General features: G+C 38.5%; 222 protein-coding genes, 2 tRNA genes, 7 pseudogenes and 1 riboswitch. Of the genes and pseudogenes, 155 read left to right on the top strand and 76 right to left on the bottom strand.

Translation table 11 applies throughout. The features are described 5' to 3' along the window. Positions 1–174 precede the first annotated feature (174 nt). Together RFW85_RS01185 and RFW85_RS01180 are read left to right on the top strand one after the other, a co-directional pair. Positions 175–393: a DUF1653 domain-containing protein gene (locus tag RFW85_RS01185; protein WP_004702746.1), complete on the top strand. Its 219-nt coding sequence runs from the start codon at positions 175–177 to the stop codon at positions 391–393. Positions 394–438: 45 nt separating this feature from the next. Beyond that, entirely contained in the window at positions 439–1,026 is a 588-nt protein-coding gene (locus tag RFW85_RS01180) for an O-methyltransferase (protein WP_170247913.1), read from the top strand. 65 nt (positions 1,027–1,091) lie between these two features. On the opposite strand, the gene RFW85_RS01175 is transcribed toward RFW85_RS01180, so the two are convergent. Both RFW85_RS01175 and ahpC read right to left on the bottom strand, forming a co-directional pair. After that, complete coding sequence (locus RFW85_RS01175) at positions 1,092–1,307, bottom strand: KTSC domain-containing protein (protein WP_005070287.1); 216 nt, start codon at positions 1,305–1,307, stop codon at positions 1,092–1,094. A 194-nt stretch (positions 1,308–1,501) separates the two neighbouring features. Further along, complete coding sequence (gene ahpC, locus RFW85_RS01170) at positions 1,502–2,065, bottom strand: alkyl hydroperoxide reductase subunit C (RefSeq protein ID WP_003652649.1); 564 nt, start codon at positions 2,063–2,065, stop codon at positions 1,502–1,504. 352 nt (positions 2,066–2,417) lie between these two features. Here ahpC and hrpA point away from each other — a divergent pair, with 352 nt between their 5' ends. Both hrpA and RFW85_RS01160 read left to right on the top strand, forming a co-directional pair. Continuing rightward, positions 2,418–6,275 carry an ATP-dependent RNA helicase HrpA gene (gene hrpA / locus RFW85_RS01165; protein WP_170247912.1) on the top strand — a complete coding sequence of 1,286 codons (3,858 nt, stop codon included), beginning with the start codon at positions 2,418–2,420 and terminating at the stop codon, positions 6,273–6,275. A 95-nt stretch (positions 6,276–6,370) separates the two neighbouring features. Next, the gene (locus RFW85_RS01160; protein ID WP_031947810.1) at positions 6,371–7,477 is read left to right on the top strand and encodes a beta-ketoacyl-ACP synthase III; all 1,107 of its coding nucleotides are present in this window, start codon (positions 6,371–6,373) and stop codon (positions 7,475–7,477) included. Positions 7,478–7,577: 100 nt separating this feature from the next. Here RFW85_RS01160 and RFW85_RS01155 read toward each other — a convergent pair whose 3' ends face one another. The 7 genes and pseudogenes from RFW85_RS01155 to benA form a co-directional block, all read right to left on the bottom strand. Next, positions 7,578–8,834 (bottom strand): OprD family outer membrane porin, encoded by a 1,257-nt coding sequence (locus tag RFW85_RS01155; RefSeq protein WP_309171070.1) that lies wholly within the window; start codon positions 8,832–8,834, stop codon positions 7,578–7,580. 45 nt (positions 8,835–8,879) lie between these two features. Beyond that, positions 8,880–10,238: an aromatic acid/H+ symport family MFS transporter gene (locus tag RFW85_RS01150; protein ID WP_309171069.1), complete on the bottom strand. Its 1,359-nt coding sequence runs from the start codon at positions 10,236–10,238 to the stop codon at positions 8,880–8,882. A gap of 479 nt (positions 10,239–10,717) precedes the next feature. Further along, positions 10,718–11,911 (bottom strand): benzoate/H(+) symporter BenE, encoded by a 1,194-nt coding sequence (benE, locus tag RFW85_RS01145; protein ID WP_309171068.1) that lies wholly within the window; start codon positions 11,909–11,911, stop codon positions 10,718–10,720. 57 nt (positions 11,912–11,968) lie between these two features. Beyond that, positions 11,969–12,754, bottom strand: a complete 786-nt coding sequence (locus RFW85_RS01140) for a 1,6-dihydroxycyclohexa-2,4-diene-1-carboxylate dehydrogenase (protein ID WP_309171067.1) — start codon at positions 12,752–12,754, stop codon at positions 11,969–11,971. An 18-nt stretch (positions 12,755–12,772) separates the two neighbouring features. After that, positions 12,773–13,789 (bottom strand): benzoate 1,2-dioxygenase electron transfer component BenC, encoded by a 1,017-nt coding sequence (gene benC / locus RFW85_RS01135; protein WP_309171066.1) that lies wholly within the window; start codon positions 13,787–13,789, stop codon positions 12,773–12,775. A gap of 52 nt (positions 13,790–13,841) precedes the next feature. Next, positions 13,842–14,361, bottom strand: a pseudogene (benB, locus tag RFW85_RS01130) (benzoate 1,2-dioxygenase small subunit). Continuing rightward, positions 14,358–15,740 (bottom strand): benzoate 1,2-dioxygenase large subunit, encoded by a 1,383-nt coding sequence (gene benA, locus RFW85_RS01125; protein ID WP_170247906.1) that lies wholly within the window; start codon positions 15,738–15,740, stop codon positions 14,358–14,360. Before benA ends, benB begins: the two are co-directional and overlap by 4 nt. Positions 15,741–15,846: 106 nt before the next feature. On the opposite strand from benA, the gene RFW85_RS01120 reads away from it, so the two are divergent. Both RFW85_RS01120 and RFW85_RS01115 read left to right on the top strand, forming a co-directional pair. After that, positions 15,847–15,975, top strand: a complete 129-nt coding sequence (locus RFW85_RS01120; RefSeq protein WP_002011251.1) for a hypothetical protein — start codon at positions 15,847–15,849, stop codon at positions 15,973–15,975. A gap of 44 nt (positions 15,976–16,019) precedes the next feature. Then, positions 16,020–16,979 carry a LysR family transcriptional regulator gene (locus RFW85_RS01115; RefSeq protein ID WP_170247905.1) on the top strand — a complete coding sequence of 320 codons (960 nt, stop codon included), beginning with the start codon at positions 16,020–16,022 and terminating at the stop codon, positions 16,977–16,979. A 49-nt stretch (positions 16,980–17,028) separates the two neighbouring features. Here the strand turns inward: RFW85_RS01115 and RFW85_RS01110 are convergent, their stop codons facing one another. Then, the gene (locus RFW85_RS01110; RefSeq protein WP_086223908.1) at positions 17,029–17,229 is read right to left on the bottom strand and encodes a heavy-metal-associated domain-containing protein; all 201 of its coding nucleotides are present in this window, start codon (positions 17,227–17,229) and stop codon (positions 17,029–17,031) included. Positions 17,230–17,395: 166 nt separating this feature from the next. Between RFW85_RS01110 and RFW85_RS01105 the strand changes: the two genes are divergently transcribed. From RFW85_RS01105 to RFW85_RS01095, 3 genes are all read left to right on the top strand, one after another. Beyond that, on the top strand, positions 17,396–19,867 hold the full coding sequence (locus tag RFW85_RS01105) for a heavy metal translocating P-type ATPase (protein ID WP_170247904.1): 2,472 nt from the start codon (positions 17,396–17,398) through the stop codon (positions 19,865–19,867). Positions 19,868–19,942: 75 nt separating this feature from the next. Beyond that, a complete protein-coding gene (gene cueR / locus RFW85_RS01100) occupies positions 19,943–20,344 on the top strand; it encodes a Cu(I)-responsive transcriptional regulator (RefSeq protein WP_001020650.1) in 402 nt (133 codons plus the stop codon). Between the two features lie 27 nt (positions 20,345–20,371). After that, positions 20,372–20,779 (top strand): GFA family protein, encoded by a 408-nt coding sequence (locus tag RFW85_RS01095; RefSeq protein WP_170247903.1) that lies wholly within the window; start codon positions 20,372–20,374, stop codon positions 20,777–20,779. 597 nt (positions 20,780–21,376) lie between these two features. Here the strand turns inward: RFW85_RS01095 and RFW85_RS01090 are convergent. Both RFW85_RS01090 and RFW85_RS01085 read right to left on the bottom strand, forming a co-directional pair. Further along, positions 21,377–21,733, bottom strand: a complete 357-nt coding sequence (locus RFW85_RS01090) for a four-helix bundle copper-binding protein (RefSeq protein WP_086266309.1) — start codon at positions 21,731–21,733, stop codon at positions 21,377–21,379. A gap of 475 nt (positions 21,734–22,208) precedes the next feature. Continuing rightward, positions 22,209–22,538, bottom strand: a complete 330-nt coding sequence (locus RFW85_RS01085; RefSeq protein WP_170247902.1) for a hypothetical protein — start codon at positions 22,536–22,538, stop codon at positions 22,209–22,211. A gap of 441 nt (positions 22,539–22,979) precedes the next feature. Here RFW85_RS01085 and RFW85_RS01080 point away from each other — a divergent pair, with 441 nt between their 5' ends. Then, positions 22,980–23,573, top strand: coding sequence for a LysE family translocator (locus tag RFW85_RS01080; protein ID WP_032006561.1), 594 nt, complete (start codon positions 22,980–22,982; stop codon positions 23,571–23,573). Between the two features lie 48 nt (positions 23,574–23,621). Beyond that, on the top strand, positions 23,622–23,840 hold the full coding sequence (locus tag RFW85_RS01075) for a hypothetical protein (RefSeq protein ID WP_004709788.1): 219 nt from the start codon (positions 23,622–23,624) through the stop codon (positions 23,838–23,840). A gap of 254 nt (positions 23,841–24,094) precedes the next feature. Here the strand turns inward: RFW85_RS01075 and xseB are convergent, their stop codons facing one another. Beyond that, a complete protein-coding gene (xseB, locus tag RFW85_RS01070) occupies positions 24,095–24,289 on the bottom strand; it encodes an exodeoxyribonuclease VII small subunit (protein ID WP_002119890.1) in 195 nt (64 codons plus the stop codon). Beyond that, a complete protein-coding gene (xseA, locus tag RFW85_RS01065; protein WP_309171065.1) occupies positions 24,279–25,544 on the bottom strand; it encodes an exodeoxyribonuclease VII large subunit in 1,266 nt (421 codons plus the stop codon). Before xseA ends, xseB begins: the two co-directional genes overlap by 11 nt. Positions 25,545–25,800: 256 nt before the next feature. On the opposite strand from xseA, the gene RFW85_RS01060 reads away from it, so the two are divergent. Both RFW85_RS01060 and RFW85_RS01055 read left to right on the top strand, forming a co-directional pair. Next, positions 25,801–25,877, top strand: a tRNA-Met gene (locus RFW85_RS01060). Between the two features lie 174 nt (positions 25,878–26,051). Further along, positions 26,052–26,285, top strand: coding sequence for a hypothetical protein (locus tag RFW85_RS01055; RefSeq protein WP_005070233.1), 234 nt, complete (start codon positions 26,052–26,054; stop codon positions 26,283–26,285). A 151-nt stretch (positions 26,286–26,436) separates the two neighbouring features. Here RFW85_RS01055 and RFW85_RS01050 read toward each other — a convergent pair whose 3' ends face one another. After that, positions 26,437–27,108: a LexA family transcriptional regulator gene (locus tag RFW85_RS01050; protein ID WP_002119885.1), complete on the bottom strand. Its 672-nt coding sequence runs from the start codon at positions 27,106–27,108 to the stop codon at positions 26,437–26,439. 672 nt (positions 27,109–27,780) lie between these two features. On the opposite strand from RFW85_RS01050, the gene RFW85_RS01045 reads away from it, so the two are divergent. The 3 genes from RFW85_RS01045 to RFW85_RS01035 all read left to right on the top strand — a co-directional run bounded on the left by RFW85_RS01045 (position 27,781) and on the right by RFW85_RS01035 (position 29,211). Next, positions 27,781–28,035: a hypothetical protein gene (locus RFW85_RS01045; protein ID WP_309171064.1), complete on the top strand. Its 255-nt coding sequence runs from the start codon at positions 27,781–27,783 to the stop codon at positions 28,033–28,035. 210 nt (positions 28,036–28,245) lie between these two features. After that, entirely contained in the window at positions 28,246–28,635 is a 390-nt protein-coding gene (locus tag RFW85_RS01040) for a hypothetical protein (protein ID WP_002119864.1), read from the top strand. A 30-nt stretch (positions 28,636–28,665) separates the two neighbouring features. Then, on the top strand, positions 28,666–29,211 hold the full coding sequence (locus tag RFW85_RS01035; protein ID WP_170247900.1) for a glycoside hydrolase family 108 protein: 546 nt from the start codon (positions 28,666–28,668) through the stop codon (positions 29,209–29,211). 95 nt (positions 29,212–29,306) lie between these two features. Here the strand turns inward: RFW85_RS01035 and RFW85_RS01030 are convergent, their stop codons facing one another. Beyond that, positions 29,307–29,924 (bottom strand): LysE family translocator, encoded by a 618-nt coding sequence (locus tag RFW85_RS01030; protein ID WP_170247899.1) that lies wholly within the window; start codon positions 29,922–29,924, stop codon positions 29,307–29,309. A 239-nt stretch (positions 29,925–30,163) separates the two neighbouring features. Here RFW85_RS01030 and RFW85_RS01025 point away from each other — a divergent pair, with 239 nt between their 5' ends. The 4 genes from RFW85_RS01025 to RFW85_RS01010 all read left to right on the top strand — a co-directional run bounded on the left by RFW85_RS01025 (position 30,164) and on the right by RFW85_RS01010 (position 33,257). Next, complete coding sequence (locus tag RFW85_RS01025; RefSeq protein WP_170247898.1) at positions 30,164–31,096, top strand: lauroyl acyltransferase; 933 nt, start codon at positions 30,164–30,166, stop codon at positions 31,094–31,096. Between the two features lie 333 nt (positions 31,097–31,429). Then, positions 31,430–31,645, top strand: coding sequence for a cold-shock protein (locus RFW85_RS01020; RefSeq protein WP_032037901.1), 216 nt, complete (start codon positions 31,430–31,432; stop codon positions 31,643–31,645). A gap of 223 nt (positions 31,646–31,868) precedes the next feature. Beyond that, on the top strand, positions 31,869–32,093 hold the full coding sequence (locus tag RFW85_RS01015) for a hypothetical protein (RefSeq protein ID WP_032037905.1): 225 nt from the start codon (positions 31,869–31,871) through the stop codon (positions 32,091–32,093). A gap of 354 nt (positions 32,094–32,447) precedes the next feature. After that, positions 32,448–33,257, top strand: coding sequence for a pyrroline-5-carboxylate reductase (locus RFW85_RS01010; protein ID WP_170247897.1), 810 nt, complete (start codon positions 32,448–32,450; stop codon positions 33,255–33,257). Positions 33,258–33,272: 15 nt separating this feature from the next. On the opposite strand, the gene RFW85_RS01005 is transcribed toward RFW85_RS01010, so the two are convergent. From RFW85_RS01005 to RFW85_RS00995, 3 genes are all read right to left on the bottom strand, one after another. Continuing rightward, positions 33,273–33,389 (bottom strand): hypothetical protein, encoded by a 117-nt coding sequence (locus tag RFW85_RS01005; RefSeq protein WP_108008433.1) that lies wholly within the window; start codon positions 33,387–33,389, stop codon positions 33,273–33,275. A 178-nt stretch (positions 33,390–33,567) separates the two neighbouring features. Continuing rightward, positions 33,568–34,053, bottom strand: coding sequence for an Lrp/AsnC family transcriptional regulator (locus RFW85_RS01000; RefSeq protein WP_031945309.1), 486 nt, complete (start codon positions 34,051–34,053; stop codon positions 33,568–33,570). A gap of 233 nt (positions 34,054–34,286) precedes the next feature. Beyond that, on the bottom strand, positions 34,287–34,961 hold the full coding sequence (locus RFW85_RS00995) for an HAD family hydrolase (RefSeq protein ID WP_170247895.1): 675 nt from the start codon (positions 34,959–34,961) through the stop codon (positions 34,287–34,289). Between the two features lie 190 nt (positions 34,962–35,151). Here RFW85_RS00995 and RFW85_RS00990 point away from each other — a divergent pair, with 190 nt between their 5' ends. From RFW85_RS00990 to RFW85_RS00975, 4 genes are all read left to right on the top strand, one after another. Next, a complete protein-coding gene (locus tag RFW85_RS00990; RefSeq protein ID WP_170247894.1) occupies positions 35,152–35,919 on the top strand; it encodes a class I SAM-dependent methyltransferase in 768 nt (255 codons plus the stop codon). Positions 35,920–36,203: 284 nt separating this feature from the next. After that, positions 36,204–36,542: a hypothetical protein gene (locus tag RFW85_RS00985; protein WP_170247893.1), complete on the top strand. Its 339-nt coding sequence runs from the start codon at positions 36,204–36,206 to the stop codon at positions 36,540–36,542. A gap of 243 nt (positions 36,543–36,785) precedes the next feature. Further along, positions 36,786–37,415 carry a class I SAM-dependent methyltransferase gene (locus RFW85_RS00980; protein WP_170247933.1) on the top strand — a complete coding sequence of 210 codons (630 nt, stop codon included), beginning with the start codon at positions 36,786–36,788 and terminating at the stop codon, positions 37,413–37,415. A gap of 630 nt (positions 37,416–38,045) precedes the next feature. Further along, positions 38,046–38,606 carry a TetR/AcrR family transcriptional regulator gene (locus RFW85_RS00975; RefSeq protein ID WP_170247892.1) on the top strand — a complete coding sequence of 187 codons (561 nt, stop codon included), beginning with the start codon at positions 38,046–38,048 and terminating at the stop codon, positions 38,604–38,606. A 67-nt stretch (positions 38,607–38,673) separates the two neighbouring features. Here the strand turns inward: RFW85_RS00975 and RFW85_RS00970 are convergent, their stop codons facing one another. Next, positions 38,674–39,609, bottom strand: coding sequence for a metal-dependent hydrolase (locus tag RFW85_RS00970; RefSeq protein WP_017481400.1), 936 nt, complete (start codon positions 39,607–39,609; stop codon positions 38,674–38,676). Positions 39,610–39,930: 321 nt separating this feature from the next. Next, positions 39,931–40,164, bottom strand: a complete 234-nt coding sequence (locus RFW85_RS00960; RefSeq protein WP_014206240.1) for a DUF2171 domain-containing protein — start codon at positions 40,162–40,164, stop codon at positions 39,931–39,933. A gap of 249 nt (positions 40,165–40,413) precedes the next feature. Here RFW85_RS00960 and RFW85_RS00955 point away from each other — a divergent pair, with 249 nt between their 5' ends. From RFW85_RS00955 to RFW85_RS00940, 4 genes are read left to right on the top strand one after another with little or no spacing between them, the layout of a single operon-like run. Then, positions 40,414–41,427, top strand: coding sequence for an acyl-CoA dehydrogenase (locus RFW85_RS00955; RefSeq protein WP_170247891.1), 1,014 nt, complete (start codon positions 40,414–40,416; stop codon positions 41,425–41,427). Further along, the gene (locus RFW85_RS00950) at positions 41,415–42,209 is read left to right on the top strand and encodes a PIG-L deacetylase family protein (protein ID WP_170247890.1); all 795 of its coding nucleotides are present in this window, start codon (positions 41,415–41,417) and stop codon (positions 42,207–42,209) included. The genes RFW85_RS00955 and RFW85_RS00950 overlap by 13 nt, the downstream gene beginning before the upstream one ends. After that, complete coding sequence (locus RFW85_RS00945; RefSeq protein WP_170247889.1) at positions 42,184–42,783, top strand: bifunctional 2-polyprenyl-6-hydroxyphenol methylase/3-demethylubiquinol 3-O-methyltransferase UbiG; 600 nt, start codon at positions 42,184–42,186, stop codon at positions 42,781–42,783. Before RFW85_RS00950 ends, RFW85_RS00945 begins: the two co-directional genes overlap by 26 nt. Then, on the top strand, positions 42,780–43,424 hold the full coding sequence (locus RFW85_RS00940; RefSeq protein ID WP_309171063.1) for a glycosyltransferase family A protein: 645 nt from the start codon (positions 42,780–42,782) through the stop codon (positions 43,422–43,424). Before RFW85_RS00945 ends, RFW85_RS00940 begins: the two co-directional genes overlap by 4 nt. 4 nt (positions 43,425–43,428) lie before the next feature. Here RFW85_RS00940 and RFW85_RS00935 read toward each other — a convergent pair whose 3' ends face one another. Beyond that, entirely contained in the window at positions 43,429–43,791 is a 363-nt protein-coding gene (locus RFW85_RS00935) for a DUF3592 domain-containing protein (RefSeq protein WP_309171062.1), read from the bottom strand. A 241-nt stretch (positions 43,792–44,032) separates the two neighbouring features. Here RFW85_RS00935 and RFW85_RS00930 point away from each other — a divergent pair, with 241 nt between their 5' ends. Then, positions 44,033–45,280: a mechanosensitive ion channel family protein gene (locus tag RFW85_RS00930; protein WP_309171061.1), complete on the top strand. Its 1,248-nt coding sequence runs from the start codon at positions 44,033–44,035 to the stop codon at positions 45,278–45,280. 88 nt (positions 45,281–45,368) lie between these two features. Here RFW85_RS00930 and RFW85_RS00925 read toward each other — a convergent pair whose 3' ends face one another. Both RFW85_RS00925 and RFW85_RS00920 read right to left on the bottom strand, forming a co-directional pair. Beyond that, the gene (locus tag RFW85_RS00925) at positions 45,369–45,773 is read right to left on the bottom strand and encodes a hypothetical protein (RefSeq protein ID WP_309171060.1); all 405 of its coding nucleotides are present in this window, start codon (positions 45,771–45,773) and stop codon (positions 45,369–45,371) included. A gap of 131 nt (positions 45,774–45,904) precedes the next feature. Continuing rightward, positions 45,905–47,171, bottom strand: a pseudogene (locus RFW85_RS00920) (MFS transporter). A 111-nt stretch (positions 47,172–47,282) separates the two neighbouring features. Here RFW85_RS00920 and RFW85_RS00915 point away from each other — a divergent pair. The 5 genes from RFW85_RS00915 to RFW85_RS00895 all read left to right on the top strand — a co-directional run bounded on the left by RFW85_RS00915 (position 47,283) and on the right by RFW85_RS00895 (position 50,408). Further along, positions 47,283–47,729, top strand: coding sequence for a helix-turn-helix domain-containing protein (locus RFW85_RS00915; protein ID WP_309171058.1), 447 nt, complete (start codon positions 47,283–47,285; stop codon positions 47,727–47,729). Between the two features lie 118 nt (positions 47,730–47,847). Further along, positions 47,848–48,177, top strand: a complete 330-nt coding sequence (locus tag RFW85_RS00910; RefSeq protein WP_016138707.1) for a hypothetical protein — start codon at positions 47,848–47,850, stop codon at positions 48,175–48,177. A 546-nt stretch (positions 48,178–48,723) separates the two neighbouring features. Then, positions 48,724–49,455 carry a DUF4760 domain-containing protein gene (locus RFW85_RS00905; protein WP_309171057.1) on the top strand — a complete coding sequence of 244 codons (732 nt, stop codon included), beginning with the start codon at positions 48,724–48,726 and terminating at the stop codon, positions 49,453–49,455. An 80-nt stretch (positions 49,456–49,535) separates the two neighbouring features. Continuing rightward, positions 49,536–49,880, top strand: coding sequence for a hypothetical protein (locus tag RFW85_RS00900; protein WP_309171056.1), 345 nt, complete (start codon positions 49,536–49,538; stop codon positions 49,878–49,880). A 108-nt stretch (positions 49,881–49,988) separates the two neighbouring features. After that, positions 49,989–50,408 carry a surface-adhesin E family protein gene (locus RFW85_RS00895; protein ID WP_309171055.1) on the top strand — a complete coding sequence of 140 codons (420 nt, stop codon included), beginning with the start codon at positions 49,989–49,991 and terminating at the stop codon, positions 50,406–50,408. A gap of 21 nt (positions 50,409–50,429) precedes the next feature. On the opposite strand, the gene RFW85_RS00890 is transcribed toward RFW85_RS00895, so the two are convergent. After that, positions 50,430–50,963 carry a hypothetical protein gene (locus tag RFW85_RS00890; RefSeq protein WP_309171054.1) on the bottom strand — a complete coding sequence of 178 codons (534 nt, stop codon included), beginning with the start codon at positions 50,961–50,963 and terminating at the stop codon, positions 50,430–50,432. A gap of 348 nt (positions 50,964–51,311) precedes the next feature. Here RFW85_RS00890 and RFW85_RS00885 point away from each other — a divergent pair, with 348 nt between their 5' ends. Continuing rightward, positions 51,312–51,623, top strand: coding sequence for a hypothetical protein (locus tag RFW85_RS00885; RefSeq protein WP_103851291.1), 312 nt, complete (start codon positions 51,312–51,314; stop codon positions 51,621–51,623). Positions 51,624–51,632: 9 nt separating this feature from the next. On the opposite strand, the gene RFW85_RS00880 is transcribed toward RFW85_RS00885, so the two are convergent. The 15 genes from RFW85_RS00880 to RFW85_RS00810 all read right to left on the bottom strand — a co-directional run bounded on the left by RFW85_RS00880 (position 51,633) and on the right by RFW85_RS00810 (position 61,937). Then, positions 51,633–51,929: a hypothetical protein gene (locus RFW85_RS00880; RefSeq protein WP_195197187.1), complete on the bottom strand. Its 297-nt coding sequence runs from the start codon at positions 51,927–51,929 to the stop codon at positions 51,633–51,635. A 61-nt stretch (positions 51,930–51,990) separates the two neighbouring features. After that, positions 51,991–53,388 (bottom strand): DEAD/DEAH box helicase, encoded by a 1,398-nt coding sequence (locus RFW85_RS00875; RefSeq protein ID WP_195197186.1) that lies wholly within the window; start codon positions 53,386–53,388, stop codon positions 51,991–51,993. Continuing rightward, a complete protein-coding gene (locus RFW85_RS00870; RefSeq protein ID WP_195197185.1) occupies positions 53,385–53,816 on the bottom strand; it encodes a hypothetical protein in 432 nt (143 codons plus the stop codon). Before RFW85_RS00870 ends, RFW85_RS00875 begins: the two co-directional genes overlap by 4 nt. Continuing rightward, on the bottom strand, positions 53,813–54,076 hold the full coding sequence (locus RFW85_RS00865) for a VRR-NUC domain-containing protein (protein ID WP_017725349.1): 264 nt from the start codon (positions 54,074–54,076) through the stop codon (positions 53,813–53,815). Before RFW85_RS00865 ends, RFW85_RS00870 begins: the two co-directional genes overlap by 4 nt. Next, positions 54,057–54,254 carry a hypothetical protein gene (locus RFW85_RS00860; protein WP_149944980.1) on the bottom strand — a complete coding sequence of 66 codons (198 nt, stop codon included), beginning with the start codon at positions 54,252–54,254 and terminating at the stop codon, positions 54,057–54,059. The genes RFW85_RS00865 and RFW85_RS00860 overlap by 20 nt, the downstream gene beginning before the upstream one ends. A gap of 35 nt (positions 54,255–54,289) precedes the next feature. Continuing rightward, entirely contained in the window at positions 54,290–54,868 is a 579-nt protein-coding gene (locus RFW85_RS00855; RefSeq protein ID WP_309171053.1) for a DNA polymerase III subunit beta, read from the bottom strand. Positions 54,869–54,872: 4 nt separating this feature from the next. Continuing rightward, positions 54,873–56,948: a DNA polymerase gene (locus RFW85_RS00850; RefSeq protein ID WP_309171052.1), complete on the bottom strand. Its 2,076-nt coding sequence runs from the start codon at positions 56,946–56,948 to the stop codon at positions 54,873–54,875. A 98-nt stretch (positions 56,949–57,046) separates the two neighbouring features. After that, positions 57,047–57,895, bottom strand: coding sequence for a DUF2303 family protein (locus RFW85_RS00845; protein ID WP_309171051.1), 849 nt, complete (start codon positions 57,893–57,895; stop codon positions 57,047–57,049). A 36-nt stretch (positions 57,896–57,931) separates the two neighbouring features. Next, complete coding sequence (locus RFW85_RS00840) at positions 57,932–58,258, bottom strand: hypothetical protein (RefSeq protein WP_010700443.1); 327 nt, start codon at positions 58,256–58,258, stop codon at positions 57,932–57,934. Between the two features lie 2 nt (positions 58,259–58,260). Then, positions 58,261–58,473: an AlpA family transcriptional regulator gene (locus tag RFW85_RS00835; RefSeq protein WP_001182859.1), complete on the bottom strand. Its 213-nt coding sequence runs from the start codon at positions 58,471–58,473 to the stop codon at positions 58,261–58,263. Positions 58,474–58,644: 171 nt separating this feature from the next. After that, positions 58,645–59,202, bottom strand: a complete 558-nt coding sequence (locus tag RFW85_RS00830; protein WP_000702344.1) for a DUF2815 family protein — start codon at positions 59,200–59,202, stop codon at positions 58,645–58,647. 5 nt (positions 59,203–59,207) lie between these two features. Next, the gene (locus RFW85_RS00825; RefSeq protein WP_192955609.1) at positions 59,208–60,500 is read right to left on the bottom strand and encodes a DUF2800 domain-containing protein; all 1,293 of its coding nucleotides are present in this window, start codon (positions 60,498–60,500) and stop codon (positions 59,208–59,210) included. Positions 60,501–60,510: 10 nt separating this feature from the next. After that, positions 60,511–60,645 (bottom strand): hypothetical protein, encoded by a 135-nt coding sequence (locus tag RFW85_RS00820; protein WP_001097160.1) that lies wholly within the window; start codon positions 60,643–60,645, stop codon positions 60,511–60,513. 10 nt (positions 60,646–60,655) lie between these two features. Continuing rightward, positions 60,656–61,126 carry a hypothetical protein gene (locus RFW85_RS00815; RefSeq protein WP_309171050.1) on the bottom strand — a complete coding sequence of 157 codons (471 nt, stop codon included), beginning with the start codon at positions 61,124–61,126 and terminating at the stop codon, positions 60,656–60,658. Between the two features lie 145 nt (positions 61,127–61,271). Next, positions 61,272–61,937: a LexA family transcriptional regulator gene (locus tag RFW85_RS00810; protein ID WP_103851297.1), complete on the bottom strand. Its 666-nt coding sequence runs from the start codon at positions 61,935–61,937 to the stop codon at positions 61,272–61,274. A gap of 151 nt (positions 61,938–62,088) precedes the next feature. On the opposite strand from RFW85_RS00810, the gene RFW85_RS00805 reads away from it, so the two are divergent. From RFW85_RS00805 to RFW85_RS00670, 28 genes are all read left to right on the top strand, one after another. Next, a complete protein-coding gene (locus RFW85_RS00805) occupies positions 62,089–62,340 on the top strand; it encodes a helix-turn-helix transcriptional regulator (protein WP_000106776.1) in 252 nt (83 codons plus the stop codon). Further along, positions 62,337–62,741, top strand: a complete 405-nt coding sequence (locus RFW85_RS00800) for a dATP/dGTP diphosphohydrolase domain-containing protein (RefSeq protein WP_023187933.1) — start codon at positions 62,337–62,339, stop codon at positions 62,739–62,741. Before RFW85_RS00805 ends, RFW85_RS00800 begins: the two co-directional genes overlap by 4 nt. Before the next feature lies 1 nt (position 62,742). Continuing rightward, positions 62,743–63,237 carry a hypothetical protein gene (locus RFW85_RS00795; RefSeq protein WP_023187934.1) on the top strand — a complete coding sequence of 165 codons (495 nt, stop codon included), beginning with the start codon at positions 62,743–62,745 and terminating at the stop codon, positions 63,235–63,237. After that, a complete protein-coding gene (locus RFW85_RS00790; protein ID WP_309171048.1) occupies positions 63,234–65,852 on the top strand; it encodes a phage/plasmid primase, P4 family in 2,619 nt (872 codons plus the stop codon). The genes RFW85_RS00795 and RFW85_RS00790 overlap by 4 nt, the downstream gene beginning before the upstream one ends. A 214-nt stretch (positions 65,853–66,066) precedes the next feature. After that, the gene (locus tag RFW85_RS00785; protein WP_001144538.1) at positions 66,067–66,276 is read left to right on the top strand and encodes a hypothetical protein; all 210 of its coding nucleotides are present in this window, start codon (positions 66,067–66,069) and stop codon (positions 66,274–66,276) included. After that, positions 66,276–67,007 (top strand): terminase small subunit, encoded by a 732-nt coding sequence (locus RFW85_RS00780; RefSeq protein ID WP_202726841.1) that lies wholly within the window; start codon positions 66,276–66,278, stop codon positions 67,005–67,007. Before RFW85_RS00785 ends, RFW85_RS00780 begins: the two co-directional genes overlap by 1 nt. Continuing rightward, entirely contained in the window at positions 66,997–67,257 is a 261-nt protein-coding gene (locus RFW85_RS00775; RefSeq protein ID WP_000405079.1) for a hypothetical protein, read from the top strand. Before RFW85_RS00780 ends, RFW85_RS00775 begins: the two co-directional genes overlap by 11 nt. Positions 67,258–67,261: 4 nt before the next feature. Beyond that, positions 67,262–68,878 (top strand): terminase, encoded by a 1,617-nt coding sequence (locus RFW85_RS00770; RefSeq protein ID WP_309171047.1) that lies wholly within the window; start codon positions 67,262–67,264, stop codon positions 68,876–68,878. 77 nt (positions 68,879–68,955) lie between these two features. After that, positions 68,956–69,210 (top strand): hypothetical protein, encoded by a 255-nt coding sequence (locus RFW85_RS00765; RefSeq protein WP_000337838.1) that lies wholly within the window; start codon positions 68,956–68,958, stop codon positions 69,208–69,210. Position 69,211: 1 nt separating this feature from the next. Beyond that, entirely contained in the window at positions 69,212–70,903 is a 1,692-nt protein-coding gene (locus tag RFW85_RS00760) for a portal protein (RefSeq protein WP_309171046.1), read from the top strand. Further along, positions 70,900–71,232 carry a hypothetical protein gene (locus RFW85_RS00755; protein ID WP_252472855.1) on the top strand — a complete coding sequence of 111 codons (333 nt, stop codon included), beginning with the start codon at positions 70,900–70,902 and terminating at the stop codon, positions 71,230–71,232. The genes RFW85_RS00760 and RFW85_RS00755 overlap by 4 nt, the downstream gene beginning before the upstream one ends. Next, positions 71,198–71,860: a hypothetical protein gene (locus tag RFW85_RS00750; protein ID WP_309171045.1), complete on the top strand. Its 663-nt coding sequence runs from the start codon at positions 71,198–71,200 to the stop codon at positions 71,858–71,860. Before RFW85_RS00755 ends, RFW85_RS00750 begins: the two co-directional genes overlap by 35 nt. A 17-nt stretch (positions 71,861–71,877) precedes the next feature. After that, positions 71,878–72,873, top strand: coding sequence for a major capsid protein (locus RFW85_RS00745; protein WP_309171044.1), 996 nt, complete (start codon positions 71,878–71,880; stop codon positions 72,871–72,873). Positions 72,874–72,887: 14 nt separating this feature from the next. Then, on the top strand, positions 72,888–73,292 hold the full coding sequence (locus tag RFW85_RS00740; RefSeq protein WP_309171043.1) for a Bbp16 family capsid cement protein: 405 nt from the start codon (positions 72,888–72,890) through the stop codon (positions 73,290–73,292). A gap of 2 nt (positions 73,293–73,294) precedes the next feature. Then, positions 73,295–73,552 carry a hypothetical protein gene (locus tag RFW85_RS00735; protein ID WP_309171042.1) on the top strand — a complete coding sequence of 86 codons (258 nt, stop codon included), beginning with the start codon at positions 73,295–73,297 and terminating at the stop codon, positions 73,550–73,552. 65 nt (positions 73,553–73,617) lie between these two features. Beyond that, positions 73,618–73,983, top strand: a complete 366-nt coding sequence (locus RFW85_RS00730; protein ID WP_001288256.1) for a Gp49 family protein — start codon at positions 73,618–73,620, stop codon at positions 73,981–73,983. A gap of 14 nt (positions 73,984–73,997) precedes the next feature. Further along, a complete protein-coding gene (locus tag RFW85_RS00725; RefSeq protein ID WP_031995610.1) occupies positions 73,998–74,552 on the top strand; it encodes a hypothetical protein in 555 nt (184 codons plus the stop codon). Continuing rightward, a complete protein-coding gene (locus RFW85_RS00720) occupies positions 74,553–76,589 on the top strand; it encodes a hypothetical protein (RefSeq protein ID WP_309171041.1) in 2,037 nt (678 codons plus the stop codon). Further along, complete coding sequence (locus tag RFW85_RS00715) at positions 76,586–77,056, top strand: phage protein Gp13 family protein (protein ID WP_001254054.1); 471 nt, start codon at positions 76,586–76,588, stop codon at positions 77,054–77,056. Before RFW85_RS00720 ends, RFW85_RS00715 begins: the two co-directional genes overlap by 4 nt. Then, the gene (locus RFW85_RS00710; RefSeq protein WP_017393708.1) at positions 77,053–77,682 is read left to right on the top strand and encodes a hypothetical protein; all 630 of its coding nucleotides are present in this window, start codon (positions 77,053–77,055) and stop codon (positions 77,680–77,682) included. The genes RFW85_RS00715 and RFW85_RS00710 overlap by 4 nt, the downstream gene beginning before the upstream one ends. Beyond that, entirely contained in the window at positions 77,682–79,934 is a 2,253-nt protein-coding gene (locus RFW85_RS00705; protein ID WP_017393709.1) for a transglycosylase SLT domain-containing protein, read from the top strand. The genes RFW85_RS00710 and RFW85_RS00705 overlap by 1 nt, the downstream gene beginning before the upstream one ends. Then, the gene (locus RFW85_RS00700) at positions 79,934–80,623 is read left to right on the top strand and encodes a hypothetical protein (RefSeq protein ID WP_001226878.1); all 690 of its coding nucleotides are present in this window, start codon (positions 79,934–79,936) and stop codon (positions 80,621–80,623) included. Before RFW85_RS00705 ends, RFW85_RS00700 begins: the two co-directional genes overlap by 1 nt. A 32-nt stretch (positions 80,624–80,655) precedes the next feature. Further along, positions 80,656–81,108 carry a hypothetical protein gene (locus RFW85_RS00695; protein ID WP_000108139.1) on the top strand — a complete coding sequence of 151 codons (453 nt, stop codon included), beginning with the start codon at positions 80,656–80,658 and terminating at the stop codon, positions 81,106–81,108. A gap of 82 nt (positions 81,109–81,190) precedes the next feature. Further along, the gene (locus tag RFW85_RS00690; protein WP_309171040.1) at positions 81,191–88,126 is read left to right on the top strand and encodes a GNAT family N-acetyltransferase; all 6,936 of its coding nucleotides are present in this window, start codon (positions 81,191–81,193) and stop codon (positions 88,124–88,126) included. 94 nt (positions 88,127–88,220) lie between these two features. Then, positions 88,221–90,815 carry a hypothetical protein gene (locus tag RFW85_RS00685; RefSeq protein WP_309171039.1) on the top strand — a complete coding sequence of 865 codons (2,595 nt, stop codon included), beginning with the start codon at positions 88,221–88,223 and terminating at the stop codon, positions 90,813–90,815. Between the two features lie 105 nt (positions 90,816–90,920). Next, complete coding sequence (locus tag RFW85_RS00680; protein ID WP_000999573.1) at positions 90,921–91,292, top strand: hypothetical protein; 372 nt, start codon at positions 90,921–90,923, stop codon at positions 91,290–91,292. 10 nt (positions 91,293–91,302) lie between these two features. Next, complete coding sequence (locus tag RFW85_RS00675) at positions 91,303–91,845, top strand: glycoside hydrolase family 108 protein (protein ID WP_195197171.1); 543 nt, start codon at positions 91,303–91,305, stop codon at positions 91,843–91,845. 136 nt (positions 91,846–91,981) lie between these two features. After that, positions 91,982–92,179 carry a hypothetical protein gene (locus RFW85_RS00670; protein WP_071709604.1) on the top strand — a complete coding sequence of 66 codons (198 nt, stop codon included), beginning with the start codon at positions 91,982–91,984 and terminating at the stop codon, positions 92,177–92,179. Between the two features lie 28 nt (positions 92,180–92,207). On the opposite strand, the gene RFW85_RS00665 is transcribed toward RFW85_RS00670, so the two are convergent. The 3 genes from RFW85_RS00665 to cysS form a co-directional block, all read right to left on the bottom strand. Beyond that, positions 92,208–93,221, bottom strand: a complete 1,014-nt coding sequence (locus RFW85_RS00665; RefSeq protein ID WP_001171605.1) for a site-specific integrase — start codon at positions 93,219–93,221, stop codon at positions 92,208–92,210. 216 nt (positions 93,222–93,437) lie between these two features. Beyond that, positions 93,438–93,513 (bottom strand) — tRNA-Gly (locus RFW85_RS00660). 63 nt (positions 93,514–93,576) lie between these two features. After that, positions 93,577–94,998 (bottom strand): cysteine--tRNA ligase, encoded by a 1,422-nt coding sequence (gene cysS, locus RFW85_RS00655; RefSeq protein ID WP_309171038.1) that lies wholly within the window; start codon positions 94,996–94,998, stop codon positions 93,577–93,579. 213 nt (positions 94,999–95,211) lie between these two features. On the opposite strand from cysS, the gene RFW85_RS00650 reads away from it, so the two are divergent. From RFW85_RS00650 to RFW85_RS00595, 11 genes are all read left to right on the top strand, one after another. Then, a complete protein-coding gene (locus tag RFW85_RS00650) occupies positions 95,212–96,189 on the top strand; it encodes an SIS domain-containing protein (RefSeq protein WP_002122342.1) in 978 nt (325 codons plus the stop codon). A 3-nt stretch (positions 96,190–96,192) separates the two neighbouring features. Then, the gene (locus RFW85_RS00645) at positions 96,193–96,732 is read left to right on the top strand and encodes an HAD family hydrolase (protein WP_002122322.1); all 540 of its coding nucleotides are present in this window, start codon (positions 96,193–96,195) and stop codon (positions 96,730–96,732) included. Between the two features lie 37 nt (positions 96,733–96,769). Beyond that, a complete protein-coding gene (lptC, locus tag RFW85_RS00640) occupies positions 96,770–97,318 on the top strand; it encodes an LPS export ABC transporter periplasmic protein LptC (RefSeq protein ID WP_170247877.1) in 549 nt (182 codons plus the stop codon). Beyond that, entirely contained in the window at positions 97,302–97,850 is a 549-nt protein-coding gene (lptA, locus tag RFW85_RS00635; RefSeq protein ID WP_170247876.1) for a lipopolysaccharide transport periplasmic protein LptA, read from the top strand. Before lptC ends, lptA begins: the two co-directional genes overlap by 17 nt. Then, a complete protein-coding gene (gene lptB, locus RFW85_RS00630; protein WP_002122331.1) occupies positions 97,850–98,593 on the top strand; it encodes an LPS export ABC transporter ATP-binding protein in 744 nt (247 codons plus the stop codon). Before lptA ends, lptB begins: the two co-directional genes overlap by 1 nt. A 273-nt stretch (positions 98,594–98,866) precedes the next feature. Further along, positions 98,867–100,333 (top strand): TolC family protein, encoded by a 1,467-nt coding sequence (locus RFW85_RS20015; RefSeq protein WP_017481420.1) that lies wholly within the window; start codon positions 98,867–98,869, stop codon positions 100,331–100,333. Continuing rightward, on the top strand, positions 100,330–102,471 hold the full coding sequence (locus RFW85_RS00615; RefSeq protein WP_309171037.1) for a type I secretion system permease/ATPase: 2,142 nt from the start codon (positions 100,330–100,332) through the stop codon (positions 102,469–102,471). Before RFW85_RS20015 ends, RFW85_RS00615 begins: the two co-directional genes overlap by 4 nt. Beyond that, positions 102,468–103,664 carry an HlyD family efflux transporter periplasmic adaptor subunit gene (locus RFW85_RS00610; RefSeq protein ID WP_309171036.1) on the top strand — a complete coding sequence of 399 codons (1,197 nt, stop codon included), beginning with the start codon at positions 102,468–102,470 and terminating at the stop codon, positions 103,662–103,664. The genes RFW85_RS00615 and RFW85_RS00610 overlap by 4 nt, the downstream gene beginning before the upstream one ends. A gap of 94 nt (positions 103,665–103,758) precedes the next feature. Continuing rightward, entirely contained in the window at positions 103,759–104,358 is a 600-nt protein-coding gene (locus RFW85_RS00605) for a YigZ family protein (protein ID WP_309171035.1), read from the top strand. After that, positions 104,351–104,962 (top strand): DapH/DapD/GlmU-related protein, encoded by a 612-nt coding sequence (locus RFW85_RS00600; protein ID WP_309171034.1) that lies wholly within the window; start codon positions 104,351–104,353, stop codon positions 104,960–104,962. The genes RFW85_RS00605 and RFW85_RS00600 overlap by 8 nt, the downstream gene beginning before the upstream one ends. A gap of 155 nt (positions 104,963–105,117) precedes the next feature. Continuing rightward, entirely contained in the window at positions 105,118–105,960 is an 843-nt protein-coding gene (locus RFW85_RS00595) for a universal stress protein (RefSeq protein ID WP_002115820.1), read from the top strand. Between the two features lie 116 nt (positions 105,961–106,076). On the opposite strand, the gene RFW85_RS00590 is transcribed toward RFW85_RS00595, so the two are convergent. The 5 genes from RFW85_RS00590 to mutS all read right to left on the bottom strand — a co-directional run bounded on the left by RFW85_RS00590 (position 106,077) and on the right by mutS (position 111,636). Beyond that, on the bottom strand, positions 106,077–106,745 hold the full coding sequence (locus tag RFW85_RS00590; protein ID WP_002115787.1) for an O-methyltransferase: 669 nt from the start codon (positions 106,743–106,745) through the stop codon (positions 106,077–106,079). 138 nt (positions 106,746–106,883) lie between these two features. Beyond that, the gene (locus RFW85_RS00585; RefSeq protein ID WP_309171033.1) at positions 106,884–107,606 is read right to left on the bottom strand and encodes a D-Ala-D-Ala carboxypeptidase family metallohydrolase; all 723 of its coding nucleotides are present in this window, start codon (positions 107,604–107,606) and stop codon (positions 106,884–106,886) included. A gap of 131 nt (positions 107,607–107,737) precedes the next feature. Then, positions 107,738–108,061: a ferredoxin FdxA gene (fdxA, locus tag RFW85_RS00580; RefSeq protein WP_002051033.1), complete on the bottom strand. Its 324-nt coding sequence runs from the start codon at positions 108,059–108,061 to the stop codon at positions 107,738–107,740. Positions 108,062–108,404: 343 nt separating this feature from the next. Continuing rightward, positions 108,405–108,935: a GNAT family N-acetyltransferase gene (locus tag RFW85_RS00575; RefSeq protein WP_309171032.1), complete on the bottom strand. Its 531-nt coding sequence runs from the start codon at positions 108,933–108,935 to the stop codon at positions 108,405–108,407. Positions 108,936–108,996: 61 nt separating this feature from the next. Beyond that, positions 108,997–111,636 carry a DNA mismatch repair protein MutS gene (mutS, locus tag RFW85_RS00570; RefSeq protein ID WP_049069168.1) on the bottom strand — a complete coding sequence of 880 codons (2,640 nt, stop codon included), beginning with the start codon at positions 111,634–111,636 and terminating at the stop codon, positions 108,997–108,999. A gap of 403 nt (positions 111,637–112,039) precedes the next feature. Between mutS and RFW85_RS00565 the strand changes: the two genes are divergently transcribed. Next, a complete protein-coding gene (locus tag RFW85_RS00565) occupies positions 112,040–113,380 on the top strand; it encodes an aspartate aminotransferase family protein (RefSeq protein ID WP_170247872.1) in 1,341 nt (446 codons plus the stop codon). A gap of 147 nt (positions 113,381–113,527) precedes the next feature. Here RFW85_RS00565 and RFW85_RS00560 read toward each other — a convergent pair whose 3' ends face one another. The 3 genes from RFW85_RS00560 to RFW85_RS00550 all read right to left on the bottom strand — a co-directional run bounded on the left by RFW85_RS00560 (position 113,528) and on the right by RFW85_RS00550 (position 117,261). Continuing rightward, the gene (locus RFW85_RS00560) at positions 113,528–114,562 is read right to left on the bottom strand and encodes an AraC family transcriptional regulator (protein ID WP_170247931.1); all 1,035 of its coding nucleotides are present in this window, start codon (positions 114,560–114,562) and stop codon (positions 113,528–113,530) included. A gap of 297 nt (positions 114,563–114,859) precedes the next feature. Next, positions 114,860–116,185 carry a haloacid dehalogenase-like hydrolase gene (locus RFW85_RS00555; protein WP_170247871.1) on the bottom strand — a complete coding sequence of 442 codons (1,326 nt, stop codon included), beginning with the start codon at positions 116,183–116,185 and terminating at the stop codon, positions 114,860–114,862. A 74-nt stretch (positions 116,186–116,259) separates the two neighbouring features. Beyond that, positions 116,260–117,261: a phosphotransferase enzyme family protein gene (locus tag RFW85_RS00550; protein WP_170247870.1), complete on the bottom strand. Its 1,002-nt coding sequence runs from the start codon at positions 117,259–117,261 to the stop codon at positions 116,260–116,262. A gap of 181 nt (positions 117,262–117,442) precedes the next feature. Here RFW85_RS00550 and eat point away from each other — a divergent pair, with 181 nt between their 5' ends. Both eat and RFW85_RS00540 read left to right on the top strand, forming a co-directional pair. Beyond that, positions 117,443–118,858 carry an ethanolamine permease gene (gene eat / locus RFW85_RS00545; protein WP_170247869.1) on the top strand — a complete coding sequence of 472 codons (1,416 nt, stop codon included), beginning with the start codon at positions 117,443–117,445 and terminating at the stop codon, positions 118,856–118,858. A 160-nt stretch (positions 118,859–119,018) separates the two neighbouring features. Beyond that, positions 119,019–119,645, top strand: coding sequence for a hypothetical protein (locus RFW85_RS00540; RefSeq protein ID WP_216076491.1), 627 nt, complete (start codon positions 119,019–119,021; stop codon positions 119,643–119,645). A gap of 158 nt (positions 119,646–119,803) precedes the next feature. On the opposite strand, the gene RFW85_RS00535 is transcribed toward RFW85_RS00540, so the two are convergent. The 3 genes from RFW85_RS00535 to RFW85_RS00525 form a co-directional block, all read right to left on the bottom strand. Further along, the gene (locus RFW85_RS00535) at positions 119,804–120,037 is read right to left on the bottom strand and encodes a hypothetical protein (RefSeq protein WP_216076495.1); all 234 of its coding nucleotides are present in this window, start codon (positions 120,035–120,037) and stop codon (positions 119,804–119,806) included. Between the two features lie 340 nt (positions 120,038–120,377). After that, complete coding sequence (locus RFW85_RS00530) at positions 120,378–120,494, bottom strand: hypothetical protein (RefSeq protein ID WP_119026689.1); 117 nt, start codon at positions 120,492–120,494, stop codon at positions 120,378–120,380. Positions 120,495–120,666: 172 nt separating this feature from the next. Beyond that, positions 120,667–120,819 carry a hypothetical protein gene (locus RFW85_RS00525; protein ID WP_081405284.1) on the bottom strand — a complete coding sequence of 51 codons (153 nt, stop codon included), beginning with the start codon at positions 120,817–120,819 and terminating at the stop codon, positions 120,667–120,669. Positions 120,820–121,204: 385 nt separating this feature from the next. Between RFW85_RS00525 and RFW85_RS00520 the strand changes: the two genes are divergently transcribed. The 11 genes and pseudogenes from RFW85_RS00520 (at position 121,205) to RFW85_RS00470 (ending at position 129,615) form a co-directional block, all read left to right on the top strand. Further along, on the top strand, positions 121,205–121,525 hold the full coding sequence (locus tag RFW85_RS00520; RefSeq protein WP_032038393.1) for a hypothetical protein: 321 nt from the start codon (positions 121,205–121,207) through the stop codon (positions 121,523–121,525). Positions 121,526–121,766: 241 nt separating this feature from the next. Next, on the top strand, positions 121,767–121,976 hold the full coding sequence (locus tag RFW85_RS00515; protein ID WP_309171031.1) for a cold-shock protein: 210 nt from the start codon (positions 121,767–121,769) through the stop codon (positions 121,974–121,976). 218 nt (positions 121,977–122,194) lie between these two features. Further along, the gene (locus tag RFW85_RS00510; RefSeq protein WP_170247868.1) at positions 122,195–122,344 is read left to right on the top strand and encodes a hypothetical protein; all 150 of its coding nucleotides are present in this window, start codon (positions 122,195–122,197) and stop codon (positions 122,342–122,344) included. Between the two features lie 96 nt (positions 122,345–122,440). Continuing rightward, a complete protein-coding gene (locus tag RFW85_RS00505; RefSeq protein WP_170247867.1) occupies positions 122,441–122,911 on the top strand; it encodes a hypothetical protein in 471 nt (156 codons plus the stop codon). Between the two features lie 147 nt (positions 122,912–123,058). Beyond that, on the top strand, positions 123,059–123,247 hold the full coding sequence (locus tag RFW85_RS00500) for a hypothetical protein (protein WP_014206277.1): 189 nt from the start codon (positions 123,059–123,061) through the stop codon (positions 123,245–123,247). A gap of 647 nt (positions 123,248–123,894) precedes the next feature. After that, positions 123,895–124,461 (top strand): TetR/AcrR family transcriptional regulator, encoded by a 567-nt coding sequence (locus tag RFW85_RS00495; protein ID WP_309171030.1) that lies wholly within the window; start codon positions 123,895–123,897, stop codon positions 124,459–124,461. Positions 124,462–125,105: 644 nt separating this feature from the next. Beyond that, positions 125,106–125,312, top strand: a pseudogene (locus RFW85_RS00490) (TetR family transcriptional regulator); the annotation flags it as partial. Positions 125,313–125,512: 200 nt separating this feature from the next. After that, positions 125,513–125,983, top strand: a complete 471-nt coding sequence (locus tag RFW85_RS00485) for a hypothetical protein (RefSeq protein ID WP_170247861.1) — start codon at positions 125,513–125,515, stop codon at positions 125,981–125,983. Positions 125,984–126,297: 314 nt separating this feature from the next. Beyond that, positions 126,298–127,362, top strand: a complete 1,065-nt coding sequence (locus RFW85_RS00480) for a catalase family peroxidase (protein ID WP_309171029.1) — start codon at positions 126,298–126,300, stop codon at positions 127,360–127,362. A gap of 12 nt (positions 127,363–127,374) precedes the next feature. After that, positions 127,375–127,971: a cytochrome b gene (locus RFW85_RS00475; protein WP_170247860.1), complete on the top strand. Its 597-nt coding sequence runs from the start codon at positions 127,375–127,377 to the stop codon at positions 127,969–127,971. A gap of 339 nt (positions 127,972–128,310) precedes the next feature. Then, positions 128,311–129,615, top strand: a complete 1,305-nt coding sequence (locus RFW85_RS00470) for an MFS transporter (protein ID WP_170247859.1) — start codon at positions 128,311–128,313, stop codon at positions 129,613–129,615. Positions 129,616–129,700: 85 nt separating this feature from the next. Here the strand turns inward: RFW85_RS00470 and RFW85_RS00465 are convergent, their stop codons facing one another. Next, positions 129,701–130,138: a DUF2147 domain-containing protein gene (locus RFW85_RS00465; protein WP_170247858.1), complete on the bottom strand. Its 438-nt coding sequence runs from the start codon at positions 130,136–130,138 to the stop codon at positions 129,701–129,703. Positions 130,139–130,651: 513 nt separating this feature from the next. Here RFW85_RS00465 and RFW85_RS00460 point away from each other — a divergent pair. Continuing rightward, complete coding sequence (locus RFW85_RS00460) at positions 130,652–131,122, top strand: spore coat U domain-containing protein (RefSeq protein ID WP_309171028.1); 471 nt, start codon at positions 130,652–130,654, stop codon at positions 131,120–131,122. A 122-nt stretch (positions 131,123–131,244) separates the two neighbouring features. Here the strand turns inward: RFW85_RS00460 and RFW85_RS00455 are convergent. From RFW85_RS00455 to RFW85_RS00440, 4 genes and pseudogenes are all read right to left on the bottom strand, one after another. Then, positions 131,245–132,273: pseudogene (locus RFW85_RS00455) on the bottom strand (MerR family transcriptional regulator). Between the two features lie 214 nt (positions 132,274–132,487). Beyond that, on the bottom strand, positions 132,488–133,186 hold the full coding sequence (locus RFW85_RS00450) for a DUF1826 domain-containing protein (protein WP_170247857.1): 699 nt from the start codon (positions 133,184–133,186) through the stop codon (positions 132,488–132,490). 176 nt (positions 133,187–133,362) lie between these two features. After that, positions 133,363–133,983 (bottom strand): NUDIX hydrolase, encoded by a 621-nt coding sequence (locus RFW85_RS00445; protein ID WP_170247856.1) that lies wholly within the window; start codon positions 133,981–133,983, stop codon positions 133,363–133,365. A 136-nt stretch (positions 133,984–134,119) separates the two neighbouring features. Continuing rightward, positions 134,120–134,878, bottom strand: coding sequence for an HD domain-containing protein (locus tag RFW85_RS00440; protein WP_170247855.1), 759 nt, complete (start codon positions 134,876–134,878; stop codon positions 134,120–134,122). A gap of 676 nt (positions 134,879–135,554) precedes the next feature. Between RFW85_RS00440 and RFW85_RS00435 the strand changes: the two genes are divergently transcribed. Further along, entirely contained in the window at positions 135,555–136,103 is a 549-nt protein-coding gene (locus RFW85_RS00435; protein ID WP_170247854.1) for a TetR/AcrR family transcriptional regulator, read from the top strand. An 86-nt stretch (positions 136,104–136,189) separates the two neighbouring features. On the opposite strand, the gene RFW85_RS00430 is transcribed toward RFW85_RS00435, so the two are convergent. Next, positions 136,190–136,876, bottom strand: a complete 687-nt coding sequence (locus RFW85_RS00430) for a hypothetical protein (RefSeq protein WP_170247853.1) — start codon at positions 136,874–136,876, stop codon at positions 136,190–136,192. Positions 136,877–137,310: 434 nt separating this feature from the next. On the opposite strand from RFW85_RS00430, the gene RFW85_RS00425 reads away from it, so the two are divergent. The 8 genes from RFW85_RS00425 (at position 137,311) to RFW85_RS00390 (ending at position 142,726) form a co-directional block, all read left to right on the top strand. Beyond that, entirely contained in the window at positions 137,311–138,015 is a 705-nt protein-coding gene (locus RFW85_RS00425) for a hypothetical protein (RefSeq protein ID WP_170247852.1), read from the top strand. A 175-nt stretch (positions 138,016–138,190) separates the two neighbouring features. Continuing rightward, positions 138,191–138,748, top strand: coding sequence for a hypothetical protein (locus RFW85_RS00420; protein WP_170247851.1), 558 nt, complete (start codon positions 138,191–138,193; stop codon positions 138,746–138,748). A 2-nt stretch (positions 138,749–138,750) separates the two neighbouring features. Then, on the top strand, positions 138,751–139,443 hold the full coding sequence (locus tag RFW85_RS00415; protein ID WP_309171027.1) for a hypothetical protein: 693 nt from the start codon (positions 138,751–138,753) through the stop codon (positions 139,441–139,443). Positions 139,444–139,602: 159 nt separating this feature from the next. After that, a complete protein-coding gene (locus tag RFW85_RS00410; RefSeq protein ID WP_216076490.1) occupies positions 139,603–139,920 on the top strand; it encodes a hypothetical protein in 318 nt (105 codons plus the stop codon). 175 nt (positions 139,921–140,095) lie between these two features. Continuing rightward, the gene (locus RFW85_RS00405) at positions 140,096–140,290 is read left to right on the top strand and encodes a hypothetical protein (RefSeq protein WP_170247849.1); all 195 of its coding nucleotides are present in this window, start codon (positions 140,096–140,098) and stop codon (positions 140,288–140,290) included. 250 nt (positions 140,291–140,540) lie between these two features. Continuing rightward, a complete protein-coding gene (locus RFW85_RS00400; RefSeq protein WP_170247848.1) occupies positions 140,541–140,999 on the top strand; it encodes a hypothetical protein in 459 nt (152 codons plus the stop codon). Between the two features lie 313 nt (positions 141,000–141,312). After that, on the top strand, positions 141,313–141,657 hold the full coding sequence (locus RFW85_RS00395; RefSeq protein ID WP_170247847.1) for a hypothetical protein: 345 nt from the start codon (positions 141,313–141,315) through the stop codon (positions 141,655–141,657). 124 nt (positions 141,658–141,781) lie between these two features. Further along, entirely contained in the window at positions 141,782–142,726 is a 945-nt protein-coding gene (locus RFW85_RS00390; protein WP_170247846.1) for a DUF4424 family protein, read from the top strand. A 132-nt stretch (positions 142,727–142,858) separates the two neighbouring features. On the opposite strand, the gene RFW85_RS00385 is transcribed toward RFW85_RS00390, so the two are convergent. Next, positions 142,859–143,461 (bottom strand): DoxX family protein, encoded by a 603-nt coding sequence (locus RFW85_RS00385; protein ID WP_170247845.1) that lies wholly within the window; start codon positions 143,459–143,461, stop codon positions 142,859–142,861. Positions 143,462–143,624: 163 nt separating this feature from the next. Between RFW85_RS00385 and RFW85_RS00380 the strand changes: the two genes are divergently transcribed. The 20 genes from RFW85_RS00380 (at position 143,625) to RFW85_RS00285 (ending at position 169,561) form a co-directional block, all read left to right on the top strand. Then, the gene (locus RFW85_RS00380) at positions 143,625–143,933 is read left to right on the top strand and encodes a hypothetical protein (RefSeq protein ID WP_170247844.1); all 309 of its coding nucleotides are present in this window, start codon (positions 143,625–143,627) and stop codon (positions 143,931–143,933) included. Positions 143,934–144,002: 69 nt separating this feature from the next. Further along, a complete protein-coding gene (locus RFW85_RS00375; RefSeq protein ID WP_170247843.1) occupies positions 144,003–144,866 on the top strand; it encodes a DUF692 domain-containing protein in 864 nt (287 codons plus the stop codon). After that, on the top strand, positions 144,817–145,572 hold the full coding sequence (locus RFW85_RS00370) for a DUF2063 domain-containing protein (protein WP_170247842.1): 756 nt from the start codon (positions 144,817–144,819) through the stop codon (positions 145,570–145,572). The genes RFW85_RS00375 and RFW85_RS00370 overlap by 50 nt, the downstream gene beginning before the upstream one ends. Positions 145,573–145,574: 2 nt before the next feature. After that, entirely contained in the window at positions 145,575–146,195 is a 621-nt protein-coding gene (locus tag RFW85_RS00365) for an RNA polymerase factor sigma-70 (protein WP_005076757.1), read from the top strand. Then, complete coding sequence (locus RFW85_RS00360; protein WP_002163210.1) at positions 146,189–146,368, top strand: zf-HC2 domain-containing protein; 180 nt, start codon at positions 146,189–146,191, stop codon at positions 146,366–146,368. The genes RFW85_RS00365 and RFW85_RS00360 overlap by 7 nt, the downstream gene beginning before the upstream one ends. A gap of 91 nt (positions 146,369–146,459) precedes the next feature. Further along, positions 146,460–147,371 carry a LysR family transcriptional regulator MumR gene (gene mumR / locus RFW85_RS00355; protein WP_170247841.1) on the top strand — a complete coding sequence of 304 codons (912 nt, stop codon included), beginning with the start codon at positions 146,460–146,462 and terminating at the stop codon, positions 147,369–147,371. A gap of 344 nt (positions 147,372–147,715) precedes the next feature. After that, positions 147,716–148,969 (top strand): NRAMP family divalent metal transporter, encoded by a 1,254-nt coding sequence (locus RFW85_RS00350; RefSeq protein ID WP_014206320.1) that lies wholly within the window; start codon positions 147,716–147,718, stop codon positions 148,967–148,969. Between the two features lie 34 nt (positions 148,970–149,003). Beyond that, positions 149,004–149,768: a LamB/YcsF family protein gene (locus tag RFW85_RS00345; protein ID WP_170247840.1), complete on the top strand. Its 765-nt coding sequence runs from the start codon at positions 149,004–149,006 to the stop codon at positions 149,766–149,768. Positions 149,769–149,770: 2 nt separating this feature from the next. Further along, entirely contained in the window at positions 149,771–150,586 is an 816-nt protein-coding gene (locus RFW85_RS00340; protein WP_170247839.1) for a putative hydro-lyase, read from the top strand. A 33-nt stretch (positions 150,587–150,619) separates the two neighbouring features. After that, the gene (locus tag RFW85_RS00335) at positions 150,620–152,206 is read left to right on the top strand and encodes an urea amidolyase family protein (RefSeq protein ID WP_170247838.1); all 1,587 of its coding nucleotides are present in this window, start codon (positions 150,620–150,622) and stop codon (positions 152,204–152,206) included. Then, entirely contained in the window at positions 152,203–153,921 is a 1,719-nt protein-coding gene (locus RFW85_RS00330) for a biotin carboxylase N-terminal domain-containing protein (RefSeq protein WP_170247837.1), read from the top strand. Before RFW85_RS00335 ends, RFW85_RS00330 begins: the two co-directional genes overlap by 4 nt. A 303-nt stretch (positions 153,922–154,224) precedes the next feature. Beyond that, positions 154,225–155,445: a chloride channel protein gene (locus tag RFW85_RS00325; RefSeq protein WP_151302650.1), complete on the top strand. Its 1,221-nt coding sequence runs from the start codon at positions 154,225–154,227 to the stop codon at positions 155,443–155,445. 341 nt (positions 155,446–155,786) lie between these two features. Then, positions 155,787–157,526, top strand: a complete 1,740-nt coding sequence (locus RFW85_RS00320) for a ShlB/FhaC/HecB family hemolysin secretion/activation protein (protein ID WP_170247836.1) — start codon at positions 155,787–155,789, stop codon at positions 157,524–157,526. A 46-nt stretch (positions 157,527–157,572) separates the two neighbouring features. Further along, positions 157,573–163,650, top strand: coding sequence for a DUF637 domain-containing protein (locus tag RFW85_RS00315; protein WP_309171026.1), 6,078 nt, complete (start codon positions 157,573–157,575; stop codon positions 163,648–163,650). Positions 163,651–163,676: 26 nt separating this feature from the next. Beyond that, on the top strand, positions 163,677–165,029 hold the full coding sequence (locus RFW85_RS00310; protein ID WP_309171025.1) for a hypothetical protein: 1,353 nt from the start codon (positions 163,677–163,679) through the stop codon (positions 165,027–165,029). 93 nt (positions 165,030–165,122) lie between these two features. Next, the gene (locus RFW85_RS00305; protein ID WP_309171024.1) at positions 165,123–165,578 is read left to right on the top strand and encodes a hypothetical protein; all 456 of its coding nucleotides are present in this window, start codon (positions 165,123–165,125) and stop codon (positions 165,576–165,578) included. A gap of 80 nt (positions 165,579–165,658) precedes the next feature. Continuing rightward, the gene (locus RFW85_RS00300; RefSeq protein ID WP_086265012.1) at positions 165,659–166,081 is read left to right on the top strand and encodes a hypothetical protein; all 423 of its coding nucleotides are present in this window, start codon (positions 165,659–165,661) and stop codon (positions 166,079–166,081) included. A 126-nt stretch (positions 166,082–166,207) separates the two neighbouring features. Next, positions 166,208–166,723 carry an SMI1/KNR4 family protein gene (locus tag RFW85_RS00295; RefSeq protein ID WP_262470433.1) on the top strand — a complete coding sequence of 172 codons (516 nt, stop codon included), beginning with the start codon at positions 166,208–166,210 and terminating at the stop codon, positions 166,721–166,723. 137 nt (positions 166,724–166,860) lie between these two features. Then, positions 166,861–168,141, top strand: a complete 1,281-nt coding sequence (locus RFW85_RS00290; RefSeq protein WP_309171023.1) for a hypothetical protein — start codon at positions 166,861–166,863, stop codon at positions 168,139–168,141. A gap of 853 nt (positions 168,142–168,994) precedes the next feature. Further along, complete coding sequence (locus RFW85_RS00285) at positions 168,995–169,561, top strand: TetR/AcrR family transcriptional regulator (protein WP_309171022.1); 567 nt, start codon at positions 168,995–168,997, stop codon at positions 169,559–169,561. 32 nt (positions 169,562–169,593) lie between these two features. Here the strand turns inward: RFW85_RS00285 and RFW85_RS00280 are convergent, their stop codons facing one another. Beyond that, a complete protein-coding gene (locus RFW85_RS00280; RefSeq protein WP_309171021.1) occupies positions 169,594–170,022 on the bottom strand; it encodes a hypothetical protein in 429 nt (142 codons plus the stop codon). A gap of 256 nt (positions 170,023–170,278) precedes the next feature. Here RFW85_RS00280 and RFW85_RS00275 point away from each other — a divergent pair, with 256 nt between their 5' ends. Then, entirely contained in the window at positions 170,279–170,797 is a 519-nt protein-coding gene (locus tag RFW85_RS00275) for a hypothetical protein (RefSeq protein ID WP_309171020.1), read from the top strand. Positions 170,798–170,909: 112 nt separating this feature from the next. On the opposite strand, the gene RFW85_RS00270 is transcribed toward RFW85_RS00275, so the two are convergent. Both RFW85_RS00270 and yddG read right to left on the bottom strand, forming a co-directional pair. Beyond that, a complete protein-coding gene (locus RFW85_RS00270) occupies positions 170,910–171,341 on the bottom strand; it encodes an SRPBCC family protein (protein WP_108008318.1) in 432 nt (143 codons plus the stop codon). A 130-nt stretch (positions 171,342–171,471) separates the two neighbouring features. After that, entirely contained in the window at positions 171,472–172,404 is a 933-nt protein-coding gene (gene yddG / locus RFW85_RS00265; protein WP_309171019.1) for an aromatic amino acid DMT transporter YddG, read from the bottom strand. A gap of 203 nt (positions 172,405–172,607) precedes the next feature. Here yddG and RFW85_RS00260 point away from each other — a divergent pair, with 203 nt between their 5' ends. The 4 genes from RFW85_RS00260 to uca all read left to right on the top strand — a co-directional run bounded on the left by RFW85_RS00260 (position 172,608) and on the right by uca (position 178,892). Further along, complete coding sequence (locus RFW85_RS00260; RefSeq protein WP_309171018.1) at positions 172,608–173,558, top strand: 3-hydroxyacyl-CoA dehydrogenase NAD-binding domain-containing protein; 951 nt, start codon at positions 172,608–172,610, stop codon at positions 173,556–173,558. A 192-nt stretch (positions 173,559–173,750) separates the two neighbouring features. Continuing rightward, a riboswitch (guanidine-I (ykkC/yxkD leader) is annotated at positions 173,751–173,846 on the top strand. Between the two features lie 28 nt (positions 173,847–173,874). Next, complete coding sequence (locus tag RFW85_RS00255; protein ID WP_309171017.1) at positions 173,875–174,615, top strand: urea amidolyase associated protein UAAP1; 741 nt, start codon at positions 173,875–173,877, stop codon at positions 174,613–174,615. Between the two features lie 15 nt (positions 174,616–174,630). Beyond that, entirely contained in the window at positions 174,631–175,284 is a 654-nt protein-coding gene (locus RFW85_RS00250) for an urea amidolyase associated protein UAAP2 (RefSeq protein WP_000217380.1), read from the top strand. A gap of 2 nt (positions 175,285–175,286) precedes the next feature. After that, entirely contained in the window at positions 175,287–178,892 is a 3,606-nt protein-coding gene (gene uca, locus RFW85_RS00245; protein ID WP_309171016.1) for an urea carboxylase, read from the top strand. Positions 178,893–178,930: 38 nt separating this feature from the next. On the opposite strand, the gene RFW85_RS00240 is transcribed toward uca, so the two are convergent. Then, positions 178,931–179,467, bottom strand: a complete 537-nt coding sequence (locus tag RFW85_RS00240; protein WP_262729600.1) for an NAD(P)H-dependent oxidoreductase — start codon at positions 179,465–179,467, stop codon at positions 178,931–178,933. A gap of 92 nt (positions 179,468–179,559) precedes the next feature. On the opposite strand from RFW85_RS00240, the gene RFW85_RS00235 reads away from it, so the two are divergent. From RFW85_RS00235 to RFW85_RS00215, 5 genes are all read left to right on the top strand, one after another. Next, complete coding sequence (locus RFW85_RS00235; protein ID WP_045125277.1) at positions 179,560–179,913, top strand: helix-turn-helix domain-containing protein; 354 nt, start codon at positions 179,560–179,562, stop codon at positions 179,911–179,913. 190 nt (positions 179,914–180,103) lie between these two features. Next, positions 180,104–180,229 carry a hypothetical protein gene (locus RFW85_RS00230; protein WP_001000625.1) on the top strand — a complete coding sequence of 42 codons (126 nt, stop codon included), beginning with the start codon at positions 180,104–180,106 and terminating at the stop codon, positions 180,227–180,229. Positions 180,230–180,233: 4 nt separating this feature from the next. Beyond that, the gene (locus RFW85_RS00225) at positions 180,234–180,668 is read left to right on the top strand and encodes a CopG family ribbon-helix-helix protein (protein WP_001118705.1); all 435 of its coding nucleotides are present in this window, start codon (positions 180,234–180,236) and stop codon (positions 180,666–180,668) included. A 12-nt stretch (positions 180,669–180,680) separates the two neighbouring features. After that, positions 180,681–182,489, top strand: coding sequence for an allophanate hydrolase (atzF, locus tag RFW85_RS00220; protein WP_309171015.1), 1,809 nt, complete (start codon positions 180,681–180,683; stop codon positions 182,487–182,489). Beyond that, positions 182,486–183,508 carry an ABC transporter substrate-binding protein gene (locus RFW85_RS00215; RefSeq protein WP_309171014.1) on the top strand — a complete coding sequence of 341 codons (1,023 nt, stop codon included), beginning with the start codon at positions 182,486–182,488 and terminating at the stop codon, positions 183,506–183,508. Before atzF ends, RFW85_RS00215 begins: the two co-directional genes overlap by 4 nt. 51 nt (positions 183,509–183,559) lie before the next feature. On the opposite strand, the gene RFW85_RS00210 is transcribed toward RFW85_RS00215, so the two are convergent. The 4 genes from RFW85_RS00210 to RFW85_RS00195 all read right to left on the bottom strand — a co-directional run bounded on the left by RFW85_RS00210 (position 183,560) and on the right by RFW85_RS00195 (position 187,215). Next, a complete protein-coding gene (locus RFW85_RS00210; protein ID WP_309171013.1) occupies positions 183,560–184,441 on the bottom strand; it encodes an ABC transporter ATP-binding protein in 882 nt (293 codons plus the stop codon). Continuing rightward, positions 184,441–185,385 carry an ABC transporter permease gene (locus RFW85_RS00205; RefSeq protein WP_309171012.1) on the bottom strand — a complete coding sequence of 315 codons (945 nt, stop codon included), beginning with the start codon at positions 185,383–185,385 and terminating at the stop codon, positions 184,441–184,443. The genes RFW85_RS00210 and RFW85_RS00205 overlap by 1 nt, the downstream gene beginning before the upstream one ends. Positions 185,386–185,480: 95 nt before the next feature. Next, positions 185,481–185,882, bottom strand: a complete 402-nt coding sequence (locus tag RFW85_RS00200; RefSeq protein ID WP_309171011.1) for a hypothetical protein — start codon at positions 185,880–185,882, stop codon at positions 185,481–185,483. After that, complete coding sequence (locus RFW85_RS00195) at positions 185,875–187,215, bottom strand: MFS transporter (RefSeq protein WP_309171010.1); 1,341 nt, start codon at positions 187,213–187,215, stop codon at positions 185,875–185,877. Before RFW85_RS00195 ends, RFW85_RS00200 begins: the two co-directional genes overlap by 8 nt. A gap of 98 nt (positions 187,216–187,313) precedes the next feature. Here RFW85_RS00195 and RFW85_RS00190 point away from each other — a divergent pair, with 98 nt between their 5' ends. The 8 genes and pseudogenes from RFW85_RS00190 (at position 187,314) to RFW85_RS00160 (ending at position 193,899) form a co-directional block, all read left to right on the top strand. Further along, on the top strand, positions 187,314–188,210 hold the full coding sequence (locus RFW85_RS00190; RefSeq protein ID WP_309171009.1) for a LysR family transcriptional regulator: 897 nt from the start codon (positions 187,314–187,316) through the stop codon (positions 188,208–188,210). Between the two features lie 104 nt (positions 188,211–188,314). Continuing rightward, positions 188,315–188,458: pseudogene (locus RFW85_RS20010) on the top strand (hypothetical protein); the annotation flags it as partial. A 338-nt stretch (positions 188,459–188,796) separates the two neighbouring features. Continuing rightward, a pseudogene (locus tag RFW85_RS20005) lies at positions 188,797–188,922 on the top strand (type VI secretion system protein TssA); the annotation flags it as partial. Positions 188,923–188,938: 16 nt separating this feature from the next. Further along, on the top strand, positions 188,939–190,303 hold the full coding sequence (tssK, locus tag RFW85_RS00180) for a type VI secretion system baseplate subunit TssK (protein ID WP_309171008.1): 1,365 nt from the start codon (positions 188,939–188,941) through the stop codon (positions 190,301–190,303). 17 nt (positions 190,304–190,320) lie between these two features. Next, positions 190,321–191,127: a type IVB secretion system protein IcmH/DotU gene (gene icmH / locus RFW85_RS00175; RefSeq protein WP_002114531.1), complete on the top strand. Its 807-nt coding sequence runs from the start codon at positions 190,321–190,323 to the stop codon at positions 191,125–191,127. Between the two features lie 12 nt (positions 191,128–191,139). Then, positions 191,140–191,763 (top strand): hypothetical protein, encoded by a 624-nt coding sequence (locus RFW85_RS00170; RefSeq protein WP_309171007.1) that lies wholly within the window; start codon positions 191,140–191,142, stop codon positions 191,761–191,763. A gap of 7 nt (positions 191,764–191,770) precedes the next feature. Continuing rightward, the gene (locus tag RFW85_RS00165) at positions 191,771–192,724 is read left to right on the top strand and encodes a M15 family metallopeptidase (protein ID WP_309171006.1); all 954 of its coding nucleotides are present in this window, start codon (positions 191,771–191,773) and stop codon (positions 192,722–192,724) included. A gap of 17 nt (positions 192,725–192,741) precedes the next feature. Beyond that, positions 192,742–193,899 carry a DNA glycosylase AlkZ-like family protein gene (locus tag RFW85_RS00160; RefSeq protein WP_309171005.1) on the top strand — a complete coding sequence of 386 codons (1,158 nt, stop codon included), beginning with the start codon at positions 192,742–192,744 and terminating at the stop codon, positions 193,897–193,899. Positions 193,900–193,936: 37 nt separating this feature from the next. Here the strand turns inward: RFW85_RS00160 and RFW85_RS00155 are convergent, their stop codons facing one another. Next, the gene (locus tag RFW85_RS00155; RefSeq protein WP_309171004.1) at positions 193,937–194,392 is read right to left on the bottom strand and encodes a GNAT family N-acetyltransferase; all 456 of its coding nucleotides are present in this window, start codon (positions 194,390–194,392) and stop codon (positions 193,937–193,939) included. Positions 194,393–194,504: 112 nt separating this feature from the next. Here RFW85_RS00155 and RFW85_RS00150 point away from each other — a divergent pair, with 112 nt between their 5' ends. Beyond that, a complete protein-coding gene (locus tag RFW85_RS00150; protein WP_309171003.1) occupies positions 194,505–195,980 on the top strand; it encodes a PLP-dependent aminotransferase family protein in 1,476 nt (491 codons plus the stop codon). 282 nt (positions 195,981–196,262) lie between these two features. Here the strand turns inward: RFW85_RS00150 and RFW85_RS00145 are convergent, their stop codons facing one another. Beyond that, entirely contained in the window at positions 196,263–196,922 is a 660-nt protein-coding gene (locus tag RFW85_RS00145; RefSeq protein ID WP_309171002.1) for an epoxyqueuosine reductase QueH, read from the bottom strand. Between the two features lie 454 nt (positions 196,923–197,376). On the opposite strand from RFW85_RS00145, the gene RFW85_RS00140 reads away from it, so the two are divergent. The 3 genes from RFW85_RS00140 (at position 197,377) to RFW85_RS00130 (ending at position 198,935) form a co-directional block, all read left to right on the top strand. Then, positions 197,377–197,670, top strand: coding sequence for a hypothetical protein (locus RFW85_RS00140; RefSeq protein WP_309171001.1), 294 nt, complete (start codon positions 197,377–197,379; stop codon positions 197,668–197,670). Between the two features lie 202 nt (positions 197,671–197,872). Next, complete coding sequence (gene soxR / locus RFW85_RS00135; RefSeq protein WP_309171000.1) at positions 197,873–198,337, top strand: redox-sensitive transcriptional activator SoxR; 465 nt, start codon at positions 197,873–197,875, stop codon at positions 198,335–198,337. Between the two features lie 163 nt (positions 198,338–198,500). Beyond that, complete coding sequence (locus RFW85_RS00130; protein WP_309170999.1) at positions 198,501–198,935, top strand: I78 family peptidase inhibitor; 435 nt, start codon at positions 198,501–198,503, stop codon at positions 198,933–198,935. 71 nt (positions 198,936–199,006) lie between these two features. On the opposite strand, the gene RFW85_RS00125 is transcribed toward RFW85_RS00130, so the two are convergent. Then, positions 199,007–199,630, bottom strand: a complete 624-nt coding sequence (locus tag RFW85_RS00125) for a hypothetical protein (RefSeq protein WP_309171071.1) — start codon at positions 199,628–199,630, stop codon at positions 199,007–199,009. Positions 199,631–200,043: 413 nt separating this feature from the next. Between RFW85_RS00125 and RFW85_RS00120 the strand changes: the two genes are divergently transcribed. After that, a complete protein-coding gene (locus RFW85_RS00120; protein ID WP_309170998.1) occupies positions 200,044–201,423 on the top strand; it encodes an L-serine ammonia-lyase in 1,380 nt (459 codons plus the stop codon). 43 nt (positions 201,424–201,466) lie between these two features. Here the strand turns inward: RFW85_RS00120 and paaZ are convergent, their stop codons facing one another. Beyond that, the gene (paaZ, locus tag RFW85_RS00115; RefSeq protein WP_309170997.1) at positions 201,467–203,569 is read right to left on the bottom strand and encodes a phenylacetic acid degradation bifunctional protein PaaZ; all 2,103 of its coding nucleotides are present in this window, start codon (positions 203,567–203,569) and stop codon (positions 201,467–201,469) included. A gap of 265 nt (positions 203,570–203,834) precedes the next feature. Here paaZ and paaA point away from each other — a divergent pair, with 265 nt between their 5' ends. From paaA to RFW85_RS00050, 13 genes are all read left to right on the top strand, one after another. Further along, positions 203,835–204,773, top strand: a complete 939-nt coding sequence (gene paaA, locus RFW85_RS00110; RefSeq protein ID WP_039765472.1) for a 1,2-phenylacetyl-CoA epoxidase subunit PaaA — start codon at positions 203,835–203,837, stop codon at positions 204,771–204,773. Positions 204,774–204,805: 32 nt separating this feature from the next. Further along, positions 204,806–205,096, top strand: coding sequence for a 1,2-phenylacetyl-CoA epoxidase subunit PaaB (paaB, locus tag RFW85_RS00105; RefSeq protein WP_004642197.1), 291 nt, complete (start codon positions 204,806–204,808; stop codon positions 205,094–205,096). Between the two features lie 12 nt (positions 205,097–205,108). Continuing rightward, on the top strand, positions 205,109–205,864 hold the full coding sequence (paaC, locus tag RFW85_RS00100) for a 1,2-phenylacetyl-CoA epoxidase subunit PaaC (protein WP_309170996.1): 756 nt from the start codon (positions 205,109–205,111) through the stop codon (positions 205,862–205,864). Between the two features lie 16 nt (positions 205,865–205,880). Continuing rightward, entirely contained in the window at positions 205,881–206,381 is a 501-nt protein-coding gene (paaD, locus tag RFW85_RS00095; RefSeq protein ID WP_309170995.1) for a 1,2-phenylacetyl-CoA epoxidase subunit PaaD, read from the top strand. 23 nt (positions 206,382–206,404) lie between these two features. After that, entirely contained in the window at positions 206,405–207,466 is a 1,062-nt protein-coding gene (gene paaE, locus RFW85_RS00090) for a 1,2-phenylacetyl-CoA epoxidase subunit PaaE (RefSeq protein WP_309170994.1), read from the top strand. 8 nt (positions 207,467–207,474) lie between these two features. Further along, positions 207,475–208,248 carry an enoyl-CoA hydratase-related protein gene (locus RFW85_RS00085; RefSeq protein ID WP_309170993.1) on the top strand — a complete coding sequence of 258 codons (774 nt, stop codon included), beginning with the start codon at positions 207,475–207,477 and terminating at the stop codon, positions 208,246–208,248. Next, positions 208,248–209,039 carry a 2-(1,2-epoxy-1,2-dihydrophenyl)acetyl-CoA isomerase PaaG gene (paaG, locus tag RFW85_RS00080; RefSeq protein ID WP_000386291.1) on the top strand — a complete coding sequence of 264 codons (792 nt, stop codon included), beginning with the start codon at positions 208,248–208,250 and terminating at the stop codon, positions 209,037–209,039. The genes RFW85_RS00085 and paaG overlap by 1 nt, the downstream gene beginning before the upstream one ends. A gap of 2 nt (positions 209,040–209,041) precedes the next feature. Continuing rightward, complete coding sequence (locus tag RFW85_RS00075; RefSeq protein ID WP_309170991.1) at positions 209,042–210,580, top strand: 3-hydroxyacyl-CoA dehydrogenase; 1,539 nt, start codon at positions 209,042–209,044, stop codon at positions 210,578–210,580. 12 nt (positions 210,581–210,592) lie between these two features. Further along, entirely contained in the window at positions 210,593–211,801 is a 1,209-nt protein-coding gene (pcaF, locus tag RFW85_RS00070) for a 3-oxoadipyl-CoA thiolase (protein WP_309170990.1), read from the top strand. 40 nt (positions 211,802–211,841) lie between these two features. Further along, positions 211,842–213,131, top strand: coding sequence for a phenylacetate--CoA ligase PaaK (paaK, locus tag RFW85_RS00065; protein WP_167563799.1), 1,290 nt, complete (start codon positions 211,842–211,844; stop codon positions 213,129–213,131). Between the two features lie 53 nt (positions 213,132–213,184). Continuing rightward, positions 213,185–214,150, top strand: a complete 966-nt coding sequence (gene paaX, locus RFW85_RS00060) for a phenylacetic acid degradation operon negative regulatory protein PaaX (protein ID WP_000062822.1) — start codon at positions 213,185–213,187, stop codon at positions 214,148–214,150. Further along, entirely contained in the window at positions 214,137–214,742 is a 606-nt protein-coding gene (locus tag RFW85_RS00055) for a DapH/DapD/GlmU-related protein (protein WP_309170989.1), read from the top strand. The genes paaX and RFW85_RS00055 overlap by 14 nt, the downstream gene beginning before the upstream one ends. Positions 214,743–214,819: 77 nt before the next feature. Then, complete coding sequence (locus tag RFW85_RS00050) at positions 214,820–215,203, top strand: PaaI family thioesterase (RefSeq protein WP_309170988.1); 384 nt, start codon at positions 214,820–214,822, stop codon at positions 215,201–215,203. 189 nt (positions 215,204–215,392) lie between these two features. Here the strand turns inward: RFW85_RS00050 and RFW85_RS00045 are convergent, their stop codons facing one another. From RFW85_RS00045 to RFW85_RS00035, 3 genes and pseudogenes are all read right to left on the bottom strand, one after another. Continuing rightward, positions 215,393–215,827 carry a hypothetical protein gene (locus tag RFW85_RS00045; protein WP_020753019.1) on the bottom strand — a complete coding sequence of 145 codons (435 nt, stop codon included), beginning with the start codon at positions 215,825–215,827 and terminating at the stop codon, positions 215,393–215,395. A 1,139-nt stretch (positions 215,828–216,966) separates the two neighbouring features. After that, positions 216,967–217,275, bottom strand: a pseudogene (locus RFW85_RS00040) (PAAR domain-containing protein); the annotation flags it as partial. Then, a complete protein-coding gene (locus tag RFW85_RS00035) occupies positions 217,268–217,720 on the bottom strand; it encodes a PAAR domain-containing protein (protein WP_139162220.1) in 453 nt (150 codons plus the stop codon). The pseudogene RFW85_RS00040 and the gene RFW85_RS00035, both read right to left, overlap by 8 nt. Before the next feature lie 273 nt (positions 217,721–217,993). On the opposite strand from RFW85_RS00035, the gene RFW85_RS00030 reads away from it, so the two are divergent. Continuing rightward, a partial coding sequence (locus RFW85_RS00030) for a hypothetical protein (RefSeq protein ID WP_309170987.1) occupies positions 217,994–220,576 on the top strand: 2,583 nt, incomplete at its 3' end.

Raw genomic sequence — 220,576 nt, 5'->3', positions numbered from 1 at the left:
TATATATTTGATCGGTTTTTTGAATTATTGGGGCTATTAATAATTAAGATCAATAATTTATCTCTAAAATATTCTTTTTTATGTTTTGTGGTGTTTTAAAATGAAAGTATTTAAAAATTTATATATGTTATATGGCTGTAAAGATTTTATGTCATAACATTAAAAGGTACTTTCATGTCATTGCAACGCGGCATTTATCAGCATTATAAAGGTAATCTCTATCAAGTTTTTTCTGTGGCAAAACACAGTGAGACTGAAGAAGAGTTAGTCGTTTATCAGTGTCTTTATGGTGACTATTCAACTTGGGTACGTCCGCTAGATATGTTTACTGAAACGGTTCAAATGGCTGATGGAAGTATCGTGCCGCGTTTCAAGTTAATTCAAAGCACTTAATTCAAACGACTTTTATATAAAATAACGATTTTAAAGGGTGAATATATGCCAAATACTTTTTTCTTACAAAGAGTTGCCGATTTATATGACTCCTTTAAACGACACGATGCTCAGCAAACAGATCGTTTGCTGCGGTATCGTAATATTGAGGCGGAGTCTGCAAAATTACTATCGCAATTTATTCGGATGCAGCAAACCAAATCAATTTTAGAAATCGGGACCTCAACAGGTTATTCTACTTTATGGCTTGCTGAGGCTGCTCAAGCCACTCACGGAAAAGTAACCACGCTTGAAATTGATGCCAATCGTAGTAATGAAGCGAAACGCCATGTGACTGAACTGACATTAGATGAATTGGTTGATTTCTGGGTAGGAGATGCAGCCGATTATTTAAAAGAAGCTCAGGAAACTTTCGATTTTATTTTGTTAGATGCTGAGCGTCCTGCTTATGAGAATTATTGGCTAGATTTAAAACGGCTGATGAAGCCAAAAGGTGGCGTACTCATTATTGATAAGGTTATTTCACATGCGGCTGAAGTCAGTTCATTCTTAGCTTTAATTAAAAAAGATGAAAATTTTATGAGCAGTATTTTGCCCGTAGGCGCTGGTCTATGTATTGTGGTGGCAAGATAAGCCATTTGAAAATATGATTTATTCATTCATAAAGGCCTGTTCAACGCAGGCCTTATTTCATTATGTTATGAAGCATTCACTAAAGATAGGCGAGTAAAGTGTAAGTCGAATTCTAAATATTTATGTACAAAAGCAGCTTTGTCTGTTGATCGTAATAAGTTGTCATAAATAAATTCTGGTACAGGATGATAAAGTTCGCCCGAACCATCGCTATAAAATATTTTTAGATGACGTGAAGTCGCATTGTATTTCCATGAAGTGACTGCCACAGTATTCGCCATAAATTTTTCCCCTTTTATTTCATATTACTTAAGCTCAAAAAACATCGGTTATTTATTCGACATTACTCAAACTTCATGTAATGGGGAAGGGCATAATTGTAAAAGTATCAGTAGAAAATGTGATGTGCTTATTCAAAACAAAAGAACCATCCGATGAAGGATGGTTCTTTGAGTTTTTAAAATCTAATAAGAGATTAGATCTTACCAACTAGGTCGATAGATGGAGCAAGAGTTGCTTCGCCTTCTTTCCATTTAGCTGGGCAAACTTCACCTGGGTGAGCGTGTACATATTGAGCAGCTTTTACTTTACGAAGAAGTTCAGATGCGTCACGGCCGATACCACCAGCGTTGAGTTCAACGATTTGGATTTTACCTTCTGGATCGATAACGAAAGTACCACGGTCAGCTAAACCTTCAGATTCGATAAGAACGTCGAAGTTTTTAGAAAGAGTCCAAGTTGGGTCACCAACTAATGGGTATTGGATTTTTTTGATTTCTTCAGAAGTGTCGTGCCAAGCTTTGTGAGTGAAGTGTGTATCAGTAGATACAGCATAAATTTCAACACCAAGTTTTTGGAATTCAGCGTAGTTGTCAGCTAAGTCACCAAGTTCAGTTGGACAAACGAAAGTGAAGTCAGCTGGATAGAAGAATACAACAGACCATTTACCTTTAAGGTTAGTTTCGTTAACTTCAACAAATTGGCCGTTGTGGTAAGCAGTTGCTTGGAATGGTTTAACTTCAGTATTAATCAAGCTCATCATTGTCTCCATGATTGAGGTTTATATTTAAACTTGTTTACGAGATGTAGAATAAATAAAAATTCTTTATTGGGGAAATAGTATTTTTACATGACTAAAATCGGAAAATCGAATAAGTGATAAATTTACGATTTTTAAGTCCCCACACACTGTATTCGATTTGACTGCAAAAACATGTAAATCAAATGACAGTTATCGTAAAAGAAACTTGCCTAACAACATGAAGTCTAGTGAATCAAAATTCAAGGGCAAAATTTTAAAAAATTAAAAATATATAAAAAACCAACTGTTTTACCTTATGGTCATTAGAGCGTAAAATAGAGGATTGTTGTATTTTCAGGAAAATTTGTCTGTGCAGAATGATTTAAATATTGATCAGTGGGTGATGGCAAGAGATCGTTACCGTTTAAATCGTTTGCGTAAAGATAAAAAAGCCAATACAGCAGAGATTGAAAAATTATTTGAACAATCTAATGCCAAAGTAAGGCAGCGATTTGAACGTCTCCCTAAAATCAAACTGAATCAGGATTTACCTGTTTCCCAATATGCAGACCGTTTAATTGATGCGATTCAAAAGTATCAGGTGATTATTGTGGCAGGTGAGACGGGTTCAGGTAAAACCACCCAGCTTCCTCAGATTGCAATGCTAGCGGGCCGTGGTTTAACGGGAATGATTGGTCATACCCAGCCACGTCGTTTAGCTGCACGTAGTGTTTCTCAGCGTATTGCAGAAGAAGTCGGCGAAAAGCTTGGCGAATCGATTGGTTTCAAAATCCGTTTTAATGAACAAGGTTCGCAGGACTCTATCGTAAGGTTAATGACCGATGGTATTTTGCTTGCCGAGTTAGGTAATGACCGTTATTTGTCTAAATATGACACGATCATTATTGATGAAGCACATGAACGCTCACTCAATATCGATTTTATTATGGGCTATTTAAAGCAGTTACTGCCAAAACGTCCAGATCTAAAAGTTATCGTGACTTCGGCAACTTTAGATGTAAATCGCTTTAGTAATTACTTTAATGACGCACCTATTTTTGAAGTAGAAGGGCGTAGTTATCCTGTCGAAGTACTTTATCGCCCAATTTCAGAAATGAATATTGGTGGCAGTGATGACGATGAGTTTGATGATTTTGAAGAAAACCTTCCTCGTGCAGTTGTACAGGCCGTAGAAGAATGCTTTGCTGACGCAGAAGCAAAAGGTCATCCAGAACATGCCGATATTTTAATTTTCTCAAGCACAGAACAAGAAATTCGTGAGTTGCAGGAAACCTTACAAAAGTATGGGCCTAGACATACCGAAATTTTACCGTTGTATGCGCGTTTAGCTGTTTCTGAACAACAAAAGATTTTTAGTCCGGGTGGTAAAGGTCGTCGTATTATTATTGCGACGAACGTGGCCGAAACTGCACTTACGGTTCCAAATATTCGCTATGTAATTGATAGCGGTTTTGCTCGTATATCGCGTTATAACTACCGTTCTCGTGTACAACGCTTACCAATTGAAGCAATTTCTCAGGCTGCGGCCAATCAGCGTAAAGGGCGTTGTGGTCGTATTGCTCCGGGTGTGTGTATCCGTTTATATAGCGAAGAAGACTTTTTAAGTCGTCCTGAATTTACCGAACCTGAAATTAAACGAACCAACTTAGCATCTGTTATTTTGCAAATGCAGAGCTTAGGGTTAGGTGAGTTAGAAAACTTCGATTTTATTGAGCCGCCAGATTTCCGCCTAGTTAATGATGGGCGTAAGTTGCTGATTGAGTTAGGCGCACTTAACGAGAAGAAAAATGAGCTGACCAAAGTTGGGCAAATGATGGCACGTATGCCAATTGACCCGCGACTCGCGCGTATGATCGTGGGCGGTGCTCATTTTGGCGTACTCAAAGAAATCTTAATTGTAGTAAGTGCTTTAGCTGTTCAGGACCCGCGTGAGCGCCCAGCTGATAAACAAATGCAAGCTGACCAAAAGCATGCATTATTCAAAGAAGCGGATTCAGATTTTCTGTTTTATTTAAAACTTTGGGAGACTTTAAATCCTAAAGGCGAAGCAGGCATGTCTGAAAATAAACGCCGTCAATTTGCCAAGCAGCATTTCTTAAGCTGGTTGCGTTTGCGTGAATGGAAACAGACACATCAGCAATTGGTTGAGTTAGCCGAAGGTTTAAAACTGAGCTTTAATGAAAAATCTGCGAATTATGAAAACTTGCACCGTGCGTTGCTAACAGGTTTATTATCCTTCATTGCCAATAAAACTGATGAACGAAATACCTTTATGGCAGTGCGTCAGCAAAAGGCTAAAGTTTTCCCTGCGAGTACTTTGCATAAAACCAATACCTCTTGGGTGATGGCTTTTGAGATGGTCGAAACTTCTCAAGTGTACTTACGTACTTTAGCCAAAATTGACCCTGAATGGATTTTGCTTGCTGCACGTGACTTATTGAAATATCACTATTTCGAGCCACATTGGTCTAAGAAAGCGGGAATCGTCAATGCGTATGCGCAAATTTCTTTATTTGGTTTAATTATTGAGCCAAAACGGTTAATTAATTTTGAGAAAGTTGACCAACCTGCTGCTCATGAGATTTTCTTACGCGATGCATTAACTACGGGTAACTTGGGTACAGTTCCACCATTTTTAAAACACAACTTACTTAAACTTGAAGAAGTAGAGCGAGTTGAAGATAAATTGCGTCGTCGTGATTTGGTGGTGGATGAAGAAACAATTTATCAGTTTTATGCATCTAAGATTCCTGAAGAAATTGCGAGCCGTCGTAGCTTTGAAGACTGGCGTGCGACAGTAGAAGCAAATAATCCTCGTTATTTATTTATTGACGATGATGCGCTCTGGCTCAATGACCGACCAACAACTCAGCAATTTCCAGATCATTTGCACAATGGTCAGCTACGTTTAGCAACGACATATCATTTTGACCCGAGCCACGACGAAGATGGTGCCACTGTTCAAATTCCTGTACAGGCGCTGCCTCAAGTTGATGAAAATATATGGTCATGGGGAATTCCGGGTTGGCGACAAGATTTAATTGAGGCTTTACTCAAAGCTTTACCTAAAGACAAGCGTCGTAATGTGGTGCCAATTCCTGATACAGCTCGTAAGCTCATGCAAGGGGTTGATGCGGTACATTTACGTGAACATATTTTTAGTTATTTAGCTTTTGCCTTGCGTGGTGAGCAAATTACTGAAAAAGATTTCTCGTTTGAACGTATTGATCCATATTTGGTACCTTTCATTAAAGTGATTGATGAAAAAGGTAAGCTGATTGCGAAAGGGCGTGATTTACCTGAGTTAAAAGCACGTTGCCGCGTAGAAACACATCGTCCAGTTAAACAGCAAAAAGGTGAGTTTAAAAACTTTCCTGAAAACTTTACTTTTGAGGCCTCTCATAAAGTCACGGGCGTTGTAGTTAAACAATATCAGGCTTTAGTTCCGACCAAGGCTTTTGCTGACCTCGAAGCTAAAGATGAGTCAGGCATTGTTATTCAAACGTTTAACGATCAAGCTGAGGCGATTAAACAGCATCGTGAAGGAATTATTCGTCTAGTCCATATGCAACTTGGTGATTTAGTTCGTCAGTTGAAAAAGCAGATTTCAAAACCGCTCGCGTTGGCTTATTCACCTTTGGGCGATAAAGCTAAGCTTGAGCAGATGTTGGTCTATGCAACGTTGCAGATGGCAATTACGACTTTGCCAATTAACGCTGATGAATTTAATAAGCTGCTAGATCAGGTCAAAAAGCAATTTTTGAGTTATGGTCAGCAAGCACTTGAGCAATTAAGTGATATTTATATTCAGTGGCAGCAAATCCGTCGTCAGCTTTTAGTACTTGATTCAGGCGTGTTTGGACGCAGTATTGATGATATTGAAGACCAGTTAGATCTCATGTCACTGAGTAATTTTGTTTACTGTCAACCAGTCGATCTTTGGCAGGAATACCCGCGTTATTTAAAAGCACTGCTATTGCGTTTAGATCGATTGCCAAATAATCTACAGCGAGATCATGCTGCAATTGACGATGTCGATCCATGGATGGACAAGGTGTTTAAATTCAAAAACGATCCAAAAATCAAAGAATTGTATTTGATGTTGGAAGAATTTCGCATTTCTTTATTTTCTCAGCCGATGAAAACCAAGATGCCTATTTCGCCAACTCGACTGCAAAAGTTATGGGATCGTTTGGGAATCAGTTAAGATAGATCGGGGTCTGTTTATGCTGTTGTTTAGCCTACAACGCAATTTATAAATGAAAGATTAACAGACCCTATTCATTTTTTTAGGAGTTTTACATGGGCATTCGTATCACAGGTACTGGGTTATTTCACCCAACAGAAATCATTTCTAATGAAGAACTGGCCGACAGTTTAAATGCTTATGTGGAACAATATAACCAAGAGAATGCAGAGAAAATTGCAGCAGGTGAGCTAGAAGAGTTACGTGGTTCTAGTGCTGAATTTATTGAAAAAGCGTCTGGTATTAAGCGCCGTTACGTGATTGAGAAATCAGGTATCCTTGATCCAACACGTTTACGTCCTCGTTTGTCTGAACGTTCAAATGATGAACTTTCACTTCAAGCAGAGTGGGGTGTGATTGCTGCGAAACAAGCAATGGAAAATGCAGGCGTAACTGCTGAAGATATCGATGTTGTGATTTTGGCATGTTCAAACATGCAGCGTGCTTATCCAGCTGTAGCGATTGAAATTCAATCGGCACTTGGCATTCAAGGTTATGCCTACGACATGAACGTTGCATGTTCAGCTGCTACTTTTGGTTTGAAACAAGCGGCAGATGCAATTCGCTCGGGTGCTCGCCGTGTTTTATTGGTAAATGTCGAGATTACATCGGGTCATCTGGATTACCGTAACCGTGATTGCCACTTCATTTTTGGTGATGTTGCAACGGCTTCTATTATTGAAGAAACCACTACTAAAACTGGTTTTGAAATTTTAGATATTCATTTATTTACTCAATTTTCAAACAACATTCGCAATAACTTTGGTTTCTTAAACCGTAGCGAAGATGCGGTCGTTGATGACAAGTTATTCCGTCAAGATGGCCGCAAGGTATTTAAAGATGTTTGTCCATTGGTGGCAAAAATCATTAATGCACAGTTAGAAAAAATGCAGTTAACTGCAAATGATATTAAGCGTTTCTGGTTACACCAAGCCAATGCCAATATGAATGAACTAATCTTGAAATATGTGGCTGGTAAAGAGGCAGATTTAAGCCGTGCACCAATTATTCTAGATGAGTTTGCGAATACCTCTTCAGCAGGTGTGATTATTGCTTTACACCGTACAGGCCACGAAGTGGATGATGGCGAATATGGCGTGATTTCATCTTTCGGTGCTGGTTATTCAGTAGGTTCGATTGTTGTTCAAAAGCACGTTGCTTAAGTTACTAGATTAATTAAAAACGCTCGTAAGAGCGTTTTTTTATGGGTCGAAAATAATAAAGCGGACTAAAATTAGCCCGCTTAGATTGAATCAAAAATGATTAAAACTTTTTGGTGTAGTTTACAAACAAGCGGTCTTCACCAAAGTCATTGCCATGTTTTACATTGTAATCAATGCGAATGTATTGCAGGGCGACGCCTTTTAAGAATGACTGCTGAAACGCATAATTTAAAATCACATTTGACTCGGTTTCGTGGTTTTTCTCACCATTGGCTGCTTTAAAATCATGGCCATAGACATATTTCACCATTGCGTTTAAGCCCGGAACATAATCTTTAAAGTCGTAGCCATACATTACATGATAAGACTTTTCGTCTTCTTTAAAGAAACCAGTAGCGTTCCAGTTAATGAAATAGGTTTCCGGTAAGAAACCATCCGGTAATGGATAAGCCGACTCACCGATAATCTGCTGGTACCCCAAGCCAAAGGTATGGTTTTTTACTTTGAGCGTTTCTAGCACCCCGATGTTTTGCGCATCAATATCAAAAGTGTTGCCATCATCTTTTGCATTAAAGTACTTAAACTTAGACGTAAGAGCGAAATTAGGTTGTTTCCAATTATGCTCAAACCCTACATAGTGTTTGTTGTAGAGGTCTTCTAAATTACCGAAGTAATATTCACCCTTGAGTGACGGCGTAAATTGATAGCGCAGATCTATGTAATTTAAGCCATCAGATTCTTTAGTCATTCCATTTGCCGTGAAAGAAAACTTTTTAAAGTCTTCTTCATTTCGTGGAGAGACTTTTTCCACTCGGCCAATTTCTGCATAAAGCTGATCTGAAAGTTGCGACTTAAGATTGGTTCCCCAATATGAAGCAAGCAACTGACGACTGGCATCCACAGCGGTTACAGGCAAGTCTAACCAAAGCTCACCGACACTTAAAAGAGTTTTGTCATAACCCAGTTTTAAAGTGGCGCCGTATTTTAAAAAGTCGGATGCTTGTGATTGTGTCTCTTTATTAAAAGGCAAAACTGTGTCCGTAACATGTTTATCTGAACTTAAGCGCACGGCGTATTGAACAGAAGCATCAGCTCCAATCGTAATGGGCTTGTCTGCAATTTGCAGCGGAGTGTCATGCATTTTCGATTTATAAAATAGCGATGCTGCCTGAGACCAACTACCAGTGTCTTTGAGTGCATCATTATCAAAATTACGATTGATATAGGCATTCTTTAGCGTGAATTTCCATTCATCTTCAGCCTGCTGATTTGGATTTGCAGCGAATGAATTGCCACACATCAATACTAAGGTTGCAAAGGTTAAAGCATGTGGCTTAAAGCGATGTAATAATTCCATAATCCATTTCCAAAATCTATGCGCCAGTCCTAGGCGCATGTATGTTTACTGCTGGGTAAGCGTGTTTTGAGGGTTAAAAGTTGATGGCGTTTGTGCGGCAACAGAGGCTTTAAGATTGACCATAAATATTGCAAGTGCAGCAATCACACCCGGAATCGCAATTGCTAAGAAATTCATTTGGTGAGGAAGCTCAAATGTGAGCAGAGCTCCAGTTAAAACTGGTCCAATAATCGCGCCGATACGACCAATTCCAGATGCCCAGCCCATGCCAGTTGAACGAAGTGCTGTCGGGTAGAACTGTGCAACAAACGTGTAGAGTAAGATTTGTGAACCAATGGTGGCAGCGCCAGCAATCGCAATCAGGCTATATAAAATAAATTGTGGACTATTAATGCCAAGCAGAATTAAAGCTGCTGATCCCACAATAAACATAATGGTAATAACAGGTTTTAAATGGAATCTATCTGCTAAAGCACCACCACCAATTGCACCGACCATACCGCCAATATTGAGTGCAAACAGGAATAACATGCTCGCACCTAATGAGTAGCCCGCTTGCAGCATGAGTTTAGGTAACCAGCTTCCTAAGGCATACACCATGAGTAAGCACATAAAGAAAGCAATCCAGAACATAAATGTGCTGAAGGTACGACCCTGTTGGAAAAGCGCACGGACAGGTGCATCTGTTGTGGTGCTCTCATTTAATACCAATTGAGTATTGGCGTTTACCTGAGTTTGAGGTGCAATTTTGCTGACAATACTTTTAGCCTGTTCACTCTGATTAGATTTCACTAAAAAGGCGAGAGACTCAGGCAGAAATTTCCAGATCAGCGGGAGTAATAGCAGTGGAATACCTGCAAGTAAAAACATGATTTGCCAGCCCATATCCTTAACGAGCCATGCACCGAGTAGAGCAGATGTCATGCCGCCAATTGCGTAACCACTAAACATGATTGCGACTAATGTACTGCGGATTTTTTTTGGTGCGTATTCAGTCATAAGCGCGACGACGTTTGGCATAACGCCACCAATCCCAAGACCTGCAATAAAGCGTAAAATAGCAAACTCAGTTGGTCCTTTGGCAAAAGCACCTATAAAGGTAAATCCGCTAAATAAGGTGACACAAATCAGGATGGTCTTTTTACGTCCCAGTTTGTCTGAAAGTGTGCCGAAAATCATGGCACCGAACATCATCCCAAATAGCGCTGCACTGGCGAGTAAACCAGCTTCAACAGCAGTTAAAGACCATTGCTGCATTAACAGCGGAAGAGCAACTCCATAAATAACTAAATCATATCCATCAAAAATAATAATAAGTAAGCACCAGATTAAAACTTTCCAATGAAAAGATGTAAAACTGGCTTTATCAATTAACTCATTAATATTAACCTTGCTCGTATCCATTTTCTTCACCTCCAATTTGTGAAGCATCGCGTTATTTTTAAATAAACTATTTTGTTATTGGATTAGAGTCAAAAACCTAATTGATATATCTTTATGTCTTTAAGGTATTGTGCTTAAATTAATATAGGTATTTGAAAAATATAATTTATTTTATTTTCTTTATGGGTGTTTTTTATTGCGTTTAAAATAGAGTTAAATATTGTATAGTGAGAATTTTAAGGATTTTATAGGTGCTTTTTTATAGATTTCATTGAGGAGAATCACGCTTAAAAGTATCTTTAAATTTATATTATGAGTTGAAGCAAAAATATAAAAATAAAATACTAAAGTCTATTATTTAATTATTGTAGAAATTGATCTTAAAAATGAAATTTAATTTATATTAAATAAAAAATCGCCAAATCAGAATTAGCAAATTATTTGCATCCTGATGTGGCGATTGAGGCTTTATTTTAGTGGTGGGTGCTTAGATAAAAAATTTAATTTGTGGCTGGAGTTGAGCGTGGTGTGAGAATGAAATGGGCGATTACACCAATACAAATACCCCAAAAGACTGAGCTTAATCCAAGGAAATGCATGCCTGATGCAGTAGCTAAAAAGGTAATAAGTGCAGCATCGCGTTGACTATCATTTCTCATAGCAACAGAAATATTGGTGGCAATCGCTCCAAGCAAGGCTAAACCTGCCAGTGCTGCAACCAACTCTTTAGGAAGTAAGCTAAATAGCATGACAATACTGCCAGCAAATAAGCCTCCTAAAATATAAAAAATTCCATTAGCGATACCCGCAATATATCGTTTTTCTTTAAGTTCATGAGCGTCTTTACCCATACATAAAGCCGCGGTAATTGAGGCAAGCACAATGGTAATACCACCTACGCAAGCAACAGCTAAAGAAGCAATACTGGTGACAGTAATAATGGGTTTGGCTGGGGTGTCGTAACCGCTGAGTTTCATAATTGCCATACCTGGTAAAAATTGACCAGTTAAGCTGACTAAAATGAGAGGAACAGCGAGGTTCAGTGTTGAGTTCCATGTCCACTCTGGGCTAATCCACTGCGGAATCGCTAAACTAAAACTCACATCAACAGGGTTCATTTTTCCTAAAATGAGGCTTAATAAAACTCCGGCAGCTAATACCCAAATCATGGTATAGCGTGGCATTAATCGTTTGGCAATTAAAAAGACAATGAGCATGCTAAAGACAATAAAAGGCATGCTGTCGGACGAGGTAAATAGACCAATACCAAATTGAAAAAGAATACCAGCCATCATGCCCGCAGCGACGTCTTGCGGAATCCATTTTAGTAATTTGTCGAAGTAACCTGTAACGCCAATTAAAAAAATAACGATGGCAGAAGTAATATAGGCGGCTACCGCTTCATTCAACGAAACGTTTGGAAATAGAGTAACTAACAGGGCTGTACCCGGTGCTGACCATGCGGTTATAACAGGCGTTTTAAATTTAATCGAAAGATAAATACCTGAAACGGCGGCACCAATTGAGATTCCCCAAATCCATGACACCATCATGTCGGTGGATACATGGGCACGCTGAGCAGCTTGGAAAAAAATAATCAGTGGGCCTGAGTAAGAAATTAAAACCGCAAGAAAGCCAGCAACTGTTGCTGATATGGACCAGTCATTTTTTAATGTCTTTAACAGGGTTGCCATGTGTGATTGCCTCCATGCAAATCATGTTATTTACTCAATCATGCAAAAAGATCAGGGTTAACCCTGATCTCCACCTCCGACTGAAATAACCGAGCCAGTCATATATGATGCTTCGTCTGATGCAAGAAATAAAATTGCATTGACTTGTTCTTGAATTGTGCCATAACGGCCTATAAATGTTCGATCTATTGTTTGATCAACCACTTGCTGCATCCAGTCTTTTTCATTTTGACTTAACGGGTTGGCGTTACGCGGTACTTTGCGAGGCGGTGCTTCGGTTCCACCCGTCGCAACGGCATTGACTCGGATCCCATCTTTAGCATGTTCAAAAGCAAGAGATGCTGTTAAAGCATTTACACCACCTTTAGATGCCGAGTAGGGAATACGGTTAATACCACGGGTTGCAATTGAAGATACATTTATAATAACACCCGATTGTTGCTTAATCATGGCGGGCAAGACAGCGCGGCAGCACCATAAAGTTGGAAACAATGAGCGATTCACTTCCTTAATGATCTCTTCTTCGGAAAACTCTTCAAAAGGTTTCATCCAGATCGCGCCACCCACATTATTAATCAGGATATCTACCCGACCATAGTGTTCAATGGCTTTTGCAACTATCGCTTGCGCGCCTGCATAGGTTTCAAGATCAGCATTAATCGTAACAGCATCACCACCTGTACTCTGAATTTCTTTGAGAACGTCTTCAACGTATTCAGAGCGATCAGCCATGATGACTTGGCCGCCTTCAGCTGCAACTTGCAGTGCCACGCCACGGCCAATACCTTGGGCACTACCCGTAACAATCACAACCTTATCGGTAAATCTTTGACGGTTTGACATAGATAATTTCTCCACCTGTTAATTCGCAGAGAATTTTTCAAACAAGAAATTAGCAGGTTTGATATTTTCAGTTTCTAACCAGTCGCGTACAGCTTCTACCATTGGTACTGGGCCACATAGATAAACATCGACGTCGCCACCGTTTAACCATTCACTTTCAATATGACCAGTGACATAGCCTTTGCGTTCATGGTTACTCTCAGGGCTTGCGACCACAGTGCGGTATTCGAACCATGGAAATTTTGCCTGCAACTCATTGAGTTTTTCTAGAGCAACCAAATCAAAGTCATTGGTTACACCAAAGACTAAACGAACAGGCTGTTCTGAACCTTTTTCTTCAAGCACTTGTAACATCGACATAAATGGGGCAATGCCAGTACCGCCTGCCAACATCAGTACAGGACGCGCTACATTACGTAAATAGAAGCTACCGAATGGTCCGGTAAATGTCATTTTGTCGCCAGCTTTAGCATTTTTGCTTAAGAATTCACTCATCTTGCCATTTGGTACATTACGGACCACAAATCCCGTTAAGCGGTTGCCCGGTTTTGAGCTAAATGAATATGAACGGGTTTCGCCAGTTTCTGGAATTGCAACGTTAACGTATTGGCCTGCAAGGAAATGAATATCCGGTTGGCCATCATCAAGTTGAATATCAAATGTGATGGTTGAGTCTGATAAGTTTTCAACGCGGGCTAAAGTACCTTGGAAGCTATGAATTTCTGTTTTGCAAACATCTGAAGATGCTTGAATCTGAAATACGGCGTCTGAAGTTGGTCGACATTGGCAAGCAAGAATATAGCCTTGCTCAGCTTCTTCAGGGGTTAATGCGTCTTCAATATAGGTTTCTTCTGGCATGTCATAACTACCGGACTCGCAAAATGCGCGGCAAGTTCCACATGCACCATCACGGCAATCCAAAGGAATATTAATTTTTTGGCGATAGGCTGCGTCAGATAGGGTTTCGCCTTGAGCTACGCTAATGAAACGTGTAACACCATCTTCAAATTGAAGTGCGATATTGTGGTTTGACATGGCATGTATCCTACAAAAGATTTGAAACTTTTACCCTCAGCCAACAGTCCGCTTAGCTGAGGGGGTATGTCTTAAAGGTGGTAAATATCAATCACTTGATTGATGTAGTCATTTTTCAAAACGACATACTTGCTCAAGATTTTTGGTTGATCACCTGAAAAATCGATCACATAACGTGACATACCGAAATAGCTATAATTTGTCTTGTAACGGAAACTCAAGGTATTCCAGTTAAAGCGAACAGTAACTTTGTCGCCATCGCGCTCAACAACTTCAACATTGGCAATATTGTGGCTTGTGCGTGTGTCTGGCATGGTTGCCGATGAGCGTTCAGTTTTAATACGGAACACACGATCTTCTAAACCTTGACGGTCTGGATAATAAATAAGTGAAATTTCAGATTGTGGATCTTCAGTTAATCTATCGTCATCATCCCAAGCTGGCATCCAGAATGAAGCTTCTGGTGCATAGCATTCAATCCATTCATCCCATTGTTCATCATCTAAAAAGCGAGCTTCACGATAGAGAAACTGAGCAATATTTTCTAAAGTTGCTTTGTCTTGAGCACTCATGCTGTTTCTCCCTGATCAGCAATTTCTTTCTCTGATGCAATCGCGTGTTTCATGGTTTGCAACCAATATTGATGTTGGGCAAGATAAAGCCCTTCATCTTCAGTTTTGATACCACTTAACATGGGTTTTAAACCGATTTCGTTCGCTGCTTCGTCTGGTCCATAAATCCAATGTTTTGAACCACGACACATATCATTCCATTCAAGAGCAATACCTGCGTAGCCTGCCTGACAAGCACGGAATTCTTCTAAATCGTCTGGTGTTGCCATGCCTGAAGCATTGAAGAAATCTTCATATTGACGTATACGACGTGCACGAGCTTCAGGCGCTTCACCTTTAGGCGCGATACAATAAATGGTGACCTCGGTTCTATTAACCGAAAGTGGGCGAAGTACACGAATTTGCGAACCAAACTGATCCATCAAATAAACATTTGGATAGAGACAAAGATTACGTGAACGCTCAATCATCCATTTCGACATGGCTTCGCCGTATTTTTCGGTGTATTCGTCTGCTTTCGGGAAGTTTGGACGGTCTTCTGGGTTTGCCCATTGTGTCCAAAGCAACATGTGGCCATTTTCAAAGCCATACGAGCCACCGCCTTGTTTACCCCAAGAACCTGCACTCATGGCACGAATGTTATCTGCAGCTTGAGTTTCTTTACGGTGTTGAGTTGTTGCTGCATAGTTCCAGTGAACAGCAGAAACGTGATAACCATCGGCACCATTTTCAGCAGTGAGTTTCCAGTTACCTTCGTAGGTATATGTAGATGAACCACGTAAAACTTCTAAACCATGTTCAGACTGGTCAACAATCATATCGATGATTTTGGTGGTTTCACCCAAGAATTCTTCAAGTGAAGGAACATCGGGATTTAAGCTACCAAATAAGAAACCTTTGTAACTCTCAAAACGTGCTACTTTTTTAAGGTCGTGTGAACCATCTTGGTTAAAACAGTCAGAATAACCTGCTTCACTTGGATCTTTAACCTTAAGCAATTTACCTGAGTTGTTAAAAGTCCAGCCGTGGAAAGGGCATGTATACGTTGCTTTATTACCACGCTTGTAACGGCAAAGTTGTGCTCCGCGGTGTGAACACGCATTGATCATGGCATTGAGTTCGCCGTTACGGTTACGTGCAATAATGACAGGCTGACGACCAATATGAGTAGTGTAGTAGTCATTATTGTTTGGAATTTGGCTTTCGTGTGCTAAGTAAACCCAATTGCCTTCGAAGATATATTTCATTTCGAGGTCAAAAAGAGATTCGTCAGTAAACACTGAGCGATGAAGTTTAAATTCACCTGTATCGATGTTATCGACAAGTAATTCATCAATACGGTCAAGATGGCTAGTATTGATTACAGGAATACGTGGCATGTCCGTTCTCCGACTTTCCAAAAGTGTGGAAGTCACCAAGGCCTTAGCTACGGTCTAAAAGGCCTTGATATCCTAATATTGTCAATGAAGCGCATGAGTGCGCTGAGTGTTTAACCGTGAATTGATGAAGATGAATAACTGGAAGATTGGCAAAAGGCTTGTTCACAAAGCAATTCATCACTTCATCGGTTTGTTGCTTGTATATACCTTAAAAGAATGGTTAAACTGTGTCTAAGACTGAATTTGCATTTTTTTATATCTTAAAGGTATGGAAGCCTTATGGAACTAAGACATTTACGATATTTCGTGGCGGTGGTGGAAGAACAAAGCTTCACCAAGGCTGCTGAGAAACTATTTATTGCTCAACCACCTTTGAGTCGGCAGATCCAAAATCTGGAAAGTGAGCTTGGAATTCAACTGTTTGAGCGCGGAAGCCGTCCTTTACAGACAACCCCAGCCGGACATTTCTTTTATCAGCACGCTCTTAAACTTTTGTCGAATGCTGAAGAAATAAAAAGTATGACCAAGCGGATTGGTCTCATCGAAAGAAGTATGACCATTGGTTTTGTTGGGTCTTTACTCTATGGTTTACTGCCGCGAATCATTTATTTATTTCGTCAGCAGCAACCACATTTGAATATTCAATTGATGGAGTTAAGTACCACTGAACAACTACAGGCATTAAAAGAAGGACGTATTGATGTTGGGTTTGGACGCCTAAGAATTAGTGATCCTGCAGTGAGACGAATTCTTTTACGTAAAGAACGATTGGTAGTTGCTGCACATACGAGCCACCCAATTGCGCAGCGTACGGAAGGGGTATATCTGGCCGATCTCATTGATGAAAAGATGTTTATGTATCCCACTTCGCCGAAACCCAATTTTTCGACCCAGCTTTTAAATATTTTTGCCGAGCATAGTTTGGTTCCAAAAAATATGCATGAAATACGAGAGATTCAATTGGCTTTGGGCTTAGTGGCAGCGGGAGAAGGTATCTGTATTATTCCGGCAAGCGCCGATACCATTCGATTTCCACACTTAAACTATATTCCGATTTTAGATAACGGCGCGGTCAGTCCAATTTTTATTACAGCACGGGCAATGGACCGAAGTGAAGATTTACAGTCACTGTTTGATTGTATTTATCAGGTTTATGACTTAGAAGGGATACCTTACCAACGGACTGTCTTTACACTCGATCAGAACCCGATAGATGATTCAAATGGTATCGATCTTTAAATAAGAGAAGTGCATAGCTTCAAAGGTTGAAGCTATGCAGTTTTATATCTTATTGCACTTTCGCTGGGAAACCATCTTCTTCAAGTGCTTCGGTAATTTTATCGATGCTTTCACTGCTTTCAACAGTCACGATTTTGGTTGCTAAATCTACATCTACTTTTGCATTTGGGTCGATATCTTGAATCGTCGCAGTCACGCCACGAGCGCAGCCACCACAAGTCATATTTTCAATAAGTAGTTTCATGTTCATACTCCATCAAGAATGAGATGTTTGTTTGGATAACACTGAGTCTAAACCTTGTCATGATTGTAAGGTCAAGACCAAATTTTTAAAAAAATATGCTTGACCTTCCCATGATGGGAATCTGTATGCTCAATACAGAATATTAAATTTTGCAGATTTGCAGAGGTGTTTGATGGACTCAAAAACCACAAAATTGCCAGCATATAGTGAAACACTCTCAATTGAGGGCATGACTTGTGCCTCCTGTGTAGGACGTGTCGAAAAAGCACTTAAGAAAGTTGAAAATGTAGAGATTGCCAACGTTAATTTGGCAACAGAAAAAGCCGTTGTTTATTCAAATCAACCGATTCAGCGCGAAGCACTGGTTAAAGCAGTTGAACGTGCGGGTTATGATGTTCCAAAAGCTGCACCAGTGGAGTTGTCTATTGAGGGCATGACCTGTGCATCTTGTGTTGCACGTGTTGAAAAAGCCCTCAAAAAAGTAGACGGTGTTCAAGAGGCAACTGTCAACTTAGCAACAGAGCAGGCTTGGGTACAAGCAGATGCATCAGTCAATGTTGAAGACTTAATTCGTGCTGTTAAAAAAGCAGGTTATGACGCGAAAGCAGCTGAAAAAAAACAAGATGAGCAACTCGATAAAAAAGCTTCAGAGTTAGATCAGCTTAAAAAAGATTTGATCATTTCGATTGTGTTGGCCTTACCTGTGTTTATTTTGGAAATGGGTTCACATCTAATCCCAGCTTTTCACATGTGGGTCATGCACACCATTGGTCAATACAATAGCTGGCTTTTACAGTTTGTTTTGACCACATTAGTACTCGTTTTTCCTGGACGCCGTTTTTACCAAAAAGGGATTCCAGCCTTATGGCGTTTAGCACCAGATATGAACTCGCTAGTGGCTGTTGGAACTTTAGCTGCCTACAGTTTCTCAGTCGTGTCAACCTTTATGCCGCAAGTTTTACCACAAGGTACGGTCAATGTTTACTTTGAAGCGGCTGCTGTAATTGTCAGTTTAATTTTACTCGGGCGATATTTTGAAGCAAAAGCTAAAGGACGTACTTCGCAAGCGATTCAACATTTAGTTGGAATGCAGCCCAAAACAGCTCGTATTCAGCGTGACGGTCAAGTGGTGGAAGTTGCTGTTGTCGAAGTGGTCAGTGGAACTATTGTAGAAATTCGTCCGGGTGAACGTGTGCCAGTCGATGGTGAAGTAGTTGAAGGGCACAGCTACATTGATGAATCTATGATTACGGGTGAGCCTGTTCCCGTTGAAAAGATCGTAGGCCATCAGGTGGTCGGTGGTACGGTCAATCAAAACGGTACTCTAAACATTCGGGCAACCGCCGTTGGTTCTTCGTCTGTACTTTCACAAATTATTCGCATGGTTGAACAAGCCCAAGGTTCTAAACTTCCGATTCAGGGTTTAGTGGATAAAGTCACCATGTGGTTTGTGCCTGTAGTGATGCTAATTGCTGCAATTACTTTCTTGGTTTGGTTTATTTGGGGACCAGAGCCTGCGCTAACTTTTGGCTTGGTGAATGCTGTTGCGGTACTAATTATTGCTTGTCCTTGTGCGATGGGGCTTGCAACACCAACTTCTATTATGGTCGGTACTGGACGTGGTGCTGAGCTAGGTGTCTTGTTCCGTAAAGGTGAAGCTTTGCAGCTTTTACAAGAAGCACAAGTGGTTGCCGTTGATAAAACAGGAACGCTCACCGAAGGCAAACCGACACTGACAGACTTTAATGTGCAATCTGGCTTTGAACGTAACCAAGTGCTGACTTTAGTTGCCTCTGTTGAGGCCAAATCTGAACACCCAATTGCCCTTGCGATTGTGCAAGCAGCAGAAAGCGAAGGCCTAAACTTATTACCAGTAACAGCATTTAACTCGATTACAGGTTCAGGTATTGAAGCAGAAGTTTCAGGCCAAAAAGTACAAATTGGCGCAGATCGTTATATGCACCAACTTGGTTTAGACACCAGCTCATTCCAAGCGATTGCTGCTCAGTTAGGTGAAGAAGGCAAAACACCACTCTATGTTGCCATTGACCAGCAACTTGCAGCAATTATTGCCGTGGCAGACCCAATTAAAGAAACAACCTATGCTGCGATTGAAGCCTTACATAAATTAGGTCTCAAAGTGGCCATGATTACAGGAGACAACCGTCATACTGCGCAAGCAATTGCCAAAAAGCTGAACATTGATGAAGTCGTGGCCGAGGTTTTACCCGAAGGCAAAGTGGACACAGTTCGTCAACTGCAAAAACAATATGGTCGTTTGGCCTTTGTGGGTGATGGCATTAACGATGCACCAGCCTTGGCGCAAGCAGATGTCGGTTTAGCCATTGGTACAGGTACAGATGTTGCGATTGAAGCTGCCGATGTGGTGCTGATGTCAGGTAGTTTAAAAGGCGTGCCGAATGCAATTGCATTAAGTAAAGCCACCATGCGAAACATACGTCAAAACCTATTCTGGGCATTTGTATATAACGTAGCCCTAATTCCAATTGCAGCAGGTGCGCTATATCCAGCATTTGGTGTGTTGCTTTCACCGATGTTTGCAGCAGGTGCGATGGCACTTTCTTCAGTCTTTGTTTTAGGCAATGCATTACGCTTAAAACGCTTTCATGCGCCAGTAGAGTAAGCGTGCTGAAAATCAACTTTTGGTTTAAGATCATGACAGCAGGTCTTAAACCAAATTTAATATTTGAGGTGTGAGATGAATATCGGTCAGGCATCCAAACATTCAGGCATTTCAGCGAAAATGATTCGCTACTATGAAGAAATCGGTTTACTTGAAGCAGCTCAGCGTTCTGCTTCTGGCTATCGCATTTATTCAGAAACAGACCTTAAAACTTTGAATTTTTTAAAACATGCCAGAGAGTTAGGTTTTTCTTCTGAACAGATGAAAGAGCTTATTTCACTTTGGAAAAACACAGATCGGCATAGTGCAGAAGTGAAAGCCCTAACCGTCAAACACATTGCCGAATTAAAACAGAAAATTGCCCATCTCCAAGAAATGGTCAATATTTTGCAGGCTTCTGCTGATGATTGCTGTGGCGACCAACAGGCTTCTTGTGCCATCTTAGATCACATTGAAAAAGGTGTGGGTGTAAGCTAAGTTTCATTAAAATAAAAAGGAAAAATCATGGCTTATACTGCTTCTTGTCTTTGTAATGGCGTTCAACTGTGCATTAATGTCGAATTAGAACCCATCATGGTTTGTCATTGTAATCAATGCCAAAAAGCACAAGGGGCTGCTTTTGCTGCCATCACTCAAGTACAAAAAAGTGATTTAAACATTGTGCAGGGTGAAAATCTTTTACAGGCTTATTTTGCATCGCCTAATAAAAAGAGAGTGTTCTGTAAAACTTGTGGTTCACCGATCTGGAGTGAACGTCTAGATAAGCCAGAAGTGGTACGCCTAAGGGTAGGACTTATTAATGAAGAAATATCGACGCCAGTCATCTCTCATGCTTTTGTCAATTCACAAGTGAAGTGGTATCCAATTTGTGATACCGCTCGCCAATATCCAAATGGGATAGAAAACCCTTAAATATTAAGGTTAGATCGTATTTTATTCATTTGTAAAAAAACGTGAACAAGACTAGTCATGAATAAATAATGTGCTATAACTGTACCTAACGTAATCGTAATATCTCCTCGATCCACAGGGAAACTTGGGACAGGGCAAAAGATACGATAAGACCTTACATATAGCTAGCAAAGAGCAAACTAAGAGATGGATAGACACAAATCTTAACTTGCTCACCGTTGCAGAAAAGCCCGTGAAACGGGCTTTTTTAATGTCTTTTAAAAAGCTATTTCTCATTTAAAAATATCTTATATTTTTAAACTATTTATGAAAAAGTAATGTAAAAATCATAAAAAAATTGAAATATACAGACTATTCTGTATTGATTTTTATTTTAATTAACGGTACATTTAGTTAACGGTTTAAAGTTCAAGTTTAATAATGAACTCATGGTCGTTGTGGGAGATCTAAGAGCCTGCATTTTCCCCAAGATGCGGGTTTTTTTTATGCCTATAAAAAAGTATTCCTTAAATAATAAATATATAATTCGTTGTTATTTAAAGTATTTTAATCAGCCTACGATCTAAAGACGCGTAGGCTTTACATCTGGAAAATTATTTAAGCACGATAGGCAAGACAAGCTTGAGCACAGGCTAAACATGCTTTCGCACAGATCTGACAATGTTCATGCTCATGTTTGCTACATTCCGCTGCACAAAGTTGACATGCATTTGCGCAAAGTTGCATTGCTGATTCTGCTAGTTCAGAGTTTCTTAGTTCTAAAGACGTACAAAGTTGGCAGGTTTCTACACATGTCATGCAATGCTTAATACATTCACGCATCATATGAACATGTTCTTCTTGTAAACATGCAGCTGCACAAGTTTTACAAGCAATCATACATTCAATACAAGCTTGAATTGAGGTAGAGGCATTACAAAATAAAGAAGAGTTGGTTTCTCGTTGAATTTCCATAAAAGTTCTCCTGTCGAAGGCTATTATTAAAAAATGGAATATCGTTATATTTCCTATTTTAGAAGATCATTTTTAAGGCATGGCTGTTTGAGATGAAAGGTCTACAAATCGCTAATACATAATTAACCTCGTAGTAGAATGTTACATCCAGTTTTTAGTTAAAACGCTCATAATTGTTCATGTTAAGAGGGGATTTAAATTTAAGGATTGTGTTAAATTTAATTGCATATAATACTTTTGGCTAATTTCTTATTGTGTGAAAATTGGGCAGATTATCAGTGTGAACTTTAAGGGCACACGAAATGGAAAACGTTAATCAATATGCTCACGGAGCTGAGCATGAAGTCCACATACATTGCAAACGATCATTAAGTACTTTAATACTGAGTATGCTTGTATTAATTACAACAGGTCGTTAAAAGAAAAAGCACCTAAGGGTGCTTTTTCTATATGAGTTTAAAGTAAATACCTTCACTTAAGAGTTAATAAAGCCACGCCGTTTTTTGTAGGCTTTACGGTCATAAGAAGGGATGTTTGATTGCTGGAGATCAATCGCGAGTTGTTTCTTGCGTTGAAACTGAACTTCACTTAGAAGAGCAGCATAAATTTTGGGACGATCAGTTTTAAAATTTTCTACATCCAACGGAATCGTATCTTCATTTTTGACAATGTATAGCACAGAACCATTGCCATTCATTTCATAAACCGTCCAACCAACTCGTACAATGTAGAGTCCAGTTTTCTGATTCTTGCCTAAAAAAGATTTAAAACCATCTGGATGAGGGCGAACATAAGCATTCATCATGCATCCTCCATCATCTGATTTATTTGATGAAAGCGACAATCAAAGAATTGATGGGGAATGGGACATCATATTCAGTAAAATCACGACTTCTAATTGTTTATATATTGATCAATTTTCAAATTTCAAGTCAGAAAAAAGCGTTTATTAAATAAGCTGAATAAGAACTAAATATTAAAAATAACGACTTATTTTTCTGTGAAAAAAAGCTTGATTTAGTTGTTTAGCAAGCAGAAAAAATAGCGTTTATTCTATATTTGTGTGATCGATTTTGCATATTTAAAATTATTGAAATAGTAAGTGAATTTGTAGTCATGTGGAGTTAATTAATTGTTTTAAAATTAAAAAAATAAAATTCAATATTTCTTGTTACAACCATTATGTCGACAATAGATATTCCTTTTTGACATATTTCGCCTAGCATAACTAAAGAGTTCATTGCCTATGGTGTCATTTATGTTTATTGGACTTGTGGTCACCATTTTGTTGACTCCAGGCCCAACAAATACATTGTTAGCCTCGGCTGGAATACAAGCAGGGGTGAAGCAGTCTCTTAAACTTATTCCTGCTGAAGTGATGGGTTATCTTATTGCAATTACTTCATGGGGTGTTTTGCTTGAGTCAGTTTCACATTTTATTCCTTGGCTTCCTGCCTTATTAAAGTTAATAAGTGCAACTTTTATTCTCTACCTTGCATTTAAACTTTGGATAACATCAACAAATGACATCAAATTAGACACCCCACTGATTACACCTAAGGCTTTATTTGTTGCAACACTTTTAAATCCTAAAGCTTTACTCTTTGCTTCTGCTATTTTTCCACATGCAGCATGGGAAGTGCTTCACGTTTATTTTGTGCATATTGCTATTTTTTTATCATTAATTACACCCATTGCATTTTTATGGATTGCTTTTGGAACCGTATTAATTTCAAACAAAGTAACTTGGTTAAACCAACGTAATTTACAACGTACGGCTGCATTTATTTTAACTTTTTTTGCGATGCCAATCGGCTATTCTGCGATTAGCTCATTTTAAACTTAACCCATTATTTATATTAAAAAATTTATTTTTCAGGAGATTTTTATGAAAAGATTAAAAGTAATTATCAAGGACCAGTTTGATAAAGAATCAATTGCTTTGGCAAAAGTTAGACCCATGAATGACCATGCGCTTGAGCTTCATAAAAGCGTTGAACATATTGAAATTAATGACGATATTATTTTACCCAATATGGATTTGCTCTATGAAAACCCTAAAGACGGCAAAATTTATCAGTTAATTGGTCCATTCAGTGAGGAATAACTCTTAAATTAAATTTAACAATAACCATGAGTAGAGTTTGTGTTTGGTAGGGTCTTAATAGAACTCGTTTTATTTAAGAGGTGGTGAAAATTAAGCCAAACTAACGTATAGACACAATTAAAATATTGAACATCTAAAATGGTTATGGGACTATGCTTGTGTAAAAATGTGACCTAATCCACATTTTTGCATTTCAGGATTAAGTGGATTTCACTAAGCCCATTCCTTCAATGAGAAGTAGGAGTGGGCTTTTTTTATTCTTTAAATGTCTCATCTAAAGCCTGTTGAACGGCTTCGATACGTGATTTACACGCTTTATAAGCCGTAATAGATTCTTCAACAATTTTCATTAAATTATCGATATCTGGGCTTTCTTGAGATTCTAATAATTCGGCATTTTTCTTCAAAATGTCATGACCATCTTTAAACGTTAACTCTTCATTCTTCATTTGGAATTACCTGTGTAATGTTGGCTTCAACCACACCATCTTGCATCTCAATAGCAATGGCGGGGCTTGAAATTTGATGTATAGAGCGAATCGCTTTTCCTTCTGATCTCACAATTGCATAGCCCTTGGCTTGAACCTGCTTCGGGTTTTGCAAAAGGATTTCTTTCACTAACGATTCGATTTGGGCTAATGAGAATTTAACTTGTTGCTGTGAGCTAAACTGAATACGTTCTTTCATCTGGTCAAGCAAACGATGGGCCGAGCTAAGTTGACTCTGTGCCGAAGATTTTATGTGATGAAGCAGTTGATCATTCTTGCTTTGATAGGTCGTGATTTGATGCTGAGAAAGTAGCTTAATCGTTTGTAGACTATCTACAGCTTCTTGTACGCGTTCAATAATGTGGTTTCGGATACCAGCAATGACTTTACTTGGTGTATCAAATGAGCGATGAGAAATTTCATCAAGAATTGTACGGTCTTTTTCATGCCCGATGCCAACCCAAATGGGTACACTACGTTTGCAAAGTAGGGCGGCAAGTTCATAATCATTTAAATAAGCTAAATCATTCACCGATCCACCACCGCGAATAATCACAATCAAGTCAGGTGGAAAGCTAAACGCGCTGGCCCATTGTCTTAAACCTGAACCTAAAGATTCAATCAAACTGGTTGCAGCCGTGTTTCCTTGAAAAGTCGCTGTTTGATACACAAAATGGCAAACCCTATTTCGCTCAAGAGCATCTGCATCTTTTTTAAAGTCACCGAGGCCCGCAGCATTTTGAGGGGCAATGACTAAAACATTTTGAATATCAAAAGGAGTGGGAAGAAGTTTATTTTTATGGATTAAACCTTCTTGAGTAAGTCGTTCAATAATTTGCTGATAACGTTTAGCAATTTCACCCAATGTAAAGCTTGAGTCAATCTCTTCAATATTGACAGAAAATCCATATTGAGGATCAAAACGTGCTCTAATTTTGATGAGTACATTTAAATCACTTGAAATCTCAATCCCAGTTTCACGTTCGAACTTTAAAACAATTTTACTCGCTGAAAATTTCCAGATCGTGGCTTTACAGCTGGCAATAACTTTATCAGTCTCTGCATCTTTTTCTGCGAGTTCTAAATAGTAATGACCGCCCTTAATATTTAAATTTCGAATTTCTGCTTTTACCCAAACTGGCTCATCAAAAGCCACACGTATGACTTCCTGAACTGTGCCGAGATATTCACTAAGGGAAAACTGAGGTTCAGACATACGAACTAAAAATTAAAGGACCAATCTAGATAGTATAAAAGCCATCCAACCAAGGCAATTGTTGTCTATGAATATCGGGTTCTATTTAAAATAAATACAACAATTTAAAGAATTAAAAATTGAAATTGATATGTGAATTTAGACTGAATGGTTAAAATGAAAAAAATAATAAAAAGAGAATTGTTAATAATTACAACCGATTAAAAAATAAAGTTTGCTTTATAAAATATATGAGCGTATAAAGCTTACTTCCAATTGCGGGGTGGAGCAGTCTGGTAGCTCGTCGGGCTCATAACCCGAAGGTCGTTGGTTCAAATCCGACTCCCGCATCCAAAATATTATGCTCTGTGATGTACCACTTTTCATAATACGAAAATTATGAAAAGCAATTAGCTTATAAATAACCCTATATAAAGCTAAATATTAAATTCTAGACGAACTGTCCATACCTTAAATCTAGCGTTCTAATTACATACCGTAAAATCACATGAGCTCAGTGATGAGTGAATGATTGTGAATATAGTAAATGAGTGGCACATCGCCACAGCCGTAAATGGCAACGAAATTAATGTGAGGATTGTTCCTCATGTGCGTAAACAAAACTCTCTCGATGGATATCGTTGGGTCGAAGTTGGTAAAAAAATTCAACTTCAGTCTGGTGAAGAAATTGAGTTAAACCAAGATGGTAAAAGCTTCTATACCGGGTTTAATCAACTTTATCGTTTAAATACATATTGTTGATAAAACCATGGTAATAAAGCGAGAAAACCTATCTCCTTTAAAGGAGATAGGTTTTTTTACATCTACAGTCTATATAAATAATTAAAGTTATAAAAAAGTTGAAGTGATTAAAAAAATTGTCTTATTATTTTAATTATATTTAATAACTCAATTAGCCTGCTCGCCAGAACTGGCGACCCATAACCTTAAAATTTTTACCGTTCTCTTCTGTCACGCGTCGGTCTCTAAATTTTTCATTTAAGCTATGCAAAATTAAAGAACCATCTGCTTCTTTAAAAATCTGTTTAATCATCCCTTCGCCAGCAAAGTAAACCGCATAAATCTCGCCATCAATGACTTCTGTTTGAGAGATATCAATACCCACCAAATCTCCGTCTTTAATGTAATCTGTCATGCTATCGCCCTTAGCTTTAATAATACGCATGCATTCTTGAGCAACGCGTTTTTCTTTAAAGAATGAAGCAGGGAATGGAATTTTTCCATTAATAGCATCAAAGTGAAATTCAATAGATTCACCTGTCCCGCAAGAAAAGTTAGCTTCTACAACTTCAATCCAAACATACTGATCAGTAGATTCTGCACTCACTACAGTCGGGCTAAATACATCACTTTCTCTAAAAGAATCTTCAGTATTCCCCGTCGTTAACCAATAACCATCTACTCCTAAAAATTGGGCAATTAAAGGAAGAAATGCAGATTTTAAATTTTTCCCTGACTCTAAAGCCTGATAGGCGGGTTGCGACATCTTTACAGCTTCTGCCACTTCAGCCTGAGTTTTTTTGGCTTTAATTCTAGAGTCTTTTAAACGGTCTTTAAGAGCCATAATGGTTACACCAGTAAACTTATAACAAATATATAACTTAAGTTATATCTAGTAAAACAACTATAGTTATTGACTAATAATAACTATAGTTATAATATCAGTTATATCTCAAGATGAATAGAGAAATTTAAGAGGTGTCTAAGTCACTATTTATCGCTTTATCAAAACTTTGAGATGCAAGCTAAATTTATTTTGTTTCTATAGGTAGCAGAATAAAAGGGAGATAGCTCAATTATTATTTGCAAACAGGCTATCAAAACAAAAATTGGAATAAAAAAAAGCCCGATTCCGTGGATCAGGCTTAATGTTCGTCGATAAAGGGTATCAAGAACATGAAGAATTTAACAAAGATTGTGAGTCCTAACAAAAGTTTCCGATATACGGCAAAGCTTTATATGAACTTTTTGGTCAAAAAATTAAGGCGTGTAAAAAGTTTAATTCCAAAAAATTTAATACTTTTTTACATTTTAGGAAAATGAAGTATTTGTTTATAAATTAATGTCTTAAAGGTGATTTGTTTGGTTCTTTAAGCTTGTTGTACTCGTTGAAACGTTTCGAACACATATTTGTAGCCATAGCTTAGCTATATTGCTCAAAGAATGTATCAAAACCTCAAGAATAACAAACGATAAAGACGCCTTATTAACGAGTAAGTTGAGTTGGAGATAGTGAATGACTACAGCAATGCAGAACAGAGCTAAACAACTTAAAAATGCAAAACGTGGAGGGTATATCCCAACAATTGCCAAAGACGTGAACAAATATAAGGTACAAAAAATAAAAAGGGCACTTGAGGAGGCTAAGCGGATTGTAAATGAGCTTGAAGATGAAGCATTCGAATTCGATGATCAAGTCTCTATGCAAAAAGCGATTGGTGCAATCACAGTGATTGAGTTGATTGAACAAGCCTTAAACGGTGCACACTAACAGGCTTTAGCATACAAACATTTTTTCTCGGACCCCTGAAATAAATGGGGTCAAGGATAAGTTCGTCTTGCAATTTAGCGCAGCTTTAAAGCGTTAGTGTTTTTTATTGACTGTAATAAAGAAAACGAAGGGTATTAATAAACATTGAAAACCGCAAGCTGGTCAACGTGATGAGTTTTTAAGTTTTACCCTTTAGCGCAGGACAAAGTCATGGAAACAGTTTCTAGCAGTGGGTTAGCCACATTTTTAAATTTTTATAGTATTGCAATTATGGTGGCTCTAGCAGTCAGCTTAGTTGTCGCAGTTGTATTAATGATGCGTTTCCCTCGTTCTCCACAAGAATGGATTGTTGCTCTCATCTGTACAGTAGTTTCAAGCCTTACAGGCGGCTCATTCATTATTATGAAATGGAACCTGCATGAATGGGTATCCGATATTTGGGGAATGATCACCCTATCTGGATTCTTCTTTATCTGTGGTTTACCGGGCTGGGCTATCGTGAGATGGATATTTAACTTCATCAATAAACAAGAAGGTAAAACGATTGTAGAGGTCATCAAAGACCTAAAAAAAGCAAAAGATGATCTTCAAAATAGCTAAAGACAGCTTTAAATATAAAGGTAGAATAAAATGAATATTGACCAATACTTAGAAAAAATTATCAGCCGAGAAGGCGGATATGTTAACCATCCATCAGATCATGGCCATGCGACTAAATTTGGCATTACAGAGGCAGTCGCTCAATCGAACGGATATCAAGGCAATATGCAAGACTTGCCATTAAGCGTCGCCAAATCTATTTATAAGCAAAAATATTGGCTTGAACCCCAGTTTGACCAGATTAATGCGATTAGCCCAGCTATTGCAGAAGAGTTACTGGATACAGCTATAAATTGTGGCGTCAATTTTGCAAAACCTTTATTACAACGTGCTTTAAATCTGCTGAATAAGCAGGGGAAGGAAGGGTGGCCAAATCTTGTGGTAGATGGCCAGTACGGGCCTCTTACTTTACAAGCATTGGCTACGTATTTAAAAAGACGTAATAAAGAGGGAGAAAAAGTATTTGTGCGTATTTTAAATATTATGCAAGGACAGCATTATATTGAAATTACCGAGAACAATCCTAACTATGAGGATTTCTTTTACGGTTGGATATTAAACAGAGTAACACTCTAAAATGTATTAGAAGAGAACATGTTGAGAGAACAAAAGAAGTAAAAAGCCTAACCATGAGTTAAGGCTTTTTAACAAATAATAGATCGAGCAATGCTTTATTGTGCGATAAGTAAAATCGCAAGAAGAAAGAAAATAGCACCACTAATTTTATTGAGCATCGAGAAATTATTTCCGGATAACATTTTCTCTTTGAAAATCGAAGAAAAATTTGCGTAAACTAAATGAATTAAAAAGCCAATAAAACAGAAGGTTAAAGAAAGAATTAAAAATTGATTTAAAATCTCTTTCTTGATATCAATAAATTGAGGGAAGAGTGCGATAAAAAATACGATTGTTTTAGGATTAAGCAAAGATGCGAATAGCCCCTGATAAAATAATTTAGATTTACTTACAGCTTTATCGGTTTGTTGATCAGTCATTAACTCTTGGGTTGCAAGTTTTTTAGTAAAGTTTTTATATCCGAGATACATTAAATAAAATGCACCAATAAACTTTAAAACCGTAAAAATAGTAGGGTTACTGGTAATAATAAGTCCTACACCGCTGGCAGAAATTACAGCAATCACAAACATACCAATAATTAAACCACTTATTCCAAACAAAGCAGTTTTAACACCATAGTTAATTGAATTTGTGACAGTAAATAAAACTCCCGGTCCTGGGCTTAATAGGGTAAGAAATGCTATAGTTATAAATACTAAAAGACCGCTCACGCTGATATATCCTATTTATAAATTGAGGCAAGATTGTGCGGTTACTTTAAATGAGAAAATAATCGGTGTATACAGAAGGTTATGTATATTTAAGCCTTAAATAGATTAAATATTTAAAATATAGATTTTTATAAACAGGTCAGGAAAGTAAAACTATAAAAGTGAAAGCAACATAAACACACAACCTTAAAAATTGAGCGTGTTAGTATGTTAAGTCTATACCTCAAGAAATCTATAATATGACGAAAAATGAACGGCAGTTTAAATCTGGCGAGTTTCAATTTTCCTTTTTATCTTTTAAATATTGGGGTATATGGTTTTTAGCTTTTATTTTGATGTTATTCGCGATGTTACCTTGGTCTATTCAATGGCGTCTCGCTAATTTTTTATCAAAAATAGCATGGATATCTTTAGGTTCGAGAAGAAAAACAACACTACGTAATTTACAGGCATGTTTTCCTGAAAAAACACCTCTACAGATTGAAACAAAGGCCAAGCAAGTTTTCGTCGACACCTTAACTGGTGTGTTTGAAGCCCTAAACGCATGGTACTGCCCAAACTGGTTTAAAAGCCGTGTTCACATAGATGGGTTAGAGAACTTAACCAATAATCAGGAAAATGGCGTACTTTTATTAGGTACCCATAGTACGCTTTTAGATGCAGGTGGGGCGGTGTGTACTTTATTTTTTAATATGGATGTGGTTTACCGACCACAAAATAATCCATTTTTAGATTTTTTGATTCATCGTAGTCGGGCCCGAGTGTATAAAAATCAGATTGCTCGAGACAATATGCGCGGGCTCATACAAAATCTTAAGCATGGCCATGCGATATGGTATAGCCCAGATCAGGATTTTGGCCTCAAGCAAGGTGTAATGGCATCATTTTTCGGTATTCAGGCCGCTACAGTTACAGCCCATCGCAGACTAATGGATATCTCAAAAGCAGCGGCAGTTCCTTTATATTTTTATCGAAGCGGTAACATTCGTAATCCGCAATATCATGTTTTAGTAGAGCCAAAATTGGACAACTTCCCAAGTGGCTGTGAAGTCAGTGATGCTGAAAGGGTAAACAAAATTATTGAGAACCAAATTCGTATTGCCCCAACACAATACATGTGGTTTCACCGACGCTTTAAGACACGTCCTGCTGGTGAACAGAAATTCTATTAATGTGTAAATAATTAAATGTATTTCTTTCAATTAAAATATAAAATATCTGGTTTTTAATTGAAAGATCTTTAATTAAATCAATACGAAAGACGAAATGTAAACAGCATAGAATTTTTCTCGCTTTAATTATTTTGAATAACGATTGCAAATGATTTTGAAGCGTGTATAGTCGAACATAACTAACAAAATATTCTTGTCATCATAAATTTCTTTTTCGCAGTTTTATTTATAAGTCTTCGGTTCATTCAGATATTTAAGTTTTCACGTCTATTTTTTAGTTAAATTGGTTTCCCCAATAATAAGTTATAATATTTTAAGATTTAGGATAAATATATGTCTACTACTACTGGTACAGTAAAATGGTTCAATGAAACTAAAGGTTTTGGTTTTATTGCAGCTGATGAAGGTAAAGATATTTTTGCTCATTTTACCGATATTCAAACACAAGGTTTTAAAGTTCTCTTGGAAGGTCAACGTGTTGAGTTTACTGTAGTACAGGGTAAAAAAGGCCCACAAGCTTCAAATATTGTGATTCTTCAGAATTCATAACTTGATAGGGCATCTATAGTTGCTTTAAACATATTATTTAAATAGAATATGTTTAAAGCTAAAGTGCTTTGATAGAGTTTAAGAAAACCCACCATATCTTGTGGGTTTTTTATAAGTTTTAATTAAACTTATCTTTAAAATAAAAAGCAGAATAAAAATACGCTCTTAAAAGTACTTCTAAATTTTTTGTTAAAATATAAGTAATTAGGTATATGGTACTAAAATGGATATTTGTATTGGCGGCATTTTTGACGGTCAAAAAATAGAAAATCACAATGATTTTTTTAAGATAGAAGAGCATTACTCCGATAACAGTTCGAAGTATGTAAAACAACATTTTCACTTATTTGGAAAAATTTTTACTTTCTGGGTCTGTGATGAGATTGATCTGCAACAGGCAATCAGAAAAGCTGAGAGAATTTTAGCGAATAAGAAAGAAACTCTTTAGTTGTTTGAACTAGAACACTTCTGTGCCTTAATTTGGTTTAAAGATTTTCTTATTAAGTAATAGATATTCTTTATATAAGCTTAATAGAATTCATTACAGAATTTTTTACAATACTATTGTATACGTTACACAGCTTAACATTTTTTTTGTGGTATTTACTAACAATAGTAATACATTAGGCTTAAGCTAGAGTTGTTTTATTTATTGCGCAAATAAAACAAAACCCATTTTAATAATTTATATTATTAAAGTGGGTTCTTTATTCAGACGGTCATTATTAATTCAACATTCATAATTAAATTATAGATAATATTTCTTTTTATAAGCCTCTCTTAAGAAAGGAAAACATTTTAAATGTTAAGTGCAGTACAGCCTAGTATTTGTTTCATTGGAAGTAGTAATTTAGCTTTGGCGTTAATAGGAGGATTAGTTTTAAAAGGATTTCAAAAACAAAAGATACATTTGATTGAAGAGAAAAAAATTAATGATTTAAATATTTTAAATCAAAAAGAAAATGGTTTAAAAAAAGCTGAAATTGTAGTGTTGTTATTAGATCCTAAACAGCTCAAAGAGACACTTATTCCCCTCAAAAAAGCGTTAGCAAATAAAATGATTGTTTCTATGATGGCAGGGATTGATATTGCTAACTTGACTCGTTTTACTGGTTCGAAAAAAATTGTTCGTGTAATTTCAAATCCTCCTGTACTAACGCATACGGGGACCCATGTACTTATTGCGTCAGAGCAAATGGACCAGCTTGATAAAGACTTAATCGAAATGCTCTATTCTGCAACGGGTCAGACTTTTTGGGCGCCGTCTGAAACTCAGACAGACGCAATTATTGCTTTATCTGGTTCGGGACCGGCTTATTTTTTCTATATTTTAGATAGCATGATAAAGACAGGGGTTTCTTTAGGTCTTGATAAACAATTTGCTCTAGATTTAGCACTCCAGGCGGCTAGTGGGGCAGTTGAAATGGTCCGTAAAAGTAATGTCCCGCCAGCAGATCTGTGTGGCAAGGTGACGTTGGCTAACGGGATTACCGAATCAGCACTCAGAATGTTTGAGTTAGGAAATGTATCTGATGATATACGTTTAGCTATGAAGGCCGCATATCATCGTAGTAAAGAAATCACTTCAGAAATTATTACTGAGGTGAGTTAACTCTTCTTGAGCAAACTAGGCTTTTAAAAGGTATTCCCAAATCACGAAGCCTAAGCCAAACCCAATAAAAGAGTAGAGAGTAATAATAAAGAATACAAAACTGGCCTTATTTTTTTTCTTCAAAATGTTCATGGCGATGCCTCCAATTCAGATTAATTACATTTTGAAGAATTGAAGGCTGTAATCATAGATACAGAATTTTTCAAAAAAAATATAACAGAGCTATGATCTGTTATATTTTTTAGGTTTTCTCTTGGTAAATATTTTAAAATCAATAAATTAAGTAATTAACTGTACGCGTTTAACCTTTTTATTCAATTAACATTAAATCGGCAGTATTAGCAGATTTGAGAGGGCGTAGGGCAAAGGTCGAACGTGTGTGTCGAATCCCCTTAATTGAATAAAGCTTTTTCCTTAAAAATCGTTCGTAATGGTCAGCATCTTTGACTGCTACTTTAACCAGATAATCGTAGTCGCCTGTGACGAGGTGAGCTTCTACAACTTCAGGTATATCTGCTAATGCTTCACTGAAATTTTCTAGCATTTCGTCATCGTGGCGCTCTAAAGTAATTTCAATAAAAAAGACTTCATGAATGCCAATCGCTTTTGGGTTTACGTTTACCGTATATCCTTCAATAATTTTTAAAGTTTCCAGACGTTTCAGTCGAGTCCAGCACGGAGAAGATGAAAGACCTACTTCTTCGGCCAGTTGAGCAACGGTTAAACGGCCATTTCCACGCAATGCAGATAAAATTTTCCGATCTATACGATCTAGTGTGTATTCTGTTCTGTTCAAAATATAAACCAAAGAAGAATCTTCTGATAAAAATCAATATACTTCATTTTTATGCTGCGAATGTTTAAAATTTTTTAAAAATACAGGAAACATTTTGAGTCAAACGTACATACACTATTTCTATGCATCAAACCTTTCTGGATAGAGGTTGGGATGGAGCAAAGAGCACTGTTTCAGTAAGGGTGACTAAACAGTGCTCTTTGCGGATTTCATAAAAGAACAAATAACCATTTTTAAAGAATGAAATTATCTAATGTATTAATTGCTGTTTCTAGCTGATCATAATGGTGAATTTTTTCATCGGCTACAGTAGAGCAGATAGAAGGATCTGGGTGGAAAAAGATAGTTTTCATTCCGGCTTTATTAGCACCTTCAATATCGGCTTTAGGGTTATCTCCTACAAAAATACATTCATTAGGAGTACAACCAAGCTCTCTACATGCATACTCAAATATCTGTCTATCTGGTTTTCGCATACCTACGGCTTCTGAAACGATAATTGTAGAAAAAAACTCTTTGAGACCGAGTGCATAAAAATTATTTTCTTGGAAGGGGGATTTGCCATTAGAAACTAAGCCTAATTTATATCCTTTGTTATAAAGATTTTTAATTGCTTCAGGAACGCTCTCAAATGAAGAGCAAAACTTATTAAAGTCATTAACATAGGATTCAAGTAAGAAATCGACGCTAAAAGCTTGGATACTAAACTCTTCAATTAATTGGGAATAAACTAAGTCCTTCCAAACATTTCCATTGTTATCTAACTCAATAAATCTGGCGATAAAATTTTGCTTATTTTGTTGTGATACCAATTGAAAAAAGTTTACTTGCCATTCAACAAATTTTATAAGTGATGTATTTCTGTCCAGTAAAGTTTGATCTAAATCAAATAAAATAATATTTGGCATTTTGAGTGTTATAAAATTTTTAGATAAAGACAGTATAGCCGTCTATTTGATTTAAGAATTTTCAAATTTTGTGCTTACTATGTATTAAATTAAATAATAACTTTTATTTATCAATTGAAGAAAAACTAATCATTATTTTTTATCCAACTTTTCCTTTAATGTGATTCCATTACATAGAAGGAGCAAGGTTATGATCACCCAGCATGATATAAATCAAAAACAATATCAAAATAAATCTCTCGACTATTTAAACAGCCAAGCTCACTCTGAAGGTATTGAATTTAATAAATTTGTTAATGAAATTCAGAAATTTGAAAATGCTGTAGTCCTTGATTTAGGCTGTGGTGGTGGTCATGTCTCTTATAATGTTGCTCCTCATGCTGATCTAGTCTTTGCATACGATTTATCTCATGAAATGTTAGACACCGTGTCTAAAACTGCTAGCCAACGTAAATTAAAAAACATCTTTGTGCAGCAGGGCATTGCTGAAGATATGCCTTTTAGCGACCATCAGTTTGATGTGGTCATTAGCCGATATTCTGCGCATCACTGGCAGCATGTTCCGACTGCAATGAAGGAAGTAAATCGTGTTCTAAAGCCTGATGGCATTGTTATTTTTGTAGATATTATTAGTTCTAGCTCGCCTATATTGGATACGTTTTTACAGACGATCGAAACTATTCGAGACCCGAGTCATGTAAGAAACTATAGTGTGAAAGAGTGGGTCTATTTTATCGAAGATGCAGGCTTTGATTTGGTTGGTTTAGATAAACAAACGCTTTCGTTAGACTTTGATAGTTGGGTGAAGCGTATGAAAACGCCTGAAGATCAAATCAAAACTATACGTTATTTGCAGGAAGGTTCATCTGACCTTGTGAAGAAATATTTCAAAATTCAAAATGACGGTAGCTTTGAAAGTCATGTAGGTTATTTTGTCTTTAAGAAACTAGGGTTTTAAATTAGCAGAATGAGTAAGGGTTTTAGTAGATTAGAAATGAATTAAATATCACTAGAACTCTTTTCTCGAATAGCTTGAATTATATTAAAGATGACTATAAAACAAATCCAATATCATTTATTTGATAAAAATTAATCACCCAATTTTATTAAGGTGATTAAGTATTCAAAAGAGAAGTGGTTTTATTTAATTTTCTTTTTATTAATAGACACTTATGAATAATTATTATTTAATACGCCCGCAATATTATCACTAATACTTTTAATAACTTTGTCGGGGAAATAATGCGTATTTTTTTAGTAACAGTTCTCACTTTATTAGTAGGAACATCAATTTATGCTAGTCAAGAAACCAAGAATCTTCTAGAGCAAACACAATGTGAGAAAGCAGTTGAACTACATGGCTTTTTAAGCCGTGCTCAACTTGATTGTAATTCTCACTATTATTCAGAAGAGTTAAAGGATGCTGCAGCAAAATGTACTAAACATGAGCTAGGCGATAAATACGGTAGAGAAGTCATGAAGTTTGGTATGAAGCAATTTGAAGAGCGCAAAAGAGAAGATGCAAAAGGCCATCTATGTAGTAAGGTTTTAAAAGATTTCCCAAACTATATTAAAAAATAAAAAGGTTTTAAAAAACCGATTCTAGCAAGCCGATAAGATGGATTTAATTATCCATTTTATCGGTGTATCACGACATAAAATTTACCAGTTGAACCAGAAAACACACTCTAAGAAGCAGTCTAATACTATATTGACACTTAAAATTTCTTTTAAATGAATAGAATTGAAGAATTAATAGAGATATATTTTAAAAGGTATATTCATTTTTTAATACTAAAAAAGCTATTAGAAGGGCGTAAAATTATGACTATAAAGGAAGTTGCAAGTCCAATTGACCTAAGAAAAGCGGCTGATGCTCTAGAGTGGGCTGAAGAAGTAAATGTGAAACGCCCTTGGAGATATGAATTTTTTAGCATGTATGTGGCTGAGATTAAGTCACTTAATCTCAAAAAAACTAAGATTCTTGAGATAGGTGCTGGTACTGGCTATTTGGCAAAAATTCTATTAGAAAATATAGAGTCTCTGGAATATACAGCTTTAGATTTTTCTGAAGCTATGCATGAGTTGTCCAGAAAAAAATTAGGATCATTTGCGAGTAAAGCTAACTACTTAACTGCCAATTTTAGAGATTATGGGTGGTACAACGTATGCCAACAAGAAACTTTTGATGTCGTCATCATTCACCAAGCTTTACATGAGTTAAGGCATAAAGATTTTGCTAAAGAGTTTCATATGCAAGTTAGAAATCATCTCTTAAATACAAATTATTTATATATAGTGACCGATCATATAGTCAAAGATGAGGAAGGGATGAAAAATAAAGGCTTATATATGACTATTGATGAGCATATAAATACATTTTCTTTAGCTGGTTTTAAGAGTGTTGAATTATTAAAAGAAAAGAATGCATTATGTTCTTTCAAAGTTTCTTAAGCTGCTTTCAATAATTATCCCATTTTATAAACCAAATCTTCTGTATTGGATTAATAAACCCTTTTACTAAAATTATTTTAAAGCTTTATTTGTAGCCAATATCACATTGACACCTAAAACCCCTCCGATTATGCTTTGCCTGCTGGCCACATTGCCAGCCGGCTTTGACAGGCTGTTTTTCATCTAGGGCACCAAGAAAGTAATTTTTTGGTGGCGAACTCGTTCGTCCCCCCTTCGTAGCGGTAGGACGGAGGTGGGACGCCTTGTGCGTGCCGGTTCCTAGATGACTGGTCTGTCAACCCATCTTCGTTCTGCCACCATAATTATTTGACAGTAATTCGGTAGAACTTCTATTTTATCTAGGAGTCCGCTATGCGTACTATTTCTTCTTTATTGGCTTTTGCCAAAGTCTCTCTATTCATACCACTCGAGCAATCTATAAAGCGGTTCAATCGACTCTAGGTTTTCTACACCTTAAGAATCTAAAACACAGCAACTATAAAACTTGAGATAGGTCAGCACGCCATTTTGTGCGGCTTTTGCATGCCTGTTTTTTAGCACTCATTTTAAGAGTGACGGCATTTCTATCTCATTTACATACAACAAAAAATTATTTTTAGCGGTATATCTATGCCAAATTTACAATCTTCCTTTAAAGCATTAAAAGTGCTTCACGTAGCAAAAGACTTATTTAATCAATATGGATTTCACAAGGTCGGTGTTGACCGAATTATTAGTGAAGCCAAGGTTTCCAAAGCCACTTTTTATAATGCCTTTCACTCAAAAGAACGGCTAATCGAGAGGTGTATCAGTCTCCAAAAAGACACGCTAAAAGATAAAGTGTTTTCCATTCTCTATTCTTACAATGAACTCATGGTGCTGGATAAACTTAAGCAAATTTATTTTTTACATGCGAGTTTAGAAGGGCCATATCATTTACCCTTTAAGTCATTGTTTGAAATCAAAAGAGTCTATCCCAAGGCCTATGGCGTTACGATCGAGTACCGAACTTGGTTCATCAATGAAATTTATAAACTACTTTTATCCGTCAAAACTACTGCCTCAGTCGAAGACGCTTACATGTTTTTATGTATGATTGACGGGGCAATGTTCCGACTTTTTGAAAAAAATAGTATTGATGAAAGCGCGCTAGTTCGATTGTTTCTTTTTAATCTTTGTCGGTCTAGATAACTCTTAAACGAAAGAAAGCCTCCCAAAAAGAGGCTTTACTTTGTATTGAAATAAGCGCTTAGCTTGATTACACAGGTTTTGCGGCCTGCGCCATTCCTTCAAAATATTGAACCGCAGGCGAGCGAGCCATATAAGCTAAAGCTTGCTCGGTGTCTCCCTCATGAATTGGGTTAAATTTTGGTGAAACCCATCTTAAAGTCGCTTTCCACAAATATTTAATAGTCGGTAAGTTGTCTGAGCGAGTCGCAGTTTTTTCAAATTCTCGAATAATTTTGAAGTAGCCACGGCGCATCAATTTTTGAATATCTTCATGCTCTAAATCTTGCTTACCTAAACTACGGGCAAAGTCAGCAAGGAAGTAAATAAACAGTGGAAAAACCGCCGCCATAATCACTTGGCGCGACACATAAAACCCAAACTTGTTTGTTAAAAGGTGCTCAAATAAATCGTAAGCAACACAGCGATGTTCTACTTCTTCAGCCAAATGCCAACGGAACAAATCTGCCATAGCAGGGTCAGCTTGGTCCCAAGTCTTACTGTCCAGCGTCCATTGACCAATGGTTCCCGTAAAGTGCTCGATTGCAGCAATCACGCCCACTCGGAAAAGTAACCAATATTCATCAAGCTTTTCGCCTTTTAAAAAGGGTATGCCGAGCGGTTTGTCACCCAATAAAATGTTAAAAACAAAATGGGCACGGTTGAGTGTTTCTTGAATGTCGTAACCATTTTCACGTAAGAAGTCCTGTGCTTTTTCATGCGCACGTGCATGAGCAGCTTCTTGGCGGACAAATCCAATCACTTCTTGTTTTAGGGTTTCATCGGTAATTAAGGGCAGGGTTTTATTAAACACACGGCAAAACCAAAACTCACCAGCTGGCAAGAGCATGTTAATGCCATTGGCGACATGCGAGCATAGCGGATCATTCGGCATCCAACAGACCGATGATTCGGTAAAATCGAAATGTACCTTTCTGGCTTTAAGCTGATGATTCCCTGTGATCATATACGTCACCTTATTCATAATTGTTCATTTAATGCGAATGCACAATTTTTAGCACTAAGTAAAAACGATCACCATGTGCTTAAGGGACAAAATGAACCACAAAAAGGTTTGTAGAGATAAAAGCAGCTCCGTTAAAGACTAGGTGAATTTGAAATAAAACGAGGTTAAGTTTTATTTATTTTAAATATGAGATAAATAAAAAAGGGCTCCTTTATAAAAAGGAGCCTTAGTTTTAGATTTTAGTAATAAACTAATTTTATTTTATTAGTAAAAAATAGCTTATTTAAAAAAGCTAACTATTTTATAGTTATATTTAGAAGTCTAGATCGCTTGCCACTGATCTTTAACTTCCTCTGAATTTTTATTCAGAATGACTTGGTCTTCTTTTACTTCCCCAATCCATCCTGTAGGAATAAGGTGATGTTGACCACTTTCATCTCGGGTGAGTTTTAACTGGTTTTCACCTTCAAGATGATCGACTGTTCCTACTTTAGTGCCACAAGAAGCAATAACATCTGCGTGTTTTTTAATATCATTAATATTTAAAGTGTTCATTTTAGACCTCTTCTGTAGAAATAGAAAAACGGTAACAACTAAATTACTTTAAATAATGAACTAAATGTTGAGTTTTTAATAAACCTTACATGATCGGTTTATAAGTTCACTTAATGGGTGTATTTGAATAACAATGAAATAATTAGATATAAAACTAATAATATTTATCTTTTTATTACAATTTATATGTTTATTTAAACAGAAGTATTTAGATATGGTTAAATCAAGTCTTATAAATAATTATTTGCAATGAATATTAAAATACCTATAAATATGACGATATTAAGTATATTGAGTGAATTTGAAGCTGCCTTAGCTGAAGATAAAAGTAAGCTTCGTATAGATTTGCTCAATCAATTGGTAAGTTTAACTCACAATTTGCCTCACCCAGCTTCTGGCCAAACCTATCAACGTTGGCAACTTTTTGCGCAGATTGCTGGAGTCGACTTAAGTTTAGCTAAGCTTTTTGAGTCTCATTGCGATGCTCTAAGCATTTTGAGTGAATTGGGTTATCAACAACAAATAGATGACCAGACTTGGGCTGTTTGGGCAGCAGACGGTGGACCAGCGCCATTACAAGTGGAAGATAGTCTTTGTAATGGCATCAAGCTTTGGTGCTCTGGTGCGGAATTTATTCAAAAAGCTTTAATGAGTTATAAAGATCAGCAAGGGCAGGCGCAGCTTTGTATTGTTGACTTAAGTCATCCATCCATTACGACCGATTTAAGCCACTGGCATGCTGTAGGCATGCACGCAACACAGACTGCACAAGTTCGTTTCGAGAATACGCCTGTTCAGATGGTTGGTCAGCCAAACAGTTATTTAAAACGCCCAGGTTTTTGGCATGGTGCAGCAGGTGTTGCGGCCTGCTGGTACGGTGCCGCCGTAAGTCTAGCCGGTTTTTTACAAGAAAGCTGTCAGGCAAATCCGAATCTTTATAAAAAATTGTATTTAGGAGAAGTCGCTCAGCAGCTAGATATCACCAAACAGTATTTTCAATATGTGGCCAAGCTGATAGACCAGAAACCAATGCTAAGTCATGAGCGGGAAATTCGAATATTGCGTGCCCAAACAGAACAATGCTGTTTGAGTGTTATTGAAAGAGTAGGTAAAGCCTTAGGCGCTCGTCCTTTTTGTGAAGATGCCACATTTGCTCAGCTCATGGCTGATTTGCCTGTGTTTATACGGCAAAGTCATGCCGCGTTTGATTATGAACAAATTGCAGAACTCTGTGTATCGGAGCAAAGCCTATGGGAACTTTAAAACATCCTTTGGTTGAAGACCGCGTTATTTTTGGTGAGGGTACGGCCAAAGAGCAATGGTTAAAGGCATTTAAAGAACAACCGTTAGCAGCTTTAGATCTTGAGCTATTTCGCTCAAAAAGAGTGGTAATTGTTGCGCCACATCCGGATGATGAAGTGCTTGGCTGTGGCGGATTAATGCAGCAGCTTGTTGCACTGAACTGCAAGATTTTGGTTTTAGCGGTAAGTAACGGTACCCAAAGTCATCCTAAATCTACAAAATATCCTCCAGATCAGCTTAATATTCTTCGCCCGCAAGAAAGCTTGGCAGCCTTAAATTGTCTAGGGGTAGCAAAGTCAACCGAGCATATAGAGCTTAATTTGTTAGATGGCCAGATCCATTTGCAAACCGAACAACTGTGGCAGAGTTTAGACAAGTTAGTTCAAGCCGACGATATTCTAATTTGTAGCTATGAATTTGATGGTCACCCAGACCATGAAGCCGTGGGTAAAACCGTACAAGCCTATGCAACCGCTAAGCAACTACTCTGTTTACACGTATTAATTTGGGCTTGGCATTGGGCAGAGCCTTTAGACCCACGAATTGATTGGCACCGAGCAAAAGCCTACCGCTTAACCGAAGAACAGCTAACTAAAAAACGTCAAGCAATTTTGCAGTTTAAAACCCAACTTGAAGCAGATGAAACCACGGGTAATGCTGCGGTTCTCTCTCCAAGTGCGATTAAACGTCTTTTAATACCTCATGAGGTTTATTTGAGTGATTCATTCTCGCGTGTACTTTGAAGATTTATATCGTCATAACAGTGATCCATGGGGCTATGACGCTCACTGGTATGAAGCCCGTAAAAGACAAATTTGTCTCGCGCTGCTGACAAAACCCCGCTATCCAAAGGTGCTAGAAGTGGGCTGTTCAAATGGACATTTAAGTTTTCATTTGGCGCAAAGAGCTGATGAGTTAGTGTGTATAGATGTCTCTGAGCGTGCTGTTCATTTAGCTTCCGAGCGGCTACAAGAGTTTGAGCATGTTGTGGTTGAGAACAGGAAAATACCCGAAGACTACTCAATTCAAAAATTTGATCTGATTTTAATTAGTGAGATGGCCTATTACTTATCCAAGGATGAATTACATCAGTTTATTGAAAAGTTAAAGCATAGTTTAAATGATGATGGCGAGATTCTGTGTTGTCACTGGCGTCATGAAATTCAAGATTTTGAGTTAAACGCTGAACAAGTTCATCAAGCTTTTCAGCAACATTTCCCATTTCATCATTACCTCAGCTTAAACGACCCAGACTTTATGATTGATCTGTGGACGGCGAATACTTCCTCTTTAGCACAGCAGGAAAAACTAAGATGAAAATAGGTATCGTCATTCCAGCACATAACGAAGAGCACTATCTATCTGCCTGTTTGCAATCTATTCAGGTCGCCATAGATAATATTTCTGGTTATGAGGTAGAAGTGCTTGTTGTACTCGATAACTGTACAGATCAGTCGCGGTTGATTGTACAAAGCCATCAAATCAATTGGATTGAATGCAACTATGCATGTGTGGGGCAAGCGAGAGATTTGGGAATCCGTCATTTAATTGGGCGTGGCGTGACATGGATTGCATGTACTGATGCAGACACCGTGGTGAGTCCAGATTGGCTACGCTATCAAATCCAGCACCAACCCACAGATGCAATTTGCGGCACTGTGACGCTAGACGATTTTAGTCATCTCTCAATAACAAAACAGCAGAAATATTTAGCGCACTATAAAGATCAGATGGATCACGCGCATATTCATGGCGCAAATTTAAGTTTTAGTGCAGAGGTCTATCTTTTGGTTGGTGGCTTTGAGCCTATCTCATGTCATGAGGATGTATCTCTAATCAAAAAATTGATTAAGCATTGTTGCAATATTACTTGGAGTAATCTGGTTCGAGTAACCACAAGTAGTCGTTTAAATGGACGCGCACCTCAAGGTTTGTCGTACTTTTTAAATAATCTCTAATGACCTAAATCATCACTTCGCCCAATATCGAAATATTCTTTAAATTTTTAGGATCATATTTAATAGTAATAATGCTACCGACTTTATATTTATGTTGATCTTGCTTAGCAATAAGCACCTTTAGATTTTCAGTAATGATTTGGCCTTGCTCAGTTTGAAATTTTAATTTTATATAACATAAAGGGCGATATTGCACCTTAGCTAATGAGTCTTGAAAATATACGACCTCGGCAGAAGTCATCTTTCCTCGTTTATAAATCAAAAATCTTTGAACCTGACTTTTAAGAAAAAAGGTCCAGACAATATAGATAAAGAATAAGCTGAACCAGACCACTCCAATAAAAGTCAAAAAGTCAGAAAATTTCACTCTATACAACCAGAAGCGTTCGTTTAGCACATTATTCTAAAGGAGCTGATAGCTTCGATCTACTTTCTAGAATCAATCTTAAACATAAATAGGCAAGGGAGTGAAACTAAGTGATTCGATTTAAATTTGAGTGGGTATATAACTTAGTTGTTGTATTTATGACTACATATGTAAACAAACCTTATTATAAATGTCCTTAACCCCTAAAATTCTAGAAAAGAAAGTTGTAAGGTGTATAGGTTTGGATTTTTTAAATTTTTTACGTGATATTCGGGGTGAGTTAAGCCAATATCCTTGGCTAGAGATGTTTGTTTCACTCACTATTTTGATTTTATTTGCAGCAATAGCAAATTTTATTGCCAAACGCATTATTGTTCGGGGCGTTCGTCATTTAGTCACAAAACTCAAATCTCCGAATCAATCTATTTTTGCTCAGCATAGCGTTATAAAGAAATTTGCAAATATTGTTCCTGCCGTTGTGATTATGAACGGTATTGCAACGGTTCCTCATCTATCTCCGAAGTTTATTGCTTTTGTGGAGATGGGCGCGCAAGCATTCATTTTTCTTACACTCGCGCTTACGATCAGCGAACTATTAAATATCTTTAACCTTATTTATCAGCGTAATCCGAAATCTAGAAATAAGCCGATTAAAGGTTACTTACAGCTGGTTAAACTCATTTTATTTGTTGTGTGTGGCCTCATGATTTTGGGAACATTCCTTAAAAAGGATGTGTTCACTTTACTTGCAGGTTTTGGTGCAATGGCAGCGGTATTAATGCTGGTTTTCCAAAACACCATTTTGTCTTTGGTGGCGAGTGTACAAATTGCCTCTTATGACATGGTGCGTATTGGCGACTGGATTGAAATGCCATCACTCAATGCAGATGGTGATGTAATTGATATTTCACTGCATACCGTGACTGTTCAAAATTTTGATAAAACCTATACCACCATTCCAACCAATAAGCTCGTGACCGATACTTTTAAAAACTGGCGAGGCATGAGTAATTCAGGTTGCCGTCGAATGAAACGCTCACTTTTCATCGACCAAAGTAGCGTTCATTTTATGAGTGATGAAGAGCAACAAAAGCTCAAAGACTTTTTGTTGTTAGATCAATACTTAAGTACAAAGAACTCTGAGATTGAAGAATTCAATAAGCATTTAAGCAATCAATCTCGTTACAACAAGCGTCGCCTAACCAATATTGGTACATTTAGGGCCTATGTAGAGTTTTACTTGCGTCAGCACAAGGGCATTGCTCAAAATCAAACCATTATTGTTCGTCAGTTACAACCGACCAGCCAAGGTTTGCCGTTAGAGATTTATGCATTTACCAACACGATTGCGTGGGTTTCTTATGAAGCGATTCAGTCAGATATTTTTGATCATTTAATTGCGATTCTTCCCGAATTTGGTTTACGTGTTTACCAAGCACCTTCGGGTCATGATCTGCAAAGATTAACGGCAGAAATTCACCCAAGTTAAGTTTTAAGCTATAAATAACAGCAGCTAAACGAATTTGAAAAAGCTCCCAGACAGGGGCTTTTTTTTTACTCATACTCTTCACTGAAGATTAGCCGGCAAACCAAATATTCTGATGATCACACATTGGGCTTAAATGTTTAATGCGTAGGTTGTCTTGCTCAAAATCACCGCCCCCTCCAACAATATCTAATTCATTGCCTGGGGCGATGTGCTTGCCTTTATAACTCAAAGATTCTTTTTCAGAATCCCACTGAGCTGTGTGTTCTGGAAAGATAATGAGTATATCGTTCACATAAAGACACTCTTGTTTTAGCTGCAATATTCCTTTTAAGCGTGCTGATGCAGAAACGCTATTAAACTGATAGACTGGGAGTTTTACAGCATCGGTATCGTCGTTTGCTTCTTGTTGATGACATCCTGCAACAAGGGCAAATACCATGGTGTAAATTACTTTATTATAGATACCCAATTTTGTTCCTATAAGGGTTTTCATATATTTGATAGTAATTGACTAAAGTTACATATCAATCTTTAGATTGTTAAAGAAGATTTCATCCCATTACCACTCCAATTTCAAAGTTAAAGACCAAATGAGTTTATTTATGGGAATTAAATTTTTGGTTATTATAATTTATGTATTTGCATATTGTTGTCTTTTTTCATCTGCTCTTTAAGACGTAATATGTCGTGTCATTCGCCAAAATAATAATGCCAGAAGGCTAACACCTGCGCCGAGTGCACACACGCCAAACCATCCAGCATAAGCATAAGTCGCTGTTGTGCTGATTGCACCGAATCCGCTACCTACCGCATAAAAGAGCATATATAGACCAACAAGCCGACTATGCGCTTCTGGACGAGTACGAAAAATCATACTCTGATTGGTCACATGTAGGGCTTGTCCACCTAAGTCTAGCAATACGATGCCAATTACAAGTGCCCAGAGCGAATAGGGCATGAGTGAAAGTGGAGCCCATGCAATTAATAATATTAACAGTGCCGCCAAGCTTGTACGCTGAGCATATCCACGGTCTGCCCAGTAACCGGCACGTGCAGCAGCCAAAGCACCAATCACCCCAACGAGCCCAAAAGACCCAATAATCGTATGTGAAAAACTATAAGGTGGCTCACTCAATGGCAATACCAGTGCGCTCCAAAAAATATTGAATGCCGCGAACATGAGTAAAGCTAAGACACCCCGCACTTGTAGCACTTTTTCTTGGCGTAGCAGTTTCAACATAGAAGCCAAAAGCTGCGGGTAGCGCATGGCACTAGGTTGAATATTTAAATGAGGCAGACGTTTCCAAAGGGGCAAAGCAATCATGAGCATGATGATGGCTGCGCATAAGTACACGCCGCGCCAACCCGCTATATCACTAATTCCCCCTGAAAATACGCGGGCAAGTAGTAAACCAATGAACACACCACTTTGTGCAGTACCTACTACATGTCCTTGCTCATGTGGGGCCGCAGCACTTGCAGCATAGGCAATAAGCCCTTGTGTCATGGTTGTGCCGAGTAAACCCACCGCAAGCATTCCTACCAAAAGAATAATCGTAGAATGGGCAAAGCCAACCACGAGCAATGCAGATATTAAAGCCAATAACTGTAGGGCCATTAATCGATGCCGATTTACCAAATCACCCAACGGCACTAAAAAGATTAAGGCTAGCGCACAACCTATTTGAGTGGCGGTCACCACACCACCAATGGCGGCATGACTCACATTAAAGTCACTCGCCAATATGTCGAGTAGAGGCTGTGCATAATAGACATTTGCTACGCTTGCACCACTAGCAATCGCAAATAGCAAAATTACTCCACGAGGCATGTTTGGAAGTGGTCTATCACTTTCGGCGGATGAAGTTGAAGATGCAAGAGAAGCTTTCATAGTCCTAAATCCATTTAATCTAGTTTTAAAATGAAACTAGTTGAATGTTAGATTCACTGGTTTTAAAATGCAACTAGATAACTTGTTACTGATGATTAGTTAGGAAACTCAATGGCGAACTCTACATTGATAAAAGATGAACCTTGTCCTGTTGCGCGCTGTGTCAATCTCATAGGAGATCGTTGGTCATTGCTTATTGTGCGTGATGCTTTTGATGGAATGCGCCGTTTTGGAGACTTTCAGCGGAGTTTGGGAGTTGCGCGAAATATTCTTTCAGATCGCTTGAGAAAGTTAGTTGATGCAGACGTTCTTGAAATGCAAGATGCTTCGGATGGTACGGCCTATAAAGAGTATATTTTGACAGCTAAAGGGGAGAGTTTGTTTCCAGTTGTTGTGGCTCTACGACAATGGGGTGAGCACAACCTATTTGAAAGTGGTGAACGTCATTCTCTGTTAATTGATAAAAATACAGGTCAGCAAATCCCATTTATGGTGCCAGTCGCGGCAGATGGAAAAGTGCTTAATGCGTCTGACACTCAAGTGCAAAAGGTGAAATGAAATTAATCGCGCCGTCTCATTCTTTTGCCCCTGTAAAAGCGGAGAAAAAAATAACCTTTTTTAACTTAAATTTGGGCAGATTAGTTGCTAACCTTGCGCGTCAAATTAAGGTGAGATTATGAGATTTATATTCCTCTTTATAAGCGCAATTTCAATTCAATGTTATGCAGCATCAGAAGCAATGGAACTTCATTACTGTGAAACTGTGAAAAAAGCAGCGAGTGGGGTGATGGATGCTAGACAACATGAAGTGCCAGCTAAAGAGTTACATGACATCGCCAATCATCTTGAAGAGCAACAAGCCAAACAACTTTATCAAGAGCTTATCAAATCTGCATATTCTTCAAAATTATTTGAAGACCCTCTCATTAAGTCAAAAGCTGTCGAGAACTTCCAAACCACGTGGCATGAACAATGTTTGGCAAAGGAATTAGCTAAAAATATTTGAGGGTGGTAATGGGAAATGTGGAAATCGATTATTAACCTATGAAAAAATAATGAAACTAGGACTGCTATTCCATAAATCTGGTGATTTAAGAAAAGTTTGGCAGTTTGTTGAGAAGTACAAAGCTGGTTTATATAGAGGACATGTTCTTGGATGATGCGCATAGGAAGGCGACGCAACGAGCGATGAAGACTTAAGTAGTGACTTTTGGTACATAACTTAGACTTTGCGACGTAGCTTAGCGGGGTTGTTGACACATAATGCAGTCAAGTGATTGACATTGACGCTACGATTCTGTATTGACACTTTTGTCATTAGTACGTACTATGCGTTTAAACGAAACGTTTACTATTGTGACGCGGTGACTGACTGCGACGCATATTTTATTTAGACGTACATAGGTTAAATCAAGCGTAAGCTTTGAGAGGAGACGCCATGAAAACTACAAAATTAAACTATCGCTTAGCAGATGGTTATGGCATCGGCTAGTTTACAAAAGAATACAAATAAAGCATCCTATTATGGGTGCTTTATTTTTATGAGTATAAAATGGTAATTGATAACATATTATTACTAAGAACAATTTTATTATTTTTACCTTTTTTTGGCCTTTGGTATTTCTTTGATAAGAGAATTAAAGATAAATTCTTTTTAAAGCCGCGAACCCATGTGCAATTAAATTTCATAATGATTGCATTAGTGATTGTTTTTATGGAACTAGTCTATTGGAATCTGTTCCTCAGAGACTACACATTCCTTGCGTTTGAATTAACAAAGATATCTTTCGATCCTAAGGGAGAAGAAAGACAAACTATATCAAACACACTGGTAGTTCTTTTGGGAACGGTAGTTGCAATTTTAGGCTGGTTATTTCCAACGCGTGCTAATAGCGTGGCAGCAACTAGAAGCCATACAATACATACTTTAATGGAGTCAAGACTTTCAGAAGTCTACAACCATAAAGTTATGTTATGTACTGAGGTTTATGTAACAGCTAGAAAACAATTTGGTGATGGCTATAAACTAAAAAAAGAACACTTTGAAAAACTTGATCAAAAGTATAAAGATGCAATTCACTATCTTTTGAACTATTTAGAATTTGTTTCTACTGGCATTCGCTTTGGCGATCTGGATGAGACATTAATGAAGAATATGATGAAGACTATTATTAATACAAACTATACATTTTTCGAAGAGATTATTAAGGACAAACAAATAACTTTGCCAACTGTTTATGAACATTTAACAGCACTTCAGAAAAGATGGAGTTGTAATAAGTAAGATGAACCGCTAGAGATAGCGGTTTTTATTGCGCCATTATTGACCTGTGTTAAATTACCCCAAAATATAAAGGTAATTTTATGAAAAAGTTTTATCTATTTACACTCATGCTTACATTGATAGGTACGGTTCAAGCCAAATCACTGGAAAATAAGGAAATAAAGAAAAGGTGTGAATCATATACAGAACTAGCATTGGTATATTGGGATAATTATTTCAATGGTCAAAGCCGAGAGGAGCAATATAATTTAGTCGAAGAAAAGATCCAAGATGAAGTAGGGATTGTTTTTAGTAAGAAATTAATTGACATTGCCTACGACTATATACCATTTCCGGTGGATGAAAGTGAAAGAAAATCATACAGGAAAGATTATTCATCAATGTTTTTCAATAAATGCATTCTAGGTTATAAATCTTCTAATTAAATTATTAAACATTATATAACTGCCTATGAAGGATTTTAAATCAGCTTTATGTCGAATTTACATTCAATAACTTTCTGGTATTCTCTTCTTATTCGTGAGGAGAGAATAATGAAAAAATTACTGACTTTTTCTTTAATTTTTTTTGTGCAGTTTTCACATGCAGCAGAGTGGTTGCATATATTTAATACTGAAACAGAAGAGTATTACGTAGATATAGAAAGTGTTAAAAATGTTAATTCTTACAATAAAGACTTAGTAAAAGCATGGTTTAAATTAGATATTTTCAAAGATATCGCAAAGGATGGTATGGGAGTTGGGGACAAAACTATGGTTTTGTACCAGATAGATTGCAAATCAAAGAAAATGGGCCTTTTACAAGGGATTAGGTATAAAAAAGGAAAGCCATTTGGTGCAACTCTTAATATGCCTAATCCAAATATGAAAGATGTTATACCTGACTCTAATGGAGAGGATATGCTAAACAGAGCTTGTTCTATTTATGAAATTCAAAATGGAACGAGAAGTTAAAGATAAACGGAGAAAAGCATCCTAGGGTGCTTTAGCCAACCGATTTACTGCAGCTTGAATAATATCGGGTAAAAGTTCTTTTTTTGGACCTTCACGGTCAGCAATAATTTTTACAATATTTTCACTAGTTAGAATCCAACAATCATTTGGAATAAATTGAATCTGAGGTTTTCCATCAAAATGATTGATAGTTAAAAACATCCTGTGTGAGTGCATTATTCTAGTAATTATTGCCCTTACAATCTCTTCTTCAGGATACTTTGGTTTTTCTGGTACTTCACCCCCTAGTCGGGCAATTTCATCATGTAAACTCCAGTAATAGGTCATGATTTGATTTCGAGTTTCCGTCTCAAGTAAATCAAAAGAAGATGGTTTATCAGTTTGAATAGATACCTCATTTGTTCCTGTTGAATATGAAGTGGGTGCACCACACTTAGGACATGCATAAGCAAGATTGCTAAATTTTTTCTCACATTCTTTACAATTGATTAAAGCCATTTCTCTTTCTCTAAATTGGTTTTTAGAGTCTATAAATCTACTTTGAAATAGTTTCAAATTAATTTTCTTAGTTATGTCGGAATAATTTTAAATATTAGTTTTTAAGATCCATTAGGTAAGAAACAGTCGAGCGTAGCTGATTTTTCTAATTGAGAAGCAATAAAAAAACCACCTAATCTTTTCGAATTAAGTGGTTTTTAAATTTTGGAGCGGGAAACGAGACTCGAACTCGCGACCCCAACCTTGGCAAGGTTATAATATTTTAAATAAAACAATTGCTTAAATTTGAGTGGTGGCGCTGTGGGGGCAGGGTAATTTTATTGTAATAAAATATTTATTTTAAACATTTTATAAGTAATTTTATTTACTATTATCAATATTACTTATAAGGCGGCATTTTCAGTTATGATTTTAAAACAAATTGCAGAAATTGAGCGTAGAAAGAAGATAGACGCACAATGGGATGCTATCAGAAATGACAAACATCTTGCTAAGGAATTTGCAATTAATGATTTTGTCAAAGAAAGTACACAATTTGATGGTTTGGTAGATTTATACAACCAGGCTTGTGCGAAACTCCTTGGCCATCAAAATAAAGCGGAGTTAACACCAAAAATGTTAGATGATTTTATTGGTCAAAATACAGATTTTAAAAATGTTTTTGATTTAGAAACTAAATTTTTGAATTATTTTAATAAGAATAATAAAGGCGCCTAGAGCGCCTTTTTAATTTTTACGTCTTGCTTGCCTTTGGGCTTTAGCCTTATTTAGATTATCTAAAATCGGCATGACAGTAGCAGGATTATAAAGGTGTTTTCCGTCACCGCCTAGATTATAAGCCCTTAATTCATCGATAATGGTTTTTCTCGATAAATTATACCGTTCCATTAACCATGAAGCCGGCACACGGTTCGGTATTTCCTCCGCTTTAATTTCTAAAACCTTACCGATGTTTGGTACATGGTCATGTATAAAAATCTGTGGCGGTTTTTCTGACTCTACAACAACAATATATTTTCCCATTACACAACTTCTCCAATGCTAATTAAAATTTCTTCTGGTAAATCGTCGGTGTCTTTTTCAATTAAACTTCGCATCGCTTTTTCATAGCCTCCATTAATAAATCTTGTACTTCGCGTTTAGACTCACGGCGCTCCATAACGATTTCATCCATCGTGTCTTTTGCAATGATGTGATAGATGTAAACAGGGCGGTCATGGCCTGCTTGTGCTTGGCGTGTTGGCCCGATACGTTCGATAATTTGTTGGTACTGTTCTAAATCCCACCAGTGGGAAAAGAACACGAGAATGTTTCCACCGTCCTGTAAATTAAGCCCGTGACCTGCGCTTGCAGGATGGGCAAATAGCACAGGGATTTTGCCCGCGTTCCAATCGTGAATCGTTTGCGGGTCCTTATCTAAATGGCGACCTTTTGGAAAAGCCTTTAATAAACGTTCAAGGTCGCTTTTAAAATGGTACGCAACCAACACAGGCATGCCCGCAGCTTCTTCAATTACTGATTCAAGCGCCTGAATTTTTAAATCATGGATTGGGTGCCAAGTGCCGTTTTCATCTGTGTAAATAGAACCGCTTGCAATCTGCAAACACTTCATTGTTTTTGATGCTGCATTGAATGCTTCTACTTCAACCGTTTCAGCTAGTTCAATGAACATTTCCTTTTCCATTTCTTCATAGGTCTTACGGGCTTTGCCTGTAAGCTCTACTTCAATCGGATAAACAATTGGTTCTTTAATGTCGAAGTAGTCTTTAGCTTCAATGCTTAAACACACGTCTTTAATTCGCGCTTGAATTTCGCCTTGACTATGATCGAATGGAACAAGGTTAACGGCGTTACGATCGTCACCAACTACAACCTTTTGAAACCAACGATCTGTAAACGCGCTGAAACTGGTGCCTAATCTTTGACCACGATCAATGAACCATATTTGGCCCCAAAGGTCTTTAAGCCCATTGGGTGCAGGCGTTCCCGTCAATTCAATGAAACGTTTGACTCGAGTATGTGCAACTTTACCTAATGCGCGTGCGCGTACCGAACCTTGTCTTAAACGAAAACCTTTTAGCTTTGTGCTTTCATCAGCGACCACTTTTGTAAAAGGCCATTTACTACCTAGAAAATCAATTAACCATGGTAAATTTTCATAGTTAATGGCATACACATTTGCTTTTTGTTTTAACGCACGTACACGTTCTTCAGGTGAACCGACTACGGCAACAACTTTATAATCTTGTAGATGTTCCCATTTCTTAGCTTCATCGGGCCATGTGGTTGCAGCAACTCGCAAAGGGGCAACTACAAGAGTCGGCCCCGGCTCAAACAATTCGAGAATTTCTAAAGCGGTGAGGGTAGAAGATGTTTTGCCTGTACCCATTCCCGCAAACACGGCACAACGTTCATTATCAAGAATGTGATTGATAATTAGATGTTGGTAATCGTGCGGTACGAATTTGCGCGGTTGAGTCATTCGCTTATCCCTGAAAACATTGGTACCAAAAATTGAATTTGGCACGGCACTACGCCCCCGCCTTCAGGATGTGGGTCATGCCACAACTTACCATCTTCATAAATCACTGAATGCATATGCCCACGGGGTGAAATACCTGCGACCAAATGCTTAGTACCGATCTTTTTACTTATATCTTCAACCCAATTAATGCTTTCTTCTGTTGGCATGTTCCAACCCAAAGAGATCGATTTGAAGCCGTGTTGCGCAAGAAACTTATTTAAATTTTCTTGATAAATTTCACCGTTTGCAGTGTCGTTAGGGTTCTCAATCGAACAGCCCTCCCAAAAGTCAGGGATGTTTTCAAGATTTAAACCTAACAAGGTGGCAAGTGTTGCTCCTTCACAATTCCCGCCTAATCCGACTTTCGTTTGCATAACTTTTTTCATTTTAGTAACTCCTCAATTCGCTCTATGCTGTCTATAACTTCAACTCGTTGGCCCATCTTGCGCATACGTTCATGCTCACGTGCTTGGGCTGCGGTTGGCTTTTCCTTTGGTGCCTTTAGCTCTGCCCAAAATGTATTGTCTGGTAGCATTACCAGACGGTCGGGGGCAGAGTTGCGGCTAATCCATTTAACCTTGCGGACTTCACCCCCTAGGGCTTTGACCTTGTCCACAAGGTATTTTTCAATTACTGATTCGCGCATGTTCTACAAACACTTTTCTAAGTTCTAAATAAAGGCGCTCAGAATCCGCACGGTTTGGTAAAAACCACGCATAGCCCGTAGAACTGTTACGGTCCACAAGCAATTCCAACTCATGTTCAAGAATAGAAATTGCCTTATCCATTTCTTGCCAACTAGGCTCATTAACTTGTTCAACCATTTCTTAGCATCCTGTTTAATCCGATTCGCACATATTTACGCCCGTAAAGGCATAAGCACAGCGCGCACGTTTTTGATTTCTGTACTTAGAAAATCAATATGTGCAGCGTTTGAAGGTCCGACTGTTGGGGTTACTTTGACTTGTGGTACCAAACTTTTATCGCCAAGGGTTTTTGCAATTTTTTGAAAATCGACTAAATACTTCCAATCGAAAGTGGGGTAGTCGCCTTTGTATTCATCGCCTTTGGCTTTTGGTATGACACGCTGCCATGCAGGGAATTTATTATCGAAGGCTCTAAAACGTTCGCTTATGTCTGTGCCTATTACTTCCAAAGTACCGTCAAGCCCGTCTAGGGTTACTTTTACTAATTTTTTTAGGTCTTTAATTCCTGTAGCTTTCTTTGCAAGAAATTCAATTGCATCACGTGGAATAATTACCTGTTGGAGTTTGCTATCTAAGCCCTCAACTTCTGCGTAAAACATTCTGTGACCATCAGTTGAAACAGCGTGCCCTTGGTCGATAGCAACGCCCTGTAAATAATGGCGCACATCTTTTTTAGCTGAGCAGATAACAGCGGCTTTTAAAGTCGCCAAAGGTATTGAAAATTTAATCATGGTGTTAATCCTTCTTATAGCGATATGACTCAAAGCCCGCTGCCGCTAAAGGCAAATCAAGTGCCCATTCGGGATTAGTAGCAAGCAGGCTTGATAAATGTTCATGGTTGTATTCCGGTACGTCATCGGCTTCTGTAATTACTTCATCGTGTACAGAAAGACTGATTTCGTAACCTGAACTGTCGATTAATGGCATGTTGTGGCCTAGCACATCGCGTGCAACTGCTTGCGTAATGTTCTCGGCAAACTTGCCGCCATAGGTGTAAAGGCGTTCCCATTTACGTGTGTATTGGTTATTGCCCATGTAAGAAATTCTGTTGTCATCCGCTTTTGCGCCCGGATAACAAAGGAAACGACCGCTTGGCAATTTGATGTAAAGCCAAGAGCCTTTTTTAATGAAAATTACTTTGCGGCATGGAAAAGGTTTATCAGGATTGTTAATGGCATTAATCGCTGCCACGCGAAGCTCATTCCACCACGCAGAAATATTCGGATGAGCGTAACGCCATGAGCGTTTGAACGAATCACACACTAACCATGTGTTTTTCTTTAAACCGAAAGTGGTGCGCTTTTCTTTCTTATGCCATTCCCAAGCGCGGATTGCTTCATTCATTATGCTTGGGTCAATGCTGTCAAAAGCTTGTGCGGCCATGTCGTCTAGGTCTAAGCCGTATGCAGCTGCGAACGTTAAAAATGCGCCTACACCGCCTTCGTAACCTAAAGCCAATTCCTGAACCTTACCGACTTGGCGTTGTTCTTTGTCTACGTCTTCAGGTGATACACCAAACGATTTTGCATAAGCCAATTTATAAAGGTCATGGCCTTCGCCTGCATCAAAGTCATAGAACGCTTTGAGTTTCCATGTTTCACCCGCAAGCCAAGCTAGGGCACGGCCTTCAATGTTTGATAGATCGGCTACAACGAGTTTTTTGCCTTCTGGCGCACAGATACAACCGCGAATTGCAGAGCTTGTTAGTTCCATGACGTTTTCATAGAACATATCCGCGCAGCCGATTTTTAAAGTCTCGATGCCTTCGTCAATTACATCTTGCTTGAGCGTAGGACGGGGTAGGTTTTGCGGTTGGAATAATCGGCCCGCCCATCGTCCTGTGCGCGATGCACCGTTAAACTGTAAAGTTCCGCGTAATCGACCGTCTGAGCTAACACCTTTAGCGAGCGCGGCGTATTTTGCTGTACTGGTAGTTGAAGCCTGTAAACGGATGGCAAGCAATTCGCGAACTGCAAGTGGCAAAGAGTCGTCATTAATACGGCGCTCTAAAGTTGATTTCTGCATATCTGGCAGCGAAACACCATGCGCTTCAAGAATATGCTTAAGCATTGCATCGCGTTGGGTAGCTGCCTGTACTTCACCATCGGTTAACGCAACGGTGCGTTTTGCCAATCCTTTTTGCGCTTTGTCTACTGCTTCAATTGCAGATTCAACAAGATCAAGGTCAATACAAACGCCACGGTCATTAATTTTTTGGTCAAGGTGCCAAAGTGCTAATTCAGCTCCACGATAATTCCACTTCGGAATGCGTTTATGTAACTCGCGCATCGCCAAAATATCGCTTTTGGCATAGTCAAGGAAACGCGCCCATTCAAGCGGATGCGTTTCACGGGTAGCGCGGCGTAATTTTTGATTAGCAGGGCGGGGCTTGCAGAAAAGCTGAATAAGTTGTTTACCTGCTTTGTCCTTCGCCTTGTCTTGATCGATCTTGAAAATTTCACAAAGTGAATCAAGCGAACCGGGCAAAGAATGGCTCAAAGCTTGGACCATTGTGTCTTCCCAACGTTCGATTGGTAGAACAATATCAAGGCCCATTTTTGGTAAAGCATGGCGTAAAACGGTACGGTCAAAATGCGAATTGTGAGCGATAAGTTTTACATTTGGATCATTCAGTAATTTGCAAAGTTCATTTGATAAAGGATTTGATGCAACATCTTCAACATGAACAGGGCCGTCATTTAAAGCCCAAGCAAATACTGTAATTTCAACTTGTTCTGCATAAGCATGCGTGCCGTTTTTAATTGGCACTTCGCAATATGTCTCAAGGTCAAGCCAAAGGATGTCATCCATTTTTATAATTCCTATTTTGCTTTGGTAAAGTGAACGCAGAGGGTCAGCAATACATCCACTTTCCAAAGCAACCCGCAAAATGCGAGATGCTTTTAGGGTTATGCTTCGAAAACACCTTGGTAGAATTCGCCTTGAAGTTCGGCTAATTTTCCTTTCAGGATTTCGATAAATTGATCAGCACGTTTTTGGTCGTGGTTGTCTTTACCTACAAAACGCAAAATAAATGTAGGTTCAGAGTTATTTACGGAAATACGAAGGGAAATGGTGATAGCTTCAACAGGTAGGCCTTTGTAGCTTTCAGTGCTCAACACGATTGCAGTAGGTAAGTTTTCATCAATGCCTGTAGCTTCTAGGCTTTCTGCTGCACTGCGTTGATACCCCATTTCAGCAACATGGCTGTTTAATTCCGCGTTTTTAGCAATTTTTACTTTGCGTAATGCGCGAATGCCTTTATCGAATGGGATAATAGTGTTTAAGGACGAACCATCTTCACCCATGGTTTTACCTTGGAGAGTAATGAACTCGGCCCAATCGTCTAATAGATCGATTAAATCTTCTTGGTTATAACGGCGGGTATTAGCAATTTCAAAAGCGATAAATTCAGGCTTTTTATCCAAAACTAAAACGGCAGTGTCGTCAGCATGACCAGGGTCGGCTTCATTGCCAATATTAAAAAACGCTTCGGCTTTAAGTGTGCTACGGGTATTAATGAAATTTTTTAAGCCTGCAACGCCACGTGCTTTTGCATACTCAACAAACGAATCAATATTGCTTGTGTTGAAAGTGCCGCGGAAACGGTCACGCAAAGCATTAAATTTTTCTGTGTTATGGACCTTAAAACCTTCAGGTACGATTGCAATTGAAGCTGTTTTATCAACCTGAACAGGTAAGTTGCCTTGTGCTGCAATTGCTAGCGCTGCGATTTTGTCTACGTTTAGTTGTTCCATGTGTTATTTACCTTATAAAGTTTGGTAGGAAAGGGATTAGCCGTTTAGATAATCTTCGGCTTTGACGCGTTCAGGCATTAAAGACAACTTGCCGCCTTGAAGAACATGCATAGGGGTTTTGCCGCTTGCATTTTCGGTTTTATCACCCGTTTCGGTTGGGGCTTTGAAATTGATTTTGTGGGCAACTTCGACTTGGTTACTGTCAGAAATCTGGTTAATGGTTAATTCCAAAGTAACTTTGCCTGCTTTACCGTGTGTGATAACGGCTCCTGCTACAGTTGACAGGAATAGACCTAATTGCTTTTCAGCTACACCGCCTTTTAGGTCGCTAAGGAATTGAGGTACATCGGTTAAATTATTCATTGCTACTTACCTTTTTCATCTACGTGCTTTGTTTTTTGAGAGTTATGCCACTGCACTAAATCTGCATAATCAAAATAGACAGGGGCTTGCTGGGCTTTCCCGTACTTATATGGTTTAGGGAAAGTGGGATCATTTAGCGTAAGTTTTCGAAGCGCATCTCTTTTGATTGCTAATAATTCACAAGCTTGCTTATATGTAACTCGAAGTGGTTGCATAACTTTTAACCTCGTTGTTATTTAGAATTCGAGTCACACTATCGCAGTGACCGCGGTAAACGCCTTTCGAGTCATGGGCAAAATCGTTTACGGCCGTGGTTGTTTCCAGTATCGACACTCACGGCTTGTCGATTTAGCGTCGGTCTCCTAACGCACTGGCCACTCATCCACTTACGCGAATAACGGGTCCGCGCCTTCTTCATCTGCGCTTAAGTCTTCGAAATCGTCTTCAGACGCTACGCCACCACCTGCAAACGCTTCACCGTCTTTCAGGAATTGCACACCGCGAAGCGATGCATTGATACGTTTGCCGTAGTTGTTGTCTTGACACCAAAGCTCAATTGCGGCATTCACGTAGCAACCTGCATAAGGTCGGCCGTCTGCTTGGACTAACGGTGTTTTACCGTCACGGTCGAAAATTGTTGGACGGGTTTTATTACGTGCTGAAATAAAGTAGTTACCCGCATAACCTTCGTAATCGCCTTTAGTGTCACCATCGTGTAGGGCCATACGATCTTTGGTTTCGATTTCTTTTTTAACTTGAGGCCATTTAGCGCCCCATTTTTCAGCGCCCATTTTGTCCATCGCCTTACGGATTTCATCAAGCTGCGGATGATCGCTAGCAAGAATGAAAGATGCAGAGAAAGCGGGGTCACCTTCGCCATTTACAGTTTTAGCTTCAAATAAAGCAGGGAAAGCAAGGCGTACATTGTTTAAACGAATTTTCATGGTTATTACTCCGATACTGTTAAATCTTCAAATTGTGGTTTCATGTCCAAAGCGGGACGTTTGTCGCTTTCAGGTGCGACAGTAGGTTTACCGTCCGCCTGAGTAATAAGGGCTTCAATTTTTGTCCATTGGCGCGGGCCGATAGCTTCATCTTTCTTGAGAGCTTCCGCCTTTGTTGGGCTAATTAATTTCAGGTCATACATCTGTTCGGTTTTAAGGCGCATGCTCTTAAGCAGTTTTTCTGCTTCTTCTGCATCAGTCCAAGCGCGATTACCTTTCTTGCCTTGAACCATTTTGAAGCCGGGTATTGCTTCACCTGCATGCATCTTTTGGTGAACCGCTGAATCGACCGCTTTAATCCATCCTTCGAGAAGGGGGATAACTGCATACATTCGGCTAAGCTGAGCGTTGGTTGCACTTACAACTTGTGCAGTTGCATTGGTGATTTCTTCTTGCAAATCGAGTTGGGTTAAATCCTCAAACTCGCCTGCAATGGTTTCTACCAAGTGCTTTTGTAGCGCAGGGCAAGTTGCCTTTGCTTTACACCAGTGGCACTGTTTCTCACCAGGATTAAATGAACCGTCTAGGTCGGCAATCGCGCCCATATCGCCTTCATCTAATCCCGCTTCTAAAGAGCGGATATGAGAAGCAGATGCTTTGGCTTTATCAGCAAAGTCGTAAAGTTCTTCTACTGTTAATACAGATTCAGATTGATAGCCTAAGCGTGGTTGATGGATGACCATTCGGACTTGTTTAAAGTCGCCGAACATTCCAAATGTCGCTAAAGCACCTAATCCGTAAAGTGATGTTTGCTCGTTTTCTTCGGCATCCACTTTTACGCCCTTACCGTATTTCAAGTCATGGACCTGAATTTCTGTTTCAGTAAGAATTACAACATCACTTGTACCGAAGGAGCCCTCAACACCTATGAACTCGGAAAAATCAACACGCTGTTCTACAAGTAACTCGTTGCCTTCGGCTTGAGCACGTACGGCATCTAAATAGACTTGGACGTTCTCAACCATTTCAGCGTCTACTGTGAAGAAACTAGAAACGGGGCTTTCAGTAACTGCATCAATCCAAAGGGCATTACCTTTGATAATGGCAATTGTGTGGCCTTCAAAATCTGCTGCATTCTTTTCTTGCTCTAAACATTCAGACGCAAGGAAGTGTGCAGCGGTGCCTAGATCGGCGTGTTCTGAACTGCTGTCAGGTAGGTCTTTTTCGAGAATTACGCTACCTGCACAACGCATCCAGCGGTGAGCCGAAGAAGGACTTAATTTTGCATGTGCTGTCATGACTTAATCCTTATTGGGCTGCCGTAAAGCCTGCTGCAACTGCCAAGGCAATAATGATGAACAGGGCAATGGTAAAACCAATTAACTCACCAACTGTAAACACGGCTTTGATTCGCTTATTTAAAAAATGGGTTTGAGTATTCATATGCATTTCCTTATGCAAGTGCTGATTCACAAGCTGCGATTACTTCTGCGTATTTATCCGCGGGAATGGTTGCAACGGTTAAAGCGCCTACAGCACTTAAAATGGCTAAAAGTGCAGCACGGTCTTTTTTAGCTACTGCTAAACAAGCGTCTTTCACTTCTTTTTCAGTGATTTCTGATTTAGTTGTTTCTTCAACAACTTCATCTTTTGGATCTTCAACAGGTGCAGTTTCAGATTTGGTTTCTTGTACTTCTTCAACCTTTTCTGCTTTGGTTTCTTTAACCGTTTGAGTTTTTGCAGGGTTAGAGGTTTTAACTTCTGCGTTTTTAATTTCTGGCTTTGCTTCTGCCGTTTTGGTATCACCAAATACATAAACTTCGATATTTGAAGCTTGTGCAACGATATCTTTTGAGTTTGTTAAACCCGCTTTGATAAGGTCTTGGCAGATTAGGCTGCGCCATGTATGGATATCTGTTGTCATGGTTTTTATCTCACTTGTTGCGTTTGTCTCAACATGATTGATAAGTTACTCACAACATTAAGTTGCGTCAAGTGCAACTTTTTAAAAATATGCATAAAAAAACCTGCTTTTAAAGCAGGTCTTTGAAAATTAATGAATTAAATTTTTAACTAAATCTCGTACGGCGTTTTGCACGGTAAACATAGCGCACTGAATCGATAACTTGACCCACGAAAATACAATCTTCATCAAGCGGAATGATGTTCGGGATAAAGTTTGGGTTGATGGCTTGAAGGTACCTAGAACCGTCAGATTCAATGATCAATTTCTTAAAAGTTGCATCGGAATGTTTACGAACAACGATTACATCCCCTGATTGCATATCAGCATAATAAACGGATGGGTCTACTAAAATGTAATCGCCTTCTAAAAACTCAGGTTCATTACTAACACCCTTAACTTTTAGATAAAAACAGTCTTCACATCCTTCGTCTGGTGCAGGTAGCCATTCTGTAACTTCTGATAAATCAACTTCTTCTGCATTTGTCCAAACGCCTGCTTGCACCCAAGAAAGTACAGGGAGCTTATTGTTTTTGCGAAGGCCTGTAACATTAGGCTGTTCAATACCTTCCGCCATTTCAAAAAGCGCTGACACTGTCACATTGAAAGCTGAAGCAATTTTTTCGAGCTTATCTATATCGGGAAATTGTTTACCAGATTCATAGCGGGAAACGTTGCCCTTATCGACCCCTAACTTATCTGCAAGGTCTTGTTGGCTCATCTTTTTAGCTGCTCTCAACTGCTTAATTGCATTACCTAGTCCGGCCTTCATGTGTTTTTCCAAATGTGCGCTATTTAGCATTGTTGAGAAATTTTATTATTAAGTTTGCGTTTGACGCAATAAATTTCAACGCAACAAGGCTTGATAATTTGTTGCGTTTAATGCAACATGAGTCTAATTGTAGGATGAAAGGTAATTAAAAATGTCTACACCGCTTCGTCAAATCAGACTGAAAAATAATTATTCCCTTGCGGAAGTAGCGGCGGCTGTTGGTTCTGACGCGGGGAATTTATCTCGTATTGAAAAAGGCAATCAAAAGCCGTCCTTACAACTGGCAGCAGACCTTTCAAAGTTTTTTAACGAAGAAATCTCTGAGTTAGAGCTTCTTTACCCTGAACGCTATGTAACAGAAGGGTATTTCGAAGACCTCACACAAGAGGAGAATGCCGAATGACTGAAGGTCAAAAATTTGATAACGCGAAGCCACGTTTCTCGTTAATTCCAAAAGGTTCGCTTGCGCCCGTAATCAATGTACTTGAATTCGGTGCGCGTAAATATTCAGAAGACAATTGGCGCAAGGTTGCCAATGCAGAAACACGATATTTCGATGCAGCTCACCGACACCTAAACGCATGGTGGGATGGACAAACAGCAGACCCTGAAACGGGTGAATCACATTTAGCACATGCAGTTAGCTGTTTGCTTTTCATTTTGGCATTGGAACAAGAAAAGAGCTTGTCACGCCCGATCTGCAGTACTTGCGGATTTGCTCCATGTGAATGTAAGCAAACTCTTGCAAACACGGATACCTACCGACCGTTACGAAACTCTTATTCAGTTGAATGGGGGCGTTGATATGGATGCTAAACAATTTATTCGTGAGTATGGTCTTGTGAAGGCTAATAAAGTTGTTGATGGCGCGCCTAGTAATGCTGAGAGTTTTCAAGATGGTTACTACTTCAGAACTAAGCCGCAATTTGAATTTCACAACGGTTTTCACCCTGTTTGGAACATAACGGATAACGATGGTGCGTATTTCAAAAAACGGGGGTTCGATCCGGTAGGGATTAATGATCTGAAAATGGCGCTTGAAAGTATTCGCATCGTTGATCAATTCGGTGGAATAGAAAAAGCTAAGTTCAAATCACGAACCAAAGACGGGATGGGTTATTTAAAAGAGTGCATCGCGGATGTTGAAGCAATTTATGCTAATCCACAGTTTACCTACACGGTTTTAACTGGCGCCCAAGTCGGTTCAGTGCTTCAGCTCACGCCACAAATTGATGACATGGGCGACGATAGTAACTTAGATCATCACGCTTCACCTTTCTGTGAGGTGCGTGACGTATGAGTTATTTCAAGGAGCATGGAAAAACCTTACTTGCGCATCACTACATGATTGTGCCGATCAAGCAAGGTTTAAAACGTCCTGTAATGGATGGATGGCAAAACGTTCGGCTTACTGCAAGTGACATACCGCGCTTTGCTAATCAAGGCGTGGGCATTTTAACGGGTCAAGGGCCTTTCCCGATTTGTGCTGTTGATATTGACGTAACAGACGCGGATTTATCACACCGTTTTGCAGAATGGTGCCGTGATAATTTAGGTGTGAGCTGTGAGCGTGTCGGGAATGCACCAAAAATATTACTGGTGTATAGAGCTGAAGATTCTGATTGGGGTAAATCAACTTCGGCGTGGTTTGCCGATCCTGCCGAAGCAGATAAACCTTTTAAAGAAATACACAAGCATCGTATCGAAGTGCTTGGGCGCGGTCAACAATTCGTCGCTTACCACGTTCACCCTGATACAGGTAAACCGTATGAATGGGTTGATTTCTTCGGTGGGCTAACTGAATTTGCTGCTAATGCTTTGCCGACCATTACCAAAGAACAGGTCGAAGAAGCAATTCAAGCCTTTGAACGTATGGCCGAAGAACACGGCTTTGTTCGGGTTAAAAACAGTAAATCACGTATTGGCGCTTTGACATCTAGCGAACTGGCAGATGAAGAAGATTTATTAATGACGACTACGGCAACAATCGGTTGGTCGTTAGATGATGCAAAAAAATATTTAGAACATATAGACAATGAAGATTATGACACTTGGTTGCGTGTGGGGATGTCTTTACATCATGAGTTTGACGGCAGTGACGTTGCTCTCGAACTATGGAATGAATGGAGTTCTACCGCATCGAATTACGTTAGCTTTGAAGAACTCGAATACCGTTGGAATACGTTTAGCGGTACAGGCTCAACCATCGTCACAGCGCACTGGTTACTTAAAACAGGTCGTGAATCTAAACAAGCAAAACTTAGATTAGAGAAACGGCAGATTCTTGCTGACATTAAAAATCAGATTGCTGATTGCCGTGACCAACAAGAGTTGTTGCAAGTAGTAGCCAAAGAAGCAGGCAAGATTGCGGGTAGCGATTTGGCATTGCGTACTGAGCTATCAGGCTTGTTACGTCAACGTTTCAAGCAATTAACCAAAATCAGTATTTCAGCGCGTGAAGTAAATATCGCTATGGGCGGTCGCAAAGTGCAAATTGCACTAGACGATGCCCAAAAGCGCCCGATGACTGAATTCGGTAATGCTTCAAGAATGCTAGACGCTTACGGCAACGAAATCATGTTCGTGGCTGAAACAAATACCTGGTACCGATGGAACGGAGTTTATTGGGAATCGTGCGTGAACATGGTCATCGAGCAGTATGCAAAGCAAACTGTTTTGGCTATGGGGGATGAAGCTAAAAAGATTGATGACGATGCGCAACGTGCCGAGTTTTATCAATTCTGTGCAATGTCTCAGAAGGCGTTCATGGTTAAAAACATGGTGACGCTTGCACAATCTGACCCGCGTGTATTGGTGCCAATCAAAGAACTAGACAGTGATATTTACCTTTTGGGCTGTGCAAACGGCGCGGTGAATTTGCGTACAGGTGACTTGGTTAAACCTAATCAAGAATTGCTAATCACATATAGCACTGGTGTGGATTACAACCCTAAAGCCAAATGTCCTCTATTTGAAAAGACGGTTCTTGATGCCTTCTTCGGTGATGAAGAAATGGCTAATTTTTTCCGTCGTTTAATGGGTTACGCGATTTTAGGTAATCCTGTCGAAAACTTAATGATCATTCCGTTTGGGGATGGTGCCAACGGTAAATCAACTGTATTCACAACAATATCCAAGGCTCTCGGCGATTATTCAACTACTACTCCGGCAGAGACTTTCTTAGGTGATGCCAAAGCATCGGCGGGCGGTGCGCGTGAGGATATTTTACGTTTACGTGGTTCCCGCTTTGTCTATGTCGGTGAACCGGATGAAAACAAAGAACTGAAAGAAAATCTCGTTAAAACCATAACGGGTGGCGAGAAGCTTAGCGCACGCGGTCTTTATTCGAGACACACAGTCGAGTTTTCGCCAACTTGGACGGTTGTGATGCCTACGAACCACAAGCCAATCATTAAAGGAAGCGACCATGGTATATGGCGGCGTTTAATGATGGTTCCTTTTGAACGTAACTACGATAAAGACAAGACGCTTGTTAAAGACCCTTTTCTAGCAACGAAGTTGCTCAATGAATTACCGGGTGTTTTAGCTTGGCTTGTGCGTGGGGCAATTGAATATCAGCAAGAAGGTTTAAACCCGCCTGAAAAGACAAAAAAAGCACGTGACGAATACCGCGATGAAATGGACCTGTTGAAAGACTGGATTAGCGAATGTTGTGAAGTTGGAGACCCTGAAACGGTTTCTGAGTTGTCCTCAAAGCTTTGGGAAAGTTGGCAAGAATACGCTTCTAAAAAAGGCGAATTGCGGTACATACCGACTTCAAGAAGTTTAGGACGGCGTTTGAGTTCAAAGTTCAAAACAGCAAAAGGCGCAAATGGTGCGAGAAAAATGCTCGGTATTCGTGTGCGAGTTTCTGCAGATTCAGATTTGTTTGAAGACGAAAGCAGTAAGCAGTAGGGGTGGAACACGTAGTTTTTTGCGTATACGCAAATTTCTGCGTGTTTGTAGGTGAAAAGAGTTTCGGTTTTAGTGGCGTTAAGGCGTTTAAGTGGCATTTTTCTATAAGTTTCTATTTATATATATAGGACTTTCCCTGAAAAACATAAATAAACGCCTTAACGCCACTCCAAAGACAAAAACGAAAAAATTAACGACTGGGAGGAGCGCGCCCATGCCTGTTTTGGCTTTTCTCCCTGAATTTGTAGTGAAAGACAAAGTAAAGCGTAGCTCTGAGCCAAAAGTGACAGAGGAAGACGTGAAAAACATTCGAGCACTACATAAATCGGGCATGTCTTACAGACAACTTGGTCATAAATACGAAATTTCCCACGAGATGTGCAGACGTATTTGCGTGGGGTACTGCTATAAGGAGGTTTTCTAATGGCTTTACGTGGAAAACAGCAAAGATTTGTTGATGAATATCTGATTGATCGTAATGCAACGCAAGCTGCAATTCGCGCAGGATATTCTGCAAAAACTGCATATTCAATCGGCGAACAGAACTTGAAAAAACTTGAAGTTAAAAAAGCCATTGAAGAAGGCGAAAAAGAACTTGCAGAACGCAACAAGATCACTCAAGACAAGGTATTAAATCGCTTATGGGAAATGGCAACCGCTGATCCTAACGAATTAATGCGATATATGCGTGTTAACTGCCGATTCTGTTGGGGTATTGACCACAATTACCAATGGACAGTAGGCGAATTTAAAAGAGCAATTCAACACGCGCACGACACGAATGCACCTGAACCAAAATGTGAAGGCGGTTTAGATTTTGATCGTCTCAAAGCGCCTAATCCAGATTGCCCAGAATGCCGCGGCGAAGGCGTTGGATATACGTATATCGCAGATACGACACGTGTAAGTGACCAAGCCAAATTGCTTTATGCAGGTATTAAAGAATCTCAGCACGGCATAGAAATCAAAATGAATGACCAAGTCGCTGCTTTGATTAAAGCAGGTCAGCACATTGGCATGTTCAAAGATCGTGTAGAACTTGGCAACGACCCAGAAAACCCGCTAACCGATCCAAAAGCAGCAAGCACACAGTTAAGCCTTCTTGCCAAGTTGAAAAAGGCTAAGGCTAAAAAGGAGAAAGGCGATGGAAATTAACGGCAAAACAGTTCCATTTACCGCGACCCACTACCATTGGCATTCACGCGAGTTTTTAAGGATAGGTAAACATGGTTACGCTCAATGCCTTATCAATGGCAAGCACTGGGTTGATTGCGGCAATTTGACAAATGCCCAATTGGTTGCGGGCGAACACAGAACAATTATGAAGTTGTTCAAAACAGGCTTGTCACGTGACATATGCAATATGCGCCTTTTCTTCATTGGTTCAACATATCGGATTGGGTGATTGCATGACCAACGATGACGAACTACTCGCATTAATTGCGGATATGAGCGAATCGGAAATTGAGCAATTTATTAATTCGCTTGATGAAGATGAACGTGCAGTTATCAGCAGGATTCTTGCAAATGCGCCTGTATGGTTCCCGCTTGAAGGTCCACAAATGGCAGCTTACACATCAGATGCTGACATTATCGGCTACGGCGGTGCAGCGGGTGGGGGCAAGACCGATTTGATTGCAGGCTTGTCACTCAATGTCCATAAACGCGTGCTGATTGTACGGCGCGAGAAGGCACAGACAGACGGCATTGTGCAACGTATCGAAGAGATCGTAGGGCACAAGAACGGGTACAACACGCAAAAGTCAGCATGGCGCTTTGACAATGGCCGTCTCTTAGAGTTCGGCGGCCTTGACAACATGGGCGATGAGAAACGTTGGCAAGGGCGTGCGCATGACTTGAAGGCATTGGATGAAGCTACAGAAATCCGTGAGTCACAAGCAATGTTCGTAATGGGTTGGAATCGTACTAGCGACCCAACGATAAAACCAAAGTGCCTTTTGACATTTAACCCGCCTACTACAGCCGAAGGCCGTTGGGTTTTAGATTTCTTTGCACCTTGGATTAAGAAAGGGTACCCGAACCCTGCACAACCCGGTGAACTTCGTTGGTTTGCCCGTATCGGAGGCAAAGATCAAGAGGTTGAGAGCAATAAGCCGTTTGTACTTATTGACGACCAAATTGTTTATGACTTTGACACTAACGACTACAAGCCCGAACTCATCATTAAACCTAAATCACGCACGTTCATTCCGGCACGTGTGACTGATAACAAGTACTACATGGAAACAGGCTACATGAGTACCTTGCAAGCGCTGCCTGAACCTTTGAGGTCACAAATGTTATACGGCGATTTCGGTGCGGGTATTGAAGACGACCCTTGGCAAGTTATTCCTACAGAATGGGTTGAAGCGGCTCAAGCACGTTGGAAACCACTTGAAGACATGCGCATTTTGCATCGTGGAGATTTCAAGATGGATTCTTATGGATTGGACGTTGCACGTGGCGGTGGCGATAACACGATCGGATTTCCGCGTTACGGTTATTGGTACGACAACCCGAATGTACTTGAAGGTAAGGATTCACCAGACGGACCAACAAGCGCATCGTTTGCTGTTTCGCATATAAGAGACCATGCACCTATTCATGTCGATGTCATTGGCGTTGGTGCAAGTACATACGATTTCTTAAAGCAATCAGGCATTCACGTTGTACCTGTAGACGTACGCAATGCTGCAACTTCTTTCGACCGTTCAGGGCAACTTAGTTTTTACAACTTGCGTTCTCAACTCTGGTGGCAATTCCGAGAAGCATTGGACCCCGCATACGGCAGCACAGTTGCTTTGCCACCTGAACCAAAGCTTTTAGCAGACTTAACTGCACCACGTTGGGCGTTGCAAGGTACCAAAATCAAAGTGGAATCTCGAGAGGAAATTATTAAGCGTATTGGCCGCAGTCCCGATTACGGTTCAGCAATTATCAATGCGCAAATTGATACGCCTAAACGCCACATTATGCAGGCGATCAATGCATCAGCTGCTAGACGCGATTACGACCCTTACGCGTAGTGTCAACAGGAAACAGGGCCTTTTCAATGTGCCAATCGCATAATGTCGAAAAAGGCAAAACTAATCGGAGCCCTTCAATGTGCGTGAAAAATATTCTTGACGGCGTAACCAATATTCTTGGGATGGATGCACCAAAGGCGCAAGTCATTGCACCGCCAAAGCAACCAACGCGCCAAGATTCTAAATCTCCTGATTCATCAGCGACTATTGATCGTGTGCAACAAGCACAAAATTCAATGTCTGGTGGTATCGCCAATACGCTTTATACCGATGCTCAAGGGGTGAGTGACGAAGATTTGCGCTTAGGCAAGAAAACTTTATTAGGCGGTTAAGATGACTGAAGACGATATCAGAGCGCTGAAAAAACGGTTTGATGCTGTTTGGCAATTACGTGTAAATGATATGGACGATTATTGTGCCGAATTAGCATTACACGTTTTGCCTGCTGCCATCAAAACGATTAAAGACCAAGAAAAGCATGACCGATCTGCATGGTCCAAAATTGTTGATAACACTGGCAAAGACTCGTTGAAAACCCTTGCAGCGGGTATGGTATCGGGCACTTGTTCGCCAAGTCGTAAATGGTTCACCTTGCAAGCTGCAGATGAATCATTGCAAAAGGATATTGAAGTTCGTCAATGGCTTAAAGCTGTTGAGGATGCTTGTTATGTTGCTTTTTCAAAAAGCAATGTTTATCGAACTGTGCATCATATTTACATGCAAGAAGGCGCTTTCGGCATCGGTGCGGCACTAGCTCCTGAACATGGGCGCAATTCTAAAGCACAACTCATGGATTTAATACCTCTTACGTTCGGTGAGTTTGCTATCACAACAGACGAGTTTAATAAACCAAACGGCGTTTATCGCAAATTCAAATTAACCTCTATCAACATGGTTAAATATTTTGGATTGGATAATGTTTCGGATGCTATTAAGAGTGCGTTTGAAAATAAAAACTACGAACAAGAGTTTGAAGTTTGCCATGCAATTTATGAACGAGTAGATGCAAAAGGGTATGGACCTAAAAACATGCCTTTCGCTTCAATTTACTATGAACCAAGTTCATCAATTAAATTGCTACGCGAAAGTGGCTTAATGAGTTTTCAGGTTATTTGCGGACGTTGGACTGTTTCAAGTAGTGATGTTTATGGTGAAGGACCTGCAAGTGATTGTATCGGTGACTTACGCGCATTACAGAAAGGACATCAGCAAATTGCAGTGGGGGTTGATTATCAAGTTCGACCGCCTTTGCTTTTACCTGATTACCTAAAAGGACATGAGCGCGAGACATTACCAAATGGTATCGCGTTCTACCAAGCGTCACCAACAAGTCAAGTTGCACAAGTTCAAGCGATGTTGAATGTGCAGTTTGATTTGAACGGTGTTATGGCACAGATTGCACAATGTCAAGAGCGTGTTAAACGCGCATTTCATACAGATTTGTTCATGATGCTTGATGCTTTTGATAAGGGCAAAATGACTGCTACAGAAGTATATGAGCGCAAATCTGAAAAGATGCTCATGCTTGGTCCAGTAGTTGAACGTCAGATTGATGAACTATTACGTCCGCTTGTTGAAATCTGTGTTGAGCGTGTATTGGCAAACAGTGAATACCTACGCCAAATTGCACCAGAAGCGATTCAAAACGCTGATGTCGAAATCAATTTCGTATCCATACTTGCACTTGCACAGAAATCTTCTGGCTCGGCAATTCTGGAACGTGCCCTTGCCATGATTGGGCAAGTAGCCCAAGTCGACCCGCAAGTACTTGATAAAGTTGATACAGATAAATTTATGGATGAATACGCGGAGATTAACGGCGTATCGCCTGATATTTTCCGTCCTCAACGTATTGTTGACCAAATCCGTAGTGACCGTGCAGCACAACAACAAATTGCACAGCAACAAGCCCTTGCAGCCCAACAAGCACAAACGCAAAACACTAACGCCAATACGGTTAAGACTGTAAGCGATACAGATGCAGAAACTTTGTCTGACATGTTCTTGCAAGGTGGTGGCGCATGAGCGATTTAGAAACCAAAGCGAAAGAAAATAAGAGCGAGCGTGACCAGGAACTAAATGACCTACGCTCAATCTTGGAAACCGAACACGGTAAACGTTTTCTAATGCGCTTAATCGATCGGGCAAGCATATTTCAACCTACCTATGGCGGTGGATCGCAAATCAGTGATTTTGCTTTCATGGAAGGCCGAAGAGATTTTGGCCTATTCATACTTGGTGAAATCACACAAGCCAATTCAGATGCATGGTTAGACATGCAAAAACAACGATTTTCAAAACTTAAAGAGAAGGTGAACCATGAGCGAAGTGACAACAACTACGACAGCAACTGATGCAGCAACTACCGCTACTACAACGGATACACCTGCTGCAATTACACCTGCTACTGAAACAGGAGGGGACAATCCTGCTACAACTCAGGTTGAAACCACACCTACTACAAGCACCACTACAGAAAATACTGAAACAAAGCCTGAAGTTTTATTAGGTGGTGAAGAAGCGCCTGCTGAACAACCGATTCAATACACAGATTTCACGATGCCTGAAGGGTACTCACTGAATCCAGAAGATTCAAAAACGCTTCAGGAACTTGGGCAGCAGTTCAAAATGCCGCAAGAAGCGGTGCAAAAACTTGTCGATTTAGGCGTGCAAATGCAACAACGACAAGCACAGGAACAGCAAAAAGTGATTGCTTCTTGGGTTGATGCAGCTAAAGCAGACCCTGAATACGGCGGGGAAAAATTGAAAGAAAACCTGTTGACAGCACAACGCGCCTTCAGCTTACCACGTGGCGCTGAAATCTCTAAGATTCTCTTTAAGAGCGGACTCGGTAACCATCCCGCTGTAATTGGCTTTATGACAGAAGTTGGCAAGTTGTTAGAAGGTGACAACATGACACATGGCAATGGGACAAATACTGCAAGTACCAGTCTGGGAAAACTTTGGTATGGCGATAAATAACTAACAGAGGGCTGAATATGTCTGTAATCGCACAATTACAACCAACCTTAATGGATTTAGCTGCACGCTACGGACAAACGCCCGAAAGTGCAGTGATTGAAATCCTTAGCGCAAGTAATGAATTACTTGATGATATGGTCTGGGTTGAAGCAAATGACGGGACCGGTCATAAAACAACGGTTCGCACAGGTTTGCCAAAAGGTGCTTGGCGTTTACTGAATTACGGTGTACCTGCTGAAAAAGCTGCTACCGCTGCAATTCGTGACACTTGCGGTTTGCTGGAATCATATTCTGAAGTTGATAAGCAACTATATGATATGGAACAAAACCCACAAGATTGGCGTGCAAGTGAAGATGCGGCCTTTGTAGAGGGTATGTCACAAACAATGGGTGAAACCTTAATTTATGGTAATGCCCGAGATACTCCTGCAGCATTCACGGGTTTTGCACCACGTTTCAATGATATTTCTCAAACAAATCCTGCGAATAAGCGAAACATTTTAGATGCGGGCGGTACTGGCAACAACAATACTTCAATTTGGTTTGTTGTTTGGCATAAAGATACTGTTCACGGAATTTATCCGAAAGGAACTAAAGCAGGTTTACAAATCCGAAACCTTGGTGAAGTAACAGATAAAGACCAAAACGGCTTAATGCATCAAGTTTTACGCACTCATTTTGTTTGGAATGCGGGCGTCACAGTTCGTGATTGGCGTGCTGTAGTTCGTATTGCAAACATTGATGTTGCTGCTCTTACCAAAGATGCGAGCGCAGGTGCTGACTTGTTTGACTTATTGGCCCAAGCTGCTGAATTGTTACCACGTAAAACAAGTGGTCGCGTTGCCATTTACGCCAACCGCACTATCTCATCTTTCCTACGTCGTCAAAGTGTTAACAACAAAAACGTGCGTATCACTGTAGAAGAACAGGGCGGACGTAGTGTTACTAAGTTCGACGGCATGCCTATTCGTCGCGTTGACGCGATTCTAAACACTGAATCTCGTGTGGTTTAAGGAGTAGTTTAGCTATGCTTATTGATAAATTATTAGTGATGTCGCTAGATCAGGCAATTATTGCTACAGCGACATCTACAGACACACTTGATTTGCAGAAGGCTTCGACAAGTGTAAACCGTTTACCTGTTCTAGTACGTGGTAAAAACCTAGCTCCAACTACAGCTACCATCACTGTACAGCTTCAACAATCAAACGATAACAGCAACTGGGAAACCATTGAGACATCGCGCGCCTATACAGGTGCTGAACTCAATTCAGGTGTTATTGCTGAGGTTATGCTTCCAGTTAAACCTAAGCGTTACGTTCGTTTGAACTATTCAGTTGGCAGTGGGCCTTTCACAGCAGGTTCTGTGTTCTCACACGTTTCTGATAGCCGCGATGTCAATGCAGCTTATCCAGTTTATGCGGGGGCTTAATCATGGAATATAAGCAAGTTCGAGCGAATCAAAAAGGATTCTATAACGATCGCTTAATTCAAGAAGGCGAAGTTTTTTCTGTACCTGAAGATCAAACAGCACTTTGGTTTGATGATCTTGAGCCAAAACAGCCTGAATCTAAAAATCCTTTTTCATCAATGAATAAGGAAGCACTAATTCAAGCTGCCGTTGAACAAGGCATTCAGTTAACAGGGGCTGAAACCAAAGCGCAAATTATTGAGCTTTTAACAGCTGAGTAATTAATAAGGGCCCGTATTAGTACGGGCTTTTACCACAAAGCAAACGTAGCTAAAGGTTCATAAAAATGTCTGAAGAACAAATCGAAAAACAGATTCAAGCAAAAGGATTAAATGCCCCGCGCATAACACCTGATCAGCTTGATTCAAAAATCAAGAATGTTTACTACCATTCACCACTAGCAAATGTTGATCCTAAACAAGCTATGGATGAAAAGACCTATCAAGCATTGCGCTGTTTAACCTTTTGCACAATCGTTTTAGAGAACGGCTTTACTGTTACTGGTGAAAGCGCATGTGTAGCCCCTGAAAACTTTGATCCGTTCATCGGCCAAGAAGTAGCGTATAAAAACGCCCGTGAAAAAATTTGGCAGTTAGAAGGATACTTGTTGAAGGAAAAACTTTATCAAGCTGATTTAGATAAACAGTTCTAAACAGGGTAAAGCCTATGAGATCAATTGTTGATCTTTGCAATTTAGCCCTGTCGCATCTCGCGCAGGGCTATGTTGTAAATGAACTAACCGAACCGACAAAGCATGCAAGATTGTGTAATACCTTTTACCCAATTTGTCGTAGAGAGCTGTTAGACAACGAACATCAATGGACTTTTGCTGTTAAGCGCGTTCGCTTGAATGTCGATGCAGGGAATGAGTTTGGCACGGCGTATGTTCTACCGAGCGACAAGGTCCGTATATTTCAGCTTGAATCAGGCAGCCGATTCTATGTAGAAGGCAATCTTCTATTCACAGAAGATACCGCACCAATCTTACGCTATGTTCACGATGTGAAAGACTTGGCATTAATGCCCGATTCTTTCAAGACCGCTCTATCTTATTTGTTGGCCGCACGAATAGCAGGCCCTTTGACACAGAATGAGCAAAAACAAATCTCCATGATGCAGCTTTATGAAATTGAAAAGAACAAAGCAATTTTCATTGACCTGCAACAACATCGGATTGAAGCACGGCCTGAGCATACAGGCTCAATGTTTGAGGCACGATAAATGCAATATTCGTTTAATGGTGGCGTAATTTCGCCTGACATGTTTGGTCGCATTGATCAGGCGAAATATCAGACTGGTGTAGCTAAATGCAAAAACCTTTATGTCGAACTGTTTGGCGGGGTTGTCTATCGTGCAGGCTTCCGCTACGTACACCATTACCCGAAAACAATGGGCAAAATGCGTTTAATCCGTTTTGTTTTTAGTGAAGAGCAAGCCGTTGTTTTGGCTATTCGTGCAGGCGCTATAAATTTCTTTGCTGACGGCGGTATGCTGCTGAATGAAAACAATGAACCTTTAGAAGTTGCAGTACCGTATGCCGAAGAGCATTTAATGCAACTCCGCTATGCTCAATCTGCGGACGTTGTGACAATAACCCATCCTAACTATCCACCTAGAAAAATTATTCGTAAGAGCGCAACGGAATGGATAACAGAACTGGTTACAGTGGGATATGGCATTAGTACACCGCAAAATGTTGCCGCAACTGCCCATATTGAAGATAAGTATAAACCCGGTGGAAGTATGCACGACTCATACATTGAGCGTGATTATTCTTACCAAGTCACCGCAGTAGATGAACAAAATGAATCTGCTGCATCTTTAAAGGTTGTTGTACAAAACGACTTAACACTAGCGGGGAATTACAACACGATTACATGGGATGCGGTAACAGGTGCGAACCGTTATAACATTTTTAAACTACGATCTGGTTTAGCAAGCTTTATTGGTGAAACAACTGAAACAAGCTTCACAGACGATAATATTGAGACAAACGGTTCAATCACACCGCCATTAATTCGTAATCCTTTTGAATTTTACCCGACCGCAGTTGCATATCACGGGCAGCGAAAAGTGTATGGCGGCGGTTATAAATCGCCCCAATGGATTCGCATGTCGCGTACGGCAACGGATGACAATTTCGGGTACCACATTCCTACTCAAGATACAGATTCAATTCAAATACGGTTTGCTGCCCGCGACGGTAACGGTGTTAAACACCTAGTTACAATGAGTGATTTACTTATTTTGACAAGTGGGGCACTTTGGAAAATGTCAGCGGATGGAGCCGTAACAGCTGCTAGTGTGAATATGAACAAGCAGTACAGTACAGGTGCAAATGATGTGACACCTGTTGAAGTTGACGGCGCTACAATTTTTTCCTCCGATCAAACAGGGCACGTACACGAAATATCATTGGCAAGCGGATACAACGCATCTTTTTATCAAACAATCGACTTATCAATAATGTGCCCACAACTTTTTGATGGGCAAAAAATTATTGATTGTGCATTATTGCGTAACCCTTTGAATATTATATATTTTGTACGTGGCGATGGTGTTTTGCTTTCATTAACATATGAGCCAAAACAACAGGTTTGGGCTTGGGCAGAGCATCACACCAACGGTAAATTTTTATCTATTGCAGAAATACCGGAAGAAGATCAATCTGTTTTATATGCGTTTATTGAGCGTGACGGTTTTTATACCATTGAACGTATGCTTACAAGGCAGCCGTTAGATATGCAGGATAAGTGCTATTTAGATAGCAGCATTCAGTACAAGGGCAATCCTACATCAACTTTAACCGGCTTAGATTGGCTTGAAGGTCAAACAGTATCTGTGTTTGCAGATGGTGGCGTTAAACCCAATGTCAAAGTAGAAAACGGCGCAATTAAACTGCCACGTGAGTTATCTAATATTTGGGTTGGTCTGAATTACGAAGCTGAACTACAAACATTGCCGATTTTTCAAGAACAAAAAAATCCTGTTAAACCTAAAGTCGTGAATAAGGTTCACCTAAGAGTAAGAGAGTCTCAAAACATTTTGGCTGGTGCTAATCAGGATATTGAGGATCGCACACTAATTGATGAGTTTAAACCGCGTAGCAATGAACGCTATGGTAGCCCCCTTAAATTGTATTCGGGTTTGGTAGAAGTACCAGTTGACAGCACTTACGAAAGAGACATTCAAATTACTGTAAAACATGATAAACCTTTACCAATGAAGATATTGGCCCTTGAGGTAGAAATGACATGAGACGAAATAATATTGAAATTCGTAAGCCGACTGAGCGCGATATTCGTATTCTTGTTGAAAACCTGCGTGATGCCGATAAAGACGAAATGAAAGCGTACTTCAATGACAATTTTCATTGGATGATCAAAATGTCTATCAAGCATTCAAGTGATGCTTGGACAGTAGTAGTAAATGGTAAATTGCTTTTTATTTGTGGCGTTGGGATGTCAAGTTTAATTGGCAACGTTGGTTGCCCGTGGTTACTTGGCACGAATTTCATAAAACAATATCCGTTTGAATTTTACAAACAATGCCAAAGTATTTTAAAGGAAATGCGGTCGGAGTATGCCGTTCTTGTAAATCATGTGTATGAAAAAAACGAGAATGCTATACGTTTCTTAAAAAGACTAGGCTTTGATTTAAAAAAAGCAGAACCATACGGCGCGAACAATAAAATGTTCCATCCGTTCGTGATGGGGGCGTTATGACAAATCCATATGCATATGCAGCGGTTAAAGGGGTAGAAGCGCTTTCCAGTTACGCAAAAATGAAGGCGCAAAAACAGGCGTTTAAGCAACAAGAAAAGCTCGCCCTTTACAATGCAACCCTTTCAGATAATCAGGCTCGGCAAGCTATTGAAGATGGTACCAATGCCGTAACTGATTATCAGCGTAACGTTTCGGCCTTTAAATCGAGCCAAATTAACGCCCTTGCGGAGAATGGCATTGATGTAACACAAGGTTCAGCCATTGATTTACTTGCTTCAACAGAGATGCTTGCTCAAGGCGATATTGATTCAATTAAATACAATGCTGCGCTTCAGTCTTGGGGGCACAAGGTTCAAGCCACAAATTACCGCAATCAAGCCGAAAATTATCGTGTTGCTGCGAAGTCCATTAGACCTGTATTAAGCACGATACTAAACCTTAGTGGGGAAGCTGCTGCCGCATTTGGTTCAAGTATGGGTAAAGGCGGTTTAGGGGGCGGGATTGAAAGCGGTTCTGCATCTAGTGGCGGTTCTGACTTTGCTTCAAGCCTTTATGGTATAGGTGGCAGTAATTCGCAAGGCGCGTCATGGCAAAATTATAATTGGAATTGGTTTGGAGCTAGTTAATGCGTATTCCACAATTTAATCGACAAGTTTCTGACAATAGCGTTCCAAATGTACAAGTCAACGGGGGCATGTCAGCAGGCGAAGCGGCAAGCCTAGTTGGTAATAAAACTGATAGCTTAATCGGCGCACTTAATTCAGGTTTGAATGCGTACCAAGCATACCAAGATGAAGCGGACCGCGTACGTGTTATTGATGCCCAAAATAAACTCGCTGAATTAAAACTTCATTTGCAAAATAATGATGTCGATGGGTACGGCAACAAAAAAGGGGTAGATGTAGTAAGTTTTGATGATGGCAACGGTGGAGGGTTTGTAGATTACTATACAAAAGCCTATCAAGACGGTATTGGGCAAATTGCAAATACTTTAGGTAATAGCCGTCAACGTGCCTTGTTTAGAGAAATGTCAGAACGTGACGCGGTGCAGTTCAAAGGCTCATTACAAAATTACTTTGTACGTGAAAATGACGTTTATCAACAAAGCGTTTATTCATCATCAGCAGATCGTTTTATTCGAGAAATAAACGAGAACCCTGGTGACTTCACTAAGATTGATGAAAGCCGTGCTAATCTTAAAGCTTCATTAGGTAAATTAATGAATCTTGAAGGAAAGGCAGCGACTGAAGCAGAAAACATTTATCTTAAAAATGTCTCGGTGGCCCACATCACAAACATTAGCGCCTTTGTCGAAAATGGTGATTTAAAAGCAGCACTTGCCTATAAAAATAAATATAAAGACGAGATTTCATTAGCAGATAGCTTTAAGGTAGATCAGCGTATTCATCAAAAACTTGAAGATCAGCAAGTCGAATCTTTAGTTAATATGGCCACAACCGGAACACAAGAGGGCAGCAACCCTGCTTTAAACGTTCCCCCGCAAGCATCAGCAAAAATTGCTCAGGAGCTTAAAAGTCTTACACCTGATCAGATGAAAAACATCAAATACAATGATCAGCGTTTAGATGTTTACACCGTACATGCAGCAAAAGAAAAAGACATGGATTGGGCCGCACCACTTTTACTTGCTATTCGTTTATCTGGTGAAAAATCAAATAACGATGCCGTATCACCAAAAGGTGCAAAGTCGGTTATGCAATTTATGCCCGAAACATGGAAAGAGTACAGTAATAATGGCAAGCGGGATATTAATAACCCCGCAGATACTATTGATGCTTCATTAGAGTTTATTGACTGGATTAGCAAAAAATATAAAACCAAAGACCCAATGGTTATTGCGGCTTATTATAACGGCGGGGGCAATGCCGCTACTGCTGTTTTAAAAGGGGGACAACCCCCTGCGACTGAAACACGTAAATACATTCAGCGCATTGATAAATGGTTAACTGAAGATTTTGGTAAGTATGCAAATAAGCCTGCAAAAACACGGGAACAAGCTTATGAAGATATTTGGAATAGCAACGTTCCGGTAGATGTTAAGCAAAAGGCCTTGATTGCTACAGATCGGTACTATAGCGGACAAGATAAAGCCAAAGAAGAACGTCAAAACAAAGAATACGACACATTATACAAAAACATCGTGTCTGGAAAATATACGTTTGAACAGATACCCGCAGGGAGCATCACATCATTAGAGCCTAACCAGATCGATAGTTTGCGTTCGGTGAGTAAGTCGATTTACTCGAAAGATGTTAAAACGGATCCTGTTGTTTTAAGCATGATTACGCTTAATCAAGAAGAACTTTTAAAAGGTAAACCAAAATCAGTTTTACATCAGTATGCTGACAAATTGTCGCCTTCAGATTACCAAGAAGTTACTAAAATGTACGCTGAACAAAACGGCCTTAAGGATGGTAAAAAAGAAAAACCAAAGACTTTCTTGATCGATGACAACACTGTATCGAGTGCATTAAAACCTTATCTCGGCACTATTGGTATTACTGATACAAAAGATAAAAAGCAGCTTTTACACTATAACGCAGTTAAAACGGATTTAATGCAAACTCTAAGAGAGGCCGAAGCTAAAAACGGGGGATATCTAAGTTGGGAACAGGTAAACCGTGTTGTTTTGAAAAATATTAATAACCAAGTGCGTGTCACTACTTCACGGCCTTTCTTTGAAGATAAAGTTGAAATGAACCGTGTTTATGCACAAGTAAAAAGTAAAGCTGATATAACTGATTCAATGAAGACAAAAATTGATAATATATTTAAAAAGCAGGGTAGAAATCCTAATAACGTTACGGATTCAGAATATATCAATGCTTACTATTCAATAATGCGAAGGGGTTTTTAATGAGAAAAATTAGTTTAGGGCTTTTATTTTTAATTTCTAGCGCATGTGCTGTTTCTGCCGAAGAGCCTTTGCAGCCGTATCCAGTTACTTTAAAAAAACTACCTCAACAGGAATTTGGTCAATTAGTTTATAAACTGTTGCCGAATAAAAATGAGAAAAAGCTCTATTGGGATTTTCGGTCAAACGATAAATCAATAGTTTGGCTTGACAGCTTTTATGTTGAGAAAAAATTAGAAGATGGAACATTCCATTCAAGTAGAAAGGGTGTTGCGCGTGTAAATGTTCTGGGCACAAAAAGTACTATTGTAGATCACCGTACTTACGAACTTCCTTGGTCGGTAATGATGGAGGGAACTGTAGGTAAATTTGGACCAAATACAATTTCTCTATATCCCGCCACAGTTGCGCGTGAATATGAAAATATTTGTTTTGGTGAAAATTTTGATAATTGTGAATTCTCACCTTTTAAGTCTTTAACCAAAGCAAATATTAAATTTAAAAAAGTATGTGAAAAGAATTTCGGGGCTTTGAATTTTGAAGAAGCATATCTTTTAACTTCGCCAAGTAAAAAAGCAGTTTATGGAATTTGGCAATCAAGTAGTGGTTCTGGCGGTACAAGTAATTTATTTAGAATTGACTATTCAGAAAACCAAAAACAGGTCTGCGATACTTTGATGAGCGGGCTTTAAATTTTAATTGCCATAAAAGGATGTGTAAATAAATGAGCACTACAGAAAAAAGAAAATTAATAAATAGCTTATTTTCATTTTCTTGCAGCGCATTTGTTATAGGCTTTTTCTTTTACTCTTTTGTTAGTTTTGAAAGCTATTACAGATATGAAAATTTAATTAATATTTACAGTATGCTTTTGTTTTTCATAAACATAATTATAGCTTTTTTAACTCTTAAATTTAGTCATATATTATCAGATGAGGAAGTGGATTATTTAGATAATTCTAAAACCATAGGTTTGCAAAATGGAAATATTTTAGGGCTTTTATTTTTAAGTTTTTTCAACATCTTACTTTTCAATCCATTTTTCTCTTTTGTAGAGTTTTTTGATAAAGGTGAAGAAAGCTTGAATCTAGCTTATTTAGCAATGACATGTTCACTTTTTGTTGGTGCAGTTTTATTGTACACATCTCGACAGCAAATCAAATTGTTAAGCGAATAACCAAGCTGTCAACAGCAAACGGCAGTCTAATCAATAACAGCATTTAAGATTACAAATAACCGTAGTCTTAAGTGCTTTTATTATGTCTGATCAAAATACAAATCTGACAATTGGTCAATTATTCGAATTAAACCAAGGCAAGAACCCAACGCAAATCGCAGATACAGAAGCCCGTGCGCGTAAGGCTGCACGTTCGTTGGGCTTAGACTATAACAAGATGACAGAAACGCCTGAACAGATCGTTTCTGTTGCGGATGAGGTAAACACTCAAAAGCGCGTCAATGAAGTTGTTGCAAGTGACCCTGTATTGGGTAAATACGCACTTAACCCAAATCAAGCCGCTGTTTCACTTGATGACTTTGAAAATCTAAAAGACATTAGCGATAAAGTATCCTTATTGGGTTCGAGTTTGAATAAACCGTATGAACCTGTTTCATACCAAGACATACAAAATGTTTTGTCTAAAGGAACATCACCAGAACAAAAAAAGAGACTGAAAGAACTAGGCATTTACGAAGACCCTCAAAAGCAGGTCAAGCCGAATGTAAACCCTAATTTACTTGATACGTTAAGTACATCATTAGTGCCCCAAACATCTGACCAAGTTTTCAAAGAAAATTACGACCGCATCAAGAAAACAGCAGGCGTAATGTCTGCCGAACGGTTTAAAAAATACTATGAAAACCAAGTCTATTGGATGGAGCACACGGCGACTGCTGAACCTACCAGTCCACAAGAACAAGGCAATCGATATATAAATGCAGCTATTCGTGCTGTTGCGGCTATTGGTCAGACAGAAGGCGCAGTAATTAGCGCGACAACAGGAAACGATAGCCTTCTTAACTTGGCGACACGTGTTAAAAATAAAGCTGCCCCATCACAAGAAATGACGCAAGCGCTTTACCAAGCACAACTTGCGGCACAGACAAATGATGCAGGCGTATTGGGCGCGGCACAAGAACTGGTTAGCAATGCTGATGCAGGTGTGTTGGGTGAGTTTTTAATTGAACAAGCACCCCCCGCATTAGTTGGGTATTATGCAGGCGCAGGGGCAGGCGGTGTTTTAACAAATTCACTTATCAGAAATACAGCTAAATATGCCCCTATGGTGATGAACCTAGAAAAGGCGGCTAAGTTAGTACGCGGAGTAACAACCGCAGGTAATGCGGCACAAGGCGCATTAGGTGCAGGCACGGCCGATGCTCTGGTGTCATATGGGCAGAACATGGCAGAAGCCCGTGAGAAGTTTTTAACCCGCCAAGAACAGATTGATTATGCAGCTGCAAAAACATGGGGTTCGGCTAAATATTCAGCATTGGGCGGTGCATTAATGCCCGTAACTTTTGGAGGTCCGTTGCGTACGGTCGGAGGTCAAGCAGTCATTCAGTCCGCTGCGGGCATGTATTCCGTTAAAGGTGCGGCTGATGCTGTTGGTGAAAAAGCCGATCCAGTCGAAACGGCTTTAGAAGGTTTGTTAGAAGTTGCAACAGCTGCGCCTGAAGTAGCAATTACATCTGCGGCCAAAGTTAAAAACCAACGTACAGCACAATTTGCATTAGACCAATTGCGACAAGATCAACAGCAAGATGCTGTTCGTTCAAGTACGTTTGCAGCTGTACTTAACAACCTTATTGATCGCAACAAAGAAAGCAAGACATCTCAACGTGATGACTCTGCAAGCCAAGCATTTATAAAACAGGCCATTGAAGAACACGGCGCAGTTGAAGAAGTTTATATAGATGGTCAGACTTTCAACCAGTTATTACGTGACCGCAATATTGAGCCGACCGATTTATTTGAACGTGCGCCAAGTCTGCAAGATCAGTTGGGTACAGCCGAAACATTTAATGGCACTGTACAGATACCAGTAAATGAATTTGTTTCTGCAATGTCAGTTGTCGAGCGTCCAACAGATTTTGTTGAGAACGTTCGTTCAAGCCCGGACATGCCAACTTATCGCGAAGCCCAAGAGAACCTTGCAAAAACAACGGAACAAATGCAGCAAGAAGCCGATACATATATGGCTGAGCAAGCCCGTTTTGAAAGTGCTGAAGATGCAAAAGAGTTGGTCGCAACAGAAGTACAAAACCAATTGGCTAAAGTCGGAACATTTACGGCTAAATACAATCGTGCAGCGGGTGAATTAACTTCGGCTTTCTACTCAACGTTAGGCGATAAACTTGGTATTTCCGCAAAAGAAGCCTTTGACCGTTACCCGATTCGAATTTTTAATGCAGAAGGGGCGTTAGGTAAAAACGGTATTAAGAAAACTGGTTTTATAAAATTAAATGATTTTTTACCTAAGTACGATATTAATAACCCTAAAAGCATGTCAGAGAGATTAACCATTGCTGCAAAAAAAATATTTGATAAAAAATTATATGAAAGCTATGAGTTGAGTTCAGGTGAATTAATCCATTTAGCCAAAACGGATATAGATTCAGATGGTGAGCATGGGTTTCTAGCAATTAATAATTCTGGCGAACTTATTGGCTATCTCTCGTTTCATACTGTCGATGATGGGAACAACGGCAGATTCAATCCAACCATACATGTTGAAGAGGGGTATAGAAGAAAAGGTATTGCTTCAATGCTATACGATGTAGCAGAAGAAAATGGGGGGCTAATACCAGGATTACACGATTCAAGTGGAACATTACGAACAGCTTTAGGCCAGTCTTTTCGTAAAGGGCGCGATGCCAATAAGCAAAAGAAATATCAAAAAATCTTGGGATCCAAGAAATACAATCAGACCAATGGTGGTACACGCGGCTCTATTACTTTCAGCATTGGTCAGGATGGTTCAACAATTGTTCTAAGCAAAAATGCTGACTTCTCTACCTTTGTGCATGAGCTAGGGCATCACTTCTTAGAAATGAATATGCAAATTGCATTAAGTCCTGATGCGCCCGCACAAGTCCGTGAAGATATGGAAACGGTAATGAAGTGGGCTTCACCAGAAACAACTGATCTGGGTGAATGGGATTTTTTCACCGATGCAGAAAAAACAGAAGTACACGAAAAGTTTGCAGAAACTTTTGAACAGTATGTTTTTACGGGTAAAGCACCAAGCGCAGCATTAAAGCAAGTTTTCAACCGATTCAGACAATTCATGATTGCCGTGTACCGGAACATAGAAAAGTTTATGGGCATAAACGACCGTGCAGAATTGAATGCGGATATCACAGGCGTAATGGACCGTATGCTTGCATCATCAAGTGCAATTGCTGAAGCACAAGCCGCATCAAATCTTGAAATGCTAATTCATCAAGATGATGCAATGCGCCTTGGTATTTCGCCAAAAGATTATGACGAAATGCGCCAAGATCATGAAATTGCTACAGAATTATCTATAAATACTTTAGAGCAGAAATCCCTGCGCAATATGATTTGGTACCAAAAGCAGAAGTCTAAGTATCTGAAAACATTGCAAAAAGAAGCTGATAAAAAGCGCGCTGCCGTTCGCGAAGACATGGCAAAAGAAATTGCACAAGAACCTGTATATCAGGCTATGGCATTCCTACGTCAACCGCTTGACCAAGTTGCTAAGCGTGACTCAACCAAGGTTGAGCCTGAACGCGACAATCTATTTGAAGCGATTGCTAAATTCGGCGGGCTTGATGCCAATGAAGTAGAAAGCACATGGGGCATTGATGAAGCTGCCAAAACTAAATCAGGCATTGGCAATAAACCTGTCGTACGTTCTTCAAAATCAAAATTAAAAGGCCTGTCGATTGAATCTATGGCTGAGAAGCTAAGCGAAGAGGGCTATTTAACTTTAGATGAACACGGCAAATTTGATACACGTGAACTTGAAGATAAATTTGCAGACCAGTTACGCGGGATTAACCAATATTCAAATAAAGTTGATCCAGAGTTACTGGACTATGCACAAGACATGGATTTGCTGCAACGCTATGCAGAAGGTCGCACAACTAAAGGCAAGTTATCACTAGATTGGATTGAAGCCAAGTACGGACGAGACAGTGGTATTTACCAAAGCATTTCTAAAGGCGCTTATGGTTTTGCACAGCGCGGTGGAGAAAACCCCGACGTAGTTGCTGAGATGTTCGGATATGAAAGCGGCGATGCATTGATTCGTGACTTGCTTAATTCACCGAGTCCTAAGCAAAAAATTGATGAGCTCACCGATGCGCGTATGGCTGTTCAATATTCTGAATTTTTCGATCAACAAAGCATTATAGAAGCAGTCGAAGCCGCATTACACAATGATGTTCGTGCGCGTATGCTTTCAGCTGAAATGGCTGCACTAAACGGTTTGCTTGGCCGCAAGTCTGCTTTGAATGAAGCAGCAAAGACAGTTGCTCAAGATATTGTTCAACGCCAAAAAATTAAAGATATTCGACCGCATGTACGTGCACAAGATGATGCTCGTTTAGGGCGCATGGCAAATGAAGCATTTAGAAAGGGGGAGACGGTCGAAGCTGCACGCCATAAGCGCAATCAATTGGTTCAGTTCTATGCAACCAAATACAGTTACGATGCAAAAGACCAGATTCAAAAACACCTTGATTTAGTCAAAAAGGTTTTTGGAAATAACGAGAAGTTATCTAAAAACCGTGACTTTGATTTTGTGACCGCTGCCCGCGGCATTTTGGGCAAATATGATCTTGGCCGCGAATCAACAAATTATGAGCATCAACTAGAATTGATTCGTAAATATGACCCGACCACATATGCCGAAATACAGAACATAGGCGCATTGCCTGAAAACCAAAACTATCGCGAATTAACACTTGAACAGTTCAATGCAGTTATGGCCGCAGTCGAAACACTTTGGCATCGATCTAAAGAAAATAAGATTTGGCATACGACCAATGAAGCCTTTGAGCGTGAACAGGTCCGTGAAGAACTAATACAGCAAACAGGTGGTAAGAAAAGTGTTGAAAAGATTCAGCAAACTTTATTGGGTAGAGATAAGACCGCAGAACTTAAAGCTAAGTTCATGGAATTAGGCGCTTCAGCAAAACGTGTCGACCAGGTGGTGACTTGGTTAGACGGCGGCGCAAGTGGCAAATTCCGTACGTATCTAATCAACCCTATGCAAGATGCTTTGGCTAAATATCGTATTGAGAAAGCCAAGATGCTTAAAGATGTGGTCGATATTTTTGAAGGATTTGGCAAACTCGATAATTCAAAAATTGCTGCACCTGAACTTAATAACTTTACTTTCGTGGGCAAGCAATCTTTGCTCCATGCGATTTTGCATACAGGTAATTTAAGCAACAAAGAGCGTCTTGTTTTAGGTTATGGTTGGGGTGCGCGTTTAGAAGATGGTTCGGTTGATTTCAGTGCATGGGATCAATTCTTTAGCCGGATGGTTAAAGAGGGCGTGATTACCAAAAAGGATATGGATAATATCCAAAAGCTCTGGAACCTTTTTGACAAATACAAAGAGCAAGCACAAATCACACATAAAAAAATTAACGGTCGCTATTTTGATGAATTACCACGTACACCTATTAGTACGCCATTTGGTGAGTATGAAGGCGGTTATGTGCCTGCTGCTTATGACCGTATTCGCTCAAACGAGCAAGATCGCATTCAAGATAAAAACTTAGCCGAAAATAACTTAGCTGCATTAGATATCGCAACGACTGGCGCGAATTTTACAAAGTCACGTGCAGATCGTTACCACGACCAACTCGAGCTTGATATGTCTCGGTTACCAAGTCATCTTGATAAAGAATTGCGCTATATCCATCTTGAATTACAGATTCGACAAATCGGGCGTTTATTGCTGAATAAAGATTTTCGAAATGAGATTGAGCGCGTATTGCCCTTTGGGGTTAAACAAGTCTTTAACCCATGGTTGAAAGCAATCGCAAATCAGACCGTTGATGAAAGCTCAGGCGTTAGTTTACTAGATAATATTTTCCGCACACTTCGCCGCAATACGGGTATCGCGATTATGGCGGGTAATTTAAAAAATGCTGTTGAGCAGTTCACAGGCTTTACACAAGTTGCTGTTGCAGTACCGCCGAAACAATTGCTAAAAGCTCAGGCCCATTATTTTGCTTCAGTTGCTACCCGTGAAGACATGGCTAATAACATCATGGAAATGTCTGACTTCATGAAAACTCGTTTTGACCGTGCAGCGGATGAATACCGTTATGCGGTGGATGAGATTGTTTTTCAAAAAGGCGCAATTCAAACAGTGAAAGATTTCACCATGAAGCATGCGTATGTATTGCAGACAACAATACAAAGACCAATGGAAATGATTTCATGGCAAGCTGCATTCAACCATTACACAGAACAAGGCATGACTCAATATGAAGCAGTGCATGCAGCGGATGCGGTTATTCGACAATACATGACAGATATGTCACCAGAAGGTATTTCAAATCTTGAACGCGGCACGCCTGCTAGACGCATGTTTCTAATGTTTTACAACTGGTTCAATATGGTTTGGAACACGACGAGTTCAGAAGCTAAGTTAGCACTTGAAGCAAGCAACGGGTCATGGGTGCAAGCTTCACCACGTTTGGCCTATATCGCTTTGATGATGATCTCCATTCCTTCAATTTTATCTGAATTGCTCGGCGTAATTTTCGCGGGAGGCTTAAAAGATGAAGATGATGACGATAACAAGTGGGATGATTTATCCGCAAAACTTGCAATTTCGCAAGTGAAAATGCTCGCGGCCTTTGTGCCGTATGTCGGTAATGCCGCGAACGCTGCGATCAGCAATACGGATAAAAACGTGATGAACGACCGATATACCGCCTCACCTGTGTTTAGTATGTTTGATGGTGGACTTTCATTAATCCAACATGCAAGCCGTGCTTTAGATGAGGATAAAGAAGTTAATCAAGGTAAAGTTTCAAAAGATTTAATGAATACAGCGACCCTTGTTACTGGCATTCCGTTTGCTGTACTTGGTAAGCCTTCTGGTTATTGGCTTGATGTAGCCCAAGGCAAGAAAGATGCACCAGACAGTATTTACGATGCAACACGCGGTACGATAACAGGGAAACATACACCAGAAAATTAACCTGTTGACAGTGCAGGACTAGTAACCATCTATTTATTAGTTAGCTTACATAAAATTGGCTGTAGAGATTACAGCCTTTTTTATTGGTGCAATTATGACTGTTCAAGTATCGGATCGGTTAAGCCAACTTTATGTTGGTAACGGAGTAAATACGCGTTTTGACTTTATGTTTCGAGCGTATGAGCAAGAAGACGAAACAGGCGTTGGAGTACGGATAAAGGTTGGTAACGAATTTGAGTTTATTGACGAGTCTGAATATACGGTCACAACTAACCCTGACAATATGGGGGGATACGTTACTTTTGTTAACCCGCCTAGCGCTGAAACATTTTTTTATATTGCAGGTAAAACACCTGTAGATCAGCTTCTTGATATTACAAATTACGATAATTTTTATCCTGATGCTTTGGAACGAGCATTAGATAAAATTACTGCCATTCTACAGGAATGGAACCATTTAGTAGATTTCGAAACACAAGCACGAATTCTTGCGGATATTGCATATGACGATCTAGCCAAGGAACGAGAGGCAGATTTAAAAGCGTATATCGATGGTATCGCAAGCGCTATTACTGGAAGACCTGTTTTGGGTCTGCCTTCGGAATTTGTTGTAGATGGTAATGATACCCAAAAGCAGATCAATGATAAATCTGTGCGTGTTTTTGAAACCATATCTGATTTACTTGCATATGTTCCTAGAAAAGATAAGCAGGTCGTCTATGTAAAGGGGTATCATGCTCCTACTAATTTTGCATTAGCACAACCCTATAAAGGGGGTGGACATCGTACTTTCGTTGAATCACGAAGAAATGAAAACGATGGTTTTTTATGTATTGATGGCTGGGTTTTGCAGCATGAGAATGTTTTTACTCCATATCATTCTGGATGCGCGTGTGATGGTGTTACTGATGATACGTTAAATTTTGATAAGTTAATGTATGCACTTGAACGAAACAACTTAAAAGGGCATGTAATTATTAATGATCCCATGTTCTTTAATTCGCAATGCCCTAGAATCGGAAAATTAATTGATCCTGTTCAATTTAATGAAAAAAATGCTATTCGTTTAGTTTCAAATGTAAAACTCGAAATCAATTCAACATTAACATTCGGTTCTTTTTTTGCGGGCTCAAGTGAACAGCCAAAGTGTAATATTTTAAGTGCTATGTATCGTGCGGATTCGGATGATTGGTACGGCAGAAACCGGCATGAAAATATTGAAGTATTTGGAACAGGGACACTAGATTTTACTGCAACAGAATCAGAATCTGCTGTACAGGATGGCTATCGTTGGATTATCAAAGCTTCAGTAAAAAATATGAAGATTCATGGGTTAAAATTTCAGGGGGGTGACTTTGCAAACGCGGTTCAGACATCTAAAACATCTGAAAATATAGAAATTTATGCTAATAAATTTATCAACTTGATGTCGAATAAGTCAAAATTTCATGATCATTCGACTCTTTATTGTATCGGGAAAGATATCAAAGCACATAATAATATATTCGTTTTTAGTAACGTGAAGGGGCGTTTGAACGCTTGTGCATGTGAACTACACGGCTCTGAACAATGGTTTTATAACAATAAGGTGTTTGGGTACCCAAATCTTGTATTTAGTGCAATTTTACGTACTGATCAGTCACTTGATGAAAATGAAGTTGTATACGATCAAAAAGTATTTGGAAACACAGCAAACATTAGTCGAAGTGCACTCGGCTATTGGTCAATTTTGGGTAAAACAGCAAAACTTAATGATCTAACTTTTAATAATAATAATATTAATTTCATTGAACCACCGACACTTGAAGAGTTTAATGAAGCAAATGTAAACGGCATGACATATCCAAGTTCATTGCCTGCTTCAATATTTACTGTTTGGCACGAGGGAGACTCAGTTCCTAATATTACCTATGCGGCAGAAGTGCTACAAGGAATTTATATTCACGACAATATACAGACAGCAGTCGACGGGTTGCTTCAATCACAAGATGTTAGTTTAATTAGATTTGTTGGTTGTTATATTCGTGAAAATTTAAAAATTTTCAATAATTCTTTTAAACTAAATAGATTACTAAATAGAGATGTTTCCACATCAACAACTAGCGATTATTTTAGCGGCTGGTATATCAAAAACAATACCTATGATTTTTCTAAACATAAATCAGTTATTTATAGTTTTACCATGTATCTGGAATATATGAAGAATTGTGTTTTTGATTTTGCTTTAGATTCTAATTTTCCAGTAATTGATAAAACATATAACTTCTTGTACTTTGTATTCGCGGACAGGTCAAAAGTTAAAGATAATGTTATAAAAATTGACGTAGAAAAATCATATGATGCTCTAGACGCCTGGTTCGGGGGAAGCATGATGACTTATACTCGTGCTGAGATGAGAACTCAGAATAATTCAATTGAATCAATATCATATTGTTATATAAAAGAAAGCCGTATTGCAAGTACAACTGTTGCAACAATGCAGATAGTAACTAATAACATTCCGCTGTCTGTTCAAAGTGGATTTATCAAAAGATATATGGATGAAATGATAGGTTCCATTTATTATCCTAGTTCATATACGTTGGATTACTCTGGTGGTAGTAAGCTTAAAGCGGTAGCTGCTTCGGCAAGTATTTTCCCTGAATCTACTGAATCTGATAGAAACGCGTATATTAAGTTTATTTGTTGACCACCTTTAGCCCTGAATTAGTCAGGGCTTTTTGCTGTCAACAGATTTCGATACTTATAAAACGCCAATCCATAAAATAATGAAAACATTAGATTGGTGGCAAAAATGAACGACCCTTTAACAATTAAATCCTTACCTTGGTTTATCAAGATTTGGGCGGCGGTGATGGGCGGCATTTTTGCGCTCATGTTAAGTGGTGATATCGATGTTGAAGGAAAGATAAAAATCAACATCGGTGTGATTATCAAATTCGCAATTAGCGTTTCTATTAGCTTATACGGCGGTTCAGCATTTATTGAATATCAAGATTGGGGGCATTACTCACATATGACCCAAGGGTTTGTCATGCTGATTTTTGCAGTATTCGGGATGCTGCTTATTGGTATTTGGTATCAGGCAATTCAATTACTGAAAGGTAAAACCATTAGTGAATTGATCTTTGAAATCAAAGAAGCATTCAAAGCCATATTCAAATAGGAGAGGGCAAATGTCAGTAGATAAATATATTGATGACCTTATCAAGCGCGAAGGTGGTTATGTTAACAATCCTAATGACCGTGGTGGCGCCACGAACTTTGGAATTACAGAAGCTGTTGCACGTGTCAATGGGTGGAAAGGCCCAATGCGTGATCTGCCTTTAGATTTAGCAAAGCAGATTTATAAACAACAATATTGGATTAATCCACGTTTTGACCAGGTTAATACCTTATCGCCTTTGATCGCTGAAGAGTTGCTTGATACTGGTGTTAACTGCGGTGTAGCTTTTGCAAAGCCTTTATTACAACGAGCATTGAATCTATTGAATAACCAAGGTAAAGGCGGTTGGCCCGATCTAGCCGTTGATGGTATTTATGGTTCAGCTACGTTAGGGGCTTTAAAAATCTTTCTTGCCAAACGTGGTAAAGATGGGGAGAAGGTGATGCTTAAAGTACTAAATATTATGCAGGGCCAACGTTATATTGAAATATGCGAACGCAATCCCACGCAAGAGCAATTCTTTTATGGATGGATTAGCAACCGGATCGCATAAAGTGATTTTGTGTAAGAGAACCAAGTTAGCAACTTTTATTACTCTACTTTGCATTCTGTTTTCAGGGTGCACGGCGCATTCAATCAATAACAATATTCACGTATCATTATGCGTAAAGGCAATTTGAGTTTTTAAAATGGCGCAAGTAATGATTATGGTTATGGAAGCAGGCAAGGTTGAGCATACATGCAACTTGCTTGCTGACATAAACAAAAACGGTGAAGTAACAAAGCTCTATGATTATAACGGCAATGAATTAAAAATTAACTTTTTGCAAAACCAAGTCTATTACAATAAAACTTGGTGGCAATTTACCAAGAAACAAGATATTTAAAATAAAGCCCCTAAGTAGGGGCTTCTTATTATGCAGCGTTTAGCATTTTTGCAATTTCGGATGCGGTCGGATTGTAGTAAGTATTTACCAGTACACTAATAGTTTTGTGTCCTGTAATTTTAGCAAGAATCTCAACAGGCAAACGATAGTCATGAACAAAGCGTGTGATTGCCTCATGCCTTGAATCATGGAAAGTAATAACACCATCTAAACCAACACGGCGTAAATTACGTTGCCAAATTAAGCGGAAAGCATTCGATGTAAGCGGCACCATGCGACTATCGTTTGGATCATCTGGTAACCATGAAAGCATTTCTTTTGCCTTGGCAGTTAGAGGTACGTCACGGGATGAGCCGTTCTTAGTATCTAATAACCGGATAAAGTCAGTAAATATTAAAGACTTTTGCACGCTAAGTATTTCACCTTTACGCATTGCGGTTTCAAGTGCGAACAAAAACGACCACGCTACACGGTGTCTCGGCTGAGTTGGAGTTTTACCCCATTCATAATCCAAGCCTTTAATTACTTTATTAATGTGGTCATCGCTAATACGTTGGTGTCTTGGCGGTGGTGCTGAAGGTTTTGTAATTTCCTTAAATGGATTTTCTTTGGTTAAAAATAATTCTTTTCGCGCAAAGTCAAAAACTGAACTGTACATCGCCATTTCTCTAATGACAGTTGCGCCCTTAACCTGTTTCAATCTTTTATCACGCCATTGTTTAACTAGAGCAGGGGTTAAATTGTGTATAGACTCATCTGCTAGTTCGCCCCAATTTTTCTTTAAACATTTGAGCATTTGTACAATTAAACGGGCGCTTTTCATTTTGCGACCTTCATCCTGATAATACTTATCAAAAAGGGCTTGAAAAGAAATATGGATTTTTTCAGGTTCTGAGGTTGGCTGTTCAGATTGTAATTCTAATAGTTTGGTTGCTGCCCACTGTTCGCATTCGCTAGCAGTGTCACGAGTGGCAGCGTAGCGCTTGCCCTTAAAACGAACTTCAATACGCCAAGCGTTGCCGCGACGGGTCGGTTTCTGCATTTTTAACACTCCAAATTTCATGGTGGCGCACTGCCGTCAAAAATTGAAGATGTACAAATGACACCCACTTTTTTGGCGGCGGCACGGAAATATAAAGCGTTTTTTAATGCGAATTTTGACTATTTTGAGTAGTCAAAGCTGACCGATCGACAATAAAAAACAGGCCACATAACTCGTTAAAGTTATGCAGCCTATTGATTTTAATACATAAAATCTTGGAGCGGGAAACGAGACTCGAACTCGCGACCCCAACCTTGGCAAGGTTATGCTCTACCAACTGAGCTATTCCCGCAATGTGAGCACATTATAGAGTGTTTCATTAAAGTGTCAACACTCTTGTGATCTAATTGAACGTTTAATCAGCACGACGCCAAACTGTACCTTGGCGAGTGTCTTCAAGTACCACACCTTGGTCGATCAAAGACTGACGAATACCGTCTGCTTTAGCAAAGTCTTTTGCCTTTTTCGCATCAACACGTTGTTGAATAAAATCTTCAATTTCAGCATCAGACAAACCAAGCGCTTCTTGTCCAATATCTGATTTTAAGAAATCATCTACATTGTGTTGTACCAAACCTAAAATATTGGTGAGGTAACGTAATGTCGAATAAAGTACAGTCGCTTGGTCAGCTTGCTCTTCTTTTACAGCACGGTTTAACTCTTTATTGAGTTCAAACAATACAGCCATTGCTTCGGCCGTGTTGAAGTCATCACACATTGCATTGTTAAAGCGTTCAATAAAGCTTTGCTCAAGCGTTTCTGTTGTCTTTTGACCGTACACTTGTTGGTAAGCTTTAAATGAATGGTAGAAACGAGTTAAAGAAGTTTTTGCTTCTTTGAGTGCCACATCAGAGAAGTTCACAGGACTACGATAGTGCGAAGACACAATAAAGTAGCGGATCACTTCAGGGTGGAATTTCTCCATCACGTCACGAATCGTAAAGAAGTTGCCTAAAGATTTAGACATCTTTTCGCCGTCAACGTTAATGAAGCCAACATGCATCCAGTAGTTTACATATTGCTCACCAGTCGAAGCTTCACTTTGCGCAATTTCATTTTCATGATGCGGGAACATTAAATCTGAACCACCACCATGAATGTCAAAGTGATTGCCTAGGCAGCAAGTCGACATTGCAGAACACTCAATGTGCCAACCCGGACGGCCATTACCCCAAGGTGATGCCCAAGATGGTTCATTTTCTTTTGCATGTTTCCAAAGTACAAAGTCAAAAGGGTGTTTCTTTTCAACTTCTACATCAACACGCTCACTCGCACCAGCTTGCATATCATCAAGCTTACGACCAGAGAGGCGACCATATTTTTCAAATTTGGTCACTTCAAAATAAACATCGCCGTTTGAAGCAGGGTAAGCAGAGCCTTTATTGACCAGATTGCCAATCATATTTTGCATCTGATCAATATATTCGGTCGCTTTAGGTGCTTCATCGGGTGCTAAACAGCCTAGGTTCGCTGCATCTTCATTCATTGCATCGATGAAACGAGTGGTGAGTTGTTGGATTGTTTCACCATTCTCTTTCGCACGTTTGATGATTTTGTCGTCAATGTCGGTAATGTTGCGAATGTAGCGAACATTCCAGCCTTGACTACGTAAGAAACGAATAATGTAGTCAAATGCAACCATAACTCGAGCATGCCCGATATGACAGTAATCGTAAACGGTCATACCGCAGACGTACATATCGATGTGACCTTCTTTGCGAGGTACAAATTCAACTTTCTTTCGTTGCTCAGAGTTATATAAAACAAACGGTTGCATAAGGGTTTTCAAACACTCAACAAAAACAGTGTTACATCATAACTGATGCATCATTTTTCACAAAGGTTTATGCAAGAATTTTATAAGCTTGTGAAATCTTATACATTTAAAAACGTGTAGATGATTGAGTTATGTTAGAATGCCCCCAAATCTTTTGATTAAAATCACCGATCTTCACAAGAGATCAGATCAATTATTTTGAGTCAAACTCGTATGCCCAATCCTACAGATTTCCAAAGCAGCGCATTAGCAACATTGCGTATTGAGCAACAAGCCTTAGACGTGTTAGCAACACAAATTGGTGACAGTTTTAATCGAGCTTGTGAAATATTGTTACAGTGTAAAGGTCGTGTTGTGATCACTGGCATGGGTAAGTCAGGGCATATTGGCCGTAAAATGGCTGCAACTTTCGCCTCAACTGGTACACCATCTTTCTTTATGCATCCGGGCGAAGCTGGACATGGCGATTTGGGAATGCTGGTTCGTGGTGATGTTTTAATTGCGATTTCCAACTCTGGAAAAAGTGATGAAATCATGATGTTGATGCCTTTAATCAAACATCTTGGCGTTCCTCTTATTACCATTAGCCGTGATGATAAAGGCCCAATGCCACAAAATGCCGACATCGCTTTAACTTTAGGTGAGTCTGACGAAGCGTGTCCATTAGGTTTGGCGCCTACGTCGAGTACTACAGCAACTTTAGTATTGGGTGATGCACTGGCTGTTGCTTTACTTGAAGCGCGTGGTTTTACCGCAGATGATTTTGCTCGTTCGCATCCAGCAGGTGCGTTGGGTAAACGCTTACTTTTACATGTAAAACATCTGATGCATACAGGCGATGAACTGCCAAAAGTTTCACCGGATACACCAATGAATCAAGTGCTTTATGAAATTTCTAATAAACGTTTAGGCTTGACGACAATTGTAGATGAACAAGAACATTTGCTTGGTATTTTCACAGATGGTGACTTGCGCCGTTTAATTGATAAACAGCAAGGTTTTGATGTGAATTTGCCTGTTTCAGAAGTGATGACAAAAAAACCATCAACGATTTCTCAAGAAGCACGTGCGGTAGAAGCTCTACAACAGCTGAACCTGAAAAAAATTAGTCAATTTGTTGTGGTGGATGACCAAAATAAAGTGATTGGTGTAATTAGTATGCATGACCTTATTCAGGCAGGGGTAAATTAATCAATGGCATCTTATGCATTGTTAGAACAAGCACGTCATTTACAGGCATTGGTTCTGGATGTTGATGGTATTTTGAGTGATGGCTTCGTAACGTTAACCAATAGTGGCGATGAAATTAAATCATTCGATATTCGTGATGGTTTAGGAATGAAGCTTGCACAGCAAGCTGGCATGAAAGTTATCATTATTACAGGTCGAAAAAGTAATATTGTTGAAAAACGTATGTCTGATTTAGGTGTAGACCTCGTTTTTCAAGGCCGTGAAGACAAAGGCTCAGCACTTCGTGAAGCTTGTGCGCAGTTTAATATTTTGCCGTCTGATTGCTTGTATATGGGCGATGATTGGCCTGATTTATCTGCTTTTGCAATCGCAGGTATGAGCGTTACTGTGCCAAATGGTCACGAAGAAGTACGTCGCCGTGCGCATTTAGTGACGCAGTCGATGGGTGGGCGTGGTGCTGTGCGTGAAGTCTGTGATATGTTGCTGATCGCAAAAGGCATTTACCAAGAACTTCTTGAAAAATATCTTGCAGTACCGCATTAATAATAAGATTACTTAAAAAGGTAGGCTATTCCTGCTCATGGATACCAGAGTTTTATCAATTGTTGCTGTAGTGGTTGCTGCTATAAGTGGTGGTTACTACTACTATAGTGGCAAGGCAAAAAAACTAGACATTGGTTCTGCGAAGAATATGACATATTCAGCGCAGGGCGTCCATTTGACTCAAACTGATGATCAAGGCAATTTGTATATTCGTGCTGAAGTTCGTCAGCTTGAACAGGATATGCAACAAAAAACATCAAAGTTGGATCAACTTAATGCCTCGATGTATAAAGATGGCAAAGTTGATGCGACGTTCTTTGCAAAACAGGCAAATGGCTACGATGATAACCGTAAAGTTATTTTATCGGGTGATGTGGTCGCAACCAAACTGGCGCCACAAGGGAAGATTGAGTTCCAAACTGATGAGTTAACCGGATATCCAAAAACCAGAGAAATTGAAACCGATCACCAAGTGATTGTTCAATCTCCGCAGGGCGATTTTGTCAGCAAAGGATTAAAAGCTAATTTGAATAATGGTCAGTACGAATTTTTTAATATTCGAGGAAAGTATGTACCAAAGTCTTAATTTAAAACGTTCTTCAGCTTTCCTAAAACAAGCTGCGGTAATTACATTCGTTGCTTTATCATCTGCTTCGACTTTTGCTTTACCGTCTGACCGTAATCAACAAATTTCGTTAGTGGCAGATCGTGCAACTTATAATGAAAAAACCGGTTTGACGACTTATACGGGTAATGTTGTGATTGAGCAAGGTACGATGAAGCTTCAAGCCGACTCGATTGTTGCTACGCTTAACTCTAAACGTGAAATTCAAACGATTACTGCCAAAGGTAGACCGTCTAAATTCCAACAGCAAATTAGTGCTGACAAGGGCCTTGCACGAGGCGAGGGGCAAACCATTGTTTATAATGCAGATACAGGCATTATTACTTTGACTGGTGGTGCATATCTATATCAAGATGGTTCAAGCATCCGTGGTAACTCGTTGAAATATAGTATGAACAAAGGCGATGTTGAAGCTCAAGGTTCATCATCAAACCGTGTTCAAATTATTATTCCGCCATCAACTTCAAAAAGTTTCCCAGGAGCGCGTGACTAATGCAACAAGCTCTTCAACCCCAAACTTTGTGTATTAAGCACTTAGCAAAAAACTATAGTAAACGTTGGGTCGTCAAAGACGTATCTTTTAGTATGCAAAGTGGACAGATTGTTGGTTTGCTTGGCCCTAACGGTGCAGGAAAAACAACAAGCTTCTATATGGTTGTTGGGCTAGTGCGTATGGACAAAGGTGAAATTCACCTTGATGATCTTGATATGTCCGATTTAGCAATGCATGAACGGGCACGTAAGGGAATCGGATATCTTCCGCAAGAAGCTTCTATTTTTAGAAAGCTGACAATTGCTGAAAATATTATGTCTATTTTAGAAACACGCAAAGACTTAAATAAGCAGCAGCGCCAACAACGTCTTACTGAATTGTTGAATGACTTTAAAATCAGTCATATTAAAGATTCATTGGGAATGAGTGTGTCTGGTGGTGAGCGTCGCCGTGCTGAAATTGCACGTGCATTGGCTGCTGATCCTAAGTTTATGTTACTTGATGAACCGTTTGCCGGTGTCGATCCAATTTCGGTAGGTGATATTAAAGATATTATCCAGACCTTAAAAGATCGTGGTATTGGTGTGCTTATCACAGACCATAACGTACGTGAAACTTTGGCAATCTGTGAACGTGCGTATATTGTGAGTGAAGGTGCGGTAATTGCGGAAGGTACTCCACAAGAAATTTTGGATAATGAACAAGTCCGTAAAGTATATTTAGGCGACGATTTTACAGTTTAAATAAAAAAGTTAATCTGTTTGGCTAAAAAGAGGTCAGTGCCTCTTTTTAGTTTTATATATATTTTTTTTAAAAAACAATAAATTAGAATGTTTAGTTTGTGAAAAAGTAATGTGTGAATTATTCCTGCATTTATGCTTCTTTATGCAAAAAAATATGTAGAATGTAAAAGCTTTTAAACGATAACAAACAAGATCAACAAGACAAGCATGATTGGATATAACCAGAGAAGAGTAAAAAGGACATGTAAAAAGCCAGCTTTCCTGAAAGGGTTGATGCTTTTAACTTCACTGCATGTACCTATGGTGATATATGCCGCTAAACCAAGTGAGCAATATCACACATTAAAAGACAACTTATCACAACTTTTTGCCCCTAAAAGTAGTGATGAATTTAAAGTCGCTAAGATGCAAGAGTTGAGTAATTTTAGGCTAGATCGTTCTAGAGTGCAGGAGTTTCCGACTGTTCAGCTCAATGATAGAGCAGCTTCATCTTATTCAAATTTGCCATCAAGGAAAATGACTCTACAGGAAGCGGTGAAAATCGCCATCCAGCGTAACCCTGATATTTCCCAAGCCATTTCAACTCTAGCTGGCCAAAACGCTGGTATTGATGTTGCGAAGGCAGGTTACTATCCTCAAATTTCAGGTGGTATTACCACAGGAGACTTGAGTAGTGGTGAACGTGGTCGGCAGTTATTGACTTTAAACGCAACTCAAATGCTTTATGATTTTGGTAAAGTCAAATCAGGCGTATCGGTTGAGAAGGCTAAACTCCAAGTCGAACAGGCGAATGTTTTGGTCAGCATTGACGATATTGCACTTGATGTGGCTCAGTCGATTATCAATATTCAGCGCTATCTCCAATTAAATAAAATTGCCGAGCAGCAAATTGCGGGTATTCAGCGAATTCAGGAAATCGCTAATTTACGTGCAAATGCTGGTATTAGCAGTCAGGCTGACCCGATCCAAGCTCAGTCTTATTTACAAGCTGCACAGTCCGGTTTGATTGCACAGCAATCTTTATTACGCCAGTACCAACAACATTTAAGAACATTGTTGGGTGCTGATGTTTCGCGTACAGGTTGGATTATTTCAGATGATTTGGTGAAAGTATCTGATTTATATGGCGAGCCTGAGTTTAATACCATTCCAAAAATGATCGCTGCACAAGCGGGAATTGAAGTGGCTAAAGCTCAAAAGGAACAGACGCGCTTAACTCGTTATCCAACTTTGGCAGTGAAAGGCTCGGTCAGTCAGGCCATTAATGGAAAAAACCCAAACAATGATGAGGACGACGGTTTATATAGTTCCATCATGCTTGAAGCCACCAGCCAGTTTTATCAAGGTGGGGCAGTTTCTTCCCAAGTAAAAATGGCAAGTTATGCAGAAGAAGCTGCTAAATCTAAAGTGAATTCTGTGTATCTGGATGTGCTCGATCAGATTAGAACTAGCCGTGAACAAATTGAAAATAAACAACGTCAAATGCAGGTTTTAGCAAACCGCCAAGCGACAACAGTTCGTACACGCGAACTTTATCAAGAGCAGTACAAACTCGGTACCCGTTCATTGGTTGACTTACTGAATGCTGAACAAGCGATTCATAGCGCTAATTCGGAACTTGAAACTGCACGTTATGACATCTACAGCAGTATTGTTCAGTACATTGCGGCAACAGGACGTTCTCGCCAAGCTTATGACTTAAATAATATTTCAATTCAGGGGTTCGAAGTACAACCATGATGACAAAAATAAATTACCAGCCCTGGTTACAGGCGGTCTTAACGATTGCTAAACATTATAGAATTGAGCCTTCAGAAGAAAGAATTCGTTTACAACTTGACTGGAACCAAAATCAAAACCTTGATGATGTTTTACAGCTGATTACACGTCAGGTAGGACTCAATTTACGTAAAGTGCCATTTTCTTTAGAGTTGCTCAACCCATGGCGTCTGCCTGTCATGGTCGAGTTCAATGACGGACAAGTTGGTGTAATTGATAAGGCGGATACTCAAGGAAATGTCAGTATCCAGTTTAGTGGAGATCATGGCCTTTCCCAAAATTTAAGCTTAGATGTCTTAAAAACAACAATTAAGAATGTCTATATTCTGCGTCCTGAAACGTCTATTCCCGATGCGCGTATTGACGAATATATCAAACCGTACGAAGCAAGCTGGTTCTGGTCGATTGTTCTAAGAGACTGGAAGCGCTACGTTGATATTATGTTTGCCTCACTCATTGCCAATGTCTTGGCACTGGCAACCATTATTTTTTCAATGCAAGTGTATGACCGTGTTGTACCCTCACAGTCTATCCCGACTTTATGGGTGCTGGCTGGTGGTGTACTCATTGCAGCACTTTTTGAGTTTACCTTACGTATATCGCGGGTATATTTATCCGATATTATTGGTAAACGTGCTGACTTACGGGTGTCTGACCGTGTATTTGGCCATGCCTTACGCATCAAAAATAAAGACCGCTCAAAGTCTACCGGTAGTTTTATTTCCCAGATTCGTGAGCTCGAAGGTGTTCGTGAACTGGTGACTTCAACCACCATTAGTGCTATTGCTGATTTCCCATTCTTTTTCCTGTTCCTGATCATTTTTGCCGTTATTGGTGGAAAGCTATTTTGGGTGATGTTGCTGGTTGTGCCACTTATGATTTTGCCGGGTATTCTGGTGCAAAAGAAGCTAGCGCAACTCGCACAAGAGGGCATGAGAGAGTCTTCAATCCGTAACGCAATTCTTGTCGAAGCGGTGCAGGGCATCGAAGATATTAAGCTATTGCGTGCTGAATCACGTTTCCAAAACCAGTGGAACCACATGAATGAAGTTTCAGCCGATATCGGGATGAGACAGCGTAAAATTGTCGGTACCTTAATGGCATGGACTCAAATGCTTCAAGGTTTGACCTATGCAATTGTGGTGTTGGTAGGATGTTTTGCCGTAATGGACGGTGAAATGACTACAGGTGCGTTAGTAGCTTGCTCCATTCTATCTTCACGTATGTTGGCACCTATTGCACAGATTACAGGTGTTTTGGGTCGTTTACAGCAAGCAAAAGTCGCAAAACAAAGCCTTGATGAACTCATGCAGCGTCCGATTGATCAGGCTGACCGTTCGCATCTGGTACACAAAGCAGTTTTAAATGGCGACTATGAATTAAAAAATGTCTTATTCCAATATGGAGAAGAAGACCCGAAACCAAGTTTGGCAATCCGTCATTTAAAAATTCGTGCTGGTGAAAAAATTGCCATATTGGGGCGTAACGGTGCAGGTAAATCGACACTGCTCCAGCTTCTATCTGGTATGCAAGTTCCAACTCAAGGCGCAGTGCATTTAGATGGTCTCGATCTTTCATTAATTGATCCGTCTGATGTACGTCGTGATATGGGCTTACTTAACCAGAATGCGCATCTTTTCTACGGTACGATTCGTGAAAACCTCACTTTAGGTGCACCGCTTGCAACGGATGAAGAGATTCTTCGAGCTTTAGTGGTGACGGGTGCATTACCTTTTGTTCAAGAGAAAAAAGAAGGGCTAGATCATCTGATTTTAGAAGGTGGTGTTGGTTTCTCTGGTGGTCAGAAACAAGCATTGTTACTGGCTCGTTTGTTAATTCGTCAACCTAACATTTTATTGTTAGACGAACCGACAGCAGCAATTGATGACGTGGCAGAGAAACAACTGATTGATCATTTAAAAGGTTGGCTGGCACATCGTACTTTGGTCGTTGCGACCCACCGCCGTGCTGTTTTAGAACTGGTGGACCGTATTATTGTCGTTAACGAAGGCAAAATCGTGATGGACGGTCCAAGAGATCAGGTACTCAATCAATCAACAGCCCAACAAAAACAAGTGAGCCAAGGGGGTAATTCATGAGCGAACCACAACAAGAACAACAACTCACCCGTTCAATGAATGTATCTTATAGTGAGCCACCCTTACCACGTGCGAGCTTAGTGATCTGGATTGTAGGCATTGGTTTAGTGATTTTCTTTATCTGGGCGTGGGTATTTAAACTTGAAGAAGTTTCTACCGGTACGGGTAAAGTCATTCCATCATCTAAAGAGCAAGTCATCCAGTCTTTAGAAGGCGGTATCTTAACCAAGCTGAATGTACAAGAAGGTGATATCGTTCAAAAGGGCGAAATTCTTGCGCAGCTCGATCCAACCCGTTTTGCATCAAATGTTGGTGAATCAAGATCTTTACTGATCTCTGCTCAAGCGACAGCAGCGCGTTTGCGTGCGGAAGTAAATGGCACACCTTTGGTTTTTCCTGAAATTGTGATGAAAGAACCAAAGCTGGTACAAGAAGAAACAGCACTATATCGCTCACGACGTGCTGATCTTGAACAAACGCTTGCAGGTTTAAGACAGGCGTTACAACTGGTGCAACAAGAACTAGCAATGACAGAGCCGCTAGTTGCTAAAGGTGCAGCAAGTGAGGTTGAGGTTTTACGTTTACGTCGTGAAGCAAATGATTTGCAAAACAAAATGAATGATGCGCAGAACCAGTACTATGTGAAAGCGCGTGAAGAGTTATCTAAAGCGAATACGGATAGTGAAACGCAACAACAAATCGTGCTGGGTCGTAGTGACAGTTTAGATCGCGCAGTGTTCAGAGCACCAGTACGTGGTGTTGTAAAAGAAATTGCAGTGACTACCCGTGGTGGTGTTATTCCACAAAATGGCAAATTGATGACCATTGTACCGATTGACGAACAACTGCTGATTGAAGCGCGTATTTTACCGCGTGACATTGCCTTTATTCGTCCGGGACAAGAAGCACTGGTTAAAATCACGGCCTATGACTACTCAATTTATGGTGGTTTAAAAGGTAAGGTTACGGTTATTTCACCAGACACGATTCGTGATGAAGTAAAACAGGACCAATTCTATTATCGTGTTTATATCCGCACTGATTCCGACAAGCTTTATAATAAACAAGGTAAGGCATACGGTATTACACCGGGTATGGTGGCAACAGTAGATATTCGTACAGGTGAAAAAACGGTACTGGATTACTTACTTAAACCATTCAACAAAGCCAAAGAAGCGTTACGAGAAAGATAATAAAAAAAAGCCCCGAGATTCGGGGCTTTTTTTATAGGTTTGATTCTATTAAATTCACGTTATAATTTGATTTTTATTGTGCTTTATCTTATTTATGGCTTTTACGATTGCATCACAGATTACATTTGAAGAAGAAATTAAAAAAAGTAGATTTCAGGCGATTGCTGCGCCAGTAGAAAATGAACAGCAGGTTAAAGAATTTTTAGAATACAACAAGGATATCTCGACCACTCATCAATGTTGGGCGTGGAAAATTGGGCATAACGTACGCTTTAACGATGATGGTGAACCGTCAGGAACGGCAGGGCGTCCAATCTTGGCGACTATTGAAGGGAATGACCTGACGAATATTATTGTAATGGTTAACCGTTGGTATGGTGGAATAAAACTGGGGACAGGCGGCCTTGTGAGAGCATACGGTGGCTGTGCTGGACAATGTTTATTATTGGCTGAACGTATTGAACTCATTGCAAAGAAGACAATTCACTTTTCGTGTCATTTTAATGAATGGGCGATATTTCAATATGAATTGACTCAACAACAGATTGAATATCAGGAAACCTACACGGCAACAGGTGTAGATATCGAAGCGAGACTACAAATACATCAAATTGAATCGCTTGCCTTAAAACTCAGAGATGTAACACGTGGTCGTGAAGAATTAAAAATTGAAGAGGAATTAACAGATGACTGATTCCTTACTGAAATATCGTGAGCAACATAAGCACCGCTTAAACTATATGCCATGGTTATATTGGACTTTAAAACCTAAAAACCGTGCTTGGGCTGAAGAGTGGCAAAAGGAATATCAAGCTTATTTAATGGATATGGAAACAGTTGAGATTGGTGAAAATTGTTTTATTTCGCCGCTAGCACATATTTTTGCTGAACCAGGCCGCAAAATTATTATTGGGGATAATAGTTTTATTGCGGCTGATTGCACATTGCATGGACCGCTGGAAATCGGCAATGAAGTCGCGATTAACCATCATTGTATTTTAGATGGGGGACGAACGGGTATAAAGTTGCATGACCAAGTCCGTATTGCGGCGTATTGCCATTTATATGCATTTGACCATGGGATGCAACTAGACCGTCCACTTTACCAGCAGCCAGTTACGTCCAAAGGAATTGAAATTGAGCAAGACGTTTGGTTGGGTTCGCATGTGGGGATCAAAGACGGTATAAAAATCGGTAAACATGCTGTGGTCGGGATGAATAGTATGGTGACTAAAGATGTTGAGCCGTACCATATTGTCGGTGGGAACCCCGCAAAATTTATTCGCTTAAGAGAATAATGCAGTCTTAAGAATGTAATAAAATGTTTGATCTTTAAACAAAAAAGTTGGTTTTTATACATAAACCTTAACATACCAATTTTTATCTATGTTAAGTTAAAGCTAAGTTTTAATAATAATCTCCAAGGCAAAAGACCTGAAGAAGAGAGGCTAACATGAATCGTGTTATTGCGTGTATTGACTCATCACCGTGTATTAATGCTATTGCTGATGCAGCAGCATGGGTTGCTAAAGCAACCGGACGGGAACTTGTATTATTACAAATTCTGGACTATTACCCAGCCAGTTATCATCTTGGTGAAATTAGTGGGGTAATCGGCTTTGAAAGCAATGCAATGCTGCTAAAAGAGTTAGCTGAGCTAGAGCAAAAACAAAGTGAACTCGCGTTAGACTATAGTAATAATTTACTCCGCCATATTTCTGATCTTATTCAAGAAAAACATGGAATTACCAGTTCAAAAATTCAAGAAAAAGGTGATTTTTTAGAACAAAGTTTTAATCTCTTACATGAAAATGACATCGTTATTTTAGGTCGAGTCGGGGAAAGAGCAGCCGAGAAACACAAACCAATCGGTAGCAATGTTGAAAACTTCATCCGCGGTGCGAACTGTACTGTTTTGACCATTGGTGAAAACTTTAAAGTGCCAACACGATTTATCTTTGCTTATGAATATTCGCCAACTTGTCAAAAAATGATGCGCCGTATTGCCCAAAGTGACTTATTGCGAACACTGCAATGTCATTTGGTGTATGTAGGTGATCATCCAGAAATATTAAATGAACCAGAACATTATCTTAAACAAGCGGGTCTAGATGTAGTCACCGTTTACCGTTATGGTGATGTTGCACAAAATATTTTAGAGTACCAACAAGAACACGGTATTCAAATCATTGTGTTAGGGGCATTTAGTCATAGCAAAATTCATCAATTCTTCTTGGGAAGTATTGCGACAACCATATTCCGAAACGCGACTGTTCCATTACTTGTGGCTAAATGATGAGATTTGCATATAGTTATCCGCAAATCTTGTGGATAACTATATGGAAAAGCAACAGTAATAAAAGTAATTAATTGATTATAAATAACAAAATAAAAAAGATGATTTTTTAACCATTATTTCACAATTGCAATTGCGAAGCCATCATGACCTTTTGAGCCAACTGTTTGTAAGGCTGTACAAGACAATATTTGCGGATGATTTTCTAAGGCTTTAAACATTTCACGAATGCCTTCAATACTCGGTTTTTTATTGTCAGGATTTAAAATATCACCTGCTCGAATTACATTATCGAGTACGATAATCGTACCTGATCTTGAGAATTTCAGACTCAATTCTAAATATTCAGGATAACCCTGTTTATCTGCATCAATGAAAATAAAATCAAAAGGCTCGATAGATTGAGGATCAATCGCAGAAAGGATATCTGCAGCACGGCCAGCTCGAAGATCAACTTTTACAGGAAGATTGGCATGATCGATATTTTTTTGTGCCATTTCGGCATGAGTAGCACGGCCTTCTATGGTGAGTAAGTAACCGTCTTCAGGTAAGGCACGACCTAACCAGATGGTACTGTATGCAGCAAAGGTTCCGATTTCTAAAACTCGTTTGCATTTATTCATTTGAATAAGCATCTGCAAGAACATACCTTGGTTAGGAGCTACTGCAAGATGATTTGAAAAGCCGTGTTCGTCGGTATTCTTTAATGCATATTCGAGTCGCGGGTCTTCGGGAATTAAATGTGAATCGATATATTGGTCAATGTCTGTCCACATCTGCTGCATAATCAAATTTACCTATATGTTGATCGGGCTATTTTAAACGTTTATGCATAGAGTGCAAAAATCTTCGTTTCAAGAAATTTTGGTTGATTGGGAAATGTACAATAAAAAAACTCCTTTCAGTTGAAAGGAGTTTTTTTATTAGAAATTACACATCGAACTGTTTCGGGTGAGGTCAGGGCCCCAAGTACGATAGCCTTGAGTATCAATATGAATCTGCCCGGAACTATATAGACCAATACCCATATTTAAGCTTTGACCATGCTGAGCCCAGAACTGACAAAGTTTAAACTTGGTATTTTCGATAAATGCATAATCTTGAGCTTGTGGGAACTCAGGGCCAATACGGAAATCGATTGCCGAGTTAAATAAATGTTTAGATGAGCTTGCACCGCCTGCACATTCATTTAAAGGTAAGTCTCGGTAAACCGAGGTCACTTCAAAGTCGGTGAGAACTTTTGCTGCAACTAAATATTTAAATACGCGTAGGGTAGATAAAGAATTTCCCCATAGCTCACGATTAGGTACAGCATATTCCGAGCGGCCACATTTTTGCCAATCACGTGCTGAACGTAATAACTCAAAGCTTGGTACAATGCCTGCAACATTATTTCGGGTTAAGAATTTTTCGTATTCACGAACACGTTGGTAATTTTCACCAGAACTTAACCAACTTCGATAAGATGCAGGCTCAACTTTAGGGGGAATTGGGCGCTCGATAATAACGCGCTCTTGTGGAATAAAGATTCGTTTACCACTTGGAGAGGTTTTGCCTGTTGTTGTGTGTTGGGGAGAGCTGACACAACCTACCATAATCGCTGGGATTATGCATAAGGGCACCAGACACTGCAAAAACTTCCGCATAAGAAAAATTAAGCACTTATAAATATTGCGGGTATTTTAATGCAAAACAGTGCACAAATTACGAGGAATTTGCAATTAAATGTTTGAATAGGGTATAAAAAAAGATCAGCAGTTGCTGATCTTTTCTGAAATTACTTTTCAAGATATTGTAATTTATCAGGTTTTCCGTTCCATTCTTCACGGTCAGCTGGTTGATCGCCAATTTGAGTAATGTTAGGCCATTTTTGAGAAAGTTCAGCATTTAATTCAATAAATACTTCTTGACCCTCAGGTAACTCATCTTCAGAGAAAATTGCATTTGCCGGGCACTCTGGTTCACATAATGCACAGTCAATACATTCATCCGGATTAATCACTAGGAAATTCGGACCTTCGTAAAAACAGTCTACAGGACAAACTTCTACGCAATCTTGGTATTTACATTTAATACAATTTTCAGTGACAACAAAGGTCATGGCGACAGCTACCTAAAAAATATGGTTTCATTTCGAATAGCTTATTTTAGGCAAAAAAGGGGTAAACAAACAATTGCTTTTATTGATATTCTTTATTCATGCATATGAAGATAAGTTAATACGTTGATAATCAAACAGATCTTCTATGGTGAATAGAGCGTAATCTATAAAATCAAAATAATAATATATTTTATAAAACAATAACTTAAAAAATATTTTATTTAATTATTTAGATGTCATTTAAGTCAAGGCGTCTATTTTATTAAACGCCTTAACTTTTAATTTTTTCTTTTACAAATTTTGATTTACGGTTTTTTTCCTAAAAAAACTTAAATTTTTAGAGCTAAAGCTTACATAGTAAATGGATATCTTCAGGTTCGAGCTGCCAAAGTTCTTGATCTGGAGCACTTAACGGTTGCGCGCCATGCTTCATATAGAAGTCTACAGTGCGTCGACTTGGGGTTGCTGAAATATACAGTTGGTCTGCACCGAGTTGCTTGGCTGACTCTTTTGCGGCTTGCATAAGCTTAGCACCAATGCCTTGACCTTGTTGGTCAGCATCCACATAGAAATAGTGGAGTAATTTTGCTTGGGGGTAATTCGCTATAAGTTGATTTGAGACTACGCTTACACCAACGAGCTTTTCAGAAGCATCAAATGCACCGACAAATATTGAACCTTGTGCAAAGAGTTGTTTGAGTTTAGGTGGGTCATTTTCTAGATGGTATGAATCCCAATTTTGTACATCAAAAAAACAATCAACCAATTCTAGCTTTTGCTGTTTTTGTATGTAGTTTTGAGTGATTAATTCACGGCGGCTAATGTGCTGCCAAATAAGATCAATTTCTGAACTTTGCAAAGATCTTAAGATCATATAAATATTATTCTCCGATATGAATAAGCAGACCTAAGCCTGCTTATTCGGAAGTGCTTTATTAAGATTTGAGTGCAGCTTTTAACTCGTAGAGTTGTTCAAGTGCCTGACGAGGCGATAAGTTATCGACTTCAATTTGCTTAAGTAAATCTAGAGCAGGGGATGAAACTTCAATTTCGACAACTTTCTCTATGATTTGTGAACCAGAGTTTGCATCTGGTGGAGCAAACAAATCATTTTGAAAGCTGGTTTGTAGATGTTGTTGCTGCTGTTTTTCTAAAATGCGTAAACGCTTCTGCGCTTCTTTAATAACATTGGCAGGAATACCCGCTAATTTTGCAACTTGTAAACCATGACTTTGGCTTGCAGGGCCTTGTTGAACTTTATGCAATAAAATCAGATTGCCATTCAGTTCTTGCGCCGTGACATGATAGTTATCGATTCCTGCTTCACTACCAAGTTCGGTCAACTCAAAATAATGAGTCGCGAATAAACATAAACATTTTACGCGCTTGGTTAAATCGACCACACATGCCCATGCTAAAGATAAACCGTCATAGGTACTGGTTCCGCGGCCAACCTCATCCATTAATACCAACGACTGGTTGGTGGCATGATGCAGAATTTGCGAAGTTTCAGTCATTTCAACCATAAAGGTAGATTTGCCTGTAGATAAATCATCGGCTGAACCAATACGTGTAAAAATTCGGTCAATTGGACCAAGTTTGACGGCTTTAGCCGGAACATAGCTACCGCAATAAGCAAGTAAACTGATTAATGCCGTTTGGCGCATAAAGGTTGATTTACCGCCCATGTTTGGACCGGTAATAATGGCCATGCGGTGCTGAGCATCAAGGAAAGTGTCATTTGGGGTAAATGGTGCTTTATTTAATGCTTCAACGACAGGATGACGACCTGCCTGAATTTTAATGCCCGTTTCCGGAGTAAATTCAGGGCGCGCCCAATTGTTTAAACGTGCTTGATGAGCAAAGTTTGCAATGACATCAATTTGAGCAATTGCCGAACTCATCATTTGTAGATGAGCGATATTTTCGCGAAGGTTTTCAAGCAAAGCTTCGAATAATGCTTTTTCACGTGACAGCGCACGTGACTCGCTCGACAGGACTTTATCTTCAAAACTCTTTAGCTCAGGGGTAATGTAGCGTTCAGCATTCTTTAAAGTTTGACGACGGATATAGTCGGCTGGCGCTTGTTCTGCTTGAGCACGAGTCAGTTCAATGTAGTAACCACTTACACGGTTATAACCGATTTTAAGGGTATTAATGCCTGTACGTTCACGCTCTTTAATTTCTAGATCAATTAAGAATTGACCTGCATGATCACGAATTTGGCGTAATTCATCAAGCTCAGCATCATATCCTTCTGCAATTACATTGCCATCACGAAGTAATACCGGTGGGTTTTCAACAATAGCTGCCATTAAATGCTGATGAAGCGCTTTGAAGTCTCCAAGTTCTTCATCTAGTTGAACTAATAATTTAGATTTCTTCGCTTGAATGACTGGAGTTAACGCCGTTCTTAAAGCTGGAATTTGTGCGCACGCATGACGAAGTTGCACCAAATCACGTGGTCGTGCACTGCCTAGCGCAACCCGGCTAAGCACACGTTCAATATCACCAATTTCTTTAAGCACTAACCGAACTGGGTTTTCGTGATATCCCTGAATGAGTTGTTCAATCGCATCTAAACGAGCATCAAGCAATGCAGTATCACGCACAGGTTGCATGAGTGTGCGGCTTAATAGACGGCCACCCATTGCAGTTTGGCAGTCATTTACCAGTTGAAATAATGATGTTCCGTGTTCAAATAATGGCTCGATAATTTCTAAGTTGCGACGTGTAATTGGGTCGAGCGCAATAAAGTCAGTACTTTGTTCAAGTTGGATTGAGTGAATATGTGGTAATGCAGTTTTTTGGGTTTCTTTTGCATAGTGAATAAGTGCAGCGGCAGCAGCTTTGGCCAAAGGTAATGGGTCTAAACCAAAACCTGAAAGTGTTGATACCGTAAACTGGTCACATAAGGTTTTTTGTGCATTATTTAGGTTGAAGTCTACATTTGGACGTTTAGTAACAGGGCAATCTAAATGCTTTTTAATTTGTTCAATAATATTGGTGTCGACCAAGTCTTCATCAATCAAGATTTCACTTGGCATTAAACGCGCAAGTTCAATAGGTAATTGTTCTGGCTTGTAATCTTGTTGTTGAACTTTAAAAATGCCCGCACTCAAGTCGAGTAAAGCAAAACCGATCTGGTTTTGATGAATGCACAATGAAACGAGATTAGATGATTGATAACTGCTGAGTAATGCATCATCAGTTAATGTACCTGGGGTCAGAATACGAACAACTTTACGTTCAACAGGGCCTTTGCCTGTTACTTCTCCAACTTGTTCGCAAATGGCTACCGTGCGCCCAGCTTTAACAAGACGCGCCAAATAACCTTCTGCCGAATGATAGGGAACACCTGCCATTGGAATAGGTCGGCCACTGGCTTTGCCACGATGGGTTAAGGTAATGCCTAAAAGTTTGGCTGCTAAATGAGCATCTTCAAAGAAGAGTTCATAAAAGTCACCCATACGGTAGAACAGCAACGCATGTTGATAGTCCGTTTTAACTTTGAGATATTGCTGCATCATAGGTGTGTGAGAAGATAAGTCAGCCATGATTTCAGCGCTATTCATGCGTATTAAACCCTTAAAAAATCAGTAATATTTTACGTTTGGTCATCTAACCAATTTCAAGTCTTTTAAAAATGAATGTCATTCAAGAAAAGAACACAACTGGATGAACTTTGAAAATTGGCATCCATAGTATAAAGCGAATTGGAGTCACTCCAGATGTGTAATGGTAACAAATTTGAGTTATTGAAAAAAAGAGTAGTGAAGCTCTGAAATATAAGACCAATAAGTTGACTTCAAATTGTGGCTTAAGTGGTCTGAGGTCAAGTTTTTTTCAACATACTTAAGCAATATGGTTTGCGTAACTTCAATCAAATACTGAAATATGTTGAATCAGCGTATGAATTGCCTACGTCAGTCATTGTCTTGTGCAAAAGTATGCTGAATATAAATAGAGGAGTCATTCATGGGTACGCGTTCAACCATTATGGATACCAATAGCTTTCGTCCAGAACATGCTGCTGAGCTGGATCATGCTACCCGAAAACTGACAGATAAAAGAAATAAAATTTTAGGTGAGTCCTATCGCTTGTTTTATCGTAATCCCGTGCATCTGGTGAAAGGTCAGGGGCAATATTTATGGGATGCAGCAGGTCATCAATATCTGGATGTTTACAACAATGTTGCCAGCATTGGTCATTGTCATCCTGCGGTCATTGAAGCGGTGAATGAGCAAATGAAAATGCTCAATACCCATACCCGTTATTTACATGAAAATATTTTGGATTATACCGAAGAACTCTTACAAACCACTCCCGATGAAATTGACCGTGCCATGTATATGTGTACAGGTTCGGAAGCGAATGATTTAGCGATTCGTATTGCCCGCGAATATAGCGGTGGCACAGGAATTATTGTGTCTCAAGAAGCCTATCATGGGACCAGTAGTTTAACCTCAGGATGTTCTCCAGCACTTGGAACTGAACAACCTTTAGATGATACAACTCGCCTAGTTCCGGCACCTGATTATTATCGGATTCAAACTGATGATTTAGGTGAATGGTTCGCACAGCAGATTCAACAGCAAATTGACGATATGAACGCAAAAGGCATCAAGTTTGCAGGTTTTTTAGCGGACTCCATATTTTCTTCTGATGGTGTGATGCCTAATCCTGTTGGGTTCTTACAAAAAGCGGTTGATGTCGTGCATGCCAATGGGGGAATCTTTATTGCTGATGAGGTACAACCGGGTTTCGCTCGCACTGGCGACGCTTTCTGGGGCTTTGGCCGTCACAACGTTGTTCCTGATGTAATTACCACAGGTAAGCCAATGGGTAATGGTGTCCCTGTGTCAGGGCTTTTAGCTAAGAGTGAAGTCCTTGCTGCTTTCAGCGATAAAATTCCATATTTTAATACCTTTGGCGGTAATCCTGTTTCTATGGCGGCGGCACAGGCTGTACTTAAAGTCATTCAGGAAGAAGAATTGCAAACCCATAGTAAATATGTGGGAGGGCTACTTCTAAAAGAACTCACTAAGCTTATGGACAAACATGAAGTGGTGGGTGATGTCCGTGGCGCTGGTCTGTTTATAGGATTTGAACTGGTTAAAGATAGAGGCACAAAAGAACCGAATAAAGCATTGGCTTTGAACCTTATTGAAGAGCTCAGAAATACTCATCGAGTTTTAACCTCAGTTGCAGGTCCTTATGGCAATGTATTGAAACTGCGCCCACCTCTGGCTTTCCAAACAAAAGATATCGATTGGTTAGTCGGTGCTTTAGATCAAGCCTTAACAAAATTAAAGTAAGACCTTCTATAAAAAATACCCTTCAAGTTGGATGTTAAATCTAATTTGAGGGGTATTTTATTGTTAATATCTTATGCATCTTTAGAAGATATCTTGAATTACTTAAATAATAAAAGGCCTTTATTCAAGGCCTGTATTTGTGATGTTTTAGTGTCTTAATTGACGGGGTGTAACACCAAACCAGCGTTTAAACGCACGAGACAATGCGCTTACTTCTGAATAACCTAATAAGAATGCCATTTCTGAAATTGGAATATTTTTCTGTTTAATATAATGCTCGGCCAACTCACAACGGACCTGATCGACTAAATGGGTAAAGGTCAGTCCTTCAGTTTTTAAACGGCGGGTAAGGGTGCAACTACTTAAACCAATATCATGAGCGATTTTTTCAAGGTTTGGTTCACCTTCACTGAGTTCAAGTTGTATGTGAGAACGGACCTGATCTGCAAGACATTGACTTGGTGAAGCGCGATTGAGTAGGTGCAATGTATCTAGAATCACTGTTAATAAAATAGAATCACGGCCCGGCATAGTATGCTGGACGTCTTTTTTTGAAATGATGATGGAGTTAAAAGGCTGATCAAAATAAACAGGCGCATTAAATAATTTGCTATGTTCTTGCCAGAATTCAGGTCGAGTATGCTCAAAGTGAATCGCGCGTGGTGAATAATGAGGACCCATCACTTCACGGATCACATTCATAAACATGCCCATAGTCAGTTCTGCATCTTGGCGACGAGTTAAAATCGCGCCGTGTTGAACCTGATAATCTATGCGCCAGCTATCTCCTAAATCGACCATTCGATTGAGGGTATCTTTCTGATGCAAATAAAAGTTATTGGTCATGTTCATGAGTGCAGACTCTAATGTGTTTGAGCAAAGACCGATGTAACCAATAAGCCCTAATGATTTCGGTTGAAACTGTTGACCATAATGCAGACCAAAATTATCACAACCTGAAACCAATGCCGCCTGTTCTAGCACCTTGCAATAATTGGGTAGTTGTAAGCTCAAAGTTGGGCTGACTAGAAGTTCAGGATTAATACCACTAATTCCTAAAACACGATCAACATCTGCACCTTTTTGATGAATAAACTCGCTTAATCCAGAGGCGGCTGCAGACAATACACCTTGATTACACATATTTGAATCGACAAGATGAGCTGGATTGAGATGTAACATGTCAAGTCTCATGATATTTATTCCTAACTATTATTATATTAAGCAAAAGCCATACCAGTTTTTGCTTACGTCCATGATTTTGTGTGGTTAAAAGTATTTATAAAATAATGGTTTATGTGTTGCTGTTTTAAGTTTCAGGTTTGATTCTTTAAGAAGATATCTTTAGGTTGGGTAGCGAACTAAAAGAAGGCAGAAAATGCATTAGAGATAGGCAAAAAGGGCAGAACTAAAACAAGAAATTAAGCAGCTTCTCATGCATACAACATGTATTGTAGGCATGAGAAAATAAGTGAAATACTAATTTTTTGTAGTTTTTGCCGTTTGCGCACCATAACTTAAACTGGCCATTGAAGGTCTAAATTGACCTGTATTGGCATCGCGGCCCTGTAGTAAAAACTTAGTATTGGCTTGACCATAGCCCTGTACAGCCTGCTGAGAAAACTTGCCGATATCTGAACTTGGGCTGCGTAATCGATTAATAATCAGAACCTTCTGAGTCGTTGCAAAATCTTGCATCATATTTTGATCGCCTTCACTGTCACCTGCGATAAAAATTGGTCCGTAACCATATTTAGAGATTAAAAAACGCTGGATGGTTGCAGTTTTGCCTTTACCTTGAGTTTGCGCATAGCCATGACGAAACTCAGGTAAAATTCGATTTTGTGCATCTCGTTCTAACTCCATGGCGTAGGCATTTTTTTCATTAATGTTATAGCCAATCTCTGGATTAGAAATAATTTCCTTAATCACATCAATAAAAGATGCCGAACAGACATAGACATCAATGCCATTATCCTGAAAGGCCTTAAATAGATTTTGCATTTCACGGTATGGTCTTAAACCATTTTCCCAAGTGGTTTTCACAACGCCTGCTTGACCCGAAAGTGCAGCGGGAGAGGTCCATGTCACGGGTCCAATCGGTTGCTGCATTTGCCAAGCCACCGTTGCTTTCACCAAATTACGGACTTGTTGTTCGGTAAGCCCAGTAAATAAATAAGTGACCCACGGATATGCAACTTCATGGTCAAACGTGTCTCCAATCGCCGCATATAGATATCTCATTTTAGTAATGAAATCGAGATAATGCGGATCTTGTTTAATTTGATCCAGACTTTGCTTACCTTTTAGACCGCTATAGTGGTGATAAAGCCATGTATAGCTGGCAATAATATCTGGGGCAATTTTATCAATATTGACAGCTTGGCCTTGCTGGTTGTTGTAGGCTGCTTCAAAATTTTGCGAGCTGATTCCTTTACGAATAATCTGATTAAGCTGCTCTGGCGTGACATTAAATGCTAAATGTTCAAGCTGATAAATTAACGTTGCTTCTTCGATGTCTAAAAATACCGAAGTATTGTCAAAGTCAGTGACAATATATGGGCGTTTTTCAGGGTTATAGTTAGGGCTATCTTTTCCATAGGTAGCAATTAATTGATTAAGTTGGTCAAAGTTAAAAGCGTCCCATTGACCTTTTTGTATATATTCCTTTTTGGGAATAGCGACTGCGGGAGATGTATTTTGTATAGGGCTGTAGTTACATGCGCTTAGAGCAATCATACTTGCCAGACTACTGGTGAGTAATAGTGTTTTGGCAACTTTGCTCAGTTGATGGGTAGCTTGCATAAACCCTTCCTTTAAATTCTATAAAATTTAAAAACTAAAAATTGAAAATGAAGAAAAGCGATCTAAACCACTTTTCAAATTCCTACAGGCATTTGACCGTTTAGATATTTTTTACAAAGACGCACAGTTTCATTGGACCATTGATCACCAAGACTTTGAGCCATTTCTGTTTGTGCGTGAGAACCATTCCAAGCCATCATTTGAATGCGGCGTTGCATGATAAAAGTTGGGATCATTTCATATTCTTCAGACTGAATATGACCTACGCGCTCGTAGCCTTTTAACCAGTAATCAACCCAATGAGGTGCATTTGCATAATGTTCATTGAAGCTAATCGCAGCGGCGAGATCATGCATAAACCAGCTCATTCCGCAGTCATCAAAATCGATCACACCGATACGTTCTTGTTGTAGTAATAAATTGGTTAAACGCAAATCGGCATGAATCAGGCCATAGCGTTCTTGGGTTTTACCAAAGAAATTTAAATCTTTCGAAATTTGTACAATGGCTTCTTCAATAACGCTGTGGTCTTGTTGTCTCAAGTGAGGTGCATTTTTCCAGTTTCCCCAGTGTCCATCCGCACCGATCATGGTTTCATGATTCCACACAATACGTTGAAAGTTTTCAGGCGCTTGCCATGTCTTACTATGTACGTGCAACTTTGCGGTAATTTGCCCTAATTGCTCAAATGCAGTGGGGTCAACTTCAACAGTCGGCATATCGCCCTCAACCCAGTTGAAAAGGACTGCATAACGATAAATATCATTCGATAGTTTTAAAGTAATGACACGCTCACCTGATTGATCTGCAATCGCAACAGGAACTTGAATACCACTCGCATTTAAAGCATCTAACCATTCAAGCTCGCTTTGTATATCGAGTTTGCTGTGGTAGTTGGGACGGTGAATTCGAAGCGCATATCGGGTAGAACCAGTTGAAATCTGAAAGGTTGCATTTTCAGACTGACACAGCAGTTTGACCTGTCCTTGATATTCCGAGGGATATTGCTTAATTGCTTGTTCTGCCAGTATTTGTAATTGAACTTGGCTTAAAAATTCATTTTGTTCTACAGACATAACCCAACTCCTCAATTTAATTTTTAAACACGTTCTGTGTTGAGATGCCGTCGATCTTATAAAAGAAAAAATGAATCAACTTGACTTCAAGTGGTCGGGGAGATGTTTTGCTGTCAAGTTTTATGAATATCTTTTGCGCAACTATTGGTGTTGTAAATTTAGTCGATAAGGCAATACGACAATGAAAGAGTCAGAATTAAGCGTAGATGTGGGTGCTCTACAACAGGACGCAGAGTATTTTGCAAAACGTCAGTTAAAAAAGGGGGCAGTAGGTTGGTTACTTTTAGTGGGGCTGGGTGTTTCTTACGTCATTTCGGGTGACTTTGCAGGTTGGAATTTTGGGCTGGCACAAGGTGGCTGGGGAGGACTCTTTATTGCAACAGTCATCGTTGCGTTTATGTATCTCTGCATGAGCTTTGTAATGTCTGAGATGTCGACGATGTTACCTACCGCTGGCGGTGGCTATAGTTTTGCCCGCGTTGCATTTGGTCCTTTTGGAGGTTACCTCACAGGGACTGCGATTTTAATTGAATATGCAATTGCACCTGCTGCCATTGCCGTATTTATCGGTTCTTATTGCGAATCACTCTTTGGAATTGGAGGCTGGGCTGTTTATCTAATTTGTTATTTAGTTTTTATGGGTATTCATCTGAAAGGTGCAGGTGAAGCACTTAAAATCATGTTTGGAATTACCGCCGTTGCTTGTATTGCACTGGTCGTATTCATTGTTGCGATGCTTCCACATTTTGAAAGTGCGCGTTTATTTGATATTCCAGTCAGTTCTCATGCAGGTGCAAGTAGCTTTTTACCGTTTGGCTATATGGGAATATGGGCCGCAGTACCGTATGCCATCTGGTTTTTTCTTGCAGTTGAAGGGGTGCCACTGGCTGCCGAAGAAGCAAAAGATCCAGTACGTTCATTGCCACGAGGTTTGATTGGTTCAATGTTGATATTGGCATCGTTTGCACTTTTAATCTTATTTTTGGGAGCAGGTGCAGCGGGTTCAAATGCTTTAAAAAATTCAGGGGCACCTTTGGTTGACGCACTCATTGCTGTGTATGGTCAGCACACATGGTTAGCGAGCTTTGTTAACTTTGTAGGTCTTGCTGGACTGGTCGCAAGTTTCTTCTCAATTATTTATGCATATTCGCGTCAGATTTTTGCATTGTCACGTGCGGGATATTTGCCAAAAAATTTATCGCTCACCAATGAAAATAAAGCGCCATATTGGGCCATTATCATTCCGGGCATTATCGGCTTCTTACTTTCTTTAACAGGTGAGGGTGACTTACTCATTTTAATGGCTGTATTCGGCGCAACAATTTCTTATGTGTTGATGATGCTTTCACATATCAAATTACGTTTGTCTCGCCCTGAATTACCACGCCCGTATAAAACGCCTGGTGGAATGTGGACGTCTTGTATTGCCTTGGTTCTCGCTGCTGTTGCTGTAGTTGCAGGTTTAATGGTCAATCCAAAAGTTTGGTTATTGGCCGCGCTGATTTATGTTGGATTTATACTCTATTACTTATTATATAGCCGTCATCATTTAGTGAAAGGCACACCTGAGCAAGAGTTCGCCATGATTGATGACTAATTTTAAGTGGGTTAAAAATAAAGAGGCTTCGGCCTCTTTTTTAAGTTTTATACTTCTGTACAAAAGAATATAAAAACAGCAAGTAGTACTTACTCAAATATCATTTTAATCTGATTGATATTTATACAATATAGTTACCAGATCACACGGATATGAACTCATGAAATTTCTAAAATTTCTAACTTTTAGCACCATTCTTACCTTATCCGCACATAGTTATGCGACAGTGGGCGGTGGACAAAAAATTGAAGTATTGGGCTATCAGCAAAAAGAGAAGAAACTTTATGTATTAAGACACTATGAAGATGGTCGAGGACGTCTACCACAACTCTATTATTATCTATTAAATAGTAAATCGCCTGATAAACTGATTGAAGTTAAATCTCTCTATATCAATCCAAAAACACATAAGATTGATTATGATCAAGATAGTAGAGCATTTGATAAAGCTCTAAATAAAATTAAAAAGAATTTAACCCCATTAGTCGTAAGTAATAGTAAGATCGTAAAAATTCAAACATTAAAAACTCATCAGAATCAAGTATCGTCTTGGTTTGATCCTTCAGGAAAGATCACGCAATATAAAACAGAATATGTTGTAAAATCGCCGTCTTTACAAAGTAAGACCCATGTTGCGGTTCATTACACCAAAGCAATAAAAATTTCCCAAAATTATAGCGTGCCTAAACACAATAAGAGGTTGGTTGTCGTTAAATATCTGGGGATTCCAGAAGAAACTGGGTACGATATTGAAGACCCTGTTTTACTACTTCCTGTGAAAAAATAAGTTTAAGAGCAAATTATTTTCTTGGTTCAAAGGGGCAGCAGTAGGGCATCATTATCTAGATGTTCACAACAATATTGCTGGCATTGGTCATTGTCATTTTGCGGTCATTGGGGCGGTAAATGAGCACAAGGAAATTTTCATTTGTTAGTTAGATCGATTCATTCAAGGTCGAGTTGGTGGTCATCTTTTGTGACTTTAATTTTTAACTTCTTATATTTCCGTTTATTGGGGTCAATTGCAGAATTTATAACTTCATCTGAAAAAGCTGAACATAACATCAATTTTGCATATGCTCGGTAACCTATCAAAATTCTTCGTAGTGGATAGTCTGTTCTGGTGGAGTAATAGTCGATTCTGGAGTTCAATTCTTGTAGCAGAGTCTGCTGTGACATTGGAATAATTTCTGTAAGAGGTGTATTCAGCATATAGTGATTTATCTACTGTAAGAAGAATTATTTTGAAAATGTTATAAATTTTAGATAAATCAATATTTATATTACATATCAAAGCATTTTAGATATGCAAAATATATATTTATTCTCTTTAAATTTAAGGAGATATGCTGCAAACATAAATTTTTGATGATGCTGTAAAGATAATAGTAACAACTCTTTTTAAAGCCACAGTACACTATGTGTTATAGTCAATTTCGATTAATTATTGGCATTAAAATGGATATCTGTATTGGCGGTATACTTGATGGGAAAAAAAGAAAAGACGATCAAAATCATTTCAGAGTAGATAGTCATTATTCTGATCATGGATCCGAATATAATAAAGAGCATTTTCATCTACATGGGCAGCTTCATACATTTTGGATAAGTGAAGAGATTGATTTTTGTGATGCACAAAGAAGAGTTGAATTAATATTAAATAAAAGATTAGAACTTGTTTAAATTAAAAATAAATATATGTATTAGCGTTTTTTAGATTCTATATGGAAAATGAATAAAACGTTTTAATTAATATGATGTTAAACAAAAGCTCTATTTAATATAGAGCTTTTGAGCTATCAATTATTTTATTCCTTTTTTTCTTCATTATTATTTTCTTTAGGGTTATTTTCTTCTTCAGGCGATTGTACGGGTTTTTCAGTTTTATCCTCATTAGGTTGAGCATTAGAATCATTTTGGTTTTGGGTGGTTTTTTTTGAAAATTCTTTGAAATCAGACATTTTAAACTTCTTAATAATAGTAAGGAAGCTTTATCGTAGGCCTTTAATTCGCTTACATTGCGGTGATTATGAGAACTCTATGTAGAGATATGTGCGTAAAAGTGCTTAATTCTCGACATAATGTTTCTTTGAATCAAATAGACTGTTGATATATAAGTGGAAGAAAATTTTAATCAAATACAAGAGTTAACATATAGCTAGAGAGCTATTGTTTTTAATGGTTTTTTGATAATTATAATTTATTTAAATATATTATTTTAAGTTCTTAAGTGGAGGAAATATTTTTAACTAAAGTGGGGGATTCGATCTGTAAATATATTTATACAACATAAAGATACAGTTTTACATGCATACTCAATCAAATTAATTAAAAAATGAGGGAAATATGGATGATGAAATGAAAAAATATTTTGATGTGGCTGAAAGTGTTTACAATAATATTCACTTTAAAAATCAGTCCTCTAAGGATTTAATTGACTGTCTGAATAGACTGTTAATTGAAATTAAAAAAGAAGCAGCTATAAACAATTTACAATTAAAATATCCTGTTATTGATTTTGAAAGTTGTTTAAATAGGCCAATGAAAGAGCGTATTGTTAAAATTGATTTAAGCCTTCTCCCTAATTTTGATAATGAACATGAATTTATTCTTTGGTTGGCGGGATTTGTAAAAAGTATTTCTGTATCTAGAAGTTATTATTTTTAAAAGTGTGGTGTGATAGCAAATAAAATAAATATTTTTTAAATATGTTGTATAAATATTTATTTGGCGTATACTGGGTTTAACTAGAAAAAAAGACTTATTAGTAAATCCTCTTTTAGTATCGTAGTTTTATTCATAATCCTTCGTTTTTTTAAGATCTTAAACTCAATTTGTTATTATTTTTTTCAAAGTTTAATGAGTCATGAAATATGGCTTTATATTATTAAAAATCAAAGGATATATTATGTCTAATACAGCAATCGGTACAGTGAAATGGTTTAATGAAACCAAAGGTTTTGGTTTTATTCAACAAGATACAGGCCCAGACGTTTTTGCACATTTTAAAGAAATCAGTAGCTCTGGGTTTAAAACCTTATATGAAGGTCAACGTGTTAGTTTTAATATAGCTCAAGGACAAAAAGGTCTTGCAGCTACTAATATTATTGCCCAATAATATTTTAAAAATAAAAAAAGCATCTTAGGTGCTTTTTTTGTTTTTAGTATATTAATCATAAAGATAATTTTAAATAAATTAAAAATATAAATTATTATAATGATAAACAATAATATCATATTCAGATACACTTGCATTGTATCTATATAAAGGTAAAAGGACTATGTTAACTAAGTGCTAGATAATCATCTACACAACATTAAATAGGAGAGACTCTAATGTCTCAACAAAACCAAGTTAAAAGCGATCAAGACAAATCAAAAGAGCAACAACAGCAACAGCAAGATGGTAAAGAGTTTGAGCCTAAAAGCCCTGATCAAAATGCTGTAGAAAAAATGGATCAAAATGATAAAAATGAGAAAAAATAATAATATAATAAATTTATTTTTTCTTAAATGATGGGTTGGTCGAAAGAATAATGATTCTTTTTGCCAATTTATAAAATTAAGAGGAATGTTTTTAATATGTCTTTTATTATAATAATTTTTATTTTGTTTGTTTTTGCTTATATTTTGTTTAAAGTTTTTTCTAAAGTTAGTCTAGAACTTCCCGAAAGTACCCTAAAAATAGCTGGTAAAATATTTACAGAGAACAAAAACTTTTTTGAGCATGAAATAATTGTAACTTTATACCAAGAAGAACTGATAACTTTAGTCGGTAACCAAAGTGGTGGTAGGACTAAGGTTTTTAAAAATGCTGTAATATGCCTAGAAAAGGAAACAGATAAAATTGCTGTCTATATAGATACTTTAAGAGTTGGATATCTTAATAAAATAAATGCCTCAAGTTTTGTTAATTTTTTAGAAATAAAAGGTTTCAGTGATAAGGATGCTTTTGAGGTTGATGCAGTTATAATAAGTGAAAAATCAAGCAAATGGAGTGTGAAGCTAGATATACCGTATGATATGAAAAAGTTTAGATTTGATAAGTATTAATTTTTAATGACCATTTAATTAACGTTGCTATAAGATATATTTTGGAACACTTTTTTTAGTATTTAAAATATAAAAAGGATCATAATAATTATATCAATAATAAGAAGGTCAAAAGAGATGGAACTTAGAGCCGTGAAAATGCATAAAATGTTTAGAGATTTTCATGAAGAAAAGGAACGTGGCTATATAGGGGAATATGATGAAAAACATAACCTTGTAGCAATATATAATACGTTTAAAGAAAAAATGCAGAAAATAGAAGGAACTTATCAATGGGTTTTACCTTCATCGGGTGAGGTATTTTTTGTTGAGGAAGATCCGCTATATAGTCGTTAGTGAATTCCAACCTCTAAATTAAGTAACTAAAAACACCTCTTTATAAACCCCAATTTAACAATAACTTATTTATTATTTAGCCCTACTTTTTTAATGATCTATTTTAAAACAAATGGCATTTTGCGTGCTTGACTGCAATAGGACAGAGCACTATCCTTTGCCTGCTGGCCACATTGCCAGTCGGTTTTGACGAACCGTTTTCACACGAGTATCAGAATTATTCCTTCTGAGGGATAGTTTTGTGCAGCCCTTCGTCTCCCTCTCGTAGCGGTAGGACGGAAGGGGGACACCCTCGGGTGTGCTGGCCTCGTGTGACCAGTTCGTCAACCCTCTTTCGTTCTGCCACCATAATTTTAATTTCTGGCAGAACTCCCAATAAAAAGGAGTTGGCTTTGTACATCCATTATTTCTTGGCGGCCCTTGCCATAAGCTATTACGACACAGCTTAAACGTTTAAAGCAGTTTGATCACCCTAAGGTTTTCAAACTTTAAATCGTCACGACCAAAAAACTTACTCAACAATAAAACTTGAGATGTGCCAAGCACAGTCTTTATAGGCTTTGCTGTGCCTTTTTTTCTCCCAGAAAGGGCACAGGTTTTTTTTTATCTCATTTATATACAACAAGAATTTTTATAATGGTAAAACTATGCCAAAGTTAGTTCTCTCAACACGTGCTATTCAAGTTATTAATACGTCGATTGATTTATTTCAGCATCACGGCTTTCATACGGCTGGGGTCGACAGAATTGTTAAAGAGTCAAAAATTACTAAAGCGACCTTTTATAACTTTTTTCATTCAAAAGAGCGGTTTATTGAAATCTGCCTAATTGTGCAAAAAGAACGTTTAAAAGAAAAAGTGGTTTCAATTGTTGAATACGACCAAGGCTTAAGCGTGAAGGAAAAACTTAAGAAACTTTATTTCTTACATACTGATTTAGAGGGACTGTACTATTTATTGTTTAAAGCCATTTTCGAAACTAAAAATAGCTATCCAAACGCTTATCAAACTGTGGTGAGTTACAGAAAATGGCTCATTAATGAAATCTATAGCCAGCTTAGAGCACTCAAAAGGGATGCGATTTTTCAGGACGCCAAGCTATTTTTATATATGATTGAAGGCACAATTATTCAGCTTTTAAGTTCAGAACAGAAAGATGAGAGAGAAAGGATGTTGGATTGTTTTTGTAGGGGTATATTTAATGCTAATAAATAATTGAAATGGAAATTACATGGCTTTTGAGGTAAATGATAAATTTACGAACCATTCACAGATTAAATTCTTAACTTATTTACAGATTATCGGTCTAATAGCTTTCTACGGTCGAGAAAACACATTGGTAACTTTCTTATAAATTCAGATAAAAAAGTTGATTATAATTGGATTCTTTAATGTGCAAATTGTACATTTATATGCTATTTTAAAATGAGAATCACATTGTTCAAGCGTAGTGTGGTCTATATTGCATGTATTATGCACGGCTCAATGCAAATGCTATGAGCTTTTTTTTGTCCTTAGTTTTGTATCGTTAGTAACATTTAAGTGGATAAACTTATGAATATCTGGAACTTTATCAAAAGTTTTCACTCTATAAACACTTATTTAATTCTTTCATTTTCTTTTCTTTCTATTGTAACAACTTATTTTTATTACATAAATCCAAAGTAGGCTGTTGGCATCTATCTCATTTTTAGAGGATTATAATTGTATAGAGCAGAATTTCCTTCTTGCTAAGTTTGAATTCAAGCTGTTATCAAAAATTATAAGGTGAAATATAAATTTATTAGTAGTCATTCTTAGAAATTTAATATAGATAACTTTTAATATCAAATAATTAAATCAAAAACTAGAACTCAACTCCAAAAGCCTATCAAACCGCAGTGAGATATAGAACATGGCTCATTAATGAAATCTATAGCCAGCTTAGAGCACTCAAAAGGGATGCGATTTTTCAGGACGCCAAGCTATTTTTATATATGATTGAAGGCACAATTATTCAGCTTTTAAGCACAGGTCAGACAGATGAGAGGGAGAAAGTGATAGATCTTTATACAATTTATGTCTAACAGAGACTAATTAATCTTTATTTTTTGTGATCTATTTATCATTAATTTTTATCCCTGCGGACGGTTTCCGTAAAAGATTGCAAAAGTTTCATATTAATTACTTAATAGTAGAAATCTCTTACATTTTGTAATGATTAATTCATCATAATTCCTTAAAAGGCAAAAGATATAAGAATGCCTATAATAAAAGGGAAATAGGGATGACAAAATTTATAGCTATCGCCGAAAAGGTTTACGAAGAATGCGAGAAAAAGAATTTATTTTCTGAAAGCACTATTGAGCAGCTCAATAACTTAGTAAGTGCGATAAGAAAAGAACTAAAGGGTTCTTCATGTAAACTAAAAAGTAATTACTTTGATTTCGAAGCGTGTTTAAACAAACCGCCCGATCAGTGCTTAGTTAAGCTAGATATCAGTTTAATGCCCAAATATAAAAATAAGCTTGAATACATCATGTGGTTAGCAGGTTTTATTGAAAGAATTACAGTTGGAGGAAGACCTAAGCTTCCACCACTCGCTAGCTTGATCCCTGCTGAATATCAAGCCAGACAAGAAGTTAAAGTTGATTTAGAAGAAGAAAGAAGAAGGTCAGAAGAAAGCGCCAATATGATTAGGAGCTATTTTGATTCTGACGATTATAAAAAAAATGAAAAAAGTTTGGCTACTTCATGATGAGAAGCACTAATTTTTATTTATAAATTAAAAATCTCAAGCAGCTGTTTATGAGAACAGTTGCTTGTTTATGTTAAAAATCTAAAAACTATTATCAACCGTAAAAGATGATTAGGACCCGTAAGTGGGTGCGTACCTTATATGATCGGGAAATAAATATTATATTAAGGCTTATCTCTATTGGATCCAGAACTTTCGGGATTTTATTTACTCAGCTAATTTTGAACGTGATTCCATCAATGTAAGTAAGTCTCTTTTGACATGATCAAACTCTTTTTTAGGGATGCAGCCATACAATTTACACAGGATGAAGAATGAATAATTTGAATTTTAAAACTCTAAAGAAGTACTGGCTGCGATTCGTGGGTATTGCTGTAATCGCGGGCTCCTTAGTATTGGCATTTGCTTGGGTCGCTGGTCTATTTGGGCATCGCACCACAAGCAAAACTTTTTTGGGAGACTCATTAAATAACTTTGATCCCGGATATCGACGTGCACACGGTAAGGGTATTTGTTTTGATGGCACTTACCACAGTAATGGTGCGGCGGCGGCACTCTCTAAAGCCACAGTATTTGCCAAGTCTGATATACCAGCAATTGGCCGATTCTCTATCGGAAGTGGTAACCCGCATGCGGCAGATAATTCGACAGCAACGGTAAGTATGGCTTTATTACTTTCCGCAGCTGATCATTCACAATGGCGCATGAAATTAAACAACTTTCCCTATTTCCCTACACGAAATGCCGAAGGTTTTTTGGCGCAGCAAAAAGCATTTAAACCAGTTCCAGCTACTGGCAAACCCGATCCAGCCCTAGTTGAGGCTTTCTTAAAAGAATACCCAGAAGCACGTAAGTCTATTGAGCAAAAGGCGACGATGCCATTAACCGGTAGTTTCAGTGGCGCAGAATTTTATGTCGTAAATGCTTTTATATTGCGGGCTGCCAATGGACAAGAACAGCCAGTCCGTTGGTCTATGCGTCCTCATTCAAAATTTATTAGCCTGACAAAAGAACAACGCGATCAAGCTGGCCATGATTTCTTATTTAAAGACATCAAAAAACGTTTGGCTGAAGGGCCGCTATATTGGGATTTGGTTTTGCAACTTGCCGAGCCGGGAGACCCAGTGAATGACCCGTCTCAACCTTGGCCAAAAGAACGTAAAGAAGTGATAGCAGGAACATTGGAAGTCAAAAATGTAACTGAACAGGTAAATGGCGTTTGCCGTGACATTAACTTTGATCCAACACTAGTTCCACCCGGAATTGAGTTATCAGATGATCCAGTACTCGCCGCACGAGCAGGCATCTATTCACAATCTTACAATGCCCGCTTACGTGAAATTGGATTTGGCAAAGCAACGGATGCCGTGGGCAAATAGGAGAGATCAGCCATGCAAAACAAATCTAACGATAATGGTCCACGTCATTTTAATTTGACTGCTCGAATACTACATTGGCTTATGGCAGTAGCGATTTTGGCCATGCTATTTATTGGTGTGGGAATGACAACCTCAATCACTTGGCGTCCGTGGTTAATCGATATCCATCGTCCTTTAGGAATCGCAATCTTATTATTGGTCATCATAAGGTTAATAAATCGACTCTATTTTCCAATTCCACCTTTGCCGCCGACTGTACCACGCTGGCAGACGTTTATGGCCCATGCATCACATTGGCTACTTTATCTTTTGATGTTTAGTTTGCCATTGCTCGGATGGGCAACGCTATCGGCAGGTAATTGGCCTGTAACTTTATTTCCGGGTTGGGATCTTCCACCTATAGCACCCACCAACTCTACGCTTTACGCTTGGTTCCGTACTCTACACGGAATTTTGGCTTGGTTATTATTTGCTGTGGTTATTGGTCATCTATCCGCTGCGTTATTACATGCATGGATTTATCGCGATGGCGTATTCTCAAGTATGGCTTTGGGCTCTTCTAAACCATCAAGTAATGGATCTTCTGCTGAAAAGAAGAATGCTGATTGAGGGGAATTATTAAGCTCAGATCAGGCGGACGAGAGGGAAAAGTTTTTCGATTGTTTTTTATCATCTATTTGAATCTAAAAATAATTTAAATAATAGGATGTATGGTTTGCTTAATTTTTGTTAGATGAGCAGACCATAGCCCCTGTGCAATATAATGAGATCATTACTCGGACATAATCAAATCACCTGATCTAACTTTTTGTTTATATTCTAAAAAAAATAATATTTTGACTTTGTTTGCATATTATTGCTATTTTATTTTACGTTAATCGTAAATTGATTACGTATTGCATAATTAATATGAATTGATTTAAAGCATGTCATGGAGAAGGGAATACCATGAAAGAAGTTGCATTAAGTGATCTGATCAATCAGCAGAAAGTTGGACGCTATCAAAAATTTATTCTGATCACCTGTTTATTACTGATGATTATGGATGGCTATGACATCCAGTCTATGGCTTACGCAGCCCCAATGATTATAGAAGAATGGGGTGTTCAAAAATCCATGCTAGGGGTTGTGTTTAGCGCCAGCTTATTTGGTTTGTTTGTTGGATCATTTTTATTAAGTTCACTCTCTGATCGTTTTGGCCGCCGTCCCATCTTACTGATCTCAACCTTTATGTTCTCGGTTTTGATGCTGGTGACACCACATGTAGGCAATATTGAGCAATTGACTGCAATCCGCTTTGTTACAGGAATTTTTTTAGGAGGTATCATGCCAAATGTTATGGCTTATAGCTCCGAAATTGTTCCATTCAAATCTCGTATTTTTACCATGATGGTCATTTCTTGTGGCTATACGGTAGGGGCAATGTTAGGGGGCGGTATATCCGCCTTATTAGTTCCTTGGGGAGGTTGGCAGGCAATTTTCTATTTTGGCGGTATTGTCCCTTTAATTATTTTCTTTATCACATACTTTAAGCTGCCAGAATCTTTATATTTTTTGAGTGAAAATAATAAAAATACTCCTAAAATTTTATTTTGGTTAAAGAAGTTTTATCCGGCCTTAACATTTAATTCAGAAATAAAAATTATTAATAACACTGAAGTTGAGGTTAAAAAGTCACCGCTTGAGTTGTTTAAAAATCAGCGTGCGTTTTTTACCTATTCCATCTGGATCATCAGTATTTTAAACATGATCAGTCTATATTTTCTGGCAAACTGGTTACCGACTTTGGCCAAAGAGTCAGGACTTTCATTAAATCAGGCATTGATGATCGGTTCCACTCTACAATTAGGCGGTACGATTGGTAGTGTGGTGATGGGCCTTAAAATCGATAAGACAGGATTTTATAAAGTATTAATTCCTGTTTTTTTGGTTGCAGTGATGAGTGTTGCTTTAATTGGCTATGCGGTTAGCCATATTGTTTTATTATTTATTATCATTTTTATTGCTGGCTTTGCAATTGTTGGCGGACAACCTGCCATTAATGCACTGTCTGCCAGTTATTACCCAGTTTCGCTTCGTACTACAGGAGTGGGCTGGAGTATTGGAATTGCCCGTTTGGGTTCGGTCATTGGGCCGCTATTTGGTGGCTACCTTTCCCAATTTCTGGTCATTACCCATTTATTTGTGATTGCTGCAATACCTTCGCTACTCGTCATTATTATGCTGATGATTCAAGCTAAGTACCGATCATAAAAACTATTACATCCATCATGCACATATTGACTGTAATTATGATCGGTAAGTAGTTACAAAGAGTTGGTTACTGCTAGTTCATGACCTATTTAACTCGATACCACGTTTGATTTCGGCCAATCGCAGAGATACCAATGTATCCACGTGCAGTAAGTTTTTCACCATCTGGTGATACCGTTACGCTAAAGCGATAGGTCTTATCTGACTGTGGGTCGAGGATAGAACCTTTGTCATATTTATTTTGGCCCACACTTTTTAAATTTTTGACGATGGTTAAACCAATCAAAGATTTATTTTTATAAGTACCTTCGCACATCGTACATTTGTTGGCTTCACTTGGAACAAGTATTTTTTCGATGTTTGCAGAGAGGTTGCCATTTTTATCTTGGCTAAATCTTACCAGCGCTCGAGGTTGATTGGTTGCGTCATCAATGGTTTTCCAAACACTGCCATGTAATTTGTCCGATGCAAATGAATGAACCGAATAAAAGCTGAATAAAATTAATAATAAATATTTTTTCATATCAATGGTTTCTCGAATTAAAAATAAATGGTTTTTAAAGGCCAGAATTATTCATTTTAAATTTAACTTCACAATTTTCTTAGTATTGAATCGATAAGCTAAACAATATGTGAGGTTATAATCTATTTATTTGGATATTATTTTGATCGGTTTTTTTATGCAATTGCGAGAATGGACAGAATGATTAAGCAAGGTTTAAAAGCAGTTTATAAATTATTGATAATTTTTAGAAGTAGTGGGGTGATTAAACTGCATACAATTTGATAAATAATGACAAAATTTATGTTTAGGAGAAATAAAAAACATCCACTACTTTTTAAATTAGTTAGATTGCGTGTAACTCATCACAAATAATAAAAATAATATGCAAATCATGTGATTAGTATAGATTGACACCGTGCAATATTAAGTCTTATAACTAAACAATCCTGAAAGCTGTTTCTTTAATAGGAACAGAAAAAACACAATATAAAGATGAATAGACATTAGAACAAAAAGTTAAGGAGAGAAGAAATGAAAGTCATTAGACATGCTTTATTTTCTCTGATGGGAATGTTGACAATAAATAGTGCAGATGCTGGAAATGCATCTACATCATTGAGGGTCAGTTTAACCATTCTAGAAACTTGTGAAGTTTCCACACAAGGAAACTTAGATTTTGGTTCGGTTGAACGTGCTCAGCCAGTTCCTACTGCAAGAACGGATGTAACTGTGCAATGCAGCAAGAATACACCTTATCAATTGGCAGTAACTTCAGACAATAATTTTGAACTTAAATCTGCTGACAGCCTAGCATCTGTTGCATATGTACTGTATCAAGATGCGGGCCATACTCAAATTTGGGGAGGGGTAGCGGATAAAATACGTTCACGAATCGCGACAGGAATGAAAGAAAATATTCCTATTCATGGAGCGATCATATCAACTACGAATGTTCAGGCGACCAAGTATGAAGATTGGGTTCGTGTGAATGTTATATATTAATTTTGAAAACAAAAATAATCATAAATATCAAAACTAATTTATCAAAAAACTGTTTTTAGGGGTGGATAGAATATTTTAAAAAGCTACACCAAAATATGGTGTAGCCAGTTGTTTTGATAGAACTAAGCACCACGCATTAATGCTGCTACTGCTTTTTCCAGAAATTGTAGAGTCACTGGTTTGAGCCAAGTACCGTCAGCAAGGCTTGGTTCACTTTGCATTGCTGTACGGATTTTCTCTTGAGTACTTGGGTTTTTGCCAGCATAGCCTTGTAGCATAGAGAGCCATTGTTGTGCCAAACACTTTGATCCATCACTATCTGGTGTGACCTCGGCATCAATCAATTTTTCAATATCAACCAATAATTGAGGCCATTTTTTCATCTCACGAATATAATTCTCTTTTAGAAAAATAAACTCATCGTCAGATAAATAACGGGCAAAAATACTCAGCTTACTCTCAGAAAAAGCTTTAAGTAAAAACTCAACAACTTCTGGCGTTACGCCTACTTTTTCCTGAAATTCAGGTTCGGCTGAGTTTATGGCATTTAGTTTAACTAACCATTCTGGGTTAGCTCGCGTATTGTGCTCAAGAGTTTTCATCCACTTTCGAGCTAGGTCTTGAGCTGCTTCACTGTTAGATGGTTCACCAGCATTAAATAGTGCATTTGCTGCTTGAGTTAACTCTTGCCATTCTTGGTGGCTTTTAGTGCCTGCTTGTAAGAAAGTCAGTTTTTCAAGCTCTTCTTTTGTAAAGTATTTTTCAAACATCGCTATAAGCTCCAGTGTTTTTAGCCAATCCTCCAAACCAAGCTCTTCACCACTTATGATCTGAGATTTAAGTTTGCTGAGCTGATTTCGCAATTTCTTTTGCTCCGTCAGCCTTTGATCAATTGCTTGAATCTGCTGATCAATAATCGGTAAAAGTGCAAGATTGGGGTCTTCAAGAACCGTATAGATTTCGGCTAACGACATTCCCAGTCCTCGTAATGCTTGAATTTGATGCAAACGAGTAATGTCTTTACGGGTGTATAGTCGATAACCAGCATCGGAACGGACCGAAGGCTAAAGTAAACCGATATCGTCATAGTGATGAAGAGCACGGACAGTAAGTCCTGTTTGCTTAGCCAATTCACCAACTTTTAACAGCATCTTTTTAGCTCCTTCTTCCTTAGGCGTGTTTTATGCTAGGGGCTTACGTTACGTGAGGGTCAACTACTTTAAATCATAATTTTCATTATTTTTGATTTGCTAGATATCCGAATTTATTTGATCCGTTTTCGGAATATCTTAAGAGATTACTTAAGCCAGTTTTTCTTGGATAAAAATGATTTCAAGCTATTCTAGTCATGGAGTGACAATATATTTAACAAATCAAAAGCAATCGATACTCGCCATTTTTTTCAACAGGTGCTCGATGAACACAAGGTAAAACCTTTTGAGTGGGATGATCTACTGCTAAACGCCAAATATGTCCCGTACCTAAATTTACAGGTTGAGCATCGGGTTTGGGTTGATAATGCAAATCAAAAAAATACTCTGCCAAAAAAGCTTCAAATTCAGCATCAGAGCCGTCATGTAATTCTTTGAGCTTTTCTCTAATTTCTGGAATTAAAACTTTTTGTTCAACCTGATCATTGGGCACAATATCACTGGCAGCGCCGTGATAGGTACATAAGAATGTATCGGTTTCAATGGGGGAGCGATCAACATGGAATGAATATACATCGGTTGAAATGAAATCTAGTTCTTCATCGCGTTCATAGTTTTTAAGTAAATTAAGTACAGGTGATGCACCAAAATCAGTTAACAGCTCGATATCTTCTAAAATAGTTGTCCTTGCAAGATTACCTTTTTCTGAAAGTTGTAGCGCTAAAAGGTCTTCAATAGAAACTTCTGTAATATTTTCTTTTAACTGAAGTTTATTCACAATTTCTTTAAAGTCACCCACCAAATTTCTGTGCCAGCAAATCGCATTTGTCTCTCCTTGAAACTTTGTATTTACAAGTTCAGGGAAACTAGACACTTTTCTAATTTGGTTGCTGTCAGAAAATGCGTTCTTCATATGAGAATTAGATAAAATAATAGAGCTTTACTAATATTATAGCCTGAGCTTAGCCAAAAAATATTCCATTCCAATTGATTAATCCAGTTTAGTCTTACTTCAGAAGGACATTCTAGAGTTAAATAACTAATAGTTTTTATCAATAATAGATATTTCTCTTTACATTGATTTTTTAACTAATCAAACTTAGTAACGTCTGGTACTGACTCTAAATAATCAAAGAATTGCTGTATTTGTTCTTCTGTTACACGTGCTGTAGAAATAGGTGGTAACTCATCTCTACCAAAGAATCCAACTTCGGGTGTTTCAATACTTGGTATCAGTTCACCATCAATAATTTTACACCAGAAGAAAGCCTTATACACATGTAAAAACATGGGAGGGTGTGGGTGCTTGGTTCTATCAGTTAAAGCTAATAATTTAATGGCCTTAACTCGTAAACCTGTCTCTTCTAGAACCTCTTTTTCAGCATTTTCCGATGCTGAGTAACCTACGTCAGCCCATCCACCCGGAACAGACCATCGCCCATCTCCAATTTCTTTTGCTAATAATAATTTATTTTCTTTAAAAACAACTGCTCTGACATCTAATTTCGGAGTGGCATAACCTACATCTTGGAGCACGTTATTAATAAAATTTTCTGTTTTGATTTCTTTTAATTCTAATAAATATTCAATATGTCCTAAGAGTTGTTCATAACGTTCTTTGTCATAAACATCTTTTGAATAATGTAAACCTGTTTGGGCAATACCAGTAATTTTATTTAAAGTTTCTAACCACTTCACTGAGTCATTCATTGCAAGAGATGCCTTCAAGCTTATATCTTTTAGCTATGTTAAGTCATACTCAGCCGAAGCACTATTAAACAGTTGTTAGCTGAGATTTCAAACGAATTTTTTTGAGATTTTTTTACGATTAATAGCTCTAATCAAATTACTCTTTATATAAATTTGACTTAATCATGAGTGGTAAACCAAAACTACTTAATAGACTAGTTCGAGAATTTGGTACATTCTTACTTTCTAAATTAACAAGCTCAATAAATTCTTTATTAAATTGTTTTCTAGGATATTTTTCTAAAATTTCATTTCTAAAAGAGACGGGGAGTCTATATAGACCGTCACTAATTACATCGCATGATGCGCCTTGCTGTAATAGCGTAATTTCTGCTGGGTCAGAGTGATCTATATAGCCGTTCATATGTAAGCAGATAGCATCTTTAATAACTTCACTTTTCTTCTCATCAAAGCTTTGTTCTTTAGCCTTTAGCTCAAATTGTTTAGCACTCTCATAGGTAAAACAGTTACAACCTTTACTATGAATATGTTGCTCAGTTAAGCCAATATCATGAAAAAGTGAGGCTATTAAAAGTGACTCATCATCAAATTGCTGTTTTTGTATATGGCCTAGGGCAGCACCCCAGAAATAGGTTCGCCATGAATGATTGTAGATAGATATACTTGCTTTAGCTTCGAGCTCATCAAGCGCGACTTTAACCATTTGAGTATCTGGTATTACGATCTGATCAATATCAAAATCATGAGAAATTTTGAATCGAAAGTAATTTATTTTTATAGAGGCCATAACACTTGGCAGCATAAGTTTTTGAATTAACTTAATTTTCTCTTTGAAGCTGAGCTGACCATTGGTAGCTTGCATCCAGTGATACGAACCAATTCTTTTAGTTTTCATTATTAGATCTCATTTTAGAGCAATTACTCTAAAATATTATCATTGATGATTTTTTGCAAGTTTTCAATCTTAAGACATCAATAGAGCTTTAATTGATAGACATTTTGTAAACCTCAATTTAACAATAACTTCCTCATTATTTATCCTTACTTTTTAATGATCTATTTTAAAGCAAATGTCATTTTGTGTGCTTGACTGAAAGAGGGCGGGCTACTATCCTTTGCCTGCTGGCCTACATTGCCAGTCGGTTTTAGCAGACCGTATCAAACGTACATTAGAAGTTTCGTGCTTCTAGTGTTGAGCCCTCGTGCCCCCTCTATGGCGGAACGGAGGGGGACACCTTCGGGTGTGCTGGCCACGTTTGACCAGTCTGCTAACCCCTTTCGTTCTGCCACCATAATTCTAATGTCTGGCAGAACTCCCAATAAAAAGGAGTTGGCTTTGCACATCCATTATTTCTTGGCTCTCAATGCCAAAAGCTATAACGACACAGCTTAAACGTTTAAAGCAGTTTGATCGCCGTAAGGTTTTCAGGCTTTAAATTACTTCGTCTAAAAACTTAATCAACAATAAAACTTGAGATGTGCCAAGCACAGTCTTACGGGCTTTGCTGTGCCTTTTTTCTCCCAAAAAAGTATCTCATTTAGAAACAACAATAATTTCTAACGGTAAGACTATGCCAAATTTAGTTCTCTCAACGCGTGCTATTCAAGTCATTAATAAGTCGATTGATTTATTTCACCATCACGGCTTTCATACGGTTGGGGTAGATAGAATCGTGAAAGAGTGTGAAGTGACCAAAGCAACTTTTTATAACTTTTTTCATTCTAAAGAGCGGTTTATTGAAATCTGTCTAATCGTACAAAAAGAACGTTTAAAAGAAAAAGTGGTTTCAATTGCTCAGTACGACCAAGGTACAAACGTGAACGATAAACTTAAAGAGCTTTATTACTTACACACCGATTTAGAAGGAATGTACTACCTATTATTTAAAGCAATTTTTGAAACGAAACTGATCTATCCAAAAGCCTATATAACCGCAGTGAGATATAGAACATGGCTGCTTAATGAAATTTATAGCCAGCTTGTAAAACTCAAAACAGATGCTACCTTTCAAGACGCTAAGCTATTTTTATATATGATTGAAGGTGCAGTTATTCAGCTTTTAAGCTCGGATGTGGCAATCGAGCGGGAGAGAGTGCTTGAGTGTTTTTTGAGAAGATAATTCGTTTATTCATTTCTTTTAAAGCCCTTCCTCTATTTTAAAAAATAGAAGAAGGTTAAACATGATAATTTTGCGAAAAAATTTAATTATAAATCTATATAAACTTCAGGTTCTTTATTTGAGCTAAGTTCACAAAAATCTTTTGTAAATTTAGGTTTTAAACTCTCATTTAAAATAAATAAAGCTACTGAGAAGAGACTTATTATAATAAAGGTTACTGCTAATATAATTTTCCAATCCAGATTTAATTTCATTGGTTGATTGAAAATTATCTGGGAGAACATCGGAAGTAATAATGGTGAAAAAGCTAATATACTTATTCCCATATAAAATATAAATCCAAAAAAAATATTGAAATTAATTCTTAATTTCCCCATTTTTATCTTTGGAACTACGTGTCCATCCTCAATTTTTACTTCACTTTTTATTCTATGATAAAGACTGATAGTACTTAAAATATCTTTTCGGCTTAAAATAAATGTAGCCATTTCTTTAGAGCAAAATCGGCAACCTATTAAAGCCTTAATTTGTGTTTCCTCACATAAACGTAGGTAATCTTTCTCTAATTCATTAGTAAGAAAATTTTTATCCTTGAAGTTAGCTGCCTCTTCATATTTTTGTATGAGCCTTTTCTTAGTAAGGTCTTTAAATTCAAGGATACTATATAAAATATTTTTTGATTTAACAATAATAAATAAGATAACCAGAGTAAAAATAAATGCTGGTGAAGGGTGTTCTAAGGCTAATTTTAATAGTTCAATAATATCGCTCATCTAACCATCTCATTGTTGAAATTTACGATATTATACATATTTGAAATATTAGGTGTGTCTAACGTTCATTATTATATAATTAAATGAAACAACTATTACTCCTTAAGTATTTATATCTACAATGTACTTTATGTTTAGATATTAATACTTACATTCAGATTGGCTAGATCTGTTACTAAATTTTAACTTGATATTTAACAACGGGAATTTTAGAATTCGCCCAACTAATTTTTAGGAGCTTCAATGTGAGTACTTGCTCGAGTGACAGTAGTCGATCGGTAATAGTCTAAGTATCCACTGAAGTCCTGACAGACCTCTTTTTGTGGATGCAAGAAGAGGTTTTTTTATTTTCATCTTTTCATTTCTATTATTAACCCATGATCTGATCATGTTGGGTTGCAGTACTTGCATGTGCTCCATGACTTATGGGAGTGATGCCAGTGTTATTTACTTTAAAGAAACGCTCACTTATTTCTGGTTTCTGTTTATTCACATTATCTAATGCAAGCTATAGTGGACGACCTATGGTTGTTGACGATGCCGCTCTTGTTTCTCCAAAAACTTGTCAGCTAGAAACATGGGCACAGCATAACTCTGACAGCAAAGAATATTGGGCAACACCAGCCTGTAATTTTGGTGGCAATTTTGAATTTGCTGTAGGGATGGGGAGAGTAAATGATGATACCGAGCACGTCAGTTATGCAACTCTACAAGGCAAGACCTTATTAAAACCTTTAGAAACGAATGATTGGGGAATCGGTTTTTCATTTGGTACTCAAATCAATACTAAAGATTCTTCAAAGAAAGATTGGACGTTTAATGTTCCTTTAAGTCTTTCTACTTTGGATGATAAATTTTTAATCCATGCCAATATGGGGTGGTTACGTGAAAATACCACACATAAAAATCAAACCACGTGGGGAATTGGAACCGAAACACAACTTGCTAACCCATTAACGTTCACTGCCGAAGTATATGGTAATGACCGAAATGATGCCTTTTACCAAACAGGTTTTCGATACATGGTCTATAAAGATTTTGTTCAATTAAACACAAGTTATGGCAACCAAATGTCTCATCATGATAATGCTTTTTTCTCTGTCGGATTTGTGTTTCTAACAAAGCCATTTTTACCTTAATCACTTAAAAATGTCTCAAAGTTCCCTTTAAAAAGTGCTCTTTTGAATATAAAGAGCACAAGTAAAAATAAGTATATATTTCATATAAGGAAACTTTCTCTCTATTCTTTTGATTTTATCTAAAACATAGAGTAAAGTTCGTTCACAAGATATTAAATAAAATGAATGGCTTGTTATGAATATTATAAAAGGTACTAATTTTTGGAGATTACTTTCTATTATATTATTCTTTATAATTTTTCTGGGATTATATTATTTTTTTATTGTATATCCTAAGGATACAGAGCAAGCCAGAATAAGATTTTCAGAAGAAGTTATGGCTTCTTTTTTTTGGATGGACTTATCTGATGAAGTGGAAATAAACAGTATTATTTTAAAAGAAGGCCTACAGTTAAACCCCATTAATGATGAGATATACATTAACGATTTGAATGGTTTAAGCTCATTTTATGTTTGGAATGGTGAACATAAAGAAATGAAAGATGTCTTAAATAAATATTCTGAGTATTCATATTTTGGTAATAAGGGCATTCGAGGATTATGCTTAAAGCTTATGTTTGTACAACAATATAATCAAAAAATTCAGCAGAAAAATTATTCTTCATCAAGGCTATTAGCATCAAAAAATATTAATAAACGTAATCTGGAAACTATCTCTCCATGGTTAAATGATATGAAGGCTTTTGATGAGTTTTATAAAGCTAAGCACATGATTCCAAATTGTAAAATATAGATATGGCTTCTAAAAGTTTTCTTTCTACGCTTGCACGGAAAAGTAAAGGAAATAAAGGAAATATAGCCTTATGCTCTATTCTTTTTATTATTCCTTTATTTGTATTTCCTGCTTATCCAAAAAATGAATGGCAGTACGAGCTATATCAATACATCACACAAACTATGCATGTGACTGTTGGTACGAAAGGGCCATTACCGTTTTTTACGATTCTTTATAGCATTTACATAACCATAGTCATGTTCTTTGTTGGTTGTGTTATCTCCTATTTTTTTATTAAAAAATATGGAATTAATAAAGCTTATCAAGAAGAAATTTATAAATTCTTTTTTAAAGCCGAATTTGAATCTTCAAAAAAATACCCTTGGTTAGAAAAGCCTCTAATTAAAAAGACTTTAGTCTCAAGTACATTTGCTGGTTGTTTTGTTATGGGAATTTTTCACTTTATTGAGGATGATATTACTCAGCAAAGGCCTAGACGTAGAGGTGGACTCATATCATTCTGTTATAACTATAGAGTCGGGGTTATGTTTTGGGAAATCATAAGTACTGCCTTTAGTATTTTTCCTACTTTTTATTTTGGTCTTTTATTCTTATACATCTTTAATTATTTTTTTCGCGGGTTGGGTACAGGTAAGGTGGATATTCCTTTAGAAGTGCCAAGCAAAAAACGAAAAAGAACTAGGAAGGTCTGATATTTCCCTTTTAATTGATTAAACACATTTCACGTAATCTATCAACAAATGTGACAGAATCTAACTTTTTATATCGTGTAAATACCGCTATCTTGATTGGACTTGAGCACATCCTTTTGAAGTGTTCGTCTTTTCGTTAGATTTTTAGGTATTTAAAAAATGAATAAAATGCACGTAACTTTGGCGGTCATTATTGGTTTAATTGTTGGTGGTGTAATCGGTGCTCTAGGCTACTCTGAAACTGCTGCGCGTTATGACGCGATGACGACAGCATGTGTCATGGTAAACGAAGCAGTTGAACATGGCATCTTGAAACCAGAACAAGTGAAAGAGCTTGGTGAGCTAACAGGACAAAGCCTTAAAAAAGATTATGAGTCAGTTGCCTCTAAATTTAAATTTTCTGAAAAGCAATTAGGTAATGCATCTGAAGGTTCTAATTGTAGTCAGTTTATTGTTGGGGTAAATGCCGCACAATAACCATTTAGAAGCCCACAGTAAGTGGGCTTTTTTTATAATATTTAGTTAGGGCAGCTACAATATTAACTGACCATATCATCTATAGATTGCTATAATAATGATCAATTCAAAATCTGAAATATAAGCTTGCCTAAAGGCAGGCTTTTTGTATATATAAACAAGTCTGCTAGGAAATATGAAACGCTATTTAAAACAAGCTGAATCGGCTACGACTAATTGGACAACAGAGCAAGACTGTTTCTTGATAGAAAATAATTCTCTCTCAATTTACGAGCTTATCGAGCATTTACCTTTTTCTGAAGAAGAAATACGAGTGCGTCGAGCTTTTCTGGGTTTAGTGAGACGAGATAGGCAAATGAAAGTATATTAATTTTACCAAATGGTAAAAATAATATGAAAATAAATGTTTCAAACTTTCTCTATTCAACCATGCATTTTTGCGGATAAGTTATCAAAACCATAATTTTTTTCGGTATTTTATTGGTGCGCTTTACATAAAGCGATAACTACTTACAAACAAGTCTAGTAAGGTTACCTTTAATTACACGCGTTTAAGCATAATCAAATACATAAGACATTCATAGATCAGAACTTTATAACAATAGGACGGAGAGAGGTTAATGCCAAAGTATCTAGCTGTAGCCGAAAAGGTTTATAAAAATATAAAAAAAGATAGCTTATTCACTGATGACATTACTCAGAACCTTAACTGTTTAATTAGTCAGACCCGAAAAGCCATCAAGGGGACTGAGTTTAAGCTCAAGTTCAACTATATAGACTTTGAAGAAAACTTAACTAAACCGTTAAGTGAATGTAAAGTTAAAATTGATTTGAGTGTCATGCCAAAATTTGTAAATGAAGGAGAGTATCTTCTTTGGTTAGCTGGTTTTATTGAACGAATTACGGAAGGTGGAAAACCTAAATTGCCGCCTATTTCGCAATTTCTTCCACCTGGTTTTAATATGTCGAAAGATGCATTTCCTGTATCTGTAGCTCCTCAAAAAGAAGAGCATGCAGACATGATTATCAATTATTTTAAATCTGAAGATTTTAGTAAAACCAATAAAACTCCTTCATAAAAAGAATATAGAAGTGACCGTCCACCACACTTCTATATACTGCTGGTTTTAAATTCAGCGACCGCCTTCTGGGGCGGTTTTTTTTGTCTTAATCCCATCCTAACTAACTTTTAACATTGTCTAAATTTAGATTTTTGAAAATATTAAATGTATACAAATGTGCAGATATCTATTGAATCATAATAAATAACAATATCTTAAGTGTATTTGTTAATAAAGAAAAATATACGTTTTTCACATAAGCAATGTGTCAAGTAACGCAATTAAACATTTAGCTGTTCATAATCTTTAAAAAAAGGGGAATATAAATAATATGAATGAAAATGCCGAGTTAATTAAATACATAGACGTTGCTGAAAATGTATATGAACGTATTTATGAAAATAACCAAGTTTCAAATAATTTGATTGTTAACCTCAATCGAATTATGGCTGAAATTAAAAAGCAGGCCCAAGAAAAGGATCTAAAATTAAAGTATAACTCTATCGACTTTGAATATTGTCTGAGTTTACCTTTGGCAGATAGAGATATAAAAATTGATTTAAGTTTGATTCCTCATTTTGAACATCGTGATGAATGTATTTTATGGCTAACCAACTTTATTGGAAAAATTAGTGTGCAAAAAAGGATGATAAAGCAGAAACTAAATTATCATTAAAAGAAATTAGATTTTTAATGTATGAATGAACCGTCTTTAGACGGTTTTTTGTGGGTGAAATATATAATATGATTTGCCTTAGATTGATATTCCATAATTAGAAAATGACATAGAGCGCTTTAAAATGAAAAAGCTTGTAATGACTTTTGCTGTATTAATTCAACTATCGACCTATAGCGTAGCTAATGATTCTACGGGCTATGTCGGTACGGGTGGGATTCAATATCTCAAAAATTCGCAGATTGCCATGCAAAGCGAAGATCTATTTATTAGTAAAAAACTGATTAAGGTCGATTACCTCTATAAAAACCTAAGCAATAAAGAAGTCACTGAAACCATTTTATTTCCACTACCGCGCATTGATAATTTTTTTGAGTCTGATTTTGCCCATACAGAAGAACTTCTAAAAAGTTTTAAGATCGTGGTGGATGGGAAAAATATAAAACCGGAAATGCATGTCAGAACGTTTATTCAAAAAGATGAAAAATCGCCTCTGATTGATGCTACGGATGAGTTTAAACAGTGCGGTTTTAGTGAAAAAGAGATGCTAAATCCCTGGACTCGTACTAACTATGATTATGAATATTATGTAGATAAGCTAAAACAATGTAATAAGCCGAACATACAAAAAATCTTAGCCAAATTTAAAAAAGATGATGTGATCCCGTGGTCATCTCAAGTGGTTTATAGTTGGAGGCAGACCTTTAAAGCCAATGGTTTGACTAAGATTCATCATGAATATAAACCTTTGGTGGGTGGTTCTGTTGCCTTATATCCCGAGGAAGATAGCCAGCAATTTTGTATGGATAAGCAATTTAAGCAGGGCTTAAAAAAAGCCAGTGCAGAAAATTCGCCGTTTAGTGCTTTGGGTTACATTTTGACGACGGGCGCAAATTGGGCAAAGCCAATTGAAAACTTTAAGTTAACCATTGAGCGCGATAAAGACGAACTGGTTTCATTTTGTTGGGATGGGCCAGTTAAAAAAATTAGTCCAACTCAATTTCAAATGACCAAGACTAAGTTTGTACCCAAAAAAGACCTAGATATTATTTTTGTGAGAGTTAGATAACTTCCTACAAGCTTCTGGTTTGACCAACAAATTGCCTCAATATTGATTGTGTGTCATGAACCAGACATGGCACACAATAAGCAAAAAGATGCTCTATGTTGCTGTCAGTAGGATTCTGAGCGTAATGATTAATTAGAGCAGCTTCTTTTTAATCCAATAATCTAAACTGAAATAACGGCCGCCTCCAAGAACAAGCAGTGCGAGTAGCATGACTAAATACGTAACGGCAAATTCAATTCCATTATTTAAAATTACAAACGAACCACTAGACGTGAGCCAGTCATAATTGCCGTAGGTTTGTAATATTTCACGAGCTTTTTCTAGCTTTTCAGCCGAGGCCAAGACCTGCATGTTTGCAAAGGGTGCATTTGGATCAGCAATCGCTTGCCATCCATTCGGTAGATGGACCGTAAATATAGCAACTAACATCGTAATAAGCAGTGGGATGCTAATTAAGCGAGTAAAAAGGCCAAATGTTAATAGTATTGCCCCCGCGAGTTCAGTTGTTGTTGCAAGCAGGGCCATTAGATATGGAAAGGGAAGTCCTAAACCTCCATCTGAGTTGCCAAACCATTCTACAATATCATTGAAGTGCATTAATTTATTTGTGCCGGCCATCCAAAATATAGGAACTAAATATAATCGAAGAGCCAGAGCTGCGATGCCGTCCGCATGTTGTAGAGTTTTACCCAGTTTTTGATAATATTGAGATAAGCCATAAATAAAATTCTTCATGATAATTTCACATCCGATGCGATTGAATATTAATTAGTCGGATAAAGACTGTATTTCTTACATAAAAAATTTTTTATTTACGGTGTAATAAAAAAGGATTTGGTCCGTCTAACTATACGTACAAATGTACAAACAGAGAATTTATCTTTAAAGGAATACTAAAATGAACAAACTCAACTCAATGACTTCAGTGGCGGCATTATTAGCACTTTCAGTTACTGGCGCTACACAAGTGGCGGTAGCAGCAACCCATACAACAACCGAAGCACATGCAACCAAAGCAGCAGATGGAAAATGCGGTGAAGCAAAATGCGGTGCTAACAAAATGAAGAACCACGAAAAGTCTGCCGAAGCAAAATGTGGTGCAGATAAAAAAGCAGCTGATGGAAAATGTGGAGCAACCAAAAAAGCAGCGGACGGCAAGTGCGGTGCAGATAAAAAAGTCGCTGACGGTAAGTGCGGCGCTAAGTAAAAAATCTGATCATGGATGATGTCGACCTTCTGGTAAGTGTCGGCATCGTTTCTAAAAGGAGAAATCACCATGATAGATTTGTCAGGCGTAGGGCTGGGTTTAAGGCGTGATTTTATAGATTCGTTTTTAGATGCAAAAACATGTCCCGATTTTATCGAAGTTGCTCCTGAAAACTGGCTAGGTTTTGGTGGACGACACGCGAAATTACTCGCACAGTGTGTTGAAAAAGCTCCATTAATTTGTCACGGCTTGTCATTGTCTATTGGCGGTCCTCATCCACTCAATCTTGAATTTATCGAAAAAATAAAAAGCTTTTTAGAACAATATGATGTCTCGATTTATTCTGAACATTTAAGTTATACAAATGATGGCGGCTATTTATATGATTTGTTGCCAATCCCCATGACCGAAGCGGCTGTTCAATATGTCGCTGAACGTATTTTACGTGTTCAAGATATTTTAGGAAGAAGATTAGTCATAGAGAATGTTTCTACTTATTTAATGCCCAATGCTGAAATGAGTGAAGCGGAATTTATCCGTGAAGTTCTTCAATATGCAGACTGTGATTTGCTGCTGGATGTAAATAATGTCTATGTCAACAGTATTAATCATGGCAGTGATGCGTTTGGATTTATTCGGGACATGCCAAAAGAGAGAATCCGTTATTTACATATTGCTGGGCATGAACAAGTTCAGAAAAATTTATTAATTGATACGCATGGTGCAGAGGTTTGTGATCGCGTATGGGAACTATTGAGATATACCTATCAAGTGTGTGGTGTGAAGGCAACTTTACTTGAGCGCGACTTTAATATTCCATCATGGCGAGAGCTAGAAGAGGAGCTAGCCAAAATTAAAATAATTCAACAACAGGAGAGTGGCTATGAAGGAAAATCAAATATCCTTTCAGACCATGCAACAACAGTTTTGTGACTGGATTCGTGATCCTGATTTGGAATTACCTCAAGCTCTTCCTGCCGAACAAATGTATATTTATCGAGATTTACTTTTTAATAATGTCTGTTCATTTATTGATTTAGTTTATCCCGTGGCTCGTGCGATGTTGCCAGAGTTAAAGTGGCAACAATTACTCTCGGAGTTTTTTCAAAAAGCCCAGTGTCGCTCACCTTTGTATAATGATATTTCTCTGGAGTTTAGAGAGTATTTGACAGATCAGAAACACCCAATATTGCAAGACTATTCTTGGTTGGCTGAGTTGTTGCAGTTTGAATGGCTTGAGTTGTATTTAGACACTGTTGAAATTGAAAAAATAGTCTTGCAGGAAAACTGTGATTGGCAGTTAACCACGAAGGTATGGGTATTGGTTTATCAATATCCCGTTTATAGGTGGACAACTTTAATGACTCCAGAACAGGTCGAGCCTATGCCTGGAGCAATTATGGTCTGGCGAGATGAACAAGACAAAGTATGTATTGAACAGCTTTCGCCTTTGTTTGCTATGGTAATTGAACAGTTGACTCAAAATGTAAAGTTAACTGACCAAGATATTCATACACTCATTCAATCTGTACTCACTGATTTGTCTGAACATGATATTTATCTGCAGATTCAAGAACTAAAAGCACTGTTAACTCGAATGCGATTGATTCAAACTCCTCATGATTTTAAAGAGGTATAAGGATGACTTCAGCCGTGGCATCAGATCATGAAGAAATAGGGGATCAGTTGCATAATCCAGCCTTTTTACAAGACTTAAGACAGCAAATGATAAAATTTGCTTTTTTACAGCTTTCTTCTCTTCCTCAAGCTGAAGATGTGGTGCAAGAGGCATTAACGAGTGCTTTCCAGCATTTAGATTCATTTAAAGGACGTGCTGCGTTTAAAACATGGGTGTTCGCGATTTTAAAAAATAAAATTATTGATGTGATTCGGCAAAAATCGCGTTTGGTCTCAATGACAGAATTATTTAAAGATGAGGAAAGTGAACTGAGTATTGATGCACTGTTTGATGCTTCTGGACATTGGCATAAATATGAAGCGCCTCAAGCATGGCAAAGCCCTGAAGAAATGATGGAGCAGGCCGATTTTTGGATGATTTTTGAAGCTTGTTTAAATCATTTACCTGCCAAATATGCTCAAGTTTTTATGATGAGAGAGGTGATAGAGCTGAGTTCTAATGAGATTTGTAGCAAGTTGGAATTGTCTATCTCAAACTTTAATGTGTTGATGTATCGGAGTCGTACCAGATTACGTGAATGTTTAGAAAATAAATGGTTATTGAAGGAGGATTGTTCATGCTGACATGTCGACAAGCCACTCAACTGTTGTCTGAAAAGCAAGATAGACCATTGTTATTACGTGAGCAAAGTGGTTTACAACTGCATTTATTGGCGTGCCGCTCATGCCGCCGTTATTCAAAACAGATCAAAACAATTAGTCAGCTTTCTAAGGCATTTAAAAGTTTTGATGGCTAATTTTATTTAAAAATTTATTTATTGCTAGCCTAATCACGCTAACAACTCCCATACTATAAAAGTAGAGGAGTTTTTTAAGACAGGATGAAACGTGAATTTAAAGAATCTTGAAGCATTTTATTGGGTTGTGACTTTAAAAAGCTTCAATAAGGCCGCGACTAAATTACAAACCACCCAGCCTGCGGTTTCTCAAAAAATCACATCTCTTGAAAATGAATTAGGCTTTAAAGTTTTAGATCGAAGTTATCGGCAGCTTAAACCAACACACAAAGGCTTAACTTTATTTAAGTACGCCGAAAAATTTATGCGACTAGAGACAGATCTGGTGGCTGAACTGACTGAAAATCAACACCTGACTGGCACCATTCGTTTAGGCGTTTCCGAAACTATTGTTTATACATGGTTGGTTGAATATATCGAAAAGGTTCAGCAAGAGTTCCCAAAAATTTCAGTAGAAATTGTGGTAGACCTTACGCCTAACTTACAAGAAGGTGTACGTACAGGTGACTTGGACATGGCCTTTTTGCTTGGGCCAACGTTGGCTTTTGAATGTATTGAACAGGCATTGTGTGACTTTGAACTAAGTTTCTTGGCTTCACCGTCGTTTAAAGGTGGAGTTGCTCAAATGTCTTTTAAAACTTTAATGTCACATACCATTTTAACTTATCCAAAAATTACCTATCCCTATAAAGAATTGAAAGCACGAATGAAAGAGCAAGGGATTGATGAACCACTTTCAATTACCAGTTATTCATTGGCAACGCTGTTGCGTTTAGCCGAGCAGGGCTTGGGTATTGCTGTGGTGCCGACCTTAACAGCACTAAAAGAAATTACTGATGGGCGACTAGAAATATTAAATACACCGATTCAGTTAAAGATGTTTCATTTCACCTCGATCTACATTCAAGGAAACGATGTTGCATTAAAAGAGAAATTGACCGAAGTTGCGGTTAAGGTCTCTGAATGCGCTATGAAAAGACTCAATGAGCAAATTAAAAAATAAGCTGTTTTTGTGTGTCTTGTATCCCTATTTTTTCTTATTTAAAAAAGCTGTTTTGTATGTAAAATCATAAAAGCAGCTTATTAACTTCAATAAGTAAAGCTTATCTTGATTTTTTTACAATTAATAAATCATTAGAAATCAAATATTTGAAATTTTAATTTTATGTAAAAAGTCTTATTGTCCGTAGGGATTAGCTATGTTTTTATTTTAGACACAAGATTTGATCACCGATTGTGTTGATTGGGGAACAGGGAATCTTTGTCATTTAAAAGGATTAAAGAATATCGTTTGGGACGAAAAATGGTGTTCTTGGTTCAACTTGAAAATAGCGTTGTTAAGCTCAAATGGATGAGGAACGCATTAATATGTCTTTACTGAAATCTTCTTTTTTATCAGATCGCCAATGGGCCATTGTGGCCTCGATCTTTATGATGGCGACCTCTGCAATGGGGCCCGGCTTTTTAACCCAAACTGCTGTATTTACAGTCAAGTTAGGCGCGGCATTTGGCTTTGCCATTTTAGTTTCCATTTTGATTGATTATGTGGTTCAACAAAATATTTGGAGAGTGGTCACACTTACTCAAATGCGTGCATCAGACATTGCCAATAAAGCATTGCCGGGTAGTGGTTATTTACTGGCGTTTCTGGTGATTTTGGGCGGGTTTTTCTTTAGTGTCGGTAACATTGCCGGTGCAGCTTTAGGTTTAAATGCACTTTTTGGCTTAGACACAAAGTGGGGCGGTATTTTAAGTGGTGCTTTAGCCATTTTGATTTTTGCTTCAAGAAAAGCAACGCTTGCCATGGATAAAAGCATGATCGTGTTGGGATTACTTAAAATCCTCCTGATTATTATCGTTGCTGTCATTGTGATGCCTCCAGTTGGGCAAGCTGTACACCAAACCTTTGCTCCAGATCAGATCGACTTTGCCATTATTACTACCATTGTTGGCGGAACGGTTGGTGGCTATATCTGTTATGCAGGTGCACATCGTTTACTAGATAAAGGCGCTGTTGGCCCTGAAAATATTGATGAAGTTGCTAAAGCTGCGACCAAGGGCATTGTTGTGGTCGGCATCATGCGCTATGTGTTGTTCTTGGCTTTTTTAGGTGTGGTGGTGAGCGGTGCAACGATTGATTTAGCCAGCCATGACGCCAATCCGGCAGCTCAAGCATTCCAATATGCAGCGGGTACATTTGGTTTTAAATTATTCGGCTTAATTTTCTGGGCAGCAGGGATTAGTAGCACGATTGGCGCAGCATATACTTCAGTGTCATTCTTTACTGCCTTTAAAAAGAACTTAACACCAAAACAAACCAACTATACGACCATTACCTTTATCGCATTGGCTTTATTGCTTTATGTGTTATTGGGTGCAACTCCGGCAGGCCTACTCATTTTCGTAGGTGGTTTTAACGGATTGGTGTTGCCAATTGGCCTTACAATTTTTGTGTATGTTGCCGCGTGCCGTAAAGATTTGATGGGTAATTATAACTATCCAAAATGGTTGCTTATTTTGGGTGGATTAACATGTCTGTTAACGTGGTGGATGGGCTATATGTCGTTTACGACTGTGTTTAACTATTTGACCAAGCTTTAAGCCAGACTGCGTGAAGTGATAAAGGAATAATGCCATGTTTGTAGATTTAAATAGTGATTTGGGTGAAAGCTTTGGCTCATGGAAAATGGGTAATGATGACCAGATTTTACCTGTCGTGACCAGTGCCAATATTGCTTGTGGCTTTCATGCGGGCGACCCACTCGGCATTTTAAAAACGGTTCGTAAAGCCGTTGAGCTTGGTGTGACTATTGGGGCCCACGTGTCTTACCCAGACCTTGTAGGCTTTGGCCGCCGTAATATGGATTTGTCACGTGACGAATTGATTGCCGATGTGCTTTACCAAATTTCTGCACTCGATGGCTTGGCTAAAGTGGCAGGCTCAAAAGTGCAATACGTTAAACCACATGGCGCGCTCTACAACACCATTGCACATGACCAAGCTCAGGCAGCAGCCGTGATTGATGCCATTAAAATGTATAACCCCGAATTGGTTTTAGTGGCTTTGGCAGGTTCTAACTTAGTCGAACAGGCACGATCTGCGGGTTTAAAAGTTGTGTCTGAAGCATTTGCAGACCGTGCGTATAACAGTGATGGTTCATTAGTTTCTCGCCGTCTAGAAGGTGCGGTTTTACATGACTCGGCATTTGTTGCGAGCCGTGTGGTGTCTATGCTTAAAAATGGTGGAGTTGAGTCAATTGACGGCGTATTTACCCCAATTCAAGCCGACACCATTTGCTTACACGGCGATACCGATGGTGCGCTAGAGATGTCGGCTGCCATTAAAGCCGAGCTTGTAAAAAACAATATTGAAATTCACCCATTTGTAAATAAAGCATAAGGATGAGCACCATGTATAAGGATATTAAAGTCGACCCAGCTCAGCTTGAAGCCGCATTAGATGCGCGTTTAAAAATCCGTGCTGGTTTTGATAAACCGACAGCAGGCATGGCTGCGGGCATGACGCAGGTCAACATGATCTCGGTGCCAAAAGAGTGGGCATATGACTTTTTGCTCTATGCACACCGTAACCCTCAAAGCTGCCCAGTGCTTGACGTGCTCGAAGAAGGCATCTATGCAACTAAGCTTGCAGCAGACTCAGACATTCGAACCGACTTTCCGCGTTATCGTATTTGGAAAGATGGCGAAATGGTCGATGAAGTGACCGATGCAAGAGAGATTTATAACGCTCGTCCTGATTTGGTGACTTTCTTAATTGGCTGTAGTTTTTCGTTTGAAACAGCTTTGCAAGAAGCGGGCATAGAAGTTCGCCACATTCATGACGATACCAATGTGCCGATGTATTTGAGCAATATAAAGTGCGAACCAGCAGGGCGTATTTCAGGAAACATGGTGGTTTCCATGCGACCAATTCCATCGCATCAAATTAGTGAAGCGGTAAAAATTACAGCACGTATGCCAAGCGTGCATGGTGCACCTGTACATATTGGGCACCCTGAAAGCTTAGGAATTTTGGATGTAAATAAGCCAGACTTTGGCGATGCTTCTCGTATTGAAGCGGGTGAAATTCCAGTGTTTTGGGCCTGTGGCGTAACACCGCAAGCTGCCGTCATGAACTCGAAAATTCCTTTTGCGATTAGTCATGCACCGGGTCACATGTTTATTACCGACATTCCTGACCATGCTTGGATTGGCTAACTGGACTAAAGAAGAATTAAAAAGGATAAGCAAATGCGTTTTTTATCGGTAAACGCCGACTGTTTCCTGATTGAGCTTGCAAGCCTAGAAGAAACATTGGCGTTGTACAATAAATTGCAAAATACGCAATTGAATGGAATTAAAGACTTAGTCCCCGCTGCAAAAACAATTTTGGTTTTCTTTAATGAGATCGAAACCAATTTTAAAACGCTGGTTGCTTCAATTCAGAGTCTCAAAATTGATTCTGGATTTGAGCGTAGCGGCCAAGAAGTGATTGTGCCGATTTGCTATAACGGCGAAGACCTTGCTCAAGTTGCAGAGCTACAAGGGCTGACTGTTGCAGATGTGATTAGAAAACATCACCAAAGTGTGTGGAATGTGGCTTTTATTGGTTTTGCGCCGGGCTTTGCGTATATGAGCAGTCCCGATAAGCCTTTTACCGATATTCCGCGCTTAACGGTTCCGCGTAAAAAAATACCGTCAGGTTCTTTGGGCTTGGCTGGGAAATACTCTGGTATTTACCCAAAAGACAGTCCGGGTGGTTGGCAGCTAATTGGTACTACATCAGAAAAAATGTGGGATTTAGAGCGTAAAAATCCTGCGTTACTGTTACCGGGCATGACCGTACATTTTGAAGATGTGACGCATAACCAAACGACAGTGACTGTACCGCAGCAAATCACGCGTACGGTTGAGCCGAAACAATCGGTGCCACTGTTTAAGATCACTGTACCAAGTTTACAAATGCTTATTCAAGATGAAGGGCGATTAAACCAGACCAATATTGGGGTTGGCGTGGCTGGTGCAATGGACTTATCTGCCATGCACAGTGCTAACCGTATTGTAGGTAATCCAACCGATACACCAGTTATTGAAGTTTTAAATGGCGGCCTAAAAGCCAAAATGCAGCATGCGGGCGTTATTGCAGTGGCTGGGGCTATCTCAAACATTCGGGTGAAATTTGCCGATGGTCAAGCCGCAGACTTTGCAAGCTATCAACCGATTGATTTGGATGAAGGCGATGAATTTCAAATTCAGCCACCAACAGCAGGCTTAAGAAATTATTTGGCTGTTCGCGGTGGAATAGACGTTGAGCCAGTACTCAATAGTGCTTCGTTTGATAGCTTGGCAGTGTTAGGTCCAGAGCCTTTAAAACTTGGAGATACCATTTATCAAGGGCAAGTAAAGGCAGCCAATATTAGCGTAAATGAAGTTGGTAAAAACGATTTGCCACAAGCTGGCGAAGTAGTTGAGCTAGATATTGTGATGGGTCCACGTACCGATTGGTTCGAACAAGACAGTATTGAACTGCTATGTCAGCAAGAATGGCTCGTGACCAATGAAAGCAACCGAGTCGGGCTAAGACTTTCAGGTGCACAGCCTTTAACTCGCAAAATTACCCATGAACTGGAAAGTGAAGGCACATGTATTGGTGCTTTGCAGATTCCACCGAGTGGTCAGCCCGTTTTGTTTATGAATGATCACCCTTTAACGGGCGGATATCCGGTCATTGGCTCTGTTGCTAAACACCATTGGGACTTGGTGGCACAGATTCCAGCAGGTTGCCGCATCAAATTTAAAAAAATTGCCGAATTTACAGATTTTGAGAATGAAAGATGAATACAGAAAAATTATTGATTGCTAACCGTGGTGAAATTGCCGTTCGTATTATTCATGCTTGCCGTGATATGGGAATTTCATCAGTAGCGTTATATGCAGATGACGATATTGGCAGTATGCATGTCGAACTTGCAGATGAAGCATGGGGTTTGGCTGGTGCGACTGCTAGCGAGACTTACCTAAATATTCCAGCCATTATCGAAGTTGCAAAGAAATCGAAAGCGACGATGGTGCATCCGGGGTATGGCTTTTTATCTGAACGTGCTGAATTTGCCCAAGCCGTGATTGATGCGGGCTTAAAATGGGTAGGGCCATCACCAAGTGCCATTGAAAAACTAGGCGATAAAATCGAAGCACGTAAAATTGCAGCTTCTGTAGGTGCGCCGTTAGTTCAGGGTACGCAAGACCCACTCAATAATGCAGATGAAGCTTTAGCGTTTGCCAAACAATATGGTTTACCGATTGCTATTAAAGCCGCATTTGGTGGCGGTGGCCGTGGCTTAAAAGTCGCGTGGAAACTCGAAGAAGTGAAAGAGCTTTATGAGTCGGCAGTGCGAGAGGCAAAAGCTGCTTTTGGTCGTGGTGAATGTTTTGTCGAGCAATATCTTGATAAACCGCGTCATGTAGAAGCGCAGGTGATAGCGGACCAACATGGCAACATTGTGGTACTGGGCACACGTGATTGTTCATTGCAACGTCGTAACCAAAAGTTAGTCGAAGAAGCACCAGCGCCATTTATTAGCGATGAGATTTATCAACAAATTTTAACCTCGGCAAAAAACATTTGTCAGGCCGCAGACTATGTCGGTGCGGGCACAGTTGAATACTTACTGAGTCGTGACGGCAAGCTTTCCTTTTTAGAAGTAAATACGCGTTTGCAAGTTGAACATCCAGTGACTGAAGAAACATCAAAAGTCGACTTGGTGGTAGAGCAAATTCGCGTGGCACAAGGCCATGAGCTTTCTATTAAAGAAACACCAAAAGTCCAAGGCCATGCCATTGAGTTTCGTATCAATGCCGAAGACCCAGCACGTGGTTTTATTCCAGCCTTTGGTGTGCTTAGTTTATTTGAAGCGCCGTTTGGTAACGGTGTACGAGTCGACACAGGTGTTCGAACTGGGTCATTAGTGTCTAGCCATTTTGACTCACTCATGGCAAAACTGATTGTCACTGGTCCAACCCGAGAAGTTGCAATTGCTCGCGCTAAACGTGCTTTAAAACAATTTAAAATTGAAGGTGTAGCTTCGGTTTTAGACTTTCACCGTGCGGTACTTAATGAACCTGACTTTACAGATGAATTTAATGTACATACGCGCTGGATTGAAAATGACTTTAAACAAGAGTTAAAGCCAACCAAACGTGGCATTCCAAACCATCAACAGCCAATGCTGCTTAGCTACATTGAAATTGATGGCAAGTTACACCGTTTAGGTTTACCTGCGGGCATGTTTGCACAAGGCCCAGCAACCGCCGTTCAAGCGCAAACAGCCGAGCCAGAAGTCAGTGCCGAGCATTTACTCGCCCCAATTAATGGTGTGATTAGTGCTTGGAAAGTCGAAAATGGGGAGCAAGTGATAGAAGGCCAAGTGGTCGCCATTATGGAAGCCATGAAAATGGAAGTGCAGGTACTGGCACACCGCAGTGGTGTTATCCAGATTGGTGCAGAGAAGGGCGCGACCTGCCATGCAGAAACAGTGATTGCGAGTATTAATTAAGTTTTGAATAAATGATTTGACTCACTTAAGCATTAGTTTAATTGGGTCAAATCGAATGCTTATTTATTCACTCAGTTCGTTATTTTTCACAGTACTCGTTAACCATTTTCAGCTTGAAAATCAGCCCAAATTGTGAGATATTTATCACAGTTTAGTGATATCAAAATTAATCACTGTATTGAAAGCTCGCTTATGCGGGCTTTAATTTTTAGCCCAGTTTAAGCATTTCTCACTTAATGAGCTGGCAGCATAAAAATAATTTGAGAATTTGGCACTCACTCAAAGGCGAATTGAAGAAAGCGAATGAAAATTCTACCTTCATCTGAATATGATCAAATTCTAAAATACAGTGTCTATTGGCTCGTCATCTCGATTGTGATTGGAGTCGTAGCGGGGTTGGCCTCGACTTTAATTTTTGTCGCTTTTGATATTTCAAACAAAGTTAGAAGTCTGCATCACTGGCTCATCTACTTTTTGCCTTTTGTGGGTTTTGGTATTGGTTATCTCATTAAAAAATATGGATCACCGATTGAACGGGGAACCCATTTACTGATTGATGAAATTCATCAACCGAAGTCGTTTATTCCAAAGCGAATGAGCCCCATCATTTTTATTACCTCAATTTTAACGCAACTGTTTGGTGGTTCGGCAGGGCGTGAAGCGCCAGCGGTTCAGCTTTCAGGTGCCTTAATTGACCACTTAAGCCATATATTAAAAGTCTCGGAAGATAACCGAAAAATTTGTTTAATCGCCAGTATTGGTGCAGGCTTTGCAGGGGTATTTGGTTTGCCTCTGGCGGGTGCAATCTATGGGTTAGAAATTACTGCTTTAGGTAATTTAAGATACTCAGCTATTTTTCCATGTTTTGTGTCGGCGCTGATTGCATCGGCCATCCCTGAGCTATTTGATATTGTTCATCCGCATATTTTCTATGTGATTAGTGAGTTTCCAGCCATCCATTTTGGCACGCTCATGAACTTAATTGTGGCAGGTCTGATCTTTGGTTTAGTCGCACGTTTCTTTATTGCGGCCATCCATTTTGCGAGTGACGTCTTTTATAAATATGTGCGTTATTTGCCATTAAGAACAATGGCGGGTGGTATTGTCATTATGCTACTTACTTTGTTCACTGCACATCAGCAATACAACGGTTTGGGTACAGATAAAATCATTTCATCTTTTTATGTACCGATTGAGTTTTACGACTTTTTTAACAAGACTATTTTTACTGCCATCACTTTAGGTTCAGGCTTTAAAGGTGGTGAAATTACGCCGTTGTTTTATGTAGGTGCGACATTAGGTAATGCGTTAGGGGCGGTTTTAAACTTACCACTTTCATTGCTTGCAGGCTTAGGTTTGGTGAGCCTGTTTTCTGGGGCGAGTAAGGCACCGTTAACGTCTATTATTTTAGCTGTTGAGCTATTTGGAATGAATGTTGCCACGTATGCGATTATTACTTGTTTGTTGGCAGCGCTATTTTCAGGGAATTGTGGGTTGTATCGCCGTAAAAAGTTGATGGATTAGAGTGAGCCTTTCTAAGGAGTTGAGTAGTTTTAGGTTGCTTAACTCCTATTAAATTTTTTTTAATAATAAAAATTGGCCTAGTAAATGAAATACTTCTAAAAATATGAAAAGAATTGAATTTATATCTTTATAAAAGAAGATAGAAATTAATTTTAATGAACAACTATTGTTTCCTAAATATTTAAACTATAGATATACATTAATAAAAATTAAAAATATTTAAAAAATTTCCAAAAATGTTTCAATTATGAATTTTTTATGACATTTATTGTTGATTGTGAATGATTCATGTAGTTTTTGTTTGATTTTTTATCCATTTGGTAAATTAAAAATAACATTTTATGCAAAACAAAATTTTTTTTACTCACGCTTTTTTTCTTTTGTATGGGGTAGCTACACATGCTTATGCTATCGATGATATTTCTTTACCAGATCGTATACGTCAGGAACAACGTTTAAAAGAGCTTAATCAACAATTAGAAGAGCAAATCACTCAGCTTGCACCTAAACCTGTCACTACCCAATTGCAGGATTTTAAAACTATAGTCGTTTCGGAAGAGCCATGCGTTAAGGTCAAGAATATTGATTTTGATAGAAAGACGTTACAGGACCCTGAACACTATAAATTTCACTTTATGCTTCGGGCAATCTGGAATCATCCCCAGAAGATTATTGGCAAGTGTATCGGTACGCAAAGCTTACGTAACCTCGTTAATTTCGCCCAAAATGAATTGATTAAAAAGGGTTTTATTACCAGTCAGGTTACTGTTGATCCTCAAGATATTCAGCAAGGTTCTTTGCGACTTGGTGTGCAGATTGGGCGTTTACGTAAGATCATCGTTGAAGGTGAGCAACTCTCTTTATTACAACTTAAAGCAGCTTTACCATTTAAAGAAGGCGATGTCCTTAATCTACAACAACTTGATCAGGGTCTCGAAAACTTAAAACGTGCTCATACGGTAGATATACAAATTGTGCCGTCAAATGAGTCTGTTCAGGAAGCTAAAGGGTATAGTGATCTGATTATTAAGTTACAGCCACAATCAAAAATCAATTTAAATTTTGGTCTGGATAATTCAGGGAGTAAAGATACAGGTCGTTATATAGGTAGTCTGGGACTCAATATTAATAATCCATTCTATTTAAGTGATTCTCTTTCTTTTAATTTTAGTCATTCATTAGATAACTTACATCGAGACTTAAATAAAAACTACTTTGTAAGTTATCAGCTTCCGTTAGGAAATTATGATTTCAGTACTAGCTATAGCCGTTATCAATACGAGCAAAATGTATTGGGTGCAAATGGTGTACTGCGTTATCACGGCTTAAGTCAGCAGGGTAATTTGAATGTATCTCGTGTACTTAGCCGAAGTGGGCAACATAAAACCAGCCTCTATGGCAAGCTCTACCATAAGCAAAATTCAAACTTTATTGATGATATTGAAATCGAAGTACAACGTAGAAAAACTTCAGGCTGGAATGCCGGGATACAACATCGGCAATATTTGGGTGATGCTGTATTAGATGCGGGTTTGGATTATCGGCACGGTACGGGTGCCTTTGATGCATTGTTAGCACCAGAAGAACAAATTAAGGATATTGATAAAAATCCATTACCGTCAGAAGGGTATTCACGTGCACCGATATGGAGTGCCGATTTACGTTTTCAAATGCCATTTTTGCTTTTAGATACCCCTGCTCAATACCGTTTGAACTGGCGTGGACAATATGCTCCACGAGTTTTAGTACCTAATGATCGTTTTTATATCGGTGGTCGTTATAGCGTTCGAGGTTTTGATGGTGAACTGATGCTATCAGGCGATAACGGACAGTATTTACAACAGGAAATCAGCGTAAATACACAAATTCCTAATACTCAATTTTACATGGCTGTAGATCAGGGATGGGTGAACGGTGAGAACAGTATTGCTGGGCAGCGTCATCTGATGGGAAGTGTCGTAGGACTACGAAGTTATCTCAACCATTTTTATATTGATGCCTTTACAGGGCGAGGCCTAATCGCACCTAAAAGTATAAAAAAAGACTGGATTTTGGGATTTAGCCTAAATGCTTTTTATTAAGTTTCCTTAAGAAACAAAATTAATTTTAATTAGAGAAAACTGACTTATGAATAAAAATCTTTATCGAATTGTTTTTAACAAAGCTCGTAACATGTTTATGGCTGTTGCGGAGAATGTTAGAAGCCAGAGCAAGGCGGCAGGACAATCTACCTCCTCAGAAATAGAGCGTTCGGGACAATCATCAGGACAAGAAAAATCATTTCATCAACTGTGGCATGTCAAGGCATTAGTAGCAAGTATTAGCTTATTAGTACCATTTGCTCCTGTCTATGCTGCTATTGTCGCAGATAGTGCAGCAAATGCTGCGAATAGAGCAGTCATTGGTGCTGGTAAGAACTCAGCAGGTACAACAGTTCCAGTGGTTAACATTCAGACTCCCAAAAATGGTATTTCCCACAATATCTATAAACAGTTTGATGTATTGGCTGAAGGTGCTGTTTTAAATAACAGTCGAACAGGAGCAACCACCAAAACAGTAGGGGCCGTAGGGGCAAACCCATTTTTAGCGACTGGTGAAGCGCGAGTTATTTTAAATGAGGTAAATTCAACAGCTGCTTCAAGATTTGAAGGTAACTTAGAAGTCGCAGGGCAAATGGCAGATGTGATTATTGCCAACCCGTCTGGTATTAACATTAAAGGCGGTGGCTTTATTAATGCCAATAAGGCAATTTTTACTACGGGTAAACCTCAATTAAATGCCGATGGTAGTATTAAACAGTTCACAGTTGATCAAGGGAGAATTACGGTTTCAGCAAATCCTAACTCTAAGTTTGGATTAGGGGGAAATAATAACGATGTAAATTATGTAGACCTTTATGCTCGTGCATTAGAACTTAGTGCAGAACTCCGAGCCAAAAATGATATTCAGGTGATTGCAGGGGCGAATACTATCGGTGCAGATTTACAGAATGTTATGGCTAAAACAGGAATAGGGACTGCACCGACATTAGCTGTGGACGTGAAAGCACTGGGCGGGATGTATGCCAATAACATCTATTTGATGGGGACAGAAAAGGGCTTGGGCGTTACCAATGCAGGGACTCTTCAGGCAGTCAACAATCTGGTAATTACCAGTGCAGGGAAAATTGAGCATAGCGGTACAATCAGTTCAACCAGTAAAACCCAAGGTTTAGTGAACATACAGACAACGGGCACTGGTGCAGTTGCAGATATCAACTCATCAGGGAGTATTAATAGTAATAGCATGCTCAATATTGATTCAGGTAATAACCTGAATGTAAATGCCAAAGAAATTATTATTAATAATGGTAGCTTGGCTTCTTCTCCTTTAATGATCAATACTAAAGGTAATTTAAATTTAGCAGCGAATAGCCGAATTTTTAATGATGCACAGAGTGGGGATGTATATGTTGATGCAGCGAACATCAATCTGGCAACTAACGCAGGCATCACCAGTAATCGTGGTTCTGCTTATATTCAGTCACAAAAAGATGTGGTTGCAGCACAAGGTGCAAAATTAATAGCAGCACAAAATTTGAATGTATCTGGAAAAGGTAAGCTCTCACTGAACGAAAATCAGATACAGGCATCCTTGGGTTCAATAAACCTACAAGCAGATTCTTCAAATACAGATGGTTTAATTGATATCCGAGGTGGGACTATTTATGGGGGTAAAGATTTAAACTTATATAGTTCAGGAGATGTAAATTTACAGAATCTTGGATTTGCACTTGAAAATTCTGCAACACGAGTCAAGAATATTAATGCTCATAGTGGACGAAATTTGGTCTGGAACAATGCAACAAAAGTTCTACCCCAGATTACAGGGAAAGTTGCATTGGATGCCGAGAATAATTTAAGTATTTCAGCTCAAGGGGTCTCTAGCAAAGATAGTATCCAATTGCAAGCAGGTCAATTAACATTAAATACTAATCTCACCTCTCAAAAAGATATTAATCTGATCGCAGAAACAACTGATTTATTTCTAAATAATGTATTAAATGCTCAGAATGATATCAACATTTCAGCTTTAACTGGTGGGATTACTGTCAATAGCCTCAAAGCCAATTCCAATGCAGGCAAAACTTCGATTCTTGCGAATAAAAATCTAGTTTTAAATTCACTGCAAGAAATAGAATCAGCTCCTTGGGCAGATCAAGACGGCGCAACAACTGATATGACCTTCATCAATGGTAATAAAGGGGTTATATTAGGGTCAATTGGAGATGGGAATGTACAATTAAAATCTACCCGTATCACTGCTGAACAGGGAGATATTCAACTGATTGCAGGTAATGGTATTTCTTTACAAGCGAATACCGATGTGACAATTAGAGGTGATCATGGATATGATGATATTAGAAAGAATATTTTACAGGGACAATCTTTACAGATTCAGAATAAGAAAGCAGATGTCGTCATTGATAACACCACTTTAACAACCTCTGTTGGTGGTTTATCTATTAATAGCGAGGGAAAAACGACATTATCAAATAGCGAATTAAATTCTAAAGGGAATACTGAGCTTTCTGCCAAAGATCATTTGACTTTACAAAATATAGAAGCGAATGCTGATAAACACATGGCGGTGAGTAGTAAAAAGAACATTTACTTCAATAGTAAGTATGGTTCAACAGCAACTCCAGTTGTTTGGGATTCTTCGAGTTCTGTTAACTTAAAAGCGAATGGTATTTTATCTATGGTGGGTATGGATCATATCGCCAATCGGACAACTTATACTGGCGGAGCGATTTCACTAGAAGCTAATAACTTAATCAGTCCTTCTGCTGGTACCTTAACTTTTAATGCAATGGATAGTTCTGTTCTCACAAATGATCCTGCCCTAAAAAATTTAGAGGGTGATCTTACAATTCAGACAAATGGGGCTTTAACATTGGATCCCAAAATCCATAAGCTCGGTGCTGCAGGAGATTATGAACTTATTTCAAAAAATGGAAAGTTAACTTTATTAGGTTATGGTGGAGCCAATGGTCATTTCTCCGAAACAGTATTCAGATTAACCAACAATATGGGGGGGAGTCACCTAGAAGGAAATAAAGGGGTTGAAATTCAGGGTACTGTAATAAGAAACATGAAAGACCTCAAAATTGTAGCACCTGATGGAGACATCAAAATTGAAGGGGTAAAAAATACTTTTAATAATTCTACGTATTCAAAACATTCTGATTATTTGTCCAAACAGAGGTTGTATTACGAAAATAAAATACAAGAAATTAATAGATTAGGTGTATTGAATGCGGCCCAAAAGAAACTTGTTGCACAATACACAGAAGAAATTAATGATATTACAAAACAGATTAACTTCTTAAGTCTAGGAACCAACGGAGCTGAACACGCAGGGAGTCTTTTAAGGTCTGAAACAGGGAAAGTTAATATTGTCTCTGGAAAAGGCATTATGATTACGGGGGCGGATATTCTGGCTATTGATGGTCAAGTCAATATTGAAGCTCAAGGTATTGGAGAGAAAATCTATACCTCGACGGCATTAGATAAGAATAGCCAACCCATGAGCATGAATGCGGGTGTTATTCTTGCAGCCCATAATGATTTTTATGATCGTGGCAATGAAACGGATCAAAACTATCAGGCGATCTCATTACTTACACCGACCCTTGTGGAAGGGAAGCGTGGAGTCAATATAAAAACTACAGGAGCACAGGAAGGAAGCAATCTGATTCTTCAAGCAGTAGGTATTAGCTCTTCTGAGGGGGATGTTAAGATTGAATCGAATAAAAATATACTATTTGATGTGGCGCTTGAGCAAAGTTATGATCGGTCAACATCAATTGAAAAGAAGAAGTCATGGGGTGGTTTAAAAAAGAAAATGATTACGACCTTTTCTGAGAATGAATCAACACGACCTGCTTCAGTCGATATTAGTGGCAAGAATATCTATATTGAGAGTAAAGAATTAAATAAAAATAATAAGATCGATATCTATTCAGGACAGTTTATAGCAGAAGGTGGGGATGTATTTATCCGTTCAGGTGGGGATCTTTACTTTAATACAGTGAACGACATTTCCAAGAATCAGCTGGAGGTTAATAAGAAGTCTTCAATATTAGGGATCAAATATAATACTTCAAAAACCAACAGTAGTTATCAGGTGGTTACGCAAGTTCCTTCCACATTAACTGCATCATATATTGGGACCAAGTCGGGGTTTGATACTCATTTAGCCGGTACAGAGTTTAATTATCTGAAAGAAGCGACAATTGAGTCTGGTGGTAAAATATTTTTAGAGCCAAGTGTCACCAGTATTAATAACACAATTAAAAAAGAAAAGAATTCGGTTGTTTGGCAATCTATGCAGGATAAAGGTTCTATTACAGAAACAGCCAAACTTCCAAGTTTTAATGGACCAACTCCACCTATATTTAAAGCAGCGGGTGGATTGAGTGTACAAGTTCCAATTAGCGAAAAAGATGCCAATAAAAAAGTGCTTCGGGATGAAATATTAAAGTTGGCGAATCAGCCTGGAAATACTTATCTTAAAGATTTAGTCAATCGTAATGATGTAGATTGGCAGCAGGTTCTCCTTACCCAAAAGGATTGGGATTATAAATCACAAGGTTTAACTGGAGCCGGAGCGGCCTTAATTGTCATCATAGTCACTATTGCGACAATGGGTACTGGTACAGCAGCGGCGGCTGGAGCTGCGGGTGGAACAGCTGCAAGTGGTACAACAGTGGGGCTTGGCGCGAGCATGCTGGGTACGGCTGGTGTGACTACAACAGCGGCAGGCGCAATTGTTCCGTCAACATTAGGGGTAATGGCAAATGCTGCTGTCACTAGTCTGGCTGCTCAGGCAAGTGTTGGCCTGATTAATAATGGTGGGGATATTGGTAAAACCCTAAAAGAGATGGGAAGTAAAGATTCCATTAAAAATTTGGCTGCATCTGTGGTAACAGCTGGTTTATTGAGTCAAGTTGGTACTGCCCTAAATTTAAAGCCTGACAGTACTCTCCTATCAGATCGTTTAGTAAATAATTTTACCACTTCTGTAGGATCCACCTTAGTACAAACTGCCATTAATGGTGGGAATCTTGGCGATAATTTACAAGTTGCATTACTAGCAGGTCTAGCAGGGGCCTTACAAGGAGAGTTGGCTAGTCAGATTGGAACGAGTTTAGATAAAGTCGATCCGAATATATTTGAATATACAATTCATAAAATTGCTCATGCCGCTGTTGGATGTGCAGCAGCAGCAGCAACGAAGTCTAGTTGTGAGGCAGGTGCGATTGGTGCTGGCGTAGGTGAAATAGTTGCAGGGTTAATGCCAGAACCAGCCAATGGTATTGAATATTCTGATGCAGAAAAACTAAAAATCCGGAATATAGGTAAATTAGTTTCTGGGACGGTTGCAGCATATACTGGTTATGATGTAAATACTGCTGCCAACAGTGCTGATACCGCGATTCAGAATAACTCTTTAGTTAGATTAGCAACTACCACGGGTAAGCTATTAGTAAAAGCAGCTGAAATTTATGGTGATATTAAGAAAGCAAATAAGGGTATAGTCGATCCAAAGGTTTTTGTACAAAAACTTAAAGATCAAGGCGTAAGTGAGCTTGTTGGAATAGCTGATGATTTGGTAACTGTTTTTGGACCGGCTAGTACTCCTTTTGATAGGGCTTTAGCAGCTTTTGACCTTGTTGTTGGAACAGATTTAAAACCAGGGAAGGCTGAATCATTGAAGCTTGCTCAAGCTGAATTGGATAAATTAAAAGTAGATCAAGCCTATACTTTAAAAGTTTTACAAGTAAAAAAAGATGTGGTTACCAGAAACCGATTAAATGGTAAAGAATTTGAAATGAGTGCTGCAAGCAAAATTGGTGTACAACGTAACACAGATAGGCAAATGATAAGTGTAAAAACAGAAAGAGATGGAGAAATAAATATTATTCCCGATGCTTTTGGGAAGGGAAATACCTTGATTGAATTTAAAAACGTAAAATATTTGAGTGATACACAACAATTTAGGGGGTATGCTGAAACAAAACAGCCCATAACATTAGTAATTAACCCTAATACCACATTTTCTAAAACTATTGAAAATGTAATCAGGACATCTAATGGTGTGATTTATGCTTTTGATCAAAAGACTCGAGCATTAAAAATAGTTCAGGATTTTAGGAAATAATTTTACTCTATAGGTGCTGTTATAAAATGAAACTCAAAAATCCAATTTGTACGAGAATATATACATCTAACACTTTACGGAATCCAGAGGATTTCTTTGATAGATTAAGATTTAGATGTAAACATTATCCAGAGTTAATTCCAGAAAAATGTGGTTTTTGGGAGCCTCTAAAAATTAAATTTTCTCCTGAAATTATTGATACTTTAATACCTGATGATACAAAGGGGCAGGCAGATAGTCTTTATTGGAGTAGAAATAAGAAAATTAAGTCTGAAGGGGTGATTAGTGTACCTGTCCATGATGATGCACATAGTGAAGAAGTAATTTATAGTGAACTAGCTCAAAGTGATCAAAGTCAGCTGATTGATTATGTAAAAAAAGTTTGCCATAGATTCGATGCTGATTTAGCTATAATTGATATGGAAATTGAGGATACTTGGCGAATGATGAACCCACATATTGGGGGTACTCATCCTACTACAGAGCAATTGAGACATTGGTTACCTGATATGTACTGGGGTGTTGTATTTGGAAAACCTTACGTTGATCTGTTTGGTAGCAAATTGCTAGCTGTTCCAGCGTATAAGGTCGAAAAAATAACAGATAATTTAATATTTATTCAACTAACGGCCGATATTAATGATCTTCTAAATGATCCAGAACAGGTACGCATTGAAAGGGAGAAAGCAAAAGCTTTTTTAAATAACGATGTCTTCTACTCTCCTGAAAAAGGTTATAAGGCAAATGAAACTTTATGGTTTTTTTCGGGAATACAAGATGGGGAAGGAGTACGGGTGCCTCGTATAAATTATTACCCTCAAGTATTTAATACACCAAATTTTACTTTAGAAAAGAATGATGAAAATATTTATAGTGAAACTAATATACCAAGGTTTATAGAAACAGATGTTTGGGAAGTGAGTTTAAATAAAGAATGGTTGGTGCAACCTATTCCGCCAGACACTCCATTTACATCAACGGGAACTGTTGAGGAAATAAGATTTTTCTATAAACCAGATGGATATGATTCTCCTATAGAAAAAGAATTATTTATTGGAGCGTGGGATCGACCAGAGCAAGAAACAATGAGCCGTCAGAAGTATGCTGAATCCATACTTCAAGTGTTAGCTAATAATTACCCATTAGCACAATCAGAATGGTCAAAAGTAGAAAGTAAAGTTGATCATTTTGAGGAGTATTCAGAAGTTTGTTTAGACCAAATCGATCAACAAGAGTTTAATTTGTTTCGTATAGCAATTAAGGTAATTGTATTTGAGCGGTTTTTTGTTAAGGTCACTTTCATGGATTATTGGTGTAATAACTTGAGTGAATCTCAAGAAATTTCTAACCCAATTTTTAACTCGTTTAAAGCGAAGTAATATTTAGATAAAAGACTTTTATTGATAAAAATAAGGGGATGAAGTCCCTTATTTTTATTCTGTACAAGAAATATATAGCAGCAAATATAGCCGTTGAATGTTCTGTCATCCACTACGGATGGCAGAACATTCGCTTTAATTGAATTATCAATACGTGTGGATTTAAAGGCAGCTAAAAATGTTGATGCCTTAAAAAGCGATCAAAAAATTCTTGTGAAGAATTTGGGGACGTCAACAACAAAAAATGCAATTATTGCGGCGGCGAAAAAATCGGATATTAAAAGCTTCGAACTATCTGTAAATGGTAAAGTGTTTAAGCCGGATTCATCGGTCTCTTCAGGAGCTGCTGTTTACAAAGGTGCTTCAAATGAAGATATTTATACAGCCTTTAAAGAAATTGCAGGAATTAGAACATTACCTAATAGTACTAGTCCCATGTATCAACCTATTAAAGGGCGAACCTCATTAAATGGGCAACCAGGATATATTATCCGTGTTCCTCAAGAAGATGGTAGTACTATTTTATTAAGAAATTTTTCTTTTTCATAGGATGTTTCTAAAGCCCGTTTCACAATTGAGATTCAAAAGCCTGCTGGCATGAAGAAAAATGTTTTGGAGTTAAAGTTCCAATGAATCAAGTAGATGCAATTTTAAAAGTATTTCAAGAATGGCATGACAATATGGGATTGCGGTATTTATGGATTTCTTGTGATGGTGAGACTCAAGAGTTTTATCCAGAATTAGAAATGGAATATGATCCAGATACTGCTTTTTTTAAAGCCTTAGAAGTCTTATTGAAAAGTGGAGATAAATGTTTATTTTATAATTTAAATAGTGAAGATCCATCAAGAGATGGCGAACATTTAACAGGCACACCAGAAGAACAGCTTGCTTTGCTAAAAGAAGTTTGGGTAGGTAAGGCAGAAATGGACAAAATGGATGAGGAAAATGGTTATCTAGGATGGTATTTTTTAATGTTTTGCCCTTATTCCTTAGCCCACAAAATATATGACGAGCATGGAAATTTCTTAAAATGGTGGCATGCTGAATAAATTTTATTGAATCTCAAAGAATCTTTCAAAAGCGAGAGAGTTTGGTAGAACAAATGAATTTTAGAATTCAACGCCTGTGCAAAGAAAAGCTTCTCAACAAGAGTTTAATTCTTTTTGGAGAAAAATGTGAATGAAGCATTAAGAAAAATAGAGACTCTTTGGAGTAAAGAACCAAAGCATGCTGTTCATAGAGGAGAAAAAACTTTTTTTCAGTTTCGTTGTATTTTGAATAATGGTATTTCACCAGATAGATTTGGTGATATCGATTTGCAATTACCAACAGAGTTTAAGGAGTTTCTCTTAGTTAGTAATGGGGCTGATTTATTCAAGGATGAGGAATATGGGCAATGGGGAGCGAAAATATTTAGTATTGATGAGTTACAGTCATCTAATAAATATTATAGAGAGTTAAGACCTAAAGACTTCACTAAGGGGGATTTGATAATTGGTGAGTTTTATGGTGATTCAGATTTATTACTGTTAAGGTGTGATCCTGAAAGTAAGGATTATGGCGCTGTACTTATCGCTTTACCTTTTGATAATCGCTCAGATTGGTATTGTTCAGTCAACTTTGAAAATTTTATAACTGACTATGTTAATTCTGAGGGCGATAAATTTTGGGAGATACAAACAAAAAAATAATTTTATAGAAGCTCAATGAATCGTTCAAAAGACTCTTTGAGCTTAATTTAAATCTTTAATAAAAGTGAAATATTTTTTATGCTTCATAATCAAACAAAATTATTACCCTTAGCACTTTTTTCTATTCTTTTAGCTGCATGTGGGGGAGGTGGAGGGGGGGGGCAGCGACATCAGATACACCTGTACCGAAGCCTATTGTAGAAGCGTCTGTATTAAGCCCAGATTTGGCACATGGCTATTTTGAAATTGAAAATTCAGGAGTTACTAATAACTCAACTATTAAGTTCTCACCATTTCATACAAACAGTGTAATTGAGGCATCCGCTTCAAATAATAGTATGTGGGATTTAGAGATTCTTACTCCAAGTAATGATTTATCTGCGCATATTAACAATTTGGCTGGTCTTTATTTTTATCCCAAAGGTGATAAAGTTGGGGTTTTTAGCTATTCAGAGAATGATAAAGGCCATTTGGCTGTCCAATGCCGAAACTCATGTAGTGATACATTCTCTTATAAGTTCGAAAAACAAAGTGATGGTAAAACTTACTTCATTATAAGCGCAAATGGTGCTGTATCAGGACGTTTAAATGATATTGACTTTGCTTCGACTGCCAAAATTAAAGGCTCTATTAAATTTGAAGTAAATTCTGATTGGCCAGTATGGAACACGAAACGTTTTAATGAATATCCAGCTAAATCAGATTTAGTCGTTAATGGTAAGCTGGCGACAATACAAAGATTTATGAATTGGACAACTAGTTCTGTCTTAACTTTTAACACAGATAAAGAATATTATTTTAACTTTTATAATCCTCTGGATCCTGAACATGATAGGTTCATATTAACTGAGGGAAATTATTTTAGTAATGAACAGCCAAAAGAAGTTTATATATACAAAGGATATTTTAATCGGGATTTTATATTAAATACAGATTATGAAAATGGTCTAACTACCTTTAAATTTATCAATAATTCATTTACTAACCCTATTGAATATGTTGCATCTCCAGAGTTAAAGGTCTCAGGCGGTTTCGAGAAAAAAATTCCTTATGGGCAAGTTACAGTAGGAAGTGAAGTTTTTAAAATTGATGAGACAGTTGCGGCAGCTGCATATGCAGAAAATGAAAGTAAATATTTTCGTTTTATGAGTAGAGATCATAAGTCTGATCTTGAGTTTACGGTGAAATACGATACTATTACTAAAAAAGCAAATGTAGCGTATCAAAGACCTAAAAAAGATCAATTGAATGTAAATATTCATTTGAAATGGAATTGTAAATTGACAAATGATCATTGTACTGGTGTAACTGTCAATGAGTCAGAAGGAACCATTGAATTTAAAAATGTGCAGTTAGATGATGGTCGTACCATAAATGGTAAATTTGCTCATCTAGGGGTAAATGATCTGGTAGCCTGATAAGTTTTTATTTGTGTGAAGATTGAAAAACTAGCTCTAATAAGGGCTAGTTTTTTTAAATATATCCCATTTTACTATTCTCGTTACGTTAAAAGACTTATATTAAAAATAATTCAAATACATAATTCATCTCTAAAGCTAATCTATAGTTTGCTATGTAGCTTTTAAATTAATAAAGCATGAAAGCTATTTCTTTTTTTATGAATATATAAGCCCATTTTCGATAATCGATTTGTTTTTTTATAAATCAATTTTTAACAAAAATTTGAATTATTTCCCCTTCCTTTTTAATGATCTATTTTAAAGCAAATGTCATTTCCCACGCTTGACGACAACAAAAGCGAATACTATCCTTTGCGTGCTGGCCACATTGCCAGTTGGTTTTAGCAGACCATCAGCCAAAGTACACGAAAAAGTAGTAACTTTTTTGTGGAAATCCCTGCGTGCCCCCTCTGCGGCGGAACGGGAGGGGGACACCTTCGGGTGTGCTGGATTCTTTGGCTCCAGTCTGCTAACCCTCTTTCGTTTCGCCACCATTATTTAGCAGTAATGCGGTGAAACTTCTTTTATAGCCAAAGGAGTCCGCTATGCGTACTAATTCTTCTCAATTTTTGGCCTATGCCAAACTCTCTTTATTTATACCGTTTAAACACTCTATAAATCGGTTTAGACGACTCTAGGTTTTTACGCCTAAACATTGTTACGACTAAAAAATCATAGCAACAATAAACCAGAGATAGGCGAGCACACCATTTTGTGCCGCTTTTGCGTGCCTGTTTTTAGCACTCAATTTAAGAGTGACGGCACTTCTATCTCTTTTACATACAACAAAAAATTATTTTAAGCGGTATATATGAAAAATTTAGAATCTTCATTTAGAGCACTACGAGTGCTGCACACAGCAAAAGATTTATTTACTCAAAATGGGTTTAACAAGGTCGGGGTTGACCGAATTATTGCTGAAGCCAAAATCCCCAAAGCGACTTTCTATAATATCTTTCATTCAAAAGCACGACTGATCGAGATGTGTTTAACCTTTCAAACGGATGCGCTCAAAGTAAAAGTCCTTTCAATTATCAATTCATACAGCGAACTTATGGTGTTCGATAAACTCAAGCAAATTTACTTTTTACATGCCAATTTAGAAGGGTTTTATCGTTTACCATTTAAAGCAATTTTTGAAATTGAAAAGTGTTATGCAACGGCTTATAGAGTGGTTGTTGATTATAGAAACTGGTTTATAAATGAGATTTATAAGCTGTTTCTTACTGTAAAAACTACCGCTTCAATAAAAGATGCGCACATGTTTCTATTTGCAATTGATGGGGCAATGGTTCAGTTGTTAAGTGCCAATAGCGTAGATGAACGGGATAAATTATTAGATTACTTTTTATTTATGCTATCGGAGCATTCAACTTAAATCTTAAAAAAAGCCCGTGATTGGGCTTTTATTTACTTTTTAGTAATAGGATCTATAAGTTGATTAATAATAACCCCTTTACTTAAATCACAAGTCGTATCAGGTTTAACGAGCCAATTATAATCATTTAAATTTATAGGATAAGTTTGCCCACTACCATAGGCAATAGTGTCTCCATCTTTATATTCTTTTGAGTCAACAATTAAAAGATGCTTATTGGTATCCCAATAAGCATCTTTAGTCGCAAAAATAGGGAGAATTCTTTCATTCGCCTGCATTAAATAAATACAAGAGCCCTCGATTTTGATCTGTGCCTCACTATAGCTCGCATTATCAGCACCGCCAGTGTATGCAAGTTTCGGTACAATAACCTTGTTTTGAGACTGAGGAGGATTGCTACATCCATTAAGCAAGATGACCAATCCAATTTGAAGAGTAATTAAAATATTTCGTTTATTCATATTTAATATACTAATGAAAAGCCTAAATTATAAAGTTCGTCAGTAGACATGTAATAGTATTCATTACATTGTCCAAATTCAGTGCCCGAAGCGGAAGTCCCTTTTACTCGAACCCAAACAGGACTACAGGTTTGACCATTACATGCATTATCATAGGTGGGGAAGTTTAAAAATATAAAAAATGATAAAATTTCTCTATTGCCAATAAACTGAATAAATATTTTTACAATCAATATCATATACAAGGATTTAATTTGTGAAGAGAATATTGCTTTCTATTTTTCCACTATGTATGCCATTTCTACACGGATGTTCTGCTGAAGAAAAAAATGTCAACTCAATACCTATTACGCCTGATCAAGTTTCAGTTAATAAGATTAGTCATGAAGCAAATACGAACACATCTTATAAGCAGTTTTTTGTTCTTTCAAAAGATTTAAAGTTTGATAAAGATTTACATCAGTTAGAAGCGATATGGTCTGGTAAATTAATCCTATACAACAACTGTTTATCCATTCTAGTGAAAAGTGATGATAAAGAAATTATTCATACCTTAGTAGTGCCTAAGAACTATGAAATCATATTTGATGATCAAGATAATATTGCCGGACTTAAAGATAGTAAGTCAAAAGAACAATACAAATTGGGTGGATCATTGCTATTAGGTGGTTTGGCTATAGATCAAGAAAAACTGAAATCGAATAAAAATATACCGAGTTATTGTGAGCCAAGATTGGCACTCCCAGGAGACATTAAAAATGATAAAACTAAGTAGTTTGTAAAGAAAATTCTTATCAAGCATATTAATTAGTACATACTTTATCTCTTTACATTTACTTAAAAAATAAAAAACCCATCACTGGGCTTTTTTTGTGGATATTGGTCTATTAAAACTTAAGTTTTTTAAGCCCACGACTCACACCATTCTGTAGAGCGGCTTTAATGATAGGGCCAATAAAAGGAACGCGGCCTTTAAAGCTAATGGTGTAATCCAAACGAGTTCGATTATTTCCCAAGTCAGTAAATTTCATGACACCACGGTGACCTTTAATTGGGCTAATCCCGCTCGTAATTGCATACTCGATCAGTTCATTTTCTTTATAGACTAAATTGGTTTCTACAAATGAAGGGGTCAATGGAATAGACATTTTGCGCGCAGAGCCAACACCATTACGAGCGTCTTTTCCGTCGCTAATACGAGTCACTTTAGCAGGGGCAAAAAGCTTACTTAAGTTTTCATGCTCACTTAAGGTTGCAAAGACCTTATCTACGGGTGCATCAAATTCTTGTACGATGTTGATTTTTTGAGTTTTTAACATCTTATTCCCTCTAGAAATTATTTTGACATTGGTAATTGTCAAAATTTGGATGTTAGCACGCTTTGGGCAATGGGGGAATTCTTCTTCGTCGGAGTTATTTTAAGTCTGAAAAAAAAGCATTGCGATAAATCTACAATGCTTTTTGGCCTTTTCTTAATTTTTTAAAGAAAGGCTGAATCACAGACCAGTTGGTTGAAACCCAGCAAATAAAGGAACCCGCCGTCACCATTGCTGTTCCTTGCCAAAAGCTCATCGATAATTGAGTTTGTAAAACAAACATCGCCAAAATAGACGAAATAATCGGGGTGAAATAAGAGGCCACCACAAGCACGGTAATGTTTCCATGAATGATGCCAATGTTCCAAGCAGCATAACCAAAACCCATGGCAGCAGATGCCACTAAAAGGGTGAGGAGAGCTGGAATATCCATTGAAGGAATAGCAAAGTGTCCCGAGACAAGCAGCTTGAACCATAGAGTGAGCGCGACACCAACAAAGAAAATAGAAATTGGATTTTGCCCATTACTTAATTTTTTGGTGAGTACACAGTAAAAAGCCCAAATGATGGCGCCTGCAAATGCCAAAATATAGCTAAGTGGGTTGCTATGAAAATTATCGACAATACTATTTAGACTAAAGTCACCGCTTCCAGTTTGAATATAAATAATGCCGAAAATTGAAAGCATTAAACCCAAAATAATAAGGAAATTAAACTTTAATTCCTTAAAAATAACGAAAGCTAAAACCGTTAAACTCGGCCACAGATAGTTAACAATACTAATTTCAATTGCTTGCCTTGTTGTCTGAGAATAAGCAATCGCAAATGAAAAGCACACCTCATAAGCCACGAACAGAATTGTGCCAAATATTAAGTATTTTTTAGAGATCTGTTTAAAGTCTGGGACTTTGAAAATGGCAAGCAACAGTAGCGCACTTAAAGAATAAATAAAGGTAACACCTAGCTCAGGCCCAATGGCGGCACTGACTTGCTTCATCAGACCGACCAGAGATGCCCACATGAGAATGGCGCTTAAACCAATCAATGTTGCTAGATTTTTTGACATAAAATTCAATAAATAACGGTTAAAAAATGGTAAAAGATGAGGTTGTACTAATCAAAGGAATCAATTTTCAAGCTAAGGAATATAGGACAAATTATATAAAATATAAACAATTAAATTTATTGATTGGTTGAATCTGCTATGTTTATTTAGCATTCAATTGAGTAAAGAAATTTCGAATAAAACAACATTTCTACGAGGAAAATATGGAAGTCATTAAAACGGTTGGTGTTGTTGGAGCAGGTGTAATAGGTGCAAGTTGGACGGCCTTATTTTTATATAAAGGATTTAAAGTTAATGTTTACGACCCATATCCTATAGATGAAGCGGTATTTAAAAATAGAATATCTGCAAATTTAAATGATTTATTGGCTTTAGACCAAAACGCTGAGCACACTCATTCTTTATCAGATGTGCTACTCCATCTGGAAATTTTTAATAATTTAAAAGATGCAGTTTCAGACGTAGATTTTATTCAAGAAAATGCTCCTGAACGTCTCGATGTGAAACAACAGCTATATCAAGAAATCACGGCATATTGCCCTGAACATACTATTATTGCTTCAAGTTCATCGGGTTTAAAAGTGTCTGATTTCCAAAAAGAGGCGCAGCATCCTGAACGTATTTTATTAGGTCATCCTTTTAATCCGCCTCATCTCTTACCTTTGGTCGAGATTGTTGGTGGTAATCTGACTGATCCTCAAATTTTAAAACAGGCTTCTGAGTTCTATAAACAACTAGGCAAAAATCCAATTGTTTTAAATAAAGAAGTCAAAGGGCATGTCGCAAACCGTTTGCAGGCTGCGCTATGGCGAGAAGCCTTTTCACTGGTTGAACAAGGCGTGTGTTCTGCCGAAGATGTCGATGTCGCGATTACCAGTGGGCCGGGTTTAAGATGGGCGTTATTTGGCCCCTACATTAATATGCAGCTTGCCAACCAAAAGGGCTTTAAAGAGGCGATTCATCATTTAGGCCCACCTATGACAGAATGGTGGAACGATATGCATGCATTTCAACATTCAGACGAGACAACAGAGATATTGGAAGCAGAAACCAACCAGCTATTAGCACAATATAAAGATATCGATTTATATGAAACCAGAGATAAAGGTCTGGTCGATATATTAAAGCTCAGACATAAATTAGATTTGGATTAAGTAGACGATTTATAGTCATGCTATCTAATTGTGTTGAGGATTAGCTTTCTTATAATTCTATGAAATGCACAACTTTTAGTGCAGCTTTTTATTTTTTGAACTTAAATCGCACTCAAATTGCCCAAGTTTAGTATTACTTTTAACCAAAAACGTAATACTAATCTGGCATGTCCTTTGCATAGTCTTAAGCAATCAAAAGTGATCTAGGGTTCCGATACTTACAGTATGTCTGGACCGAGAGTTCACGGTTCCTAGCGAACTACACGGAGGGATAAAAGCCCGGGAGGAAGTCTAAAACTATCCGACAGGAGTAGCTATGAACACTGCAAGTTATCATAACAATCAGGCGATTTGGACCGAACTTTTACCCGGCGGACATCACTGGTCGGGTCGTATTCAAAAAGGAACCATTCTTAGATTTACATCGCTTGGCGCTCAGGCAAATGTTTCTTTATTTTGTGTAAATGCTGCCGATGTGCTTGAACGCTTTAACATGCCTGACAGTTTAAAAGGGCAACACACAGCCTATTTAAAAGCTTCCAATGTGCTCTATTCAGACCTTGGCCGCGTCATGGCCTCAATTGTTCATGACGATCATGGTTGGAACGATGCGCTTTGTGGCCCGAGCCGACCTGAGCAAATTGAAAAGCAATTTGGTGCGCGTACATTTCAAGATGCCCGCAATGATATGTACCAAAATGGCTTAGACAGTTTACTCATTGAAATGTGTAAATACGGACTTGCCAGCCAAGACCTGAGTGCTGCGGTTAACCTATTTTCTAAAGTTGTGCCAGATGAAAACGGCGCTTTGTCTTATGTCAGTTCTGACAACACCAATCAAAGCATTGAACTGCGCTTTGAAATGGACTGCCTGCTATTTTTATCTGCCGCGCCGCATGGTTTAGACACCAGCCCAATCTATCAACCTGCTGATATTCAACTCAGTCTATTTAAAGCCAATTCACTAACAGACAGGGATATTTGTCGTGATGCGTGTTCACAAAATCAGCGTGCCTTTCAAAACACAGCCCGCTACTACGCGCTTAGCAATATTTAAATCAGGAGAAGCATCATGACAGTTTTACAATCATTTGAAAAAGCAGTTTTAAATGAAGTTTGTCCTGCGGGTGAAGCGTGGATGTGTGAGGTTAAAAAGGGCCAATATTTTCGAATTATTGATCTGGAGGGAAACCAAGCAGTTGATACTTTGTTTATGAGTGCCGAAAATCCAACTGAGCGTTATAGCGCAATGGACACTTTGGCCATCAACCAACAAATCTATTTAGAAAAGGGCACCAAGCTCTACAGTAACTTTGGCCGCCCAATTGCGGTTATTCATGATGATAACTGCGGGCGCCATGACACCATTGGCGGTGCCTGTTCATGTGAAAGTAATACGGTTCGCTATGCACATGAAACGTACCCTATGCATAGTTGCCGTAACAACTTTATGTATGCCTTGGCAAAACATCCCATTGCAAAAAAGCATGGCTTAAATGTGCGTCACATCGGCCCAAACATTAACTTTTTTATGAATGTGCCAGTAACGCCAGACGGTCAGCTTAAATTTGATGACGGCATTTCAGGACCGGGGAAATACGTCGAAGTTCGGGCAGAAATGGATTTAATTGTTTTAATTTCCAATTGTCCTCAGCTAAACAACCCATGTAATGCCTATAACCCAACCAAAATTCAATTGGTTGTCCGTGAAGCGGAAGGGGTGTAAGCATGTTTAAAAAAGTTCTGATTGCTAACCGCGGTGCAATTGCCTGTCGCGTAATTCGCACCCTTAAAAAACTCGGGATCGCTTCGGTTGCAGTTTACTCCGAAGCCGACCGTGATTCTTTACACGTGACTTTGGCCGATGAAGCTTTCTTGATTGGACCTGCGCCTGCCCATCAAAGTTATTTAAATATTGAAAAAATCCTTGAGGTTGCAAAACAGTCGGGAGCAGAAGCCATTCACCCCGGTTATGGTTTTTTGTCTGAAAATGCCGAGTTTTGTGATTTGTGTGAAAGCCAAGGTATCGCTTTTATTGGACCAACTTCAAGCCAAATGCTCGATTTTGGTTTAAAACATACTGCACGTGAACTGGCTATTAAAAGCAATGTACCTTTACTTCCGGGTAGCTCATTACTTTCCGATGAAGCCGAGGCTTTGACCGAAGCTGCTCGTATTGGCTATCCAGTCATGCTAAAAAGTACCGCGGGTGGCGGTGGTATTGGTATGCGTCTGGTCTGGAATGAAACTGAATTAAAAGATGCCTATCAAACCGTATCTTATTTAGCGCAGGTCAATTTTAAAGATGCAGGTTTATATTTAGAAAAATTTGTACAACATGCACGCCATATCGAAGTACAAATTTTTGGTGATGGGAAAGGGCAAGTTTTAGCGTTGGGTGAGCGTGATTGTTCGGTACAACGCCGTAATCAGAAAGTGATTGAAGAAACACCCGCACCACATTTAAATGAACAGCAACGTGACTACCTTCAAAAAGTTGCGATTCAACTCATGCAGTCGGTGAACTACCGTTCGGCAGGTACGGTTGAGTTTGTCATGGACACTGAAACCCAAGAGTTTTATTTCTTGGAGGTTAACACGCGTTTGCAAGTTGAGCACGGCGTGACCGAGCAAGTGTTTGGTGTCGACTTAGTCGAGTGGATGGTTACCTTGGCAAGCGGTGACTGGTCAGCACCGACTGAAAAGTTAGAGCCAACAGGACATTCCATTCAGGTTCGTCTTTATGCCGAGGACCCAATTAAACAGTTCCAGCCGAGTGCGGGCTTACTTACCCATGTTAAATTTGACCCGCAAGCACGAGTCGAAACATGGGTAGAAACAGGGTCAACGGTGTCGTCTTTTTATGACCCAATGATTGCCAAAATCATTGTAACTGCTGCAACACGGGACCAAGCCATACAGGCAATGAGTACTAGTCTTGCCAACACGCAAATCGCAGGCATTGAAACCAATCTGGAATACTTACAAAACATTATTGCTTGCGATGTATTTGCTTTGGGTACTCAAACCACCCGATTTTTAAATACGTTTGAATGGAAAACTCAAAAAATTGAGGTGTTGCAGGCTGGCATTCAAACTGCCATTCAAGACGTAACAGGCCGATTAGGTTATTGGGATGTTGGTGTGCCGCCATCAGGTGCTATCGATCCACTCAGTCTAACTGTGGCAAACCAGTTGCTAGCCAATGAACCAAATACTGCAGGGCTTGAATGTACCTTGCAAGGGCCAACTTTAAAGTTTCACTGCGATAGCCAAATTGTCATTACGGGCGGTGATATGCCTTCAAAACTTGATGGCGAACTGGTGCCGATGTGGCAAACCATCAATGTGAAAAAAGGCCAAGTTTTAAAATGTGGGCTTATCCGTTCAGGTTGCCGTAGCTATATAGGTGTGAAAGGTGGTTTTGATGTTCCTGAGTATTTAGGGTCACAGGCGACTTTCACTTTAGGGCAGTTTGGTGGGCACGCAGGCCGTAATTTATTAATTGGCGATATGCTGCCGATTACTGAATATTCTACTCAATCGACCACAGCTTTAGCTCAAGCGCAAATTCCTAGCTTTACCCAAAACTGGGAAATTGCAGTCATGTATGGCCCACATGGCGCACCAGATTTTTTCACCAAACAAGATATTGATACCTTCTTTTCCAACGAGTTTGAAATTCACTATAACTCAAGCCGTACAGGCATTCGCTTAATTGGTCCAAAACCTGAATGGGCACGTGAAGATGGCGGTGAGGCAGGCTTACATCCTTCCAATATTCACGATAATGCTTATGCGATTGGGGCAATTGATTTTACGGGCGATATGCCAATTATTCTGGGACCAGATGGTCCGAGCTTAGGTGGTTTTGTTTGCCCTGCGGTAGTCATTCATTCCGAGCTTTGGAAAATCGGGCAGCTTAAAGCAGGCGATAAAGTTAAATTTGTACCTGTGAGTTACGCGCAAGCAAAAGCACTCGATCAAAAATATCATCAAAGCTTAACCGCGACTGATACAACTAATATTGATTTTAACCCAGCCATTCAAGCAGAACCCGACACTTTAAAAGATGCAGTTTTGGCAACTTTAGACGGTAAAACTGACTTACCAAGCGTGACCTATCGACCAGCAGGAAATAGCTATTTGTTGGTGGAATATGGTGAGTTAGTACTCGATTTAAATTTACGCTTCCGTATTCATGCGCTCATGCAATGGGTCAAAGATCAAAACATTCAGGGTATTATCGATTTAACACCGGGTATTCGTTCACTACAAATTCATTTTGATTCAATTCAACTCGATCAACTGGAGCTTTTACAGAAACTTCAACAAGCAGAAGCCGAGTTACCCGATATTCAAAATATGCAGGTGCCTTCACGGACTGTTTATTTGCCTTTGGCTTGGGAAGACTCACAAACTCAACTTGCCACCGAACGCTATACACAAATTGTTCGACCAGATGCACCGTGGTGTCCAGATAACGTCGAGTTTATTCGCCGTATTAATGGCTTAGCTTCTAAGCAAGCGGTTAAAGATGTGGTCTATAGTGCGAACTATTTAGTAATGGGGTTAGGCGATGTGTATTTAGGTGCACCCGTTGCGACGCCGCTCGATCCACGCCAACGTTTAGTCACCACAAAATATAACCCTGCGCGAACTTGGACACCTGAAAATGCGGTCGGCATTGGCGGGGCGTATATGTGTGTGTACGGTATGGAAGGACCAGGTGGCTACCAGTTTGTTGGCCGTACTACTCAAATGTGGAGTCGTTACCGTAAAAATGCCAACTTCGAAGAAGGCAAACCGTGGCTACTGCGCTTTTTTGACCAAGTTAAGTTTTATGAAGTTTCTGAGGCTGAACTTCTGCAAATGCGTGAAGACTTTAAGGCAGGCCGTCTACAACTTCGTATTGAAGATGGTGTGCTTAACTTAAAAGAATACAACGAGTTTTTAAAGACGCATCAAGACAGCATTCAAACCTTTAAAGATACACAGCAAGCTAACTTTGAGGCTGAACGCCGCCGTTGGCACGAAGCGGGCTTGCAAGAATATATTTCTGAAAGCCTAGATGCGGTTGATGAAGGTGAAACTGTAGTTATTCCTGAAGGAGGCTGTACAGTCGAATCACACATGCCGGGGTCAATCTGGAAAATCGAATGTGCATCGGGTGATATTGTTGAAGAAGGTGCAACCCTTGCAGTAATTGAGGCAATGAAAATTGAAATTCCAATTATTGCGCCGGAACGTATGAAGGTAGAAACTATTACCATTGAAAAAGGGCAAACCGTAAAAACAGGACAAGTGCTATTTACCTTAGCACCTGTCGCTTAAACCAAAAGAGAGCATCAATATTGATGCTCTCTTTTTTATTATGCTTCGGTCAAATGCTTTAATAGTTTATGACCATGTTCAACAGCTTCTAATTTAATTTTCGACTCTGGATTACCTGATAAAGGCGAAACGTCATAAAGCAAGTAAGTGGCGCTTAACTGCATTTGTGTATATTGAATAGAATATTGAACCGCTTTTAAAAAACTATCCGCTAAGTTTTCTCGGTCATTCACCATATCGGCTTCTTTTTGCCCGACTGTCATACTAATAATGACTTTTTTATCTTTTAATTTATCGCCTTGAGAGCCATAAGCAAACTGATAAGTAAAAACTTCATCAAACCATAATTTCAAAATTGCCGGCATATTAAACCAGAACATAGGATATTGCAGAATGATGGTGTCATGGCGTAGCAACGCCTCTTGTTCAGCACTTACATCAATTTTATAGTCTGGATAAAGCTGAAAAATATCTCGGACTTCAAGGTCCGGATAGGTTTTTATAAGTTCATTCACTATCGTTTTATTTGCAATTGATTGAGCGTAGTAGGGATGAGCCAAAATAAGTAAAGCCATAATAATGCCTTGTAGCTATAAAAATCATAGTCACTATAATTTTTATAGTATGGGTGTACAATAACTATCAAAGTTGATAGGTGGCATGAAAAATGGCAAATACTGAAAATAAATGTGAAATCACCATGAATGGAAAAACCTATCCATGTCATATCAGTATGGCTATGGATTTGGTGGGTGGAAAATGGAAAGGCGTTATTCTGTATTATCTAAAAGATGGGCCCAAACGTTTTAATGAAATCAATCAATTAATGCCAACGATCACAGAAATGACCTTAAGCCTTCAACTCAAGCAATTAGAGCAAAGTGGCTTAATATCTCGAACGGTTTATGGTGAAAAAGCACCGATTAAAGTGGTGTATGAAATGACCGAATTGGGCCAGACTTTCAAGCCTGTTTTAGAGTCTTTATCGGTATGGGCACATACGATGATTAATCAGTCATAAGATGAAAAATTAACTTTTTAAAAATATAAATATTAGCCCCATCCCTGTGCATGGGGCTTTTCTTGCCCAAAAATCACTCATAAATATCCATAAAGCCTATCAAAACGACGCTTAAAAACTGGCACATTTTCTGCATCTTTTATCAGTAATACAAAAACTGAATTTGGTAATACCAAGCTAGAGGTGCGATATGAACGATGTAAAACCTGTGGTTCAACCAAAGCCAACTTTAAAAGCCTTTTTAGTCGAATTGCTCAGCGTACGTGCAGGCGTATATATCAAGCAAAACAATCAGCCGCCTAAAACAAAAGGATAAGACTGTGGCAAAACAAAAGTTGGCTCGAATCAGTATTACCGTACCTGAAACGACACTTAACGCACTCGATCAAAAAATTGTCGAGCAGAACTATGAAAGTCGCTCGCAAGCCATTGTCGACATGATTAATAAACACCTGATTGCGGAGCAGGCGCAGGCCAATGAAGTCATGGTGGGCACGTTGACGCTGCTTTATGACGCTAGCCAAATGACCTTGCGTAATCAATTGGTCGATTTACAACAACAGTTTTTAGCACAGGTGATTAGTTCACTTCATATCCAGCTCGACCAACAAAAGATATTGCAAGTCATGTTAATGCAGGGCGCGAGTTCTGAGCTTAGACAAATTAGCCAGCAATTTATTGTGCTGAAAGGGGTAATCAAAGGACATCTAGAACTGATGGATGCCGTCATGCCGCCTATACAGCAAAATGACTAAATGAGGAGTAGCGTGTTGAAAAATTTATGGACAATTCAAGACTGGAAAACCGCATATCAAAACGGGCAAATCCATCTTAAAGATTTGGTTGGCTATGTTGCAGAAATTAAAAATGATGACCACGCATGGATTGAAATTGCCTCCGTTGAGCAGATTCAATCGCAAATTAATGTTTTAAAAGACCAGAATATTGCTGACCTACCTCTATACGGCGTGCCATTTGCAGTCAAAGACAACATTGATGTCGCTGGTTTTCACACGACTGCTGCTTGTAAAGAGGTTCAATATTTAGCTAAGCAAGATGCTGCCGTAGTTGCCAAGCTGAAAAAAGCAGGAGCGATTGTGGTGGGCAAAACCAACCTCGATCAGTTTGCGACTGGACTGGTCGGGGTTCGTTCGCCCTATGGTGCAGTAAAAAATAGTTTTAAGCCCGAATATATTAGCGGCGGTTCAAGCTCAGGTTCATCGGTAGTAGTTGCTAACGGTATTGTGCCTTTTAGTTTGGGAACAGATACCGCAGGTTCAGGCCGTGTACCTGCTGGTCATAACAATATTGTGGGCCTTAAACCGACGAAAGGCTGGTTCTCTACCACAGGTTTAATTCCTGCCTGTCGGACTATTGATGTCATTTCTATTTTTGCACTGCATATTGATGACGCTTGGACAGTCGCCAACTTAATGCAGGGCTATGATGAAACAGATGAATATTCACGAGTAAATCCAGCCAATGTACCAACTCAGTTTTCTAAACGAAAAATTGCCATTCCTGCCCAGCTTGAGTTTTATGGCGATCTTGAATCTGAAAAGGCCTTTTTAATTGCAATTGAGCGCGTAAAAAAGCTGGGTTATGAACTTGAGAGTATAGATTTCAGCGTGTTTAATGAGCTTGCTGCTGCACTGTATAACGATGCATGGGTAGCGGAAAGAACGGTCGCCGTTGAACGCATGACAACACGTGAAAAGGCCCATCCGGTTATTGCCCAGATTATTGCGCAGGCAGATAAATTCAAGGCAACAGATGCACTACAAGCGGAATATAGCCGTGCAGTACTGGCTCGAAAAATTAATGTGGCATTACAGCCTTTTGATGCATTGATGGTCCCAACAGCACCAACCATTTATACCATTGCCGAAGTTGAAGCCGACCCGTTGAGTAAAAATGCGCACATGGGGGCCTATACCAACTTTGTTAATTTTGCAGATCTTTCTGCTTTGGCCTTACCCAATGTACTCCGTGCAGACGGCCTACCAAGCGGAGTAACCTTTATTGCACCAGCTTGGCACGATCAGGCACTCGCCAATTTTGCACAACTCTGGCAAACCGAAACACCGCTGAGTTTGGGTAAATCAACTCAACATTATCAAAAAGGTATAGACATCCAATCGAATCATTCAGTGCAGCTTGCTGTCGTCGGAGCTCACTTAACAGGTATGCCACTTAATTTTCAGCTCACTCGTCGCAATGCCACTTTGCTTAAGAAAACCCAGACAGCAGATGCTTATAAACTCTTTGCCTTAAAAAATACCACACCACCAAAACCAGGGCTGCAATGTGATGCAGCAGGGACATCAATTGAAGTCGAAGTGTGGGATGTTCCCTTAGCAAATTTTGGAGCTATTGTGGCTGAAGTGCCTGCACCACTTGGTATTGGGAACCTGAAACTAAAAGATGGAACATGGGTTAAAGGCTTTATTTGCGAAGCTTATGCCATTCAAGATGCAACCGATATTAGCCATTTTGGAGGCTGGCGAGCCTATATACAGTCACTCAATCAAACCGCTCAAAGTGTTAGTAAAAATGTTGGGGAAGTTTCTATATGATTAAAAAAGCGTTGTTATCCGTATCTATTTTATCGGCAGTTGTATTGGGTGGGTGTGACAATACGGCTAAAGTGCCCGAGGCTAAACAAGACACTCAGGCAGCCACAAATACAAAACCAATTACCATTGGCTATAGTGATTGGCCGGGCTGGGTGGCTTGGCAAGTGGCTATTGAGAAAGGCTGGTTAAAAGAAGCAGGGCTAAATGTAGAGTTTAAGTGGTTTGATTATTCGGCTTCGCTTTCAGCCTTTTCGGCAAATCAGCTCGACGCTGTTTTGGTCACCAATGGCGATAACTTGGTAACTGCTTCGGGTGGTACTCAAGGCATGATGATTTTGGCAACGGATTATTCTGCGGGCAATGATGTCATTATTGCAAAAGAGGGCATTAATACCATTCAAGACTTAAAAGGAAAATCAATTGGTGTCGAAAAAGGCTTGGTTGACCATCTTTTGCTAGCAACAGCTTTGACTGACCATAACATTAAAGCGAATGAGGTGAAGCTGGTAAATTCAGCGACAAACCAATTACCTCAAGTGTTTAATAGCCCTGATATTTCCGCGATTGCTGTTTGGCAACCTGTTGCAGGTCAGGCATTAAAAGCAGTGGCAGGCTCTAAAATTATCTATACCTCTAAAGACAAGCCGGGTTTAATTTATGACACCCTGACTGTCAACATGAGCCACTTAACTGCTCATCAACAGGAATGGAAAAAAATCATTCAGGTGTGGGATAAAACCGTTAAATATATTAGTGACCCTGCAACTCATGCCGATGCGGTTAAAATCATGGCAAACCGTTCGGGGGTTGATCCAAAGCAATATGAGTTGATGGTCAGCGGTACGCATTTATTAGATATCAGTGCCAATAAAAAAGTATTTGCTAAATCTCAAGGTTTTGACTCAATTTATGGCTCTAGCTATCACGTCAATAAATTTAATGTCGAAAACGGTATTTATAAAACCGAACAAAATGTAGATGGGCTGATTTATCCAACACTCATCGAACAACTTAAATAAACCCTATAAATCAAAAAGCCCAAGTTGAACTTGGGCTTTTTAATGCCTGACTTATTTTTCTGTACTGACCTGAGTCATACGTGGAATTTTGGGTAAATCTTGTAAAGCAGGGTCAAGCTCATCTTCTTCAGCATGTACCAGATAATCAACTCGTGAACGGAGCTGTTTAAACTCAGGTGTGCTCATTAAGTCGAGTGAGCGTGGACGGGGTAAATTAACTTCAATAATTTCCTTAATTTCACCGGGGTTGGCTTTGAGTGCCACAATTCGGTCTGCCAGTAAAATAGCTTCATCCATGTCATGGGTGACAAAAATAATGGTGATATCAATGTTGTGCCATAAATCCATTAAGTGCTTTTGCATTTTTTGACGTGTGTGTGGGTCGAGTGCACCAAAAGGTTCATCCATGAGTAAAATTTTAGGTTGATTAACCAAAGCTCTAGCAATCGCAACCCGCTGTTTCATTCCTCCAGAAAGTTGGTGTGGATACTGATTTTCATATTTTTCTAAACCAATAATATTGATCCATTCGCGTGCTTGAGCTTCGGCTGTCATTTGACTAGCGCCGCGCATTTGCGGACCAAACATCACATTTTCTTTTACAGTTTTCCAAGGGAAAAGGGTATAACCCTGAAATACCATGCCGCGTTCAGGGCATGGACCCGTAATGCATTCGCCGTCTACTAAAATTTCTCCACTATGGTATGGGTCTAAACCTGCGATAACACGGCTCAGTGTTGACTTACCGCAGCCAGAAGGGCCAATCACACAAATAAATTCTCTTTTATGAATTTTTAAATCGAGCTTATTTAAAACGGTACGTTCGCTTTGACCATGCTTAAAGACTTGGCTCAGTTGTTTAGCTTCTAAAATAACAGGACGTTCATAAATTTTTTGAAAGTATTCATGCGCGTTAAATGTTGAATCGTTCATTATTTTGCTCCTACTTTCCAAGTGAACATCCGCTCACCTAACTTCATTAATAACCAATCACAGACCAGACCAATCACACCAATAATCAAAATAGCTGCATAGACATTGTCAAAGTTTTGATAGCGAGCCTGTTGGGTAATAAACCACGTAATACCCGAGGTCGTACCAATCAATTCTGAAACAATTAAATAGGTCCATGCCCAGCCCAATAGCACACGTAAGTCGCGGTAAATATCAGGTAAAGCCGCAGGAATCACCACGTGAAATAAACTTTTGAGCTTATTGGTGCCAAGCGTATAGCCAGCTTCAATTAAGCTTCGATCTACCATTCGGGTGGTATTGGCAATAATTAGAATTTGCTGAAAGAGTGTGCCAATCACAATAATGGCAATTTTAGGTGCGTCATTAATCCCTAAAATTGCCACTGCAAGCGCGCCAAATGCGGGAGCGGGTAAGTAACGGAAAAATTCAACAAACGGTTCTGTTAACAGCGATATCCGCTTAGAAAAACCACACAAAATACCCAGTGGAATCCCAATCAATGAAGAGATAAAAAAAGCTGAAAAAACCAGTTTAATACTGTGCCATAAACTTTGATGAAACCACGGTGAATCAGGTTGTTCTGGTGGTGTGGTAAATGCGGTGACCAAAGCCTTAGCGACTTCATGGGGGGCAGGTAAATAAATCGGATTAACCAAAATACCTTGTGGTGGTGCAGAATTTCGATTGACTGCATTTTGTGCTTCGATATAGAACACATTTTTATCAATGCGACTTCCTACTTGTAAGTAAGAAACACTTCCCGAACTCGTGATTTGTACTTGAGGATGCCAAACAAAAGGTAAGTAACTGATTGCGCACCAAAGACATATTGGAATCACGAAAGAACAAATACTGAGGATCAGCTTGTTCTTTCGCGTAAATTCCTTTGCAACATAACCCATATCGAGAGCTCCCCATTTTGATCAGTATTACGATTTTCATAAAACGTAATATTGTTAAGCAAAATAGGTGCCATCTTTAAGGTGCATCAGATGAGTTAAGAAGACGAGGGAACTAAAGTTTCATGTAAATACACCCAATAACATTTTTTATCTTCTACTTTAATGCAGGCCGTAGAGGTACGCACTGTCTCGGTTTCATCAGTTTGCTGATGTTCCTGATATTGTACCCAACAATAATTCTCAAATTCGTATAAAGCTATACTCTTAATAATGGTGATTTTTAAAGAGGGTTTCTTTCCAATATTTTGAATAAATAAGTTTTTAACTTCGGCTAAACCAATACTCTGACCTTGAACCGTAACCATCTTAAAATTTTGATCAAAGCTATCTAAAAGCGGGCTCAGACTTTGCTCTGCATTTTTTCCTGTAAATACATTTTCTATTAAAACATGTAGGTCAATGACACTTTGAATGGCTTGATCCATTTGATTAGGCATGGGTTTTCTCCTTTAAAATGGGAATGAGTGAAAGTAAGCAGAGTAAAGCTGCAATTAAAAAAGTATGTTGATAGCGAATCAGGTCGCTTGAGCCAGACATCAAGTTATATATCGAAATCAGAACAACAGTACCGACACTAAATGAAACTTGTCGATTAATATTCCAGAGCACACTTCCTTGTAATAAATCTTGGCCTGAAAAATCAATCAGTGAGCTAATTTGGGCAATATTGGCACTTAGACCGCCCCCCATACCCATTAATAAATAAGAAATCACTAAAAAGCTCAAAGGGCTAGTGTTTGGAATATAAAACAAAAGAAATATGCCAAAGCTATGTAAGGTTATTCCAATAATAAGAAGATACTTTTTTCCTAACTGTTGATAGAGCAGGCTGCCACTAATCATGGCTGCTAGTGCCCCAGTTGCATAGAGCAACATGAATAAACCAGTTTGTTTTGCGTTAAAGCCGAAATTAAGCTGTAAATTAAAAATATTGAGTAAATTAACGCCTGTAAAAATACCCGGAACGGCGTAATAGACAATAAATGCATTACGTAAATTTTTATTTTTTAATAACTCAAGATTAAGAACAGGATGGGAAATGTTTTTCGCATGTCGAATATAAAAAATAAGCATTCCGACTGAAATTAGAAAACTAGTTATAGCGAATGAGGCGTTATGGTAATCACTATAAAATGAAAAGGAGAGTAACAAACATAACAGACTTATATTAAAAATAACTAACCCTTTTATGTCTGGTTTTTCACTCGACACATTCTCTGTTTTTTTAATCCAGAACCATGCTAGGGCTGATGCAAGTAAAGAAAAAGGAAGGTTAGATAAGAATACCCATCGCCAATTCAATGAATCAATAATCACACCGCCAATCGCAGGTGAAAATGCAGGGGCAATAAGCGCAATTGCCATAATCATGGTAGAAATACGTTGGCGTTCTTGGTTCGGGAATAAGGCATATACGAGTGCTTGCCCGACTGGAATTAATAAACCTCCAGCTACGCCTTGAATAAATCGCCAAAAAATTAAGCTATAAATCGATTCACTAAAGCCAATAAAGCAAATGCTGATCGAAAATAACAGCATTGAATAGCACAATAACTTTTGGTTCCCAAGTTTGGTGGCTAACCTTAAACTCATGGGCATAATTAAAATGAGGCCGAGAATATACGCATTTGTTACCCAAGCGACCATGGATTGGCTAACTGAAAATGACGATGCAATATTAGGCAATGCAATTGCGGACATAAAAATGTTGATGCAATCAATAAAGAACCCAAGTAAAAACACTGTCGCTATTTTATATCGATAAGACATACCTACCTCCGTGCAGGCAGGGTAAGATTTGACTCTTTTATTGTCGATGCAAGCGAAGTAAAATCATTGTTTGATAATTTTAAACAATTGGCTTAATTGTGCAAAAAAACCTCAAGCAAATTACCAGTTTTTTACAGGTCGTTGATTCCGGCTCTTTTACCAAGGCGGCTGAAATTTTAGGCTTAAGCCGATCAATGGTGAGTATCGATATAAAACAATTAGAAAAGCAGCTCAATACAAGCCTATTAATTCGTAACACCCGTAATATTGCATTAACTGAAATTGGTCAGCATTTTTATGAAGATTTTAAACAAATCCAACTTCATATTGATGAGGCATTTGAGCGAAGCCAACACTTAGGCACAAGCATTACAGGCACTTTACGGTTTTCGTCTACCAATGAATTTGGCCAACGTTTCATTTTGCCTTTACTTCCTGAGTTTTGTCGGCTTTATCCACATTTACGTTTACAGTATTCTTTTAATTCATCTCTCGATGATTTAGTGACTGAAAAATTAGATCTGGTTATTCGACTAGGGAATTTAAAAAACTCATCTCTAAAAACTCGAAAAATTGGGGAATATCCAATTTATATTGTTGCTACTCCACAATTTATACAAAACCATCCCGTAGAAAATATATCTGATTTAGCAAATGTTCCGTGGATTGGTCACACATTATTGAACTGGCAAGATTCACAATATATTTTGGAAAATAGTTTAGGTGAGCAATATTCATTACCTTTTATTCGAAGTCAGTATGAATCAAACTCGGTAACAGCCATTCATCAAATGGCTCTCTCATCTTTAGGTATTGCGATTTGCCCAGCATGGTTAGTTGATGAAGATATTCAACAAAACCGGTTAATTCGATTATTTCCCGATTTCTCATTACCGCTACAAAATATTCAATTACTTTATCCTAATACTTCTAATTTATCGGCCAAAACGAGAGCATTTATAGACTTTTTAGTAGCCCATCTTTCTTTTAGATAAGCTAAAAAGTATGTAAGTCATGGAAGATAAGCTATTTTATATAAATAGACAATTCTGTCTGTTTTTTATAAAATATCGATGATTATGACTCAGTTTTTATAATAATGATGTCCCATAAAATATTTCAAATTTTAGATAGTTTAGGGTTGGTCGCACAGAACCGCGTTCTTCATGTGCAATTTTCCAACGCATCATTAAACAATCAAGTTTTCTTACAACGCATCGAGGGCGAGCATACGCTCAACCAGAGCTAAGAAAAAATGCTAAATCAGTTAAACAAAAAAACTTTTTTAATTTGTCAAAAATACAACCAACTTTTCCTTTAGATTTAGCAGAAGAATTAAATGAAAGAATTAATATGTCTTATGAGGAATATAAAAAAAAGAATACTCATATTGTAAAAAAAACAAAATATCTTAAGTTTAAAAACTATGCTTTATATAGATTTATTGATAGCGCAGGGAATGGGATTCCAATTGTAGATTATCAAATCTTTGGACAAGGTCAGGATAAGCCCTTGGTTAATTTGAAACCTGGCCCACCTGATAAAAAAGGCTATACTCAATTAGCTTATACGCATTTGAAGAGTAGAGTTACATATACTTTAGGATCTAGTAAAAAAAATAGTGAATGGTATGAACCAATAACTGAGCATCCATTACAAATGGTTCAGGAAATGTTAGGTGTGCAGCCTAAAAATGAATATGAATAAAGATTGGTAAAGACATATGTTTAAAGCTGAAAAAGTCCTGTGGGGCGAAGGTTTATTTTTAAGACCTCAACATTTCCAAATTCAAGATACGTATCATGAACAACGTCTAAATCATACGGTTCGCTCAGTTGTGCCTTTTTCGTATGGCATTCAAAAGTTAAGTTTCGATGAAGCTCAATTGAGCACGCATATTCTTGCTCTTGAGTCTGTAGAGATGATTTGGCAAGACGGTGAAATTTATCAGGCACCTGCATATGATCTATTGCCTGAACCAATTTTATTAGATGATCTTAATTTACGTGGTGAGATGCTAATCTATTTAGCATTGCCACTTTTACAAGCAAATAAGCAAAATCTAATTGATCAAAATCAAGCGCAAAAGGGTAGATATCAATCTCACCTTGTCGAAACGCATGATCTATTTACGAATGCTACCGAAGCAGATATTAGTTTGCTACGCCGCCGTGCTGTTTTTAAATTATTAGATATTCATAGTAATCCAGACCATAATTTAGATGGTTTCTTATATCTGCCGATTGGAAAAATTAAGCGTCAAAGCTCTGGTGCTTTTGAAATTGATCGAAAGTTTATTCCGCCAATTTTGCATGTGGATGCCTCAGAATCACTCATTTCAAACTTAAAAAGAACACTGAATGTGATTAAGGCAAAAATTAAGACGATTCAGACCAATAACCGAGAAAATGAACAGAAACTAATTGAATTCCGTTCAGGTGATATTGTTTCTTTCTGGTTAGTGAATGCCCTAAATACGGCTCATGCTGGCTTGAATCATTTTGTGCAATATCCACAAATCCATCCAGAACGGTTGTTTTTCGAATTATTGCGTTTAGCAGGTTCATTATTAACTTTCTCGACAGCGTATGATGTTGATCAGTTGCCTGCCTATAAACACCATAATTTACAAGAAAGTTTTTCGCAGTTAGACACAATTCTACGCGATTTACTCGATACGATTATTTCGAGCCGTTACATCAGTATTGCACTTAAAGAAATCCGCCCTTCATATTGGGTGGGAAGTCTTGAGACCGATAAGATTACTCGAGATACTCGACTTTATATTGCCGTATCAAGTAGTGCTATGCAGACACATGAGTTGATTCAGATTGTACCTTTACGATTCAAGATTGGTAGTACTTTAGATGTAGAGCAGCGTGTAGTTGCTGCATTACCTGCAATTCCATTGCATCACTTGATTCAGGTTCCAACAGCGATCCCTGTACGTTCTGGTGTGAGCTATTTTGAAGTCGAACCGCATCACGAGCTATATCAGCGCATGTTAGATTCAGAGACGATTTGTATTTATGTTCCAGCTGGATTCCAAGATATCAGTATTGAACTGATTGCGGTTATGAACGCTTAAGGGTAAAGGAGAGAAAAATGTCACAATCCACAGGTGCTCCTTCTTTATTTGACGATGGGCAAATTGGAACGGGTGGGAATAATAATAGCCAGTCTCAAGCAAAACTACAGGCAATCAATCTTATTGATTTATTGCATGATGGCTTTTATTTGGTTTTTTTGATTCGAAATCAGTACGTGCCGGCAGACGCTCAGCAGTTTCGTGAAAAAATCTTAAATTTACTCAATCAATTTGAGCAGCAAGCCAAAAAATTGCAATTTTCAGCGGATGATATTCATGATGCTAAATACGCATTTTGCGCTTTGATTGATGAAACTATCGTAACGCAACAAGACCCAAGCTATTTTAATTTGCAAAATGCTTGGTTAATTAGCCCATTGCAATTGAGCTTGTTTGGTTCTCAGTTAGCCGGGTATCGTTTCTTTGAAATATTGGAACAATTGCGAAGTCGTGGAAAAGAACGTCTAGCTGCTTTAGAAGTATTTCATTACTGCCTTTTGCTCGGTTTTCAGGGTAAGTACCGAATTGAATCTATTGAAAGTCTCAACCACCTAGTATCAAGAGTGGGTGATGAAATTGACTATTTAAAAGGGAAAAAAGTTGCGTTTTCGCCGTTCTCGGCAATTCCCGATCAAATACGAAATATTATTCATCGCGAAGTACCTTTTTTTTGGATTTTGATCTTTTTATTAATTTTTGCATTACTTACCTTTGCAGGCTTAAGATTTATGCTCAACAATCAAAATGATAAAGCATTATCTAACTATCAAAATGTGATTTCTGCTCCTCAAGAGCAAGCACATATTACAATTTATTTACCTTGATAATGGAACGAAATGGCTCAGGAAAAACCAACTTCTATTCGAGTTCTACAATCGAATAAAAAAAAGCCGAAATCACCAGTACTCTATATTGTGATTGGTGTGATTGCAGGGGTGTTTGTCAGCATCTCGCTATTCCTGTTCTTGTCTCAACCGAGTTCGCCAGAATCAGCAGCAATTGAGAGTAAATCAACGGAAGAGCAAATTTTAAATCAAGATGCTGTAGATTCTTCTGATGAACAAAATCAGGTCGCTGTAAGTCAAGACAACGAAACAGATTCAATGAGCCGTGATGGCTTTGAACAGCCAAAAGATAATGAGTTAAGTAATATTTTTAAACCTGTTCCGCATAAAGCTGTTGCTACCAACGAACAACGAGTTTCACCATTTGATGAACAGCTAACAGGTGAAAAGAAAGTTCATGTTGTACCTAAACTACAGACAGGTGCAGCTAAAACGGCTCAGCCCAAAATACAACCAGCTCAGCAAAAACCTGTGAGTAAGCCGCCGCAACAACAAGTGGCGCAGGCTAAACCAGTAGTTGAGAGTAAAGCTCCAGCCGAACCAGAACCTGAGGTTGAGCCGCCTAAGGCATCGGTAGATATTAAAATTACACGAAGTCCTTTTGCCGTGAATTAATGAACTGATGATGATCTTTCTCATTTTCTTTTGCTTTACATGTTTGGCAATTGGTTTAGCGTTTTTAATGTCTTATGAACTCAGGAGTAGAAGCAAACATTTTGTTTTGTCATTACTGCCCCAAGGGCGTAAACAGCTTAATCAGGTTAAACAATTTGCTCAAACCATGAATCAGGCAGCTGCTCCTGAAAAATTACAATCTCATTGGCATTTACAGCAATGGTGGATTGTAATTGCAGGCTTTTTCTTGTTTGCCAGTATATTAGTTTTTGCTTTTACTCGTCCGATTAGTTCAACCCGAATTGAAGCTGAATATCTGAAAAAAACAGATCCTCAAATTTATGCACTTTTAAATGGTGAAATATTATCGCCACCGCCAGAAGTAGATGAAAGCCTAATTGAAGCCGCAATTGTTGAGGCCACGCAGTTAGAGCAGCAATATTCGTCTCAAAATAGTGGAGCTATTAATTCTTCACCGATTGATAACGCCAGTTTCGATGGTCGAGCTATTCTGGACACAAATTTAGTTGATCGTAAATGGGACAAAATGAACCCACGATATAAACAGCGTTTACTCATGGTCTTTAAAATCATGAAAGAACAATATGGTTATGAGTTGGTTCTATTAGAAGGCTATCGTAGCCCAGCACGTCAGAATATGTTGGCGGGCAATCCAAATACGACTAGAGCGAGAGGTTATCAAAGCTATCACCAATTTGGTTTAGCTGCTGATGTAGCATTTAAACGAAATGGGAAAGTGGTTATTTCTGAACGAGATCCGTGGGCAATGCAAGGCTATCGATTATATGGGCAAGTCGCCGAATCGGTTGGTTTGACTTGGGGTGGACGTTGGAAATCTATCCAAGATTATGGGCATACTGAGTTCCGAATGCCGGGCTTGAGAAAAACTCAAGAAATGGCAGAAAAACTTATTGCTGAAAGTTCGAATGATATAAGTTAAGAAATTAAGGATTTTCTATGACTTCTTCTTTGAAACAGCTCACTTTATTTAATCAAGGCTTAGCAAAAACCAGTCGATTTGCAAAAGGCATGGATGGAACTTTACAGGCTATTGAGCATTTAGGATATGTGCAAATTGATACCATATCGGTTGTAGAGCGAGCTCATCACCATATATTGTGGAGCCGAGTACCTGATTATGAGCTAAGTCATCTCAATAGTTTGGTTGGTGAGCGGCAGATTTTTGAATATTGGTATCATGCGGCGTCTTATCTTCCTATGAAAGATTATCGCTATGCACTCCCTGCCATGATGTCTGTGAGGAAAGGGGAAAGCCGTTATTTCAATAGAGGTGATCAACATCTTATGAATGAAATTTTGGCACGTGTTCGTGCTGAAGGAAAAATTCGTCTCCGTGATATTGATAAAAATAATAAAAAGAGTTTGGGAAACTGGTGGAATACCGGACCAGGCCGCCGTGCTTTTGAGCAGTTATATATGCAGGGTGACCTGATGATCTGTGAGCGTAACGGAATGGAAAAGGTCTATGATTTGACAGAGCGTTGCTTGCCTGAAAATATTGATTTAAGTATTCCTACGCTTTGTGAATATGCGCAGTATTTGTTTAATAATACGCTTCGAGCGCATGGTGCATTTACATGGAAACAATTAGTTCATCTAAAGAAAAATGATCTAAAAGAAACTATGCGCATCATTCTGAAAGAGCATATTGATGCAGGGGTTGTATCAGCAATTAAACTTGAGAATGGTCAAACTTTATATGTTGATGTTGCTGCAATAGAACAAAAGGTTAGTACTGATTTTGGTTTAAAAATACTTTCACCTTTTGATAATTCTCTTATTCATCGTGACCGTTTAGCTTCTTTATTTGAATTTGATTACCGCATTGAATGCTATGTACCAGCGGTTAAACGAGTATATGGTTATTTTTGTTTGCCGATCCTATATCAAGATGAGTTAGTCGGCCGAGTAGATTGTAAAGCACATCGTTCTATCAAAGAGTTAGAAGTGATTAGCCTGCATCTAGAAAAAACAGTAAAAAATAAGGAGCTCTTCTTCTTCGAACTGGAACAAGAGCTCAAGCATTTTGCAGCGTTTAATCAATGCTCAACTATTAATGACGAAGTGATTAAGCGTATTTGTACTAAAATTTAGACACCAAAAGAATTAAAGCTTTGGGTGTTGTTACTTTTTAGTTTAAAGGCATACGATATTCAATAATTCCTGGTTTTTGTGCAATCCAGTCATAAAGCTTTTGCGCTGTTACATTGGTTTCTTGGGTATGCCAATATAAACGGTCACAGTTGTGTTTGATTGCTTGCTTCTGCACATATTCAATGAGTTGCTTACCAATGTGTTGCCCACGAACTTCAGGTGAAACATACAGGTCTTCTAGATAACAGTAATTATCTTCTGCCCATGTTGAACGATGAATAACATAGTGCACAATTCCTAAAACCTGCTCACCTTGTTTGGCAACGGCACAGTACATAGGTTCATTCTCATCGAAAAAACGTTCCCATGTTACTTTTGTGACATGAAGGGGTAAATTCACCTGATAAAAATTTTGGTAAGCAAGCCAATATTTTTCCCATTGTGAATAATTTTGCTGCTGAACAGGAACGATTTGAAGACCTTGATTTTGCATAATAATTACACTCTGTTTTAAAGTAATAAAAAATCGACAACTAGAGTGTAGTTTTGATAGTGGTATTTTTATAAGATACACTTTTGATATTTTTCACAGTACCAGTTTTGATATGGCAGCTCCGATTTCTGCATCTTTTCCACATTTAATTTTGCCAAAAGGCCAGATTAAAGATGGACTATATACCGCTTTGCGTGATGCAATTTTAGATGGAAGGCTAACTGCTGGAACAAAGTTGCCTTCAAGTCGTGCCTTGGCAGAGATGATGTCAATTTCAAGGAATTCTGTATTGGCGGCTCTTGAACGATTACTGGATGAGGGATATTTATTTACTAAACCAAGTTCGGGTACTTATGTTGCTGAGGTTGTGCCAGATCAGTTAATACATGTTCAAAAAAATTCAAAAGAAACGTCAAAAAATACTCATCGTTCCTTAAATATTAATCCAAATCTTGAAGCTTTATTGGATTCATGGCGCAAGCAGTCATGGTTAAGTAAAAAGAAAAAGATGTTTCATGTAGGGGTAGGCTGTATTGATTTATTTCCTCATCAACTGTGGGGCAAGTTATTAACGCAAGCTTGGCGGCAGTCCTATTATCAGCTTGGTCAATTTTACGACCCACGTGGCTATCTACCTTTGCGTCAGGCAATTTCTGAATATGTTCACTCCACACGAGGGCTAAATTGCAACGAAGAGCAAATTATTATTGTAAACGGAACGCAGCAGGCTATTCATTTAACGGCCTATGCCTTACTTCAAGCAAATGATGAAGTGTGTTTGGATGAGCCGGGATATGATGCAGCTTTTAAGATTTTTCGAAGTTTTGGTGCGCAGGTAAATTTGATCGAAAGTGATGAGGAGGGAATGCAAATCTCTGACATTACAAATCATTACTTCAAAAGCAAACTCGTTTATACGGCACCTTCACATCAGTTTCCTTTAGGGGGAACTTTAAGTTTAGCTCGCCGTTTTGCTTTATTAGATTGGGCAAACAAAGAAGAAAAATGGATTTTTGAAGATGATTATAATAGTGAGTTTCGCTATGGCACACACCCAATTCAAGCACTACAAGGTTTAGATCAGCAGCAAAGAGTGATTTATTCTGGCACTTTTACCAAGATGATGTTTCCGGAGTTTCGTTTAGGGTTCATGGTTGTACCTGAAATATTAATTGAAACCTTTAGTGCAGCTAAATACTATACTGATGTGCGAAGTTCATATTTAGAGCAGGTCGCTTTAGCTTTATTCATTCAACAAGGCCACTATGCTCGACATGTACGTAAAGTTCGAAAAGCATGCTATGAGCGTCAACAAGTATTGATTAACGCTATTAATGAATACCTCTCAGATGTACTCGATGTTCAGCCAACAGATTCAGGCATTCATCTTATATGTTGGTTAAAAGCACCATGGACTGAGCAGGAGTTTATTTCTTATTGCTCGGCATTGGATTTGGAGATTCAACCTCTATCAAGATATTGTCAACTTGAGTCGAAAAAAGCAGCAGTTCTGTTGGGCTATGCGGCGCATCAACCTGAGGAAATGGTAGAAAATATTAAGAGACTAGCCATCAGTATCAAAAAGTAAAATAGCTAAACTTTTCAAAATCATATCTGGATTTTAGAGTGATTTTATTTTTAATGAGAAGGGCAAAATATTTATTCGATTTTAATATTTTGATGAAATTTTAAAAAATGGAAAAAATTAAATTTAAAAGATTTATTAATCTTATTTTAAGCTAACTTCATTATTCTAATAATATCAAAGCTCAGTACAGTACACCTTTTGGCCACATTCTCCAGATGTGGCCTTTTTTTATTAGGAATAAATATAGCTTAGAATGAATTAATTTTTTAAGGAGAATAAGATTTAATCTTCTTCCATGGCATTACTATAAAACTTAACACCTAGTTTAATTCGGTCTCGACCATTACTCATACGCCAGCGATTGGTATCACGTAAAGAATATACACAGCCACAATATTCCTGTTGGTAGAATTCCTCTCGCTTACTGATTTCAATCATTCGACTAGAGCCACCATTTTTTCGCCAGTTATAATCCCAATATTGAATATCTGGATAATTGGATGCTGCCCGAATTCCACAATCATTAATTTGAGCCATATTTTTCCAACGAGAAATTCCTAACGAACTACTGATGAGACTAAAGCCGTGTTCATGTGCATAAAGGGCAGTTCGCTCGAAACGCATATCGAAACACATGGTACAACGAATGCCGCGTTCTGGTTCATCTTCCATACCTTTAGCTCGAGCAAACCAATTATCCGTATCATAATCTGCATCGATAAATGGAATATTATACTTTTCTGCAAAACGAATATTTTCTTCCTTACGGATGAGATATTCTTTTACCGGATGAATATTAGGATTATAAAAAAATATCGAAAATTTAATTCCAGAATCAATTAATGCTTCCATAACTTCTCCTGAACAAGGAGCACAACAAGAATGAAGTAATAATTGATCATGTCCAGATGGGAGTTCTAATTTTAAACGTTGAGTTGACATAATAAAAAATTAAATTGCAATTCTAATGATTATATATTTTTGTTTTGTATAATGTGAACTGAATTATTTTCAATTAAACATGAAATTAATTTAAATATCTTAAAATTTATTTATTAATTTATTTGTGGTTTAGTTGAATATAATGAAATAATTAGATTATTAAATATTAAAATTATTTGTATAGGCGCTTTTAAATTTATTAACCGAAATACTATATAGTAATATAAAATATGGATAAATTTAATATTTTTTAAAATAATAATATTAAAAAATAGCTAGGTAAGTTATTGATGTTTCTAGATATAATTTGAAATCTTTACGTTTTTATTGTGATGTCTGTCACAAATAAACCTTATTTTTTCAATTAAAATATTTCTTTAGATTTGTAGCTTTAATAAATCTATACTATAAAATTCGGTGAGTTTTTAAATTTAAGTGTGTGATTATTTAAGATATGAAAGATTGGCAATGTAAGTATTGTAATGGTTACATTATGGTTAATCATACAAAGATCAGCGTAGGAGAAAGAGTTTACTTTTTGGTATATAAATTTGATGCAAAGAATGAACGGAAAAAATTATATAAAAAGGGAATTGTAGTTGCTCGCTACGATCATATACTTCACATTGAGTCACGTAAAAAAACTTATAAGATCGAACAAGCTAAGGTTTATCCATTAGGAGCACCAATGCCTTTCGTTTACAACATGTTTTGGATTTGCGGGTGCCCATGTACCTTACAAAATTAATTTCTTAAATTTAAATGTCAGCAGCTCATTTTATAAATTTAATTGAATTAATAATCGTATCAAATTTATTTTCACAGCTTTTATAGAAAAGTTAAGAGCGATAAGCTCATAAAAGTGGCTTTTAGCAGTTAAGGTGTTTGGATTTTCATTTGACAAAAACAATAGGCTCTCTTATAAACCTTGAGTAAAGTTGAGGTTAATCATGATTAGTGAAAATAAAAAAGCTGATCCTAGTCGAGTTTTGACTGTGGGGGAAGTTGCCAAAAGAAGTGGAGTTTCTGTCTCTACCTTGCATTTTTATGAAGCTAAAGGGCTTATAAAAAGTATAAGAACCAATGGTAATCAACGCCGTTTTCCCTTAATCGTTTTAAGATATATTGCGATTATTAAAGTTGCTCAAAGAGTAGGAATTCCTTTAAATGAAATTAAAGAGGCTCTTAGCGCATATCCTATAGGAAGCAAATTAACAGCTAAACAGTGGAAAGAGTTATCAAGCCATTGGCGAAAAGATCTCGATGATCGTATTCAAAAATTAACCAGACTTCGTGATGAAATGGACTGGTGTATTGGTTGTGGTTGCTTATCACTAGAGCAATGCCCTTTAAGAAATCCAGAAGATGTTTTGGGGCAAGAGGGATCTGGGCCACGAATTTTGGAAAGGCCTTAATTGCAATATTTCAATAATTATTTTTAGGAGGGAATATCTTAAATTCCAATAAATTAGATATATAGTTAATAGAACTTCTAAGTGAGTTTTTTATTGTAAACATGTCACATGGAACATGAATTTTTTTGATATCTTTAGTTTTTTATTAAGAAGCAAAAAATTTATGAAAAAAATTATCTTTCTTGGTTTAGCGCTTGTTTCGATAACGGCTTGTTCATCTGTACAACATAAAGATCCAACTCCACCAAAAATTGGTTCACCAAATCCAGCTAGTCAATATTGTGTTGAACAAGGTGGGAAATTAGAAATCAGAAATGAAGCAAATGGTCAGGTTGGGTATTGTCATCTACCAAATGGCCAAGTCGTGGAAGAATGGAAATTATTCCGTGATAACCAAGCGAACTGTGTAGCAGAAGAAGCTCAAAAATTAGTCGGTCAATCAGGCCTTACTGATGATCAAATTAAACAAAAAACTAAATCAGAAATTGTGCGTAAAGTGGCTCCAGGTCAACCAATGACTATGGATTATCGTACAAACCGAGTTACAGTTACTATTGATCCTGCTTCTAAGAAAATTACTCAAGCAACCTGTGGTTAATGTGTGTAATTAAAGTTTGGTAAATCAAATTTTAAAGAAAAGAGCCTGCCGAAATGTGGGCTTTTTCTATTTTAATTTTCGGAATAATGGATAACGGGATACTCTTTTTGTTGTGGCAGCAGCTGTAAAGCTTGATTAATTTTGATGAGAAAAAGATCCACTTTGTCTTGGCCTGGATTGTCGGTGTTGTATGATGCTCTTTCTTGATAGTTAATTCCACATCCAATGATTTTCATATTTGCAGGATTAAAGCTCCAATCATTTTTATTCTTGATCGAGATATCTAAATCACTATCACATTCTTTCCAGAGTTTTAAAAATTGATTGGAATATACAGCCGGAGCTTCTTGTGCTCGGTAGACTGTAAATCCTTGCATTTCGGAATTAGCAAACTGAAGGAGATGATTGGTAGGCATTCCTCCCCAAAGTATAGCGGTATCTTTTGGTAGTTTTATTCCTGTTATATGTTCTTCTTTAAGTGGTGCAGTTTGCTCATCTTTCTGTTTGGACTTTTGAGATTTATAAACCAGTTTTGTTCCAACAGGAACTGCTACACCTTTGACTTGAGTGATCTGTGTTGTATAGAAATAAGGCGAATCATCACGGTTACAGCCTGTCGGGTTATAACAACCAATACAACCACTTAACAATAAAACCGGACAACTTAAAATACTTAATTTGAAAACTCGATCAATTTTTCTTGTCTTTAATTATGTCTAGAAATTTAATATATCAGTATTTAAATCAATAATAAAAAAAGCCCCTAGCGGACTAGAGGCAGAAAAACATCAGATGCAAGAACAGGTGAATTATGCATCTGAGTTAAGTAGGTTGTATCAAACCATGTAGAGCACTTTACCAGCAAAAATGAATAAAAATAGGGAGGTGCGACTAATGGCTAATATTTGTAGTTGTTTATTTGTACAACTTCGTGTAGCTGTTTTAATAAAGGGGGGCTTTTATAGTGATTGTTCAACCGTTGTCTTTTTGTGCTACTACCGAAGAGTTATTCGTGATTTGTACTTGGCTTAATGATAATTTTAGAGCTATCCGAAAGGACACAATAATGACGAACATACGAATAATAATGAATCGAAGGTAGGACCACGTGTTTATTAGTGTATTTGATCTTTTTAAAATTGGCATCGGCCCATCTAGCTCCCATACAGTTGGACCCATGCGTGCGGCATACAGTTTTGTGGAAGATTTATTGAAGCAAAACGATTTACAAGCAACGGTTAGAGTTCAGGTGAAGTTATACGGTTCGCTATCGGCAACTGGTGTTGGTCATGCGACAGATAAAGCTGTTCTGTTAGGTTTAATGGGTTTTGACCCTGAACATATCGATACCCAAGTAAGCACAAGCTTGATTGAGGATGTTCTTGAAAATAAAACGATCCAACTCGATCAGCAAAAGACTATTTCTTTTGACTATAAGCATGATGTGCTTTTTTTAGATGAATCTTTGCCTTATCACCCCAATGCAATGGAGTTGATTGCCTATAACGAGGCTCAAGAAATTTTATATGCGGAAACGTATTATTCAATCGGTGGCGGTTTCATTGTCAGTCAAAGACAATTAACACACACCCAAACTGCAACCAACGACGTTAAGGTTCCATATCCATTTCACAGTGCGGCTGAACTTTTAAGCTTATGTAAGACTCATCATTTATCTGTGAGCGAGTTAATGCTTGAAAATGAAAAAAGCTGGCGAAGTGAAGCTGAGATTCGTAGCAAGATTATGGAAATCTGGAAAGTGATGCAGCAGTGCATTCACAACGGATTAATTAATGAAGGAATATTACCAGGCGGATTAAACGTAAAACGTCGGGCTAAAAAAATTCACGATAAGTTATTAAATAAGAAAAACTCAAACCTGATTGTGACGACCTTTCATGCCATGGAATGGGTTAATTTATTTGCCTTAGCGGTAAATGAAGAAAATGCTGCTGGCGGTCGAGTAGTGACGGCACCTACAAATGGGGCTGCAGGAATTATTCCGGCAGTTTTATATTACTACGTGACTTTCTCTAAAGACTTTTCAGAAGACAAAGTGGTTCGCTTTTTTCTAAGTGCGGCAGCCGTCGGCATTTTATGTAAACTCAATGCTTCTATTTCTGGTGCAGAAGTAGGGTGTCAGGGCGAAGTCGGCTCGGCGTGTGCGATGGCTTCGGCGGGTTTAGCCGAAATTTTAGGTGCCTCACCTGAGCAAGTGGAACATGCGGCTGAAATTGGGCTTGAACATAATTTAGGTTTAACGTGTGACCCGATTGGTGGTTTGGTTCAGGTGCCTTGCATTGAACGAAATGCAATTGCAGCCGTAAAAGCCATTAATGCAGCCCAAATGGCGCTTCATGATGAAGGCGAGCATTTTGTGACATTAGATAAAGTGATTCAGACCATGAAAGAAACAGGCAGAGATATGTCTGAGAAATATAAAGAGACTTCAAAAGGTGGCCTTGCTGTTAACGCAATTGAGTGTTAAAAAAATGAGATGGGGACGAGGTGACCCCATCTCATTTTAACCATTAAGCCTCGCGAGCAACTAAGGTTAAAATGTCGTAGGTTGCGACAAGTTCACCACGTTGGTTTTTGACTTTAATATCCCATACCACAACGCCATGCGCAGGTTGAGATGGGTCTTTTTGTGGTTTAGGTGTTTTTTGTTTACAGGTGAGTTCAACTTGGATTGAGTCACCAATTTTAACCGGTTCAACAAAGCGTAAGTTGTCCATACCATAATTGGCAATCACAGGGCCTTGTGCTGCATCTACAAATAGACCTGCTGCGGCAGACACAATGAAGTAGCCGTGTGCCACACGTTCACCAAAGAAAGACTCGGCCGCTGCGATTTTGTCAGTATGTGCATAGAAGTAGTCACCGCTTAAACACGCGAAATTAACAATATCTGCTTCGGTGACTGTACGGCGCGCTGTTAATAAACGTTCACCAATCACTAACTCATCAAAAGACTTTTTAAATGGATGTACGCGGTCTTCATTAACTTTTGAGCCAGCAGTCCATGAGTGGGTAATTTGGGTCAGACTGTTTGGAGAGCCTTGAATTGCAGTGCGCTGCATATAATGTTTAACCGCGCGAATACCACCTAACTCTTCACCGCCACCTGCACGGCCAGGGCCGCCGTGTACTAAATGTGGAAGTGGTGAACCATGACCTGTACTTTCTTTTGCTGACTCTGCATCGAGTACATGCACACGTCCATGCCAAGGCGCAATTTTTTGAATAATCTGTTCAATATTCTCATCGTTATTTTTAACGACAGAAGCCACTAAGCTACCTTCACCACGTGAAACAAGGTCAGCTAGTTCTTCAATGTTTTGATATTGCATGAGTGTACATACAGGACCGAACGCTTCTGTGGTATGAACATTCGTCGCTTGTAAAGGCTGTTCGCACACCAATAAAGTTGGAGCGAAAAAAGCACCTTTTTCAGGATGATCTGCATTAAATGTAAAACTATCGTTGCCACCAAAAACAATTTTTGCATCTTTGCTGAGTTCGACAACCTTTTCTGCAACGTCATGTTTTTGTTTAATACTAGCTAAAGCACCCATGGTGGTTTCTTCTTTTTGAGGGTCACCCACCACAACTTTAGCAAGTTTGGCAGTTAGCTTTTCTTGCGCAGTTGCTAACAAGTTTTCAGGAACAAATGCACGACGAATAGCAGTACATTTTTGTCCTGCTTTGGTGGTCATTTCACGGAAGACTTCACGCACAAATAAATCGACAGTTTCTTCATTTGCCTCAGGGCTTAAAATTGCACTGTTTACTGAGTCGGCTTCCATACTAAATGGAATCGAATATTTATTGAGGTGAGGGTGGTTACGTAGTTTTTGGCCTGTGTAGGCAGAACCTGTAAAAGTCACGCAGTCTTGTGGGCCTAACTGTTCTAACAGGTCATAAGTCTGACCGCAAATGAGTTGTAGCGAACCTTTCGGTAGCACGTGTGCTTCTTCAATGGCTTTTACAACTACTTGAGTTAATTGGGCACCGTCGGTTGCAGGCTTAACAATACATGGCACACCAGCAAGTAACGTCGGTGCAATCTTTTCAAGCATTCCCCAAATTGGGAAGTTAAATGCGTTGATGTGAACGGCAACACCTGCTTTAGGACTTAAAATGTGCTTAGCACCGAAAGTTCCATTTTTAGATAATTGAATCCAGCTATCTTCGGTAATAATTTTTTCGTCATTAAGTTCACGGCGAACCAAACTTGAATAAGCAAATAATGTCTGGATACCGCCTTCAATATCAATCCATGCATCTTTACGAGTTGCACCTGTTGCATAAGCAAGTTTGTAAAACTCTTCCTTACGTTCAAGTAAATATTGGGCAATTTGTTTTAAAGCATTAGCGCGTTGATGAAACGTCCAGTTAGCCAGTTCTGAACCATTTTGTTTGGCATATTGAACAACACGTTTCATATCTATGCCATGACTACTTACGGCATAAATCGCTTCACCTGTAATAGCATGATAAACAGGGCGCAGTTCTTCACTGGTCGAATGCCATGTTCCATAGACATAAGAAGCAAGATGAGGCAGTTGATGCTCAGACTGCTGAAAATCTGTGTCAGTTGAGGTTCCTTCTAGGTGTGCTTGTTCAAGCATGACCAAACTCCTTTTTTATTTGATACATCAATTATAAAAATTGCAAAAATATGATTCATAATTTCAGATTAATTTGTCTAAAAGTCAACTTTATTTTGATTTTAAAACGTAAAAATATTTTTTATTTTTAATTAATATTTATTAATTTCAAATATTTAATTCTTATTTATTTGTTGGATTTAATTTGATACTAAAAAAGTGATTGACTTTGTTTTTAGTGTATCGAAAAATAGATTCAAGGGTGATGCCTACAGGGAATGAAAGAATGGAAAACAATTACCAGAAATTTGAACAAAATATTGCCAATGAAATTACGATCGAGGCTAAGGATCAAATGCCCGATGCCTACCGCAAAACATTGATTCGTCAAATCGGGCAACATGGCCATTCTGAAATTGTAGGTATGTTGCCTGAAGGAAACTGGATTACTCGTGCCCCAACTTTAAAACGTAAAGCAGTTTTGCTCGCGAAAGTACAAGATGAAGCGGGTCATGGTTTATATCTGTATAGCGCGGCAGAAACTTTAGGTGCAGACCGTGATGACATGATGGAAAAGTTGATTGATGGAAAAATGAAATACTCATCAATTTTTAACTATCCAACTTTGACTTGGGCAGATGTCGCTGCAATTGGTTGGCTTGTCGATGGGGCAGCCATTGTGAACCAAGTTGCGCTTTGCCGTACTTCATATGGGCCATATGCACGTGCAATGGTACGTATTTGTAAAGAAGAAAGTTTCCACCAACGCCAAGGTTTTGAAGCCATGATGGCTTTGGCAAACGGTACGCCAGAACAAAAACAGATGGCACAAGATGCGGTAAATCGCTATTGGTGGCCAGCACTGATGATGTTTGGTCCAAGTGATGAGCATTCTCCAAACAGCGCACAAAGCATGGCATGGAAAATCAAACGCTTTAGTAACGATGAATTACGTCAAAAGTTTGTTGATAACACCGTGCCACAAGTGTTGCAACTTGGCTTGGAAGTACCGGACCCAGATTTAAAGTTCAATGAAGAAACAGGCCACTATGAGTTTGGCGAGATTGACTGGCACGAATTTAATGAAGTAATTGCTGGACGTGGACCATGTAATCACGAGCGTATTGAAGCACGCCGTAAAGCATGGGAAAACGGCAAATGGGTTCGTGATGCAGCAGTGGTCTACGCGAAAAAACAGCAGTTTGAAGCGAACAAAGTGGCTTAACAAGATTTATGGAAAAATTTGAGGAAATCAAAATGGAAGATAAAAACAACTGGTCGCTCTACGAAGTATTTGTACGTAGTAAACAAGGCTTAAGCCACCGTCATGTAGGCAGCTTAAGAGCACCTGATGATGAAATCGCACTGCAACATGCTCGTGATGTTTACACACGTCGTAATGAAGGAATTAGCATTTGGGTGATTCGTTCTGAACTCATTAAGTCTTCACAGCCAGATGAAAAAGCTGAATTTTTCGATCCTGCTCTAGACAAGGTTTATCGTCATCCGACTTTTTACCATATCCCAGATGGCATTGAGCACATGTAAGGGGAATGGCAAATGAATCATTCAGTTTTATCTAAATTTTTATTACATATTGGCGACAGTCAACTGGTTTTATCTCAGCGTTTGGCTGAATGGTGCGGGCATGCACCTGAGCTTGAAGTTGATATTGCCTTAGCAAATATCGGCTTGGACTTGTTGGGTCAGGCAAGAAACTTTCTGACTTTGGCTGGTCAATACGATGAAGCTAAGCGTGATGAAGACCAGCTTGCGTATTTCCGTACTGAGCGTGAGTTTCTAAACCTATTGTTATGCGAACAACCCAATGGTGATTTTGCACAAACAATTGTACGCCAGTGGTTGATGGATCATTACCATTTTCATTTATTTACTGCTTTAACCCAAAGCTCGCTTCCTGAATTAAGTGCGCTTGCTGTGAAATCGTTAAAAGAAGTGAAGTATCACATCCGTTTTTCGACAAGCTGGATGGAGCGTTTAAGTTTAAGCACAGATGAAGCGCATCAACGTGTACAAGACGGATTAAATAATTTATGGCGCTTTACCGCTGAGTTATTTGAACTCAATGCAGACGAACAAGCATTAGTCGTACAAGGCGTGATTCCAGATTTTTCAAATGAAAAAGAGCAATGGAACCAAACCATTGCAGATGAGCTTAAGCGTTTTGAATTAAATGTTACTGTTAACGGTGCTTATCGCCGCGGTGCGAAACAAGGATTGCATACTGAGCATTTAGGTTATTTGTTGGCTGAAATGCAATGTATTCAGAGAACTTATCCGGGAATGACCTGGTAAGACAAGGAGGTGAGCCATGCAAATGATTCGTCATTGCATCGACCAATGTTGGGACGTTCTACAAACGGTAAGTGACCCTGAAATTCCGGTTTTATCTGTTGTGGATTTGGGCATGATTCGCGGTGTAGAGATTAACGATCAACAAGAAATTGTAGTTCGTCTAACGCCAACATATAGCGGTTGCCCAGCAACAGATATGTTGAAAGCACAAATTGTTGAGGCATTTACCGCAGAAGCTTTGACACCAGTCAAAGTCATGGTCGATTTATCAGAAGCATGGACCACGGACTGGATGTCTGAAGCAGGGAAAAAGAAACTGCAAGTTTATGGCATTGCACCACCTGAAGGGTTGGCGCATCAATGTGGTACTCACGTTCATTTAAATGATGGTGTCGAGTGCCCACGTTGTAAAAGCCGACATACCCGACTGTTAACAGAGTTTAGTTCTACCGCCTGTAAAGCACTTTATAAATGTCAGGACTGTCTTGAGCCTTTTGATTACTTCAAATGTATTTAAGTCTTTAGATAAGGAAATCAGCCATGAGCCAATTTGTACCATTAAAAGTAAAAAGTATTACACCGCAAACCGATCAGGCAATTTGTATTGCATTTGACGTTGTACCTGAACAACAAGAACAATTTCAATTTCAACCGGGGCAACATTTAACCATTCGCCATTTAACCGAAGCGGGTGAAATTCGCCGTTGTTATTCAATTTGTAGCTATGCGGGTAAAGAAGACATCAGCATTGCTGTTAAAAAAATTGATCAAGGGCAATTTTCAAACTGGGCAAATGACCATTTGAAAGTGGGCGATGTGCTTGAAGTCATGCCACCACAAGGTGTGTTTTTTCAAAAAGCAGCCAAGATTGGCGGACAAAACTATTTAGGTGTTGCTGCGGGGAGTGGTATTACTCCGATTTTATCGATTGTTAAGCAAGTTTTGTTTGAACAACCTGAAGCTAAATTTACCTTGCTCTATGGCAATCGCTCATGGAAACAAACCATGTTTGCCGAGCAAATTATGGATTTGAAAGATCAGTTTAAAGAACGCTTTCAACTCATCAATATTTTTTCTCGTGAGTTCAACGATAGTGAACTGATGAACGGTCGTATTGATGAAGAAAAGCTTAAACAACTTTTTAATTTTGATGTGCTTGAAACAAGTTTTGACCATGTGTTTGCCTGTGGTCCAGACGAAATGATGAATGCCGTAGAAAATACTTTACCGAACTTTGGTATTGCCAAAGAACGCATTCACACCGAACGTTTCCATACAGGCCAAGCGCGTAAACGTAGTGTTGAAGCGGATGCAAACCGTAAAGAAGAAAAAGTAAACATCATTTTAGATGGTCGTGAATTGATTGTTTCTGTGGCTCAAGATGATGAAAGTATTCTTGACGCAGCTTTACGTGCGGGTGCTGACTTACCGTATGCCTGTAAAGGTGGGGTGTGTGCAACCTGTCGTTGTAAGGTACTTTCTGGCGAAGTTGACATGTTCCTTAACTATAGTCTTGAAGAAGACGAAGTTGAAAAGGGCTATGTGCTGAGCTGTCAGACCTTACCGAAAGGCCCAAATGTACGTTTGAGTTTTGATGAGTAGAGGCTGTCATGCAAGAGTTGATCAAAGCCAGTACAGCTGCTGACGGTGTTTTGTTATTAACCCTAAACCGTCCAGAAAAAAGAAATGCTTTAAACAATGCAACATTGCAGTGTTTATGCGAGTTGCTCGAAAAAGCTGAACATAATGCTCAAGTTAAAGCAGTGGTTTTAACGGGTAACGCTCAGTGTTTTGCGGCTGGAGCAGATCTTAGCGAATTGGCTGCAATGGACGCCGTGACTTTACAACTCGATATTCGCCCGAAACTTTGGCAAAAAATTGATGCGTTTAGTAAGCCACTGATTAGTGCTGTCAATGGTTATGCCTTAGGCGCTGGGTTTGAGTTGGTTTTGCATTCAGATATGGTGATTTGCGGTGAAAATGCCCGTTTTGCACTACCTGAAATTGGCCTTGGGATGTTGCCGGGTGCAGGCGGAACACAGCGTTTAGCACGCTTGGTTGGACAACAACTCACCATGCGCTGGGCGATGACAGGTGAGATGATTCCGGCAAAACAGGCAGAGCAACATGGCATTTGCAGTCAAGTGGTGCCAACTGAATTAACCGTTGAATATGCGGTTCAACTTGCAGCCAAAATTGCCAAACAAGCGCCTTTAGCGATTCGCGTGATTAAACAATCAATTAAAAGTATTCATGAAACAACATTAAGTCAGGGACTCAAGTTTGAACGTCAAAACTTTGTCTGGCTGGCGGCTACAAAAGATCGAAACGAAGGGATTAATGCTTTCTTTGAGAAAAGAAAGCCAGTGTTTAGAGGTGAGTGATGGACTATCAAAATATTATTGCTGAAGAAAAAAATGGTGTTGGCTACCTGACATTTAACCGCCCAAAAGCACTGAATAGCTTTAACGTTGATATGCACCGTGAAGTTGCTGAGGTTTTAAACCTGTGGACCAAAAATCCGGATGTTCGTTGCGTCGTAATTAGTGGTGAAGGCCGTGGCTTCTGTGCAGGGCAAGATTTAGGTGATCGTGTAGTAGACCCAAATGCTGAAGCTCCAGATTTAGGATATTCCATTGAAACTTACTATAACCCGCTCATTAAAACGATTGTAAATATGCCAAAGCCTGTGATTTGTGCCGTAAATGGCGTGGCAGCAGGTGCAGGGGCAAATATTGCACTGGCGTGTGACTTGGTGATTGCAGCTAAATCGGCAAACTTTGTACAAGCATTTTGCCGCTTAGGTTTGGTTCCAGACTCGGCTGGTACATGGTTTTTACCACGTGCCGTAGGCCATGCACGTGCGATGGGATTGGCTTTGCTAGGTGACAAGTTACCAGCAGAAACCGCAAAAGAATGGGGCATGATTTGGGATGTAGTTGAGGACGCCGAGCTTAAAACAAAAGTGACTGAACTCGCAGAACGTTTAGCGAAACAGCCTACATTTGGTTTATCTCTCATTAAAAAAGCCATTCATCAATCAAGCAATAACACCTTTGATGAGCAAATGCTTTTAGAGCGAGATTTACAACGTATTGCGGGTCGTTCCGAGGATTATCGTGAAGGGGTACAAGCCTTTATGAATAAACGTGAACCAAATTTTAAAGGGCGCTAAGCATGACAGATTTAGACTTATCTCGTGCCCGAATTGCCGTTATTGGGTCTGGCACCATGGGCATTGGCATTGCTCAGTTAGCCATCGTTAATGGGCACTCGACCGTTTTATATGATCTGGATGCTCAAAAAGCGCAACAAGCCGCTCACGGCTTGGGACAGACGTTTAAAAAACTGGTTGAAAAGAGCAAGCTCACACAACAGCAAGCGGATGAAGCTTTAGCGCGTTTAACTGTGGTGAATCAAATTGAAGCTTTAAGAGATGCTGACTTGGTGATTGAAGCTGTTGTTGAGAAGAAAGAAGTTAAACAGTCTTTATTTAAGCAACTCGCTGAAATTTGTAGTGCGCAAACCATTTTTGCAAGCAATACATCTTCAATTTCAGTGACTGCAATTTCGGCGGGCATTACTCACCCTGAGCGCGTAGTGGGTTTACACTTTTTTAACCCTGCGCCAGTCATGAAACTGGTTGAAATTGTGCAAGGCTTAAAAACACCTAACAGCTTATGTTTGGCTTTAAAAAACTTGATGTTGAATTGGAAAAAAATTCCGGTACTCACCAAGTCGACTCCCGGGTTTATTGTCAACCGAATTGCACGTCCGTTTTATGCAGAAGGCTTTAGAGCACTGCAAGAACAAGTTACCAGCTACGACCAGTTAGATTATGCCTTGAAGCAATGCGGCGGTTTTGCGATGGGGCCGTGTGAACTTACCGACCTCATTGGGCAAGATGTTAACTTCTCGGTGACCCAAAGCGTTTACCAAGAGTTTTTTTACGAACCACGCTACCGTCCAAGTCTCATTCAAAAAGAATTGGTCGATGCGGGTGCTTGGGGCCGTAAATCAAAACAGGGTTTCTATAGTTATAACGAAAAAAATCAGTACGAGACATTTCAGCCTCAAGCTGTGGTTGCTACGCCAGTTGATGCTCATATTCAGCTAAAAGGGACTTGGTCTCAGCTACCTGCTTTTTTAACGCGTTTAGGTTTAAAAAGTGGATCTGTGAGTGACGAGAATATCCTTCAAATTGATGATATCGACTTACGTTTAAGCCAAGGGGAGTCAGCCAATATTCATTACCTAAGCCGTAAAGTAGTTTTAATGGATTGGCATCATGATTTTGAGCACGCAGAGGCTTTAGTACTCAGTCATAACGAGCTTTGTGAAGCAAGTGATTTGGCTAAAGTTGAGGCTTACTTTGCGCAGTTTGGTATCAGCGTGATGTGGATTAAAGACCATCCGGCATTGTTAACCTTACGAACCATCGCTTTACTCATTAATGAAGCGTGTGAAGCAAGTTTACATGGTGTTGCGAGTCTGGAAGATATTGATAATGCCATGAAATATGGAGTGAATTATCCTAAAGGCCCTTACCAGTGGTTGACACAAATGGGCGGCGCTTATGTGCTCCAAACCTTAAATAACTTATATGCACTGTATGGAGAGGAAAAATATCGCGCGAGTATCTACCTCAAGCAATATGTAGCGAAAACCCAAAACATTGCTACTCAATATTCACGTGATATGACCGAATTTGCATAATCAGGAGTCAACATGGAAGACGTTTTAATTTGCGATTTTATTCGTACCCCAATTGGACGATATGCAGGTGCCTTAAGTGCTGTACGTGCAGATGATTTAGCTGCATTGCCAATCAAATATTTAAAAGATAAACACCCGAACTTGCCGTGGAATACGGTAGACGAAGTGTTTTTAGGATGTGCGAACCAAGCAGGTGAAGACAACCGTAACGTTGCACGTATGGCAACACTGTTAGCAGGCCTACCTGATACTGTACCCGCTATGACGGTCAATCGTTTGTGCGCCTCTGGTTTAGATGCAGTAGGGCTTGCGGCACGCTCAATTAAAGCTGGTGAAGCACAATTTATGTTGGCAGGTGGTGTTGAGTCAATGAGCCGTGCGCCATTTGTGCAAGCTAAACCGACCGAAGCGTTTAGCCGTACACCTGAAATTTACGACACCACCATTGGCTGGCGCTTTGTAAATAAGCAACTTAAAGCGCAATACGGCACTGACAGCATGCCCGAAACAGCCGAAAATGTAGCTGAAAAATATCAGATTAGTCGTGAAGACCAAGATGCATTTGCTTTGCGTAGCCAGCAAAAAACCGCTGTGGCACAGCAAAACGGTTTCTTTAACGATGAGATTTTGCCTGTCGAGATTGTAGACCGTAAGAAAAACGTGACCGTTGTTAGCCGTGATGAACATCCGCGTGAAACGACACTTGAAGCACTCGCTAAGCTAAAAGCGCCATTTAAAAAAGAAGGTGGCTCGGTGACTGCCGGAAATGCCTCTGGTGTAAATGACGGCGCTGCGTGTGTGTTAATTACCAACCGTGAATTTGCAGATACACATGGTTTAAAACCTTTAGCACGCGTGATAGGCATTGCAAGTGCAGGGGTTGAACCCAAATATATGGGTATAGGTCCTGTTCCGGCTGTGCAGAAAATTTTAAAGCAAACAGGTTTAACGCTAGATCAGATGGATGTGATTGAGTTGAATGAAGCATTCGCGGCCCAATCTTTGGCTTGTATGCGTGAACTTGGTCTAAAAGATGACGATGAACGTGTTAACCCAAATGGTGGTGCTATTGCGTTAGGCCATCCGCTCGGTATGAGTGGTACACGTTTAGTGATTACGGCAACACGTGAGCTAAAAAAACGAGGTGGGCGTTATGCACTTTGCACAATGTGTGTAGGTGTTGGACAAGGCGTCGCACTGATTTTGGAAAACTTAAATTAATTCAGACGGTTTTTAAAATTACATAATGAGGAGAGAGGCGATGGACAGCCTTACAATGGATAATGTTGAGCAATTAACACTTGCAGAGCTTAGAGAGCTGCAAACGAAACGGTTAAAACAAACCCTGACTTTTGTATATGAAAATAGTCCGGTCTATAAGAAAAAGTTCGATGACGCAGGTGTACATCCTGATGACTTCGTAACTTTAGACGATCTGGCGAAGTTTCCATTTACCACCAAACAGGATTTAAGAGACAACTATCCGTTTGGAATGTTTGCCGTACCACAAGAGCAAATTGTGCGTTTACATGCGTCATCGGGTACAACGGGTAAACCGACCGTCGTGGGTTATACCCAAAAAGATATTAATACGTGGTCAGACATTGTTGCTCGTTGCTTACGCATGGCAGGTTTAACCGCGAAAGACATGGTTCAGGTGGCTTATGGCTATGGACTGTTTACTGGTGGTTTAGGTGCGCATTATGGTGCCGAGCGTTTAGGTGCAACGGTTATTCCAATGTCTGGTGGGCAAACTGAAAAGCAAGTTCAGCTTATTCAAGACTTTAAACCGACTGCAATTATGGTTACGCCTTCCTATTGCGTGAGTATTATTGAAAAGCTCGAGCAACAATTTGGTACTGCACGTAATACGTCTTTAAAAGTCGGTATTTTTGGTGCCGAGCCTTGGACCAACGAACTGCGCCGTGAAATTGAAGAGCGCCTCAATATTAAAGCACTCGATATTTATGGTTTGTCTGAGGTCATGGGGCCGGGTGTTGCGATGCAGTGCTTAGGTGAGGGTGAAGGGCTAACTATTTGGGAAGATCATTTCTATCCAGAAATTATTAACCCTGAAACGGGTGAAGTCTGCAAAGATGGCGAACTTGGCGAGTTAGTCTTTACGACCATTACCAAAGAAGGTTTACCGATTATTCGTTACCGTACCCGTGATTTGACTCGTTTGTTAGCGGGAGAAAATCTGGCAATGCGTAAAATGGATAAAATTGTGGGCCGAAGTGACGACATGCTGATTATTCGCGGTGTAAATGTTTTCCCGACTCAAATTGAAGAGCAAATTTTGCAAGTTCCACATTTAGTTCCAAATTATGAAATTTTGGTGACTAAAAAAGGCCATATGGATACTTTGCATATTCGTACAGAGATGTGTCATAACTGTACTATACAGGCCAATCAACTTGCTCAAGAGTTGATGAAACGCATTAAAACCATGATTGGGATTAGCGTTACTGTAGAAGTTGTTACAGAAGCGACCTTACCTCGTTCGGAAGGTAAGGCAAAGCGGGTAATCGATATGCGTCAGATTGCTTAACATCAAGATCATTCAGGGTATAGAATCTATACCCTGAAACTAAACGCCAAGACATGAGTATGAGTGCAAAAATACAGCAAATAATTGATTCTGTTGTAAAGAATGAAACCTTAAGTGGAACTTCGCTTATTTCGACAATTTTTGGAGATTCAGTACTTCATCGGGGTGGAAACATTAGTCTTGCAAGCCTGATTCAGTTATTAGAGCTATTTGGTTTTAATGACCGCGCTGTAAGAACCTCTGTTTTTCGTTTAGTTAAAAATGATTGGTTATGTTCAGACAAAATCGGCAGAACCAGTTTTTATCGAATTACCGATTCGAGCCGTTCGACCTATTTGCAAGCCGAGCAACGTATTTATAACGACCAGATGAAAGAGTGGGACCATTATTGGGATCTTATTCTGATGTCTAGCCTCGACACTGAAAATAAAGCGTTGTTAAAGAAAGAACTCGAATGGTTAGGATTTGCCAATATTTCGACAAACCTAATGGCTTATCCGGGTTGTAACCGTATTGAACTGCAACGTTTGTTGGTTGATTTAAATATGAGTGAGCAAGTGGTGGTGTTTAAAGCCGAAACCTTGCAGCTCTTTAATAATTCGGTCGATACCATTGGTCGTATGCTCAGAACTAACTGGCCAATCGATGAATTACGCCAAAGATACCTACAGTTTCTCGATATTTTTCGAGAAATTGGCGTGTTGCTGATGCAGGAAAACGAACAACTTGAACCTGTTCAGGCCTTTCAAATTCGAACTTTGCTGATTCATTATTATCGACGGATTTTATTGAAAGACCCTGCATTACCGCTTGAGTTGTTGCCAACTGACTGGCCCGCGATTAGCGCACGAACGTTATCAATGAATATTTATAAAAAAGTATTTGAACCTGCGGATGAATACTTCTTGTCTGTTGCCGCAACAGCAGAAGGACCAATGCCAAATGCCACAGCACATTATTGGCGCCGTTTCGGAGGTTTGGTGGCGACAAATGAGAGGTTAAATCATGCCTTGTTATAGTATTGACGGTGTTATTCCAGTCGTTAGCCCAGAAGCTTTTGTACACCCAACTGCTGTTTTAATTGGTGATGTGATTATTGAAGCGGGCGTATATGTGGGGCCATTTGCTTCATTGCGTGCCGATTTTGGCCGTATCCATATTAAGCAAAATGCCAATATACAAGATAGCTGCACCGTACATGGTTTTCCGCAAAGCGTGACTTTAGTTGAGGAAATGGGGCACATTGGGCATGGCACAACTTTACATGGCTGCCGCATTGGTAAAAATGTTTTGGTCGGCATGAACAGTGTGATTTTGGACTATGCTGAAATTGGTGAGAACACCATTATTGGCGCAAATAGTTTGGTCAAAACCAAAGATATTATTCCGGCAAATGTATTGGCAATGGGTAGTCCTGCCAAGGTTGCGCGTGATTTATCAGAACAAGAAAAAAAGTGGAAAACTAGAGGCACGCAAGAATACATGGAGCTTGCACAGCGCTGCTTAAATACAATGCGAGAAGTTCAGCCTTTAAGCTCAGAGTTGGATGACCGCCTGACCTATAAGGACTTTAGTTCTTCAAACTATCAGATTAAACAAGATAGTGTTTAACGGCTTTTAATCAGTCGATTTCAATACACATTAGTTCATAACACTTAAGGAATACTCGCACGAGTAGGGAGACGTTTGTGCAAAAAATGGAAACCACTGCGGTTGATCAATTCGCAGAGCTATTGGGTGTTCAAGTGCTGCATCGCAGTTTTGACGAAGCGCGTTGCAAGTTTAATGTAAAAGACGAACACATGAATGCATTGGGCGGTGTGCATGGTGGGGTCATATTTTCTTTAGCCGATATCGCTTTTGCGATGGCTTGTAATGCAGGGGATGCGCCATATACTGGCCTACAGGCTGATATTCGCTATATGAGCGGTGCGAAAGATAAGGTGTTATTTGCAAGGGCAACTAAGGTCGGCAGTAGTAAAAAATTCGCGCATTATGAAGTTGTGATAACAGACGGTTTGAATAATAGAGTCGCTTTATTTACATCTACCTGTTACAGACTTGCACCGTGATATGTATTTATGGGGCGAGGAGACTCAGAGCAGAAATTATTTAAATTAATAAAAGCGTTGAATAGGCTGGTTATGTTCCAAAGCTAAGTCATAGTTATCGTACTTAGCTTTGGTTTATTGAAAAGGGTGTGCTTTAGTTAGACTACATTAGCTACTCACCTTTTATAAATAATGAGTCGTGAAGGGGCTTTATTTTTCAGGGTCTAGATAAACAACACCTAAATTAACTTTTTTATAAGGTCTGAATTCACCTTCATCAGCTTTTATTCTTTTATATTTCTCCTCAGAATAATCTATATCCTTTACCTTAAACCCATCAAAACTAATATAAATTAAAGCAGCCATGTTAGAGTACTCATGCATGTCTGGTTTAAAAAGGTAATATTTTTTTGCAATAGGTTTTAATGTGAAACTACCATCTTTATTTAAAACAAGCTCGGGAGCATCATTTGGAGTTAAGCCATTGAATCCAATAAAGCCTTTTTGTTGTCTTAAAGGTTCTTTCGTAGCATTATTATAAATATAGCCTGTCACTTCTGGAGTAAGATAAATTTCTTTCTGCGAGCAAGCTGAAAGAGTTACTGTCATACAAAAAAAGAGTAGCAGTGTTATTATTTTTTTCATTGTTTTGAGATTCCTGAAATAAATAAAAGCCCAGTTACATCTTTTTTATTTGCAACCATATTTTTATCCCAATTTGGAATTGCTGTTAAATTACCTTTGGCATATTTCATCAAATCTATTTCTCCTGATGTAGGATAGCTTGTCCCAGATTTTGGAACTTGCCAAATCTCTGATGAACCATGATGCGTTATAGAATCCATGACTCCTCCATAAGCTTCTACAATAGCATGGCCTGTTTCATGAGCTATTGTTTCTTTAAATGATTTGTCCGATACCGTTTCTGGATAGAATCCCCACGTTGTTCTATCAAAATATAAATATCCAGTTATATATGCTGTTTTTCTTGATAGGGCTGAATTTGAACTTCTAAACATTGGGTCATTTGGATCAACATTGGTGACATATGTTAATTTCATTTCTGGCATAGCATTTACTTTAGAGATTTTTGCTTTTACAAAAACTTCATAGTTTTTGCCATCTAAAGAAATATTTTTACCCGTTGCATGGAATTGATTTCGACTCCAATAATAATTAATTCCATCAATTGATAATTGTAGAAGTTGTGGAAAATCCTTAGTTTGTGTTGAATAAGGTTGCACTCGACGTATTTTTATTTGACTTGCTGGGACCAAGTGTCCGTTATAAAGACCTTTAGCACCACCATCCACAAAATTAACTCTAAGGGTAATATCTACTTTTAATTTTTTTCTATTAATTACAACATCCATCCAGTCTTTATTAAAATATTTAAAATTAAAAGTTTTTTCATCTAAGGCTATAGCACTACCACCATTAATACCTTTAACTCTAAACATGACACCATTTGAGCCTGTCATAAATTTACTATCATATATGTCCTGAATGAATCCATCCCATTGGATTTTAAATTCTTTAGTGCCTTGAAATGCACCCTCGATTCTTTTTACTTCTATAAATTTTCCATCTTTTTTAACTTCTAAAACGATAGCCTCAAATATTGCATTAACAGTTGAACCAGAGAAAACTAAAGTGCTATTACTTGGGGAACCATCTGGCTTAGGTGCTCCTAAAGGTATAAATGGTTTAAGCATTACATCTTTTAAAACAATTTCATTTTTCTTTATTGCATCATCCATAAAATTGTTTTTCTGTTGGGTATTGGTAGGCTGAAAACTAGAATTTGTGGTACTTGAGCTTCCACCACCACTTTCCCCAACAACATGGCTTTGTTGTGGCAGAATCGTGGCACCGCATGTTACCTTATCTCCAGCATAAGCTACTGGTTTGCCATCCATAATCACATGATCATGACTTTTAACCACTGTAGACCAACACTTACATTTAGGGCACATATGCCCATCGCCAGCTCTAACGAATAAATTACCTAGCTGTGAACTTCTAGATTGAGTTGATGGAATAATTCCACCATGATCAGTAATAGCATTGTGAATAGCAAAACCTTTAGCCATGTTTGAATCCTCGAGAGTCATCATGGTTTAAAAAGTTTTTAGGAATTGGTTGATCTTGAAAAATTCGGATAGCAACTGAAGTATTTGGACTATCAATAATTTCATCGCCATTTTCCAAGCGGCTTCCTACCAAGGCTACTGACTTTCCATTAACAATGCAGGAAACACCAGCACCTGAAATAATTTTAGAAGTGGTTCCATCGGTATATATAGCTTCATCGCCTATAGAGGCAACAGTAATACCACCAATTTTATAGTTAGCATTTAAAGCTCTAACCAAGCCACCATTTCGCGTTTTTGAACCATTCACAGCAAGATAATACACAGTATGTGGTTTGTGGTGATAATAAAGCTGCTCTGCCTCAATAGTTTGAGTAATCTCTTCTTCAGATAATTTGAATAATTGCTCTACAGGTAATTCATTTAAAAACTTTGGTGTAGCCAAACTATAAGCCCTTGTTATTTTCATGAGTAGATTGAATAATAACAAATAAAAATATACAGATCTGTCTATTTTTGTATGGTTTCAAATAGTTCATATCATTAAAAAATGCTAAAGTATTCTTGTTTAGGATATTTTTATTACTTTCTATAACGATATATGAATAGAATATAAAATTTCTAAACTTGTATTTATCTAAATAAATTGCACTTGTAACAAAAGTTATTCGTGAAGTATAAATTTTTTATATAAAACACATCTCTAAAGAGCAAAGAAATGAGTCTAAATTTAAAGAAACAAAGTAATCCATTTTCTACAGGCGGAGGAGGTGTTAATTTTGAAACTAGAGTTCAAGCATCATTTACTATTGCATTATTAACCCAATCTTGTGTTCCATGTTTATCTCAAACTATGAGAGCTAAAGAACTAAAATTCCAAAATAAATATGATGGTTCAAATACTGATGATTTTGTTTTAGTCGCATCAGATAAATTTGGTAATAAAAGTAAATTATACGCTCAGATTAAGCATGAAATAACAATAAGTGACTCCATTGGAAGTGATGAAAAGAGTTCAATTTTTTCAGATGTCATCAAGAGTGCATGGGAAGACTTTCAGAGTGATTCTTTTGATAGAAAAAATGATGCAATTGCTTTGATTACAGGCCAGCTTCCTAAGTTAGATATAGTTAATACGCTTCCACTCTTAGAATGGGCTAGGTATTCATCAAGTGCCTCAGACTTTATTAAAAAATCAAATACTAAAGGATTTACTAGTATAGCCAAGTTGAATAAGTTAGAGGCTCTAAGAAAGCAGTTAGATCATGCTAATGGTGGTCATGCAATAACTGATGATGAATTTTGGAAGTTTCTTCGCACTTTTTATCTAGTTTCTTTTGATTTAGATGCTAAACATTCTGTAGTAGCTAATTTATTGTGTTCCTTAATTCAATCTTATTCTAACGAATCTCCTTCACTTGTATTATCTAAAGTCATTACGTGCGTTCAGGAATATAATCAAAATGCAGGAATACTAACGCTTGAAAATATCCCTCAGGAGGTTAGAGGCTTATTTCAAGTTAATAGTAAAGTTAATTTTGAAATGGATTTTCTGAAACTGCAAGAGCGTGGACACCACATTCATGATGGTATTTCTACTGAAATTAAAGGTTTTCATGTTAGTCGAGACGATTATTTATTAAAAATTTCTGAAGCTTATGATACAAGTGATTTCGTATTTGTAACAGGATCTAGGGGGGCTGGGAAATCAAGCATAGTAAAAGATTTTATTTCAAGCAAAAATAAGGATGTCCCTGTTTTTTATCTTAGAGCTGAAGACTTAGACCGAACTCATCTTAATGACGTTTTCTCATCTATTGGCATGAGTTCAACCTTAGGTCAAATTGCGGGATATTTTTCTTTGCTTCCTAAGAAAATTCTAGTTATTGAGTCTGTAGAAAAAGTTTTAGAACTTGACCATCAAGAAGCATTTATTGATTTACTTCAGTTTATCCGACAACAGGAAGGATGGACCGTCATTGCGACGGGGCGTGATTATGCATTTCAACAGCTTTCTTTTAATTTTCTGCAACAAAATCAGATCAATTTTACTAGTGTAAACATAGAAGGTTTTTCTGAAGAACAAGTACAACAAGTTTGTGAACATGTCCCTGAGCTTAAGATATTAATATCAAATGAAGGATTGGTTGGTATTCTTCGGATACCATTTTTTATTGATATTGCTGTTCGCGCGATAGCTAATGGAGCACAATTTGAAACAGGTGATACTGAAATTGATTTTAGAAGGAATGTTTGGTCTTCAGTTATTGCTAAAGATCAAGACCGAAAATCTGGTATGCCGTTAAGACGTAGAAAAACTTTTATTGAAATTGCTACACAGCGAGCAAAAAAAATGGTGTTTGGTATCTCTCCAGATCCATTTGATCCAGAAGTAATCTCAAAATTAGAAGAAGATAACTTAATTTATCGAGATCCAAATAATTCAACTATCAGCTTACCCCATGATGTGCTAGAGGATTGGGCATTAGAGGAATTTATTGAAGAGAAATATACATATAACATAGATAATTTAGATGAATTTTTATCTACTATAGGTAATGAGCCAGCGATAAATAGAGCTTTTAGATTGTGGTTATACCGCCGATTGCAATTTGATGTATCTACTTATGATTTTGTTGAGAATGTATTAAGCGCTGAAAATATCGAAAATTTTTGGAAAGATGAAACGATTGCTGCAATTTTACAGCATGAGTCTCCAAATATTTTTTTACAGTCAATGAAGGATAACCTTCTTAAAAATGATTGCGCATTATTGATTCGTTTTTGTTTCATTTTAAGAATCACTTGTCAAAGACCCAATTCACATTTTACTAATACACTCACATTAGATAAGAACTCAGGAATACTCGAGACCCTATCTCTAGTGCCTTATGGAAAAGGATGGGGAGCCCTATTTAATTTTATATATGAATTTAGAGATGAATTAAGCAATTCTATTCATAATCATATTATTGAGTTAATTAATGAATGGTGCGGTGTTATAAACATTAACGATGATCTTCCGATAGAATCTAGAGTCGTTGGTTTATTATCTTTTTGGTTGTTAGAGCCTTTAAAGGATGATTACCAAAATAAAAGGGGTAGGAAAAAAATCCTTGGTGTTTTACTACAAGTGTCTTCAACAATAGAAGCAGAATTTGATGAGTTAATGGCACAAGATGTTTTTGTATCTAAAGTTAATCCTAGAAGATTGAGCTATATAGATCAATTAACAAGTTTAGCTTTAGTTGGAATACATGTACCAAAGTTATGTAAGAACCGTGATCCTAGCCAAAATAAT

This window comes from Acinetobacter sp. 12966, from assembly GCF_031196995.1.
GTDB lineage: Bacteria > Pseudomonadota > Gammaproteobacteria > Pseudomonadales > Moraxellaceae > Acinetobacter > Acinetobacter geminorum.
Note: the sequence above shows the minus strand (reverse complement) of the source record. Positions and strands in the feature narration are given on the sequence as shown.

Coding starts and splice junctions, on each gene's coding strand:
- RFW85_RS00590 (WP_002115787.1), bottom strand. CDS start 106,745: ATGCAGCAGATGTGGACAGACATTGACCAATATATCGATTCACATTTA.
- RFW85_RS00860 (WP_149944980.1), bottom strand. CDS start 54,254: ATGGTTGAACAAGTTAATGAGCCTAGTTGGCAAGAAATGGATAAGGCA.
- RFW85_RS00705 (WP_017393709.1), top strand. CDS start 77,682: ATGCGTATTCCACAATTTAATCGACAAGTTTCTGACAATAGCGTTCCA.
- RFW85_RS00485 (WP_170247861.1), top strand. CDS start 125,513: ATGACAAAATTTATAGCTATCGCCGAAAAGGTTTACGAAGAATGCGAG.
- RFW85_RS00410 (WP_216076490.1), top strand. CDS start 139,603: ATGAATAAAATGCACGTAACTTTGGCGGTCATTATTGGTTTAATTGTT.
- RFW85_RS00330 (WP_170247837.1), top strand. CDS start 152,203: ATGAATACAGAAAAATTATTGATTGCTAACCGTGGTGAAATTGCCGTT.
- RFW85_RS00895 (WP_309171055.1), top strand. CDS start 49,989: ATGAAAAAATTACTGACTTTTTCTTTAATTTTTTTTGTGCAGTTTTCA.
- soxR (WP_309171000.1), top strand. CDS start 197,873: ATGATTAGTGAAAATAAAAAAGCTGATCCTAGTCGAGTTTTGACTGTG.
- paaX (WP_000062822.1), top strand. CDS start 213,185: ATGAGTATGAGTGCAAAAATACAGCAAATAATTGATTCTGTTGTAAAG.
- pcaF (WP_309170990.1), top strand. CDS start 210,593: ATGGAAGACGTTTTAATTTGCGATTTTATTCGTACCCCAATTGGACGA.
- RFW85_RS00910 (WP_016138707.1), top strand. CDS start 47,848: ATGAGATTTATATTCCTCTTTATAAGCGCAATTTCAATTCAATGTTAT.
- RFW85_RS00915 (WP_309171058.1), top strand. CDS start 47,283: ATGGCGAACTCTACATTGATAAAAGATGAACCTTGTCCTGTTGCGCGC.
- RFW85_RS00950 (WP_170247890.1), top strand. CDS start 41,415: ATGGGAACTTTAAAACATCCTTTGGTTGAAGACCGCGTTATTTTTGGT.
- RFW85_RS01025 (WP_170247898.1), top strand. CDS start 30,164: ATGACGAAAAATGAACGGCAGTTTAAATCTGGCGAGTTTCAATTTTCC.
- RFW85_RS00360 (WP_002163210.1), top strand. CDS start 146,189: ATGCTGACATGTCGACAAGCCACTCAACTGTTGTCTGAAAAGCAAGAT.
- RFW85_RS20015 (WP_017481420.1), top strand. CDS start 98,867: ATGCTTTTAACTTCACTGCATGTACCTATGGTGATATATGCCGCTAAA.
- RFW85_RS00820 (WP_001097160.1), bottom strand. CDS start 60,645: ATGAATACTCAAACCCATTTTTTAAATAAGCGAATCAAAGCCGTGTTT.
- fdxA (WP_002051033.1), bottom strand. CDS start 108,061: ATGACCTTTGTTGTCACTGAAAATTGTATTAAATGTAAATACCAAGAT.
- RFW85_RS00340 (WP_170247839.1), top strand. CDS start 149,771: ATGAGCACCATGTATAAGGATATTAAAGTCGACCCAGCTCAGCTTGAA.
- RFW85_RS00675 (WP_195197171.1), top strand. CDS start 91,303: ATGTCAGTAGATAAATATATTGATGACCTTATCAAGCGCGAAGGTGGT.
- RFW85_RS00795 (WP_023187934.1), top strand. CDS start 62,743: ATGGATGCTAAACAATTTATTCGTGAGTATGGTCTTGTGAAGGCTAAT.
- RFW85_RS01185 (WP_004702746.1), top strand. CDS start 175: ATGTCATTGCAACGCGGCATTTATCAGCATTATAAAGGTAATCTCTAT.
- RFW85_RS00195 (WP_309171010.1), bottom strand. CDS start 187,215: ATGTCTTATCGATATAAAATAGCGACAGTGTTTTTACTTGGGTTCTTT.
- RFW85_RS00885 (WP_103851291.1), top strand. CDS start 51,312: ATGATTTTAAAACAAATTGCAGAAATTGAGCGTAGAAAGAAGATAGAC.
- lptC (WP_170247877.1), top strand. CDS start 96,770: ATGGATACCAGAGTTTTATCAATTGTTGCTGTAGTGGTTGCTGCTATA.
- RFW85_RS00420 (WP_170247851.1), top strand. CDS start 138,191: ATGAATATTATAAAAGGTACTAATTTTTGGAGATTACTTTCTATTATA.
- RFW85_RS00650 (WP_002122342.1), top strand. CDS start 95,212: ATGCCCAATCCTACAGATTTCCAAAGCAGCGCATTAGCAACATTGCGT.
- RFW85_RS00690 (WP_309171040.1), top strand. CDS start 81,191: ATGTCTGATCAAAATACAAATCTGACAATTGGTCAATTATTCGAATTA.
- RFW85_RS00150 (WP_309171003.1), top strand. CDS start 194,505: ATGGCAGCTCCGATTTCTGCATCTTTTCCACATTTAATTTTGCCAAAA.
- RFW85_RS00435 (WP_170247854.1), top strand. CDS start 135,555: ATGCCAAATTTAGTTCTCTCAACGCGTGCTATTCAAGTCATTAATAAG.
- RFW85_RS00425 (WP_170247852.1), top strand. CDS start 137,311: ATGCCAGTGTTATTTACTTTAAAGAAACGCTCACTTATTTCTGGTTTC.
- RFW85_RS00250 (WP_000217380.1), top strand. CDS start 174,631: ATGACAGTTTTACAATCATTTGAAAAAGCAGTTTTAAATGAAGTTTGT.
- RFW85_RS00975 (WP_170247892.1), top strand. CDS start 38,046: ATGCCAAATTTACAATCTTCCTTTAAAGCATTAAAAGTGCTTCACGTA.
- RFW85_RS00750 (WP_309171045.1), top strand. CDS start 71,198: ATGAGCGAAGTGACAACAACTACGACAGCAACTGATGCAGCAACTACC.
- RFW85_RS00075 (WP_309170991.1), top strand. CDS start 209,042: ATGACAGATTTAGACTTATCTCGTGCCCGAATTGCCGTTATTGGGTCT.
- RFW85_RS00815 (WP_309171050.1), bottom strand. CDS start 61,126: ATGACAACAGATATCCATACATGGCGCAGCCTAATCTGCCAAGACCTT.
- RFW85_RS01095 (WP_170247903.1), top strand. CDS start 20,372: ATGGCTTATACTGCTTCTTGTCTTTGTAATGGCGTTCAACTGTGCATT.
- RFW85_RS00405 (WP_170247849.1), top strand. CDS start 140,096: ATGAAACGCTATTTAAAACAAGCTGAATCGGCTACGACTAATTGGACA.
- RFW85_RS00840 (WP_010700443.1), bottom strand. CDS start 58,258: ATGAATAATTTAACCGATGTACCTCAATTCCTTAGCGACCTAAAAGGC.
- RFW85_RS00200 (WP_309171011.1), bottom strand. CDS start 185,882: ATGCCTAATCAAATGGATCAAGCCATTCAAAGTGTCATTGACCTACAT.
- RFW85_RS00480 (WP_309171029.1), top strand. CDS start 126,298: ATGAATAATTTGAATTTTAAAACTCTAAAGAAGTACTGGCTGCGATTC.
- RFW85_RS00335 (WP_170247838.1), top strand. CDS start 150,620: ATGCGTTTTTTATCGGTAAACGCCGACTGTTTCCTGATTGAGCTTGCA.
- tssK (WP_309171008.1), top strand. CDS start 188,939: ATGTTTAAAGCTGAAAAAGTCCTGTGGGGCGAAGGTTTATTTTTAAGA.
- RFW85_RS00365 (WP_005076757.1), top strand. CDS start 145,575: ATGACTTCAGCCGTGGCATCAGATCATGAAGAAATAGGGGATCAGTTG.
- RFW85_RS00600 (WP_309171034.1), top strand. CDS start 104,351: ATGACTGATTCCTTACTGAAATATCGTGAGCAACATAAGCACCGCTTA.
- RFW85_RS00460 (WP_309171028.1), top strand. CDS start 130,652: ATGAAAGTCATTAGACATGCTTTATTTTCTCTGATGGGAATGTTGACA.
- RFW85_RS00615 (WP_309171037.1), top strand. CDS start 100,330: ATGATGACAAAAATAAATTACCAGCCCTGGTTACAGGCGGTCTTAACG.
- RFW85_RS00140 (WP_309171001.1), top strand. CDS start 197,377: ATGAAAGATTGGCAATGTAAGTATTGTAATGGTTACATTATGGTTAAT.
- RFW85_RS00835 (WP_001182859.1), bottom strand. CDS start 58,473: ATGCAACCACTTCGAGTTACATATAAGCAAGCTTGTGAATTATTAGCA.
- RFW85_RS01110 (WP_086223908.1), bottom strand. CDS start 17,229: ATGAACATGAAACTACTTATTGAAAATATGACTTGTGGTGGCTGCGCT.
- RFW85_RS00155 (WP_309171004.1), bottom strand. CDS start 194,392: ATGCAAAATCAAGGTCTTCAAATCGTTCCTGTTCAGCAGCAAAATTAT.
- RFW85_RS00260 (WP_309171018.1), top strand. CDS start 172,608: ATGGAAGTCATTAAAACGGTTGGTGTTGTTGGAGCAGGTGTAATAGGT.
- RFW85_RS01020 (WP_032037901.1), top strand. CDS start 31,430: ATGTCTACTACTACTGGTACAGTAAAATGGTTCAATGAAACTAAAGGT.
- RFW85_RS00230 (WP_001000625.1), top strand. CDS start 180,104: ATGAACGATGTAAAACCTGTGGTTCAACCAAAGCCAACTTTAAAAGCC.
- cueR (WP_001020650.1), top strand. CDS start 19,943: ATGAATATCGGTCAGGCATCCAAACATTCAGGCATTTCAGCGAAAATG.
- eat (WP_170247869.1), top strand. CDS start 117,443: ATGAAAGAGTCAGAATTAAGCGTAGATGTGGGTGCTCTACAACAGGAC.
- RFW85_RS01115 (WP_170247905.1), top strand. CDS start 16,020: ATGGAACTAAGACATTTACGATATTTCGTGGCGGTGGTGGAAGAACAA.
- benC (WP_309171066.1), bottom strand. CDS start 13,789: ATGTCAAACCACAATATCGCACTTCAATTTGAAGATGGTGTTACACGT.
- RFW85_RS00775 (WP_000405079.1), top strand. CDS start 66,997: ATGGAAATTAACGGCAAAACAGTTCCATTTACCGCGACCCACTACCAT.
- RFW85_RS00440 (WP_170247855.1), bottom strand. CDS start 134,878: ATGAAAACTAAAAGAATTGGTTCGTATCACTGGATGCAAGCTACCAAT.
- yddG (WP_309171019.1), bottom strand. CDS start 172,404: ATGTCAAAAAATCTAGCAACATTGATTGGTTTAAGCGCCATTCTCATG.
- RFW85_RS00735 (WP_309171042.1), top strand. CDS start 73,295: ATGGAATATAAGCAAGTTCGAGCGAATCAAAAAGGATTCTATAACGAT.
- RFW85_RS00805 (WP_000106776.1), top strand. CDS start 62,089: ATGTCTACACCGCTTCGTCAAATCAGACTGAAAAATAATTATTCCCTT.
- lptA (WP_170247876.1), top strand. CDS start 97,302: ATGTACCAAAGTCTTAATTTAAAACGTTCTTCAGCTTTCCTAAAACAA.
- RFW85_RS01090 (WP_086266309.1), bottom strand. CDS start 21,733: ATGGAAATTCAACGAGAAACCAACTCTTCTTTATTTTGTAATGCCTCT.
- RFW85_RS01085 (WP_170247902.1), bottom strand. CDS start 22,538: ATGATGAATGCTTATGTTCGCCCTCATCCAGATGGTTTTAAATCTTTT.
- RFW85_RS00880 (WP_195197187.1), bottom strand. CDS start 51,929: ATGGGAAAATATATTGTTGTTGTAGAGTCAGAAAAACCGCCACAGATT.
- RFW85_RS00350 (WP_014206320.1), top strand. CDS start 147,716: ATGGATGAGGAACGCATTAATATGTCTTTACTGAAATCTTCTTTTTTA.
- RFW85_RS00790 (WP_309171048.1), top strand. CDS start 63,234: ATGAGTTATTTCAAGGAGCATGGAAAAACCTTACTTGCGCATCACTAC.
- RFW85_RS00535 (WP_216076495.1), bottom strand. CDS start 120,037: ATGTCACAGCAGACTCTGCTACAAGAATTGAACTCCAGAATCGACTAT.
- RFW85_RS00525 (WP_081405284.1), bottom strand. CDS start 120,819: ATGTCTGATTTCAAAGAATTTTCAAAAAAAACCACCCAAAACCAAAAT.
- RFW85_RS00145 (WP_309171002.1), bottom strand. CDS start 196,922: ATGTCAACTCAACGTTTAAAATTAGAACTCCCATCTGGACATGATCAA.
- RFW85_RS00740 (WP_309171043.1), top strand. CDS start 72,888: ATGCTTATTGATAAATTATTAGTGATGTCGCTAGATCAGGCAATTATT.
- RFW85_RS00695 (WP_000108139.1), top strand. CDS start 80,656: ATGAGCACTACAGAAAAAAGAAAATTAATAAATAGCTTATTTTCATTT.
- RFW85_RS00700 (WP_001226878.1), top strand. CDS start 79,934: ATGAGAAAAATTAGTTTAGGGCTTTTATTTTTAATTTCTAGCGCATGT.
- RFW85_RS00685 (WP_309171039.1), top strand. CDS start 88,221: ATGACTGTTCAAGTATCGGATCGGTTAAGCCAACTTTATGTTGGTAAC.
- RFW85_RS00540 (WP_216076491.1), top strand. CDS start 119,019: ATGAAATTTCTAAAATTTCTAACTTTTAGCACCATTCTTACCTTATCC.
- RFW85_RS00830 (WP_000702344.1), bottom strand. CDS start 59,202: ATGAAAATTCGTTTAAACAATGTACGCCTTGCTTTCCCTGCTTTATTT.
- RFW85_RS00470 (WP_170247859.1), top strand. CDS start 128,311: ATGAAAGAAGTTGCATTAAGTGATCTGATCAATCAGCAGAAAGTTGGA.
- RFW85_RS00505 (WP_170247867.1), top strand. CDS start 122,441: ATGTCTTTTATTATAATAATTTTTATTTTGTTTGTTTTTGCTTATATT.
- RFW85_RS00390 (WP_170247846.1), top strand. CDS start 141,782: ATGAAAAAGCTTGTAATGACTTTTGCTGTATTAATTCAACTATCGACC.
- RFW85_RS01050 (WP_002119885.1), bottom strand. CDS start 27,108: ATGGCTCTTAAAGACCGTTTAAAAGACTCTAGAATTAAAGCCAAAAAA.
- RFW85_RS00755 (WP_252472855.1), top strand. CDS start 70,900: ATGAGCGATTTAGAAACCAAAGCGAAAGAAAATAAGAGCGAGCGTGAC.
- paaD (WP_309170995.1), top strand. CDS start 205,881: ATGCAAATGATTCGTCATTGCATCGACCAATGTTGGGACGTTCTACAA.
- RFW85_RS00720 (WP_309171041.1), top strand. CDS start 74,553: ATGCAATATTCGTTTAATGGTGGCGTAATTTCGCCTGACATGTTTGGT.
- RFW85_RS00465 (WP_170247858.1), bottom strand. CDS start 130,138: ATGAAAAAATATTTATTATTAATTTTATTCAGCTTTTATTCGGTTCAT.
- RFW85_RS00810 (WP_103851297.1), bottom strand. CDS start 61,937: ATGAAGGCCGGACTAGGTAATGCAATTAAGCAGTTGAGAGCAGCTAAA.
- benE (WP_309171068.1), bottom strand. CDS start 11,911: ATGGCAACCCTGTTAAAGACATTAAAAAATGACTGGTCCATATCAGCA.
- RFW85_RS00925 (WP_309171060.1), bottom strand. CDS start 45,773: ATGAAAACCCTTATAGGAACAAAATTGGGTATCTATAATAAAGTAATT.
- RFW85_RS01040 (WP_002119864.1), top strand. CDS start 28,246: ATGGAAACAGTTTCTAGCAGTGGGTTAGCCACATTTTTAAATTTTTAT.
- RFW85_RS00760 (WP_309171046.1), top strand. CDS start 69,212: ATGACTGAAGACGATATCAGAGCGCTGAAAAAACGGTTTGATGCTGTT.
- RFW85_RS00415 (WP_309171027.1), top strand. CDS start 138,751: ATGGCTTCTAAAAGTTTTCTTTCTACGCTTGCACGGAAAAGTAAAGGA.
- RFW85_RS00970 (WP_017481400.1), bottom strand. CDS start 39,609: ATGATCACAGGGAATCATCAGCTTAAAGCCAGAAAGGTACATTTCGAT.
- RFW85_RS01155 (WP_309171070.1), bottom strand. CDS start 8,834: ATGGAATTATTACATCGCTTTAAGCCACATGCTTTAACCTTTGCAACC.
- RFW85_RS00045 (WP_020753019.1), bottom strand. CDS start 215,827: ATGAAAAAAATAATAACACTGCTACTCTTTTTTTGTATGACAGTAACT.
- paaC (WP_309170996.1), top strand. CDS start 205,109: ATGAATCATTCAGTTTTATCTAAATTTTTATTACATATTGGCGACAGT.
- xseA (WP_309171065.1), bottom strand. CDS start 25,544: ATGTCTGAACCTCAGTTTTCCCTTAGTGAATATCTCGGCACAGTTCAG.
- uca (WP_309171016.1), top strand. CDS start 175,287: ATGTTTAAAAAAGTTCTGATTGCTAACCGCGGTGCAATTGCCTGTCGC.
- RFW85_RS00665 (WP_001171605.1), bottom strand. CDS start 93,221: ATGCAGAAACCGACCCGTCGCGGCAACGCTTGGCGTATTGAAGTTCGT.
- RFW85_RS00875 (WP_195197186.1), bottom strand. CDS start 53,388: ATGACTCAACCGCGCAAATTCGTACCGCACGATTACCAACATCTAATT.
- RFW85_RS01010 (WP_170247897.1), top strand. CDS start 32,448: ATGTTAAGTGCAGTACAGCCTAGTATTTGTTTCATTGGAAGTAGTAAT.
- RFW85_RS00325 (WP_151302650.1), top strand. CDS start 154,225: ATGAAAATTCTACCTTCATCTGAATATGATCAAATTCTAAAATACAGT.
- RFW85_RS00865 (WP_017725349.1), bottom strand. CDS start 54,076: ATGCGCGAATCAGTAATTGAAAAATACCTTGTGGACAAGGTCAAAGCC.
- RFW85_RS00565 (WP_170247872.1), top strand. CDS start 112,040: ATGGGTACGCGTTCAACCATTATGGATACCAATAGCTTTCGTCCAGAA.
- RFW85_RS00235 (WP_045125277.1), top strand. CDS start 179,560: ATGGCAAATACTGAAAATAAATGTGAAATCACCATGAATGGAAAAACC.
- RFW85_RS00375 (WP_170247843.1), top strand. CDS start 144,003: ATGATAGATTTGTCAGGCGTAGGGCTGGGTTTAAGGCGTGATTTTATA.
- RFW85_RS00300 (WP_086265012.1), top strand. CDS start 165,659: ATGAATCAAGTAGATGCAATTTTAAAAGTATTTCAAGAATGGCATGAC.
- RFW85_RS00605 (WP_309171035.1), top strand. CDS start 103,759: ATGGCTTTTACGATTGCATCACAGATTACATTTGAAGAAGAAATTAAA.
- RFW85_RS00800 (WP_023187933.1), top strand. CDS start 62,337: ATGACTGAAGGTCAAAAATTTGATAACGCGAAGCCACGTTTCTCGTTA.
- RFW85_RS00380 (WP_170247844.1), top strand. CDS start 143,625: ATGAACAAACTCAACTCAATGACTTCAGTGGCGGCATTATTAGCACTT.
- RFW85_RS00670 (WP_071709604.1), top strand. CDS start 91,982: ATGGCGCAAGTAATGATTATGGTTATGGAAGCAGGCAAGGTTGAGCAT.
- RFW85_RS00445 (WP_170247856.1), bottom strand. CDS start 133,983: ATGAATGACTCAGTGAAGTGGTTAGAAACTTTAAATAAAATTACTGGT.
- RFW85_RS00940 (WP_309171063.1), top strand. CDS start 42,780: ATGAAAATAGGTATCGTCATTCCAGCACATAACGAAGAGCACTATCTA.
- RFW85_RS00320 (WP_170247836.1), top strand. CDS start 155,787: ATGCAAAACAAAATTTTTTTTACTCACGCTTTTTTTCTTTTGTATGGG.
- ahpC (WP_003652649.1), bottom strand. CDS start 2,065: ATGAGCTTGATTAATACTGAAGTTAAACCATTCCAAGCAACTGCTTAC.
- RFW85_RS00510 (WP_170247868.1), top strand. CDS start 122,195: ATGTCTCAACAAAACCAAGTTAAAAGCGATCAAGACAAATCAAAAGAG.
- RFW85_RS00845 (WP_309171051.1), bottom strand. CDS start 57,895: ATGGAACAACTAAACGTAGACAAAATCGCAGCGCTAGCAATTGCAGCA.
- RFW85_RS01180 (WP_170247913.1), top strand. CDS start 439: ATGCCAAATACTTTTTTCTTACAAAGAGTTGCCGATTTATATGACTCC.
- RFW85_RS01005 (WP_108008433.1), bottom strand. CDS start 33,389: ATGAACATTTTGAAGAAAAAAAATAAGGCCAGTTTTGTATTCTTTATT.
- RFW85_RS00395 (WP_170247847.1), top strand. CDS start 141,313: ATGAATGAAAATGCCGAGTTAATTAAATACATAGACGTTGCTGAAAAT.
- RFW85_RS01160 (WP_031947810.1), top strand. CDS start 6,371: ATGGGCATTCGTATCACAGGTACTGGGTTATTTCACCCAACAGAAATC.
- RFW85_RS00745 (WP_309171044.1), top strand. CDS start 71,878: ATGTCTGTAATCGCACAATTACAACCAACCTTAATGGATTTAGCTGCA.
- RFW85_RS01015 (WP_032037905.1), top strand. CDS start 31,869: ATGGATATTTGTATTGGCGGCATTTTTGACGGTCAAAAAATAGAAAAT.
- RFW85_RS00240 (WP_262729600.1), bottom strand. CDS start 179,467: ATGGCTTTACTTATTTTGGCTCATCCCTACTACGCTCAATCAATTGCA.
- RFW85_RS00645 (WP_002122322.1), top strand. CDS start 96,193: ATGGCATCTTATGCATTGTTAGAACAAGCACGTCATTTACAGGCATTG.
- RFW85_RS00550 (WP_170247870.1), bottom strand. CDS start 117,261: ATGTCTGTAGAACAAAATGAATTTTTAAGCCAAGTTCAATTACAAATA.
- RFW85_RS00990 (WP_170247894.1), top strand. CDS start 35,152: ATGATCACCCAGCATGATATAAATCAAAAACAATATCAAAATAAATCT.
- RFW85_RS00290 (WP_309171023.1), top strand. CDS start 166,861: ATGTGGGGGAGGTGGAGGGGGGGGGCAGCGACATCAGATACACCTGTA.
- RFW85_RS00285 (WP_309171022.1), top strand. CDS start 168,995: ATGAAAAATTTAGAATCTTCATTTAGAGCACTACGAGTGCTGCACACA.
- RFW85_RS00385 (WP_170247845.1), bottom strand. CDS start 143,461: ATGAAGAATTTTATTTATGGCTTATCTCAATATTATCAAAAACTGGGT.
- RFW85_RS00980 (WP_170247933.1), top strand. CDS start 36,786: ATGACTATAAAGGAAGTTGCAAGTCCAATTGACCTAAGAAAAGCGGCT.
- RFW85_RS00055 (WP_309170989.1), top strand. CDS start 214,137: ATGCCTTGTTATAGTATTGACGGTGTTATTCCAGTCGTTAGCCCAGAA.
- RFW85_RS00520 (WP_032038393.1), top strand. CDS start 121,205: ATGGATGATGAAATGAAAAAATATTTTGATGTGGCTGAAAGTGTTTAC.
- RFW85_RS00475 (WP_170247860.1), top strand. CDS start 127,375: ATGCAAAACAAATCTAACGATAATGGTCCACGTCATTTTAATTTGACT.
- lptB (WP_002122331.1), top strand. CDS start 97,850: ATGCAACAAGCTCTTCAACCCCAAACTTTGTGTATTAAGCACTTAGCA.
- RFW85_RS00985 (WP_170247893.1), top strand. CDS start 36,204: ATGCGTATTTTTTTAGTAACAGTTCTCACTTTATTAGTAGGAACATCA.
- RFW85_RS00900 (WP_309171056.1), top strand. CDS start 49,536: ATGAAAAAGTTTTATCTATTTACACTCATGCTTACATTGATAGGTACG.
- RFW85_RS00555 (WP_170247871.1), bottom strand. CDS start 116,185: ATGCAAGCTACCCATCAACTGAGCAAAGTTGCCAAAACACTATTACTC.
- RFW85_RS00345 (WP_170247840.1), top strand. CDS start 149,004: ATGTTTGTAGATTTAAATAGTGATTTGGGTGAAAGCTTTGGCTCATGG.
- RFW85_RS00710 (WP_017393708.1), top strand. CDS start 77,053: ATGACAAATCCATATGCATATGCAGCGGTTAAAGGGGTAGAAGCGCTT.
- cysS (WP_309171038.1), bottom strand. CDS start 94,998: ATGCAACCGTTTGTTTTATATAACTCTGAGCAACGAAAGAAAGTTGAA.
- paaE (WP_309170994.1), top strand. CDS start 206,405: ATGAGCCAATTTGTACCATTAAAAGTAAAAAGTATTACACCGCAAACC.
- RFW85_RS01055 (WP_005070233.1), top strand. CDS start 26,052: ATGATTGTGAATATAGTAAATGAGTGGCACATCGCCACAGCCGTAAAT.
- RFW85_RS00210 (WP_309171013.1), bottom strand. CDS start 184,441: ATGAACGATTCAACATTTAACGCGCATGAATACTTTCAAAAAATTTAT.
- RFW85_RS00315 (WP_309171026.1), top strand. CDS start 157,573: ATGAATAAAAATCTTTATCGAATTGTTTTTAACAAAGCTCGTAACATG.
- RFW85_RS00960 (WP_014206240.1), bottom strand. CDS start 40,164: ATGAACACTTTAAATATTAATGATATTAAAAAACACGCAGATGTTATT.
- RFW85_RS00780 (WP_202726841.1), top strand. CDS start 66,276: ATGGCTTTACGTGGAAAACAGCAAAGATTTGTTGATGAATATCTGATT.
- RFW85_RS00215 (WP_309171014.1), top strand. CDS start 182,486: ATGATTAAAAAAGCGTTGTTATCCGTATCTATTTTATCGGCAGTTGTA.
- paaG (WP_000386291.1), top strand. CDS start 208,248: ATGGACTATCAAAATATTATTGCTGAAGAAAAAAATGGTGTTGGCTAC.
- RFW85_RS00500 (WP_014206277.1), top strand. CDS start 123,059: ATGTTTAGAGATTTTCATGAAGAAAAGGAACGTGGCTATATAGGGGAA.
- RFW85_RS00160 (WP_309171005.1), top strand. CDS start 192,742: ATGACTTCTTCTTTGAAACAGCTCACTTTATTTAATCAAGGCTTAGCA.
- RFW85_RS00715 (WP_001254054.1), top strand. CDS start 76,586: ATGAGACGAAATAATATTGAAATTCGTAAGCCGACTGAGCGCGATATT.
- paaK (WP_167563799.1), top strand. CDS start 211,842: ATGGACAGCCTTACAATGGATAATGTTGAGCAATTAACACTTGCAGAG.
- RFW85_RS00825 (WP_192955609.1), bottom strand. CDS start 60,500: ATGACAGCACATGCAAAATTAAGTCCTTCTTCGGCTCACCGCTGGATG.
- icmH (WP_002114531.1), top strand. CDS start 190,321: ATGTCACAATCCACAGGTGCTCCTTCTTTATTTGACGATGGGCAAATT.
- RFW85_RS00560 (WP_170247931.1), bottom strand. CDS start 114,562: ATGTTACATCTCAATCCAGCTCATCTTGTCGATTCAAATATGTGTAAT.
- RFW85_RS00575 (WP_309171032.1), bottom strand. CDS start 108,935: ATGATCTTAAGATCTTTGCAAAGTTCAGAAATTGATCTTATTTGGCAG.
- RFW85_RS00085 (WP_309170993.1), top strand. CDS start 207,475: ATGCAAGAGTTGATCAAAGCCAGTACAGCTGCTGACGGTGTTTTGTTA.
- RFW85_RS00730 (WP_001288256.1), top strand. CDS start 73,618: ATGTCTGAAGAACAAATCGAAAAACAGATTCAAGCAAAAGGATTAAAT.
- RFW85_RS00765 (WP_000337838.1), top strand. CDS start 68,956: ATGTGCGTGAAAAATATTCTTGACGGCGTAACCAATATTCTTGGGATG.
- RFW85_RS00855 (WP_309171053.1), bottom strand. CDS start 54,868: ATGATTAAATTTTCAATACCTTTGGCGACTTTAAAAGCCGCTGTTATC.
- RFW85_RS00450 (WP_170247857.1), bottom strand. CDS start 133,186: ATGAAGAACGCATTTTCTGACAGCAACCAAATTAGAAAAGTGTCTAGT.
- RFW85_RS00255 (WP_309171017.1), top strand. CDS start 173,875: ATGAACACTGCAAGTTATCATAACAATCAGGCGATTTGGACCGAACTT.
- benA (WP_170247906.1), bottom strand. CDS start 15,740: ATGCCACGTATTCCTGTAATCAATACTAGCCATCTTGACCGTATTGAT.
- RFW85_RS00595 (WP_002115820.1), top strand. CDS start 105,118: ATGAATCGTGTTATTGCGTGTATTGACTCATCACCGTGTATTAATGCT.
- paaA (WP_039765472.1), top strand. CDS start 203,835: ATGGAAAACAATTACCAGAAATTTGAACAAAATATTGCCAATGAAATT.
- RFW85_RS01075 (WP_004709788.1), top strand. CDS start 23,622: ATGAAAAGATTAAAAGTAATTATCAAGGACCAGTTTGATAAAGAATCA.
- mutS (WP_049069168.1), bottom strand. CDS start 111,636: ATGAATAGCGCTGAAATCATGGCTGACTTATCTTCTCACACACCTATG.
- RFW85_RS00165 (WP_309171006.1), top strand. CDS start 191,771: ATGATGATCTTTCTCATTTTCTTTTGCTTTACATGTTTGGCAATTGGT.
- RFW85_RS00400 (WP_170247848.1), top strand. CDS start 140,541: ATGCCAAAGTATCTAGCTGTAGCCGAAAAGGTTTATAAAAATATAAAA.
- RFW85_RS00495 (WP_309171030.1), top strand. CDS start 123,895: ATGCCAAAGTTAGTTCTCTCAACACGTGCTATTCAAGTTATTAATACG.
- RFW85_RS00370 (WP_170247842.1), top strand. CDS start 144,817: ATGAAGGAAAATCAAATATCCTTTCAGACCATGCAACAACAGTTTTGT.
- RFW85_RS01175 (WP_005070287.1), bottom strand. CDS start 1,307: ATGGCGAATACTGTGGCAGTCACTTCATGGAAATACAATGCGACTTCA.
- RFW85_RS01150 (WP_309171069.1), bottom strand. CDS start 10,238: ATGGATACGAGCAAGGTTAATATTAATGAGTTAATTGATAAAGCCAGT.
- RFW85_RS00785 (WP_001144538.1), top strand. CDS start 66,067: ATGCCTGTTTTGGCTTTTCTCCCTGAATTTGTAGTGAAAGACAAAGTA.
- RFW85_RS00430 (WP_170247853.1), bottom strand. CDS start 136,876: ATGAGCGATATTATTGAACTATTAAAATTAGCCTTAGAACACCCTTCA.
- RFW85_RS00310 (WP_309171025.1), top strand. CDS start 163,677: ATGAAACTCAAAAATCCAATTTGTACGAGAATATATACATCTAACACT.
- RFW85_RS01045 (WP_309171064.1), top strand. CDS start 27,781: ATGACTACAGCAATGCAGAACAGAGCTAAACAACTTAAAAATGCAAAA.
- RFW85_RS00870 (WP_195197185.1), bottom strand. CDS start 53,816: ATGAAAAAAGTTATGCAAACGAAAGTCGGATTAGGCGGGAATTGTGAA.
- RFW85_RS01140 (WP_309171067.1), bottom strand. CDS start 12,754: ATGTCAAACCGTCAAAGATTTACCGATAAGGTTGTGATTGTTACGGGT.
- RFW85_RS00205 (WP_309171012.1), bottom strand. CDS start 185,385: ATGGGTTATGTTGCAAAGGAATTTACGCGAAAGAACAAGCTGATCCTC.
- RFW85_RS00680 (WP_000999573.1), top strand. CDS start 90,921: ATGAACGACCCTTTAACAATTAAATCCTTACCTTGGTTTATCAAGATT.
- RFW85_RS00995 (WP_170247895.1), bottom strand. CDS start 34,961: ATGCCAAATATTATTTTATTTGATTTAGATCAAACTTTACTGGACAGA.
- RFW85_RS01105 (WP_170247904.1), top strand. CDS start 17,396: ATGGACTCAAAAACCACAAAATTGCCAGCATATAGTGAAACACTCTCA.
- RFW85_RS00585 (WP_309171033.1), bottom strand. CDS start 107,606: ATGCGGAAGTTTTTGCAGTGTCTGGTGCCCTTATGCATAATCCCAGCG.
- RFW85_RS00515 (WP_309171031.1), top strand. CDS start 121,767: ATGTCTAATACAGCAATCGGTACAGTGAAATGGTTTAATGAAACCAAA.
- RFW85_RS00770 (WP_309171047.1), top strand. CDS start 67,262: ATGACCAACGATGACGAACTACTCGCATTAATTGCGGATATGAGCGAA.
- RFW85_RS00130 (WP_309170999.1), top strand. CDS start 198,501: ATGAAAAAAATTATCTTTCTTGGTTTAGCGCTTGTTTCGATAACGGCT.
- RFW85_RS00280 (WP_309171021.1), bottom strand. CDS start 170,022: ATGAATAAACGAAATATTTTAATTACTCTTCAAATTGGATTGGTCATC.
- RFW85_RS00905 (WP_309171057.1), top strand. CDS start 48,724: ATGGTAATTGATAACATATTATTACTAAGAACAATTTTATTATTTTTA.
- RFW85_RS00610 (WP_309171036.1), top strand. CDS start 102,468: ATGAGCGAACCACAACAAGAACAACAACTCACCCGTTCAATGAATGTA.
- paaB (WP_004642197.1), top strand. CDS start 204,806: ATGGAAGATAAAAACAACTGGTCGCTCTACGAAGTATTTGTACGTAGT.
- RFW85_RS00270 (WP_108008318.1), bottom strand. CDS start 171,341: ATGTTAAAAACTCAAAAAATCAACATCGTACAAGAATTTGATGCACCC.
- RFW85_RS01080 (WP_032006561.1), top strand. CDS start 22,980: ATGGTGTCATTTATGTTTATTGGACTTGTGGTCACCATTTTGTTGACT.
- RFW85_RS00725 (WP_031995610.1), top strand. CDS start 73,998: ATGAGATCAATTGTTGATCTTTGCAATTTAGCCCTGTCGCATCTCGCG.
- RFW85_RS00955 (WP_170247891.1), top strand. CDS start 40,414: ATGAATATTAAAATACCTATAAATATGACGATATTAAGTATATTGAGT.
- paaZ (WP_309170997.1), bottom strand. CDS start 203,569: ATGCTTGAACAAGCACACCTAGAAGGAACCTCAACTGACACAGATTTT.
- xseB (WP_002119890.1), bottom strand. CDS start 24,289: ATGAAGAATGAAGAGTTAACGTTTAAAGATGGTCATGACATTTTGAAG.
- RFW85_RS00850 (WP_309171052.1), bottom strand. CDS start 56,948: ATGGATGACATCCTTTGGCTTGACCTTGAGACATATTGCGAAGTGCCA.
- RFW85_RS00170 (WP_309171007.1), top strand. CDS start 191,140: ATGGCTCAGGAAAAACCAACTTCTATTCGAGTTCTACAATCGAATAAA.
- RFW85_RS01035 (WP_170247900.1), top strand. CDS start 28,666: ATGAATATTGACCAATACTTAGAAAAAATTATCAGCCGAGAAGGCGGA.